The sequence below is a fragment of the Providencia sp. PROV141 genome (assembly GCF_028481645.1).
Taxonomy (GTDB): domain Bacteria; phylum Pseudomonadota; class Gammaproteobacteria; order Enterobacterales; family Enterobacteriaceae; genus Providencia; species Providencia rettgeri.
The window spans coordinates 57,672-288,357 of record NZ_JAMPPR010000001.1; the positions used below are offsets into that span (position 1 = coordinate 57,672).

Sequence of the window (230,686 nt, forward strand, 5' to 3'; positions counted from 1 at the left end):
TATAAATGAACGGCGACTCAAGGCTATTTTCTGTCTTTCTGACATTGCTCTTACCTCTTCATTTTGTTTATTATTATAAATTAACTAACTCATTGATTTTTTTAATATCATTACGTAAGAAAAGCTCAACTAATGAACTTAATTGGCGATAGAATAATGTGTCTGCATGGTTATGCATTGAGCGGCAAAATGGCGTAATAAACGCCAATAAATGGGTATTTAAAAATGTGGCAGACCCGAGCAACAACGCGTTTACTTTAACCCAATCAACGGTTTCATTTTCGCTATCAATAAGTTCAGTAATACGCAGGCTTAAATGCCACATAAAATCTAACTCATAACCAATATGGTCAGCGGCTTCCCTATCCCCTTCCGGTAAATGAACGCCATACTGTTCATAAAAGGATTTCACTGCTGAGGTACTTTCTTGAAATAACAGTTTGTCACGGGAAACATAAGTTGACTCCCATGGCGCTGCTGGCGGGGCTTCTGGGCCAATAAATAAGCGAGTAAAATCCCAATGCAAGTTTTCAAAATCCTCAGTATTGGCTTTTAGCTGCCTATTGTTTAAGTCTTTATGCATGTCATTTATTGCATTACTCATCGCGGGTAATGCTTCATCACAGGGAAACAACAACAACCCTGAGTCTCTCAAATAACTTAATAACTCTGGCGTTGGTTCTTCCATAAACAAACGCCGCAATACGTCATAAGCAAATTGACGCGCATACAGAAAATCTAAAATTTGGTCGTCATTGGTCATAAATGTATCCCTACAGGTCAGTCAGTAAAAATTCAGCGGGTGTAGTGAGTTCAATTCGCACTTCTTTAATTAAAGGATTGCCCTGTTCATCGGGCTCAACAATGTGAGAGGTCAACGCAATAGGTAGTTTGGCTAGTGGGGTTAATAAGTAAATTGCTTCAGGGTTAAATTGCAAAAACCCATGTAACAAATCTTGATAATAAGAAACGCCTGTGTGTTTCAGTAAAGCCGCCACTTTTTCACAATCATCACCAAAAACCTTGGCGCTTTTAAAAAAATAATCTTGAGAAGAGAAGAAGTAATGTTTTCCTAATACTTTTTCATTGTGTTCGAAAAAAGCATTACTTTGGTACACTTGCCCCGTATGTTTATTTTCTAAAGAGCAATAATGCACCCCAAGCGATAATTTATTTTCTAGTGCAAAATTAAGCACTCGAAGGCAAGCTAATTCACTCTGTGCAACCGCCAATCCACCAGCATACCAATAGTTGTAATACACCTCATAAGGTGGATTTTTAAGTTCGAAGCCTCGGGCTTGATACGCTTCACTATTTGTTAGTGGGAAACAAAACTCTAATAAATTGATACCATCAATACCAATATCATCAAGCTGAGTTAATAACTGATACATTTGCTGTTCTGTACCGGGGATCACCGGCATTTCCACCATAACCGCTGGAAAAATTTCACGCGCTAATGCGATGCGGTGCAAAACTTTGGTGATGCGTTCTTTTGAATCATCAATTTTGATACTAAAACGGATTTCTTGTAGACCTGCCTTCGCTAAAGCTAATGCAGTGTTACGGTCTAATGGGTCACCAGCGGTATATAAACGGCTATGAACCTGAGGTAGTTTTTGTTGGACGGTTTGGAAAAATTCGATACTTTCTTGGCGAAAAAGTAGAGGCTCCCCGCCTGTTAGCGCAATATGAGTTAGTGGGTAACTTTGCTCGGCAATTGCATCAACTTCCCCAATCGCATCACGCATTTCCTGTTGATAACCCTGATAATTTTCTTGGTTTGGATTAAAACAAAAGTAACAATCGCGGTGACATTTTAATGACAAAAATGTTGTGTGGCTCCCTTCCCCTGTACGACATTGCACGCAAGCACTCGAGAGCCAATTACAATGTATACTCTTCCCATTATTGGCAAAAGTTGCGCCATGATTCTTTATACTTAGTTTGAGTTTCTCAATTTCATGTTGCTGTGCAAAAGGGGCTTCAAAATTAAGGCCATATTCTATGATTGCCTGCTGTGTTTGCTGTTCGATATCCAAATAGCGAATAGCGTAGCGCTTAAATTTTTGATTATTTACTGTCGATATTGTTCTATCAGTAATAGGATAGATCATAAATTTCCCTTCAATTTATGAGCAAACAGTTCCTATTATTCAGTGAGTCTTCAATTAGGTTTAGAACGTAAACAATCAATTAATAAACTGTCATTAAAATACTAATAACATTTTAAAATATGCTTATAAACACTCACATCATTACCGATTAAATTGAAAAATTTTAAATAAGAAATATTCGCATTATATTGTTTTGATTTTTAATTAATATCAGTATAGGTAAGTGACGTAATATGGTGTTGCGCAGGATCAAAAAAACTTTCCTTTCATTATTTATATATCAAATAATTAGCTATCGCTGTCGTTATGGCTAGGTTATTACTTAATCGTGTTCTCATTATATGAGAATTATCTCTTTAAAAATCGCCATATAAAATTCAAATACCTCATTTAATAGCATTCTAAAATAATATTAAACTAACCGTTCAACATTAAAAGAGAGGAAATAATATTTCAATTTGTAAAATTAAAATTCAAAAAATGTTCAGCTATTCATATTTATCATATTTAATTTTTTTTATAAACCTCTCTAATAAATACAGCATAGTTATTATTTATCTTTTTATCATAGTTAAAGATATAATTATAATTCATCGTTAGGCACTCCCAACTCGTCACTATCACTCGATTGGTCATTATCGTCAAAGTGGTAAAGCATAAGTCACCTTAACCGTTTCCATTGGCACCTCCGTCTTAATACTCTGAATGCTGCTAATTTGCGTTAAATGGTCTGCATGAAATCGACGATAAGAGGCTAAGTCTTGCGTTACAATACGGATCAAAGCATCACATTCACCTGCCATTAGATGACATTCAACGACTTCAGGCATTAGTTTAATGTCCTCAACAAATTGGTTGATGGTCTTGGCATCTTGTGTTTTAAACCAAATACGTGCAAATAAAGAAAGACCAGCTCCAATTTTACTGCCATCCAACACGGCCACATAACGTTTGATAACCCCTGCTTCTTCAAGCAATTTCACACGACGCAGGCAAGGTGACGGGGAAAGCCCCACTTCTTTAGCTAATTCAATATTCTGAATTTTTCCATCTCTTTGTAAAACCTGTAAGATGCGCCTATCAATAGCATCCAATTTTAGTCTATTTTCCTTCATTGAAACTGAACTCCAATCTAATATTAATTAATGATATTAAATACTAATTATTGTTTATTTTAAAGCAATAAAAAAATCCAATATCACTGGATTATCGCTATAATTTTATCGCTACTGGCCAGTTGCGTGAAATAACAATAAACAATAATGAGGAATTGAAATGGAGTTACAGACCTTACTCTTATTTAGCGCAACTGTAGTCCCTTTAGTCTGCACACCAGGCCCAGATATTCTTTTTATTTCCGCACAAGGATTATCAGGAGGCACCTCTGCTGCCTTAAAAGCTAATTTCGGTATTATACTGGGCTATGTGGCGCATGCGATTCTGGCTGCACTTGGTTTAGCTGCGATTGTTGCAGCTTCCCCCATGATTTTTCATACCATTAAATGGGTTGGCGTGGCTTATGTCACTTATCTTGCTATCCGCATGGTGTTATCTGCGATGAAAGCGGGAGACTTAAAGATTCAAACTGTATCAACAAAGGCAGTAATCGCTAAAGCATTTCTAACTAGCTTTCTTAACCCTAAAGGGTTACTTGTGTATTTCGCTATTTTACCGAATTTTATTAAACTGACAGAAAGTGTAGCCGTTCAGTCCTTGATACTCTCAGCCTCTTTTATACTTTCGTGTGTCGTGATTTACGGTGTAATAGGTGCATTATTTGCATCCATGCATAATAAGCGAGCTTATAATGATAAAAAACGCCGTATAACCGAGGGTGTTGCCGGCGGTATGCTAACACTGGCTGCTATTGGTTTAGCTACTAGTTAGCGAGGCAATAATTCAATCCAAATTAACTTGCTATCGGTGCTAAGTGGTTTTATCACCCCTTCACCGATATCAGGTAGCCACCAGCCTCCTTGTCCTTGCGCCATAAGATGGCAATTTGCGCCTGAAATTTCCCATTTGCCATTGAGCACATAGACTAACCCTGCTTGGTTAACTGGTAATTTACACTCTTCAGTGATGAAATAGTTTTTAGCCGCCCACCTGTCATCTCGAAAAATGAAATTCATTAACTTAACTGATGGCTTTGGGACTTTTACTGCACAAAATTGCTGAGCTGAAAATTGGACATGATCACCTGCGTGCTCTAGTCGACACTCAAATACTTTGGTATCGGTTAACAGAAGCGGCTGGTCATTCAACAATACTGCCAACCTTTCTCCTTCCGCATAGCGTTTTAAATAGCTCTCTTGTCCAATGGTCGCAATGCTTGCGCGTAGTGAATAGTCCGATGCAACAGGCCAGCAAAATACTTCTTGGCTGGCCCCCGCACCATCATGCCAATCCAGGATAGGTAACTCCATTATGTCAAAACATTTTATTTTCACATTACCTCCCATCTATTGCTGCTAACACATTTAGATTTATACTTAGATTGGCAAAGTTAATCTTTCAAGGCAATGAATTAACAATGATAATGTGACTAATCACGCCTCTCATTGATTAAAAAGTGACATAAACGGCCTAAAGTTTTCATTGCTTCTTCCACCCTCTCACTCCATGTAAACGATGCATTAAGACGAAATGCATGATTAAACTGATCACTGGTGGAAAACATACTTCCCGGTGCAATGCTGATCCCCTCTTTTAATGCGAGTTGATACAAACGAATAGCATTAAATGGCGGTTCAAATTCTAGCCATAAAAAATACCCACCTTTTGGTGTATTAACTTTTACTGACTGAGGCATGTATTTTGCTATTGCACTCAACATTTGGTGCTGACGTTGTTCCATCGTTAAACGCAGTTTACGAAGGTGGTTGTCATATCCCCCTAATGATAAGTATTCAGCAATAGCTAATTGTGTGGGAACGCTGGCAGAAACGGTGCTCATCATTTGTAAATGTTGAATTTTTGTCGCGTGTTGACCCGCGGCAACCCACCCCACACGATACCCCGGCGCTAAACATTTCGAAAACGAAGAACAATGAAAGAAATTTCCTTTAGTATCTAGTGCCTTTGCGGGTATTGGCTGTTTGTTACCAAAATAAAGTTCCCCATAGACATCATCCTCAATTAATGCAATTTGCTGCTTATTCAGGATATCGACCAGTCGTTTTTTGTTCGTTTGCGGCATCGTACCGCCTAATGGATTTTGATAATGTGTCATCAGCCAACAGGCTTTAATTGGATATTTGCTTGCAATATCCTCTAACGCGTCAAGATCAATACCAAATAGTGGGTCTGTTTTAATAGCAATTGCCTTGAGTTTTAACCGCTCAATTGCCTGAAGTGAACCATAGAATGCAGGTGATTCGATAACGACCCAGTCCCCAGGCTGAGTGACTGATTGTAAACTCAGAACTAAAGATTCCATTGCTCCGGCTGTAATCACGATTTCATCGGGAGCAACATGGATCCCTTGAGTTGCATAACGCTGAGCAATGTTTCGACGCAGCTGTTCATTACCAGGAGGCAAATTAGCTGGTGTATTAAATTTAGATAAGCGCCTAGCGACAGACGCGAGTGATTTCGCGAGTTTTGGGTCATCTAATAAAGCAGGCTCTGGAAATGCGGAGCCAAATGGGATAATATTCGGGTCCTTACAAGCTTGTAAGACCCCAAAAATAGAGGCGTTAATCTCTACATTTTCATTCAAATGTAGCCCTTTACCTCCTTTTGCGGCAGCAAATGCGTTATTGCGATTTGCCACGTAATATCCTGATTGCGGGCGAGCAACGACCCATCCTTGGCTTTCAAGCAACTGATATGCTTGCACAACAGTCATTAAACTTAAACCCGACTGTTTAACACTTTCCCTCAAAGAAGGTAATCTGTCACCCACTTGCCAGATATTGTCTTCAATTTGCTGACGAATTTGTGCTGCTAATTGTTCATATCTCGTCATAGCCGCCTCGACTGTTATAGTTAATATCTCAATAATTGTTACTATTATAGTTTATCGTCTCATGTTCTACTTATCCACACATTCACCTGACTTTTTTTTAACTATAAGCACAAAACATTTTTCGTTGGATGGCGATTATTTTGCACTCAGGTGTGAGCAACTCCTTTTGCTAGGGATTAGCGCCTCAATTGCTCTCATCAAAACGTTGAATGTTGCGTGTCATTAACATATCCACTCAGGGGTCAATATGTTTGGACTAACTGCGCTGGAACTTGCCCGTATACAATTTGCGTTTACGGTCTCGTTTCATATTATTTTTCCTGCCATTACTATTGGACTCGCAAGTTACCTTGCGGTGCTACAAGGTTTATGGCTTAAAACTCGTGATGAAGACTATATAAAACTGTTCCATTTTTGGTCGAAAGTTTTTGCGGTTAATTTCGGAATGGGTGTTGTTTCTGGCTTGGTTATGGCATACCAATTCGGCACTAACTGGAGCTTTTTCTCAGATTTTGCGGGGGGTATTACAGGGCCATTACTCACTTATGAGGTTCTTACAGCCTTCTTCTTAGAAGCTGGTTTCCTCGGTGTTATGTTGTTTGGGATGAACCGTGTAGGTGAAAAATTGCATTTCTTCGCCACTTGTATGGTTGCGCTAGGAACGATTATTTCCACATTCTGGATTTTGGCCTCCAACAGCTTTATGCAAACACCACAAGGCTTTGAAATTATTGATGGGCGCATTGTTCCCGTTGATTGGTTTGCCGTTATTTTCAATCCCTCTTTCCCTTATCGGTTACTGCATATGACTACAGCAGCTTTCCTTGCTGCAGCATTTTTTATTGGGGCTTCCGCCGCTTGGCACTTGCTCAAAGGCAACAAGTCCAGTGCCATGAAAAAAATGTTTTCCATGTCCCTGTGGTTGATTTTAGTCTTAGCCCCTGTTCAAGCTTTAATCGGGGATGCTCACGGCCTAAACACGCTTAAACATCAACCGGTTAAAGTGGCAGCAATGGAAGGTCACTGGGAAAACAAACCCGGAGAAGCCACCCCGCTAATCTTGTTCGGTATTCCAAACCAAGAAAAGGAAAAAACAGAATTCGCTATCGAAATTCCTTATTTAGCAAGCCTGATTTTAACACACAGTATTGATAAACAAGTCCCCGCGCTAAAAGAATATGCCCCAGAAGATAGGCCTAACGTGTTTATGGTGTTTTGGTCATTCCGCGTAATGGTCGGGCTCGGCTTATTAATGATAGCGGCTGGAGTCTGGGGTTTATGGCTTCGCTACCGTAAAAACCTTTATGAGTCGAAAACATTCTTACGTTTTATGTTTTTAATGGCACCTTCTGGGCTGATAGCCATCCTTGCTGGTTGGTTTACAACAGAAATTGGTCGCCAGCCATGGGTCGTTTATGGGCTACAACGAACCTCTGATGCGGTCAGTGCACATGGTGAAATGCACATGAGCATCAGTTTAATCGCCTTTTTTGTCGTTTATGGCGGTGTTTTCGGGATTGGCTATATGTACATGATGAAATTAATTCGTAAAGGTATCGCGGAGGACGCAGCTCATGGGCATTGATTTACCTCTCATTTGGTTTGTCATCATCGTATTTAGTATGTTGATGTATATCGTTATGGATGGGTTCGATTTAGGCATTGGGATCCTTTACCCTGCGCTAAAAGACAGCCAAGACCGTGATCTGATGATGAACAGCGTTGCCCCTGTCTGGGATGGCAATGAAACTTGGTTGGTTTTAGGTGGAGCCGCTCTATTCGGCGCATTTCCTCTCGCTTATGCAATTGTCCTTGATGCACTGTCAATTCCATTAACTTTCATGTTACTGGCCTTGATTTTCCGTGGTGTTGCCTTTGAGTTTCGTTTTAGAGCGGATGAATCACACCGCCGCCATTGGGATCACGCCTTTATTTGGGGTTCAATTTTTGCCACCTTTGTTCAAGGTGTGGTCGTTGGCGCCTTTATCCAAGGCTTCCACGTGGAAAACCGTGTTTACATGGGGGGTTATTTCGATTGGTTCGCGCCTTTCCCTCTATTTTGTGGATTTGGCCTCGTTGTTGCTTACGCGCTATTAGCTTGTGGGTGGTTGATCATGAAAACTGAGGGCCATTTACGTAGCACGATGTATCGTGTTCTGCGGCCATTAACATTACTGATGTTAGCAGTAATTGCGGTGATCAGTCTCTGGACCCCAATGTTAAATGAGGCAGTCTTTGAGCGTTGGTTCTCCCTGCCAAACCTGTTTTTCTTTTTACCTGTTCCGTTACTGGTATTAGCCTGTACTTGGTTGATCCTAAAAAGTGCTAAGCGCCAACGATTCGATAGCGTGCCATTCTTAGCTGCTTTAATGTTGATTTTCCTTGGGTTTACTGGCCTAGGTATCAGTATCTGGCCAACGCTCATTCCACCCGCAGTCAGTTTCCGTGATGCCGCTGGCCCAGCCGAAAGTTTAGGCTTTATGTTAGTCGGTGCGTTATTCATTATTCCTGTTATTTTGGTTTATACCTATTGGAGTTACTATGTCTTCAGAGGAAAAATTACCCCAGAACAAGGTTACCACTGATAACGTGGCAGCCTCCCCTTGGTGGAAAAAACTCGGTTGGATGGCCATTATCTGGTTCGGAAGTGTATTGGCACTATTTGCCTTCTCTTCCGTGTTTAAATTGATGATGACCGCCGCCGGAATGAAAGTGAAGTAATTTACCTTTCGATATGCCGTATGCTAAAAATCATACGGCATTTTTATTAAAATCAACAATTCATCACTGTAAATTGCCTCCCTACTGTTGAAAACCTCGCTTTATAAATATCCTCTTCCAATCACTCACTAGCGGTTGCAACTTACAAAGTTATTCATGATAATGATAATAATTACCATATAATAAAATTATCATTAATAAAGGAGATCGTCCGTGGCCACTGAACAACCCGTTGAAAAAAACATCTACCGCCCGGCTCCACCACAGCTCATTCAAGTCAAATCTATTACCGATATCAGCCCATCTATTCGCAGCATTACTTTCACCGGTGAAAGACTCGATACATACCCAACAGATTGTGAAGGTGGGCACCTGAAAATATTTTTAGCCCCTGATTTAATCAGCCAGCCGGCACTCCCTATCCTAAGTAAAGAAGGCCGTAGCTGGCCAGAAAACAAACCTCGTCCATTTGTTCGTACCTATACCGTCAGAGCCATCCGCCCTGAAGTTAGCGAGATAGATATTGAATTTGCTATGCATGATGGTGCAACTGGCCCTGCATACCTATTTGCGCGTGATGCAAAACCGGGAAATTGGATGGGAATTACCAATCCAGGTGGCCCAGATCCATTATTGCCTGCCAGACAACATTACTTCATGGCCGGTGATTCAAGTTCTCTACCCGCTATTGCCGCATTATTGGAAAAAATGCCAGCAAATGCCCAAGGTAAAGTCGTACTACGGTTAGATAACCCAAAAGACGTGCGAGAGCTGAAAAAACCTGAACATGTTGACGTAATTTGGATCTGTGGTGATATCACCAAAACAGCTGAATTAATTAGCACGTTTAAGTCTTGGGACATTCCAAGCAATGATTGCGCTTTTTGGATTGCGGGTGAAGACCAAATTATTCGTGATTTGCGTCGCTATATTCGTCGTGAAAAAGGTTTTGGTCGTGATGATATCTATGCAATTCCTTACTGGCGATATGGCTATGATGAGGAAGGTTATCACCATGAACGCCATGCTGTGATGGACAACCCTGACGATTAATTTCAGTTCAAATAGTTAGCTCGCTTATTGGTTATAAACTCTACTAAGCGAGCTCATATCCTACTCCTATCTGCCTTCATCAAGTTTTTAGTCATTACGTTCCTCATCAATAAACTTGCTAAAATACTTTTCATGCTTACAAGTGTTATGTTATAACATAATGGTTTTTATGGTCGTTATATTCACTTCAAAAATAGGAAAACCACTGTGTACAAAATGGCAATTTTAAAAACCAGTCTTTATGTCGCATTAGCTCTCACTAGCTATACAGCTGCTGCTCATGGCTCACATAGTCACTCTCATCCACAATCAGAGAAGGCACTCCAAGCTTCAAAAGGGATTTTTGAAGATACTGACGTCAAAGATAGGTCTCTTAGCGATTGGCAAGGCATCTGGGAATCTGTTAATCCATTACTATTAAATGGAAAGCTCGATGAAGTTTTAGAAAGTAAAGCGAAGAAAAATAAAGACAAAACAGTTGAAGAGTATCGTGAGTATTATAAAAAAGGCTATGCCACCGATGTTGACAGCATTGGAATTGAAAATGATGTCATTGAATTTACCCAAAACGGTGCCGTAAGCAGCTGTAAATATGACTACGCCGGTTACAAAATTCTTCATTACACTTCAGGGAAAAAAGGCGTCCGTTACTTGTTTGAATGCAAAGATGCTAATTCAAAAGCGCCCAAATTTATCCAATTTAGTGACCATATTATTGAGCCACAGGCCTCGGGGCACTTCCACCTATATATGGGAAACGAATCTCAGGAAAAATTATTAAGCCAACTAGAAAATTGGCCAACCTATTACCCATATACCCTCACAGATGAGCAAATCGTACATGAAATGCTCTACCACTAATCAATGGCCTCTATAAAGATTTAACCTATGCCCCGCGAACAAATCGTGGGGCATATCATTAATAACAAGACTAATTAACGGTTATAAGCCAATAAGGCTTTATGGCACAATTGTGATCTCACACAGTCCTCAATAGTAAAATTCACCATCGAAACCGTTTCATCCGTGCTAAAACGTTGTAATGCATCGGCTAACCCAGAGGACACACCTTCTGGCAAATCACACTGGGTCACATCACCATTGACAATCACCGTCACATTTTCGCCAAGCCGAGTTAAAAACATTTTCATTTGCGTGACAGTGACATTTTGAGCTTCATCTAATATCACAACAGCATTTTCAAATGTTCGACCTCGCATATAAGCAAATGGCGCGATTTCCACTTTAGCAATTTCGGGACGCAAACAATATTGTAAAAAGGATGCGCCGAGCCTTTTCACCAATACGTCATAAACAGGACGAAAGTAAGGCGCAAATTTTTCTGACATATCACCCGGTAAAAAACCGAGATCTTCCTCCGCTTGAAGAACGGGCCTTGTCACAATAATCTTATTGATATCTTTATGAATTAACGCATCAGCTGCAAGTGCAGTGCTGATATAGGTTTTACCACATCCCGCTTCGCCATTAGCAAAAATTAATTGCTTATGTTTAATGGAATTAATATAGAGTTTTTGAGCTTCATTTCTGGGCAATATAGGGGATTCATCACGACGTTCTTTTGCCATACCGATAGCTTCAATGCCAGTAAATTCAGCAAATGATGCGACGTTATTGATATCAAAACGACCTGAGCGATCTTTTCGTGATGAACGTTTCATTTCACGACGTGCCTTTGTTGCAGCTTTCTGTCTACTCATAGTATTAACCCTTCCAGGTATCAGTGATGTCAATTCAAATGACGGACTATTCAAAACAGAGGTGAGCTCCCTTCAAGCTCAAAGTTAATATCAAATATCTATTATGTGGCTGTAACTCCATGCAATAATAACTCAGCTAATAAAAAAACCGGTTACCAATCTCACCATGGAAATTTCATGATGGAGTGGTAACCGGCTTTGTACTCGCGTGTATAGACACTTATTTCCCATTAGTTTCTCCTGTAACAGCGATACTTTTAAACTAATGAATCTATATGACAGTAATATGACAAGCAGCAATATTTTTAGTGACTCAATGAGTCCATGTTTTTATTGCAGTTTTCATCTGCTTTAAATATAGCGTCATTTTTTTTGATAAAGCAACATTTTTCTAACAAAATTTTGGGCGTTTATTAAAATCTTTCGTTATCACACGTAAAAACAAAAAATAAAACCACAATAATCAGTTAGTTAACTATTGCGGTTTTAACGTATAATTAGCGTATTTTACAATTTCCAGCTAACTCAAAACCTGCGGCTTTAGCCGATTGTTCGTCAGTGAAGATGACGGCATTTTTATCCGCGATGGTATTGAAGCTAGCACAATATGAAAAGTGATATTTTTTAGAATTACGATTACCTTTAATTTCAACCGTATTTGGTACAATAGGTTTATTTTTTATTACTTGAGGCTGATTTAAAGGTGAGACTGGTGAAATATTAACACCCTCTGCGCTATTTTTATGATTTAAACTCCATTTTTTCTCCCCTGTCACAAATGGGTTATGATGGCCCATCACCTTAGCGACTCGATTATCACGCTGGATTTCCCAAGGGGTTGGAGGATATTTATTATCCCAAGCCATCAATAACTGTTGTTGTTGACGTGACATAGATAAGTTATAGCGGTCATGCATATAGAAATATACTCGGGCTACTTGCCCTTTAGCCTCATTTCTTGGTTCAAAGACTTTTTGTTTAAAATCTACTCGACTACGACACATTCCGTATGGATATGGCGTATTAGCGGGTAATTGCCCAAAACTAAAATTACTTCTATCACCATTCACCTCACCAATAGAAGGCGCTAAATTATGCAGATCGGCTTCCATTTGACCAAAAATAGGGTCACTAGACACACAGTTTTTTCGCCCACCTTGTTGCCAACATTGTCTTTGATGACCAAATACCCATGCCGGAACAATATGCTCCCATTCAATACGTTCGGCCCGGTTTTGTTGTTTACGTACTTGATAGCCGCAAGAGGCTAAATCGACTTTTCCTCCGCTTTTTCCTACCCATTCCCACTGGCACCCACAGTATATTGTTCCCTCACCTTGGTGATTTTGATCTGCATAAACCTGAGTTTTACTCAGTGCTTTGGCTTCAGTAAATGAACTCGGTGCAGAAAATGAAAAAGCAGAAAAAACAAATAATAGAATCGAAAAAACGAATTGATAATATTTGGACAAGCTAAATTGTTTCAAAATAACACCACTAATAAGAATATATGCGAAGAATTGAAATGAATGCGTTAGTTTTTCCTCTAACACATTAATGCATAAGAAGAAATATCACATATTCTAATCAAATAGTAGCATTAATGATATCAGCGATGACTCAATTTCATGGTTAACACCCACATCAGAATTTATGCAGCTTTAATAGAATATCTAACTCTTATTAGTAAAAGAGCAAAGTATGGCTTGCAGATATAGCAAGAATACCAGTAAGCCATCCCTTAAAAATTACACACTTGGTCTTTTGCGATATAACCATAAACCAGGTAAAGAAATACCAATAGACAAGGCTCCAACAATGAAAGAGGCTTTTAAGAAATTAGTCACTAGGACCTCAACTAATTCAGGGTCATAGCCAAATTGCGATATTTTAACGACTGAAATCATTGCAATATAAGCACTAATACCTGGAAACATTGGGATCACGGCAGCAACAGTAAACACTTTAGGATGAGCTAACCACCAGCGCGACCACTGAATACCGATAATACCGATTAAAATTGCCGCGAGAAAACTTGCCCACTCAATTTGCAGCCCTAATGTCATCAATATCATTCTAAAACCATAGCCAATAGCACCTAATAAAGCACAATATTTCAATGCTCTAACAGGCACATTAAACACCATAGCAAACCCAACTGCTGGTATAGCTGCTAGTAGCATTTTCTCACATAAGGAGAACAGAAATTCTATGCCCATTCTTTTAAACCCCAGATTGTCATTGCTAATACAACCCCAATACAGGTAGCCAAAGTAAGGAGACTCGCCATTGTCCAACGCGCTAAACCTGTATTAACATGCCCTTTAAACATATCAGCGACTGCATTAATTAATGGGAAGCCCGGAACTAAAAGCAATACGCTGGCAGCCATAGAAATCGTTTCAGTGACGGCCAAATACGGTATTTTCAGTAATAATCCAGAGACCGTTGTCGCAACAAACGCAGTGATACAAAAATTAATCAATGGGTTCATTTGATGAGAAGTTAACACTTGTCGCACATACATTGCACAGCCACTGGCTAAAAATGTAATTAACGCACTTTCCCATCCCCCTCCATTCAACTTGCTGAAACAAGCACAAGATAAAGCCACCATCAAAACCATTAACCATCGAGGATATCGTAACGGTTTAATCGATGATAATTTCTTGTGTAATTGTTTTCGGTCTAGTAAATGATGTTCGACGAGAATGACCGCATGCTGAACTTCGGTGACAACATGCATATTAATACCACGGTCAATAATACGCCGTGTTGACGTTAGGCAGCGGCCATCAATTATGGTGGTTAAAACTAATGAGTTAGATGAAATTGCACTATCAACTTGATTTGCTCCAAGTGCAATGCCCAAACGAGTTGTCAATTGTTCAACGAGCATACTTTCAGCGCCATGTTGCAATAACAATAAGCCACACTCAATACATAGCCGAGTTACCTCACGTTGCTGATCAACAGGATCATTTTGGTCTATTTTTTGTTCATTCAATGCATGCTCTGCCATCTTGCCCCCAATATTGTGACAACCATTCAGATATCACCCTAAACATGTTAATCTTTATAAATATCATAAAGACAAATATCAGCTTAAATGATGATCTCTTTCAGGTAAATCTGTGATTGAGGTAACGTGATTTAAACTATTTGGTAAAATTTGTTATGTTATTTTCTTATTTGAAGACAAATAGTAGGATTAGCCATTCATGAATAGCACGCTTACAGCTAAAACCCCAAAAGGCCGACGTCGTCATCAGGCTTTGATCACTGCCGCAACTGAAATTTTTTTGCAATATGGGTTTGAAGGTGCAACTCTGGATATGATTATTGAACGTGCAGGAGGCTCTCGAACGACTTTATATAAAAATTTTGGTGATAAGGAAGGGTTATTTGCCGCTGTTATTGCATCTATGATTGATGATATTTTTCAAGAACCTGACGAAAAAACACCCCCACTAAATACGATTGAGTCCATACTTTCTTTTTATGGTTCTCGATTTTTATTGAATGTTCTTAAACCTGAATCCATCGGGTTATACCGGTTAATTTTAGGCGAATACAACCGTTTCCCTGAAATAACCCATGCATTTTTTGAGCAAGGCCCTGTAAAAAGCTATCGCTTGTTAACACAGAAGTTGGCTTTACTTCCTGATGTTAAAGTGAATGAAACAACATTATTAAGCATTTCTTCACGCTACCTAGAAATGCTAAAAGCGGATGTGTTTATCACCACTTTTTGTGTTGCCGATTTCAAGCCCAGCGATGAATTTATTCAACAGCAAATTGCTATGTCCGTCGATATCATCGCCAGTTATATCCGTAAAATCAGTAAAACCACAATCGACTAAGCTAAAACTGATTGGGCTTGTTCTTTTGCAGCCATTGCATCCGTTGCGATTAAAACTTGGGGACCATACAACGCAGACAACATGGGAGCCATGCGTTCCATCTCCTCTTTATCTCGGCCATCAGGTTGTAGCGTAACAACTAAAGCGCGACAATGCTGTTCCATTGCTTTTTTTGCATCTTTCAACCAACGACGCACATATTTCATACTTTGCATATCTTCTGATGATGGTTTTTCTTTTTTAACCACTGGAGGATATATCAATACAAATTCATTTCTTCTCGCCAATAACATATCCATTTCCTCTAACCATAAACGCGTTTCATCCATAGTTGATGGAAATGCATTCATCTCACAGATTGGCCAATTTTCTGTTTTTATCATATTTTTACTCATCACAGTCATCTCTGTTGTCATTATTAATTAAAGTGTACTTGAATGTACACTTTTATATCATTCATAGTCAAGAATGATTATCATTTGTATTTTGCAAATTATGCTATTTCTGACAGTGACTAACAGGAATATTCTCAATATGCAGAAAAAGTTTATCAGTTAAAAACATTCACGTGTTCGAGTGGTGCGTTTTTGAATATGGAATGTTATTCTGATGATATTATGAATTTTAAAAGCGAAAATACGATGAAAAAAACTATTCCAATTGCGTTTAGCCTTTTAATGGCTTTCACTGCATTTAATGCAAATGCAGGTGCAACCTGTGATACTTACTTCAAAGAAATGAATGATCTTGTTAAGCAAGCTGAAGAACAATATAAAGATGAAGCCAATGCAGGTGAACAAATTGCATTAATGAAGTCACAATTAGAGGAAGCGAAAAAAGCTCTTGCTAGCTACCCTGATGATGCACAAGAGCAAGCTTGTAGCCAAGCACTTAAAGCAATTGAGCAAGCCAAAGAAGCGGTAAAAACACCCTAGAATTGTTCGCTTTTAATAGACAAAAAAATAGCCTGCTGAGCAGGCTATTTTATTTACCGAACTACGAGAACCGAGATCTTCGCATAGGAAACAATCCCTGAAGCATTTGAACCTAATAAATGGGTTGAAATACTTGGATTGCGTGAGCCGATAACAATAAGGTCAGCATCAATAGCCTCAGCTTCTGATAAAACTTTATCTCTTGGTGAACCAAATTCCACCTTATAAGAGATTTTATCTGATGGATAATCAATCTTTTCAATAATTTCTTTTAGCTGCTCTTCAGAGCGCTCAAGTGCTTTTTTAGCAAATGAAGACAGTAAATCATAATGATAACTGTAACTCATTGAAAATCTTGAAACATCTGGAACTGAGTGAAATAAGTGAATTTTCGCATCTGAAATTTTTGCTAAATAAATAGCATGTTTTAATGCGTTATCTGTTAGTACATCTTCAGATATATCCACGGGAACCAAAATTGTTTGATACATATGATGCCCCTTATTAATTATGTTGACGTTTTTATTCAAGTTGTATTGTTGCGTATTTTTACAACTTGATTATTAGGCGTAGCGGGTGAATATTTTCCTTTTTAGTCTTTAGAAGTATAGTCTTACTACACTAAAAAAGCTGTGAAGCCCCTTACTATTACAACAAAAAATCATTCTTCTAAATGCCATTTATGCAAAATACGATGAATAAAAGGAGTTACAATTAATCCAATACTGATAATAAAAACACTTTGTAAAAATAAACCATAAATAGCAATAAAGAAACGGCCTCCCCTTGTAATAGGAGCTGGCTCAATAGCTTGCCCACTCAACATAGACAATGCATTAAGCATTGACTCAACAGCTGAATGGCCTTCAATAAAATAAAAACCGATTATACCGGGTAATAACCCAAGAAAAAAAATCAAAAGCCCGAGTAAATAAAAACGCAAAACTCTCAGAACAAAGTGTTCAACACGCAGTAATTCTTGTGAAAACTTTTCCATACTGACTCAAATTCACCTTGTTATAAGTAAGATCAATTAACTTGAGTGCTAAAACTGATTGAATTGGCAATACAAATAATGAAATAAAAAAGAACCTACCCAATGAGCAGGCTCTTCTCTAATTATTAACGTACAACCAGCACTGATGTTTCAGCGTAACGTACTATACCCGCCGCTGTTGACCCTAAAAGATGAGTTGTAATATTTGGGCGACGAGAGCCAATGACAATAATATCGGCATTAATGTCTTTTGCTGTATTAATCACTTCATCTCGTGGAGAACCAAACGTTATAGTATAACTAACGTCATCATGAGGTAAATCAATTGAATCCATTAACATTTTCATGTCTTCTTCCGCTTTCACCGTCGCACGGTCTTTTATTTCCATGTAACCTAAAGCATACGCATTAATAATTGCCGAAGAAATTGGCAAAACATGAATAAGATGAATTTTAGCACTAGATTGCTTTGCAAGATTAACAGCATGACGAACGGCTTTACTGGTTAATTCATCTTCTGTTAAATCAATAGGGACCAGAATCGTTTTATACATAACCCCTCCTAAAATAGTTAAAATGAAGTTCTACAACAAAATTATAAACAATTACTAATAAATGTCTCTTATCCACAAAGATAAATGAGATCTCTAACTACAAATAAAGGCAGGTTATTCTCTTAGCCATGGCGTCACAGTTAAACCAATTAACATGCCTTCTGGGCTTAATAACCTTGTTACGGTTTGCCCCCAAGGCTCCATGCGGTTATTAACTAATAAGACATAGCCTTCCTTCAGGCAAATATCCGTAATCTTTTCGATGTCTGAAACCTCAAACTCCATCCAACTTTGCGGAGTGAGTATATTTTCAGGCCACTCATTTTGACTAAAACATGATTGGGCTGCTTGCTCTATAGGCCAAAGTGCAAAATGTTTAACGCCTTCTAACCTTTCTTGCTCACAAGTTAAATATTGGCTTCCTTCTTCTATTGGTTTCAAAGGTAACTTTAACAACTCAAGATAAAAAGAATGACTTTTTTTGTAATCTGTCACTATCGGCCCAAACCCTGCAACAAATAATACATCAGAGCTATCTTGGAAAGGTATCATCCCGTGTTCCTATAAAGTAATGAGATACTAAAATTTTACCGTTTAATAAAATCGATAATTACTTTTACAAAATAAGATAATTAACCGCTGACTTTATCCACTGTAGAGATCATTTTTTCAACCATTCTTTGAGCCTTCAAGCCCTCTTCTCCACCGACCAAAGGTTGAGTTTGATTTGAAACAGAATCAATAAAATGTCGAATTGCACCATCAAAACCGCGTTGAACCAAAATGGAGTCCCAATTAGCCGGCTTTTTCTCGCTGATCCCAACAGCATTTTCACTCCACCAATGGTTCATATTGGTTATTTGATGAATACTGTCCTCAGCAATGACAATAAGTTGCTCTTGTTGGCTTCCGGCTTTGCGATGCATCGATGTTGTTAGCCAACATTGGCCCGCTTGCATATGGTGCTCGGCATAAAACAATTCATCAGTATTTGTTTTGTGAATGCTACCACTGATTAATTTTGTGTTACTTTGTGCAATCCACATTACAGTATCAATGACATGCAAATAATCATCTAATAACGTAAACCTGAAGTCATTCGGCCCTACGCTATCCATACGGTGTTTATCCATACGAATAGACGCTATATTTTTAATATTTTGTTTAATTGCCAAATAAAACGGCGAGAAACGGCGGTTAAATCCAACCATTAACATTTTTTGACGTCGCGCGGCTAACTGAATTAATTGCTCCGATTGTTCAATTAACTCAGTCAATGGCTTATCAACATAGACATGAACGTCAGCCTCTAATAGCAGCTTGATTACCTCAAAATGGCTTTTGGTCGCACTGTGAACAAAAATAGCATCACATTGCTGTGCTAGTGCGTTAATACTGCTAAACAGGGGTATTCGATAACTATCACACACCAATTTTGCCTTTGATTGATTCGGAGAAAAAGCACCAAACAGCTCCCAGTTTTCCTCTTTAGTTAAAATAGGTAAATACGCTTTTTGTGCAATAGAACCTAAACCAACTACACCCACCTTTAATTTTCGCATCGTAAACACGCCTGTTAATGGTTAATCTCAGCAAGAATAATCTCATTAATATCAATTAAAAAAATTTTTTTTTGTTAAAAACGCAATTTTGATTAGAAATAAATACACAATAGATTGTTTTATATAAACAAAAAATGAAAACAAACAGGGAAAGTGAATGAGTAACTGCATAAAAAAAGGGGTTGATTTCTTAAATGAGAATGGTTATCTTTTACCTCGTGAATACTTGAGTAAATCACTCAGGTTTATCACAAACGACATTGCTCACATTGCTTCCAGTTTAGCAGGCCAACTTTAAATGTTGGCCTTTTTTTTATTTAAAATTACCTATTATTTCCCGCGTATTGCACTACTAAAGCTCCATGATTTCAAATGGCCAACATACGCTAGACGTTGAGTTGGTACAAAAGTCGGTACATCACCTGTACGCATATGCAATATATCCGCAGGTGTTATCCATGATGAGTTACCTTCAAATAAGGGAATACCCGCATACTTATAAGCATCTAGGACAAACTGCGAACAAAAGAAGCCATTAGCTTGGTCTATATCATCGCCTAATTGAACTTTAGCTAAGGTTTTTAAGCAAAAATTACGTATCGTTTCACCAATTAACGGAAGTTCACATACTCTTTTTGTGATCATCCAGGGAGCAATCATCACAATACCTTTATAGTTATACTTATTTCCATTATTTTGAACTGAAAATTCGCGCAATTTTTCTGCATGTAATGATGTTAAACCTGCTTGTCTCAATACCACCATGTTATTAGAATCTCTCACTGCTTGGTCTAAGGTAATGATCCTAACGCCACTTCCAACAGATTCAGCAACTTCGCCCAAGCCTAGATAAATAGATGCATGGCTTACCCCGCTAATACTAAATAATCGAATTCCCCATGAATTTAACCCTGTAGCAGACGATAAAAGAATATCACCTGGTAACATATCGGAAACCGCCAACGGCTCAACGGAATCCTCAATAGGAACCGTATTTGCGTGTTGAATATTAAATTTTAAGCGATTAGTTTCTTCATCTGATTTAAATTGAGTAGAACACCCTGAAAGAGAAAAACAAAATAAAAATAGTAAGCAACAATAAAATTTCATTCTACAACACCCAATAGTGATCTTTCTTTTAGCTTTTAATTAATATAGATAATATCGCTTAATCTATTTTATGACTACCGTTTATTTTTATAATAAGAGGGGCTGAATGTTACTCGTAGGAATGGTGTATATTGAAATGAGTTAACGTAAGTTAATAAGAAAAGTCTAATTTTAATTAAATAGCATCAACCCCCTAGTGAAGACTAGAGGGTTACATTCATTCAATTAACTAATAACATATTCTGGGTAAAAAACAGTTACTGAATGATATGTTTTCTTTTCTGTCGCTTTATTCTTTTGCACCGCAACTGTAGCATTATCTTTAGAACTTAGCGAAACACGTATGTTTTTCTTAGAACGACTTAATTTATAAGGCATACCTAACAAACGACGCGCATTATTATTACTAACCATTATCGACTCCTTAAACTACTAAATTAAAAATTCATTAAAAAATGAACATCAAAAATATAGTCATCGTTGACCACAAAGGCTTTTTTGTTTCATAATAATAACAAAACAAAGTGTAACCTATTCAGTATAACACTAAGCCAGTAATATATAATCCAGTTTTACTTATTAGTTTTAAATGGTTACTATATGCTTTACGCTAAAATTATATTAGGGTAAGACAGGATTCTTTTTTTCTACGACAACCTCAAAAAGTATCCATTTATGGAATGAAAAAATGTAAATAATTGAATCTGTGTTATCACAAAATAAGCCCAAAAAAAATCATCAGAACTATCTCTATGAAAACCATTTTCTCTAGCAAATATCGTTATCACATTATCAATCCAACGTTGGTTATTAACCCCGACAGAAAGTCCTAATACATCATTTTTACTTGACTATTATAAAAAATAATAACCGCCCTGCAGCATTAAAATGTATAAACCAACAGACTACATAACAAATAACCTAAAAGCGTGTGCTACAAAATTTTAGCACACGTAGTTCCTTACTCTAGCGGTGAAGCAGGACTTGAGCACTTATCTTTCCAAATTTGGTTAACCTGTTCAGGCAATAATATTTCATGTCCTCCGTCAATAAACGGAATAGAAATATCCATGCGGCCTTCATCATTGGTATAGGATTTAACAATAAAACGCTTAAATCCGTCAGGTTTATCATTTTTATATCGATACACCTCTCCACAAACATAACCAACCTTACCATTATCCGCAGTGTAGCGAGAAAAGTGATATTCAATATTTCTAAACTTTGCTGCTTGTGGGTACGCTAGAACATCATAAACATTCTTTTTCACTTGCTCAACTAAACTCAGTTGAGTTGGTTTCATATATAGTGCCCCTAACAGAAATGCAGCACCAAAAATAAGTATCGCAATGATTACTTTAAAAAAATTCATTTTTATTCTCGCCATATATGACCAAATTTATAGAAATAATGTTCATTATGATGATAACCAGATATCAATTAAAATCCATCTTTAAAACGTAAATATTCTTATATTTATCATTTTGTTATTTAAATAAGTCCAACATTAAAACCTTATTATTTGTAATGTTAAATTGAGTTTAATATTACAACTATTTTTTACTCTTAATCCCCTAGAAAATTTCTCATTTCTATTGTGATCCTCTGTAAACAATCAGTATAGTAAGAAAAATAATAACACTGCATGATAATAGGAACTTGAGAAATGAAAACAATAGGCCTCATTGGCGGTATGAGCTGGGAATCTACATTACTATACTACCAACAACTTAATGAAGGAGTGAAACAACAGTTAGGTGGCCTACATTCTGCTAAAATTGTTTTATATAGCGTCGATTTCGCTGAGATAGAACAGTATCAGTCCAATGGGCAATGGGATTTGGCAGCACAATGTTTAGCAGATGCAGGAGAGCGTTTAAAGCTTGCAGGCGCTGATTTTCTGGTTCTTTGCACCAATACTATGCATAAAGTAGCTCCACTCATTGAATCTCAAACCAGTCTTCCATTATTACATATAGCTGATGCAACAGGTGAACGCATTACACAGTCAAGTATAAAAACAATTGGGCTCTTAGGAACTTCGTTTACGATGGAGCAGCCCTTCTATAAGCAAAGGTTGATTGATAAGTTTAATTTGGATGTATTAGTACCTAGCGACCAAGATAGAAAAATAGTTCATGATATTATTTATAATGAATTATGCTTAGGGAAAATAAACAAAGAATCTAAAAAGGAATATCAACGTATAATGGCATCTCTGGTAGAAAAAGGTGCTGAAGGTATCATTTTAGGATGCACTGAAATAACATTACTTGTTAATCAATATGATACTACAGTAAACATATTTGATACCACCGCCATTCATGCTCAAAAAGCAATTGAAGTTGCGCTATCTGCTTAATCAATATTATCTATTAACAGACACTGTCTTCAATAGTTATTGTTAAGATAGTTTCTGTTAAATAATGGTAGCAAAATTGACATGTTATCTAGTTAAAAATCACATTTTGTGCAATTAAATAGAATTTAATATTAATCAACTCTCGACTTTTGATTATAAAATACAATAATGTTATTTATTATCGTTTATTACACTAACTCTAGTTTTATAATAATCACTTTAACTTCACTGCCTAAAATTTATTCTTTATTAAATTTACAGATTATTACCCATTGAACATTAACTCTCATCTAAGATAATAAAAAAACAAAAACAAATTTATAACAGGTTACTATGAATAAAAATAATGTTGGCAATGTTGTATTAGGTGAATTTATTAAACAAAAGCGTGTTGAACATCAAATTACGACAAAAAAAATGGCTGAATTAATATCTATTTCTGAAAAATCATATATAAAATATGAAGATGGAACTCTTTCCATATTTATTGACCACCTTGTAATACTCTCTAAAATACTCAACGTAGATGTCAAAACATTATTTGACACCTACGTCAACGCACAGTCATGCCCATAGGTATATTTTACTATCACGCAAATTGTGCCTTATATTAAAGAGATTAAACTATACATATCGACAAGCATAAGCCGTCTAGTTAAAATGTAGACATAACTTCAATATGATATAAAGAATCACTATGAGCCAATCAAAATCAGAGAAGTCTCCCTTCTAATAACAATAACATTAACTTATTAGAAGGAAAAATTATGAATTATACTAAATTTAATATAGATACATGGTTACGTAAAGAACATTACAATACCTACGAAAAAACCATGAATTGTGGGTTTAGTTTAACAACTAAAATAGATATCACCAATTTAAAAAAATACATAAATTCAAAAGGTTATAGCTTTTACCCTTCAGTGATTTATTTATTAGCGCGGGTAGCTAACACTTGCAAAGAATTTAGATTTGCAAAAAAAAATGATGAGCTTATTTTATGGGATAAAGTACACCCTAGTTTTACTATTTTCCATAAAGATACTGAAACCTTTTCTTCATTATGGTGCGAATACTCATCAGAAATGGCGATATTTATGGAGAATTATCACCACCAATTAATGTTGCATAAAGATAATCTCAATTTGCACCCTCAATCACAGCAAATTGAAAATGTATTCTATGTGTCATCTTTACCCTGGGTTTCATTTGATAGTTTTAATCTAAATATTGCAGATATTACTAATATCTTTACCCCTATATTCACTATGGGAAAATACTATGGTGACAATAATAAAATATGGCTTCCTCTAGCAGTACAAGTACATCATGCTGTTTGCGATGGCTTCCATGTAGGTAAATTTTTAACTGAGTTACAAAAATTATGTGATGAACTAGCTTATTAGTACCGCAGATACCCACCGTTATGAAGGAAGCCAGCCTTCCTTCATTTGTCTTGGGTTAATCTCGTTATGATAAATCTTTAACTCAAAAATAATACGCTTATATAAATGGCATCCCCAATAGTGCCACTTTGAAAAAAATATTCCATTGGCGTAATTACCATTTTAATGGTGCTGGCGAGTAAAGAAGAAACCAATTCAATTGGGTCAGTTGCAGGCATATTTCCTCCGTATTTTGTTATAGACTAAGTTCTCAGTAGTGCTTATACAATAAGATAAAGGCTATAAAGAAGACGCCATACCTCAACAGATTTTCACCTCTTTTAACTAACTGGTATCACTCTCCCCCCAGCTTCTGCTATTATGAGCCTCTTTTTATAGATCTCGCTGATTACGCTTTAAGCACAGAACAATAATAACTTAACGGCTGAAAGTACAATTAACCATCAGCAACATAAACCCCAGTAGCAGAACAATATAGAATGACGACCAATAAAGAACAGTACAACTTAAATAAGTTGCAAAAAAGAATTCGCCGTGATGTTGGCCAAGCAATCGCTGACTTTAACATGATAGAAGACGGTGACCGAATAATGGTTTGCTTGTCAGGAGGTAAAGATAGTTACACACTGCTTTCCATCCTGCAAAGTTTGCAAAAAAGTGCCCCTATCCAGTTTTCATTAGTTGCGGTTAATTTGGACCAAAAACAACCTGGCTTCCCTGAGCATATTTTACCTGCATACCTTGAAAATCTTGGTGTGGAGTACAAAATTGTTGAAGAAAATACCTATGGGATCGTAAAGGAAAAAATTCCTGAAGGGAAAACAACTTGTTCATTGTGCTCTCGTTTACGACGTGGAATTCTGTATCGTACAGCAACTGAATTAGGCGCAACTAAAATTGCACTTGGTCACCACCGTGATGATATTTTACAGACCATGTTCCTAAATATGTTTTATGGCGGTAAGTTAAAAGGCATGCCTCCTAAATTAATGAGCGATGACGGAAAACACATTGTTATCCGCCCACTAGCTTACTGCCGAGAAAAAGATATTGAGCGCTTTGCGCAGGCTAAAGAATTTCCAATTATTCCTTGTAATCTATGTGGTTCTCAACCAAACCTGCAACGTCAAGTTATTAAAGAGATGCTACGTGATTGGGATAAGCGTTATCCTGGCCGTATCGAAACAATGTTCCGCGCTACTCAAAACATTGTTCCATCTCATTTATGTGATACAGAATTATTTGATTTCAAGAATATTTCTCATGGAGATGAAGTTATCAATGGCGGTGATCTTGCCTTTGACAAAGAGGAGCTGCCTCTCCAGTCTTTTATAGATGAAGATGATAAGCCCGATTTTTCAGCTGAACGCCTTGATATTATTGAAGTTAAATAATATTAATTGATAACCTCCTATTGGGAGGTTATTTTTTACTCAGATTTAATGCAAAAAAAAGCCGATGTAAATTACATCGGCATTACAGTGGTCAATTATTCTGTATAAGAACTCAATATGAGAAAAACTACAATTATGGAGCACAACGTTCATCGCTCAACGTTGCATTCACCTGCAGGACTAATACTGCACTAAAACCTCAGTAGTTTTATTGATTTATCTCAAACTAGGTCCGGTTATAGGAAATAAGTCATCAATATTAGAGCCATCGGCTTTTTCTTAGCCACCACAAGACGGTTGCAATTAAAACGGCTAATAAAACGCAAAAGACACTAAAGGCAAAGCGGAATTCATTACCGGGGATCCCCCCTAAATTCACACCAAACAAACCCGTTAAAAACGTTGTTGGTAAGAATATCATGGCCATTAATGACATTGTATAAATACGCCGGTTCATCATTTCAGTCATCATGTTCGTTATCTCATCAGAAATAATCGCTGTGCGTGCTATAAATCCATCGAGATCTTCAATGCAACGCCCTAACCGGTCAGAAATTTCTTGAATTCGACGACGATTAGTTTCATCTAACCAAAGTAATTTTTCCGTTGTTAAGCGAGAAAACATATCTCGTTGTGGAGCCATATAACGACGGATTACAATAATTTGCTTACGGAGTAATGCAAATTCCCCTCTATCAGGAATTTGGCCATTTAATATGGCGTCTTCCATATCAATTAAACGCTCATGCAAAGAATCTGTAAAATCACTTATTTCATCTGTAATAGAATCAGCAACCTCAACTAACCAATCACCCGTGCTTTGCGCACCTACTCCCTGTTTTAAGTCATCAATAACAGAGTCTAAAGAGTTTACTTTTCGGTGACGGCTAGAAATAATTACCCGGTTATTAATAAATACTCGAAATGCAACTAATTGCTCAGGCCGCTGGCCAGTATTGGTATTTAAAGTTTGCAATGTTAATAAAATGCCATCACCAACACGTATCAAACGCCAACGCCCTGAATGCCCTGATAACGCAGACTTAACTTGTTCATTAAAGAGGTCTGATTGCTGAATCCAATTAAAACTTTGAGGATCTTTATAATCATAATGAAGCCAGAACGGAGACTGCTGGCTCGCACTCGCATTCACATCAATGGGAAGTAACCCACCGTCTCCATTTAACTGAAATGCATGTACAGGATTTGAATTTTGGAATAAAGAACCATAAATCAGCCCCATGCAATATCTCCCTTTTATAATCAATACGGTATTTGTAGTCGAATAAATAATTCTTTGCAATTATTTCAAGAATCGCTCCCACAATACATGAATAAAACAACAAAGAAAAAGATTGAGATTAACATCTTATAAAAACAGACAATTCCCCATAAATCACAAAATATCGCCATTTTTGCTAAATAAAACCACATAATTGACACAAATGAGCAATAAAATTTACGATGAGTTTTTTATTATAAAAAGGTAGTGTTTATTCCTTTTTTTGGTCCTCCTTCCCATTCTCCAGAGGAAGGAGCTTTTTTCTTTCCGTCAGAAAAAACAGCCCACAACATGTGCAGGCTGAGATCTTCGTTAATGTTTAATAATATAAAAACTATGGCTATAAGCGACATCTTCAGGGTTGTTAATCGGGTAACCCTTTAGCCAAGGCTTAATTAGGCGTGCATTGGTATATTGGTAAATAGGTGCGATTGGTGCTTCTTTTGCAATGATAGCCTCCGCATTATTATAATAACGGTTGCGTAATTGCGCATTTGTTTCAATACTCGCCGATGCAATAACCTCATCATATGCATGGTTATTGAATTTTGGTATATTGCCACTATGCTGAGAAGTGAGTAGAGACAAAAAGGTTGAAGGCTCATTAAAATCACCTATCCATGATGCGCGTATAACATCAAAATTTCCCGTATTACGGCTATCTATATAGGTTTTCCATTCTTGATTAACTAATTTGACCTCAGCGCCTAGCTTTTTCTTCCACATAGAAGCAATTGCTATCGCAATTTTCTGATGATTTTCTGAGCTATTGTATAATAACGTTAATTCTAATGGGAGATTTGGCCCAAAGCCTGCTTGTTGCAATAACACTTTTGCTTGCTGGTCTAACTCTTTTTGTGAATAGCTATTATAAAGCCCTTTTTCGGGCTTAAAGCCATCAGTGACATCAGGAGTAAAATAATTTGCGGGCTTCTCCCCTGTACCTAATACCTTATTCGCAATTAATTGGCGGTCAATCGCCATGGATAACGCTTTTCTAACACGAACGTCATCCGTTGGTGCACGTTGGGTATTAAAAGCATAGTAATAGGTCCCTAATTGATCCGGTGTAAAGACTTCATTAGGAATATCTTTTAATAATTTTTGATAGCGCTGTTTTGGAAATGATTCGGTAATATCTAGGTCACCCGCTAAATAACGATTCGTTGCATGGGACTCTTGGTTAATCGGGACAAAAGTGACTTTAGTGATGACTGTATTTTGATGATCCCAATAATTCTTATTTGGTACCAAAACAATTTTTTCATTAACCACTCTGTCAGATAAAATAAAAGCACCATTTCCAACTAAATTTCCGGCTTTTATCCAGTCATTACCAAACTTTTCAACAGTTTCTTGGTGAACAGGAAATAAGCTAAAGTTAGCCGTTAATGAAGGAAAATAAGATACCGGCTTATTTAGAGTAATCTTTAGTGTGCGCGTATCAACCGCTTCAACACCTAGTTGCTCAACTGGCAATTTACCATCAATAATATCTTGCGCATTGTTAATGCCTGCTAGTGCGGCAAACCAAGCAAATGGCGATGTTGTTCCAGGTGAAACAAGTCGCTGCCAACTATAAACAAAATCTTGAGCCGTGACAGGGTCACCATTTGACCAATGTGCGTCAGGTCTCAGTGTAAATGTCCAAATACGATTATCAGCCGTATCCCAATGTTGAGCGACTCCAGGGATCGGCTTTCCATGATCATCTTGATTAACCAGCCCTTCAAATAAGTCACGCATGACTTGCGCCTCTGTTAACCCCACTGATTTTACTGGATCCAAAGATGCAGGCTCATCTTTTAAATGTCGTGTAACTTCTTGGTTTTCAGCTAAAACTGTGCCTGTAGGTATCACGGCACTAATAGCTGGTGTAGTAACAAAAACTGAAGAAATCAAAATCGCTAAAGATGTAAATGAATGTTTATGCATTATATTTTCTATCTTGTTAATATAAATAAAGTTAACTAAAAGCCTAGTTAAATGATTTCAAATGAAGATGCTATTATTAACAACGTTACTGCATTTACTGATTAAGTTTCATTTAGGTAATTTGAATGTTGGAAAAATCCACTATAACAATAAAAACATAAAGTTATGATGTAAAAACCATATCTAACATGCGTAATATCAAGTCGCAATTACTCTGTTGTTTATCTTAATTTATCATATGCCTTCATATTTTAAATATCCACATTTCCCGTGTAATCAATTGATTCCCTAACTCAAATATAGATAAATTAATACTCGTCTTATCGAACCATAACTCTATCTCTATCATTTCTCTGATAATTAAATAATGACTCAAGAAACCAATACAGACCGGTTTCCTTTTGTTACACTTCATAGGTCAGTATAAAAAGCACATAACAAAAAACGCAAGCATTGATAAAGCTTAGTAGTTATATAATGATGATGCACCATACTGTAATAAAAAGTAGGTAAAATTACCTTGTTTTACCCTATATTGGGCTCAAGGTAAGTGATAAGGTTTCCGTATAAAATTTGGTCATTAGTAAAATGTAAAACTCAGCACTGCGTAACTGCCCATTAAAAAACCTTTAATCGCAAAGATTTTTTATTAGAAGATAGATTAAGTTATCAGTGACTCACTTTATGAATGGGAGAAAAATTCATGTCGCAGACAGTTAAGTTAAAAGGTAATGACATCACGGTTAATGGTGTCTTTTTACAAGCGGGCTCAAAAGCTAAACCTTTTACCCTTGTCACCAAAGATCTCAGCGAAGCAACGCTGGAAACCTATGAAGGTAAACGAAAAGTTTTAAATATCTTCCCAAGTGTCGACACTGGCGTATGTGCAGCGTCAGTTCGCAAGTTTAATAAGCTCGCAAACGATTTGGATAACACTGTTGTATTATGTATTTCTGCTGATCTACCTTTCGCACAAGCGCGTTTTTGTGGCGCAGAAGGTTTAGATAATGTCGTTACGCTATCTTCTTTCCGTAGCGGCTCGTTTGCGAATGACTATGGTGTTGATATTGCTAGTGGTCCATTAAAAGGCCTGAACGCTCGTTCCGTTGTTGTCCTAGATGAAAACAATAACGTTATTTATAGCCAATTAGTTCCTGAAATAACTGAAGAACCTGATTACGACAGCGCATTAAATAGTTTGAAATAAGCTTTTGTCATATTTAGTTCACTGTAGTTAACAATAAAGCGGGAATTTCCCGCTTTATTGAATAATATAAACGCCACTCTAGTCTACGTGAGCCCAATACAACGGTTGGTGGTTCTTTGCATTAACAACATTCGCAAATAACTTGTTGTCACTCATTATAGAAATCAAAGTATGAGAGAGCGTACTCAATACTTTTAAGGCTTGGTCCTGGGTAACAGGGCAACAAGATGTCAAAATATCAATAATGAGGTCTCGAGGCTTATGGCCATTTTTCACCAGCGCCTCCCACGTAAAACGATTTTTCTTCGTTAAATATTTTACTGCAGCTTTATTCATCAGATAAAGTTCGGCGGCAGAGGCTGCAGACTCAAACATATCATTTTTATAATGGCTCTGGCTCATGTATTCGCGTAGCTTACGATTTACAACGAAATTAATAGTGAATTGATCCATGGCAACTCCTTATAGGCTGAAACCCATCAGATGAGATTACGATACCCTAAAACAGCAGCTGTCTTTGTTATATAGCAGTAAAATTCACCAATTAGCAATAGTATTAGTAGGGTTTTGCCATATTAAGCGCGAGATAAAAAAGATAATTAGTAAAAAATAGGCAACAATACCTTTGTGCAAAGTGCTTTTCTCTCGCCTGTTGCCTACTCTATAGCAGTACATAGTTCTAATCAGGATATTGAATAATTTCGAGAGTTGTCCCTTTATTGTCTTGAACAAACTGTAGATGGGTTTCTCCTCCAGCAAATTCTTGTTCAATTTTTAAGTTTTTATCATCATTCCAATGATAACGAATAGCAATACAACCGTCCGATGGACAAGGCATTTCAATATTTTGTTTAATCTCTAGATTTTCAGTAAGAAATTGCTTTCCATCCATTAATGCCGTTCTATATTGTATGTATGCTTCTAATAACGATAAGTCTTTAAAATAACACTGAGTCAATGCCCCATTTTCATAGATTTCATCCATTGTTCGCACTACATCTTGGCAATACTTATTCAAACCGTCTTCCGGCATTGTTGTTGCTGTGCCAGAACCACTTAAAACCAGCCCTATTATTGCGAATACGTAAGTTATTCTTTTATACATTTAATTTAGTTTTGCTCTTTTTTCGTATTAAGGCCATATTCTCTCAATTTATTGGCGATTGCCGTATGAGAAATATCCAAACGTTTAGCTAATTTACGGGTACTCGGATAATCGCGATATAAACGAGCTAATACCGATGCTTCATAACGTTTAGTGATTTCATCTAGCGAGCCATTGAGTGAATCTAAAGCGAGTGCGGGGGTATTAACGACATCAGGTAATTGGATATTATCTGCATCTAATATATTGCCATTAAGTTGCGTTAACCCTTGATAAAGAACATTTCTCAGTTGCCTTACATTACCCGGCCAATAATAACTACTTAAATATTCTATCAACGAAGGTGCCAATTTAGGTTCAGCAATATGAAGCTCTTTGGAAAAACTGGCGACAAATGTTTTGGTTAACGGTTGAATATCTTCTTTACGTTCACGCAATGGAGGAATGGTTAATGTCAGTACATTCAAACGATAATAAAGGTCCTCTCTGAATTTCTTTTCGGCAACCAATTCAGGTAAATTTTTCTGTGTTGCACAAATCACACGAACGTTCACCTTAACTTCTCTTTCTTCCCCAACACGCCTAAATGTCCCATCATTTAAAAAACGTAATAACTTAATTTGCATTTGTGGCGACATTTCAGCAATTTCATCAAGCAACACCGTTCCGCCGTTGGCTTGTTCAAAAAAACCCTTTTTGCCTTCAACTGCATTTGGATAAGCTCCCGCTGCATAACCAAATAATTCACTTTCTACAACATCATCCGGCATCGAAGCACAATTTAAGCCTAAAAACGGTTCTTTTCCTCTCGCACTATGCAAATGACAAGCTTTCGCTAAGATATCTTTCCCAGTCCCCGTTTCACCAACAAGTAATAATGGCTCATCCAGCATAGCAATACGTTTGGCTCGTTCAACCACATTTGCCATGACAGGGCTAACAGCAATAATTTGTTCAAAACCGCTGCCATCCACCTCAATAACTTGTTGGCGTTGCTTATCTAAAATTGCAGCCGATTTCAACAGTAATACCGCACCAGTACAATGGGATTTACCATTTTCATCAGCCAAAATAATAGGTGTTACTTGCATCAAATAGTCTTGGCCTTTAATGACAACTTTCTCGGTGTACGCCTCTGGTGACTCCCGTTCAAACCAACGTACTAGCCCTTGACTACCAACTAATTGTGAAAAGGTTTTTTCTCGAATTTTAGCCTCATCATAACCAAATAACTGCAATGTCATTGGGTTAATCAATTCAATATTTAGCTTGTTGTCGATGGATAAAACAGGTTCTGGAAATGAGTTTAAGAGCGCCCAAACGGCTTTATGTTCTCTTTCTGAAGGCATAAAATAAATTCGGCGAACATCAATAACACCATTAATACGCCGTATTTCTGCCATCAATGTGCTGAATACCTGAAAATCTACAGGTGTAAAATTGAGGTAAATCCTACGTTGAGGAGAGATTTCAATACCTTTTAAATCAATATTTTGTAGAACTAAAAGATCAAGTAATTCACGCGTTAAACCGATACGGTCTTGGCAGGTCACTTCGAGGCGCATGGGTAAGAACCTTCATCAAAAAAGCCGAGAGAATAAAGGTATTTTAGCCTTAAACATTAAGGGAATACAGTGTTTGTGTCACAAATTGTTGACAGCTGTAAGCTTTATAGTCATCAACAAATAAAATCACGGTTTTCCTTTATTTTTTAAGGCTTGAAATAAGAATAAACACATTAATCAATAAATGATGCTGCAGAGTGAGCAAAAACTGTCAACTCACCCTGCCAATGATATTGTTTTACGCTTTTTCTTTTTTACTGGGGATGACATTTTTTAACTGGCCAATTAACTGATGGCGAAAATCAGCTAAACGTGGCTTGTTTTCTATCCAAGGTAGTGGTCGACATAATTCCATCGCCTTAATACCTAAACGCGCAGTTAACAAGCCTGCTCCAATACCTTGTGCTGCTCGTGTTGATAACCGTGCAGTAATGTCTTGAGATAGCCAATCCATCCCCACTTCACGAATTAATTCAGACGCTCCCGCAAAGGCAATATTAATGAGCACCATGCGAAATAGTCGAATTCGGCTGTAATAACCGAGTTCAATACCATAGATTGCCGCGATCCGATTAATTAAACGAATATTTCGCCAAGCAATAAATGCCATATCCACCAGTGCTAGCGGGCTCACCGCAATCATGATGGCCGATTCCGCAGAACAACGACTAATTTCTTTGCGAGCTTGTTCATCAAGGATAGGCTGAACCATTCGACTATACAATTCAACAACTTCCCTATCATTATGCGAGTCATGAAGAGTGGCTTGCCAATTAACAATCGCAGGATGTTGCATTGATAACGCAGATTGTTTAGCCAATTTTTCACAAAAAGCCTTTCCTTGCCCCATACCATGACTGTGCAATAATTCGCGTGCAAAGTCCCGTTCCTCCGCACGTTCTCTCAGGCGATACAACCGCCGCCATTCGCCAACAACCGACCCAACACCCGCCACAACGATTAAACCGCCCGCAGCAGCGACACCTAACGCAGTCCAATCTTGTGTTACCCATGATTGGTGAATCCAAACGCCGAGTTGAGCAACGACGCTGACTCCAAAAATTCCCGCCGCCGCGCCAACTAATTTTCGCCAAAAGCTCCGTTTTGGTTTTAACGCTTCGTTAATCAGGCTTTCAACTTCACCCTCTTGGCTATCTTGCTCAGTTTCCAAGGAAATTGGAGTGAATTTTTCGAGTTCTCGCTCATCAAAAACTTGCGCTTTTTTTAGTGATTCTTTCGTCTTATTTTCACTATTTTCAGCAAAATCTAAACGCTGTTTTAAGGGTTCATTCATTTCAGTTTATCTCCCAACAAAAATTCAAGCGCACTGTCCATACGAATGTGTGGCAATGGTTGATCCATTGGCGTTGGCCTTGGTCTGAAATCTTCAAATTGAAAACCTTGAGTTTGCCAGAATTGTTCATTCGGTAAGCGTTTTGGTACTTCTCCTGGATAAAACATTAACGGTTGACCATCACTTAGCCGATTCCCTTTTAACGCAGGTAATTTTTCACCTTTATAATCTACCAAACCACTTTCGGTGGCTTGTATTGATGCTAGCCCCACACAATCCATGCTGATCCCCTCAAACGCAGCATGCTGCCATGCCTCTTGCACTAACTGTTGCAATAAAGCCACTAAATTTGCATGTTGGTCTGGTGTTACGTGATCTGACTTGCTTGCGGCAAAGAGTAATTTATCAATACAAGGTGAAAATAAACGCCTCAGTAATGTGCGCTTTCCATAATGAAAACTACGCATTAATTGCGTTAATGCCATTCTCATATCATTAAAAGCATCAACACCACTATTTAGCGGTTGTAAGCAATCAACTAACACAATTTGTCGGTCGAAACGTTGGAAATAATCACGATAAAAGCCCTTTACAACATGCTCACAATAATATTGATAACGTTGCTGTAATGCGCCAATATTGGTGTTCTTACCTGCCTGTGCGAGCTTTTTGTCGCCATATTTGGCCACATTCGGCCATGGGAAAAATTGCAGAGCGGGCGCTCCTGCTAATTCAGCGGGTAAAACGAAACGTCCCGGTTGAATAAAGTGCTGCCCTTGGGCCTTGCATTCCACTAAATACTGAGTATAAGCAGCTGCAATTTCAGCAAGCAAATTTTCATCAACTGGCGCTAAAGGGTCACATTTTTCACACAATGCCAGCCACGGTTGGGCTAAATGTGCACGTTCCCCCTTGATTAAGGTGTTCATTTGTTCAGACCACGCTAAATAATTTAAATCTAGCATGGGTAAATCCAACAACCATTCGCCGGGGTAATCGACAATCTCTAAATATAATGATGAGTTATCAACAAAATGACGCAAAAAAGAGTCTTCTGAACGGTAATGTAATTTAAGGCGTATTTCACTGACTCCCCTTGTTGGGGTTGGCCATTGCGGGGGCTCCCCATAAAGAGAGGCTATACCTTCATCATACGCAAAACGCGGTACTGACAAATCACGGTGAGGTATCCGTTTAACACCTAATAATCGCTTATCTCGCGCAGCAGAAAATAAAGGCAGCCGCGCTCCGGCATTCACATTCAATAGTTGGTTCACCAGTGAAGTAATAAATGCGGTTTTTCCACTACGGCTAAGCCCTGTTACTGCGAGCCTAACATGACGATCAACACTTCTATTCATCAAATCCGTTAATTCACTGTGCAGTCGTTTCATGCTCCTCCCAAGACTTATCCTTTCAATTTAAACCCATTTTACGTTATATTGCGTACTATAATTTAGCATAAAACAAATTGTATTAGGTTAACCGTTTAATTAGTACATTGAGCAACCACTTACTCGTCAATAATTTAATGATTTTACCTACGACTCCCGCTGGACCATATGTCATAAGTAATACCGCAGCGATTCGAATACCTTTTTGTAGAATAAGTTTCTTTGCAAATTTTTTGATTCGATAACGAACGTTATTTGCCATATGTCACTCACTTATTGATAAAAAATAAAAGGGATTTGGTTTTGAAACCTAATCCCTTATCATGTGATGGCGATACGATTTGCTATAGATTTCGAAATTTACTGTTCACTGTATAAGTATCTGAAGTAACGTATCTTTCAATCTGGCGTAACTTCATTTCACCGGATTTTAATTGTGTATCAATTTGGTTAATAAGACTACTCACTTCTGGGCCAATATCTTGCTGTGAACGGTAGCCACTTGGTGCCGCTTCGACAACAAAGCACATCACGATGTACAAAATCAAAGTAATACCAAAGCTTACAAATAAGGCTAATACGGCTAATGCTCTGACCAAAGCAACCGGAAGTTCTAAGTACTCAGCAATACCCGAACACACACCACCGAACACACGTCTATCCGTTAAACGATAAAGTTTGCGGTTGCGAAATTGAGTCATTATTTTTGCCTCCAATTTGGGTGTTCTGCATCCAAAATATCTTCAAGCGTTTTAATGCGTTGCTGCATCTGTGATGCTTGCTCTGCTAATTGCATCAAACGTTGTACTTCATTTTCAGTTAGCTGACTCCCCTGCCCATTATTTTTTTTGCTGTAATGTAGCCACAGCCAAATAGGCAGAATAAAAATGAGAAAAATAATTAATACGAGAGACAGAAAAACGTAGCCCATCACATATCCTTATACATATGGTTAACCTATCTATGGCACTGATACGATATTGCTGACGTACCAGTGCATCAAAATAACTGTTACTGATCTTTATTGATTTTAGCTTTAAGCGCCGCTAATTGCGCGCTTATTTCATCGTCTGCTTTTAACTCTGCAAACTGTTGATCCAGTGATTTTTGTTTACCAATACCATAACTTTGAGCTTCACCTTCCATATGGTCTATACGGCGCTCAAACTGTTCAAAGCGAGCCATTGCTTCATCCAGTTTGCCACTATCCAGTTGGCGACGTACATTACGGCTAGATTGTGCTGCTTCCATACGAACAGCCATTGATTGCTGTTTCGCACGCGTTTCTTGCAGTTTGTTTTCTAATTCAGAGATTTCACCTTTTAAACGAGTCAAGGTTTCATCAACAATAATCAGCTCGTGTTTTAAGGTGTCGACCATTGCACTCACTTTTTGCTTTTCAATCAGTGCTGCACGCGCTAAATCTTCTTTATCTTTCACCAGTGCTAATTCTGCTTTTTCTTGCCAATCAGCAACTTGTTTTTCGCCCATCTCAATACGGCGCTCTAAACCTTTCTTTTCAGCTAAGGTACGTGCTGATGTCGAACGAATTTCAACTAGCATGTCTTCCATTTCTTGAATCATCAGACGGATCATTTTTTGCGGATCTTCTGCTTTGTCTAACAAAGAAGCGATGTTTGCATTAATGATATCGGCAAAACGTGAAAAAATACCCATTATTTATATCCCCTTGATGGATTTAATCATTCTGTAGCGCCTCGACCTGATTTGGCTTCCAACCCATACCTGACGCTCCGTTAGTCAAACAACAAATAGCATGTTGTATTTAGCTATTGCAATTCACATATTGCAACTCGCGTGCCAACTTTAAAAAAAGATCGTATCACAATGATTTTAAATAAAATAATTATAAACTTTCTCTAAAAGTCATTTTAGTCTATAGTTAAAGAATCGGTATTTCCAACCAACTATTGGTAAAAAAAACCATGAAAGAAACCAACGAACCTATTCTTGGCGTTTCAAGTAATTTTCTCGATGTACTCGAACAAGCTTCTGAACTCGCTCAGCTCAATAAGCCTGTTTTGGTTATCGGCGAACGCGGTACGGGTAAAGAACTTATTGCAGATAGACTCCATTACCTCTCCCCGCGCTGGCAAGAAGCTTTTATCTCTCTCAATTGCAGCGGACTCAATGAGAATTTACTGGATTCTGAATTATTTGGACATGAAGCAGGTTCTTTTACAGGCGCCCAAAAACGCCATCAAGGGCGCTTTGAACGAGCAGACAAAGGTTCCCTTTTTCTTGATGAGCTCGCCACTGCACCAATGTCAGTTCAAGAAAAACTGCTGCGAGTCATTGAATATGGTGAACTTGAACGAGTCGGTGGAAGCCAAGCATTACACGTGGATGTGCGTTTAATCTGTGCTACAAATGCCAATTTACCTGAACTTGCCAAACAGGGCCGTTTTCGAGCTGACCTCTTAGATAGGCTGGCTTTTGATGTTATTCGCCTCCCCCCACTGCGTGAACGACAGCCGGATATCTTATTGTTAGCAGAACATTTTGCCATTTTAATGTGTGGCGAATTAAAACGTTCACACTTTACAGGTTTTACATTACATGCCCAACAGGCTCTGCAACACTACCCATGGCCAGGTAATGTACGCGAATTAAAAAATGTTATTGAGCGCTCGATATACCGCCATGGAAACTGTGCTGACCCCGTTGATAATATTATTTTTGACCCATTTGGCGAAAAACTTGCTGAGCTACATGAATCACTAAGTTCACTCCCCATGCCACATACCCAACAACAGAATACAATTTTGCCTTCATTACCATGTGATTTACGTCAGTGGCAACAACAATCCGAAAAAGCGCTATTGGAACAAGCACTAACGGATAGTCATTTTAATCAACGTAAAGCTGCACAACGGTTATCATTAAGTTATGACCAACTACGAGGCTTAATGAAAAAACATCAAATAAATATTGAGAGTTAATAACACGTAGTTCAAATAATCCGAATTTATTGTTTGAACTACTGCATTATACTTAAATATTAAAAATTCAGGTTTAAAAAATTCGGTTTGTATTTATTGCTAAATATTTCCAATCTTATATTTTGGTTTCAAAAATCATTTACTCCCTTCACTGTCAAAATATATTATCGACAGAGTAAAATTAAAATAAAATTATTTAACTCAAATAAATAACTAAATAAAAACAATTGGTAACGGAGATTTTACTTTCTAAATTCAAAATTTGAAAATAATAAAAAAATTATAGCTAGTTACTTGTACTAATTATCACACATAAATAATGATTTATTTTAGCACATTTAGTTAATTATATAATCATAACTACGTCTATTTTAATCATATTAATGTTAACTAATTAAATTATTTTTACACCTTGTCATATTTAACTACTGTGCGAAATATATTTATATGATATCTCTATTAATATGATATTTATTATATGAGGAGCCTATTATGAAGAATATAAATATACTTGCTATAACCTTTTTTCTTCTCGGTTTATCTCCTACAGTCAACGCGGAATCATTAATGAGAACATTCTCTTACTGTGATGCGACTTTTTTCGAGAAAATAAAAGAGTATCCCGTTTTAAATGATGCATCTAATGCATTGAAAAATATGAAATTAGGTGATGGTGAACAAGTTTCTGTTAATCTCAATTTTTCACCTACGGGAATTGTGACTTTTAATCGTTTTTTTGTTAGTCATAGTAATTTCGATAAATATGATGACTTCGCCTATTTAGGCTTACGTGGCCAATACTATTTTTGGGGATTTGAAACCACTCAAAGCTTTGAAGAGGTTATCCGTTATACTTCATCAAGAATTGCTATTCTAAAGGTGGGAAATACTTATATCTACTCCCCCATGATCCGCCACAATTTGCAGGGCCAATGGGTGTTTAACGAATACGCAACGCAAAACTATAACTTGGACCCAAATGCGGCTGAAAAAATGCTGATTATTGAAAAAGATGAACAAAGAGGAGTGGTTCGTTTCTTATGTACACTCCAAGGTAAAGTGACCGATGAAGACCTACACTATGTGGGTTTAGAGTAATAGCGAGAAATGAAGCTAAAAGAGTTTGATTATACAAAAAAAAAGCCAGCACCCAAGCTGGCTATTAAATAAAACACTGGAAGCAATGTGAGCAATGTCATGCCTTGTCTACATAAGCACTTGGCTTAATTGACAAAACGAATGATAATCGTTATCAGTGCCATTTGTAAAGCTTTTTAATGAGATATTTTCTCATTAAGACATACTTCAATGATTAATTTAATAATTTAAGTTAAGCATTATATTAATAACTTCCTTTTTAGCTTAATTTTCATGCTTTTGTAGGCTAAATTTTGCTTATACCCTGTCCCCCCATTTTTAGGCTACAATAGGTCAATTCTAGTTAACGATGTCAGTGGTATGCGCCTATTAACTCTTTGGTTTTTATTTATCATTTCTGTGTCTGCACAAGCGCTTAATAACCAAGAGCGCTTTACCGATATTGTGGCTAACGAGGTTCCTGCAGATATACGCCAAAAAGGTTTTATTTACTGTGTAAATGGGATCGTAACAACATTTAATCCACAACTAGTCAGTAGCGGGCTAATTGTCGACCCTCTCGGTGCTCAAATTTATGATCGCCTATTAGATGTTGATCCATTTACCTATCGTTTGGTTCCAGAACTGGCTGCTAACTGGGAAGTCCTCGATAACGGCGCAACCTACCGCTTATACCTGCGTAAAGATGTAAAGTTTCAAAACACAGCTTGGTACACACCAACGCGCAATATGAATGCTGATGATGTTGTGTTCAGTTTTTCTCGCATGTTTGAAGTCAACCATCCTTATCATTATATCAATGGGGGACGTTACCCTTATTTCGATAGTTTACAATTTGCCAATAGTGTCCAAAGCATACGTAAAATTAATAACCATACGGTGGAGTTCCGTTTGAATTCACCTGATGCGTCTTTTTTATGGCACCTAGCAACACACTATGCTCCTGTCCTTTCATCCGAGTACGCTGATTACCTTTCAAGTATCAATCGCCAAGAGCTGATTGATTGGCGACCTGTGGGTACGGGACCATTTCATTTAGATGACTACCAAGCTGGGCAATTCGTTAGACTTCTCAGAAATGACAATTACTGGAAGGGTTTGCCGCGTATGGAAGAAGTGGTTGTTGATATGGGGGCCGGAGGAACTGGTCGCATTTCGAAATTACTCACAGGGGAATGTGATGTTTTAGCCTACCCTGCAGCAAGCCAATTAAAAGTATTACGAGATGACCCACGTTTGCGAATTTCTATGCGTTCTGGGATGAATATTGCCTACCTCGCATTTAATACCAGTAAACCACCATTAGATAAACTAAAAGTACGTCAAGCCATTGCTTATGCAATTAATAATGAACGTCTAATGCAATCAATTTATTACGGTACAGCAGAAACAGCTGCATCTATTTTACCAAGAGCTTCATGGGCTTATGATAATCAAGCAAAGATCACTGACTATAACCCCGAACTTTCCAAACAAATGCTCAAAGAGATGGGGTTAGAAAATCTAAAACTGGATTTATGGGTGCCTATCGCTTCGCAATCATATAACCCTAGTCCACTAAAAATGGCTGAGCTTATCCAAGCAGACTTGGCACAGGTTGGTATTGTTATGAATATCCGTTCTGTTGAGGGCCGCTTCCAAGAAAACCAATTAATGGATAGAACCCATGATATGACATTAGCAGGTTGGACAACTGACAGTAATGACCCAGATAGTTTTTTCCGCCCGCTACTAAGTTGTGCGGCAATTGGTTCCCAAACCAATTTAAGCCATTGGTGTAACCCCGCTTTTGATGAAATCTTACATAAGGCACTATTGACACAGCAATTAGCCGCACGTATAGATTATTACCATCAGGCACAGCAAATTTTAGGGGAAGATTTACCTGTCTTACCCCTCGCCTACTCTTTACGTTTACAGGCCTATCGCTATGATATAAAAGGGCTAATGATCAGTGCGTTTGGTAATACCTCATTTGCCGGTGTGTATCGGGAAATGGAACAGGCTGAAAAAGTTTCTCCGAAAAAACAGAGGCAGCAACCATGATAATTTATTCACTGCGTCGTTTTTTACTTTTATTAGTCACAGTATTCTTCTTATCACTAGTCAGCTTTAGCTTAAGCTATTTTACGCCTAATGCACCACTGGGTGGCGCATCACTTATCGATGCCTATATTTTTTATTTTGAAGGCTTACTCCATTTTGATTTTGGCGTTTCAAGTATCAACGGGGAACCCATCACTGAACAATTAAGAGACACATTCCCTGCCACCATGGAGTTATGCATTTTAGCGTTTATTTTTGCTTTAACGACAGGTATTCCACTCGGGATTATTGCTGCTTTTTGGCGTAATAAACCAGCGGATATTGCTATCAGTGTTTTTGCTTTATTAGGATTTTCTGTCCCTGTATTTGTACTCGCACTCGTTTTAACCCTCTTTTTCTCATTACATTTAGGGTGGCTGCCTGTATCGGGTCGAATTGACCTATTATACAATTTAAAAACAGTAACTGGCTTTGCCTTGGTAGATGCATGGCTTTCGGATTCACCCTATCGTAAAGATATGATTATTAATGTGCTTGAACACATGGTATTACCTGTTCTGACTTTGGCGCTCGCACCAACAACCGAGGTTATTCGGTTGGTACGTAATAGCACCGAAGAAGTCGCCAGTGAAAATTATATAAAAGCAGCCGCTATTCGAGGGTTGTCACGAATAAAAATCATCCGTCGTCATATTTTTCATAATGCTATTCCCCCCATTATTCCTAAGCTTGGGCTACAGTTTTCTACTATGCTGACACTGACCATGGTAACTGAACTCGTTTTTAACTGGCCAGGGCTTGGCCGTTGGTTAGTTACAGCTATCCGCCAAGAAGATTACTCCGCAATATCCGCTGGCGTGATGCTAATTGGCGCACTAGTGATTACTGTAAATGTGTTGTCTGATATTCTAGGCGCCATGATGGACCCACTAAAACATAAGGATTGGTATGTCCTCAGATAATTTTTATCGTGAACAAAAAATGCCATCCCCAACACGAGTGGTATGGAATATCTTCTCATCAGATGTGGTTTCTATGGTGGGTTTTTTTGGTGTATTAGTTTTATTAATTTTATGCTTTGTTGGCTCTTATTTAGCACCTTATGCACTAGATCAACAATTTTTAGGTTACCAACTAACACCACCGTCTTGGTCACATTATGGTGATGTTGCATTCTTCTTTGGGACTGACGACCTTGGCCGCGATATTCTGAGCCGGCTATTAATTGGCACTAAATCAACATTTGGTGCGGCTATTTTAGTCACACTGATTGCAACACTAATTGGATTAGTTCTCGGCTGCCTAGCAGGAATGACTCGCGGGTTAAAATCTGCAATTTTTAACCACATACTCGATACACTGCTTTCAATCCCATCCTTATTACTCGCTATTATTGTCGTCGCTTTTATGGGCGCTAGTTTAGAAAATGCGATGCTCGCTATTTGCCTTGCATTAATTCCGCGAATGGTTAGAACCATCTATGTTGCTGTACATGATGAGTTAGATAAAGAATACATCGTTGCCGCACGCCTAGATGGCGCTTCAAACATTTTTATTTTATGGTATACCGTACTGCCAAACATCACCCCTATTCTCGTCACTGAACTAACTCGGGCACTTTCAATTGCCATTTTAGATATTGCCGCTTTAGGTTTTCTTGATTTAGGTGCACAACTTCCATCTTCTGAATGGGGTGCCATGCTAGGAGATACTTTAGAGCTTATCTACGTTGCTCCCTGGACGGTTATCTTACCCGGTGTTGCTATCATGATAAGCGTGCTTTTCGTTAACCTTTTAGGTGATGGGCTACACCGTGCCATCAATGCGGGAGTTGAATAATGCCACTGCTAGACATCCGCAATTTAACTATCGAATTTATGACTGCCAATGGCCCAGTCAAAGCTGTTGATCGCGTATCAATGACATTATCTGAAGGGGAAATCCGAGGTTTAGTCGGCGAATCAGGTTCTGGAAAAAGCCTTATTGCAAAAGCTATCTGTGGCGTAACGAAAGACAACATTCGTGTGAAAGCCGACCGTTTTCGCTTTCAAGACATTGACTTACTAAAACTCAGCCCACGTAAACGTCGCAAGTTAATTGGCCATAACATCTCCATGATATTTCAAGAGCCACAATCTTGCCTCGACCCAGCCGCTGATATAGGCAAACAGCTTATCCAATCGATTCCTGGATGGACATATAAAGGCCGCTGGTGGCAACGTTTTAATTGGCGTAAACGCCGTGCAATAGAACTGTTACACCGTGTGGGGATAAAAGATCATAAAGATATCATGCGCAGTTACCCTTATGAACTCACCGATGGTGAATGTCAAAAAGTCATGATTGCAATTGCGATAGCTAACCAACCACGGTTATTAATCGCCGACGAACCCACCAATGCGATGGAGTCTACCACTCAAGCGCAAATTTTCCGTCTACTAGATAAATTAAACCAAAACAATAATATGGGAATTTTGCTCATTAGCCATGATATGGAAATGATGTCAAAACTTGTTGACCGCATCAACGTACTCTATTGTGGGCAAACGGTTGAGAGCGCAACACCAGAAGATATCCTACAGCGGCCACGCCACCCTTATACCCAAGCATTAATCCGTTCAATCCCAGATTTTGAAAGCCCTCTTCCCCACAAAGGGCGGTTAAATACGTTACCCGGTGCAATTCCGTCTCTTGAACATTTGCCTATTGGTTGCCGCCTTGGCCCCCGTTGCCCTTATGCACAACGTACTTGCATCAACGCGCCTCAACTACGTAATATTAAAGGCCACCTCGTTGCTTGCCATTACCCGCTAAACACCGAGGAACAATCTTAAATGGAAACTTTACTTGAAGTCCGTAATCTCACCAAAACTTTCCGTTTTCGTGAGGGTCTATTTCATCGGCACGAATTACAAGCTGTTAAGCCTGTTAGCTTTAACTTACAGGCAGGCCAAACATTAGCCATTATTGGTGCCAATGGCTCAGGAAAATCAACGCTTGCGCGAATGTTATCCGGCGTTGTAGAACCCACCAGCGGCGATATTTTTATACACGGACAACCCCTTAATTTTGGCGATTATAGCTACCGTTGCCAGCGTATTCGCATGATTTTCCAAGACCCAAGTACGTCCCTAAATCCAAGGCAGCGTATTGGTCAAACGCTTGAACTCCCTTTGAAATTAAACACTGACTTAACTGGCATAGAACGTGAAAGGCGCATTATTCAAACACTTCGCCAAGTCGGGTTACTTGCTGACCACGCTGAATATTACCCACATATGTTAGCATCGGGGCAAAAACAGCGTATTGCACTGGCAAGAGCGCTTATTCTACAACCCGAAATTATCATTGCGGATGAAGCGCTAGCTTCGTTAGACATGTCCATGCGGTCACAGATCATCAACTTAATGCTAGATTTGCAAGCAAAACAAGATATTGCATTTATCTATGTTACCCAGCACTTAGGGATGATGAAACACGTCAGTGATAAAATGCTTGTGATGGATAAAGGTGAAGTTGTCGAACGTGGTAATACAGCAGAAGTTTTAGCTGCCCCTCTTCATGACGTTACCCGACGACTAATTGAAAGCCACTTTGGTGAGCCCCTGTCGATTGATGCTTGGCGGCAAGACTTATAATGGCTTCTCCATTGTCTGTGGGTAAAATTCCTCACAGACAATGAATTAAACTCGTTATTTAACGTGATATCGTGACATTAGCCTTAATATGTTTAAGGTGAACGACTATCGTAAATGTAACAATCACCAACAGTGACCATGCCCCCCACTTACCTGCATGTACCATTGACCAAGCTCCAATCTGGTTTGGATATTGCCAAACACCAAAAAATGTCCCAAAATTCTCAGCCAACCAAATAAAAAAGCCAATTAGCATAAATGCGAGCAATAATGGCATTTTTCGCTCTTTATCTAGCGGAGTATAAAAAACCACACTACGGGCATACAACCCCATAATAAATGCAGCTAAATACCAGCGATAATCATCAATATAATGATGACTAAAAAAATTAATATAAATAGCTAATGCAACTAATGTTGCCATCCAATAGGGTGGATAGTGTTCAATTCTTACTTTAAAAAATCGCCAAGATTGAATGATATAGCTCCCTACAGCGGCATACATAAATCCAGTAAATAAAGGAACCCCCCAAAGCTTAGTGTAAGCTTCATCTGGATATTGCCATGATCCAATCGTTGCTGACGTTTTAAACAACTCCATCATAAAACCAACTAAATGGAAAACACAAATAGCCTTTAACTCATCCCAGGTTTCCAGTTTTGACCACACTAACAAGGCTTGAAAGGCAACTGCAAAAATCAATAACAAGTCATAGCGAGGGATACCAATTAGCCCTTTAGCTGGTACCAAAAATAGCGCCAGAAAGAAAAAACCTGCGAATAAACAAGAACGAGCATTAATTAAACCGAAAAACCAAAACTCTAATAGAAACCGTTTAATGCCATGGCTATTATTCGGCTGATGAGCCATTAAAATTTGGTCTAATTTCCCTAACACATTCAATTTTTGACACAAACTGGTCATTTATTCGCTCACCTAATTTTTTATTATTTGGTTTGTTTTCTTTCATAAGACAAGGCGATGAGTTTAACAAAATAGTTATCCCCTACATAAGGTAACTATCTTAGACTTATGCATTTTTATTTTTTATAGTTTTAAGCGCTGGGTTTACACTACCTATTAATATTAACGATATTTTCCATCCGATTTTAAGTTTTATTTTTTAACTCGCACCTGATGGCAATTCGTTAACAAAAAGTAATGATATACTTAAATGATATGTGTTTATTTGCTATATGAATGCCAATCCAACAATTTAGGAGTTTTATGATGAAATTATATTACGCTCCCGGTGCTTGCTCACTTTCTCCCCATATCATTCTGCGTGAAACTGGTTTAGATTTCAGTATTGAGCGAGTGAATATAAAAGAAAAAAAGACTGAGAAAGGTGAAGACTTTTTAGCAATAAACCCAAAAGGACAGGTACCAACCTTAGTGCTAGATAATGGCGAACAACTCACTGAAGGTGCTGTTATTGTTCAATATATTGCGGATCAAAAGCCGGATCGTAACCTGATAGCACTTCCAGGCTCAATGAAGCGTTATCACCAATTAGAAGCTTTAAATTTTATTTCAACAGAACTACATAAAACTTTCTCACCTTTATTCACTCCAGGAACACCAGAAGAGTATAAAGATACTGTCCGTAACGTATTGTTTAATAAGTTTAAGTATGTTGATAGCGTGCTCGCCAAACAAGCTTTCTTTGCTGGGGATACTTTTAGTGTCGCTGATGCCTATTTATTTACGGTTAGTAATTGGGCAAAACACGTTGGGCTTGATTTGACTAGCTTAACCCACCTGCAAGATTACAGTGCTAAAATCGCCAAACGCCCTAATGTTCAGGACGCATTAAAAGCGGAAGGCCTAATCTAATCTGTAAAATAGCGCTCTTTCAGTAGAGCGCTATCTTTGATAATACAAATCAATTTAATCTAATTGTGTTGCACAGAAATTATGTTCTGGATTAACCATTTTGTCTTGAGCAGCAACGAGTTGTAATTCGTATTCTCCCATTTCTTTGGTTTTTATCATCACTTCATATACTGCAGCTGCAACGTGTTCTAATCCCTTATCTAAAGGCTCACCTTTCAATAAGTTAACCAACATTAAACCACTGGTCAAATCACCAACACCAACAGGTTGTTTTTCACCAAAATCAACAAGTGGACGGCTAACATGCCAACTATGCTCTGTTGTTACAAGGATCATTTCAAAACGATCTGCGCGATACCCAGCCCGACTTAAATGTTTAACAAGAACTATTTTAGGCCCTTTGTGGCACAATTCACGTGCAGCTTGCGTAGCCTCTTCGACATTTTTAATGGTTCTACCCGTTAAGGTTTCTAGTTCTAATAAATTTGGTGCAATAACATCACTAGCAGCCAGTGCGCGCTCACAAAGGAATTCAGCAACTCCAGGAGCAACAATACAACCTTTTTCAGGATGTCCCATTACTGGGTCACAAAAATACAGGGCTTGAGGGTTTACTGCTTTTACTCTTTGCACGATAGCAAGAATATCATTTCCTTGCTCTGCAGACCCAATATAGCCACTTAATACAGCATCACAAATTTCTAATTTATAGATTTTAGCTAAACCATCAACGATGTCGGTTAAGTGCTGCGCTGGAAAGACACTTCCAGTCCATTGTGAGTATTGTGTATGATTCGAAAATTGTACGGTATTGAGTGGCCACACATCTACGCCCATTCGGCACATAGGAAATGCAGCAGCACTGTTTCCTGCATGGCCGAAAACAACATGGGATTGAATTGATAATACGCTTTTCATTGAGAACCCAAAAAATTGTTATGTCGAATGAAGAGAAATCAGTGATTACCCATTGCAAATATGAATACACTCCAAATAATTCAAGTCATATATAAGTGACATAGGAAAATGAATCGAGGGCATACACCCGCATGCAATTCGGAGAACCTAGCGCAGTCAACACCGATACAATTTGAATTATGGCGAGTATAGCCCGGAAGGTTCCGGGCTGGTATTACAAAGGTTAGTCAGAGCTATTTCCAATTAATTAAACAGTCGTTTTTCTTACCACGACGGATCAATGTATAACGCCCAAACAGGCGGTCTGCATCAGAGAAGACATACATTGGCTCTGTTTGTTTCTGGCCATTAATAGATACCGCGTTAGAACTAATTGCCGTTCTTGCTTGCCCACGAGAAGGCGTTAACTCTGAATCCACTAAAGCTTGTTGTAAATCAGCGCCTGCTTCTAAGGTAATACAAGGAATACCATCTTGAGCTAATTGTTCAAAATCAGCTTCAGTTAAATCAGATACGGCACCAGAGAATAAGCTTTCAGTAATACGTTTTGCAGCAGCTAGCCCTTCTTCGCCATGTACCAGTTTAGTGACTAATTCTGCCAATACATATTGAGCCCGAGGCGCTTTACCGCTGTTTTTATCTTCTTCTTCCAGTGCATTAATTTCATCAATTTCCATGAATGTGAAGAATTTTAAGAAGCGATAAACATCAGCATCTGCCGTGTTGATCCAGAACTGGTAGAATTTATATTGGCTAGTTTTCTTGGAGTCTAACCAAACTGCACCACCCTCAGTTTTACCGAATTTTGTGCCGTCAGCTTTAGTAATCAGAGGTACCGTCATGCCAAATACTTGGTTTTGGTGTAGGCGACGAGTTAAATCGATACCAGAAGTGATGTTACCCCATTGGTCAGAACCACCAATTTGCAGTTCCACGCCCATCTCTTTGTTCATATTTGCAAAGTCATAACCTTGTAAAAGATTATAAGCAAACTCAGTAAAAGAGATACCAACGTCATCACGATTTAAGCGTTGTTTAACTGACTCACGGTTAATCATTTGGTTAACAGAAAAATGTTTACCAATATCACGTAAGAAAGTCAGTACATCCATTTTGCCAAACCAATCATAGTTGTTAGCTAGGCGTGCACTGTTATCACCGCAATCAAAACTTAAAAATGGTGAAACTTGGTTACGAATTTTCTCTACCCACTCTTGAACGGTTTCTGTGGTGTTTAATTTACGCTCAGTAGCTTTAAAACTTGGGTCTCCAATAAGACCCGTTGCACCACCGACCAACGCCACAGGCTTGTGCCCGGCTAGTTGGAATCGTTTTAAACACAGCAAAGGAACCAGATGTCCCAAATGCAAGCTATCAGCGGTAGGATCGAAGCCACAATAGAGAGAGATAGGGCCCTGCGCCAGTCTCTCTGCTAACGCATCCTCATCCGTTACCTGGGCAACGAGGCCCCGCTCTTGCAATTGTTTAATCAGGTTATTGCTAGACATCAATGACTCCATCTGTTGTATTTTGTCTATCTATTTTGGTTTAAATGACCAGTAAGTTTGAGAGGTTTGTCAAAACTCACCAGTGTAATTTGTCAGTTTTCTTAAATGAGGCTATAGCATAAAGCGCATATCAATTAAGTGCCAGCTAAAAAACATGATCCTAAGGGGCTAATCTGTCAATTTTCCAGCCACTCTCTTCTCGCTGGTATAAAAAACGGTCATGCAAACGGTGTGCACCACCTTGCCAAAATTCAACACTATCAAATACCACTCGATATCCCCCCCAAAAACTAGGCAGTGGGACGTCACCATTCTTAAACTTTTGTTTTAGTTCTAAAAATTTCCCTTCTAAAATACCACGTGCAGAAATTTTAGAAGATTGCGCTGATGCCCATGCTGCAATTTGGCTATCTTTTGGCCGACTATGAAAATATTTAATTACTTCAATAGGGTTTAAACGTTCGGCAACGCCTATGAAATTGACTTGGCGCTCTAATGGATACCATGGAAAATGCAGGCTAATTTTATTATTTTTTTCTAAATGCTGCGCTTTTCGGCTACCTAAATTGGTATAAAATACAAGGCCTTTATCATCAAAATGCTTTAATAGTACGATACGCTGGTAGGGTTGCCCGGTTTCATCCACTGTAGCAACACACATGGCTGTTGGGTCACTCAAACGAGCTTCACATGCCTGCTTCATCCATAGTTCGAAAAGGGTTAATGGGTTTGGTGTTAAATCATGGCGCCTTAACCCACCTTTTGTGTATTCTCGACGTACTGCTGCGAGATCAATCTCACCTAGTTCGTTCATTTTTATATCCTTAACCACAATTATTTTTTATTGCTATTTTTAGGGTATATCGCCCCAAGCACAGTTTCTTGGCTTGCTCCAGTTACAGAAGCCAAATTTCCTGAAAGCCCAGAAATGGTTCGAGCAGCTAACCATGCAAATGCCAAGGCTTCCATGTCATCCCCACTTAGTCCAAATTTATCACTTGGCGCCACTTCAATCCCAGGCAGTAAGGCAGCCATCCGTTGCATTAGAAAGGTATTCTTTGCTCCACCACCGCAGACTATCAAACGCTCACAACCGCCACATAGTAACACTTGCTCCGCAATAGAGGCTGCTGTCAATTCGCACAGCGTTGCTTGCACATCATCAACTGAAATTGAAGGAAAGTCAGCCAAATGCTGTTCTAACCATTGTGTGTTGAAATACTCTCGCCCCGTACTTTTCGGTGATGAACGCCTAAAGTATGGGTCACTTAGCATCGCTTTTAGTAATGCATGGTCAACTTGACCACGACTGGCCCATTCACCATCTTTATCAAATGCCTTTTGCTTAATACGCCAGCTCCAGGTATCCATTAACATATTGCCAGGTCCAGTGTCATAACCTTTGACATAAGCACCAGGTAACAAAGCTGTCACATTAGCTATTCCACCAATATTCAGTACAATTCGTTTTTCTGTAGAATGCCCTAAAACAGCTAAGTGAAATGCAGGAACTAAAGGTGCTCCCTGCCCCCCATAAGCCATATCTCTTCGTCGAAAATCACCTACTGTCGTGATCCCCGTTAAAGCCGCAATACGGTTGTTATCACCTAATTGCATAGTAAAAGGCTGCTCACCATCAGGCTCATGCCAAACAGTTTGACCATGGCAACCAATGGCAATGATATCTTCGGATGTTAGCCCTGTTTGAATAAGAAGCTGGTTTATTGCATTTGCATATAAAGAGCCTAGCTCTCTATCAATTTTACCAACCTCTGATAACGTTGTTACTTGTCCTTGGCATATATCTAAAATTCTTTTTTTTAATTCAATAGGAAATGCAACACTCAAACTGGATTGCTCTGCGACAAATTTGTCACTAATTGCAGCAAGAACGACATCAACACCATCTAGGCTAGTTCCTGACATAACCCCTATGTAACGACCTGATTTCATCATTATTCTTGTTCCTTCAGAGTGCACATTAACTTTACAACGCTCGACTACAAAAGATTGTGCTTTGATGACAAATTTTGTCAACAATTCGATGCAATTTCTCGGCGCGCTTCGCAGGAATAATAAATAAATGCTTTAAAACTCAAAATTGCTAGACAACCCAAGTAAAAAAGACGTTTTGTAATACCTGAAATTTTCATTTCCAATATAATGGTACATAATACATTTATCAGCTCGGCATTACGGTTCTGTACCTCAGCTAAAGTTTTAACACCTTATTTCTGTTTGGCAACTGGTGCGAAAAGATGCTCATAAGCTGACTACCCTATATGAATATTTAACAAAGAGTGCCTTATTGAATGAAATAATCGCGAATTTGAGATATTTTACCTAGTGTTTACACTCTATTTAAATCAATATCGGTAATCTAACCATCGCTTTTTAATACCATTATTTTGATACTTGTTGTGTTTATGGTGAAAACAAATATACGATGCTATGTTAGTGCCACAGACAGCAAATCTCATAGGAGTTCTTATGCTTAAGAAAGTTTTTGTAGGTGTTGTAGCAGTTGCAGCTTTATCAGGCTGTGTCAATACCAGTACGCTTTCTGGTGATACTATTTCAGCCAAGGATGCGAAACAGGTACAGACTGTGACTTATGGTACTGTTCTGAATGCTCGCCCTGTGACTATTCAAGCTGGTGAAGACGGCAACGTAATTGGTGCCATTGGTGGTGCAGTACTTGGTGGGTTATTAGGTAACACTATCGGTGGTGGGACAGGTAACACATTAGCAACTGCTGCGGGTGCTATCGCTGGTGGCTTAGCAGGCCAAGAAGCCCAAGGCGCATTAAATAGAAGCCAAGGTGTTCAATTAGAAATCCGCCTCGATAGCGGCAAAAACATTGTTGTAGTTCAAAAACAAGACCCAAACACTTTCCGTAATGGTCAACGCGTTATGATTGCGAATAGCGGAAATACCGTTACTGTATCTCCTCGATAATCTTACGGTTACTAAATTAGGTATGCTCACCGGCTATTGCCGGTGAGCATTTCTTATAAAAATATTACTGAATAATATAATAACTTTATGTTTTATAATCATATTTTATATTTATCATGCATGGCTTTTAAATAATGTAATTCCTTGTTTACACATAAATGCCTTGCTTTCAAACCAATAAACTTATTTTAGCTTATCCCCTCTAATCAATTGTTTGTTATTAATTAATACACACCAATGAATTAGCTAACTAAAAATTAAAAAGACAAAAGCAACGTCGAGACATACAATTTACAAATTTAATTATATTTCACAGCAATCATTCAACAAGAACAATAACCGAGTATAATTATTCATTCTATTATCACCCTATAAAAATTGCATAATCCAATTATTTTAATTGCGAATTTAATAATTAGCATATCATTTATTAGCTAGTCATATTATTTTTACATCAAGAATCATTTTGTAGTCTTAAAATATTCTTTTCAAGCTTCAGAAGTAATTGTGACAACTGATAAAGCTCATCTTGGCTAATGTTGTTCAATATTTCTAGCCGCGTATTATTTATAACTTGATCTACAGTTTTAATAAAAGGTTCAGATTCTTCAGTTAATTTTATTCTTTTAGCTCTCCTATCATTTGTGCAAATATGCCTAGAAATAAGCTTTTTTTCCTCTAACTGATCAAGAGTTCTTACTAATGAAGGCTGTTCAATACCAATCGCTTTCGCTAACTGTATTTGAGATTGTTCAGGTGGTAGTTGACTTATATTATGCAATGTAACCCAATGTGTCTGTGTAAGTTTAAGAGGCTTCAAACGATAGTCGATTAATGCTCTCCACATGCGAACAACACGTGATAATTCTGTCCCAATTTGTGATTCCAATTTACCCTCCTTTATATAATTATAATGTCTAAAAAACATACCGTCTTCATATTATTTTTGAATTATATATTAATTTCCTTTTATATTTACAACTTTTTATTTATACATTAGCTATTAAATACCTATTTCTAGTTATAATGGCTGATTTATTATGCGGTATAACTCCCATTAATACTTCGTAAACTAATCCATTATCTCAACCTAGGATTAATAAGATAACCTATCAATTATCTTATTAATAAGAATAGCCGCACTCTCCTTTTTGATCTATCTATTTTACCTCTTATAGTAGTCATGAATAACAATAAAAAAAACAATGACAAATAAATCTTTAAAAAACAAGTAAATATAGTTAATCTTAAAATCATGTTAATTACAGTCATTTTGATTTAACCTATACCAATTTTTAATAAATAAAATTTCATTGAAATATAAACCAAGAAATAAATAGCTTATCATTAATTTCAATTGAATTAATTCACATTAAAATTAAAACATTTTTTTATTTCTAATGAAATTTAAGAAACTGAGGATTAAAAGAGTTGTTGTTGCGTATCGATGACTTTTTCTTGATCTGGTTTTTTATTTAATATTCTTAAATAGCGTTGGCGACATAAACGAAGTACATTTCGTTTTTCAGTATCAGAAAATTTTAGCCAATTAAAGCGTTCATCACGAGTGCGGTAACAACCTCGACAATAACCTTGTTCATTACTTTGACAAATACCACGGCAAGGGCTGGGGATCTCAAAAAATTCAAGTTGTTCGGCCATAAGTTTCCCCTTCAAAAGAAAAAATCACCATAAATCTGTGATATACTCCTAAAAATGAGTATTACCATTATTTGTTCAAAAAACAAACTGTAATCATTGTATTTATTAATTTAAGCACGTTATATTAATAGGTAAATCGATTCAGGCTGATTCTAAGAGGTTTAAAAATGCGCTTACTCCATACTATGTTACGTGTTACTGATATGCAGCGTTCTATTGATTTTTACACTAAAGTGTTAGGCATGCGCTTATTAAGAACGAGTGAAAACACAGAGTATAAATACTCTCTCGCATTTGTTGGTTACAGCGATGAAAGTGAAGGCGCCGTAATAGAGTTGACCTATAACTGGGGTGTTGACCAATACGATATGGGCAATGCATATGGTCATATCGCCTTAGGCGTCGATGATGTTGCAAAAACGTGCGATGATATCCGTAACGCTGGTGGAAACGTCACACGTGAAGCGGGCCCTGTTAAGGGTGGAAGCACTGTGATTGCATTTGTGGAAGATCCAGATGGCTATAAAATTGAACTTATCGAAAACAAAAGCGCAAGTAAAGGCTTAGGCCATTAATTCGCGATATAATTTAGAGGTTTAGGTGCCTAACTTAGCATCTAAACTTTTATCACCGTTTACCTGCAAATTTTTACTGGTTTTGGCATAATGTAACCCAACCAGAAAACTAAAATCGAAAGTCCTAATGTCTGAAAAAAACAATCCAAATGCCCTAGTGAACCGCTTCAGGGGATACTATCCTGTCGTTATTGATGTTGAAACAGGTGGGTTTAATGCAAAAACTGACGGCCTGTTAGAAATTGCTGCCATCACCTTAAAAATGGATAAAGACGGCTGGCTCTCCATGGATGAAACATTACATTTTCATGTAGAACCTTTTGAAGGGGCGAACCTTGAACCGTCCGCTCTTGCCTTCACAGGAATTGATCCAACAAACCCTCTACGCGGTGCTGTTAGCGAATATGACGCCCTTCATGCGATATTTAAAGTCATTCGCAAAGGCATGAAAAACACAGATTGTAATCGCGCAATTATTGTCGCCCATAATGCTAATTTTGATCACAGCTTTGTGATGAATGCGGCCGAACGAGCAGGTTTAAAACGTAATCCTTTCCATCCATTTGCAACCTTCGATACTGCGGCACTCAGTGGCCTTGTATTTGGTCAAACAATTCTGGCAAAAGCTTGTGTTTCTGCGGGTATCCCATTCGATGGCAAACAAGCTCATGGTGCACTGTATGATACGAATCGCACGGCTTTGCTATTTTGTGAAATCGTTAATAAGTGGAAAAAATTGGGTGGGTGGCCAATTATTGAAGACAGTCAATAATTTTTTAGTCAATCACCATGACAGAAAAAACCGTATTTGATGTAAAGCAAAAATGCTTTCGTCAAATACGGTTTTTATATCTTTAATTTATGGCTTAATTTAGTCTGTGCTAGCTTCATCTGCAGAACGATATTTATCCGCAGTTTCTTTGATTAGAGACTGGAGCTCACCACGCTGGAACATTTCCATGATGATATCACAGCCACCAACTAGCTCACCATCCACCCATAATTGTGGAAAAGTCGGCCAGTTTGCGTATTTTGGCAATTCAGCGCGAATATCTGGGTTTTGTAAGATATCAACATAGGCAAAACGCTCACCACAAGAAGACAGAGCTTGTACTGCTTGAGCAGAAAAACCACAGCTCGGAAGTTTAGGAGAGCCTTTCATATATAATAAAATTGGGTTTTCTTTAATTTGGCGCTCAATTCTTTCAATAGTTGTCATTTTTAACTTCCTTAAAACAAAGATGCAGGTTTGCAGTCAGCCAGTAACTGAGAGTCTACCGCAACTTAACAGAATACATTGACTGGTATAATAAGAAACTGAATTGTTTCATACAATATGCCAGTTTTATAGGGGCATTACTATAGCATTCCAAAAAGCAAAAAGGCATCTTTTCTATCTTCTCTTTACCTAAGTCAAACAAGCAGCTATTTCTAGTTAAAAATGAATATTTTATAAATTTTGGTTATCCATTCGCAATATCCACATGATTTATATGTGTAATTCCCCAATTTATTTGTTAACATCTGTGTAACGCTATTACCTTTACCTTTGTAAGGTTTAACGTGTTATCATTAATATATTAAATATCATATCGCCAATAGGCGAAACTCTAATGATAAGCAGTAACCGACTATTTCGCTCATTTTAAGAGCAAACACCCTAAGTATTTTGATATAAAAGCAATCAAGGAGTACGAAATGTCATTTGAACTACCCGCTTTACCGTATGCAAAAGATGCTTTAGAACCTTATATCTCTACTGAAACCTTAGAATATCACTATGGTAAGCACCATAACACGTACGTTGTTAACTTAAATAACCTAATCAAAGGCACTGACTTTGAAGGAAAATCTTTAGAAGAAATTATCAAAACTTCTGAAGCCGGAGTTTTTAACAACGCAGCACAAGTTTGGAACCACACTTTCTATTGGAATTGCTTAGCGCCAAATGCAGGTGGTGAACCAACAGGTAAAGTTGCTGATGCAATCAATAAATCATTCGGTTCTTTCGCTGAATTTAAAGCTCAATTTACTGATGCAGCAACCAAAAACTTTGGTGCAGGTTGGACCTGGCTGGTGAAAAAAGCGGATGGTAGCCTTGCTATAGTAAATACATCTAACGCAGCAACACCTATTTCTGGTAATGATAAGCCCGTGTTAACTGTTGATATTTGGGAGCACGCTTACTATATCGATTACCGTAACGCTCGCCCTAAATATTTAGAAAACTTCTGGGCACTGGTTAACTGGAAATTTGTGGAAGAAAATTTAGCATAACAATTTCTGCATGTTGCTAAGTTCAGATACAGCAAGGGCGAGATATACTCGCCCTTTTAAATTCACCCTACTCAAGGCTGAAATAAAATCAGAAAATATGCGCAGCGAGAAATATAATTAATGCTAATGAGCCCAGCGCAGCAAGCAATCCATATTTAACATCTGTATCCATGAGTTCCTCTCATTCTAATGTAATTGAATTAATAAATAACCATGAAATAATAAAGGTTATTAAGTATACATATCCAAAAAAGTAAAACTAGTGTCTATATCACATGTTATAACATCAATTATTTCTTTCGTTTTTGCGCTAGATCAGACAAAATCGACAACAAATCGCTAAATTATTGCCAGCAAAGGCTCAATGCATCAATATGCAGGTAATTTTTTAACAAGAATTCTTATAGAGACCGGTTATTGGTCAGGAGTTTTTTTTCCCCATGGCAACGATTAAAGATGTGGCGAAGCGCGCTGGCGTATCCACCACAACCGTATCCCATGTAATTAATAAAACGCGCTTTGTAGCTGATGACACTAAGGCTGCGGTTTGGGCTGCAATTAAAGAGCTCAATTATTCGCCAAGTGCGGTTGCCCGTAGTTTAAAAGTTAACCATACAAAGTCGATTGGGTTGTTAGCAACTTCCAGTGAAGCGCCTTACTTCGCTGAGGTGATCGAATCTGTTGAAAATAGCTGTTATGAAAAAGGCTATACGCTGATTCTATGTAATTCTCATAACAATTTGGGAAAACAAAAAGCGTATTTACAGATGCTAGCACAAAAGCGTGTTGATGGCTTACTTGTGATGTGTTCCGAGTACCCTGACACCTTAATTGGTATGCTAGAAGATTACCGCAATATCCCAATGGTAGTGATGGACTGGGGAACTTCCCGTGGCGATTTTACCGATAGTATTATTGATAACTCGTTCCATGGTGGATACCTAGCAGGCCGCTATTTAATTGACCGTGGGCACCGCGATATTGGTGTGATCCCCGGTTCACTTGAAAGAAATACAGGTATTGGGCGTTTAACTGGCTTCAAAAAAGCAATGGAAGAGGCCAAGATTACACTAAAAGAAGAATGGATAGTTCAGGGGGATTTCGAACCTGAGTCTGGCTATAAAGCAATGACGCAAATTTTAAGCCATAAGCAGCGCCCTACCGCTGTATTTTGTGGTGGTGATATCATGGCAATGGGAGCAATTTGTGCCGCTGATGAAATGGGATTACGTGTTCCACAAGACATTTCAATCATTGGCTATGATAATGTGCGAAATGCACGCTATTTTACACCGGCATTGACCACAATCCACCAACCCAAAGAGCGTTTAGGCCAAATGGCCTTCACAATGCTGCTCGATCGTATCGTCAATAAGCGCGAAGATGCTCAAACAATCGAAGTCCACCCTCGCCTTGTAGAACGTCGTTCTGTTGCGGATGGTCCATTTATCGATTACCGTCGGTAGTACGAATAACTAGGTTGAAAGCCACTCTGCGTTAAGCGTTTCGTTATCGCCAAGGTAATCTAACAACCAGCTGAGCGCTGGTGATGTATTATTTTCCACCCAAGTTAAACAGCAAGGACTGGGTGGAAAAGGCTGCGCTAATGATAGTTCAACTAATTGGCCTTTTTCGCAAAGCGGAGCCGCTCGATGCTCAGGTACCATCCCAACACATAACCCGTTAACTAAACAAGCTAAGCCATTTTCCCAGTACGGTACAACAAGCCGGCGCTGGTTATCAAGAGCCCAAGTATCACGTTTGGGTAGGTTACGTGAGGTATCTTCAAGGCACAAACTAGGGTACTCTCTCATTTGATCATCGGTCAGTTTTTCACCTATTCTGGTTAATGGGTGCTCCGGGCTTGCAACACACATCCACGACATAAAACCCATATCACGGAAACTATACCTTTCTCCAATTGGAGATGCTCGAGTCGCACCAATCGCAACATCTACGCGCCCATCAGCAAGTGCATCCCACACCCCATTAAACACTTCTGGATGAATAAAGAGTTCGATATCAGGAAAATGACGATAAAAATCAAGAATTAGCTGTTCTGTTCGTTGTGGTTTGACAATACAATCAACAGCAATACTAAATTGACCACGCCAGCCATTCGCAACCTGCTGACACTGGTGACGAGTATCTGTCATTTTTTTGATAACAGAACGGCTCTCCTTAATAAATATTGCCCCAGCTTCTGTTAGCACAACATCACGATGTCGGCGCTCAAATAGAGGAACCGCAAGCCATTCTTCAACTTGCTTAACGGTATAGCTGATTGCAGAAGGTACACGGTGCAATTCTTCAGCAGCACCACTAAAACTTCCAGTTCGAGCAACTGCATCAATCACTTCGAGTGCATGCGCAGACCACATAACCTCTCCTTTCAAAAATTTTGATAGCAAGATCCAAATATTACCGTTTCACAACCTAAAAAAATAGCCTATACAATGGCGTTATCATTAACATTTTTTTAAATATCAGATAAGTAATAATTATGTCGAATACTGTGAAAAAAAATTCCCCTGGATTTATGGTGTACCTTGCAGGACTTAGCATGCTGGGGTTTTTAGCCATTGATATGTATTTACCTGCATTTGGTGCTATGCAAGACACCCTGCATACATCCGAAGGCGCGATCAGTGCTTCTCTCAGTATCTTTTTAGCTGGTTTTGCCTTTGCTCAGCTATTATGGGGGCCATTATCAGACAAACTTGGCCGTAAGCCTGTTCTCATTGTGGGCTTAACTATTTTCATTTTAAGTAGCTTAGCTATTTATTGGGTAGAAACCGCAACACAGCTATTAACACTTCGTTTTTTACAGGCGGTTGGAGTCTGCTCTGCGGCTGTTTTATGGCAAGCACTAGTTATCGACCGCTATGATGAAGCAAATACTCAAAAAGTTTTTGCTTCTATTATGCCGCTAGTCGCGCTATCCCCTGCTTTAGCACCATTATTAGGTGCATGGGTTCTTGAGCACCAAACATGGGAAGCAATTTTCCTGATCCTAATGGCGGTGGGCATATTACTTTTATTGCCAACGCTCTTTTTGAAAAATGTTTCAGTTAAAACAATAACTGATGACAGCCAACCACAAGCTAAGATTTCTTTCTCAAACTTACTCAGTTCCCCTGTTTTCAGCGGCAACGTACTAGTTTATGCATCCTGTAGTGCGGGCTTCTTCGCTTGGCTAACAGGTTCTCCCTTTATTTTACGCAATATGGGCTTCAATCCTGCTGATATTGGCTTGAGTTATATTCCACAAACGTTAGCCTTCATTATTGGTGGATATGGCTGCCGTATTTTATTAGCAAAAATCCGAGCAGAAACAATATTTCCATTGTTACTTCTTGGTTACGCGGTAAGCATGTCCATTTTATTCATCATGGCTATCTATACCACACCATCATTAACCATGATCTTGATCCCATTCTGCTTTATGGCAGCAATGAATGGAGCCTCTTACCCAATTGCAGTATCTAAAGCACTAAATACATTTCCTAGTGCGAGCGGTAAAGCAGCTGCCTTACAAAATGCCTTACAATTAGGGTTATGTTTTTTAGCAAGCCTACTTGTTTCTACCTTGACCTTCGACCCATTGTTGGCAACAACCGGAGTTATGGCAGTCACAATTATCCCAATGGCCATTGGCTATTTTATGCAACGTTGTGCCAGCAAAAATAATCAAGCTGTTAAGCAAGTCGATTGCCAAGCGAATTCATAAAGTGTAGTTTACTGAATCAATCATGCCGAGTCTTATCGGCATGGTTTTTATTCTAGTGAATTCAAGAAAACCTTTCTTCAGTGTATAGCACTTGTGAGGATACGGTAATACTTATTAAGTATTTTGCTATATAACCCATTATTCTTAACGCGCAAACCCTAATATTTCTCATCAATTTTCTTTATTCAAAGCGGATTTCACTAAAAAATAAGGCTTTTATTTTGTCATCTACTAAGATATAGATATTTCTTGGTTATTTTTCTTGTTAAAAAACGTTATCATTGTGACATTAAATAATGAGTGCTCAAGAATGATGTTAAAACAGTATTATCCACCAGATGAATTAAAATCCTTTGTTAGTTCTATTTTGATAATCAAAGAGTTTACAGAGGCAATCAAAATTTTCCCTGGAACTGGTGCTGAAATCTGGGTTTCATCAGATGCTTTTTGCATGACAACTGAGAGCGACTCAGTCGCAGACTCATACCAACTTATTATTCCTAGGGTCAATACATTTACGGCTAGCCCCAATCATTCTAAAGTCATGGTATTACGTATTCGTCATGATGCCTTACGTTTTTTACTACCTGAAAGTACACTCAATTATACGGATAAACCCATCGCACTAAGTGGCATATGGGAAGACCGCTGGTTTGAAGCTTTAGCTAATTCTTCATTTAGAGAGCTGTTAGAGTGTTTTAATAAGACAAAAGCCAAGAAAAAACCTCATTTCATAGATGAAATCTTAGAGTTGCTATATCGTAACCCAACTAAAAAAATTACAGAAATTGCCGAAGAGACAGGTTTACATGTCCGTGTCATTCAAAAAGAGTTTCTAAAAGAATACGGTATTACGCCAAAAAGGTACCAGATCAATTGTCGCTTAGAACATGTTTTAAAAAGTATGGTAGTAGAACAAGATACCTACCGTTGGTTTGAAACAGGCTATTATGATCAATCCCACTTTTACCGTGATTTTAAAAGATACTTTACTATGACGCCGTCGGCATTTTTAAAATCGAGTTATTCGCTTTTTTACAATACAAAAACTAAGTACCCATTAAGATAGTTCTTAATACATAAGGAGAACGGAATGAGTATTGTTGTGTATGCCCAAATTACTACAGAAAGGACGGATGGGTATTTAACGAAAGAAATCGTTCGTGACTTAGCAAAACTAAGCCGCCGAGAGAAAGGATGCATTCAATATGATCTTATGGCTAAAGAGAATGGTTACATTGTTTTCGAGGAATGGGAAGACACTCAGGCATTAGAGATGCATAAAAATAGCCCTCATTTCAGGCGATTAGTTGAAGCAATTGAACGTGATAACGCCAGCTTTTCTGTCAATTTCAGTGAAAAATGATCTATTAATAATGAAAGCTAGAGCGAGTTGTCATTTTTGAGAATTTTAATCATCTTTATTTAATAGAACTCCATAACCTACATTCAATAAACAAAGTCTAAGCATGTTTCATTCAGGCTATAGCATAAACCACTATTGCTATAGCCTACCTGACTATCTATGCCGCTATTGATCTTTAAAGCACATAACACCGTTATTACTTCGGATGCCTATTTACTCTGTTTTCGCTACATCAGCCAACTCTTCTGCTTGTTGTAATAATTTTTCTTGTTCTTTTTGATTTAAAACACGCTCGACAGTATCAACAATTGCCTGAGTTTGTGGGTCTATCTCAATATTTATTTTATCACCCAAACGTTTTTTACCTAATGTCGTTCTCTCTAATGTTTCAGGAATGAGATGTACACAAAACCGATTATTGATCACGTCACCGACCGTTAAGCTAATACCATCAATCGCTACAAAGCCTTTATGCAAAATATATTTCATTAATGGTTTATTATGAATTGACAACCAAATTTGGTGGTTATCTTCAGATGTGAAAATTTTGCTAATTTCAGCGGTTGTCATAATATGACCAGAAACAACATGCCCACCAATTTCGTCACCGTATTTTGCGGCACGTTCGATATTAACAACATCACCTTCTTGCAATTCCCCCAAATTAGTTAATCTCAGGGTTTCTTTAATTAGATCAAAACTGACTCTTTCGCCATCAATTTTTGTTACCGTCAAACAACAACCATTATGCGCAACGGAAGCCCCTGTTTCTAAGCCTTTCAGCAATTCTGGGGTAAACTTCATTACATGAGTTCGAAAGTTGGCTCTTTCTGTAATTTCAATGATAGGAGCGGTCGCTTGAACAATGCCTGTAAACATAATGATTCTCAGTGTAGTGGATTAATAGACTCAGTTTACATCAGAATTTTTAGAGATCTATCCTATTCGAGTGGTAAACAACACGATAATAAACCTTATATTCAGTAATATATTAGGTTTGAAAATGCTCTTTTATAGTTTGTTACCATATCATTATTGGAATCTATTTAGAAACGGGATAGAATGAGCGGTTTTTAGTAATCAAGGGGTTTTTAGTAACCCATTTATTTTTCTAATTTTTTTCCTCTTACTTGCTTTTATTACAAAGGTGTATGCGTGCAGAAATATTTTACAGAAGCGCGTAGCTTGTTGGCACTTGGTATTCCTATCGTTTTAGCTCAATTTTCACAAACTGCGATGGGGTTTGTGGATACGGTTATGGCTGGAAGCGTTAGTGAAATTGAGATGTCCGCAGTTGCAGTTGGTTTTTCCATCTGGCTGCCAGCTATTCTTTTTGGCCAAGGAATTTTAATGGCATTAACCCCAATCGTTGCACAAATGAATGGGTCAGGTCGTCGTAACTTAATTGGTGACCAAATTCAACAAGGCCTGTGGTTAGCACTACTTTTAGCCTTAGCTATTATGTGCCTTCTTTATAATAGTCAGCTGATTATTAGCAATATGCCCCATATTGATAAAGAATTGGCGGATAAATCTGTCCGTTTTTTACATGCTATTATGTGGGGTGCGCCAGGCTATTTATTTTATCAAGTATATCGTAGCCAATGTGAAGGTCTTTCAAAAACCAAACCGGGGATGGTGATTGGTTTTCTTGGCTTAATGATCAATATTCCTATTAACTATATCTTTATTTATGGTCACTTTGGTGCCCCTGCTTTAGGTGGTGTTGGTTGCGGTGTCGCCACTGCATCAGTGTATTGGGCTATGTGTCTGATGATGAGATGGTATGTGAAACGCGCTACTGCGCAGCGTGATATTCGCCCTACACTCTCTTTCACATCGCCAAATCCATTAATCTTAAAGCGAATTATTGTGTTAGGTACGCCAATTGGTCTGGCACTTTTCTTTGAAGTCACTTTATTTGCTGTCGTTGCACTGCTAGTTGCTCCATTAGGTGTTGTCGCAGTAGCAGGTCACCAAGTTGCGTTGAATTTCAGCTCCGTCATGTTTATGTTCCCATTATCATTAGGAATAGCTGCAACCATTCGTGTTGGTTACAACTTAGGACTGAAATCAACTGAGGCTGCTAAAGTTTCATCTTATACTGGCATTGCTGTTGGCTTAATGGTCGCTTGTTTTACGGCTATACTCACTGCCGCCTTCCGTGAGCCGATTGCGATGATGTATAACAAAAACCCTGAGGTGGTTGTTTTAGCCAGTAGTTTAATGTTGTATGCCGCTATTTATCAGCTATCAGACTCTGTGCAAGTTATTGGTGCGGGAATTTTACGTGGTTATAAAGATACACGTTCTATTTTCTTTATTACCTTCACTGCATATTGGCTACTTGGCTTACCTTCCGGTTATATCTTAGCGTTAACGGATATCATCGCACCGGCGATGGGGCCTAAAGGCTTCTGGATTGGCTTTATTATTGGGTTGAGTGCGGCTGCAATAGGAATGGCAACACGAATTATGTGGATCCATAAGCAAACAGAGGATGTTGTTTTACTTCGCTCAGCTCGCTAATCGACGGTTTTTTAAGCTTTTTATTATGGGAGAAGATGTATTTCGCACCAGATAGTTTTAAATACGACCAAACTATCACGAAAATACATTTTCCCCTTGCCAGATGAACTTCATAACGTTAATATTCATCCCCGTTGTCACCTAGATAACTTTTAGATGCGTCCGTAGCTCAGTTGGTTAGAGCACCACCTTGACATGGTGGGGGTCGGTAGTTCGAGTCTACTCGGACGCACCATTTCTAGTGAACACAATGTTAATTTTCAGTGCGTCCGTAGCTCAGTTGGTTAGAGCACCACCTTGACATGGTGGGGGTCGGTAGTTCGAGTCTACTCGGACGCACCATTTCAAATTAACACAAATCAAGTCTTTCAGTGCGTCCGTAGCTCAGTTGGTTAGAGCACCACCTTGACATGGTGGGGGTCGGTAGTTCGAGTCTACTCGGACGCACCATTTAATTTACCCACCTACTCGTTAAAATTTCTCTTGATTGTCTATTATTATTCCCTTATTTTGTTGCGCAACAAATTAAGAGACCTAATATCAACTGAATTTTTGATCTGAACGCTTTCTTCTTTTAATTTAGTAAAATTTGATTTGTCTCACAGTTTTTTGTTGTCTATAATACTCACACTGGCTGAAAGGTTTCAACAGTAGTAAATCAATACGTTAGCTTTAATTGAATTTGTCATCTACACTATAATAAGAATCAAAATGTGACAAATTTAAGTGTAAAAATGCATTAAACACCAGACTGTCGCCTATTCTTATAAATGAGTTGCGCAACAAAGTTCACCATGCGCACGACTTATTAAATGTACTAAGCATCGGCGGCAATACCGATTTCCTTTATAACATTAGATAGACTGCCATGAAAAAAACCAAAATTGTTTGTACTATCGGTCCAAAAACCGAATCAGAAGAAAAACTGACCCAACTCCTTGATGCTGGCATGAACGTCATGCGCCTCAATTTCTCTCACGGTGACTACGAAGAACACGGTCAACGTATCAAAAACCTTCGCGCTGTTTGTGCAAAAACAGGTAAGCAAGCCGCTATTTTGCTAGATACTAAAGGCCCTGAAATCCGCACCATGAAATTGGAAGGTGGTAACGACGTTTCTCTCGTTGCTGGCCAAACTTTTACATTTACTACTGATACCTCTGTGGTAGGTAATAAAGATAAAGTTGCGGTGACCTATGCAGGTTTAACTTCAGATTTAAAAGTTGGCAATACCGTATTAGTTGATGATGGCTTAATTGGCATGAAAGTGACTAATGTCACTGCAACTGAAGTTGTTTGTGAAGTTTTAAATAACGGTGACCTCGGTGAGAAAAAAGGGGTTAATCTGCCAGGCGTTTCAATTGGCCTTCCAGCATTAGCTGAAAAAGATAAAGAAGACTTAGTATTTGGTTGCCAACAACGTGTTGATTTTGTTGCTGCTTCATTCATTCGTAAGCGCTCAGATGTTGAAGAAATTCGAGCTCACCTGAAAAAACACGGTGGCGAAAACATCCAAATTATTTCTAAAATTGAAAACCAAGAAGGTTTAAATAACTTTGATGAGATTTTGGAAGCCTCTGACGGCATCATGGTCGCTCGTGGTGATTTAGGCGTTGAAATCCCAGTTGAAGAAGTTATTTTTGCACAAAAAATGATGATTGAAAAATGTGTTGCAGCACGTAAAGTCGTGATAACAGCAACCCAGATGCTTGATTCAATGATCAAAAACCCACGCCCTACTCGCGCAGAAGCGGGTGACGTTGCCAATGCTATTTTAGATGGCACTGATGCGGTTATGTTGTCTGGTGAAAGTGCTAAAGGTAAATACCCAGTAGAAGCTGTTACCATTATGGCAACTATCTGTGAGCGTACAGATCGTGTAATGCAAACTCGCATCGATAACCAAAAACCAAGCCAACGCTTACGTGTCACAGAGGCTGTATGTCGTGGTGCGGTGGAAATGTCTGAAAAATTAGATGTTCCATTAATCGTTGTTGCAACTTATGGCGGTAAATCGGCTAAGTCTGTACGTAAATATTTCCCTACTGCACCAATCTTAGCGTTAACTACCAATGAAGAGACTGCTCGTCAGTTACTGTTAGTTAAAGGTGTGATCCCAATGATAGTTGGTGGTTTTACATCTACAGATGACTTTTATCGTGAAGGTAAACGCGCAGCTCTAGAAAGTGGCTTAGCCGTTTCTGGTGATGCAGTTGTCATGGTTTCTGGCGCATTAGTACAAAGCGGAACAACCAATACATCTTCAGTTCACGTACTTTAATTAGTCTTTAATTGTCTTCTAAAAGGCCGATAGTGATTATTTTAGCTATCGGCCTTTTTATTTAGATTTAACATTTAGTGCTGCCTTGATGTAACTATCCCTTTATTTACTTTTCTCTAGTAAATATCTTATTGCATTTTAAGTGTAATATCATAAAACCCACTTAAATTGGTCAAATAACAACCTTCACTGATCTTAATTTAAATTTTTCTTCTTTTTCCTAGTACTAAATATAAAGTATTTCTAGCAAAACTTCATATTTAGTACTAGCATAAGACATAGTAAGTGCCATACCCTAATTTTCATTAGGTTGTTTTAAAGGGATATAGCAAGCTTTAAGATAACAAGCTTAGCTCTATTGTTTGGTGACTTGCTTTTTTATATTTTCAAGATAAATCAATCTAGAGGGTAAAATAATGATTCGTACTAAAATTGTACTGGGCTCTATCGTATTAGCTTCAGCATTACTAGCGGGTTGTTCTAACAGCACTGAAGTGCAAAAACTCTCTTCAGACGTGCAAACTCTGAATGGTAAAGTTGATCAACTGAGCAACGACGTTCAGTCTCTGCGTTCTGACGTACAGACAGCTCAAGAAGAAGCAGCACGCGCTAATCAACGTCTGGATAACCAAGTTCGTACTTACAAAAAATAAGTTCGATTTGGCGATAATCTAGTCTTAAAGATTCTTCTTTGAAGCTAGTAGCATTTATGAGGGCCTATGAAAATAGGCCCTTATTATTTTGTCAGGATTATTGAGTTACAACAGAAGAGCGGTATTTTGCAGGTAGCAAGGCCCCAACTTTACCGTCATAGATAGGTTCTGGCTGTGAAATCGAGAATGGTTCAATAGGTACTAAACCTTGGTATTGTGTTTCATCTTCTGGGATACCATTGCTCTGATCATTATTTACACGCACAGGCATACCAGAACGTCTTGCTAGCTCTTTTTCCACTAAAGCCTTATCAATCCCTTCATTTTCTAGAAAACGCTTGAAATCGTCAGACAGTTTGATTGGCATGGTTTGTGGATCATCGTTACTTGTCCGTGACAATGGCTGATGTACCTCAATGTAATAGCTACCATCCGCTTCTTTAGAGTATTTCACTGGTTGTTCAATAACTTGGACACGAGTCCCCTTTGGTACTGTCTTAAATAATGCTTCAATATCATCAGGACGTAAACGAATACAACCGGAGCTCACTCGCATACCAATACCAAAATCTGCATTAGTACCATGAATGAGATATTCACCACGCCCATATGCGAGTCGCAATGCATACAAGCCCATTGGATTTTCAGGCCCTGCCGGGACTACCGCAGGAAGCGTTATACCTTCTTTCGCGTAATTTTTGCGGATATTCGCCGTTGGTGTCCATGTAGGATCTTTAATTGACTGACTTACTGAAGTCACCATTTCAGGTGTGTCGCGACCTAACTGGCCGATACCAATAGGATAAACAATCACTTCTTCACTGTTCGCAGGGTAATAATATAAACGCAACTCCGCCAGATTAATCACAATTCCCGTTCTTGGTGTTGATGGTAACAACATTTGCGCTGGAATGATGAGTTCTTTACCCGCTTCAGGAAGGTACGGGTCTGTTCCTGGGTTTGCTTCAAGCATACCGAGTAGGCCGATTTGGTGCTCACTTGCAATGGCCTCCAATGGTCTCCCATCATTGGGGACGATATACGTGTAATTTTCCCCGATAAGACGAGTGTTACTGTCAGGTAATGGATATTCTTTTGCTTGAGCTGGAGCCAATAAGGCGCTCATGACAAATAAACTTGCCACCGTCAAAACTCTTTTCATACCTACTCCAAGGAAAATAGTGTTCTTACAATAATTCAATGATTATTGTTCATAATAGCAACTATCCTTCATATCTTTAATACTAATTAAATATTTTTATTAAGTATTAATAAGGAGGTAGTCTTTTTATGATAGTCAAATGCAATGACCTGAATGGATTGGTCGGATAAAAAATAATAACCAAGAAGTAAAATATAAGTAAGGGAGTATAAAACTCCCTCCAGACTTGCTGCCAAACCTATTATGTTTGGCAGCAAGTCTGATAGGTTTTGAAAATAAATGAGGAAAATCAATTTATTGATTTTCGGCTGATAACACAAAGCGGGAAAAACCACGCTTTTATCCCGCTTTGTCAACAACCTCAAGGGAGCATAACGCTCCCTCGGTAGGATTATACTAATTGTGCCGCACGCGATAAAATTGTGCGGATCATCGCGTTTAAACCTTGAGTTCGCGAAGGTGTTAAATGTTGCTCCAATGCGAGTTGTTCAAAAAATGACTTCACATCGAGTGCGAGTATTTGTTGCGCCGTTTTGCCTTGAAAAAGGATAATCACAATAGCAACTAACCCTTTAACGATTGCTGCATCGCTGTCACCAGCAAACGTAATTGTACCGTCTGCTTGTTTTTGCATATCAATCCACACTTGGCTTTGGCACCCTGCGATTAAATTATTATCGCCTCGTTGTACCTCAGAGAGTTCAGGTAAACGTCCCCCTAGCTCTATCATATAGAGATAGCGTTCCTCCCAGTCTTGACAGCGGGAGAAATTACGTAATAACTTATTTTCATCGGGTAATGCGGGCATGCTCAGTTCCTTTACCATATATTTCTTATGTGCTTAGCCTAACAATTTTTTAATGCGCTGTAACGCATTGTATAAAGAATCGATTTCTTCTTTCGTGGTGTATATCCCCACAGAAGCACGGCACATAGCAGGAACGTGATAATGTTCCATTAATGGTAAAGCACAGTGATGACCAGTACGGATAGCAATACCATATCTATCGAGAAAAGAACCCACATCATAGGCGTGGTGCTGGCCTAGATTAAACGCCAAAACGCCTTCCCGTTGGTCATTGCCATATAAAATAACTGATGGTATCTCTTGCAATTTCTTAGAGGCATATGCCATTACTTCAGCTTCATGAGCAAATGCATCAGGTAAATTAAGTGCATTTAAATAATCGAATGCCGCCCCTAACCCAATAATTGCGCTAACGTTCGGTGTTCCCGCTTCAAAGCGCCATGGCGCATCGGCAAAAGTGATCCCTTTGGTCAGGCTGACTTGGCGGATCATTGCCCCACCGCCCTCCCATGGTGGCATCATATCCAAAATAGCTTTTTTGCCATAAAGGATACCAATACCTGTCGGGCCATATAGCTTATGCCCTGAAAACACATAGAAATCGCAGTCTAAGGCTTGCACATCAACCTGCTGATGCATTGCACCTTGCGCACCATCGACCAATACTGCGATCTCTCCGCCTTTTGATGCCGCAATTGCTCGCGCTTGTTTAATGATATCTTGTACTGGATTAACTGTTCCCAATACATTAGAAATATGTGTAAAGCTCAATAATCGCGTACGTGAATCAATGACATCATTTAATACATCTAATTGCAGTCTACCATCGTCAGAAATTGGGATAACTCGAATTTCAAAACCAATTTCTTCCGCTAACATATACCAAGGTACAATATTCGCATGGTGCTCCATTTCAGTGATGACAATATTGTCCCCTTCATGGAAATACTTTCGACCAAAACTATTTGCAACAAGGTTAATACCTTCCGTTGTGCCTTTAACAAACACGATTTCTTCATTTGAAGCTGCGTGAATGAAAGCGGCGGCTTTTTGGCGAGCCTCCTCCATCATTGTCGTCGCATTTGCACTGAGAGTATGTATGCCGCGGTGAACTGCAGCATACTGATGTAACGTAAACTCACTTTCTTTTTCAATAACTTGCAAAGGCTTTTGTGCACTTGCGGCGCTATCTAAATAAACCAACGGATGATTATTGACTGACTGTGATAAGGCAGGAAAATCCTGCCTTACTGAAGCGACATTGAATAGCATGGATATTAAACCTCCGCTAAGCGCTGGCGGATGTTTGCCATCACAGCGTGTTTTAACTCTTCCGATTCAATAGATTCTGTAAGTTCCGCAGCAAATGCGATAATAATCATATGTTTTGCTGCTTTACCTTCAATTCCTCTTGAGCGTAGATAAAACAGTTGTTCGTCATCAATACGACCGACCGTTGCACCGTGACCACACTTTACGTCATCTGCATAAATTTCAAGCTGAGGTTTAGTATCAATTTCTGCTTTTTCACCTAACAACAACGTGTTGTTAGTCATTTGGCCATCTGTTTTTAATGCGTTAGGTGCGACTTTGATCATGCCATTAAAGACAGCTTTACTGCTATCCATCGCAATCACTTTGTGTAATTGACGACTATTGCAGTAGCCTTTATTGTGCTCTAAATACGTGCGAGTATCTGCAATTTCATTGCCTTTAGGGAGCAGTATACTGTTGAGTTCAAACTCAGTATTTTCACCGTCAAGGCGAGCACTGGTATGGTTTCGTGTTAATAATGCGCCAAGTAAAAAACTGGTACTTTTCACACGGCTATCGCGCCCAATAACAATATCATTGTGAGCAAAATGCTGAGCCTGGCCATTTTCAACATTTAACTTAAAGTGACTAAAGTCTGCGTTATCACCGACTTCAACTGTTAAACGGCTGCCAGTCATGTGTGTTTGCTCATTCAAACTGACATAATGCTCAATAACTTGGGCTTTACTATTTGCATCTAACGTTAAATGATACCGATACTGGCTAATATTAGTGGCCTGTTTATCGCCACCACCTGTTGAAATATTAAGCAAATACAGTGGCTTTTCTGCTATTTTATTTGCTGCAAGGTGGACGACTAACGGTTGTACCGCCAAGCTTTCTGTTAAATGCAAGAAAATCTCGCTATTTACAGGTGAAGGAAGCAAGTCTTGATTATCAAGCAAAGCCACTTGGAATGGCCCCATATCAATAGAGCTTAATGTGGAACTATAACGCCCATCGATTAAAACAAGGCGATATGCGTCAATCGACAAAGCCAAAGCTTCACATTCGTTTAGTGCAACATCATCATCACTAAAACGATACTGTGTCTCAAGTACGGTATTTAGTGGAGTATAGTGCCAATCTTCATGACGGAACACAGGTAAACCAACTTGTTTTGCTATTTCCCAATGGGTTTTAGCATGTTGAGAATTTGCACCATGTCGTTGTTCAAATAATTCAGAAAAACGTGACATTGCTTGCTCGTTAAGCTTCGCAACTTCCGCACGTTTTTGTGCTCTTTCACTGTTGGTCAATAAGCCAGCCATAACCCTGCTCCTCCAGTTTTTTCGCTAAACTGAAATCACCTGATTTGATGATTTTCCCTTGATATAACACATGGACAAAGTCAGGCTTCACATAATCTAAAATACGCTGATAGTGGGTTACGATGATAAAAGAACGCTCAGGCGAACGTAATGAATTCACACCATTTGCCACAATTTTCAGCGCGTCGATATCTAAACCAGAGTCAGTTTCATCGAGAATACACAATTGCGGTTCTAAAGCCGCCATCTGCAAGATATCATTACGTTTTTTCTCGCCACCGGAGAAACCTACGTTGACAGAACGCGCAAGTAAATCTTCTGGCATTTCTAATAATTTGATTTTGTCTTCAATAAAATCTTGGAAATCGAAACGATCTAATGCTTCTTGCTGGCGATATTCTCTAACTGCATTCACTGCCGTTTGTAAGAAAAATTGGTTGCTGACGCCTGGAATTTCAACAGGGTATTGGAATGCAAGGAAAACGCCTTCCCCTGCACGCTCTTCTGGATCTAGTTCAAATAGGTCTTTTCCTTTAAACGTCACTTCACCGCTATCAATTTCATACTCTTCGCGGCCAGCAAGTGTGGCGGATAATGTACTTTTACCAGAGCCATTTGGTCCCATGATAGCGTGAACTTCCCCTGGTTTTACCTCCAGAGATAACCCTTTTAAAATCTCATTACCTTCTACACTCACGTGTAAATCTTTAACACTTAACATATTTACATGCCTTTAGCGCTTTAGCGCAAATAAACTCGGTTAGGATCAGCCAACGCTGTGCTCTAAGCTGATCGCCAGTAATTTTTGTGCTTCTACAGCAAACTCCAATGGAAGCTCCGAGAACACATCTTTGCAGAAACCATTTACAATCATTGAAATTGCATCGTCTTCGCTGATACCACGTTGTAAACAGTAAAATAACTGGTCTTCCCCAATACGTGAGGTTGTCGCTTCATGTTCGAGTTGTGCCGTATTATTCTTAACTTCCACATATGGGAATGTATGTGCACCACATTGGGTACCAATTAACATAGAGTCACATTGGGTAAAGTTACGAGCGTTATGTGCACTCGGTAGAATTTTCACTAAACCGCGATAACTGTTTTGGCTTTTACCTGCAGAAATCCCCTTAGAAATGATCGTTGAACGAGTGTTTTTCCCGATATGGATCATTTTCGTTCCGGTATCCGCTTGTTGATTACCGTTCGTTAATGCAACGGAGTAAAATTCACCGACAGAGTTGTCCCCTTTAAGGATAACGCTTGGGTATTTCCATGTGATGGCAGAGCCAGTTTCTGACTGTGTCCATGACATTTTTGAATTTTCACCTTCACACAATGCGCGTTTAGTAACAAAGTTTAGGATCCCACCGGCTTCGCTATCTCCACCGGAGAACCAGTTTTGGACAGTCGAATATTTAACTTCGGCATCTTTATGAATAATAACTTCAACAACCGCTGCATGGAGCTGATAACTATCACGAACAGGTGCGGAACACCCTTCGATATAGCTCACATAACTACCTTCATCAGCAATTAAAATCGTGCGCTCAAACTGGCCGGTTTTGGCTGCGTTGATCCTAAAATACGTTGATAGCTCCATTGGGCAGTGTACGCCTTTTGGTACATACACAAAGGTACCATCTGAAGCCACTGCCGCATTTAATGCAGCAAAAAAGTTATCATGGCTCGAAACGACTGACCCGAGGTATTTCTGTACCAGTTCAGGGTACTCTTGAATAGCCTCACTGAACGAACAAAAAATAACACCATGTTTCGCTAAGTCATCACGGTAAGTTGTAGATACTGAGACCGAGTCAAAAATGGCGTCAACCGCAACGGCCTTCCCTTCACGTACAGGAACACCTAATTGGTTAAAGGCTTCTTCAACTTCAGCCGTTAAATAATTATTGGTTTCCGCCACACCAGTGCCTTGTGTAGCACCAGATTGCGAACCACAGGTATCATCACATGAGCCACAAGATGGCGCAGAATAATAGCTGTAGTCTTGGTAATCGAGATTTGGGTAATTTGCTTTAAGCCAATGAGGTTCTTCCATGCCTTTCCAGTGATTAAAGGCATCAAGACGGAATTGGAGCATCCACTCAGGCTCATTACGTTTAGCTGAAATTGCGCGAATAACATCTTCGTTGATGCCTTTCGCCATTTCATCCGTTGCGACTTCGGTAAAGAAGCCTTCTTTATAACGCTGGTCATCAAGCCAGCTTTGAACATCATCGCCAACTTCTACATTGCTCTGTGACATAATCTGACTTCACATGTTAAACGCCGAAGCTTTCACCACACCCACAGGCATGTTGGGCTTTCGGGTTATTAAATTTGAAAATTTGATTCAGCCCTTCTTGGACAAAATCAACGACTGTACCATCAATAAATGGCATTGCTTCTTTTGGCACATAAAGGTGTGCACCATCGAGTTCAAATAACAGGTGTTGGTCTGTTGGGTTTTCGATCATTTCAAACACATAACCGAAACCTGCGCAGCCAGACTGTTTTACGCCGAGTGAAAGCCCTTTTGTATTTGGGTTTTGCACCATCAATTTTTTGATTTGTTTTGCAGCGCTTTGTGTCAGGCTAACTCCCTGCCAATTGTTTTCATCAAATGAAAATGTCTCTACACCGTCAGTCATATTGACCCCACATTTCTTATGGCTTTTCAGCCTGTTATCAGGAGATTAACTCTGCCTACCCTATGGTAATGATTAGCTAATTGACTTCAACCATTTGTTTTAAGAGGTTATAGCTATTTTAGCACTTTTTTTGCTCGCACTCAGGTCAAAAAGCAAACAAAACGACAAGAAAACAAGCCTAACCAATTGATAAACAACAAATAAGTAGAGTTGTGTTTTTTATTTAAATTTGTACTAAATAATACACTTAAATGACACAAATTAATAAAGGTGCATTTATTATACAACTTAATTAACTTGATAAAAAATGAATTTATAGAAAGAATGGGCATAAAGCCATACAAAGTAAAGGGTTTTATCGGGTTTTCTGGCCTATCTCCAGCCAAAAAACCCATACAGTTAAAGTGGTTATCATTCAAATAATACAGCGGTTGTCAGGCGAGAAGTACAACACAATTTGCCTTGCTCATTGAAAATCTCAATATTCCATACTTGCTGACGACGCCCTAAGTGAATAGGTTTACATATGCCTTTAACAACCCCTGAGCGAGCCGCCCGAACATGATTGGCATTGATTTCCAACCCGACCACCTTTTGTTCTCCTTCCGAGCACATATAACCCGCAATTGAACCTAAGGATTCAGCTAATACAACAGAAGCACCGCCATGCAATAACCCAAAAGGCTGTTTGGTGCGATGATCAACAGGCATTATCCCTTCTAAATAATCATCGCCAATTACTGTAATTTCAATACCGAGATGCCCTAACATGCAGGTTTTTGACATTTCAGCGAGTTGCTGCAAATTAAATTGACGTTTCCAAATCATTAAACTATCTCCAGCAGCGCTTGAATCGGATGTTTTATCGATACATTTTCCATGCGTTTAACTTGGCTACGACAGGAATAACCTGAACTTAAACAACGTTCTTTTGGCAAAGAAGACATCGCCTCCTTCCACGATAAGTTATATATTCCTTTTGAATTTTCAAGATTGGCCACTTCGTGCCCATAAGTCCCAGCCATGCCACAACAGCCAACACTAACATTATTTAATGTTTGCCCAAAGCGTGCAAATAACACCGCCCATTGATTCGCACTATTAGGTAAAGCCGTAGATTCAGTACAATGACCGAAAAAATACCACGGCTGGGTCGATGTGGTTTGCACATTGTGTGGTTCAGGCAATGTCATTAACCATTCATGCGCTAACATCACCGTAAATTGGCAGTGATCTTTGCCTAAAATTTCATGATATTCATCGCGATAACAAAGTACTAGTGCGGGGTCAACACCGACCATTGGCAACTGCAATCTTGCCACTCGATTTAAAAAATCTGCCGTCTTACGAGCCGTTTTAGCAAACTTCGCTAAAAAGCCTTTGATGTGTTGTGCTTTTCCATTCGGCGAGAACGGTAGCAACACAGGCTTAAGACCTAATTTCTCAATTAAATGGACAAAATCTGCCACCACTTTGGCATCGTAATAACTAGTGAAAGGGTCTTGAACCACCAGCACATAGTTTTCACGCTGTGAAGCAGTCATACTTTCAAGTTGTTCAAGCGTGAGAGAAACCGCAGCATGGCCTGAAAGTTCTTGTTTTAACGTTGGTTGAGAAAATAACGGTAAATCGACCATACCAATGGTGTGCTGGCTCAATTTTTGCACCACTGGTTGACGCAAGAAGAAATTAAATACGCCAGGTAGTTTGGAAAATAATGGCGCACTTGCTTCAACGTTTGCAACAATATGGTCCCGAATAGGACGCAAATAACGCCCATGATACAACGCTAAAAATTTTGCTCTAAATGATGGGACATCAATTTTAATTGGGCATTGCGTTGAGCAAGCTTTACAGGCAAGACAACCAGCCATTGAGGCCTTCACTTCATGAGAAAAGTCATAATCACCTTGTTTAGCACGCCAAGTGTTACGTGTTTTTTCTATCAGCCCACGCAATGACGGTTGGTCTTGCGTAATGCCTTTTTCAAGGTGTTCTGGTGTAACGCCTTGTTCAGCTAATAGCCTTAGCCACTCACGGACAAGTGTCGCCCGGCCTTTTGGAGAATGAATTCGTTGGCCACTCACCTTCATCGACGGGCACATCGGGCTCTTCACATCAAAATTGAAACACAGCCCATTACCATTACATTCCATTGCACCACGGAATTCTTGGCGCATTTGGACGGGTATTTGTCGGTCATACGTTCCTCGTTTGATGCCATCAACCTGCTTCATCGGTGCATCCAGCCCCGCAGGTGGGCAAATTTTGCCCGGATTCAAGCGGTTATCAGGGTCAAATGCCGCTTTGATATTACGCAACTCACCGTATAGCACATCACCAAAAAATTCAGGGCTATATTGCGCACGGAAACCTTTCCCGTGCTCTCCCCACAACAACCCACCGTACTTAGCAGTTAACGCAACAATTTCATCAGAAATTTGTTTCATCAATACTTCTTGCTGTGGATCGCACATATCAAGCGCTGGACGAACATGTAATACCCCGGCATCCACATGACCAAACATACCATAATTCAATTTATGACTGTCTAATAACGCACGGAATTCCACTATATAATCAGCAAGATGCTCAGGAGGAACGCAGGTATCCTCAACAAATGGAATTGGCTTCGCCGCACCTTTACTGTTGCCCAACAGCCCCACGGCTTTTTTACGCATGTTATAAATACGCGTAATATCTTCAAGATCATGGCAAGTTTGATAGCCAATCACCCCAGCTTGATTATCCGCCATTAATTCATCTAAGCGTTGGCACAAGCTTTCAGTCAATTGATTGATTTCATTTTCATCATCGCCACTAAATTCAACGATGTTTAACCCTAACATCTCTTTGTTTGGCACATCCGTAATTAAGGCTTTGACGGAATGCCAAACGATGTCTTCTTTTGCCAGATTAAGCACTTTTGAATCCACAGTTTCAACTGATAGCGCTTTAGCTTGCACCATAAAGGGAGCATTACGCAGTGCAGACTCAAATGAGTCATATTTCACATTCACTAAACGACGGACTTTAGGGAGTGGTGTAATATCCAATGTTGCTTCAGTGATAAAGGCAAGGGAGCCCTCTGAACCAGTGAGAATACGAGTAAGGTCAAATTCTGTTAACTCATCATTAAACACATGACGTAAATCATAGCCTGTCAGAAAACGATTTAATTTGGGAAATTTTTCTTCAATTAAAGAGCGTTGCTTTAAACAGCGTTCTAGCACCGTTTTATAAATGCGCCCTACTGTAGAATCTTCTGACGCAATCGTTTGGGCGAGTTCAATAGGCATAGCACGCGTATCTAAGCATTCTCCCCCTAAGACCATAGCTTTGACGCCTAACACGTGATCAGAGGTTTTACCATATACTAATGAGCCTTGGCCTGATGCGTCAGTGTTGATCATTCCACCTAGCGTTGCTCGGTTACTGGTAGATAGCTCTGGTGAAAAGAAATAGCCATAAGGTTTGAGGTATTGATTTAATTGGTCTTTGATGACCCCCGCCTCAACCTTAACCCAACCTTGCTCTGGGTTTATTTCTAAAATTCGATTCATATAACGGGACATATCCACAACAATCCCTTCGGTTAAGGATTGCCCATTAGTTCCCGTTCCCCCTCCGCGAGGAGTAAAGCTAAGTTCACGAAATTTCGCTTGCCCCGCAAGCCGAGTGATTATTTGTACATCTGCACTCGAACGCGGAAACACAACCGCTTGGGGTAATAGTTGGTAAATACTATTATCTGTCGCCATGGATAAACGCTCAGCATAGCTGGTGCCGTTATCCCCAGTAAAACCGTGTTCTTGTAGCTCATGCAAGAACTCAATAACTAAATGACTAAGATGAGGAGCTTCTGATATACGCGGGATCATTATTAACGATGACTCTTGTTGTTTAGTGTTCGCATTACTCGTTATGTACTATCTTTATTTTAAGTTGCACAATAGTGTTTGAGGTCTATGATGAGTTACCTTCACAGCCTGTAAAGACAGCACAGCTGCTGATGACATTGTCATCATGAACCATATCACAATATTGTTTTTTTTAACCGTGAAAAATAATTACGTTATTTTCACCTAAAAATTTGCTACACACGCAGAATTTTCATTTGTAAAGGATCAATCATTAATGGAAAAATCGCAAAAGCGCTTGGATCTTCCCAAACTTATTTTCGGCCTATTATCCATCGTTTTAATGATAGCAGCCTGTTTTTGGGTACTTAATCCATTTATTCTTGGCTTTGTATGGGCGGGAATGATGGTAATTGCAACTTGGCCACTATTATTAAGACTAGAAGCTCGCTTATGGCGCAAGCGCTGGTTAGCTGCATTAGTGATGGTTCTTCTTATATTACTATTATTCGTTATCCCATTAGGTATCCTAATTGGCAGTATTATTGAAAACAGTACTCCACTTATTGATTTAGCTAAATCACCATCAAGCCTAACACTGCCTGATTTAGAATGGCTAAATACTATCCCGATGGTAGGTGAAAAAATTTACTACGCATGGCATAGCTTAGTTGCCAGTGGGGGTAATGCTTTACTGGCCAAAATTCAACCCTACTTTGGCCAAGCCGCAGGGTGGTTTGCCACTCAAGCCATTAGCGCAGGAAGATTTGTTTTTCACTTAATGTTAATGCTGCTGTTTAGTGGTTTACTCTATCTTAAAGGCGAATCAGTCATGGTTGGTATCCGCCATTTTGCTGTGCGTCTGGCAGGGATCCGTGGAGATGCAGCTGTCGTATTAGCAGCGCAATCTATTCGAGCCGTTGCGTTAGGTGTTGTCGTGACTGCACTAATTCAAGCCATCGTCGGTGGTATTGGCCTCGCCCTTTCTGGCATCGGTTATGCAGCAATCTTGACTGTTCTATTGTTTATTTGTTGTGTGGCTCAATTAGGGCCTTTGTTAATCATGATCCCTTCCGTGTTATGGCTGTTTTGGACAGGAGATACGACCTGGGGGATCATCTTGGCCATTTGGGCTGCAGTTGTCGCTACTATGGATGGCGTTCTTCGCCCATGGCTAATTAAAATGGGCGCAGACTTACCCATGGTTCTAATCCTTGTTGGTGTTATTGGGGGAATTTTATCATTTGGTATGATTGGTTTGTTTATCGGCCCGGTTGTATTAGCCGTTTCTTACAGCTTATTAAAAGCTTGGATGAACGAAGTCGCTGTTCCGAATGAAGACTTAACAGAAACTGAAAAGTTTCTAGAGGAAGAGTTTTCGATTAAAAAGTAGTATACCGCCAATTAGTCGCAGGTATGTTTAAGCTATACATGCCTGCGAACTTAATAAATCCAGCTCCATTAATATTTAGAAACAATATTTAACATTCTAACGTTAGTATTTAGTCTAATTTATGTTAACATAAATCTATTGAATTAATTCTCTTTAAGTAACAATGAGTAATATTAATATTGAGAGTGTTCTTAATGATTGTATAATATGAATAGTTTAATATTCAATTATTGAATCATATGAATCTAAGAAGCCGCGCCCTTCCCCCTTTAGGCGTTGCTTTATTAAAACTGAATTGCTGTGTGTAGTCTTTGCCTGTCAGCCCATGATAGGCTTTTTTTTTATCTTTATTTAATATGAATACTATTCATGTCATAATCAGAACATCACTTTATAATTATTGATTAACATCAATTTTTGTCATTATTATTCGTTATGATACTCCTTTAGCGTTATATAATTAATTAACTTGCGTTACTCTTATTTAGCATATATTTGCCTATTAAATTTAATACACATAATAAGGGTAATTATATAAGACTTATTGGTTGTTTATGCCTAAAAAGCATTACACAACCACTTATTCAAAACTATTTAATATCAAACTACCTATTATAGAATTTATCAATTTCTATAATAGGTAGTTTTGATTAAGTAAACACAAAGGCTGAATGTTATTCACATTCAGCCTTGATAATTAAAAAACTAAATAGTTATTGATTTTCAGCTATCGTTAGCCATGTTTGCACGACGGTGTCAGGGTTTAAAGATAAACTATCAATACCTTCATCAACCAACCATTGAGCAAAATCTTGATGATCGGATGGCCCTTGCCCACAAATGCCTACATATTTATTTTGGCGTTTCGCAGCCTGTATTGCCATGGATAGCATCGCTTTCACGGCATCGTTTCGTTCATCGAATAATTCAGAAACAACCCCCGAGTCCCTATCAAGACCTAACGTTAACTGAGTCATATCATTCGAACCGATAGAGAAACCGTCAAAATGTTCGAGGAATTGATCAGCCAGTAAAGCATTTGATGGGATTTCGCACATCATAATAACTTTTAAGCCATTTTCACCACGTTTCAAATCATGTTTAGCCAATTCTGCAACTACGGCTTCCGCCTGTGCAACCGTTCGAACGAATGGGATCATGATTTCAACATTTGTTAGGCCCATGGTATTACGAACACGTTTAACCGCTTCACATTCCAATGCAAAACAGGCACGGAAGCTATCAGACACATAGCGCCCTGCACCACGGAAACCTAACATTGGGTTTTCTTCTTCAGGTTCATAAATATCCCCACCGACTAAGTTGGCATATTCGTTTGACTTGAAGTCAGATAAACGGACAATAACGCGTTTTGGCCAGAAGGCTGCGGCTAACGTCGAAATTCCTTCGGTTAATTTACCGACATAAAATTCAATCGGGTCATCATAACCTGCCATCATTTGGCGAATTTCTGCTTGTAGCTCAGGAGATTGCTTATCAAATTCCAGCAACGCTCTTGGGTGAACACCAATCATACGATTGATGATAAATTCAAGCCTAGCTAAGCCCACGCCTTCATTAGGTAAACAAGCAAAATCAAATGCACGGTCAGGGTTACCCACGTTCATCATAATTTTGACATCTAGGCTTGGCATATCACTCACTTCAGAGCTATGAATCTCAAACGCTAGTTTACCTTCATATACAAAGCCTGTATCACCTTCAGAACAAGAAATAGTCACCTCTTGGCCTTCTTGCAAGCGGTCAGTCGCATCACCGCAACCGACAACGGCTGGAATCCCTAACTCACGAGCGATAATCGCAGCATGGCAGGTGCGCCCACCACGATTGGTAACAATCGCAGCCGCTTTTTTCATTATAGGCTCCCAATCAGGGTCGGTCATATCGGTAACAAGTACATCTCCCACCTGAATTCTATCCATTTCACTCAAGTTATGAATAACTTTAACAGCCCCTGAGCCAATTCGATGACCAATTGCACGTCCTTCAACTAAAACTTGTCCTTGTTGTTTTAATTGATAACGCTCCATCACTTGTTGATTAGAACGAACAGTTTCTGGTCTGGCTTGAACTATATACAAACGTCCATTATGACCGTCTTTTGCCCATTCAATATCCATTGGGCGACCGTAGTGTTTTTCAATCTGTAAAGCTTGGCGTGCAAGCTCTTCAACTTCGTGATCAGCCAAAGAGAAACGATTGCGTAGAGCCTCTGGCACATCTTCGATTTGTACTTGTTTTCCGTGCTCTTTACTGTTGGCATACACCATTTGTAATTTTTTTGAGCCCAGTGTACGACGTACAATCGCAGGACGGTTATTGGTTAACGTTGGTTTATGGACATAAAACTCGTCAGGGTTCACAGCGCCTTGTACCACCATTTCACCTAAACCATACGCAGAAGTGATAAATACAACTTGGTCGAAACCTGATTCAGTATCAATCGTAAACATGACACCCGACGAGGCTAAATCTGAACGTACCATGCGTTGAACACCCGCAGAAAGTGCTACGCCGCGGTGATCATAGCCTTGGTGAACGCGATATGAAATCGCACGGTCATTAAATAATGAAGCAAAAACGTGTTTAATCGCAACTAAGACTGCGTCTATCCCTTGAACGTTAAGGAATGTTTCCTGTTGCCCTGCAAACGAAGCGTCAGGCATATCCTCAGCAGTTGCCGATGAACGGACAGCAAATGAAGCTTCCGCTTCACCTTCTGACAGTTGCGCGAATGCATCACGAATATCTTGTTCCAACTCCTTCGTCAGTGGTGTATCAATCACCCATTGACGGATCTGAGCACCTGCTACAGCCAGTTGGTTCACATCATCAATATCCGTTTCATCTAGCAGGTTATAAATGCGCTGATTTACACCGCTCTGCTCCAGAAAATCATTAAACGCCTGTGCGGTTGTCGCGAAACCGTTAGGTACGGATACTCCCAGATCAGATAAGTTAGTGATCATTTCACCGAGAGAAGCATTTTTGCCCCCAACACGGTCAACATCATTCATCCCTAATTGGTTATACCAAAGTACATTACACGGAGTGAGGCCATTTGTGGACATTGAAAGCGATCCTTTTATAGCAATTTAGTGACAGAGTACAAATCGTAAAAAATCTCGTTGGCGAAAATTCGCCTCGTGAAATAGACTAGCACAGACGCTAAGAGAAGATGGACAGGTGAATCGTTCCATCACTGAAGAAAACTTTTTTGTTCTATAAATCGTTCAAAAAATGGCTATAGTTCCCCCTATAAACTAATTTTTAAACTTTAAACAAAGATAATATCTCCCAATATCCAGTGATAAATACAATAAGAGACAAATAATGATGACCGAATTAGGAGCAATGAATAATATGGCAAGCCAAGTTCAACGCACTGTTTTTTTTATTTCTGATGGAACAGCGATCACCGCTGAAACTTTAGGACACGCCGTACTTTCTCAATTTCCTCTGTCATTTATTTCTTATACTCTGCCGTTTGTCACAAGCGAAGCTCGCGCGCAAGAAATTAAACAAAAAATTGATATTATCTTCCATGAAACGCAGTTGCGCCCTTTGGTTTTCTATTCGATTATCTCCCCCGAAGTAAAGCAAATCATTACTCAAAGTGCCGGGTTCTGCCAAGATATCGTCCAGAGCTTAGTCGCCCCGATTCAAAAAGAAGTCGGCCTAGAACCTGAGCCCAAACTTAACCGAACCCATGGTTTATCTATGCAGAATATGAATCAATATGATGCACGTATCGCTGCCATTGAATACACACTGGCTCACGACGATGGGATTTCGTTACGAAACCTAGACCAAGCCCAAGTGATACTGATAGGGGTTTCACGTTGTGGTAAAACACCAACAAGCCTCTATTTAGCGATGCAATTTGGTATCCAAGCAGCAAACTACCCATTTACGGCTGACGATATGGATAACTTACAGTTACCTGCAGCATTACGCCCATATACGCATAAATTGTTCGGTTTAACCATTAGCCCTGAACGGTTAGCAGCCATCCGTGAAGAGCGCCGTGAAAATAGCCGCTATGCCTCCATAAGGCAATGCCGTATTGAGATAGCTGAAGTTGAAGCTTTATTTAGACAAAATAAAATCAACTACTTAAATACAACTAACTACTCTGTTGAAGAAATTTCCGCAAAAGTGATTGATACCATGGGCTTACAAAGACGAATCTTTTGATGAATACAAATAAAAAAAATATTCATTCCTGCTAAGTTGAAGGTTGAAATTACGCCACATTCGTTTATTGTGATCTTAATCACTTATAGGGCATACGCCTATTAAAGTTCTTTGAGAAAGAAAATGCACAAAACTGATGAATTACGTACTGCGAGAGTGGATAGCTTAATTACCCCGCAAACTCTCGCTGATGAGTTTCCTATTTCCCAAAAAGTCGCCGAAAACGTGACAGCGTCACGTAAACGCATAGAGCAAATTTTATCCGGTCAAGATCCGCGTTTACTGGTTATTGTTGGCCCTTGTTCGATTCATGACATCGATGCTGCTATTGAATACGCTAAAAAATTAAACGCATTAAGAGAGCATCATCAAGACCGTTTAGAAATCGTCATGCGAACTTACTTTGAGAAACCACGTACTGTCGTGGGTTGGAAAGGGTTAATTTCTGACCCAAACCTTGATAATTCTTGCCAAGTTAATACCGGTATCCGGTTAGCTCGTAAATTATTAATTGAAGTTAACCAATTAGGGTTAGCCACGGCAACCGAATTTCTTGATATGGTCACCGGGCAATATATTGCAGATCTGATTAGTTGGGGTGCAATAGGCGCTCGCACAACAGAAAGCCAAATTCACCGTGAAATGGCATCTGCATTGTCTTGCCCTGTTGGCTTCAAAAATGGTACAGATGGTAATATTAATATTGCCATTGATGCAATAAGAGCTGCAAAGGCACAGCACATGTTTTTATCACCAGATAAAAACGGGCAAATGACCATTTACCAAACTAGTGGTAACCCACATGGTCATATCATTATGCGTGGGGGTAAACAACCTAATTACACTGCCGGTGACTTAGCCGCAGCTTGTGACAAACTACGTAAATTTGAATTACCAGAGCATTTAGTCGTCGATTTCAGCCATGGTAATTGCCAAAAAATTCACCGTCGTCAACTCGAAGTTGCTCGAGATATCGCTGAACAAATAAAAGATGGTTCTACTGCTATCAGTGGTGTAATGGCAGAAAGCTTCTTGGTTGAAGGCACGCAAAAAGTGGTTTCTGACCAACCTTTGGTTTATGGCCAATCAATTACCGACCCATGCCTTGGCTGGGAAGATACCGAGCAACTTATTGAAATTCTTGCTCAAGCTGTTGAATCACGCTTTAAATAAACCCAATAACTCCAAAATTCTTCTATTACAAGCCCTTTAGTTTCGTTCACTAAAGGGCTTTTTTATATTTATAGCAGAAATAATTATTATTTAAATATAATTAAATCGATATAATAATCTAATTAATCAAAATAAAATAGAATTTTAATCCAAAAAAATCTTGACCCACCCCACACTAACGATAATAATTCTCACTACGAACTAATTTATGCGTTAGGTTTCCTGTAGCCCAGCCCGACTATCCACTACAACATTACAGTGATAAATAGTTCTAACAAATAAATACACTACGCGAACACTCATTGCATGCCACCCAGAGATTTTATCCAGGCAGCCAGCAAATTTTGAAAACAAAGGAAAGGATTTCCTATGCTGTTTAAATCAATGCCTACATCACCTCATCAAGAACATAAAATATCACTCTCCGCGATTGCAGCCACCGTTGTAATGACAGGGTTTAGCAACACAGCCTTAGCTGAAAATTTATCACCCGCAAAAGCAGTGTCAAAAACGGATTCTCGGGACATTATTCATGTTTCTACCACGCCTTATGACTTAGAAAAAATTGCTGTTGCAGAGAATGTTGAGGTTATTGATGCACAATCACCCGAGCAGCAAGCTGCCACATCCGCCCTTGACTTACTAAAAGGACAATCTGGGGTGTTTGTCTCTGGTTCCAATAGTACTTATGGGCGGGGTATTCAAATGCGGGGCTATGATTCCCGAGGTGTAAAAGTCACCGTTGATAATATCACTCAGGACTTTAATTCCGGCCTATATGATGCAACATTTATTGACCCAACTTTAGTAAAAAAGGTGTACATCCATAAAGGATCCTCTTCGATACACCATGGCGGTGGCGCTTTGGCAGGGGTAATCTCTTTCAAAACATTAAATGCTACTGATATTTTGAAGCCCAACCAAAATCTAGGTGGGCGTGTTTTTAGCGGTATTGATCACAATGACCATAGCTACTATATGGGAAGTACGCTATTCAGTCGTCTTAACTCCATTGATACCCTAATCAGTTACAGCCAGCGCAAGAAAAATTTGATTAGCTCACCTGATTTTACACATATTGATAATCATGAAAATATTCAGAATTGGATACTAAAAACCACATGGGCAGCGACGCCTTCTTACCTTTTTGCAATTCAGTTAAAAGATTATCGCAATGAAAGTTTAGGAGTAAAACAACCCGCTAAACCGACAATCAAAGAGCGTTACCCAAATACACCACATGAAAGAAACAGCCGCCAATTTGATGTCGCGATAAACCAATACTTTACCCCTAAAAATAGCGTTAACTGGCAGGCTGAGTGGGATATTTACTATACTGATTTATATCTAGACCAAACTGACAAGGTCAAGGTCACCACAAAACCAAAAGAGTACGGCACAGAAAAGCGAAATCAATACACCTATGGAACTAAATTCGCCAATAGCTTCACCATTCCAATGTATCGCTGGGCAAATCATCATATCCAAAGTGGGGTTGAGTATTACGCACAACAACAAAAATCAAACCAATATGCGATTAGCTACCCGACAGCGTCATTGACTAATACCTCAGGTTGGCTAGTCAATGACATGACATTACAACACTTACCTATTACTTTCTCAGCAGGTACTCGTTTTACACAATATCAAACAGATAGCGCGCACATTGCTAAAAATGCTCATACTAATTGGTCGTCACGTTTTGCTGTCAGTGCTACTCCCCAACACTGGGTAAATATTTTTTCTTCTTATTCGGAAAGTTACCGCACCCCACGCATGAGCGAGCTGTATAACAATTCAAATCATTTCACGATCCCCTTCATCGGGATGAAATCAGACTTCCGCCCTTCCCCGGAATTACTACCGGAAGTCAATAACACTGTAGAGGTTGGGTTAAAACTTAGTTTCGATGATCTGCTAATAGCGAGGGACTCTCTACATTTTGGTTCAACTTATTTCTATACAAAAGCCAAAAACCACATTGCTCTTGAAGGAGAATACCCAAAAGAATTTAACATAAGAAAATTTAGAACCGAGCATTTTCCGAAAGAACTTTATTTTGTAAATATACCTTCTGCCACTATTCGCGGATTTGATAGCTTTATCCATTACAAAACACAATGGTTTGAGCTTAACCTCAGTCACAACCTAACCCAAGGTAACGAAGATGGCTCACATTACTCTCTTTCATCAATACGTCCTGAAACCCTAGTTGCTCGCTTCAATGCTCCCGTACTTGAAACAGGAGTCAATATCGGCTGGATCGGTGAATTTACGGGAAAAACTGCATTTGAAGGTAATGTAAAATACCAATTATCACACCATAAATCGGATAAAGGCTTAGACCGCTACCACAAAGAGGTTATTCAACACGCGGGTTATAGCCTGCATGATTTTTACCTCAACTATCAAGCCGACCAATTTATTAAAGGCCTCAGCTCAACACTAACAATGAAGAACGCATTCGATAAACAATATGTTTCTTCAATGGGTGTTCCTCAGGAAGGTCGAAATTTCCACCTTAACGTAAATTACTCATGGTAACGCATTAAAAATCGCATGTTATCAACTGGTTTGACTAGCATTTAAAATAAAACAAATCAGTTGATGACTTTCCCCCGTCAATCTTAATTTTTCAAGGAAAAATTTGTGAACTCAAACCTCTACAATGATTACCAACAAATTCAAAAATCACATTCTAACTTATGCCCTCACAAAATCGCTGCCTTACTTCAGGTTTCAGAAGCACAACTAGTTCATTGCCGTGTAGGAAATGAGAAAGTTCTTCGATTATCAGGAAAAGCAGCAGATATCTTGCAAAATTTAGTCTCTATCGGCCAAGCGAAGGGAATAACACGTAATAACTATGCCACCAGTATTCAAACCGGTGAGTATAGTAACCCGCGGTTTAGTCACCATGGCGGGCTATTTTTAAATCCTAACGCACTCGATTTACGCATGTTTTTTGCACAATGGGATTCCACTTTTGCCCTGGTTGAAGAAACCTCAACAGGGCTACGCCATAGTATGCAATTTTTTGATAAGCATGGGGACGCATTGCATCAGGTTTATGCTACAAATAAAACCGATATGGCTGAGTGGCAGGCTATTGTTGAACGCTATGCTACGCTTGATAACATGACCATTGTACCAAAAGAAACTCTCCCATTCTCAACACAAGAAATTAGTCGAGAATTAGCCACTGAGCTAGAACAACAATGGCGAGATATGACTAATGTGCACCAGTTTTTTGGAATTTTACAAAAACATAATTTAAGTCGCCAGCAAGTTTTTCGCGCAGTTAGCCAAGAATTAGCATGGCAAGTTCCTACCACCGCCTTATCTGATCTGCTTTCTCTTGCATACCAAGCACAAAATGAGGTGATGCTTTTTGTCGGAAATCGTGGCTGTGTTCAGATTTTTACTGGCAAAATAAAAGAGTTAACAAAAAATAATTCGCTCAATATTTCTGGTCATAACTTTCAATTGCATTTCATTGAAAATGGTATATCCGAATGCTGGGTGACTCGAAAACCGACTAAGGATGGGTTTGTAACTAGTTTAGAGGTCTTTGATAATCAAGGTAATCAACTTATTCAAATGTATGGGCAACGTATAGAAGGTACACCAGAACAAATAGAATGGAGTAAACAAATTCTTTCTATGTCTCGCTTATAATAAAAAGTATTAAAAAATTGTTGGGCTTCTAATGGTAAATTTCCGAATACTTTTTAAGCAAATATTGTGATTAAGTTAGAGATGAAATTTACCATAGAACCCTTGCTTCATTAATTCACGACAGCGACATAAGCCACTTTTTGATATGGAAAGAGAATAATCCTCCATTATCCGCATAAAGCGTTTTACTTGTAGTTTATATTAGTTATTAACCCTGCAAATATTGTCATTACAGACATTTCCCACCATGACAATTACCTCGGAATTTCCTGTTTATTGTTATATAAAAACGATTACAAATGGAACAATAATTTTTCAATTATTTACTTGGTTAATAATTTCGAATAGATTGAACAATTTTTTTGAATATAACAAAAAAAATGCCTTCAACTCACCTAACAAAACAACACAAATGACATAATCACTTGAATTAAAACATTTTTAAACATACAATAATGAATGTTTAAAATGTTAATTTTATCAACATCTATTGTATTAATAGCTATTCTCATTTAAAAACCGCACGTTTGGCCTATCGATATATCGGAAAAACAGGAAGAATAGACCCTAATTTCGTGAGTTATTATTAGTTATTAATGAACAATAGCCTACTTGAGTAGGAGGTAAATATGTCAGAAAGTGTAGTCAACGATATTGTTAAATGGCTTGAAAGTCAGTTGCAACGCAATGAAGGCATCAAAATCGACACAATTGCCGATAAAAGCGGTTATTCAAAATGGCATTTACAGCGTGTTTTCAAAGAAATGAAAGGTTGCACGCTTGGCGAATACGTCCGTAAACGTCGTTTATTAGAAGCAGCTAAATCATTACGTGAAGGTAACTTACCTATTCTTGACATTGCATTGCAATATGGTTTTAGTTCACAGGCGACATTTACCCGTATCTTTAAAAAGCACTTTGATACCACGCCTGCAAAATTTCGCCAATCAGGTGAATTACCTGAATGCAAAAATTTTATGACCTGTAGTTGTCATAACTAATTATTTTAGAACATCCCTTCCTATTAGTTATTTGTAATTTTGAAGTCTATGTCTGAGCCGACTATGTCGGCTCAAGGTTGTTGGCAAAGCAAGATAAAAGTGTGATTTTTCTCGCTTTGTGTTATCAGTCGAAAATCAAAAATTTGATTTTCCTCTTTTATTTTCAATAACCTATTAGACCGCAGCTAAACATAAATGTTTATCCGCAGTCTGAGCCGACTATGTCGGCTCTTTTTTTAACTTAATTCATGGACTAACCAGTTTTCCAAATCAGCCAACTGTTCCTGCAGCTGCGGCCATTTCACAACCATCTCTTTGCTCAATGCACGTACTGTTTCTACCTGATACGCTTTACCTGTCAATTGCTCACTCAACCACTCTAAAGGGGATGGGTCTAGACTATCCGTAAAAAACTGACAGCGGTTTATCACACCCTTTTCGATATCAAAATGAAACTCAATTCCTCCCCAAGGAAAGCGGGTATCTGAATAGTGAGAAAAAGCTGGGGCTTGCCCAAAATTCCATTCCCAACTACTTTGTTTTGCAAAGGTTTCTGCGAAATTTGGCAAATCAGGTAGTTTTTCAGGGGAAATATATTCGGCAGCGACCGTTTCACCGAAGTAATTAAAAAAGCTTTTAATTATTCCTTCGCAAACAATTTCATGAGAAATATTGGGAACAAGCTCAGATAAATTAGCCACACGAGAACGCACTGACGTAATCCCTTTTGCCTGTAATTTTTTCGGATCTGGATTCAGATAATTTGCTAAGCGACTTAAATCTGCATTAATTAGCAAAGTTCCGTGGTGAAAACCTCTATCCTTCGTTTCTCGATATGCAGAACCCGATATTTTTCGCGGACCACTTTCAGTCTCTAAGACTAAATCATTACGACCAGAGATTTGTGCGTTAATACCGACAAGTGCCAATCCATCGACAATAATATGTGTTGAAACTGTTTTGTCATATTCCGGCTTTCCTGCCATAAACGTAAAACAGGTGTTACCTAAATCATGAAAAACAGCCCCACCACCACTACTACGCCGTGCTAAACGAACATTATCTTCTTCCATTCTCCGAGTATTACATTCTTTCCACGGGTTTTGTGCACGCCCTATAACCACCGTATCAGCATTTCGCCAGAGAAACATAACACGTTGGTCAGTTGGCATTTGTCGGAAAATAGTTTCTTCAACCGCAAGATTAAACCAAGGGTCGTAGGATTCAGAGATGAGTAAACGTACTGTTGACATTAGGCTATCCTTAAAACAAAACTTGCCCTTAAGATAGCATAATCACTGAGGAAAATAGCGAATTTAGATGCGTCTTGCCTGCCAAAACACTTTTCGCCAATAGACGTTATCCATTGATGAACGGATCACCCCTTTACTCGTTGATGCATGAATGAATGTATTATCGGTATCGTAAATACCCACATGCAACCCATTCTCTCCAGAACCTGTTTTAAAGAACACCAAATCCCCTGGCATCAAATCTGATTTATCAATCCGTGTGCCTAATTGAGTTTGATCCACCGTTGTACGAGGCAACTGAATGGCAAAGCGATCATTAAATGTGCGATAGACAAAACCGGAACAATCGACACCATTTTGATTCATGCCGCCATAATGATAAGGCGTACCATACCACTGCTCGAGTTGATCTTTTAATTGCGCTATCGTCATAATTGGATCAGATAACTGTGTTTTTAGCGGCGGTGGTGGCGTTCTTTTAACGGATGTCGATGAACAACCAATTAAAACTAAACACAGTAATAGTGGTAGGTGTTGTATTTTGATAACCATAAAGCACCTTATTTATCTATCCCATTACGATAACTTGCTTATATCATAGTGCGTGAAGACTATAATATAAGCAACTAAGAAATTATTCTGTTCTATCACTTGATGATTTATTAGGTCGGCTAATTAGCCATACACCTAATAAAATAAAACCGATACCAATGGCCTTTAACCCTGTAGCAGGCTCATTAAACCAAGGTAAGAAAATTGCTAATAAATAAACAAAAACATAGCTTAAGCTAATAAGCGGATAAGCTTTATTCAATGCTATGTATTTTAATGCTAATAGCCAACATAACATCGATAACGCATAACAAACTAACCCTAAAAAAATAATTCCTAAACTAGTAATATTAGCGAGTAACCAATCAAATTGCAGCCAATGCCAGCCAAGCGTGAATGAGGGTAGCTCAACCACCCCAGCTTTTAAGCTCAGTTGAGCGACTGTGACTAATAACGCACTGCCAATCACCCATAAATAACCCTTGTTCATACGCTGATACTCATTAGCAAAATACCAAACATAATGGCAGCAACCCCTAACCAGTGGTTGAGCCCAGTTTGTTCTTTATAAACAAACTGGCCAATTAGCGTAATTAACACAAAATTAATGCTTAGCATTGGATACGCAATACTCAGCGGCATGGTTTCCAATAATTTCAACCAAAACAACATGCCAAGCCCGAGCATGAAAACCGCCAGCACCAGCCATCGAAGGGCTGATGCTGTTTTATTGGTTTTATTACTCTGCCAATTGACGACGGCTTGCTTTTGAGCCACTTGCCCAATACAGGTTAAAACGCTAACCAGCAATAATAGTAATAGTTGTGCAATCATTGTTGATGATAAACCACAATCGCCATACGTGAATTTTTAATAACTTCATCCGGCTTAGGAATATCTGGTAAACCTTCTTTACGGCCTAATAAAAAGACAACTGTTACCTGCCCTTCTTTACGTGCTTTTGTCAGCCATTGTGCAAACTGGTCAGGTTTTATTAAGCGATGTTGGCTATCTGGGTATTCCAACCCATAACTTAACTCTCCACTACTATTGTATAAATAGATATTGGAATTTTTAGTTTCCCAAGCAAGGCCAGCTGCGACCCCAACATTACTTGCCATCAAATATTTGCTATTCATCAGTAAATCATGATTTTGATGAATAAAATTTTGAGGCAATTTAGAATCGATGGTGTTATTCGGCAGAGCACTACCAATACACAAACTCACCGCTAAAGAACATGATGCTGCCCATAACCAGTACTTTGCATTTAATACCGTGCATAGATAACCGATAATCGCCCAAATAGAAAAGGCAACGACACCTAACACCATTTTTGACCATTCATCAGGTTCGTATAATGGCTTTTTGATCACCGTGCTAACAACAATTACCGCTATAACCGCTGCGATCCCTAATACAACATTAATAATCCCATTGGCTTTCAATGCCTTCATTTTACCACTACGAACGCAATCAACCCCATACTTCGCCATAAGCAATGCCAGTGGTGCCATAAATGGCAACATATACGTTGGTAGCTTACCGCGAGAAATACTGAAAAAGATGACGGGAACAACAAACCAGCACAGTAAGAAAAACATATCAGGACTAGATTTACGCTCTTTCCAGCCTTTCATGATAGCACCGGGTAACAACCCTGCCCATGGAATAGCGCCAAGAATGATAATCGGAATATAATACCAAAACGGTGCGATATGCTGAGCATCATCTGCCGTGAAGCGCTTAATGTGTTCAATCCAAAAGAAATAATGCCAATAATCAGGCTCTTGTTTTGCAACTGCCAAAGCCCATGGCAAACTAATAATAACCGCAGAAATTATTGCAAGCGGCCCATACTTGAGTAACTCAAGAAACCGCTTTTGGTAGATTGTGATAGGCAGCATGACAATCACTGGAATAGCAAGGGCTAAAAAGCCTTTGGTCATAAATGCCATGCCACAAGCTAGCCCAAGACAAAGCCACGCCGCTAATTTGGATTTTACTTCCCTCGATTTCATTGCCCACAAGCAACAAAACATACTTGCCGCTATCCATAAAGACAACATTGGGTCGAGTACACTGTAGGTCCCGATAGAAAACACTAAGAACATCGAGATATAAATGAGGCTTGCAACATAGGCAACGTGGTTATTACGCCACATCATCTTTGCCATACGATAGACAAGTAGTGCACTGAGAAGAATACAAAAAACCGAACCAAAACGAACAGCAAAATTCGTTTCACCAAAGATCATTTGGCTAATATTATTTATCCAGTAACCTGCCACTGGTTTTTCAAAATAGCGTACATCCAGCATGTAAGGAACAATCCAATCTCCACGCTGTAACATCTCACGGCTAATTTCCGCGTATCGCGTTTCATCTGGTTGCCAAAGTAAACGACTATTCAACGGCAACAAATAGGTTAGGATAAAAAAAAGAGCCAGCAGAGAGGCTCCTACTTTGCTCGCTCGGTTATTCAACATAGGTTGCTTATTCCTCTTCTTGGCAGCCTAGCCAGCCTTCACGTCCGGGGAATGGTGCCCTCACCACACGCCCTTTTGGCAATGAATTCAAATCGTCTGGCAGTAATTCACTCAATGTACAGAATTGGATTTCTTCTTGTGTAATTCGTTCCAATAATTGTGAAAATTGTTCCGATTTGGACATTCCTTCCACTTCTGTATGGATAGTATAAACTGGAACGCCTTGATCTTCTTTAATTGCTTGAAGAATAAAATCATTAAATGCATCATCACTCACGACTGTCCCTACGACTTCATCGTAAGTCGGCAATGTGACAGGGATTTGAACCGTCCCGAGTGAGCCATCGGCTAAAATTGGCCTAAATGGGTATTTACCACGACAATCGCTGTTGTAGTCAAAGTTAAACATTTGTTTAACTTCCAACACACGCTCATCGCCTCGCCAACCAGCAACGGCAGAACACGTCACTCGATGCCCAATGGCTTGCTCCAGCGCATCCACCCCTAACTTAACTTGTTCGGTCAATTGTGGTTTGCTCCATTTAGCAACTTTAGCCTGCCAACCTTGATGATCCCATGCATGCAAGCCTACTTCATGACCAGCATCCAAAGTTTGTTTCATCAAATAACCTAAATCTTTAGCAATTTTTTTACCCGGCCATGCTGTGCCCGCTAATAAGATGTCTAACCCATAAAGGGATGCTGCGTTCGACCTAAGCATTTTCCACAGAAATTTAGGACGCAAAAGGCGCCATAAATGGCGCCCCATGTTATCGGGTCCTACACTGAAGAAAAAGCTGGCCTGAATATTATGCTCTTTGAGCACTTTGAGTAGCTGTGGAACCCCTTTCAAGGTACCTTGGTAGGTGTCCACATCAATTCTCAAGCCAACTTTTTTCATTAGTCTTTATTACCTAACTCTTCAACTGCACCTTGTAAGAAGAAATCTAATGTTTCTTCGATGGTATCTTTCATATCGATAGTTGGAACCCAATCCAGTAAACGACGTGCATTTTCAACACTTGGTTTACGGTGTTCAACATCTTGATACCCTTGGCCATAATAGCTGCTGCTTTCGATTTCACGGAAGCCTGCAAATGGAGGGAATTTCCCACGTTGAGGGTGTTTTTCGAAGCTTTCCAACAACATTTCTGCTAATTCACGAATACTCGCTTCGTTAGTTGGGTTACCGATATTGATGATCTGACCATCACATTTGCCATCTTTGTTTTCGATAATACGGAATAACGCTTCGATACCGTCTTTAATATCTGTAAAGCAACGTTTTTGTGCACCACCGTCAACCAGTTTAATTGGCGAACCTTCAACTAAGTTTAGAATTAACTGAGTAATCGCACGCGAACTACCAATACGTGCAGAATTCAAGCTATCTAAGCGAGGTCCCATCCAGTTGAATGGACGGAATAAGGTGAATTTTAAACCTTCTTTCGCACCGTATGCCCAAATCACTCGGTCAAGTAATTGTTTAGAAACTGAGTAAATCCAACGTTGTTTATTGATTGGGCCGACGATTAAGCGTGACTCGTCTTCATCAAACTCTTTATCATCACACATACCATAAACTTCAGACGTCGATGGGAAGATGATACGTTTGTTATATTTCACGCAGTAACGTACAACTTTCAAGTTTTCTTCAAAGTCTAATTCGAAAACGCGTAATGGATTACGGGTATATTCGATTGGCGTTGCAATCGCAACCAGAGGCAGAATAACGTCACATTTTTTGATGTGGTATTCAATCCATTCTGTATGGATGCTAACGTCACCTTCAATGAAGTGGAAGCGTGGGTTACCAATAAAACGCTCAATCGCAGAAGAACCGATATCCATGCCATAAATATCGTAGTTACCGTCTTTTAATAGGCGCTCTGTTAAATGGTTACCAATAAACCCATTCACACCTAAAATAAGAACACGTGTGCGACGCTTAACTTGTGCTGTTGGTTTTGCCCCAACACGGACATCAGTTACGATACCCATTTCGTTAGCAAGGCGGCTACCTTGCATATATAAACCAGTCTCGCTTTGGCCGCTAATCACTTCGATAGCCCCTTGGCCGCAAGCAATACGCAGTGGATCACTCGAAAGTACCGTACCAGCTGCTTTACCTTGGTTATCATCTAAAACGCGTGCGCGCCAGATAACCATTTTACGTGCGCCTAAATAAGTGAACGCACCTGGATAAGGTTCAGTTACTGCACGAATTAAGCAGTTAACTTCTTTTGCGCTATTATTCCAATTAATCAAACCATCTTCAGCGGTACGACGACCAAAGTACGTTGCTTGGCTTTCATCTTGTGCAACAGATTTGTAGCTACCAGCTTCAATTAATGGCAGTGTTTTATTCAATAAAACTTCCGCCGCTTCACGTACTTTCGCATGCAGAGTCAGGCTAGTGTCTGTATCGGTAATCGCCACTTTTTCTTGAGCAATGATATCGCCAGCGTCAGCCTTAGCTACCATTTTATGCAAGGTCACACCTGTTTCGCTTTCTCCTTTTAATAATGCCCAATTAATAGGAGCACGACCGCGATATTTTGGTAGCAATGAGCCGTGTAGATTAAACGCACCTTTAGGCGCGATAGCTAACAGCTCTTCACTTAACATATCGCGATAGTAGAAAGAGAAAATCACATCAGGTTTCATTTCGCGAATACGTTCAATCCATAATGGATGATTAACGTTTTCAGGCGCAAAAACAGGAAGTTCCATGTCAGCACTTAAACGCGCAACTGAGGAGTAAAAGTGGTTTTCATTTGGGTCATCAGTGTGTGTAAACACTGCTTGGATATCAAAACCTGCTTTTTCAAGCGCTTTTAGCCCTACGCAGCCAATATCATGATAGGCAAAAACAATAGCTTTCATTAGTCTTCTTCCTGATTTTTGTCGGATTTCGCATCTGCTCCAACGACTTTTTGAATAAAATAACGAGGTCTTGCGCGCACATCATTGTAGATCCTACCGATGTATTCGCCCAGTAGTCCCATGGCAACAAATTGTGCACCAATAAACATAAAGAGTACTGCAAACAGAGTGAATACGCCATCTGCTGCCCACTCTGCGCCAAAAATTAAACGCAATGCAATTAACAATACCGCTAATAAAAAACCGCCAGCAGCTATAATACTTCCTACAACACTCAATAAACGTAGTGGCGCTGTAGTCAGGCATGTTAATAAGTCATACATTAAATTAATCAGCTTCATAAAGCTGTATTTAGAATCACCAAACTCGCGTTCTGCATGCGCTACATCAATTTCAATGGTTCTACGTGCAAATGTATTTGCCAAAATAGGAATAAATGTACTTCTTTCATGACATTGCAACATAGCTTGAATGATATGACGGCGGTATGCACGTAACATACAGCCGTAATCTCCCATTGAACGCCCTGTCGCTTTGGTGATCATCGCATTGATCATTTTAGAGGCTGTTTTGCGAAACCAAGAGTCTTGGCGATTCGCACGGCGCGTACCAACTACATCATAACCTTGCATAGCTGTTTGCACTAAACGTGGGATTTCCTCTGGTGGATTTTGTAAATCCGCATCCAAAGTAATCACTAAGTCGCCATCAGCTTGGTTAAAACCCGCCATAATAGCAGAATGCTGCCCATAGTTACGGTTTAAAATAATTGCAATAACGTGGTTATCTGGATTTTCTGCGGCTTCTGTAAGCATTTGTGCAGAACGATCGCTACTACCATCATCAACTAGAATTAATTCATAGGATTGAGTTAATTGTTTACATGACTTGATAGTACGTTCTAGCAATTGCGGTAAACTCTGCTCTTCATTATAGACAGGGATAACCACTGAGACTTTTTTAATCTCATCAAATTCATCTGCGTGTGACACTATTTTGACTCCAAAAGAACTGCTTCTACAGCTTTAACGACCCGTTCAACATCTGCATCAGTCATATCGGGAAATAAAGGTAACGAACACAATGTGGCGCTATTCCATGTTGATTCAGGTAAAACTAACTCAGGATATTTTTCGCGATAATATTTTTGTGTATGCGCGGCACGAAAGTGCAACCCTGTTCCAATATCATGCTCTTTCAATTTTTCCATGAAAGTATCGCGATCAATGCCGCATGCTGCTTTATCGACACGTACCATAAATAAATGATTTGCATGTAAATGTGAGTAACTAGGGACACTCAACATTTGTAAAGGAGAATTTTTCAGCAACTCACGATAACGAGCTGTAAGTTCCGCACGACGCTGATTTAATTGCTCAACTCGTGATAACTGCACCACAGCAATCGCGGCGTGAATGTCCGATAAATTATATTTAAAACCGGGCTCAACAACCTCGGCTTGCGGCTTACGGCCTTGCATTTGTCTATCAAACGCGTCAACCCCTAGACCGTGAAACTTGAGTGTACGTACACGCTGAGCAAGTTCATCGTCATCGGTTGCGACTAATCCCCCTTCCGCACAGGTGACATTTTTGATGGCATGAAAAGAAAAAATAGACGTTCCCTTTTCGCCAATCCACTCATCTTTATAACGAGTACCCACGGCATGTGCCGCATCTTCGATTAATGCTACACCGGCTTTTTGAGCAATCAAACGCAATGCGTCAAGATCACAAGGAGCTCCCGCATAGTGTACTGGGATAATGGCCTTTGTTTTTTCTGTTAACGCTTTTTCTACGGCATCATGTTGGATCATTAATGTGTCACGATCAACATCAATCATGACCGGTGTTGCCCCGAGCAACTCAATCATATTGATTGTTGATACCCATGTTTGAGAAGGCGTGATGACTTCATCACCAGGACCAATACCCAATGCCATTAATACAACATGCATGCCTGCAGTAGCTGATGACAATGCAATTGCATGTTTACAGCCATAGCGCTTACAAAAATCGTCTTCTAGCTGATGATTCTGTGGGCCTGTTGTTATCCAGCCTGAACGCAGAACGTTTTCTACTGCCTTGACCTCTTCATCACCAATTGCTGGTTTTGAAAATGGTAAGAAATTGCTCATATTGTTAATAGCCTAGTTTTCATTGTGAATAGAATATTCTAGTTAATTATACTTTAACCGAACCTCAACACCTGCAAACATTGCGGGATTATCATGTAAAAATGTGTGATAAAAACAACTTATTGCTTACCCGCTAAATTTATAACCTGCCACACTTGATGAGATGTACTGTGACTTAACTTAATTTCAGACATAAATATGTCAGATAAATTATTTTCTGTCATTATGCACTCTGGTTTCCCTATTGCGACTAACTGTCCTTGTTTCATCATCCAAATACAAGATGCATTTTTATATGAATGACTAAGGTCATGACCACTCATTATAACGGTTCCTAAGCAATCACAAAAATATTTAATCCATTTATCAAGCATCGCTTGCTGAATAATATCTAAATTATTGGTCGGCTCATCCAATAATATGAATTTTCCCTTACATTGCTGTTTATCCCAAACCTGCAAAAATGCGGCTGTAATTCGAACCCTCTGCCATTCTCCACCCGAGAGTTGGCTAATAGGCTTACTTAATAATGACGTCAGTTGAAAATCTGAACATAAGCAATCAAAAATATCATTGGAAAACAAGGTATCAGGCGAAAAAAGACCAAAATATTGAAAAACTTTGAGTATAGGAACATCACTAACTAATTGTGAAAGATAAGCACGCTGTTGGCTCAATTGTGCGATACGATATTGCTGTATACTTCGGCTATCAATTAAAATATCGCCACCTACAGGTAAATAACCGCTTATCGCAGCTAATAATGTACTTTTTCCCGCCCCATTCGCACCCAATAGATGAATTTGTTCTCCAGCCCGCACTTGAGCTGAAACATTAATCAATCGTGTATCGATAGTTATATTTTTAATATCAATAATTAATTTGTCATCCATCACTTCTACCGCCATTGTTGGTGACGAATTAACAAGAAAATAAATATCGGTGCCCCTAAGGTGGCAGTAATAACGCCAATAGGGACTTCAGCATTGGCGATTAATAACCGAGACAGTATATCTGCAATTAATAACCCTAATGCTCCTGCTACAGCAGAACCAACTAATAATACTCGGTTATCTGTTAAACCACTTAACCGCAATATATGAGGAATAACCAAACCAATAAAGCTAATCGCCCCCGCAATAGCGACGCTGAGGCCAATTAATACACCACTAATAATAATTAATATAACGCGCCATTTATGGACTGAGATTCCTAATTGATAAGCTTGTACTGTTCCCAATGAAAGATAATTCAGTATATTACCTTGGAAGAGCACCCAGACTAAAAAAGGTAAACAACCAATAACAAGGCCAATTTGACGCCAATCAACCCCACTAAAACTCCCCATCATCCAATACAGTAACTGCCGCAAATCAAGGTTACTGCTCATATACACCATCCATGTCATACAGGCCCCACTAATCACACCAAGTGCAACCCCAACAAGCAATAAACTGGAATTATTCAGATTCTTACGACGAGCAAAATAAAGCAATATGGTGGTAAACAATAAAGCCCCCATAATCGCGCTAACACTTAATAGCCAATAATGTGTCACGCCTGACGATAATAATACAGTCAGCACCACAGCAACACCCGCACCATTACTTACCCCTAATAAACCTGGTTCTGCTAAAGGGTTTTCAAATAAGGCTTGCATTATAGCCCCTGTGACTGCAAGAGCTGCGCCAATAATAATGACCGCTAGTGTGCGAGGAAAGCGAATTTGCCAGACAAAAAGCTGCGCACTTTCACTATTCCATTGGCTTGGCCATAGTTGAATTTCCCCAACACTTAACCCAATAACAGCTACGATAGCCAAAAAAATCATTAACACAATGATTAGTCTAATATCAGAACGGTGCTGCTTTTTTTGCAGGTTTATTAAGTGATTATTCATTAGGTTAATAATATTTAAAACTGCGTTATGGGTTTCTCGATTATATCTATTTATGAAAGTAATACGACAATTATCACTTTAAGATCCTTGCAACTTAACCAACGATAAACTAAAGGAACTTTATGAGCTCAACATTGATTGCAACAAACAGTCGTCACCCCAAACTACAAACTAACCTTTTTGCTCAACAACCTAAACCTCATTCGTTTTTGCAACGAATAAAATCTGTATGTAATAAAATATTATCTCATACACTATTTATTCATCATCAAAGGTTCAAAGTTAGTGAAAACCCATTATATCGCCCACAAGACACAAATATTATAAGCAGTAAATCCGCTCAATCGATTAATAATATTAGCAAATTAACAAGTAATATGGTGTATCCGCCCAAAAGCCCGTCAGAAATTGAGCTTGATAAAACAACCGTAACTTCGCAATTTAATAAAAATATACGCTTAGTTAATGCCCAACAGAACATTTCAGATGACGAACGAAAAATGCATCATCAGCTCAATGTGTTAGATAAGGCAATCAGGCTACATCCTGAGTTTTCGTCAACAAAAGGGCTTTTTAGGCTTTGCGGTAAAAAAGAAGATATGCATTTCATTTTGCTATATTTATCCTCTAATAAGCCGCTTACTCAGAAATTTATTGCAGATAATAAGATAAGTCTACCAACCATAACTTTGGCTTATAAAGAATTATTTGGACGGATCATGGACAAGCAAAATTTCTCTGCCTATTTCTTAAACAAATCTCCTGACCAAGCTTTAGAGAGTGCTTACCAAAATCAGCAAAATATTATCGCGCTTATGAAGAAAGGTAGGATCACAGACGAAGTAGAAACAAAAATATTAGCCAAGGTAAAAAATAGATTTGACGAAGTAACACCGTCACCACCATTATTCAATATGCTTACCTCTCTTTTGGCTGATATTGCTAAAAACCCAGCAATAAATATGAATGCAAGAAGCCTTGCAATATGCCTAGCCCCAAGATTGCAAACAGAACAATCTATCCCTTTTTCAATATCACTTAACGATAGAATGGTCACCTTTCTTGAGGCATTAATTCACACTAAGCTATAACTTTGAAGCACCCAAAAATAAAAGACCGCCTAGGCGGTCTTTTTTCATATCAAACGATATAATTACTCTTTCGGTGTTGCTTTTTCTACACGGCTTTTTAATTTTTGGCCCGGGCGGAAAGTAACAACACGGCGGGCAGTAATTGGAATATCTTCCCCAGTTTTTGGGTTACGTCCGGGACGTTGATTTTTATCACGTAAATCAAAGTTACCGAATCCAGATAATTTTACTTGCTCACCATTTTCTAAGGAAAGGCGAACCTCTTCAAAGAAAGTTTCGACAAGGTCTTTAGCATCACGTTTGCTAACACCCAGTTTTTCAAACAAATTTTCTGACATTTCAGCTTTAGTAAGCGCCATAGGTTTAGTCCCTCAAGGAGGCTTGGAATCGCTGTTTTAACGCAGCAATACACAGATCAACGGTAGCAGTGATCTCTTCTTCTTCCATGGTACGTTGGGTATCTTGGAAGACAAGACTGATAGCAAGGCTCTTGTAGCCATCTGCTATTCCTTCACCACAGTACACATCAAATAAGTTTATGCCAACTATATGATTTATGCCAACTTTTTTACACTCTGCTAAAACTTCAGCAGCAGCCACATCTTCTGGCACGACTACAGCGATGTCACGGCGGTTCGATGGATAGCGCGAAATCGCCTTAGCTTCAGGGATGACACGTTGTGCTATCGCATCACTACGAACCTCAAACACCACCGTACGACCATTTAAATCGAGTTTGCGTTCTAATTCTGGGTGGACCACACCAATAAAGCCAATGTGTTCATTTTCCAGATAAATCCCAGCACTTTGACCTGGATGCAATGCAGGATGTGCCTCAGATTTAAATGTAATTTGATTTAGTTTCCCAGTCAATTCAAAAACAGCTTCAAGATCACCTTTTAAGTCAAAGAAGTCAACAACTTGTTTATCTAATGACCAATGTTCTTCAAATCGATTACCTGCAATCACTCCGGCAAGCATTGGTTCCTGACGGATTCCATATTCTGCTTGATTATCAGGAATAAAGCGCAGACCTGTCTCAAATAAACGAATTCTATTTTGTTGACGATTCTGATTATAGACAACCGTTCCTAATAAACCAGTCAACAGCGATAAACGCATCGCTGACATATCGACAGAAATCGGGTTAGGTAAAATCAATGCGTCTTGTTGTGGGTGCAGTAAAGCTTGAACTTTAGGATCAACAAAACTATACGTAATTGCTTCTTGATAACCACGGTCAACTAACATCGCTTTAATACGTTTTAAAGGTAAGTTAGCTTCTTTATGGTTAGTCATGATCAGGTCGGCACGCAGTGGCACATCTGGAATGCTGTTATAACCATAAACCCGGGCAACTTCTTCTACTAAATCTTCTTCGATTTGCATATCGAAGCGCCAGCTCGGTGCGACCACGTCCCATGTGTTGGCAGAAACAGTGACTTTGCAACCTAAGCGCGTCAAAATATCAGTAACTAACTCATCTTCAATAAAGTGGCCGATCAAACGGTCTAATTTATTGCGCGTCAGCTTAATATTGGCTGCTTTCGGTAAATGCTGTTCACTGGTGACATCAATGATTTCACCCACTTCACCACCGCAGATATCCACGATCAGTGAGGTTGCACGTTCAATGGCTTTAAACTGTAATTGTGGGTCAACACCGCGTTCAAAACGGTGAGAGGCATCGGTATGTAAACCGTAATTACGCGCACGGCCTGTAATTGATAACGGGTCAAAAAATGCACACTCTAATAAAATATTTTTGGTTTCGTTGTTAACGCCTGAGTGCTCACCGCCAAAAATACCCGCGATCCCGAGTGCTTTAGATTCATCAGCAATCACTAAAGTGTCTGATTTTAATGTTGCTTCACTACCGTCAAGAAGAACCAGTTTCTCCCCTTCTTTAGCCATACGAGCAACAATTGCACCGTCCAAACGGTCTAGATCGTAGGCATGCTGAGGTTGACCCAATTCCAATAAAACGTAGTTGGTGATATCCACAACCGCGTCAATAGAACGGACTCCACCACGACGTAGCTTTTCTTTCATCCACATTGGTGTCGGAGCTGAAACATCAATATTCTTGATCACTCGCCCTAAAAAGCGTGGGCACGCATTTGGCGCTTCGACTCGAATTGGGAATGTGTCTTTCGTCGTCACAGACACTGCGTTAATAACTGGTTCATTTAACGCTAATTTATTAATAACTGCGACATCACGTGCAACCCCAAGAATACTTAAACAATCTGCACGGTTAGGTGTAATGCTGATTTCAATCGCATTATCATCAAGTTTTAGATATTCACGAATATCGGTACCGATAGTGGCATCCTGCGGCAATTCAATAATTCCGCTATGATCATCGGAAATACCCAGCTCAGAATAAGAACACAGCATACCTTCAGAAGGCTCACCACGTAATTTTGCTGCTTTAATTTTAAAATCACCAGGTAATAGAGCACCCACAGTTGCAACGGCAACTTTCAGGCCTTGACGGCAGTTTGGTGCACCACAAACGATATCTAGTAAACGCTCACCACCCACGTTAACTTTTGTGACACGCAGTTTGTCGGCATTTGGGTGTTGACCACACTCAACCACTTCACCGACAACAACACCGTGAAATTGGCCAGCAACCACATCTACACCGTCAACTTCCAAACCTGCCATCGTGATTTGTTCTGATAATGCTTCACTACTGATCGCCGGGTTTACCCATTCGCGTAACCATAGTTCACTGAATTTCATGAGATAGACCCGCCTTATTTAAACTGTTTGAGGAAACGAAGATCATTTTCGAAGAATGCACGCAGGTCAGAAACACCGTAACGCAACATTGTTAAGCGCTCCATTCCCATACCAAATGCAAAGCCTGAATAGACTTCTGGGTCAATACCTACATTACGTAATACATTTGGATGCACCATTCCGCAACCTAATACTTCTAACCACTTACCATTTTTACCCATAACGTCAACTTCTGCTGAAGGTTCGGTGAATGGGAAATAAGATGGGCGAAAACGTACTTGGACTTCTTCTTCAAAGAAGTTATTCAAGAAATCATGTAATGTGCCTTTTAGATTGGTAAAGCTGATATCTTTATCAACAATCAGGCCTTCTGTTTGATGGAACATAGGTGTATGCGTTTGGTCGTAGTCATTACGATATACACGACCTGGGGCAATGATACGAATCGGTGGTTGTTGGCCATTCATTGTACGGATTTGTACACCCGATGTTTGCGTACGCAGTAAGCGTTTTGCATCGAACCAAAAAGTATCGTGGTCCGCACGCGCGGGGTGGTGAGCAGGTATATTTAGCGCATCAAAGTTATGATAGTCATCTTCGATTTCTGGACCTGTTTCAACAGAGAAACCCAATTCGCCAAAAAATTCTTCAATTCGCTGAATTGTACGGGTTACTGGGTGTAACCCACCATTTTCCATACGACGCCCTGGTAATGACACATCAATTTTTTCTGACACTAGACGTGCATTAAGAATTTCAGCTTGCATCCCGTCCTTACGGGCGTTCAGTGCATCTTGAACCTGTACTTTAGCTTCATTTATCACAGCCCCTGCTGCTGGACGTTCTTCAGCAGGCAGATCACGCAACGTTTTCATCTGTAGTGTGAAATGGCCGCTCTTGCCTAAATATTCAACACGCACTGACTCCAACGTAGCAACATCTTGGGCTTGTTCAATGGCTGCTTTTGCCTGTGCAACCAACTCAGCGAGATGTGGCATTGTTTCCCCTTTATGACCACTTGGTCTTTTTGCTAGTTATTCACTATATATTAAGCTTCACATTCTATTTGGTAATGAATGAATACTTAACTGATTTTACTGTACTTAATTTAAAACTAGAAACAAAAAAGCCTCCCTAAGGAGGCTTTAGCGTAACTTTTCATTTCTTCTTTCTATTTACGCGCAAAAGCCCCCGATATTCAGGTGCTAAAGTAAAAAAAGAAACGAAAAATTACAGAATGCATATAACAAATTCCCAATAACTGACTGTATCTAAAGTACTAACACAAATAGCTATAAATGAAAAGAGGAAGTTACCCTCCTCTTTTCAAGCAAACAATTAAGCTAAAGCGCCTTTCGCTTTTTCAACTAAAGCAGTGAATGCTGCTTTATCGAAAACTGCGATGTCTGCTAAAATCTTACGGTCGATTTCAATTGAAGCTTTTTTCAAGCCATTGATGAAACGGCTGTAAGACAGGCCATTCTGACGAGCCGCAGCGTTGATACGTGCGATCCACAGTTGACGGAACTGACGTTTACGTTGACGGCGGTCACGGTAAGCGTATTGACCAGCTTTGATTACCGCCTGAAACGCTACGCGGTAAACACGTGAACGTGCACCATAGTAACCTTTCGCCTGCTTCAGAATTTTTTTGTGACGTGCACGTGCGATTACACCACGTTTTGCGCGAGCCATAGCTATCTCCTATCGTCTTTTATCTTAATTAACTAAATTGTTTACTTATGCGTAAGGCAGGCAGGCTACTACCAGACCCAGATCGCCCTTAGATACCATTCCTTTCGGACGTAAATGGCGTTTACGCTTAGTTGACTTTTTAGTCAGGATATGACGAAGGTTTGCATGCTTACGCTTAAAGCCACCGCCTGCAGTTTTTTTAAAGCGCTTTGCTGCGCCACGTACAGTTTTAATCTTTGGCATTTCTTTTATTTCCAACTTCGCATTGTGATTAACTACGAATTAACTAGGCGAATAACATCTATATTGCTATAAATGAATATTACTTGCAGGCCTAATTATTTCTTCTTCGGTGCCAGCACCATGATCATCTGGCGCCCTTCAATTCTTGAAGGGAAAGACTCCACGGATGCCAGCTCTTCCAGATCAGCTTTGATGCGATTAAGCATTTCCAGACCAATCTGCTGGTGAGCCATTTCACGACCACGGAAACGCAGTGTAACTTTAGCTTTATCACCATCTTCCAGAAAGCGAGTCAGGTTGCGTAGTTTGACCTGATAATCACCTTCATCTGTACCAGGGCGGAATTTAATTTCCTTCACCTGAACAACTTTTTGTTTCTTTTTTTGCTCTTTTTGAGATTTGCTCTTCTCATAAAGGAATTTGCCGTAATCCATAATACGACAAACTGGCGGTTCAGCATTTGGGCTGATTTCAACTAGGTCTACACCTGCTTCTTCAGCTTTTTCAAGCGCTTCGCGTGCGCTCATAATGCCTAACTGTTCACCGTCTAAACCTGTTAAACGGACCTCTGGAACACGAATTTCATCATTAATACGATTTGGACGTGTTGTTGGGATTCTTTTTCCGCCTTTAATACTTCATTCCTCCAATTGGATAAAGAGATTTGCTTCTCTCAAGCAAATACACTCGTCGCTCAATAGTTAATACCTGACGTGTGTACGGTATTCTGTGTTTGTCTTCAATGCGCGATGCGCTGACAAAGTGATTCGACCGCGGATTCTAATGCTTCTTGCCGGATTACTCAAGTAAATCTTGCAATAAATCACACTGAACTGTTTGAAAACTTGGCTATTGAGGCCAATTATTGCTTTAACATAATTATTTTTATCCATTAATGAAGCAAATAACAAGACGTAAAATACATCCGTATCTTAACTGCTATGAGGTTACTTTCATCATTAATAAAAAGAAAACTCGGATAAAACAGAGAAGCAGCGCCCAAAATGAGCGCTGCTAGACTCTAGCAATTACTTGCTATAACCCATACTGGCTTAATTATTTTTTCTTTGGTGCCAATACCATGATCATCTGGCGTCCTTCAATCCTTGATGGGAATGATTCAACAGATGCCAGTTCATCCAGATCGGTTTTGATGCGGTTAAGCACTTCCAAGCCAATCTGTTGGTGAGCCATTTCGCGACCACGAAAACGCAGGGTCACTTTAGCTTTGTCACCATCTTCCAAAAAGCGAATTAGGCTACGCAATTTAACTTGGTAGTCGCCTTCGTCTGTTCCCGGACGGAATTTAATTTCCTTCACTTGAACAACTTTTTGTTTTTTCTTTTGTTCTTTTTGAGATTTGCTTTTCTCATAAAGATATTTACCGTAGTCCATGATACGACAAACTGGTGGCTCAGCATTTGGGCTGATTTCGACTAAGTCAACACCAGCTTCTTCTGCTTTAAAGAGGGCTTCACGCACACTCATAACACCAAGTTGCTCACCGTCTAAACCAGTGACACGGATTTCTGTTGCGCGAATTTCATCGTTAATACGATTTGGACGCGCTGTTGGGAGTTTTTTTCCGCCTTTAATACCTTATTCCTCCATCTGATTGAGTTGACGACTGCGGATCTCTTCAAGCAGTTTTGTCATGAATTCGTTGACATCAAGGCTGCCTAAGTCTTTACCACGACGGGTACGAACAGCGACTTTACCTGATTCAACTTCTTTATCACCACATACTAACATGTAAGGGACGCGACGCAGTGTGTGCTCACGGATCTTAAAGCCGATTTTCTCGTTACGTAAGTCCGCTTTCGCACGAATGCCAACACTTTGCAGCTTGCTTACTAATTCTTGAACATAGTCTGCTTGGCTATCAGTAATGTTCATTACAACCACTTGTTGTGGTGCTAACCATGTTGGGAAAAAGCCTGCATACTCTTCTGTTAAGATACCAATGAAGCGTTCTAGTGAACCTAACACTGCTCGGTGGATCATAACAGGAACGATACGTTCGTTGTTTTCACCTACATAGGAAGCTGTCAAACGACCCGGTAAGAAGAAGTCTAACTGGACAGTACCACATTGCCATGCACGGTCAAGGCAGTCATACAGTGTAAACTCGATTTTCGGGCCATAAAATGCGCCTTCACCTGGTTGGTATTCAAACTCAATACCTTTTGATTTCAGGGCATTAGCTAAGTCTTCTTCCGCTCTGTCCCACATCTCGTCAGTACCGATACGTTTTTCAGGACGGGTTGATAGTTTTACAACAATTTTTTCGAATCCGAAAGTTGCGTAAACATCATAAATCATTTCAATACAGCTAGTGACTTCACTTAAGATTTGCTCTTCAGTACAGAAGATATGCGCATCATCCTGAGTAAAGCCACGCACACGCATTAAGCCGTGCAATGCACCTGATGGCTCATTACGGTGACAGCTGCCAAATTCTGCCATACGCAATGGTAAGTCACGGTATGATTTCAAACCTTGGTTAAAAATCTGTACGTGACCAGGGCAGTTCATTGGTTTTACACAATATTCACGGTTTTCAGATGACGTCGTGAACATGGCATCTTTATAGTTATCCCAGTGGCCTGTTTTTTCCCATAATACGCGGTCCATCATAAATGGCCCTTTCACTTCTTGATAATTATAAGCTTTCAGTTTAGTGCGTACGAAGGTTTCCAGTTCACGGAAAATTGTCCAACCGTCATTATGCCAGAATGCCATTCCCGGCGCTTCTTCTTGCATATGGTATAAATCTAACTGTTTACCAATTTTACGGTGGTCACGTTTAGCTGCTTCTTCTAAACGTAATAAATAGGCTGCCAATTGTTTTTTATCAGCCCATGCAGTGCCGTAAATACGTTGCAGCATTTTGTTATCGCTGTTACCACGCCAGTATGCGCCAGCCACTTTCTGTAGTTTAAAATGGTGGCAAAAACGCATATTCGGTACGTGTGGACCGCGACACATATCAACATATTCTTCGTGATGATATAAACCAGGGTGGTCATCTTGACTAATATTTTGATCTAATATTTCAACTTTATAGTCTTCGCCTCTAACCACAAATGTTTCACGAGCTTCGCTCCAAGAAACACGTTTTTTCACCACATCATAATCTGTTTTGGCAAGCTCAAGCATGCGCTTTTCAAGCTTTTCCAAGTCTTCCTGGGTCAGCATGTGGTCTAAATCGACATCATAGTAAAAACCATTATCGATAGTCGGCCCAATCGCCATTTTAGTGTTTGGCCATAATTGTTTGATTGCATGGCCTAACAGGTGAGCACAAGAGTGACGAATAATTTCGAGTCCGTCTTCATCTTTGCTCGTAATAATGGATACGTTTGCATCATGTTCAATTATTTCACATGCATCAACGCGTTCGCCATTAATTCGACCCGCGATACAGGCTTTAGCTAAACCCGCTCCGATGTCTCGAGCAACATCCATCACAGAAACGGGATGGTCAAACTGACGCTGACTTCCATCAGGAAGAGTAATAACAGGCATTAAAAAATCCTTATCAGCAGTGGTGACCCACACGAAAGATCACTTGCTTGATTATTCCAAAGTTATAAATCAACACGTTACTAACGATTTCTCACTTCACTATGCAAGATATGTACACAAATACAGGCAACTTAAACGCCCTATTTCGTTACATCGTGAGTAACTCAACTACTAATGATAACACAGACCTATTTTAGGGTGATAGCGTAATACCGCTAATTGTTCTTCTTCATATGAAAAATCAACACCTTCCCGATTAAATGATGAATAAGTTATCCAATGCAGGAAATAGTTTCTCTTTTTGCTTGAAAAACACACGATACCAACGGGATCCACTAGGTGCGATTAATTCTTCACTGATTATCTTATTTTGTTGAAGAATGATAACCGATTGAATTGATTGCCATAATGAATAAATGATGTAGGACGTGGCAATTAACCCGAATAATAGTACAAAAATGTTATCTAATTTCTCTATTTGCCAAAATAAATAGACACAAAAGATAATTTGAATTAATGCCCGAATAATAAAGGCAATACTAAAGAATGACTTCGCATGCTGTATCGTTGCAAAACAGGGATTAGACAGAGTTTGTCTTGTTTCTTGGACTGGAATACCATTCACATATACCATCCAATCAGAAGTATCGCTATTTTTTAAGATTATTCCTTTTTCTTTCATTCCATGAATTTTAAATGAGACTACGACAGCCCAAACAATCCCAACGGTAAATAAATAAAGCATAAAACCACTTACCGAAAAAAAAGCAAAAAATACGCTAATCACTATAAAACACGCGAGTTTACCCGAATATATCCAAAATGGCGCAACCTGATAGTTCATTATTATCCTTAACATATTTTGCATAAATTTTTCAGTATACAAAACAGATTAAATGATAAAGCGTCTCATTTCCACTAATCTATAACCAACGTCGCGTTTGCTTACTATAATCTTCCCACTCATTTTTAAATGATGCAGATAAAAAACGTTCTTCTTGTGGGATCGTATATAAATCAGTAATCAGCCAAAATACTAGCCCTGCGACCAAAAAATAAGAAGAGTGCGAGAAAAAAGCTAAAGCCAAGCTCATTGATGTAAAAGCTAAATACATCGGATTACGTGAAAATCGATAAGGCCCATTAGTGACTAAATGCGTTGCCTTAACTGTAGGATTTGGTGATGTTTTATGTTTATAAAAATAATAAAGACTCGTCGCGACCCAACTCACACTCTCCAGCGCAACTAATATACCTAAAATTCCCATCCAACCGGAAAACGTCCAGTCTAAAAGACCTTGTCTGGAAAGAAAATAAACCGCGATTCCATTAGCAACTAACCAATTCAATAATGGCAATTTAAATATATTCATTACATTACCCGTAAGCCAACATGGTGTTATTAGCATAACATAAATGAATATATAAATTTGAGTGGAAGAGTATATAGAGGTGTAATATTAACGGCAAAAATGATTAGTTACTGGAACCTAATGAAAACACACTTTTTAAACCTTCTAATTTACTGTACTCCTGTTGGCAAACTAAATTTCGTACATCACTTGGCATAGAGTCAATTCTGGTTTGAATATTAGCCAGTTGTTCATCTAAACTATTCATTCCTTTTACATCAACGACATCCTGATTCACTTTAAGATAGTTAGCAAAACTTTGCAGGTTATCCTCTAAGCTATTACAAATATCATTACTGGCTAAACTCTGCGGCAAAATAGCACTGAGTGATGTCGGTAAGACTTGAGATATATTCGGATAAATACTTTGCTTCCACTGCTGAGGAAAAACGATTAGTAACATGGCGGCTGCCAAAACTAATAGCATAGACGCTCCAGCTAATGTCGCTATAAGTTTTTTCATTCTTTTTCCTATTACTCAAAATTAACTGAAAATAGGATATACAACTCTGCGTAAAGCTATTTTTAAAACTAAAAATCCTTTGTAAAGAAATCCATAACTCTTTTTAATAAAATTTCATTTCTTCATACGGTTTTTCTTGGCAGCTCTTTAAGCGTTGTAATAAACCGCCTACATGTAATTCTAATTTGTGGCCGTCAGGATCAAGAAAATAAAAAGAATCTCCTTCACTTTTATTTTCTTTCCAGACAATGACATTCGCTTGCATTAGCCTATCAACAACGATAAGAAAGTCTTTCGTATCAACGTTAAAGGCATAGTGTGTGTAATCCGTTTTTTCTGGGGACGAAAATTGGCGAGTTGTATCTAATGATAAACATAACCATAAATCGCCACAGGAAATATAGGCGCCATTTTTCCAACTCGCATGTAACTTCATACCCAGTAGTGCTTGATAAAAACCAATACTTTTATCTAAATCAGTTACAGCTAAAGTTAAATGGTTGATTCCGTTTAACATATTTTTTTACTCTTTGGTTGTCTGTTACATTGAATTCTTTTAATGAATTTACATAAATTATCAGTAAATAACATTGCAGCAGATATACTACATTCCATATCAACTTAAAGACAACCTGTTACGAAATGCCCTTAACCTTTTTATACCCCTATAAAAAGGTTTTTTTTTTGCCTATAAAAATTGAATACTTTTACCACAACAACTCATCCACTTGTTAATTAACAAAAAAAGCAAGTTACTCACAGAACAAGGCCATTGTTATCCACAGTTAATGTGAACAACTCCAATTATCTACAAACTAATAGATGATAGTTAATATTAACTCTTATTCCTCCGTATTATAGCCGGCTCCTACTATAAAATACCTCACTCGTTATAAATGCTAACCTACAGATCTATAAGAAATTTTGCTATCATTTGGGATAAGGTATTTTATTCACATTAATCAGGAGCTTGAATCTAACTTCCATGACAAATTTTTTTGAGCTATTTCAAGCCGTTGGTATTGGCCTGGTACTATTACTTCCTCTTGCCAACCCTTTAACTGCAATTGCGGTCATGCTAAGCATTTCTGCTAATATGACTAAAGAGCAGCGTGACCATCAATCGCTGTTGGCCTCTATTTATGTATTTGCAATCATGACAATCGCTTTTTATGCTGGCCAATTAGTCATGAACACATTTGGAATATCAATCCCAGGGCTTCGAATTGCAGGTGGATTAATTGTGGCATTTATTGGCTTTGGCATGCTATTCCCTAGTAGTGATGTAGGGGAAGACCAGACTACCAATGCGCTTGATGACCCAAATGTTCCCAAAAAACGCCAAGAATCACCGAGTATTGCCTTTGTTCCCCTTGCAATGCCAAGTACTGCAGGCCCGGGTACTATTGCGATGATCATCAGCTCCACTGCATCATTACAAGGTAATGTGAGTTTCGCTCCATGGGTTTTAAAAGTTGCCCCCGTGATTACTTTTTTTATTGCCAGTCTTATCGTTTGGATTGGCTTAAGAGGCGCAACTTCTATCATGAGGTGGCTTGGAAACAGCGGTATTGATGCAATCGCGCGGGTGATGGGGTTCTTATTAATCTGTATGGGAGTGCAATTTGTTATCAACGGCATTGTTGAAATTGTCGCGCAGCTCCCACATTTAATGAAGGAATATCAATAAGACATCGCTAGTGCATTGTAAGCATTTTTAACTTTCCACAAATAGCGTGGGGCTTGTGGTGCTGGGTGTTTTGTTTGTACATGTTGATAAAACTCTTCCGGTGATAAGCGATTAATCATCGCTATCGCCCGACCTTTATCGTTATCAAACGTTCTTAATAACGCTCCTGCCCCATTCACATAAGCAACAACCGTTGCATAATATAATGTCTGAGGATGGCTTATTCCAGCAAGGTGCTGTTCCCTTAAAATACGAATATAAGCTGTACCAATATCGATATTTTTTTGTGGATCTTTTAGGTCACGAGAACTCGGCTCCCCCGATTTCCCTTGGTAACGATAGGCGTCACGTCCTGCTGTCGAAGCTTTAATTTGCATCAAACCTATTGCATTGGATTTACTGACAACTTCAGGCCTAAAGTTGGATTCGACCTCAATAATCGCCCTAATTAAAGTTTCATCTACACTGTAGCGAGCCGCAGAGTCACGAATAAATTCGTCAAAGGGCGTTCTTGGAAATGCCGTATTTTGTGCTGTTATTGGCCCTGTCGGCTCTAACATTCGCTGTTTCGTTACAGGCCTATCTGGTTCGCTTGAACAACCTGCAAGTAGCAGTAACACAAAAGTACCGCCAATTATTTTTTTCACTGTCGAATCCTCTGCGGTGAAAGCCGATGGCAGAATAACTAATCCTAAGAAAAATAAAATAATTTTTACTTAACTTTTACTTCAGGACGTGTTTTAGTCATACAAATAACCATGGGACTTAGAAGCCTATAATGACAAATAATGCTATTCCACACTTTTTATATTTATTTTTCTCAACTGATATTGATAATCATTATCAGTTGGGATATAAAATATAATTGTTATAAACCTTAACAACTGTATGTTAAAAAACGCTAAACCAATAATGTCAGGGTCAACTTTTATGAAGAAGAACGTATCTCGATTATCTGCACCTTTACTAACCAGTATGTTTGCTTTGGTAGCAATCATTTTTTTTAGTCAGCCTGCTTTTGCTAAAAAGTTTAAAGTCGTAACCACTTTTACTATTATTCAAGATATCGCTCAAAATGTAGCTGGAGATGCGGCAATTGTCGAGTCTATAACAAAGCCTGGAGCGGAAATTCACGGTTATCAACCGACACCTAAAGATATTATGAAAGCCTATGATGCAGATTTAATCTTATGGAACGGGATGAATTTGGAAGTGTGGTTCCAACGTTTCTTTGAAAATTTTAAAAATGTCCCTGCTGTCGTAGTCACTGAAGGAATTGAGCCAATGCCAATCCGTGAAGGTGAATATAAAGACAACCCGAACCCACATGCATGGATGTCTCCTGCCAATGCTAAAATTTATATTGAAAATATTCGTCAAGCTCTGGTCAAATATGATCCTGAAAATGCTGAAACATATAATGCCAATGCAAAAAAATATGCGCAGCAAATTGCTGAGCTTGATGCCCCTTTACGTGAACGCTTAAATCGTATCCCTGAAAATGAACGTTGGTTAGTCTCAAGTGAAGGCGCATTTAGCTATTTAACTAATGATTACGGCTTTAAAGAAGTCTACTTATGGCCAATCAATGCGGAAGAGCAAGGTTCTCCTCAACAAGTGAAAAAGGTGATTGATACTGTCCGTAAATACAACATCCCTGTAGTATTCAGTGAAAGTACAATTTCTGACAAACCGGCTCGCCAAGTCAGTAAAGAAACAGGGGCAAAATACGGTGGCGTATTATATGTAGACTCACTTTCAACTGCTGACGGCCCAGTACCAACATATATTGACCTTTTAAATACGACTGTAGACACGATAGCGAAAGGATTTTCACAGTAATATGAATCACTCAAGTCAATTCGAACACCCGAATCTTATCGTCGATGATGCGACGGTGACATATAATAATGGTCACACCGCTATCTATGACGCAAGCTTTACTATCTCTGGTGGCTCTATTTGTGCCTTAGTTGGCGTAAATGGTAGTGGCAAGTCAACGCTATTTAAAACTATTATGGGGCTTGTCACCCCATCTTCTGGCAGTGTGACATTAAATGATCAACCGATAAAAACCGCACTTAAAGAAAACGTGATTGCGTACGTCCCACAAACAGAAGAGGTAGACTGGAATTTTCCCGTTCTCGTTTCTGATGTCGTGATGATGGGCCGTTATGGCAAAATGGGTTTTTTTCGCATCCCTAAACAAGCCGATAAAGATGCTGTCAAAATGGCATTAGAACGGGTTGACCTTGCAGGGCTTGAGCATCGCCAAATAGGCGAGCTCTCCGGTGGTCAGAAAAAACGGGTTTTTTTAGCTCGAGCGCTCGCACAAGAAGGTAAAGTTTTACTCCTTGACGAACCTTTCACTGGGGTTGATGTTAAGACCGAAAATGCCATTATTGACCTGCTACGTAGTTTGCGTGACGAAGGCCATCTCATTCTCGTTTCAACTCATAACTTGGGCAGTGTGCCTGAGTTCTGCGACCATGTTATCTTAATCAATCGTACTGTTTTAGCGAGTGGGCCTACTGAAACGACATTTACGCAACGAAACCTGCAACAAGCCTTCGGTGGCGTATTGCGTCATATTAACCTGTCTGGTCAAGAGCTTCATGACGATGATGACCCACGCTCTGTCACCGTCATTACCGATGATGAAAGAGCGGCTGTATTCTATGGTCATGACCATGATGCCCCCGTTCGAAAAAACCAAGCTAAGGGTTCCGAATGATTGAGATGTTATTACAGCCCTTTGAATATGATTTTATGATAAAAGCCATTTGGGTCAGCGCCATTGTTGGTGCTGTCTGTGCGTTCTTATCAGCGTATTTAATGTTGAAAGGCTGGTCATTAATGGGAGATGCCCTCTCCCACTCCGTTGTTCCTGGGGTGGCGGGTGCTTATGCTTTAGGTTTACCCTATGCGGCAGGCGCCTTTTTTACCGGGATCCTTGCGGCACTTGCCATGACATTAGTAAAGCATCTAACTCGTTTACGTGAAGATGCTGTTATTGGCTTTATCTTTTCTACTTTTTTCGCGGCAGGTTTGTTGATTGTTTCATTGAATCCAACATCTGTTAATGTACAAAGTATTATTTTTGGTAATATTTTAGGTATTGCAGATTCTGACGTATTACAAGTAGAAATTATTATCGGCGTTTCATTTATTGTCCTATTGTGCTTATGGAAAGATTTATTAGCCGTTTTTTTCGATGAAAGCCACGCTCGCTCAATAGGTTTGAATCCTCTACGCCTAAAAATTATTTTCTTCACATTATTAAGTGCTTGTACTGTTGCTGCCTTACAAACAGTTGGCGCAATCCTTGTGATTGCGATGGTCGTCACACCAGGTGCAACGGCCTATTTATTAACTGACCAATTTAAACGCTTACTCATTATTTCAGTCACCATTGGTACTGTAACCAGTGCTGTTGGCGCTTATATCAGTTATTTCCTTAATGGTGCTACAGGCGGGTTAATTGTCACCTTACAGACCATTATTTTCCTGCTGGCATTTTTCTTTGCGCCTAAGCACGGTATTTTTGCCTCAAAACGTAAAGCCAAAAAGGAAGTTGCTCGACTGCACCAATCTCACCAACAAGGAGCATCTCATGAGTGATTTCATTGACTTACTGATGGCTCCGTTTGCATTTCCCTTTATGCAAAAAGCATTGATTACGGCAATTGTTAGTGGAACGGTATGCGCTATCCTCTCTTGCTTTTTAGTATTGAAAGGCTGGTCATTGATGGGCGATGCAATTTCCCATGCCGTTTTACCAGGGATCATTTTAGCCTCCCTACTCGGTATTCCATTAGCGATAGGGGCATTTGCATCTGGCTTGTTTTGTGCTGTGGCAACAGGTTATTTAAAGGAAAATAGTCGGATAAAAGAAGATACGGTAATGGGTATCGTCTTCTCAGGCATGTTTGCTATCGGCTTGGTTATGTTTGCTAAAATAGATACTGAACAGCACCTTACACATATTCTATTTGGTGACATTTTAGGGATCACAGATAGCGAATTTAAACAGATTTTACTGTTTGCAGGTATCACCATCGCAATTATTTTACTGAAGCGTAAAGACTTTATGCTGTATTGCTTTGACCCTAACCAAGCACGAGTCATTGGCTTACCTGTGAAATTAATCCACTATGGTTTGCTATCACTACTCGCTCTCACCATCGTTGCTTCATTACAAGCTGTTGGTATTATTTTGGTGATTGCAATGCTAATTTCCCCAGGCATTATTGCTTTTGTGTTATGCCGTAGTTTTGGGAAAATGTTGGTTGTCGCCATCATTGCTTCGGTAACATCGAGTGTTATTGGGACTATCCTGAGTTTCCACATCAACGCAACAACTGGGCCAACTATCGTTGTTACTCAGGCGGTGTATTTTGTGATAGCCCTGCTTTATAGCAAATTAGTGCTTGCACGTAAAAGAAGCCGAACTAACCCACAAAGTATGCATACCGCATAATTACTAGAAGATATAACAAAAAAGCTGAATTCACACATAACGAATTCAGCTTTTTTAATGACTTTAGCTAGCTGCATTAATGTGCTATTTGCTACGGGTTTTTAACTGGTTCACCACCATATTGCGACGTTGCGCTTCAGATTGGTTTTCATGCACTTTCATTTCCCCACTTCCCGCCGGTAATGCCTGCTCAACAACAAGTTCCGCATCTGTCTGAGCAATAATATCTTGCAATTGTTGGTGCTGATTGCACCAAATGGCATCAACATCCTGGTCACGTGAATTATCTCGCTCTGCAGAAAAAGCCACTGTCCGTGCTTGAAAACGCGTTTGTTTTCCACCTAATTCTAACCCATACCCCGGTGTTGCTGGATGTGTGACGACCACTTTGCCATCATCCAACCATGCTTTAACGTCAGTGTCTTGCACTTGATAACCGAGTTTCCCTAATCCATCGAGTACCGTTTTCCTTTGCGCAGTGGCAACAACCTGTTGCTCAGCTAAACTCACGGCACGGCCTAGTTTATCGACCCATGTGGTTAACGCTTCTATCGAACTTGATTGCATACTGGCTAATGCATTCGAAATTATAGATTCATTTTCTTTACTCGGAAAAATGGCCAATTCATCACAACGTTGTTCAATTTTATCGATAAGTTCGATACGTTGTTGGCTTAACTTCAATTGCTCTGCCAATGTCATGATCAATGAGTCGGCTCGTAAATGGCGTTGGGTACCTTCCTTAAGATCCCGAAGTTCAGCCAGTTGTTGCTCAGTATCTTGAGCATCATCAAATGAGCCTCCTAATTTCAGCTTTTCAATCATCAATAGGATCTGTTCACATTGTTTGGCAAATGGCGTTTGCGGTAAGCCTGATTGCCAAAATTGCTTCACACCTTCAGATTGGGCTTTTAGTTGGCTCAATAATGCCGCTGCCGATGGCGTGAGTGATGTTGATTGTGGACTTAATAAAGCTAGTGCTTTAAAAATCAGTTTATTAGATTGACTTTCATCTAGTTCACTTGCCGAGATTAATTGTGCATAAAGGTCAGCTTCATTTGGCAATTTTTCACGTACCAATGCAATTAATTCAGCCAAATTATGCTCTCTGTGTTTTTTTGTTCGGGCTAATAACGCTTGTTTTTCGAGTTGTTGTTCACGAACTTCCTTTACCTCGTTATTCAGTGTCCCAATAAACTCAACCAATTGGCTATTCAACAAGCTTAAATTGCGTGATGACAATGTGGCAAGCTGAGCCGAATTTTGCATTAGTTGCTCATAAGCTTGCGTGATTTGTGCAATACGCGGCTGATGATATTGGCTACTATTTGCCAGTGCTTGCCACTGTTCAAATCGACGTTTAACTACCGCAAGCTGACGCTGGCATTGAATTTCATTCATTTCCCTAACAGTTATACGATGAACTGATGAACTCATAATGCACCTTCTTGCGATTCTGGGCTCTCAATTTGAGAGGAGGATGAGGTTAATAACGCTTGAGAAATAGCGTCATGCAGTTGTTGCTGTGCCAAATCTCGATTTTGAACCCATTCGATAATAGACACTCGATAGTGTGCAGGTACCACACGCGTCAGAACAGCGCTACGCCACAGTTCCCTAGAACGCGCAGTTTTCAATAATGGGTGTGATGGTATGTCGCATTCTATACCGATGAGTAAACGGCCATTGCTTTGTTCTTCAACAATGCCATCAAAATGGAATACCCCATTTTGGCTTGTGGTGGTCACTTGCCAGCCACTTTGTCGAATAAAATCCATAACTGAATCGACAAACGCATTTTGCGGGAGCGTTTCACTACCAACCGCTGACTGCGTATGACACATGCGCTGGAGCAATTTTTCATTTTCTTTTTGCATTAATGGGTTACATGCATTTAGCGCATAGGCCAGATAGCCTTGTAAATAATCTCGTGGAATTTCAGGCTTACGGTAAGTTGTTAACAAATCAGAAATTTCATCTATTGGCATCGATGACATAATCACGACTTGCTGGCGAGCACGAGTGATAGCGACATTTAAACGCCGTTCTCCACCGGTTTGGCCAAGTACACCAAAGTTACGCCTGAATGTTCCCTGTGCATTGCGACCGAATGTGGTAGAAAACAAAATCACATCGCGCTCATCACCTTGCACATTTTCCACATTTTTCACAAAAAATGACATATCTTCATCATCGTGAGTGCGTTGGTTTTCTTGCGTATATGCCTGAAGAAAGTCTTCATCCTGTGCTGCACGCAATTGAATTATTTGATTAATTAATGTGGCTTGCTTTTGGTTAAACGTGACTACACCCACAGAAGGCCGTTGTTCGAAAGGCCGTTGCCACATTGAGGCCAAATGTTCCACGATAGCGATAGCTTCAGCTTCATTACTTTGGTTAACATAAACACCATTAACTTGAATAAGCTGTAATGGCTTAATTTCGTTGACCATTTTGGCTGAAAATTGTGCTGGGATATTTAGCCTATTTTCATAAAAAGCAAAATTGGAGAAATTGATTAGTTCTCGGTAGGCAGAACGGTAATGAATATCCAGTGTATGGATAGGTAATACCGTTCGAGCTAAATGTAACAAATCAGGGCAATCACTGATTTGCCGGTAATCCCATTGCTCTCCAGCTAACTCTTGTTGGTCATCATCTTCTTCATCAATATCATCTTCAACTAACTTACCGGTAAAGAATTTTGACGGCGGCATTTGTTTTTCATCACCACTGATAATGGCCTGTTTAGCTCTAAATAACGTCGATAATGCGTATTCAATTGGCATCTGTGAGGCTTCATCATAGATTACGCTATCAAACATAGCGCCTTCAAGTGGAAGGACTTGGCTCGCCACATCCGGCGTCATCAACCAAACGGGTCGTAGTTGCATTAACCCAATATCACGAGCTTCGAGAATAAACTCCCTTAATCGCCGAGCTCTTGGCCCTGCTAAGCGGGTGATTTCCTCCCATTCACGACGGTTTCCTAACATTTTGCTATCAATATTGGTCGTCAGTGCCAATTTATTGAATTGCTGTAACCGACTTTGGGCATTTTCTAGTTCGGCAAGGTCTGACATCAGCTGGTCTTGATGGGTACTTAGTGCAGGTAATGTTGCCGTCAACTGCATTTTAGTGAACAGACAGAAATAGTAGTGAACGGTTTGGACTAATTGATCTCGCCATTGTGTTGTGAAACCGTCAGTGGCAATAAGCTGCTTAATTGCTGGTTTTAATAGCGCAAGGAGCCCCCAATGCTGCGGCGAAAAGTGTTGAGTGTCCGATCTAAATAATTGGTAACGCAATACATTTTCTTTTTGCTGCTCTATTTGCACTAGTTCCGCGGTATATGACTCGCCGTTTATCACGGCCAGTTTAAACCGCTCAACGGTTTCTGACGAAAAGACACTGTCTAGCTTACTTAATTGGCTTAAGCTTTCCGTTCTTGCGTGTAACTTAGCGATTGCCGCCCTGATTTCATGGCATTGATGAGTAAACCCTGTTTTTTGTTGCTGAATAATTGCGTCTATAAAATGCACAGGCTCAGGGTACTGAATGAGAAGCTCAGTCATATCCGCCACGCGTTTTAGCTGCATGATCAGCACTTGTAATGTATTACGCCATTGGTTATCCGACTGGAGTTCAAGAGCAAGCTGTTGATATAAAGGCTGTAATTCCTGTGCAAGTAAACGCCATTGCTGCTCAACGGCAATGGTTTTAATCACTGAAGTGTATTTCTCAGTCGTTGGCGCTAAGCCGCTGCTTGCCATAAATGACTGTAATTGATTTTGCCGGCGGTAGTAATACGGATTCAAGAAACGTACCCATGAACCTTGTATTGTCTCCATCAATGCTCGTGATAATTGGGCAAGATGGTGATTATCAATCCCCCTAAATACAGGGAATAATAACGGGTCCGTATTTTCTTCACTAATTGATAATAAGCGCTCATACAACTGCTCGAGTTGGCGAATAATGGAATTTCCCGTTTCACCGCTAAATAGGGGTAACCAACGGGAAAGCTCCTGCCATTGTTCGGTCGTTAACTGATTAAATTGTGCTTCATGTTGTGTTAACCATTGCTCATGAGTCGATAATTGAGTCAACGTAATTTGCTGATATTGTGTTTGGTAAGCTTCATCACGTTGGTTTTCAGTTTCAACCAATGCCGTAATAGATTGATTAAACAATGAATATTGAGGGTCATCTGCCGTAAAGTGCGCTAAGGCGTTTAGTGCATTATTGTCATAATCCAACTGCCACCATGTATGTGCATGTAACTTCAAGTCATCCGTTAATTGCTCAATCGTATGACCATCAAGTGGCGCTAATAATGGCTTAATTTGCTGCTCATCAATATCAAAATGAGGCAGTTTTTCAAGTTCAATCAATTGACTTAATACTTGTTTATAAGAAACTTGAAACTTTTCATCGATATTATTGAGAGAGTGAAAGTACCTGTCTAATTTTTGTTCAAATAACTGAACGCGACTAACAAGATGAATTCTCTCTCCTGCCCAATCCCGCTCAACGAGCTGGCTTTTTTCTTGTTCCCAAAGCTGCTCAATTTGCTCCCTCACCGCCAAAATGATGTCACGCCCTCTTTGACTTTGGCTGATATATAGTGCTCTATCTCCTAAACCATTCGCTTTCAATCGCTTATAAACTACCTCAAGCGCAGCCGGTTTTTGGCACACAACTAAAACGGTTTGCTGACGCCCTATCGCATCTGCAATTAAGCTCACGATTGTTTGGCTTTTACCTGTCCCTGGTGGCCCCTCAATCAACAGTCCCGTGTTGCCTTGAGCAGCTTGAACAACATGTTCCTGTGAAGGATCAGCCAATGACAACGCATATTGGTTAAGTAAATTATCTGACTGTGTTTCATTCTTGCTGTCGAGCGGCACGACTTTTAGCATTGTTGCTAACGCGGTTTGAGAAATCGGTAGCCCAGCAATTTGCTGTAAATCGCCACTCATCGCCTGACCAATAAACGAGGTATGGAAAAGTACGGCTGAACAGCAAATTTGTGCGCTATTTTCTGCAATCTGCACGGTGATAGAAGGAAGTGGCGTCAGTTCCGTACCTTGTATCGGTAATAAAGACGAAAGTGTCTCCATCATATCTTCAATGGTTAAACCCGTTTTAGATAATAAATTATCTAATACTGTTTGCCATTCATTCACTGAAGGTATACCTGCAAAGCTTGCGAGCGCAGGATTCAGACGTATAGCCCCCCGTTCATGGTCGAAATTGAGCTGAATGGGACTATTTTGAGCCAAAGAAGTACGCAATGAAACTGGCCATAAAAACAAGGGCGCTATTCGCGGTTTTATTTGATTCGGCTGTGTGTGCAACAATAAGAATGGAAACCCAAGATACATGCCATCTATACCGGTATCCCGTTGATATAATTGTGTATCTGATTGCAGGATCCGTAATCGGCCATTAACACCTGGGTGTTGTAATAGCAAATCACTATCAATGGTAACCGTGCTTTTTTTGCGGTTCAATAAATGTTCAAGTAATGCACTTGCGCGGCGTACGGGGCTATCGCATTCCATTAAATCAACTCGCCCAGTATTTTGCGTTAGACGCATGCGCACTAAATTTCCACGTTGTGTCACTGACGTGAGCTTTTGTGTAAAAAATCTTAGAACTTCAAGAACATATTTTTGTGATTCTGGCACTTGCCAATGTTCGAATGGAATAGCCAGCAACACCAGTATTTTTTCTAATGATAAACGACGCGTTAATAAAAAGTCATCCACCCAACCATCGAGTTCAGGAAGTCCGATACGTTTAAAATCACTGACTCGGTGGTTAATTAGCTGGTATAGCTCCCCTCGTGGCAATAAAAGCTGACTTTTAGCTATTTCGTTATCAAAATTGTGGATATCGTTTTGTTTCGCTAATTCAAAGGCTTGCTCGACTAACACATCCAATGCAATAAACTGCCCAAGGTCGGCACTTAACAATAAAATATAATCAATTTCTTGTCGATTTTGTCTATCTAGTAAGCCTTGTAGGCTTTCGTTATGTGAGTCAGGAAATTGGCTATGCAGCAATTCCCAACGTGCAGCTAGCTGGCTTGTTGATGTGATCAATAAATACAGTTTCAAGCTTTCTTTATTGAGTAATATATTCAATTGTTCAGCGCGTTGACGTACTAAACATTGGCGATGGTAGAGCTGTACGAGCCAATGTTGTGGGTCAATATACTGAATGTGTTGATTTAATGGCTCACTGATGAGTGCATAGGCCAGTGCAGGTTGTTCTAATAACCATGCAGGTGTAATAATTTCACCGCGATAGATAAATGGCATATTCGGGTTTAGGATTTTCAAGGCTAGAGTGAGCTTAATATCTTGATTAATTTCACTCTGCTCAGATCCATCTAACGATTTTTCGCTGTCTAAAAAACCCTGAAGTTGCTTTAGCTGCTCCTGGCTATTGTCAAATTTTGCGAGCCATGACGTTAACTCCCCACGCAACAAGAATTGGACTGCATCATCCCAATTTGCTTGTTCTCCAGCGGCCATGGCAAAAGCATCGGGTTGAGAAAATTGTTGTCCCGCAAACTGGGCTTGATGATACTGAGTCTGAGAATCTACTGCGGCAGTTTGTGGGGCTTGGACGGCTTTCCCCTCTAACCATGCGGACACTTGCGGCCATTGCCAACGTAGAAAACGATCCCGACACAGTAATCCACGTAGCAATAATTGTAAGTTAGGAGCTAAATCATCCGGCAAATCAACACCATTGGTCATGACTTGGATTAAGAATGCATTATCATGAACTTGAGCGAAACACTCCCCTCGGGTTAGTTGTTCTAATAGAATAACCCCGAGACTCCACCAATCTGATGCGGCACTCACACCACCTGCTAAGGTTTCTGGTGCGCTATATCGGGAAATATCCAAGGGAGTCACGATATCAAGGTCAAACTCTGACAAACTCGCAGAGCCATATTCAATCACCACGATATCTAAAGGGTCACGGCTGCGGATCAATAAATTCGCAGGACACAAATTGCGATGGCGTAAACCATGCTCAGTAAATGCCGCTATCGCTTGCCCCATTTCCTCAACTAATTTAGGAATTTCATGGAGTTGCCAAAAGTCTCCTTGCTGAATAAATTGGCTGAGTGAGCCACCCTCCAGTAATTCAGTTACATGCCAAGCACGGTTTTCCCAACGGCCTGTTTCATAAAATTCAGGCACGTGGTCTGTTGGGATCAGCTGAAGCACTTGATAAATTGTCGGATCGGGTTCTTCACCTTTTTGATATAAGGTAAGCACGCCAGTTTTTTTACTTTCTATATGTGTGGCTAAGTAACGTTCCCGTGGGCTATCGGCTTGGTTAATGCGACGATCAAGCCGCCAATTTCCTATAAATGGTTGAGAGTGTTCCTCAGTATTGCTTGACTTAACAGCGGCATCTTCTCCACATTCGAGGCAGATAAAATCCCCCTCGTCCATTGGATGCCCGTTCACACAAACCCTTTGCTCAATAGTTTGGTTATTTTGATTATTATCATCAATATTGAGTGGTAGACTATCAATCGAGGTCTTGTGTTCATCAGTGGGACGCCAGCCGGCTTCATGGATACCCTCAAGGGTTAAATCCCAGCCACAAAGTTGGTTACTTCCTTGTGGTGTTTTAATTTGCCCCGCGCAGAAAATTTCAGTTAATGGTCGTTCTGTTTGGCAATGTGGGCAAAAACGTATCATGGTCATCCATTCATCCAATTTGTTATTTTTTTAGTTGTTGCAAAGACTGGTCTTGCTGTTCAATTAGGGTACGCAGGCGCAACATATCGTCACGTTCTGGAACACCAGCCAAAAATAGTCGTCCCGTTTCGTCAAACGCTAAATCGAGCACTTTATCCTCGGGTGTCGTTGCACGCTGATATGCAATAAACCGAGCCTTTCCTAATGGCGTCAACATATGTAATTTCTGGTTATCACTGCCTTTGAGCATTTGGGTTTGCGAAAGCTCCACCTTGAATGGCTCACTGATCAAGGCATCGATATATGGAGCCATTTGTGAAACATGCACTTCTATATCATCCCATTGATAACCGCTATAGACCAAAATATCCGCATTCGTTCGCTGTTTAATTCCACTGACTAATGCAGATAAGGCTTCTGGTTGCTCAAACGGTTCTCCCCCTGAAATCGTGATGCCATCCGCCAACGGTAGCCACTCAGTGATCTGCTCCAGTAATTGTTCCACCGTAATGTCATTGTCTTTCACTTGCCATGTGTCAGGCGAAAGGCAGCCCTTACAACGTAATGAGCAGCCTTGAAACCAAATGCCAATGCGTTTTCCGGGGCCTAGAGCCATAATTGGAAAATGAATTCGTGAAATACTAATATTCACCACATCAATTACTCATCGCCGCTAAAGTGATTTGCGTGGTTTCATCTGTCGTAATTTCGACAATTTGATAGGCCGAATTAGGCTGTAAATCTTGGTCGAAAATTGCACGAGATAATGGGTTAATTAAGTAGCTTTCCAATTGGTTGCGTATTCCACGCCCCCCATTGGATAAATCGGCTAAGCAATACTGTTTTAGCGTTTCTTTGGCTTGAGAGGAAATGGTAATCGTCAGCGACTGTTTTTCTAAACCAGAAAGAATATTGTCCACCATTTGCTCAAAAATTTGCAGTGCCACATCAGGACGAATGAAGTCAAAAACGATAATGTTTTCCCCAATTCGATTGAGTAACTCAGGTCTATTTAGCACTAATTTAAAATGACGTTCAATTTCACTTTTCACGTTGCGTGTCACGGTTTCAAAAGGCTCACTGGGTTGCACGTTCGCCACTCGCTCACCATTTGCATCCAAGCGATAAATACCGAGATTTGACGTGAAAATGATCAAAGACTCCGAAAAATAAACGCGATCTCCACGACCAGAGGTCAATACTCCATCATCAATAATTTGTAGAAACTTATCCATTAAATGGGGGTGTGCTTTTTCTATTTCATCAAACAGCACTACACTAAACGGCTTTTCACGAATGGCATTCGTCAGCTCGCCTCCAGAGTCATACCCCACATAGCCAGGGGGAGCACCAATTAAGCGTTGGTCTGCATGTTCTGCACTAAATTCAGACATATCAAAGCGGATGTAAGCGCTTTCGTCACCAAATAGCAATTGAGTGACCGTTTTCGCCAGTTCTGTTTTCCCGACCCCCGTTGGCCCCGCTAGAAATAAAACGCCCCGTGGCCGGCCACCTTTATGCCCACCCACTCCCGTCATCGCACGTTTAATAATGTCCAATAAATGAGTCACTGCGTGTTGCTGGCCTTTAACTCGGCGTGAAATTATTTGTGGTGCATTATGTATTTTCTGTTTATCGATTTTTTTCCATGGATCTTCTGTTATACCCACTTTATAGCGTCGAACTGCATCACTGATCCGTTTCACCGGCACATTTTCAATCCGTGCAAGTTGTACTATTGCCGTTAAATCTAGCAGCAACAACCCTTCGGTTTCATCAATGAAATCATTAACTAAGCTATCTTTATCAGCCTGTTCAATACTATTAAAATCGACCAGTGAAGCCAGCAACATCGGTGTGAGCACACGACGGACTTGATTATCAGGCTTCGCCACAGGAATGGCTCTCACTCGAGGGTTATTGACTAAAAACCAATCGGGTAAATCGGTTTCTTTCTCCACAATCCAAAAAATAGAATTGTAGAACGGTTGGTTATTTTCCCCTGCAGGCCGCGCTTTAGCTTGATGAGAAACTACCAGAGCTCGAGTAAATAAACTGTGCTCAGCTGGGGTCAGGTTATCGCGATGAGAAATCAAGCAAGAGGCGAAATCAATACATAATGCAATCGGCTGCTGCTTATAGTTAATAAATTTCTCCAACAAATGATTCAGCATATCAATACCACCAGCGGCTTTATCATCAGCCATATGCAAACCTAAGTTTTGCATTAAAGCCGCGCTACCTTGCGGATTTTCTGTTGGATTAGCGACACACTGGAAACCAAGGAGTGGCGTATAGGTAATCACATAGGCATACCCTGCCTGAAATAAGTGATTAAAAAGTGCTTGGTTAAAGGGCAAGGGGGTCACTACAGTGGGGGCAATTTCACTGGCTTGTAGATCTCGCACATTACCAAATAGAACAAACTGGCTTTTCAGTGGGATAAATCGCAATAAATCTCTTAACCAGCGCGGTTTTTGAAAATCCGTGTTCATAGCACCCTTAAATATGAAAGTATTTTTTGCAGTTTACCTGAAATCGCTCGCAAATGGTGTCTAGATCTTGAATGCAGACTAATTTATCTGAACATTCTCATTTAGATAGAAATAGGTTAATTTTAAAACAGACGGTATTTATGTTTACTTGCCTGATAATTGTTCGACAATTTCGTGATAGCCTCTTCTTTTTAAACAATTATCACTGTTAATTCCTAAACTGTCGCTATAGTATTATGTTAATGAAGACCAAAGCAGAGCGAGGTGAGTCATGTGGCAAGCAATGTGTCGTTTATTAAGTGAACACTTAGGTGAAGCAGAGCTACGTAACAAAGTCATTCTCTCTGGTGGTGATATTCACCATACGTTAAGAATTGACTATGGCGAACATACCGTGTTCATTAAGCAAAATCGGCGTGAGTTTTTACCTTTGTTCAAACAAGAAGCTGAACAACTTGAAATGCTCGCCAAAAGCCAAACTATAACCGTTCCTAAGGTTTACGGGGTTGGCAGTAATAAGCACCATAGTTTCCTACTCCTCGAATATTTCCCTCTTAAACCCTTTGATAATACCAATGCTTGGCACTTTGGTCAGCAATTAGCGCGTTTACATCAATGGGAAGAACAACCCAGTTACGGGTTCGATTTTGATACCATGCTCAGCACGATTGTTCAGCCTAATGGTTGGGAAAAGCGCTGGAGCTCATTCTTTGCAGAAAAGCGTATTGGCTTGCAATTACAACTGGCCTCAGAAAAGGGGATGGTTTTTGCGGATATTCAGCAGATTGTTGATATTGTTAAAGACAAACTTGCTGGGCATCAACCACAACCTTCTTTATTACATGGTGATTTATGGCCAGCAAACTGTGCTATCACTCAAAATATTGAAGGGGTACTGTATGACCCTGCCTGTTATTGGGGCGATAGGGAATGCGATATCGCGATGTTGCCATTATATCAAGAACTTCCGATCCAAATTATTGATGGCTACCAAAGTGTTTGGCCACTGCCAAATGGATTTTTAGATAGGCAACCAATCTATCAGTTATATTATTTACTCAATCAAGCCCACATATTTGGTAACGAACAAAGTTATCACCAAGCGCAGACAATTATTGATAGCCTACTCAGCGAAAAATAAGCTCCTGTTTTTGAACATAAAGTATCAACACTATTTAATTTTCTAAATAATTCGAGCCGTGGCAAGGCGGCAAGTGCAGATATCTCAAGAAGCATACACAAGTATGTGACCCGAGTAGCTAAACGCAGCCAACACCCTCATAACGTGAAGTATGACGAAAATTTAATTTTCTAAATAGTTCGAGCTGTGGCAAGGCGGCAATTGAGGATAGTTTGGGGAGCATACACAAGTATGTGACCCAAATAGCCGAAAGAAGCCAACACAGCTACGGTTCGAAGTACGACGAAAATTACCAGTTAAGGAAGCGTAGAAGAAAATACAGTGCCACCCCCAATACAATTGGCCAAAAATAAAGAAGAAAAAATTGAGTGAAAATAGTGTGACGTGGAATAGTCACTTTAGCTTCTAGTTCTTCTTTCGATATATCGATGCCTTTTGCTTTTTCTATGATCACGTGGTCTTCTAAACTTTCACGGATAAACTTAATTTGTCGGTACATGCGCAAACCTGATGCACTTAATGCGAGCCCAACAAAAATAAAAATAAAAATGATGATAAAGCTGATATTGCTGCCAGAAAACCCATTAGCAACTTGAGGTACTGGTGAGTTATTCCAAAAGAAATTTAGGAAAGGCGTAGTTTGGCGGGCCATTTCCGCCATTAATTTAATAAAATCATTAGCGACCGCATTGATCCCCTCACCTGCAAGCCCCTTCATGCCAGCCAGTTTAATTAAAGACGCCAATGTCGAAATTAATGCTAACAGAAAAACAACCCAACCCAGAATACGTTTGCCGATTGCGACATAATTGGCATTATGGTAATTCATTACTGCTTTTCCTCAGCGTTATTATTTTTGATAAATTTTTACAATGATTTTTCAACGCTAATCATAGCTGAAAAAATTCATCGTCTCCAAATTTCAATTCATAATTGATAATTATATTTAGACTTTCAGACTAATCAAAAAAGTGTAGTCGTTAATTACCATTACGCTTTTACTTCATACTGTCCGATAATTTCTCAATATTAGCTTAATGCTGACTTCAAGTAATACGCTTGACACCAGTTTACTGGTATCATTGCTCCTTCGTTAATAGATACGACATGAATGGAGTTTTGACATGTACCATAATCTTCCCATCCAATCGGTCATTTTTGATATGGATGGTTTATTGATCGACTCGGAACCTTTTTGGGCACAGGCTGAACTTGAGATTTTTTCACAATTGGGTGTCGACGTTTCAATTGCTGATACCCTGCCTGATACCTTAGGTTTACGTATTGACCATGTGGTGGAGCTTTGGTACCACGCCTCCCCTTGGCAAGGATGCAGCCAAGAAGAAGCCACACAACGCATCATTGACCGTGTTGTTGGCTTAGTTGAAGAAACACGCCCTATTCTACCGGGAGTGCAACATGCCATGGAGCTTTGCCGTTCAATGGATTTAAAAATTGCACTGGCTTCCGCTTCTCCTTTGTACATGTTAGAAAAAGTATTAAACCTTCTGGATATCCGTGATTATTTCTCTGCGGTTATTTCTGCGGCTGATTTACCCTTGAGTAAACCGCACCCTGAAGTTTATCTTAAAGCAGCAGCTGAGTTATCGACTAAACCGGTCAATTGCGCATCATTAGAAGATTCATTTAACGGTATGATTTCTGCAAAAGCGGCCAGAATGCGTTCAATTGTCGTACCTGACAGCAAGCATTTTAATGATCCGCGCTTTGGTTTAGCCGATATCAAGCTAGCCTCACTGAATGACTTAAAGGCTGAACATTTACGTTAAGAATACTTTGTGTGTCTAAGAAGTGTTATCCCCTATCTAACTTAGGTAGGGGAATTATGTAAATTTATAAAATCCTTTCCTTATTTGCTAATAAATAAGAGTTTTTTTACCTTTCTAGCACTATCATATTCTTTTCAAACACTTTATACTGCCAATCAACTGTATAGATAAACAGATGGTATTTTATCCACCATGACAGCTGAAGGGCATCTGCTTTTTTCCGTCGCCTCTTTGATAATGGCTCATAAACTTCAAATCACCCCAGAGATTGCTCATGGTGATTGGCTGCACATGGTTCCAGGAGCCTTATTAGGCGCATTATTGCCTGATATTGACCACCCTTCCTCAATTCCTGGTCGATTACTGCGGATTTTTTCATTACCCATTTCCAAGCTTTGCGGGCACCGAGGTTTTACTCATAGCCTAGTTGCATGGTCACTATTGATGATTTCTTGTTATCAATGGGTACCTACTGAATGGGCAATTCCAAATGATATTATCCAAGCCTTTTTATTAGGTTATATCAGCCATCTAGTCGCCGATATGCTCACTCCTTCGGGAGTACCGTTACTATGGCCACTCCCCCAGCGTTTTTGTTTTCCCATGATCCGCGGTAAAAATAGCCAACGTGGAGAACGCTTTGTTGCCATTATTTTGACCGTTTGTGCCTGCTTATTACCTGCAGGTTACCAATTCGATTTTTATCATCACGTTGATGTGATTATAAAATATATTCATAATCAAATAGATATATACTTCCCTACATAAATTATAGTTTTGTCATATAATGTAAGTATGAATAGCACTATCTTATTACTTTTGGGTATAAGAAATGTGTTTTATCAGCTGATAACATATAACCAGTTGTTTGAAGCAACTAAATCCTTATAACCAATAAGGATTAAAGGGCAAGTAACACACCTTATAAAAATATGATTTGGAGTTCGGAATGAATATTCCTCTAATTATTAATGTGCTCGGCTTTGTAGCACTACTAATACTGTTGGCAAAACTAGGGGCTAAAGGCTGGAGCCTATCTAAAAAAGTTTTAGTCGGTCTGGTTTTCGGTGTTGCTTACGGGGTAGTACTGCACCTCGTGTACGGTAGTGGCCATCAAACGGTAAAAGACTCCATTCTGTGGTTTAATATTGTCGGAAATGGGTATGTGCAGCTATTACAAATGGTGATTATGCCATTGGTATTTGCTTCAATTCTAAGTGCGGTGGCGAGATTACATAAAGCCTCTTCACTGGGTAAAATTAGCTTTTTAACAATTGGCACTTTGTTATTTACTACAGCTATTGCTGCGTTAGTTGGTATTTTAATTGCCAATGTATTCGGCCTGACTGCAGAAGGTTTAGTTCAAGGTCAATCTGAAACAGCTCGTTTATCTGCGATAGAAAGCAATTATATTGGAAAAGTCTCTGACTTAACCGTACCTCAGCTAATTTTATCATTTATTCCCAAAAACCCATTTGCGGATTTAACTGGAGCAAGCCCAACATCGATTATTAGTGTCGTTATTTTTGCTGCCTTCCTTGGCGTTGCCGCACTGCAATTGTTTAAAGATGATAAAGAGCGCGGTGAGAAAACCTTAGCAGCGATTGATGTTATGCAAGCTTGGGCAATGAAGCTAGTTCGCTTAGTAATGCGTTTAACGCCGTATGGTGTGATGGCGCTGATGATTAAAGTTGTAGCAAGTTCAAACTTGCATGACATCATCAACTTAGGAACTTTTGTTATTGCGTCCTATGTTGCGTTAGGCATTATGTTTGTCATACACGGTATTTTAGTTGCGACAACAGGCTTAAACCCGATTAAGTTCTTTAAAAAAGCTGGGCCAGTGTTGACCTTTGCATTCACTAGTCGTTCAAGTGCAGCAAGTATTCCACTGAATATTGAAACGCAAACACGTCGTTTCGGTATCCCGGAGTCCATTGCTAGCTTCTCTGCATCTTTTGGTGCAACGATTGGGCAAAATGGTTGTGCCGGTATCTATCCTGCAATGTTAGCAGTAATGGTGGCACCAACAATGGGTATCAACCCATTCGATCCTCTGTGGATTGCGACATTAGTCGGTATTGTTACTATCAGTTCAGCTGGGGTTGCTGGTGTTGGTGGCGGTGCAACTTTCGCAGCGTTAATTGTACTACCCGCAATGGGCTTACCTGTCACATTAGTTGCTCTGTTAATCTCAGTTGAGCCATTAATTGATATGGGCCGTACTGCGTTGAATGTCAGTGGTTCAATGACAGCAGGTACTGTGACTAGCCAATTGATGGGTGAAACCGATAAAGCGATATTCAACCAAAATGATGACGCAGATTTAAAACACGTTTAATTTATCATCATAGTTCAAACAAAAACCTGCCTTCTGGCAGGTTGAGGTTGTTGACAAAGCGGGATAAAAGCGTGGTTTTTCCCGCTTTGTGTTATCAGCCGAAAATCAATAAATTGATTTTCCTCATTTATTTTCAAAACCTATCAGACTTGCCGCCAAACATAATAGGTTTGTCAGCAGTCTGAACCTGCCTACTGGCAGGTTTTTTTATGGTTATCACAAATACGTCAATTTTATTAACCTTGGTGAACATTAAAAAAATCAGTTTTTTGTGCTGAATAATATTGCAATAAACTGGAATTACGTAAGATAATAAAGTCTGAGCAACGTTTTCTTGAGCTTCCTGCTTGTGTTGCGTCAACCCATTTCCTATGGGTATTTTATCAACATCATTTATGGTTTTTTAATATGACTAATAATGTCCATATCCTAAAAACTGCTTCTTCAGAAAACCCTTGTGTAAGCTGCGGTGCATGTTGTGCCTATTTTCGTGTCTCTTTTTATTGGGCTGAGGCAGAAAGTGGCGGTGGTGTTGTACCACAACATTTAACTGAGCAAATTACCCCATTTATGAGTTGTATGCATGGCACCAATCAAAAACAAAATACCCGCTGTACGGCTTTAGAGGGCACTATTGGTGAGTGTGTGTCTTGTTCGATTTATGCACAAAGACCCACACCGTGTCGTGAGTTCGAACAATCTTGGCAGGATGGTGTTTACAACGAAGCCTGCGATAGAGCGCGTGCTGCTCACGGTTTACCCCCTTAGAGCCTCATCAACCACAAATAGCTTGCTAGCCGTCAATGACCCAGATTTTTCTGGGTTATCTCTTTTTTGCATCAAGTCTGAAAAATGCGTCCTTGCACTGGTGTTAACCGCTCAGCTATATACATTACATAATTTCATTCATTACCTGCATCGCTAACTCAAAAGAGTGCAAACGAGCTTGATGATCAAAAATTTGGCCATTAACCATAATTTCGTCCGCTTGAGTTTGCCTCAATATCGTTTCCAACCCATGACGTACCTTGGTTTTATCCCCTACCAGTGACATTCCTAATGCTTGTTGAACACCAAATTCCTCGGCAGGTGACCAGATATTTTCCATGCTTTCGACTGGTGCAGGAAGTTGAGAGGGTTGGCCACGACGTAGCATGACAAAGGCTTGCTGCATCGATGTAAATAAAAATTCCGCTTCACGTTGAGTCTCTGCGGCAATGATATTAATGCAAACCATTGCATACGGCTTAGAGAGTCTCTGCGATGGCTGGAAATTAGCACGATAAACTTCCAACGCTTGTAATAGCAAATCAGGAGCAAAATGAGAGGCAAAAGCAAAAGGAAGCCCCATCTGCGCAGCTAACCTTGCACTGTATAAACTCGACCCTAGCAACCAAACCGGAATTTTTTCACCAAAGCCGGGCACTGGACGCACGGCTGGATCTGGGTTTATGGCATCAAACCAATTAATAATTTGCGCTACATCTTGCGGGAAATTATCGATATCCGTATTCATATGGCGACGTAAAGCTTGCATCGTCCGTTGGTCACTTCCTGGTGCACGCCCTATACCTAAATCGATACGTTCAGGGTAAAGTGTATTTAGCGTGCCAAATTGCTCTGCAATCACCAACGGTGAATGATTCGGTAACATGACGCCACCAGAGCCTAAACGCAAAGTGCGCGTATTTGCAGCAAGATAACCTATTAGCACCGAGGTGGCCGCACTTGCAATCCCTGTCATATTATGGTGTTCCGCAAGCCAATAACGATGATAACCAAGTTTTTCGGCTAGTTGGGCAATATCAAGAGAATGAGCAAAGGCCTCTTTAGCTGTCGACCCCTGAATGATTGGCGCAAGGTCGAGCAACGAAAGAGGAATTTTTTTATCTGACATACACACTCACTTTGTTAGAGTTTTGTTGAACCTAACTTACCATCCTAGACTATCCCCTTTGATGTCTCCAGCACTGAAATTTGCATTAGCACAAGTGGTCTAAAAATGTAAATTATCGTCTACTAACCCACTGTTTTATAAAAATTATGGAACAAGCTTGAATAAAAAGTGCAGTAATTATGGAGCTTCCGTCAGGGGAGGTAAAAGCGATTGCGAGACGAAATGAATTGGTGAATGATTCGCTCATCACCAATACAGAGGAAACTGAAATGAAAAAATTAAATACAGGTTTATTAGCTTTAGCATTATTAACCGTCGGTTTTACCGCAGCAGCAAATGGTGTAAACCAAAAAATGCCTCGTCAGCACATGGGTAACCATCACAATATGGTATATAGCGTTGCAGAACAAACGACAACACCAAATGAAACTGTAAAAAAACTGGCCAATAGTGCCCCTAAAATCGAAGATGGCAAACGCTATATTGTCAAAGTTACAGTGATGGAAGTTCCTGAATTTAAACCAATGAATACCATGCCGATACCAGAACCAATTAGTGCTCCAGCGGCAAAATAATAGTTAGCATCAATGAGGATTAGTGAAGTTATCGGCAAAACCTTTTATATCGATAAGTACAACCAGATAGCTGTTACAAGAAAAAGCCGATATTTTATTCAGATAATAAAGAGTTCTATATATCCTACGATTGCCTCTGCTTCCCAGAGGCTTTTTTTTTTAAAAAAAAGTTTATCCGAATTGAATCCTTCTCCCTAGTAATAACACCTAATAGCGACTAACCTTAATTCAAGCAGATTGTTAATATCAGTTACCTATTAACACTTTGTTTGTCATCCTTTCAATAGAAAATCAGGAGCTTAACATGGGGTATTTTGAATTAAAAAAATCCACTAAAGACGTTGCTCAGCCTTACTATTTCGTTTTAAAAGCAGCAAATCATGAAGTGATTGCTAAAAGTGAAATGTATGCTTCCAAGCAATCTGCGCTAAAAGGGATTGCCTCTGTCCAAAAAAATGGCTCTTCTGAAACAATAAAAGATCTCACTGAGTAAATTTCAGTGACCCCAACTCTCTTCAAGTCGGGGTCACTTTTTTATCTGCTCTGGCTTATATAAGATATATAAATAAGCGCTATTCAGATTAACTCTAATTAGAATAACCTTATTTAGAATAACCTAAGTAACGCAGTCACAATCGCAGCTGACAACACAATGATAATAAAAGGCTTTTTAAACCACGTTAGTACCCCTGCCACCAGCACGCCTACAATCTTAGGCCAATCAGAAATCTCATCACCGGAAAATAATGTCGATGTCACTGCCACTGAGAATAAAATAACAATGGCTGCTGCTGAAAATAACATTTTATTATTTTCAGAAAGTACCACTCGGCCGCGCAGCAAAGCGCCTGAGGCTCGCATTAAATAAGTGCCAACTGCCAACAACAAAATACCGCTAATAATTAACCATGGGTTATTTGTCATTATTATTTCCTTATATAAATAACCAAACTCAATAGTGCCAGTAATACAGGGATCCCTGCGGGTAAGACTGGTGTGGTTGCAACCGCAATGACTGCACCAATAATGGCAGTTAACCTCAGGCGTTTATCCGATAACGCAGGCAATGAAAGTGCTAAAATGATCGCAGGAAACATCGCATCCATCCCATATATATGCGTATCACTAATAAAGCTGCCCAATACCTCACCTATCACGACACCGACAGGCCAACACAATAAAATACCTATCCCACACAACCAAAAAGCTGCGCGTTTTTCTGATTCAGTTTCTTGAGCTAAACCAAATACAACACTCTCATCGTTCATAATATGGTAGCCCAGTAATGACTTCACTCCTTTGCCCGTTAATTCGCTAGTCGCAAAACTAAAAGGGATATGTCGTGAATTGACTAGCAACCCCGCAAGTGCAGCAGAAAGTGGGCTCCCCCCTGCAAAAATAACACCAATAAACAAAAATTCAGACGCCCCTGCGAGCACTAAAATAGATAAAGTAAGTGGCACCCACCAATCAAACCCTTGCGAAAGCGCCAATGCTCCATAAGAAATGCCGACAATTAAGTCAGCAAAACAGACAAGAGCTATATTTTTCACTGTGCTATGATTTAATGTTGAGCTTATTGAAGTTAGCATCCCTAGACCGTTCGATATATAATACATTCGTTCATTATGTCGATAGATAGTATAAAGTGCAATCTAAATAGGAAAATTAACATTGAATCTACCTTCCCCACCCATTGAGTTGATTTCGAAAGCCCTTAGTCGTGAAAGACAAAAAAGCGGGCTATCCCTATCAGAGCTATCTCGCAAAGCGGGCATCGCTAAATCTACACTTTCTCAATTGGAATCTGGTAGTGGTAACCCTAGCATTGAAACCTTATGGGCACTTTGTGTGGCTTTAGACATTCCTTTTGCGCGATTAATTGAAGAAAAACAAGAGGCTGTCACGGTGATCCGTCATGGAGAGGCGATACCAGTCAGTGCTGAACACGCGAATTATTTGGCCTTTTTGCTCTCATCAGCCCCTGCAGATTCGCGACGTGATATTTATACTGTGGTTACCCAGCCCGGTCGTGATCGTATTTCAGAACCGCATATGCATGGTGTCAGCGAGCACATCATTATTATGTCCGGCAGAGCGTTAGTCGGCCCATTGGATAATCCTGTTGAGTTACAGGTTGGGGACTATATTCACTACCCCGGAGATGAGCCGCATATAATGCGAGCCTTAGAACCCAATACGATGGCAGTTATGGTGATCGATAAACAGAATTAATAACCTATCTGACCCATTAGATTTAGCGTTATGATAACTTTAGTGAATATTAATTGGAGCCTGCTTTATGTCCTACTATGATGAAATTGTTGAAAAAATAAATCAACTGATTGATGAAAGCTCAGTTCATAATATGAATGAAATGCTAATGCAGCTATCTCATGATCAGCAAATCAACCAAGAACAACGTTTTGAACAACAACAGCGTTTAAGAGAAGCTATTTTTATTCATCACGACAAATAGCAGCCATACAATAGGCCGCTATTCGCAGTTTTAACCAATCTTAATAGGCAAAATAAATAGGCAGTAGGGCTAGTGGTAACCCCGGTATTGGCAAAATAACTAGCCCTAATAGCATTAACATACTCAATTAAAATTCCTGTTGCTGTAAATAACTCCACGCATATTGCGCATGAAGTTCAGCTCCTGTGGCCATCGTGTCTTCATCAATATTAAAACAGCCATGATGATGTGCCCACTGAGTATCCTTTTCAGCATTTCCTGTGCCTAATAAAGCAAAGCACCCTGGGATATTTTCAATGTAGAAGCTGAAGTCTTCACCGCCCGGTGTTGGTCTTTCATTAATCAGGGTTTGCTCACCAAAAGCTTGAGAAATCACTGACTGAGCCAATAACGCACTGCGCTCCTCATTAATAACAGGTAGTGTCCCATAGATATAATCAACATGTGCAGTCGCACCATATATAGCCGCTGTATGCTCTGCATAACGACGGATCGCAGCTTCGATACGGTTACGAGTTTCGATATCAAAACAACGTACCGTGCCGTCCAATACTGCATTTTCAGCGATAACATTGAAACGTGTCCCGACATCCATCTTACCTATCGTGACCACAGCTGAGTCTAAAGACGACGTTTCACGGGAGACAATCGCTTGTAAATTCATGACAAATGCAGAAGCAACAACCGCAGCGTCAATAGTGGCCTCTGGCATAGAACCATGACCACCACGGCCTTTAAAGGTGACTTTCAGTAAATCAGCGGAAGCAAAAGAACCTCCCACATTACAAGACACTTTTCCTGATGGTGTGGTTGTCCAAATATGCATACCAAAAACGTTATCCACATTTTCGATTGCGCCTTGTTTGATCATGGCTAATGCGCCTTGAGCAATTTCTTCCGCTGGTTGGAAAATTAAACGCACATTACCGGCTAATTCTTCACGTACCTCATACAACGCTTTGGCTGCGGTTAATAGCATTGCCGTATGCGCATCATGGCCACAAGCATGCATTTTACCTTCAATAGTCGATTTATATTCTAATGAATCATTCAATTCCAAAACGGGTAATGCGTCTATATCTGCACGCAGAGCAACCGTTTTACCTGGCTTACCACCTTTAATTTCAGCAATAACACCTGTAGGTTCGGTTAATCGATACGCTATTCCAATTTTGTCTAATTCTTCGGCAATACGTTTTGTTGTACGAATTTCTTCAAACGGTAGTTCAGGGTGAGCGTGTAGATCACGACGAAAAGCAATCATTTCAGGTGTGTGTTTTTTGATTGCGGCTGTAATTGTTTTGTTGATCATTTTTCTACCTTTTTACCCTATTACACAACCAGATAATTTACCTGGTTTATTTATTAATTAGCATTCTATTAATGACTTAACAGTAGCAAACATCACATCTGCACCTCTTGCAATTTGTGCATAATCCGTCCATTCATCTGGATGATGGCTTAATCCATTACGACTTGGCACAAATATCAGTCCTGTTTGAGTAATACCTGCAAAAATCATAGTGTCATGCCCTGCACCACTAACCATTGAACGAAAACGTAAGTTTTGATCACTAGCATGTTGTTGCATCAGTTGATGAATATCACTATTGAGCTCCGTTGGCTGAACATATAACGGCTGAACAATATCGCTTGAAATAGCTAATGAATTGCTAACTTGCTCCGTTAACTCAATAACTTGCTCAATCACCTTACGTAACGCAATATCATTTTTGGAACGAATATCAACGCTAAAAGTGACTTCGCTTGGGATGACATTAGCCCCATTCGGCAATACCGCTAACCGCCCTACGGTCGCCACCGTATTACCCCCCGCGGCCGTTGCTAGTGCAGGGATTTGGCTAATAATTTGGCTAGCACACACTAATGCATCGGCTCGCATATTCATCGGCGTGGTACCTGCATGGCCTGCTTTACCTGTCAATTTAATTTCTAACTGACTGATGCCTACGATAGTTTCTACGATCCCTACATCTTCATTGGCCTGTTCTAACACTGGGCCTTGTTCGATATGTAGCTCTAAGAACGCTTTGACATTTTTAGGATTAAGAACCGCTTGCGCTGCGTTGTCTGCATTGAACCCAGCCGCGGCCATGCGTGCAGCAGCACTCACGCCTTGCCTATCCTTTAACTGATATAATTCTTTGGTGCCAATTAGCCCTGCTATTACACTCGAAGCCATCAAACCACGACCAAAACTGGTACCTTCTTCTTCAACCAACGCTATCACTTCTAAGGGATATTTTGGTGTTAAATTTTGTTCGCGAATACGCGCCACAACATCCAAACCGGTGACAATACCAGCTGGACCATCAAATGCCCCACCGTGAGGAACCGAATCAAAATGTGAACCGACAATGACCGTAGGCAAATCCGGTTGCTGGCCTTCTAAGCGCCCATAAATATTGCCAATAGCATCCTCACGAACCTGTAATCCTAAGGTACGCATTTCTTGTTTTAGGTAATCGCGCGCTTGTTTATCTTGTTCGCTGTAACTCATCCGCGTAGTACCCTGACCCGGCGTTGCGGTATATTCTGCCAACTGTTCTAAATGGCGCTGAATTCTTGAAGTACTTGTTTCCATTATTTTTACCCTGCAATCGGAACAATATAAGCCACCATAATACCTGCTAATACGACAGAAACCATGGTCACAGAAATAAAGCCACCCACTAACATTGGTCCTAACATATGGCTAGTTAATACTTGGCGTTCTTTTTCGTCTTTCGTTAACGCGTTGATTGCTTCATTAGTAATAATGTAGTCAGCAGGAAAGCCATATAACGCTGTTAGCGCAACAGCAAATGCCATTTCTTTGGTAACGCCTAATATTTTACCAACCACCCAAGATGCAAGGTACATCCCAATAACCGCTGCACTAATTAACACCACCATCGGATAAACTAGGCGTAATAACATATCGGGGGTCGCGTGGTTTAATGTATCGAAAATAAACAACATTAAAGCCATAATTGCGAACCCAAAGCCGTTAGCTTTTTGTAACGGCTGTCTTTCTAAGAAACCCAATGAAGAAGCAATAACACCAAATAATAAGCACAATACAAATGGGCTAATGCTGACATAAGGGGCTGCATAAGATGAGGCCAAATAAGCCAAATAGCCTACCGCAGCTAAGCGTAAGAATTTAAAATAGCTCGTGTTATAGTGATTAGGAATTTTTTTAAACATACGTGGCATTTCATCTTCAGACACCACCGTTTTAACTTCGACCTCTTTCGCCCCGTCTACCGGTAAGGTTTCTTGCCATTGGCCATTGCGATATTTTTCTAAAACTCGGCGCCCTTCTTTTTTTAGCATCACCGCAGTTAATGGATAACCTGCAAACCCCTGCATGACGTAAATTAAAATTGCGAAAACCGAAAGATCAACAAGACCTGCCTCCGCAGCACCTTTTGACATAATTAACGAAGAAACAATACCACCAACCAACGGAGGAACTGCAACTAATACCGTATTTAAATCAAATAAGGTTATACCAACAATAAAGGTTAAGAAAATGATGCCTAAAATCCCAGCTAAGGAGATAAGAATGGTTTTCCATTGGCGTAATAATTCTTTTAGCGATAATAAGGTCCCCATATTTGTAATTAACAAATACATCAAGGTAACCGCAACCACTTGAGGAATACCGGCAATACTCACAATATCTTTCGGGAAAATAGTCCAATAACCTAAAAGGAAGAGCACTGCGCATACAAATACAGATGGGATCCAAGCCTTAGTTCTAACGGCTATAGCATCCCCTATATATAATATCCCTACTATCAGAAACAGAGCTAACATCTGTGACATAACTTTTTCCCCGCAATTATCTTTTTTTATTAGATTATTTTTTAGTATTACAAACTATTAATTTTAATTAAGATTGGATTATAAATTTTATTTGGCGCAATAAAACACCAATATAGAGAGTATTTCGCTACAAATATACGAATTTGCAACAAAATTCATCATAACACCGAAAATTCAGATGTATAGAGAGTAAAACCGGATTTAAACAGCTTGGAATAAAGGTAAGCTGTGAGTTAAATAGTCAGATATAACATTGAAAGGGGGCAAGCACCTTAATATTCTCTAAATGCAGGTTTAGAAGTTAATATTTTATGTCATTTATGTAATTATTTATAAACAAATCGACTGTAGCTGATTTTTTAATCTATGAAATTATATTCTATTGTCCAGTGCTGTATTTTCAATAATTATCGCAATAAGATGAAAAATCACCTTATAAATATGACTCATATTTCTATTTATAGGAAATATTCTACTTTATTTTATTTTTAAACCGTTTCTCTTTATATTGCCGTTGCAAAGGACGATATCCCTTCATCTTCAATTTAGTTTGTCTCAATAACAGAGTTTGGTTAAATAAAGAAAAACCCCATAGATAATTCACTATCTACAGGGTTTAATGATATTAGATAAAGTAAATTAATGACTGGTTTGTTGTTCAGTCACCACCTTCGCTGGTTTTATTTTGCGATTATTTTCAAAACCGGGTTGTGGCACTTTAATAAAGAATGTCAGTATTCCTGCAAAGATATACAAACCTGTATAGGCCCACACAACGCCCACAATATCAAAGAAAGGCAATACTAAACTGGCAATTGCAGGTGCGGCAAAATTACTTAACCCTGCTGAAAGGTTATAAATTGAGACTGCTGCTCCTTTATGGTGCGGCTCAATACTCGGGAATACCGCGGTCATTGGAACAAAAGCAGCCACAAAGATACCCAATAAAATGGCAGGTATTAATGCTATGGCAAAATTATGACCGAAATAAACGGGTAAGTAGTAAAACATTAAGCTGGATATTGCCATACCTAAACAGCCAAACCATCTAACTTGGCGAACCCAACCAATATGCTCGCCAACAATTCCCCAAAAAATATTGGTGAAGATAGTCACAAAGAAGAATACCGCCCAAATTTGTAGCCATTCAGAAATAGTAAAGCCTAAGCGATCAACAAATAATAATGGCATGATAATCGCAAAACCAAATAACGAAATGGTATTGATAATGCGGATTAAACTCGCCATAAAGATATCTTTGTTGGTGAATAAAATAGTCGCAGCTCGGGATAACTCGGCCATTTTATCTTTCATCGGTAAATTGACTTTAGAGCGATCAACTGGAACATTACGTAGGCTAAAGTATGCAATCGCACCACCAAGTGCAACCCAACCAATTGCCATCCATAATGTGCCCGTCTCCCCCATCATTGGGATTGAAAAGCTAGGTAAATAGCTACCAATGACACCAATTCCGACTGAATACATCGCCCAAAACCAACCGGTAGCGGCGGCAAGGTGCGCTCGAGGAATGACTTGTACCAACATCATCATAAATGAATAAATAAACAATGGATAAGCTAATCCACGAATGCCGTAAAATAGTAGCATCAAGGTATAGCTTTTCATGCCCAGACCGAACGCCATGAACAATGCATGCATGACAATCCAGAGAATGAACCCGATCATCATGGCTTTTAGGGGGGTGATAATTTCAGCCACAACACCAGATGCCCACGCCGCAACAGCGGCCATTAAGCCATAGACAGTAAATACCATCGCTGATTGTGCCGGTGTAAACCCTAAATCAGTAATATGTTTTGATAAAAAAGCCATTTCAAAGCCATCACCACTCATAAAAATAGCAATAGCAATAAAACCCCAGAACAAATGCTTAGGTAGACCAAGCCAATACTGCTTCTGTTCCATTGCAGTTTCCTCATTTTAATTTTGTTATTTTAATCAATCGCGAAGAGATAGCTGTGGCGGTGATGTGTAGGGAAACACCGCCACACTCGCCTATTGTGGCAATAATTCCCTTGCTTGTTTTTGCTGTTGGTATAATAAACGGAAAACATCAAGCCGTTGATTTAACCAAGTTTGGTACTGTTTCTGCGGTAAATAGGTACTTAACACTTCTGGTTTTTGGCACACGGTTTCTGTATTACCACCGTCCGCCAGCCATGCTAAACGGGCCGCACCTAAAGCCCCCGATGAACTCGCTGGGTGGGTCACAATCGGTATATCGATAACATCAGCAATCAGTTGTGCCCAAACAGGACTACGTGCTCCTCCCCCCGTTAAGCTACACCGACTAATTTGCGTTCCCGTTTGCGTTAAAACCTGCATGCCATCCGCCAGAGCGAAGGTCACCCCTTCAATCACCGCATAACCAAGCTGAGCACGCGTTGTTTCATTTTTTAACGCAAAAAATGAACCCATTGCGTAAGGGTCATTATGAGGCGTTCTTTCCCCTGAAAGGTAAGGCAAAAATACTGGCGCTAACTTTTTCTGGTCATCGGTCAATTGCCCCACTTCATCCATTAGCTGGTTTTCAGTTGTGGAAAGAAGTTGGCAAAGCCAACGCAAACAATTGGCAGCACTTAACATCACACTCATTTGGTGCCAGCGGTTTGGTAATGCATGGGCAAAAGCATGGACCCCCTGATGTGGTGCTGCTTGTAGTTGATTATTAACCACAAAAATAACGCCAGATGTCCCCAAAGAAATCAGAGCATCGCCATCATTAATTGCGCCAACGCCTACCGCAGAGGCCGCATTGTCACCCCCTCCACCAGCAATAATCACATCGGCACTTAACCCCCACTGCGAAGCTAAATCGGCCCGTAACACACCACTTTTTTCAGCACCTTCAACTAAAGCTGGCATCTGTTCACGAGTTAGATTGGTTGCCGCTAATAATTCATCTGACCAATCACGCTTAGCCACATCCAACCACAATGTACCTGAAGCGTCAGACATATCACTGGTAAATTGGCCAGTCATTTTCCAACGTAAATAATCTTTAGGAAGCAACACCTTGGCAACTTGTTTGAATATTTCAGGCTCATGGCGTGCAACCCACAATAATTTGGGTGCTGTGAAACCTGGCATCACTAAATTAGCGCCAATAGTTAGAAACTCAAGGTGATTTTCCATTAACCATTCACATTCCTTCGCACTGCGGGTGTCATTCCATAAAATACAGTCGCGAAGTACTTGGTGCTGGCTGTCTAATAATACCGCACCGTGCATTTGGCCCGATAAGCCAATCGCTTTTACCGCCGCCCATGCTTCTGGGGATTTTTGGCGCAAGGTAGCGGCAACCGCATTGGTGGCTTCCCACCAACTATCTGGCGATTGCTCAGCCCACTGAGAATATGGCCTTTGTACTGTTAATGCCATATGGCTTGAGGCAACAATTTCACCCTGAGCATTAATTAATACAGCCTTAAGTTCTGAAGTGCCTAAGTCAATTCCGAGGTACATCGCCTTTCTCCTTACAGAGGTTGTTGAGGTGACTTGAGCCAATTTTCAACTTTTTCAACGGTGTTGCTCATCAATTCATGGAATTCGGTAGCATGAGCAAGTGAACCGAATAACATTTCACTGGAGACAAATTGCGACAATGCGTCACTGCTATTCATCATTTTTTGATATAGCGCGACATCCAGCACTCCATCCTGATACTCATAAGGTAATTCACCACGAGCCCAGCGCTGTAGAAATACGAAAAATAAAGCGGGCAGCACAGCTGTCGCTGCCGGAGTCTGCTGACGCTGATAGCATTCTTGTAGTGTTGGTGTAATAAAACCAGGAATTTTTGATAAACCATCAGCAGCAACACGTTGATTAGTATCCTGAATATACGGATTACTAAAGCGCGCGAGTACTACATCACGGTATTGTTCTAAATCAAGGGGGCTTGGTGACAATGACGGGATAACATCCTGTGTCACATAATTCCATGCCATTTGTTTGATAGCAGGTTGGCGGGTGCTTTCATCAATAAAGTTCAAACCGATTAAGGTTCCTGCCCAAGCAATGCAACTGTGGCTGGCATTCAGAATACGAATTTTCGCTTCTTCCCACGGTAAAACGGACTCAACCATTTCTACATCGACATTTTCTAATGCAGGACGTCCATTAATAAAGTCATCTTCAATCACCCACTGAATGAATGCCTCTCCCATGATAGGTGCTTTATCATCCCAACCCGTTTGCTGTTTAACACGTTCAGCAACATCTGGCGTTGGGCGAGGCGTGATCCTATCAACCATGGTGTTCGGCGAACGCGTATTTTCTTTCACCCATTGGTATAGCTCAGTTTCACCTTTTAATTGCAGAAACGATAAAAAGCCGTGTCTAAACCGTTCGCCATTGTGGCGCAAATTATCACAGTTTAACAAAGTGACAGGTTCACCATGAGCCGCTAAACGTGCGCGTAAAATTTGAGTTAACGCACCGTAGATCGTGCGCATTTTGCCCGTTAAATCGGCTTTAATGTCTGGCTGTTCTGCATCTAATTCATGCTGCGGGGTTAAATAATAGCCTGCTTCTGTGACCGTGAAAGCAATAACACGAGTTGCTTTATCACAGCCTTGTTCCACTAATTGGCTTAAATTATCATCCCAATGCAATACTTTGCGCACTGAAGTAATTTTTTCATAATGACGCTCACCTTCAGGTGAGACTGTTTCAAGGGTATATTCCCCATTTTGCTTGGTTAAGTTATCAAGCAATGCATTCGCATCATTGCGAATATTCCCTAAGGCAATTGACCAACTATCATCCCCTTGTTGAATCAAGCGGTGCAAATACCACGCTTGGTGAGCACGATGAAATGACCCAGCACCGATGTGCATCCACACTGATTTCTGCTTTAGCATTGTGACTCCTTAACCTAAAATTAAATAATTGCTATTTTTTTGGGCATATGCCCGTTTGTTATATTTTAGTTTCAATCTGATCACAATTACTGCGATAATGCTCACAGTATTGACTTTTGCCCTTTTAATAAACAATTGCCCAGAATTACAATAAGCGAAACCAGCAGGAGAATGTCCATGCAGAAAGAATTAAAAAAAATGGAACAAGCTGCACGTGCGGCATGGCTATATTTTGTGGCAGGCAAAACACAACAGGAAATTGCGCATGAACTTGGGCTATCGAGACAAGTCGCTCAACGCCTTATTTCTCTAGCAAAAGAACAAGGTATGGTTCAGGTGCAAATCACGCACCCGATTACTGAATGTTTAAAGCTCGCTAATGAAATTCAGCAAAAGTATCACCTAACACATTGCTTTGTTGTCCCGTCAGGGCAACTGGATACAGAAGCTACACTCGATATGATTTCAGTGGCCGGTGCTGAGCTCATGGAACAATTAATCGAACCCGATAAGCCTCAAATTATTGGTATTGGTTCAGGTAGAACATTACGCTGTATTATTGATGCCCTTCCTTATCTAGAAACCTCCCAGCACCAATGTGTTTCACTAATAGGCGCTATTGCCCGCGATAGCTCAGCAACACGCTATGATATTCCATTACGTTTTGCAGAAAAATTACAATGCCGACACTATATTCTACCTGCGCCACTGTACGCCGACAGCCCAGAAGATAAAGCAATGTGGTGCCAACATCGCGTGTATAAGGAAGTCACGGAAAAGGCTCTGAATGCAGATATTACCTTTATTGGTATTGGTGAAGTCGGCAAAGGCTGCCCACTCAATTCGGAAGGTTTCGTCACCGATGAACAAATGGAAATGTTATTAGAAAAAGGTGTAACCGCAGAGCTATTGGGGCATTTTATCCAAGCTAACGGCGAGCGACTTTCTACAGCTTTGGATGACACACACACCAGTGTTCCGCTGTTCCCTTCCCCAAATAGGCCTGTAATCGCATTTGCGGGCGGAGCACACAAAACACAAGCAATTCAAGCAGTTATGAATGGCGGTTGGGTAACAGGCTTAGTGACCGATGAAGCCACTGCACATCATTTGTTAGCTAATAAATAAATTATGCCTGTGTTAACCAATGATGGCATAACATTCCAAGCAAGGTAAATATTAAGGCCCCAATTACGTGGATGGCAATGGTACTAATGGCGAAGCCCAATTTACCTTCTTGGATTAGCAACAACACTTCGAGTGAAAAGGTCGAAAAGGTGGTAAATGCACCACAGAAACCCGTCACAATGAATAATTTATAGGCAGGGCTAATATTTGCATTGGCAAAATACGAAATGGCAAAACCAATAACAAAGCCGCCAATTAAGTTGACCGCAACCGTACCAAGGGGAATGTTTGGGTAAAGGTGATTGAGTCTTAGGCTAACAAACCATCTTAGCCATCCGCCAAGCACTGAACCAATCGCAATTGCAAATAATGAGGCATACATAGAAACTTCCTTTGATGTTTGGCGGGATAAATGAAAGGAAAGTTTCCTATTGCCGCATTTATGCCCAAAATCCAGGGCACATAATACCTACGTACCCTATTCAATGAAAAGGTTAACGTAGGCATCATCAGCCCTCTGCGGGCGGTTTTATAAAAAGGAGGAATGCCATCTCCCAAATACATTCTAAAATAATAAGGCAACTAATTAGGCTATGTAAACCCATTTTATAATAGATGGCATGAATGATTCTAATTACAGCTAGGTAACAAACAAATGAATCTAGTCAACAACACTACAGCTTGAAGTATGGCAAATAATAGCTCTAAATAATTCAAGTTGACGCTAGGCGACAAGTGAATGAGTCGTTAGAAGCATACACAAGTATGTGACTAATGCGAATGAACGTCGTCAACAACGCGACAGCTTGAAGTATGGCAAATAATAGCTCTAAATAATTCAAGTTGTCGCTAGGCGACAAGTGAATGAGTCGTTAGGAGCATACACAAGTATGTGACTAATGCGAATGAACGTCGTCAACAACGCGACAGCTTGAAGTATGACGAGCTATTGGGACATCTTTAAAATCGTCCTTACATTACTCGCACTCGTTGCGATAATATCAATCGCTCCCGTCCGCAGTGCCCCCATAATGGCCATAGCCTTAGAGGATTCAGAAGCAATGGCTATTACGCAAGGGATTTTCTTGAGTTCGTCTATGCTTAGGCCTATCACTCTGTCATTCATCACTGTATCAACATGTTGCCCTTGCGCATTAAAAAAATCATAACCTGCGATATCACCAATTACCCCTTGATTTAAACTCGCATCAACAATTTCACGCGGTGTAAACCAACCTAGTTTGACCATATAGCTGTCTTCATTCATATCGCCAATACCAATTAGGGCAATATCCGCTTTGCGGGCGCGATCGAGCGTTTCCTTGATGGTACCGTTTTTCATAAAAGATTGCTTTAATTCGTTATTTTCAACATAGGCAGGCGCGTATAGCGTTTCACTGGTTCCACCAAATTTCTTCGCTAAGCGGCGGCTGATATGGTCCGCATTGATGGAATCTCCTGGCCGGTGCGTTCCACCAATTCCGCAAATAAAACGGCAATCTTTTTCAGGGACGGCCCCACCGCTATCAGCCACTACTGCAACATTGCGACCTTGGCCGACCGTGACTATCATGTTGTCTCGTAACGTTGTCGATAAATAATTAGCGACTAGTGTGCCAACTTGGTAGCGTTGTTCTTCTTCATCAGGATGGTCGAGGGCAATCAACGCACGGGAAATCGGAAAGCGAGAAAGTAGCTGTTGCTCTAGCTGAGTGCTAAAAATAGGATGATAGCGAACATTGATCTCAACAATACCTTCCTCTTTTGCTCGCTTAAGTAAGCGCCCTACCTTAATTCGCGATATACCAAACTTATTGGCGATCTCTTCCTGGGTAATTTCATCACGATAATAAGCTATCGCAATTTCAGTCAGTAGCTCGATGTCGGAAGATGTTTGTGATCTATCCATAAGATAGTGGTTTCCTCTTTATTGGTGTTAATCGCAACAAGGATGATAAGGTTTTAGTATAGCGTTTCTAGTGGCAATTAATAAGTGAGTTATAAAAGAGAGTGGATATATAGCAATGGTTTTTGTCTATATATCCACGATAAGAGTTATATAAAACAATTATGCATTGGTTAATGCACTCTGTTTTTCAATGCTTTGTGCTAATTGGCACAATAATAAACAGCAAGAAGTCGCACCTGCATCTAACACGCCCCTTGAGCGTTCACCAAGGCGACTTGCACGGCCAATCTTCGCCACTAAATCTACCGTGGAATCACGGCCTGCAACGGCGGCGGCCTGCATCGCATCAAGCGCTTGTTTAAAGTTTTTTCCTGATTTTGTTACCTCTTCAAAGGCATTAACTGCGGGGATCAATGTATCCATTAAGCACTTGTCCCCCACTGTCGCGCTACTGATGTCTTGCAGTTCAGATAACCCATTTTTTAGCATAGCGAGGAAATCTTGTTGCGATAACGCATTTTTCCCTGAAATGCTGTCTGACATCCCCATAAAGAAGCTGCCATAAAGTGGCCCCATTGAACCACCAATGCCTTCCATCAATGCATCAGAAATTTCTTCAAACCCTTCACTGAGTGATAATTCACGGTCTGCAATTGCTTTAGCACATAAGTTGAAGCCTTTCGCCATATTGATGCCATGGTCTCCATCCCCTATTGCACCATCAATTTCGCTGAGGTATTCACGGTTAGAAACAATAATGTTCACTAAATCAAGGGTAATTTCCTTACCGTTGCCCGTTGAAATAACTTGCATAGTTGTCTCCTTATTTGACCTGTGTTAAACCCAATGAATACGCAGGAACATCCATCAATGTTTTCAATTCATCATCCACTTTCATTAATGTCAGTGTTACCCCCATCATTTCTAATGAGGTAAAGTAGTTACCAACATAGTTACGAACAATACGCACACCTTTCTCACTGAGTTGTTTTTCAACCTCTGCATAGTAGATGTACAGCTCCATCACGGGAGTGGCACCTAACCCTGAAACTAATACGACAACTTCATCACCTTGCTTTGCCTGCATATCATCTAAAATTGGCGTTAACATGGTTTTTGCCATTTGCGCTGCGGATTGAATTGGCATAATTTCAATGCCTGGTTCACCATGATGACCAATACCGAGCTCCATCATCCCGTCTTCAATATGAAAATTGGGATGACCCACCGCAGGTATGGTACAAGACGTTAGCCCAACACCAATAGAGTGGCAGTTATTAATCGCTTTTTGTGCCGCATTAATCACACCGTCTAAATCATAGCCTTTACTTGCTGCGGCAGAACCCACTTTCCACATAAGAATTTCACCCGCAACGCCGCGACGCTTTTCTTTTTCACTGGCAGGTGCTGAGGCGACATCATCGGTAGCGACCACGGCTTTGACTTGCATACCCGCTTTTTCTGCCTTTTTCATCGCCATCTTGACGTTCATGTTATCGCCTGCGTAATTACCATATAAACAGGCAACCCCCGCACCACTATCGGCTGCTTTAAACGCATCTAAAAATGCCCCAGCCGTTGGTGAGGAGAAAATTTCACCAATCGCCACCGCATCTAACATGTTTTCGCCCACGTAGCCTAAAAACGCAGGTTCATGACCTGAACCACCACCAGTGACAATGCCCACTTTCCCTTGTATTGGTGCTTTTGGGTATTTTAGAACGCGCGCATTATCTGTTTGCGCAAAATATTCAGGGTGCGCTTTCAAATAACCTTGAATCGCATCTTCAACAACAAGATCAGGTTCATTAATGATTCTATTCATAATTCCCTCTTTTACTTATTTTCTGGTGTTAGCTGCATCTTTGCCGACTGTTCAAGTAATTCTTCCGGCACAGTAATAAATTTCATCAATATCGCACTAAATAAATAGAGCCCCGAGAAAATCCAAATCACGCCAAACGCACCTACGCTACTAATAAAGAGCCCAACAAGTGCAGGTCCGACAAACGTACTTAAACCCGCGCCTAAATTAAGGACTGACATGGCAGCTCCTTTATTTTCAGGCGCTAAACTCGGCATGATGGCTGACAGTGGTACGTATCCTGCGAGGCACGCACCAAATAAGCCAGCGGCGATCATCATCAGGGTATAACTGTGCCCAAAATAATAAGGCACGTAGTAAAACATTAAGGTACAAACCATACAGCCGACACAACCAAACCAAATTACAATATTGCGCCAACCTATACGGTCACTGACAACACCAAAGATCAGATTAAAAGCGATGTTCACTGTCCAAAGTGCTGCGTAGATATGTAACCACTCTGTGCGGGAAAAACCAAAGTCAGCAAGAAACATTGGCATGAAGATCACAAAACCATATGCTGCCGAGGTATTAATGGTACGAACAATGCCCCCCAAACCAATTTTTGGATTTTCAAACGCAATGGTGATCCCTTTAAACACATAGCTGAGCGATACTTTTTCTTTCGGTGCCTCTGGTGTATCTCCCGCTTTGTTGCGGTTAAGTGCAATAGCAATAAATGCACCGATAGTGACAAAAATCAGTCCACTCCATAACGTTGCCATTTCACCTAAAACTGGCAGCGCATAACTCGAATACATCACCCCTAAAACACCCAGCCCGCCGCTATAAACGAACCAGAAGATCCCGACAGCCGAGCCCAGTTTTTTAATTGGTGCCTCATAGGCCACCCAAACTAAGAAGCCGTAGGCAAACATGGGATAACCAAAACCACGCAGTGCATAGGTTGGGATCATGATAGACAGGCTGTTACTCGGTAAGCCAACAGATAAGAAAATAATCGAGCCAATCACAAACATCACAAAACCAAAAATCATCACACGACGAGCGGTATAAATTTCAGCTAATACGCCGGATAACCACGCGGCCACAGCAGCAAAAAAACCATACACACTAAATAGTAATGAAGATTCTTCAATACTCATTCCACGGCTAATTATAAAAGGTGACAGCCAGCCTTGTTCTAGGCCTTCCCCCATCATAAAGATCAGGACGCCAAAATAGCCAAGTAGTAACTTTGGTGAAAACCCCGTTACTTTAGACAGTTTATTGATTATCATATTATTGACCTCAGTGCTTGTTCGCTGGGTTAGGACCTGAATAACAAGCCTTGGTAGGGTGACATTTATTCAGGTCCAATTTTTATCGTTATATTTTTAATTTCGTCTTTTTTTCAACCCACGACAGCTCTACAGGTTCGGGTCGAGAACCACTTTAATGTGCGGGTCGCCTTTCGCCATCATTGAAAAACCTTCCGCAAACTTATCTAAAGGTAAAATATCCGTCACCACGCCTTTGGTTGGGAAATCACCGTTACCAATACCTTCTATCACGAGTGGATAGCAATATGGACCAAGGTGAGAACCTAATAAATCCAGTTCTTTACGGTCACTGATAATGCTCCAGTCCACTGTCACTGGGTCTTTAAATACAGAAAACTCCACAAATGTACCCAATTTACGGATCATCTTCAGGCCTTGCTCAACCGATTTGGGCGCCCCTGTTGCTTCAATGTAAATGTCACAGCCATAACCTTCAGTCATCTCTTTGACAATTTTGTCGACATCATCATGTTTCGGGTTTAATACGATATCAGCACCAAATTCTTTCGCTAATTCAAGGCGCTTATCAAATAAATCCAGAACGACCAACTTACCAGCACCGGATTTTTTAATTGCCCCAATCATGCCCAGGCCTAATGTTCCCGCGCCAGAAAGCACGACGACATCACCCAATTTGACATTGGCACGCTGTACGGCATGTAAAGAACAGGCGTAAGGTTCAATCAAAATAGCGTCTTCGATTGGCATCTCGACCGGCACATGGTAGTTAATGGCTTCTTTGGTGAACTTCATATATTGCGCCATACCGCCATTCACATTATTTTGGAAGCCATACAGGTCATGTTTTTCACACATCCAGTATTCGCCGCGTTTACAGAAACGGCATTCCCAACAAGGTACGATTTGTTCAGAAATAACACGATCACCTAATGCAAAACCTTCCACTTTTGACCCAAAGCCTACGACATGGCCAATAAATTCGTGCCCTGGGATCATTGGCGCTTTGATATAAGCGGGCTGTTCTGCATCTCCCCAAAAACTAGGGGCACCTTCAAAAGCCTTCACATCACCCGCGCAGATGCCACAAGCTTCTACGCGAACCAAAATTTCTTCTTCACTAATTTTAGGGACATCGACAGTTTCTAAACGGTAGTCTTTTGGAGCATAAGCAACCACGGCTTTCATTTTTTCTGGAATGCCTGCGCTCATCGTTGCTTTTGAATCACAGTGTTCACACATAGTTCTATCCTCGGCGGTTTGTAAAATGAACATAAGTTCAATGAAGATACAAATTAACCATACCTCCTTTTCTTCATCCTTGCCCATAGTGAGAGTGTCAAAGTGTGATTCAGTGCAAAAATTCTCATAAAATCGCCTTAAAACGACTATTTCCCACCTTTTTTGCAAAAATAATTAAATTTAAAGCTGTAGATCACAGAATTCATCATCATAAAAATAAAAACATATGTTCAGCTATTGATTATTTGTTCATAAGATCCTATTTTCTAAATAGTACATTTGATTGGTTTATGAACTTTTGTTCAACAATAAGGATCTCTATCATGCTATCTATTGCTATTGGCGCGGATGACGCTGCATTTGAAATGAAAGATTTGATTAAAGCTCACTTAGCAGAACTAAACATTGAAGTGACTGATTACTGCTTAAACACTGGGGTTGCAGACGAAATGTACCCTGATGTTGCCCATGCGGTTGCAACTGCGATCGTACAAGGCAAACACCAGCGCGGTATTTTAATTTGTGGTACCGGAATTGGTATGTCGATTGTTGCCAATAAGGTCACGGGAATTCGTGCAGCACTGTGCCATGACACATACTCCGCTGAGCGAGCTCAAAAAAGCAATGACGCACAAATTATTACCTTCGGCGCACGAGTGATTGGCCCTGAATTAGCAAAAAGCATTATCGATACATGGTTGGCTTCCCATTATGAAGGAGGACGTTCGGCGCCAAAAGTGGCTCGAATCAGTGAGTATGAAAATGGGGAACGTTAGTTTTACTTTAGGCGCTTTTACTTTGGGAGCTTTGTAATGTCCACTCAACCACAAAATAAACTAGCCAATGCCATTCGATTTCTTTCAATAGATGCCGTACAACAAGCCAATTCAGGCCACCCCGGAGCTCCAATGGGAATGGCTGATATTGCTGAAGTTCTTTGGCGAGATTATTTACAGCACAACCCCGCAGACCCGCATTGGCCCAACCGTGACCGCTTTGTATTGTCAAACGGCCATGCCTCAATGCTGCTCTATAGCTTGCTTCATTTAACAGGCTATGAGTTATCGATTGATGATTTAAAACAGTTCCGACAGCTCCATTCCAAAACACCAGGCCATCCCGAATTAGGCTATACCCCCGGCGTTGAAACCACGACTGGCCCGCTGGGGCAAGGCATCGCCAATGCGGTTGGCATGGCAATCGCAGAAAAAACCCTAGCTGCTACATTTAATCGCTCTGGTTTCCCTGTTGTCGACCACTATACCTACACATTTTTAGGCGATGGCTGCTTAATGGAAGGGATTTCTCATGAAGTGTGCTCATTAGCGGGAACGTTAAAACTCAATAAGCTCATTGCATTTTATGATGATAACCGCATTTCTATTGATGGTAACACGCAAGGTTGGTTTACTGATAATACAGCCAAGCGTTTTGAAGCCTATGGCTGGCATGTTATTCGCCAAGTCGATGGCCATTCTAGGCCCGCAATCAAAGCGGCCATTGAACAAGCTCACCAACAAACGACGAAACCAACACTCATTATCTGTAGAACCACAATTGGTTATGGCTCTCCTAATAAAGCAGGTACAGCGGATTCTCATGGTGCGCCACTCGGACAAGATGAAATAGCTCTGACTCGCCAACAACTGGGTTGGGAGTACCCTCCTTTTGTGATCCCTGATGACATATATGAACCTTGGAATGCCCTAGAACGTGGTGCTGAGCAACAATTACGTTGGGAACAAGCATTACGAGAATACACAAAACAATACCCAGAACTCGCTGAGCAGCTAACTCAGCGATTATCTAATCAACTCCCTGATAAATTTACGGATATCATTGATAACTTTATTCAAAAATTAAATGATAACCCTGCAACGATAGCTACACGTAAAGCATCACAAAATACGTTAAATATAATTGGCCCTGCTTTACCTGAGTTAATCGGGGGTTCCGCAGACTTAGCCCCAAGCAACCTTACCTATTGGTCTGGTTCACTGCCGATTAATGAACAACCTGCTGGCAACTACATTCATTATGGTGTCAGAGAGTTCGGTATGACCGCCATTGCAAATGGAATTGCATTACATGGCGGTTTCCGCCCTTACACTGCAACCTTTTTGATGTTCTCGGAATATGCACAAAATGCCGTGAGAATGGCCGCATTAATGAAATTACCGCAAGTGCTTATCTATACCCATGATTCAATTGGCTTAGGTGAAGATGGCCCAACGCACCAACCTGTTGAGCAACTTGTTTCACTACGTGCAACACCTAATTTGTCAGTATGGCGCCCTTGCTGCCAAGTAGAAACTGCCGTAGCTTGGCAGCAGGCTATCATTCATCAACAAAACCCAACTGCACTTGTGTTATCCCGTCAAAACTTAATACAGTATTCGCGCACCCCCGAACAGCTCACCAATATTGCTCGAGGAGGATATATTTTACGCGGTAATAGTGAAGCCCCTGAATTACTATTAATTGCGACAGGCTCTGAAGTCACGTTAGCGGTTGAAGCATGGAAACAACTGACTGAACAAGGTTTTAATGTGAATGTCATTTCGATGCCGTCAACAGATACCTTTGACCAACAACCCTTAGAATACCAGCAGCGTGTTTTACCCAATCACATTCGCCATCGCATTGCGATAGAAGCCAGTATTAGTGATTACTGGCGTAAATACGTAGGAATTGATGGATTAGTTATGGGCATGAATAGCTTTGGTGAGTCGGCTCCTGCGGACCAATTATTTAAACATTTCGGTTTCACCGTAGAAAAGCTTATTACTATGTCGCTTTCATTATTAAAACCTAATGATTAATTGATATAGCAATAATTAATATCTGTTATCCTACTTTGTAATTTCCTATTACAAGCCAAATAATACCTATGTTATTTGGCTTATTTTTTATTTAAATAATAATCATGAAACAATAAAAAAGCGAATATCTAATTATACTCGCTTTTTTTATTATTGATTTAATATCATTATTGGATGCTGTAGCCACCATCAATCACTAAATTATGACCTGTAATCATATCGGATGCATCGCTGGCCAAAAATAGTGCGCATGCCGCAATTTCAGAAGGTTCGGCAAAGCGTCTTGCAGGGATTTTTCCTTTCATTTCATCTCCTTTTTCACCTTCCCACGCTTTTTTACCTAATTCTGTCATGACAATGGTTGGTGAAATGGCGTTAGTTTGTATGCCTTTCGGGCTCCACTCCAGTGCTAATACTTGGGTTAAACCAATAATTGCCGCTTTACTCGCACAATAGGCCGCATGCTGGTCTAAGGCAATCACCCCCGCTTGAGATGCCATATTAATAATTTTTCCTTTTCCATTATTAATCATAACATTACCCGCAGCTTGGCAAACCAAAAAAGTCCCTTTTAAGTTCACGTTCATGGTTAAGTCCCAATCGGATTCACTTAAATTTTCAGCGGGAGCCAGTGCTACAATTCCTGCACTATTAACGACAATATCTAGCCGACCATAATGTTCAATGACATGTTCTACCATCTGAGAAACCGCCGTAGAATTTGTGATATCGCATTGAATACCAATTGAATTTCCTAATTTCTCCGCAGTCGTTACCACGTTATCTGACTTATCGATTAGGGCAACTTTAGCCCCTTTTTCAACATACAGTTGAGCAATCGCCAACCCAATACCTGCTGCTCCCCCGGTAATTAAAGCGACCTTGTCATCAAGTGAAAAGTTGGTGTTATAGCCACTAAATTTTTTCATTTTAATTCCTTAACATCATGATGTGATATTGAATATATAGATGAAATAAATATAGTGCCGTCTTAGAGAGACAGCAAAATATTAAACGAAGATTAAATTACTTGGTATTATTAATATAATATTATTGCCAATTAAGTTCTATATTATTCATGTAAAAAAAAGAGATATCTCTCAAATTAAATACCTCACTAAATTCCGAATGGACATATGTTCAAAATAATAATCTAAATGAATATTTGTACTTTATCTTTAACTGTAAAAACCATCTAAAAACCCCTCTATGTTGTAACAGCTCCGTCAAAAATACATTTTTCATTTCCCTATAAATTTCCGGTTAACTGGCGCATAATATTAGTTATATCTAAATTGATATTAAACAATGCCAGCACTGGGTTATTTAGTAAGATATTGAAATGAATATCATTTACACTAAATACTGCATATAAAATTTATAGGTTATTGATAATATGGAAGAAAGTAACTTACTACTACAACTTAATAATATTGGGTATAGCATTGAGGAAAAAACAATTCTTGATAATGTGCAGATTAACTTACAGGCAGGTGACTTCAAACTGATTACAGGCCCTTCCGGCTGCGGTAAAAGTACTTTATTAAAAATAATCGCCTCGTTAATTTCACCAACCCAAGGAACGATTAAGTTTCAAGGGAAAGATATCAACACCATCTCACCAGAAACTTATCGCCAGCAAGTTTCATACTGCACTCAAACGCCCACCTTGTTTGGACAAACTGTGTATGACAACCTCGTTTTTCCCTATCAAATTCGAAAGTTGCCGCTTAATAAAGACAAAATCATCAGTGATTTACACCAGTTTTCTCTGCATGAATCTATTTTAGACAAAGGGATCAACGAACTCTCCGGTGGAGAAAAACAGCGTATTTCTCTTATTAGAAACTTACAATTTCTCCCACAAGTCTTACTGTTAGATGAAATCACCAGTGCCCTAGATGAAGAAAACAAAATTATAGTGAATGAATTTATCCATCACTTAACGAGTGACAAAAAAATAGGCGTGTTATGGGTAACCCATGATCAAGATGAAATCGCTCATACCAATGAAGTTATTACCCTTCCTGTTCATCACAACGAATCATAGGATATCACTGTGCACCAACCAACTATTTCCAATGAATCATTAACCTTTTCTATTCTGTTAGTCCTTGTGGCTATTTTTATTAGTCATAAAGAAAAACTATCCCTTGAAAAAGATATTATCTGGAGTACTTGCCGAGCGATTATTCAACTATTGATCGCTGGCTACATTCTAAAATATATTTTTAATGTTGATCACGAATTGCTCACGATTGCCTTGGTGATGTTTATTTGCGTCAATGCCGCGTGGAACGCTAAGAAAAGAAGCAAATATATTGATAAAATTTATGTTACTGCATTAATTGCCATTACCTCCGGTACATTTCTTACATTGTTAATCTTAATATTAACCAACGCCATCGCATTTACACCTATGCAGGTAATTCCTATCACTGGAATGATTGCAGGTAATGCCATGATTGCAGTAGGATTATGCTTTAATAACCTCGGCCAACGGTTTTCAAGCCAACAACAACAAATTCAAGAAATGTTAAGTTTAGGGGCAACCCCAAAAATTGCTTCTGCTGCTATTATTCGCGACAGTATCCGAGCATCATTGATCCCAACGGTGGATTCAGCCAAAACAGTAGGAATTGTCAGCTTACCGGGTATGATGTCTGGTCTGATTTTTGCTGGAGTTGACCCATTACAAGCGGTTAAATACCAGATTATGGTGACTTTTATGCTGTTAGGTACCGCAAGCCTTTCAACCATACTGGCTGGGTATATGACTTATACAAAATTCTATAACCAACGCCATCAATTATTGGTTACCACACTGAATAAATAATAACCTTCTGCCGCTTATTTATCATCAACGATAAGCGGCACTTACTTAGCATCACTCTTTAACCACGCCCACAGGTAATACTTCAATTAACTGTGCTTTGCTATTTTCATTATCTATCAACTTAAAAATATGATTTAGCATCGTTGGCACGTCCTGTTTAACCATTTCGATGTCATTACCTAATAGTGCAACAAAAGGGTCCCAGTCAAAACAGCCTAAATGGGGTTGACGCGAACCGATATAGCCTTTTTTACCTAACCAATCAATAACCCCTTCTAATGAAATAGTTGAATTGATAAATAAACCACATTTCACTATTTTCTGTGGTTCCTCATTATTCTGTTCAAAAAATCGTGAAAGTGCTTTTTCTGCTTTTTCCGGTGCATAACCACAGGCCAAAATATTTTCTTGTGGAACTGTGATACCTTTTTCATTATGTGCATCAATAAACCCACGAATACGTTCTCGTGTATTGTGGTCATGTTCACGACCACCAATAAAAATTAAAGCTTCATGTGTTGATGTCTGAGATTTATTTTTGCTTAAAATACGTTGTGTTAAATTTTTTGCACCAAGATAGTTGTCTGAAATAACAGAAGGCGCCAACAAGCCTGGTAAGTCTAAATTCAAGGTTGAGACACCAGAAGCTTGGCAAATTTCAGTGATTTTATCCGGATTGGTTGCCCCTGTTGAAACCAACCAATCAACCTGATAAGAAATCATTGCGCGTGCGGCTTCTATTTCTAATTCAGGGTCACGCCGCGTACAGGTAATAATAGGAAATAACCCTCTTTCACGCGCCATTTCCTCAAAATGTTCGACAATAGAACCAAAATAACGGTTGTCATATTTCGGAACTAACATACCGATTATTTTGGATTTATTACTGCGCAATAAGCTGGCTTGCTTATTGACTGCATAATTTTGTTCTTCGGCGATGCGGATCACTTTTTCAGCAAGTTGTGCGCTAATTCGCCTTTTTTGCCAATTACCATTGAGTATTGCACTCACTGCACTAGCTGAAACCCCTGCTAATTCGGCAAGGTCATAGATCGTTGTTTTCTTATTTTGTCTGATCTTTGTCACAGATTCTCATCTCCATTTTTTACTAGCTTGACACCAAAGTCGAAAAGTCGCAATACTGCTACATCGATTGAGCAATATTGAAATTGATGATGCATGAGTTGATATACTGCAAAATAAATACTATCAATCCATCGCATGTAGCCACCTATCCATCCCCGTGACTCATTGCTGTTTCATTAATTTCAGGCGCTTTTCATTCTTACATTTCGCTAAAATATCCGATTGGAGTAAATTATGGCCATTTCTATTGAGAACAAAGTCGCGGCAATTACCGGAGCTGCTTCTGGTATTGGGCTTGAATGTGCACGCACACTGATCAAAGCAGGTGCAAAAGTCGTTCTAATTGACCGCGCAGAAGAGCGATTAAACCAACTTGTTGAAGAATTAGGTGAAAATGCAATTCCATTAGTTATCGATTTAATGAAACCGGAACAAGTTGATGGAATGTTAGATGCCATTTTACAAAAAGCAGGCGGTTTAGACATTTTCCATGCTAACGCTGGCGCCTATATTGGCGGCCCCGTTGCTGAAGGTGACCCTGATGTATGGGATAAAGTGTTAAATTTAAATATTAATGCAGCTTTCCGTTGTGTTCGCGCGGTATTACCTCATTTTATTGCTCAAAAATCAGGCGATGTGTTATTCACCAGTTCAATTGCAGGTGTTGTTCCTGTGATTTGGGAACCGATTTACACCGCATCAAAATTTGCTGTTCAAGCCTTCGTCCATTCAACGCGCCGTCAAGTCTCTGAGCATGGTGTGCGTGTTGGTGCGGTATTACCCGGCCCTGTGGTTACTGCTTTACTTGATGATTGGCCAAAAGAAAAAATGGAAGAAGCCTTAGCAAATGGTAGCTTAATGCAACCGATTGAAGTGGCTGAAGCGGTATTATTTATGTTAACTCGTCCACGTAATGTCACTATTCGTGACCTTGTTATTGTGCCTAACAGTGTTGATCTCTAACTTGTCATCCGCAATTCATTGCAGTTAGCACCTTGGAGGGAAAATGAATAATTCACATGCACCATTAAAAGATAACGATAAAGTCGTTATTGGTATCGATGTTGGCACAGGCAGTGCACGCGCAGGTGTCTTTGATATGTCTGGCAATATGTTAGCGTCTGCCAAACATGATATTACACTATTTCGTGACAACGCCAATTTCGCGGAGCAATCAAGTAACGAAATTTGGGAAGCGGTTTGTTATTGTGTCAAACACGCAATGGCATCATCAAAAGCAAAACCACAACAAGTGACTGGTATTGGCTTTGATGCAACCTGTTCACTGGTTGTCATCGGAACAGATACACAACCAATTACAGTTAGCCCATCGAATGACCCTGAACGTAATATTATTGTGTGGATGGATCACCGTGCAACAGAGCAAGCTGAACGTATTAATCAATTAAAACATCCAGTTTTAAACTATGTTGGTGGTAAAATTTCGCCTGAAATGGAAACACCTAAGATTTTATGGCTAAAAGAAAATTTACGTCAATCCTATGATAATGCATGGCAATTTTTTGATTTAGCCGATTTTTTAACTTGGAAATCGACTAATTCTTTAGCTCGTTCAACCTGTACGGTAACCTGTAAGTGGACATATCTAGCCCATGAAAAGCGCTGGGATGCAGATTACTTTCAACAAATTGGTTTATCTGAACTCGCAGATGAAAATTTCGCGCGTATTGGGCAACTTATTGTCGAACCAGGAACGCCTTGTGGTGACGGCTTGACGGAAACTGCAGCTCAGCAAATGGGCTTACTAGCAGGAACTCCTGTCGCCGCAGGTATGATAGATGCTCATGCTGGCGGCATTGGTACCGTTGGTGTTAATGGCGATGCAACCGCTAATATGGCCTACGTATTTGGTACATCTTCATGTACGATGACGACCACCAAAGAACCCGTATTTATACCCGGTGTGTGGGGGCCTTATTTCAGTGCAATGGTGCCGGGTATGTGGCTAAATGAAGGTGGCCAAAGTGCGGCAGGTGCTGCAATTGACCAGTTACTTTCCTTGCACCCCGCTTCAGCACAAGCAAAACTCACTGCAAAAGAACAAGGTAAACCCTTGCCTGTTATGTTAGCGGATTTAGTATTAGAAAAAGCATCGTCACCATCGCAGTCTGTTGAGCTAGCTGAAAAAATACATGTTGTCCCTGAGTTTTTAGGAAATCGAGCACCTTTTGCTGATCCTCATGCTAGAGCCGTCATTGCAGGCCTAACCATGGATAACAGCATGGAAAATTTACTTTCTTTCTATGTTGCTGGTGTGTGTGGCATTGGCTATGGGTTACGACAAATTATTGAAGCACAAGCAAAATCCGGTGCTGCTATTGAAAATATTGTCGTCAGTGGAGGTGCTGGCCAACACCCGTTGATCCGTCAATTACTTGCGGATGCGTGCGGTGTCCCTGTGATTTCAACACAAGCCAGTGAGCCTGTCTTACTCGGTTCAGCTATCCTCGGCGCAGTTGCAGGAAAAGTCTGTGACGATGTTGCACAAGCCATGGACCAATTTAGTGCAATTGACCTCACCTATCAAGCCAATGAAGCTTATAAAACTCGGCACGATACAAGATTTACCTCTTTCTTGCATTTACAACAATGTGCTAGAGAATTAAAAGGTTAATATGACGCTGAGTCATATTTATACTAAAGAAAGCCGGCTTACGGCTTTCTTTATTTAGGATGCGTATTACCTATTGCGTTTGATTTAATAAAAGGCATACGTTATCACTCAGTTTTAAAAACAATATCTTGCCCATAACGAATCAACCATTTCTTTTGGCATTAAATCGTAATCTCCCTCAACCATTGGAATAGACATGGATACCTTCCCTTGTTTATCACTATAGGCTTTCACAATGAATTTTTTATACCCTTCTAATCTTGCATTCTTAACTCGAAACACTTCACCACAAACGTAGCCTAAATCACCCTTATCCGCAGTTTGGCGAATAAAATTATATTTCACATTTTTAAATGAAGCGGATTCAGGGAAAGATAAATAGTCTTCAACACTACTTTTTGCCATTTTCACAAGATCTGGTGTAGGGGAATAGTTCAATGTCACCCCTAAAATAAAAGAGCCCCCAGTTAACAATAAAATTGTGAGCAACTTTATAATATTCATATTCTTAAGCTCTCATTTATTCAATAACAAGCCAATTGACCAGGATGACCTAATAGCCCCGCCCAAAAATACACTTAAGTAGTTATCATTAGCCAATTGTAAGTAAATAATAATTATTTTAATAATATCCAGCCTTATCTATATAAGAATACCTTATTAGATAGCTTGTTTTTTCTAATTACTGTCTCCGATAACCACCACCAACAGAGCAAACAAACACAATTAAATTTATAAAGGCTGCTCGTATTTATACTTTATTTTACACATCATATGAGTAAGTATACCAGTATTAAACTAAGAATATAAATAGTACTTGAAACATTAACTGTTTCAATTTGTATTTTTTTAACTAGAGAAGTTTCATTTACCAAAACACAGAAACAATAATAAGCCTTAATTGTTCATCATAGCTTAACAAAAATAAACCCAAATATGTAATAAAACAATTCAATTTAATAATAGTCATGTCTAAATGTTAATTAACTCACTTGGTGAGTACTTAAACTCAATATAAGCGTAAATTAAAATTAAATTAGAATATATTCGTTATTTTCAAATAAGCCATCCTTGCTAGATCTCACCATTAAAAAATAAAAAATACTTAAAATTCAAATTGATATAAAAAACACATTAATTTATGCCATTTGCCATCTTAATTTTTAACCTATTGTTCATTAATCTCTCTTTTCAAACTAAATTAGCCGAGTTATCGCTTCCACCTTAAGCACAATACCACACAACCAATTGATTAATAAAACAAAAACAAACAAAAAGTTAATTAATAAAATGTTAAAATTATGATATTGAACAGTTAACATCAATAATCAATCTCAAAATGCATAAGAATATTTAACAATATCCATATAGTAATTTACCATTAAACTTCCCTATATATCTTCTTTTATCCAATTTTTGATATAACCCACCAATCTAAATTACAGAATATTCCTAGTAAAAATTACTTCTTTTAGCCAATACATAAAATTATCCGGCCAAATTTGACAAAATATTTTTTTTATCTCATGTAGCATTGTTTTCCAAAGAAAAGGGTAAACCATGACAAATATTCAATTACTATTACTTGCAACTAATAACATCAAAAACAACACAGAGCTAAGCCACTCTCAGGAGTCTTATGTATACCAATTTTACTATGCTAACGTCGCAGGTCATTTCGATAGCATTCAAGATTTTCTTACCGTATTTAAGCAGCAAACAAGCGCAACATTGGATGCATCGCAGCAATTAGCCGAACAGAGTCAGCAAATATACTCAACAGTTGAGTCTTATTTGGAAGTAGCCGAAAAACGGTATGTTGAAAGGAAAAAATTGCTAACCAATTAAGTTAGCATTTACAGCTGAAAAGGCCTACAAACTAAATGAGGCCTTTTATCGATAATTTTTCTGTTAAGCTTCTATTGCTCTTGTAGCTCTAATTCAGCAATTATAGGTAGGTGGTCGCTAACACTTGACCATTGAAACTCTTTGCTATCTGTTGGGATTTCCATATTTTTCACATCCCAAACCTGGCCTTTAAATGTAAAAATATGGTCAATATCTATCGCTGGGTTTACCGCTGGCCAGCTACGGTAATCAATACCTTTAAATTCAACTGGGTTCCACATATAACGAATTTCTTGAATAGGCTGTTCATTCGCTGTCGAATTAAAATCCCCTGCTAATATTTTTATTGATGCCGCAATATTATCAAATCCCGTATCCGTATCCCCAATACTTGCATCTAAAATATGGCGAACCTGTCCAATGCGAATGGTTGGATCTTTCTGCCAATCAAGGTGCGTTCCCATCACTATAATTGGTGCATCAAAACCTGGTTTTGATATTTGGGATATTAATACAACACGTTGTTCAGCATCACCCGAAGGCAAATTAATTACTTTAGATTTATCAATTTTATATTTTGATAAAATTCCTACACCGTACTCTCCACCATCAAAATCCAGTGCCTTACCAAAAGCAAAATCCATCTTATTGGCTTTAGCGATTTCTTCTAGCTGGTGAACTTTTTTACTGCGGGCTGTTTTATTATCAATTTCTGTTAAAACAATCACATCCGCATCTATTTTCGCAATCGCCTTATTTAACTCATCAAGATTACTGACATCTGATGCCAATTCATTTTTACCAATGTTATACGTTGCAACTTTAATTGTCGGTTTGTTTGAAGTGTAAACTTTATTCGGCGTTCCTCCATCCTGTACTTTTAAAACTTCAGAGCCCGTCATCGATGCCATCGCACCGCAAGAAACTAAAATTGTGGTGGAAATAATTGTTTTTAGTAATTTCATTGTTTTCCCCTGTGAATATCTAATAGGACAAAATAGTGCAAGTTTTGAATAAAATTCTAGCTAAGCTGAATTCGTTAACTTGCAGTTTTCATACATTAACAGAGAATAAAAAAGATGTAGTGACCAAGTCGACAGTCTTATTTCGAGAGAAAAAAAAACTACCGTTATTTATACAAAATAGTGAGTTACCGCACTATTCTTTACTAAAAATAGGCAAGATATTCAATAAAATGTGATGAATAGTCATAAATTAAATTTTACGCACTTTGTCTTGCTTCAAATTTATAGGGGAAAACAACCCCTTCTTTACGTTCAACAAAATCACAATCGACATCTGCAAGCCATTTTTGTAGTCTTTTCGCTGTTTCTCGAGCCATTTTACTGTAATCAATCCGCACGGAAGTCAGTGATGGATGAATGTGATCACAATTTGAAGAACCTTCAACACAAGCAATCGCTAACATTTTAGGTATCTGAATTAAACGTCTCTGGCACTCAAAAATGACGCCAAGCGCAATCATTTCATGGCTGCAAATCACAGCTTCAAGCTCAGGTTGGCGGGTCAACATCTCACTAATTGCCTGACGACCAAAATCCATCGTTGCAACATACGGAGTTGTAATACTTTGATCTGCACTTTGGTTATACGTCAGCATCGCTCGGTTCCAGCCACTTAATTGTTGGCTTTGCATTTTGCTGTCCATTTGAGCGCCAATGTAACCTATTTTCTTATACCCTTTTTGTAACATATAGTTAGTTAAAAAATTAACCGCATCACCAACGTTACTCTTGATATTCAACGTGACTGGATGATTCGACTCCCCTGCAACACTGACAACTGGAATATCTAAATTCTTTAGATAATGAGACACACTTTCTGAATTTACTGCCCCAAAAATAATCAATGCCGCAGGGTTACTCTGTAATAGTGTCGATAAAACTTCAGACTCTTTTTTTTGCTGGTAATCATGGCTACCAATAACGACTTGATAACTATTTTTGTTCAGCGCTTCTTGTAAAGATTGCAGAAAAACTGAACTGGCATTATCACGCAGAGACGGAATTAAAACAGCAACAGTGCGGCTTTGACCAGAAGCCAAAATACCTGCCGCGGAATTAGGTATATAGCCAAGTTCTTCAACCGCAGCATTAATTTTTTCACGTAATTTGTCGGATACTAATTCAGGTGTACGCAAAGCTCGAGAGACCGTCATGGACCCAACGCCTGCAAATTTTGCGACATCCTGCAACGTGACTCGCCCTGTATTTTTTCTTTTTCGTATTTTTTGCATGTAATACTTTTACTTAGCCTAAACTCATTATTAACCCTAAGGTTGTTAATCTTCAATGGACAATTTTCATTCGAATCAAGCGTGCTTTTTGCTTTTTTCGTGCTCTAGATTAAATGCGCTAAAAGTAGCCAATATGGCTCTCTTAAATCTAAAGAAACACTAAAAATCACCAGACCAGATTAACTTACCACAGGTTGAATTTGTTAATCAGCCGACAAGTGTACTCATTTCGTTTTTGTTCGCTATATTTTCTTAAAATGATAGCGCTATCACGAAAATGAAAGATTCAACTAGATAGCGCTACCATAGAACACTACTATTCATTCAACCATTACAAAGATAATAATTTCACTCTACCAGGAGCAACCCGATGCTAACGACATTACTGACCCCTAACGTCATTCAGGTCGTCGACAAAGCCAGTAATTGGCGAGAAGCGATAAAAATCGCATGCAACCCATTAATTAATAATAATTTTATTGAATCGAGATATGTCGATGCAATAATTCAATCACATGAAAAAATCGGTCCTTATTATGTATTAGGGCCAGGAATTGCCATGCCTCACGCACGCCCTGAAGACGGCGTAAACCAATTATCTCTTGGTTTAACCGTTCTTAAACAAGGGGTTGAATTTGGTTCTGAAGGCAATGACCCAATCAAATTATTAATTGTACTCGCAGCAACCGATAGCAATAGCCATATCGGCGCCATCGCAAAATTAGCTGAACTTTTTGATAATCAAGAAGATATTGACAGCATCATGCAATCAGAAAACGTAGATGACATTCTTAAAATCATCGCTAAATATGAATAATTAGATATTAAGGTAAATATTATGAAAATCACTGTTGTTTGTGGAAATGGCTTGGGCACAAGCTTAATGATGGAAATGAGCATTAAGAATATTTTAAAAGATCTGCAAGTCAGTGCAGATGTTGACCATGTGGATTTAGGTTCCGCAAAAGGCACCGTAAGCGATATCTTTGTTGGTACAAGCGACATTGCAGAACAATTAGTTGCTCAACAAGTTGGTGGTGAAATCGTTGCTCTGGAAAATATGATTGATAAAGTTGCAATGAAAGAGCGCCTGACTGTTGCTTTACAAAAACTTGGTGCAATGTAAGCGGAGGCACTATGTCATTTTTTCGTTTTCTGATGCAGGATGTTTTATCTGAGCCAGCCATTCTTGTGGGTTTAATCGCACTTATTGGTTTGATCGCACAGAAAAAACCAGTAACTGAATGTATTAAAGGCACCATCAAAACCATCATGGGTTTTGTGATCTTAGGTGCTGGTGCAGGCTTAGTCGTCAGCTCGCTAGGCGATTTCTCAGCCATTTTCCAACATGCCTTTGGTATTAACGGCGTTGTTCCAAATAACGAAGCTATTGTGTCTATCGCACAAAAAAGCTTCGGCCGTGAAATGGCAATGATTATGTTCTTTGCGATGCTAATCAATATCTTGATTGCTCGCTTAACACCCTGGAAATTTATTTTCCTTACAGGGCACCATACTTTATTCATGTCCATGATGATTGCGGTTATCTTAGCTACCGCAGGAATGGAAGGAACCCTATTAGTGACTGTTGGTTCATTAATTGTTGGTTTTTGTATGGTATTTTTCCCTGCAATTGCCCACCCTTACATGAAAAAAGTAACGGGTTCAGATGACGTTGCGATTGGCCATTTCTCAACGATTTCTTATGTTCTAGCTGGGTTCATTGGTAGCAAGTTCGGTAACAAAGAACATTCAACAGAAGATATGAATGTCCCGAAAAGCTTGCTGTTTTTAAGAGATACTCCTGTAGCCATCTCTTTCACCATGTTCATTATTTTTATCATTACATGCTTATTTGCAGGCGGTGATTTCGTTCGTGAAGTCAGTGGTGGTAAGAATTGGTTCATGTTCTCATTGATGCAGTCCATTACATTTGCTGCCGGTGTCTATATTATTCTGCAAGGTGTGCGCATGGTTATTGCAGAAATCGTCCCTGCGTTTAAAGGTATCTCTGACAAATTAGTCCCTAACGCAAAACCTGCTCTAGACTGCCCGGTTGTCTTCCCATATGCACCAAACGCGGTGTTAGTCGGTTTTTTAAGTAGTTTCGCTGCTGGTGTTTTGGGAATGTTCGTTCTGTACGCATTAAATATGACGGTTATTATTCCAGGCGTTGTACCGCATTTCTTCGTGGGTGCTGCTGCAGGTGTTTTTGGTAATGCAACAGGGGGTCGTCGTGGGGCTATCTTGGGTGCATTTGCTCAAGGATTGCTGATTACCTTCCTACCTGTATTCCTATTACCTGTCCTTGGGGATATTGGTATTGCTAATACTACATTCAGTGACGCTGACTTTGGCGCAATCGGAATTTTATTAGGTATTATAGTTCGCTAAGGCAAGACTCCCCATCGCAAATTTGCGATTGGGGAGTCTTTTTGCGGTTACCCTACTTCCCCAGCCAAGCCCCATCTCTGAATAAAAATTCCTGTAACATAATTAAATCATCCGGTGTTACGTGGATCATACCTTCTCCGGGAACATCAATTTCAGCAATCATAAATAGCGCTAACGTGGTTAATGATGGCAATATAAGTATCAACCAATTTTTCCCTTTTGTTCCGCGTATATTGTAGCCAATAAGAATATTTGAACAGATAGCAAAAAAGATCAGTAAAAACCATGTCGCATTAGGAATTTGGTGCCGCCAACTTGCCATCGTTTTTTGTTGAGAAAGGTAAAGGTCACTGAATGCACTTAGTACAGAAGCCACAATAGGGTTCGGTGTTTGACTTGCTTCTTTTACTGCGATTTCCCACAACTGGCTTTGCTTCTCCAAAGAAGTCATCCGCCATTGATTATTTTCGTCACTTATTCCTGACTTAAAAAACTCAATTCGAGCTTCCAAATATTGTTGAATAAGCTGAGAGGCTTTTCCTCTGTCATCAGTACTTAATAGTTGTGCTCGTTGATATGCCGTCCCAATAGCAATAGCTTCATTTTCTTCTGTTTGTTGGCGGTTGTTATAGCCATTAATCGAAATTGATAATACAAATCCTATTAACAATCCTAATAACGATAAAATCGCCCCTAAAATAATTTTAGCTTCATCATCCGTTGCTTCTTCGTGAGCAGATTTACGCTTAAAGATATATTTACCGACGTAGGCTGAAATAACTAACAAGATAAATGTGATAACAAACAAAAGAATGGAATCGATTGGAGAATCATTGATCAGCTCAGAAATATTAAACATCGTATCAACTCATGAAATTTATTTCCTGATGATATAACACAAGTGCAATACAATTATCTAGATAGTACTATTTTTTTACTAAATTTCAGATAATAACAGCAATCAGGCATCATAATACGACACCCGATTAGCTAACAATAAAGCACAAACTCACTAATGTAGTACTCCCCTCCACTAAATTTACCCTAAGTAAATTATCTATTTATCTTTCCATTACAATGCTTCGAAATAGCCGTTAATTTTCATGACTAAATCAGGTGAGGTTTCATCCAATATATCAATATTATGCCGTTTAAATAGTGCAGCACAAACCCCCATACCAACTTTTAAATTACCATCAAACTGGCCACTATAGATATGCTGGCTACCACACGAAGGGCTATTACTTTTAAGTACAACTAGTCGCACATTCATTAATTGGATTTTTTCCAATGCAATATACGCACCACGAATAAACTCTTGCGTGACATCGATATTATCGCTACCGACCACACTAGCTCGCCCAGCGAATACATCATCACCATTTCCCCCTATTATTTCTGCAGATGCTCTTGGTGTTGGTAGCCCACCAAAAACTTCAGGGCAAATACTGATGACTAGACCATCCTCATAGAGTTTTTTCAAAGGAGTATATAATTGATGTTTCCCATCATACCTTACACAATACCCTAATAAACAAGCGCTTACAGCAATCATAACTAATCCTATTAATAGATCTAACTCTTTAAGGTATTTTGCATGATTATATTAGACAACAAGTTCACGAAATACTTCGCGCTAATAGTGCTCGCAAAATAAATAAAAACTCGTCCAATCATCAAGATGAATCGCCTCAGACTAGGAAGCAACTAACGCGGACTAAACTTATCTTAGTTTTATTGACACTTAAAACGGAGACCTGTATTGTCCTTGTTTATAAATAGATGCTTAGGAAATTTAAATAAATGGCACACATCACTGTCAGTGTTGAATACGGTATCCATTGCCTACTTTGGTTTGTTGATAATCCCGAACGCTCTCTTAGCAGTAGAGAACTTGCAGAGTTACAAGGTATCTCTCCAAGTTTTCTAGCAAAAATTTTGCCTCGGTTAGAAAAAGCTGGGATCGTGAGTTCAAATGAGGGAATTAGAGGTGGATATCGGTTAGCATTACCTCCTGAAAAAATTACATTTCTATCTATAATTGATGCAATAGAAGGCTATAAACCTCTTTTCGAGTGCCAGGAAATACGCCGCCGCTGTGCTGTTTTCGAAGAAAATGGTTTACCGCAATGGGCCATTTCTGGCACCTGTTCCGTACATAAAGTCATTCTTCAAGCTGAAAATGCAATGAGAGATGTATTAGCTAACCAAACCCTCGCTGATGTGGCGCAGCGTCTATGTCAAATCGCGCCTAATAGCTTTTATAGAGATGTAAACTCCTGGATGGATCAAAAAATTGAGGCTAGAACAGTTCGTTCAAACAAAGGAGGTCGTGGGAAAACATAACATATAATCCTATAGCCTTACCTTAAATTCACATCGTTTGTATTTAATTAATAACATCTTCACTGGTGTGGGTTTTTATTATTTAAAATTTGCAAATGAGCACTTAAAGTTAATCTTCAAAGGAATTCAATAATGACAGCTAAAATTGTTATTGCAGGGTCTGGTTTTGCTGGTTTTTGGGCTGCTATTTCAGCAATGCGGGTAATTTCACAAGCTAATAAAGAAAATAGCATCAAAGTTATTTTAATTTCACCAAGGCCTAACCTCACTATACGGCCGCGTTTATATGAAGCAAAGCTGGATAATATGTCCCCAGATATTTCAAAGCAGTTAGCTGCCGTCGGCGTTGAATATATCGCAGGTGAAATCCAGAATATCGATACAGATGCAAAGTTATTAACCGTTAATCTAGCTAATGGCAACCAAACTACGTTAGTTTATGAGCGCTTTGTTCTTGCAACCGGTAGCCAATTAAATGTCCCTCCCGTTCTTGGATTTGATGAGTATGGCTTTGATGTTGATTCATTAGAAGCTGCACATCGTCTTGAAACACATTTACAAGCACTAAAGAACAAACCAGAAACTTTAGCGAGAAACACCGTTGTGGTAGTCGGTGGAGGGTTAACAGGCATAGAAAGCGCGGCGGAAATGCCAGCTCGCCTGAAAACAATCCTTGGTGATACAACAGAGAGTCGAGTATTCATAATTGATTCAGAAGTCACTGTGGGAGCTGGAATGGGAACCGACATTTCACCTGTAATTCAGCAAGCTTTAACTGAATGTGGCGTTGAATTACGTGCAGGGTTGCGAGTCGAAGCACTAAGCCCAGATGGTGTTACTCTGTCAAACGGTGAACACATAGATTCAAATACCGTCGTATTAGCGACAGGTGTAAAAGCCAGTTATCTAACAAAACAAATTCGTGGTGAATACGATGCTAATGGTAGGATTATCTCGGACAATTATTTACACGCACAAGCTGTCTCAAATGTTTTCGTCGCAGGAGATACTGTCAAAGCACCCACAGATGAACAAGGAAATCATAATTTAATGACTTGCCAACATGCCCTAAGTTTAGGCCGTGTTGCAGGGCATAATGCAGCCGCTGAACTGTTAGGGCTTCCTCTTCATCCTTACAGTCAGCCTAAATATGTAACCTGCCTTGATTTAGGGGCTTGGGGGGCTCTTTATACCGAAGGTTGGCAGAGAGAAATACATTATATTAAAAAGGAAGGGAAAAAAATAAAACAAGAAATAAATACTAAGTGGATATACCCGCCTGAATTAGAAAAAAATGAGCTATTTGCTATCGCCGCTCCAAATTATGTCATCGTTCCTTGAGGTAAAATTTAGATTTAATATATTCAAGTAAAATAAATCGGAATAACCGCATAAAAATACAATAAGTATGATTTGTATTGCTTTGTGTCGTTTATTTTTCAATACTGATAAATAACTAAATATTAATAAGGTTTAAATATGTATATTAAAAAAATTATATTTGCTTTTTCATTACTTACTTTTGGGTCAGTATCACAAGCCCAAGTTGTTAATAATAATAACCCTTTAAAATATAGGCATTTTAAAACAGATTACGCTACGATGGTCGAACTCGCGAATAAAGAACGTTTACCTTGGAGAGTCTTCTATGAAAGTCCTAGTGAAGGCGCTAATGCCGAATGGTTTGATGCCGTAAAGCAGGGAGATTTAGACAAAGTAAAACAAATGGTTACTGAGGGGCAAGATATAGAAGCCAAAGACACTGGTAGCTTAGACCAAACGGCTCTGGGATGGGCTGCCTTTATTGGTGATGAAGCAATGGTTGATTATCTTATCTCGCAAAATGCTAATCTTTGGGCAACCGATACCGGTGACGTATATAACGTACTAAAATCAGCGGTACTTGGTAATAATGTTAATGTTGTAAAAAAAGTCCATCAGCTAATGAAAGACGAAGTAGACTTGAATAATCAGCAAATTGAAAGTGATGGAGAAACATTAGTCATGATAGCCGCGAGTAATAATAGAATGGAAACGGTTAAATACTTATTATCGCAAGGGGCAGATATTAACCGAAGTACAACGACTGATGATGTAACCATGTTTTCTTATGACCAAAGTGCATTAACTTATGCATGTAAAAATAATCTTCTAGAAATGCAAAAATTCCTTATTGATAATGGTGCACTAAATCATCGTACCGATAAACCATTTTGTAATTGATTTATAGGAATATTGGGTAATAACAGAATTATTTTCACCAATCATGCAAATAAGTTATTTTTAGCATAACAAAAGTATTGGACGTACCCTTCTATATATTAAATAGCCTGATTCCGATTAGATATCGAAATCAGGCTATACAATCAATTGACTAAAAGTGTCCAACTTTATGTGGTTACTTCAAGCTTAATAGAACAGCTTGTAAATGTAGTCATTCTTTTAATGAAAATTACTGGCTATTACGCATGTCCATAATCATTTTGCCATCATAGTCTGCACCAACAACAATATTAGGCACTTCACCTTTATATTTGTGAGCTTTAATTTGTTCAATCTCTAACTGTTTCCAATTGATCATTTCACGGGTAATAGTACGTTGTAATATCGCATTAGCTTCAGCTTCTTTCTGTGCAGCATACAATTTTGCATCCGCTTCTTGACGCATCGCAAATGAACTTGCTTGTGCATTACGTTCCCTAGCGATGGCTTGTTGTTCAGCAGACTCTCTCTCTGCTTCTGCAATAACAACCTTTTTCTGAGCTAATTCACGCTCTTTTTCTGCCTCTGCTTTTGCTTGGTTAATTTGCTCTTGGCGCATTTTCGTATTAACGACTTGCTCTTGTACAACTTCAGGCAAAGTAATATCTTGGATCATGATTTCTTTTATTGTGTAGCCATAAGGGGATGCATACCCTTGAATAGCATCACGAATAGATTCTTGTAATTTTCTTTGTGTATCTGCTGTATAAAGATCTTGCGCATTAGCAACATCTTTACCAAATTCCAAAATCGTTGAAATCAATTTTTGGCGTACATATTTATCTAAAGCTTCACTTTCTGTACCACCATTAATACGTAATACTGGTGCTTTAGAGCCATCAAACTGAAGCATTACCGTAATATCAACAATAGATTTTAATTTATCTTGTGAAGGTACTCTTAGCTCTTTTAGAGATACACGAATATCTTTTGTTGAGTACGTATCAAACGTTGTAAACGGGTTAATTGGAAAATGTAAACCTGCATCATAAGCCACTGGGTCGACTTTTCCTAAAAATGTTCCAACCTTAACCGAACCATCTTGTACAATGGTATATGAGTTAATACCTACGAGGCCGATAACTAGCAGTAATGCAGCGCCGACAACCAATTTAATCATTGATTTAAATTGCATGGTTAATCCCTATCAAATAATAATTATAATAAAGCGCCTATTGTCACTACTTGTTTTCTAACTACAAGTCTAATATTCCTAAATTTTAGCTATTCAATGGTAAAATCGTTCAAATTACCATCAATCTTAATTTATCTAATGCAAACGTAAAAGCACACATATGACTTTCATGTGTGCTTATATTTTCATTATATAATGACTCATCGCTATAAAATAATTAAATTCCCTAGTGCTGGTCTTATTGAGCTATCTAATTAAATTAACTGATTATTCCCTATTTCTTTAAAGCCATTACTATAACTATACCAATCAATTGCTTCATTTATTAACGCTTCCGTCGCATCAATAAATTGTTCTGGGCTATCCTTTGATATCTCCTCTAATATTAAAGGAATTTCCGTACATCCCATAACAAACTTATCGACCCCTATTGATTTTAATTTATTTATATAAGGATAAATAAGCTCTTTTGCTTTTCTAATATCCCCTGATTTATACGAAATAATACTCTGCATTATTTTATATTGATTCATCTCATCAGGTTCAATACATTCAACACCATGTAAACTTAATTTATTTTGATATAGTTTTGTTTGAATAGTCGCTGTTGTTGCTAACAAAGCGACTTTTTTTACACTATCTTTTAAAATTTTATTACATGCCGCATTTATAATACTAATAAAATGAACCCCTGTTTCTTTGATTAAATCCTCATACCAGAAATGAGCCGTATTACATGGCATTATAATACAAGATACACCTGCATTTTCTAGTATTTTTAGGTATTCAATCATTGCTGGTAATGGTGATGGGCCGCTATAAATAATATTTTCCGTTCTATCAGGGATATCAGGTATCGACACAATAATAACAGGAATATGTTCTTGGTCTTTTTTGGCACCTGTATTATTAATGAGTTTTGAAAAAGCATCTGCGGTTGCACCGGGACCCATTCCCCCTAACATACCTAATATTTTTTTCATAATACCTCCTTCAAATTGATGATATCATGACATAATGTTTTCCTTTCGTAATTGCAGAGTTTCTATAAGTTATGCTAAATTTGCATAGCAAAATTAATAATTATAATATTAGAGGACACAATGATCAGTAATCTTGAAATTAAATGGTTGCACGATATTGTTGTACTAGAAGAGTGTCGCAGTTTTACATTAGCGGCAGAAAAAAGAAATATCTCTCAATCATCGTTTAGTCGAAGAATTCAATCCATTGAATCTTCTGTTGGTTTTGAAATATTCGATAGAAACACTAACCCACTACAACTCACCCCTCAGGGAAAAAGCTTTATTGTTTATGCAAGAAACTTACTTGATGATATTTATTTTCAAATAAATAGAATTAAAGGGGTTGATAATGACAAGCAGCGAGTAAATATTTCTGCTGCTCATTCACTTTCTGTTTTTTTACTTCCTGATTTTATATCTCAATTTTCTAAAAATATTGATAAAATATTCTTTGTTGAATCAATAAATGTTGATGAAGCTGTTCATAAGCTAAAAGAAGGACAAAGTGATTTTATTTTATCATTTTATAATGAAGAATTGATGTCATCACCTTTCTTACATGCAAAAATATTAGACAGTCAACTACACTTAGTCTCTCTATGTGATAAAGAAAAAAAACCTATTTACACTCTTGATGGTTCAATACTTCCCTTAATGAAATATACTGATGAAAGTTATATGGGAAGACAGGTTAATCAATTAATGAATAAATCAGCCGATCTGCCCTTTGAACTCTCATTTGTTTCATCGATGAGTGATGTATTAAAACGTATGGTATTAAATGGTAGTGGTGTTGGCTGGTTACCTGATTACTCAATTAAAAATGAAATTAAGCAAAATGAACTGGCTATTCTCGATCCCAGCTTATCGATAAATATGGGAGTTTATATCTATCGTACTGAAGCTAGATTAAATATTTCATCGGAGCGTTTTTGGCAATTTATGCGTAATCAAACAACTTAGTATGTTTCATACTGTATAAAAACCCCTTCTATTGCTATAAGAAGGGGTATACTGAGCATTAATGACTATGGTGTGAATTATTCTAGTGTAGGTGTTACTTTATCATTCAGTGTAACTTCTGGCTCTGCATTAATACGCCCTTTTCTTTCTTCTAAACGTGATATTACAGCGGTAGAAATACTATTTCCAACGACATTTGTTGCCGTTCTTCCCATATCTAAGAATTGATCAATTGCCAGTAATAATAATATACCCGCTTCAGGTAAACTGAACATCGGTAGCGTTGCTGCAACAACAACAATCGAAGCACGAGCCACACCAGCCATCCCTTTACTCGTCACCATTAAGGTTAATAAAATAAGAATTTGTTCTGTAATACTAAGGTCAATTTCATAAGCATTCGCAATAAATAACACTGCAAAAGACTGATACATCATTGAGCCATCAAGGTTAAATGAATATCCCAGTGGTAGTACAAAACTGGTCACTTTTTTAGGTACACCATACTGATTCAACGCTTCCATTGTTTTTGGATACGCAGACTCACTACTTGCAGTCGCAAATGCAAGAGCAACAGGTTCTCGAATAAGCTTTCCTAAATTGAACACAGATTTTCCTAAGAAGATATAACCTGCGAAGAATAATACCGCCCATAATACTGCTAATGCGACATAGAAAAGCCCTATAAGTTTGCCATAATCATAAAGCAGCCCTAAACCTTCGACGGTCACTGCTGAAGCAATCGCGGCAAATACTGCAATTGGAGCAAAACTCATCACATAGTCAGTAATACGGAACATAATACGTGATAAATCTTCGATTAATGTAACGATTGGGCTTTTTTTATCTTTGCAAATATATGCGAGAGCTGAACCAAAGAAAATGGAGAAAACTAATATTTGTAGGATCTCATTATTTGCCATCGCTTCCGCAAAACTTTTCGGGAAAATATGGGTAATAAATGCCTTTAAGGTAAAACCAGAAGTATTTAAACCACTATCTACAGCAACTGCCGGGGCTGTTAAATTTAATCCAACACCTAGTTGGAATACATTAACAAAGATCATGCCTATTAATAATGAAATTACTGCTGCAGAAATAAACCAAACCATGGCTTTAATTGTAATACTACCCACAGATGAAGAACCACCCATAGAGACAATTCCAGAAACAATTGTCGCAAATACTAATGGTGCTATTATCATTTTAATTAGACGTAAAAAAACATCAGTAATAATATTTAGATAAGAAGCAATATCTTTCGCTTCTTCTACCGATGCAGCATAATTATGACACCCCCAACCTAATATGATACCTAAAACAATCGCTATCATTATTTGTTTCATAAGTTTATGTCTGTTCATTCGTACCCCTATTTTATTTATTTATCGTTATAGAAATAAACTATAACTCTTTATTGGATGCGACTCTTGAGCCTGAAGCCGATAGTTACATTTTTTTAACTTAAAGAGAAATGCAAATGGGCGAAAAGCCATGCAAAAAATGCATAGCTATTAATTTTATTTAAAAACAATAATATATCATCATTTATCTTAAATACAGTTTATTTTAGTCCATCTGTATTTTTTATAAATTACAATATTTTTTAAGTTTCTAATTTATTTAATTACAAATCATTAATAATGATAAAACTCAACTGATAGAAAAAACTTAGCACTATAATTAAATTAGACAAGTTTACTATCAATTATCTTTAACTGCTCACAAAGGCTTACGGCCTCTAATTTACTTTTAATATTGGTGAATCCCAATAATAAAAATGGTGAAACCATATTCTTTATCGACCATTCATTCAAAGATTCTATTTTTAGCCCGTATTCGTTTGCCAACTTCACATAGTCTCCAATAGATTTACCATTGACCAACTTAACTAAAATATGCATTCCTCCACTTTGAGGTTGAATTTCAAATATATTAGGCAGTACCTCTGAAATAGCCTCTATTAGAAAGTGTTTTCTTTGACGATATAAGTTGCGCATCTTTCGTAAATGTCGCAAAAAATGTCCATCATTAATAAATTGACTAGTTACCTGTTGCTGCCATATTGGACACTGATTACCTAAGACCTCCGCAATGGAATGAAAATGCGCGATAACAGATGGTGGGACCACAATATAAGAGAGGCGTAAAGCAGGGAATAACGTTTTGCTAAATGTGCCACAATAAATAACCCGTTCTTGGCTATCTAAACTTTTTAATGCAGGTAAAGGCCTTCCTTGGTAATGAAATTCACCATCATAATCATCTTCAATAATCCAACTACCTTGTTTATTTGCCCATTCGAGTAATGCCAATCTTCTTTCTAATGATAAAACAACATTTGTTGGGCTTTGATGAGCCGGTGTAACCAGCACAAAATTTGCACTAGGTGCTAATAACTTACCTTCTTCAACATCGAGTCCATTATTATCAACAGAAACAGGAACTAACTTTAAACCAATTTGCTGTAAAAAATGGCGAGCAATATGATAACCGGGTTCTTCAAACCACCCTACGTCTCCATGATTAAATAGGCATTGAGTAATCAGGTGCAAACTCGCTCTATGACCAAAACTAATAAATATTTGTTCTGCAGAACAAGAAATCCCCCGTGACACCATCAAATAACGCGCAAGCCCTTGCCGTAATTCAATAACACCTTGTGAATCAGGGTAACTTAATAAGTCAAAACGACTTTCACGTAATATTTTCGCAGATATTCTTGCCCATAGCTTTGTTGGAAATGCATCAAGGGCTGGAGTGCCTAATTGGAATGGCTGCAATTCATGAAATTTATTTGTGATAACTTTGGCATTCTGTTCACTCTTTGTTTTATCCGTAGTTTGTTCATTCCCTATTAACTTTCGGTTCTCTACTTCAAAATCTAGATATTGACCTTTATTTTCCAATAATGAGTGTACTGTCCGTAATTTTTTTACTGTATCCGCAACAAATGTCCCTTTTGCTCCTTTTGACTCAATAATTCCTTCACTCAGTAACATTTGATAGGCTAATTCGATGGTTCCCCGAGCAACATTTAGCTCACTAGCCAATACCCGTATTGAAGGCAAGCGTTGTTGAGCTTGTAATTGACCGCTTTTAATACCTTCATGTATACGCTGATAAACTTGTAAATATAGCGGTGTACTTATTTGAGCATCAACTTTTATTAACATACTCCCTCCAACTAGAATACCATTCCAGCTATCTTGTCATAGCTAGTTTGATTAATCTTGTCTCTTTATCCTAGGTCAAGCTAGCCTTATATTACATCTATTACAAATAATCATTACAAAATATTGCATTTTATCTGACAACAAAATATGTAAGGAATCACTCATGAGTGAACTGAGATTAGCCTATAACAATTTATCACCTGAAGCTTATAAAGGGCTTATTGATTGCAAAAATGCATTGGATAAAAGCGGGCTAGCTAAAGAACTGATAGAACTCATCTATTTAAGAGTTTCACAAATCAATGGCTGTGCATTTTGCCTAGATATGCATGCAAGCTCATTGCGTTCAAATGGCGTTAGTAACAAAAAAATTGATACTCTCGCTGGCTGGCAAGTCAGTCATCATTTTAATTCATTAGAACGCGCTGCATTAGCTTGGACAGAAGCTGTTGTTAACATAGCTACCAGTGGTACATCAGATGTACTCTTTAATGAATTAAAACACCATTTTTCTGATGCTCAAATTTCTGACCTAACTATCGCTATTGGTTTAATGAGTGCATTTAATCGTATAGCAATAGCACTGAGACAATAATAAAAATTTGCATAAAAAAAGCTTGTTACCATAATGGTAACAAGCTTATAAAGTCTATTTTTGACGCTATTTTTCTTCATCACGTAGCGTTAAAACTTCATAGCCATCTTTAGTGACTAATACCGTATGTTCCGATTGTGCAGATAATTTTTTATCTCTCGTTACAACTGTCCAACCATCTTTTTTTGTTTTAATTTTCATTCCACCTTGGTTGATCATTGGCTCTATCGTAAATGTCATTCCTTCTTTTAATTCTACCCCTTTCCCTCGTACACCATAATGAAGAACTTGCGGGTCTTCATGCATTTCACGGCCAATACCATGCCCACAATATTCACGTACAACACTATAACCTTTAGATTCCGCATAATGTTGAATAGCGGAACCAATATCACCTAACGTTGCGCCTGGTTTAACTTGCTTTATGCCTTCCCACATAGCGGCATAAGTATCTTTAACTAATTTACGTGCCAGTGGTGAAGCTTCCGGCATAACATACATTTTACTTGAATCGGCAATGAAACCGTTTTTCTCTAGCGTAATATCAACATTAATAATGTCTTTTGCTTTTAAAATTTCATCTGTTTTTGGAACGCCATGGCAAACGACTTCATTTAGAGACGTGTTCAAAACATATTGGTAGCCATATTGCCCTTTACTGGCAGGCCTTGCTTGTAACTCATTAACAATATAGCTTTCAACCTTATCATTAATTTCCATCGTAGAAATACCAGGTACGATAAATGAATCCAACATCTTAAAAACACTAGCCAAAAGTCGTCCAGACTCACGCATCAGTTCAATTTCTTCTGCTGTTTTAATTGTAATATTATTCATGAACCTTTCCTTTTAATTCAATTGACTCTTTCTCTAACATTTCATTGATTAACATAGTAAATGTCTTATTCGGGTTTAATTCAGCTTGCATTCCAATTTTAATCCAAAATTCTGCCTGTGAATTAATCGACCGGGACATAACTTGGCTCGCATGGCGTAGATAATCATGCAATTCATCTGAAATTTTTACGATACCCAAAATAACCTCAACAATATGATATGTATACAAACCATGTATAGATCATATAACAGGAAGGTGATGATTCAAAGTACTCACGTTTTGTATAGCACAAAGCGCATGAAAAACAGCCTGTAAATATCACTATTAAGTTTCTTAAGTTAAATGCGCTGTCAAAGTATTTATGGTGTTGATCCGCTATGATGGAGCCCGAGGTATGTAATTCCTATGTGTAAATTAACATTATTTTGATTGACTCGGCCATTTACTGTTTAACAGCTCTACTCTTTATAAACTAACGACCCGATTACTGCATGAACTCAATAAATAAAAGCTGGAGAAAAATATGTATAATAAAATTTTAGTTCCGATTGATATAACAGAAAAAAGCTTAGCACATTTAGTTATGGCACATATTCAATACCTTGCTGAATATGAAAAAGCACATATTCATTTTTTAGCGATTATTCCTACTGTCCCTTTCTATACCACGATGGGATTTGGTTTTGCTGAAAAAGCGGATAGTGAACAAGATAATGTTACAAGACAACTCGCTGAGATTATTAAAGAATTTAATCTTTCAAGTGATAAGTACAGCGCGCAAGTTTTAATGGGAACACCAAGAGATGAGATTTTACGCGTTGCTGAAGAAATTTCTGCTGATTTAATTGTAATTGGCTCAAAGCGTCCCGGCATGTCCACATATTTTTTAGGTTCGACAGCATCAATGGTTATTCAAAATTCAAAAATTTCTGTTTTAACGGTTCGATAACCACTATCAATTATAATAACCTAGGTAACCTATTATTGGGTTACCTTGTTTTTTCGTGTTAAGCTTACATATCGACATTATTCACTCTACTAGGCTATATATTACAGGTTTATTTTTCACTCAAGGAATGCAATGAAAAGATACTTTCTCTGGATCAGTATAAGCATCAATATTATTCTTGCCATCGCTTTAATTACAGCTATTACTTTGTTTTTTAACCTGAAAAATCAGGTGATGACTATCGTTGAGCAAGTAAAAACAGGAAAGTATATCGAGCAGGTACAACAGCAAACCAAGCAACTGATTCCAAATACGCTAAATGAATTAAAAACCTTAGAAATTGATGGTGACTCGTGTGGCCAATTTTATCAAAAAGTCGATGAAGTTATTGAATACTTAAATAATAATCCAGAGATTATTGGGGCACAAACCTACACTGATCAACTGTCTTCAGTAAAAATGGCTATTGATAAAACTCCGACTATATTAAAAGACAAGGCCTGCAAAAAGGGTGTTTCAAGTATTAATTATATCGTTAATGCACTACAGCCTGATGAACTATAACGGGTTTATTTATTAATACTATTAGAACGCTCATAATCCAACCAATTGATAAACTGGATTAATTTTCCCACGAATTGCTCATCAGCAAACGGAGCTGTACCTTGATATAAAAAATAATTTATCTCAAATTGCCGTTCAGGATAACGTTGGACAAATTTCTGTGTGTATTCTGATAATGTTTCAGGCCAGTCATTGTCATTTTTCCAACGTAAAATGCTGGTCGAACGAATAAGCTTTCTCGATGCCGCCCGATATAATAACTTTAGTTCAGCGTCATCATTACAATGATTAATTTGGTCAATATAATTATTGAGTACATTAACAAAATCACCATTAACTGCTTCTGCGATTTCACGCGAAGGGATAAATTGGCTAAAATGTGTAGCTAAATCATTCCCATAAATGCAACGGCAGTGATGCTTAATCCAATATCCCCAACTATATAAATTAGCCTCACTCATCACATCCGCAAGCATACCTACATCAAAATCAATTTTGCTGACTTCTGTATGATTAACCGTCAATTGAACTTGTATTTCATTAAGTCTGGTTGTTTCTAATTGGGTAAGATCGTCACATAATATGATGCACAGATCTAAATCTGATTGTTGAGGTTTTGCACAGCCCTTTGCAACACTGCCATAAACATATAGGCTATGGAGCTTTTCTTTTAATATGTGACTCAGCCAGTAAATAGATTCTGTTATTACTGACTGAAATTCCGATTGAAAAGGCCTTTCCTCAAGAACAGGGATACACGCATAATCTTTTAACTTCATAACCCGCTAACTCTCTAAGATAAGTGTTTCTGTTTGTACTAACCATTCATAATAGCCAATAACCTCACGACCATTTAACCAGCGAGACAACATATCTAATACTAACATTACACTGACTTCTTGCTTTTCTTTCTGCGAATGATTATTTGGCAAATAGTGAATTCTTTGCACATAACACTTACCTGGAGTTGATAATGCAACGTTTAGATACTGCTCATGATATTCACCAATCACTAAACCAATAGATAAAGGGTGGTTAATCGTTATATTTTGAGCTCTTTGTGCTAGAGTTTCTAATGTTTGCTCCACATCAAGTGGTAAAATTTGACTGTCAGAAATAACGATTCCTGCTGAATCCAATGTCCAATTTAATAACCCTGCACTAAATTGTTCACTAGCTATTACGTTTAATTTCTTTTCTTTTAATAAGTTACCAATTTTTTGTGCTAAACCTTCAGTACCTTCAAATATCAGATTATCCCCTACTCCTTGCTTCACGAGTTGCCAATCTCTCTCCATCAATTCTTTTTGTGATGCAGGCCCCGTCAGTTTTAATTCAATAATAGGCATTGAGGAGCGGTAGCCTAAAACACAATTTTCAGGTAAAGGTAAACTATCAAATTGCTTCGCAAGACTACTTTCACTACGACCGAAACTGGTTAGACGTAAACAAATTGGCGGCTCTGGCAATGTAAACCGTTCACGTAACCTCGGCAAAATTTGCTCATTCACCATAACTTTAAACTCTGAAGGAACCCCCGGTGTAAAAAAAATTAGACAATCATTCAAAACTAATGAAAACCCACAAGCTGTTCCTACTGGGTTATCAATTAATTCCGCATTGGCAGGAAGTAGCGCTTGCTTACGATTTGTCTCAGGCATAATTCGCCCTCTAGCAATAAAATAGTGCTCCATAACCTCAATCCACTGTGAATGCTCAACTAATGGAACTCCCGCAGCTTTAGCCGCTGCCAGAGCACTTAAGTCATCACTTGTTGGCCCAAGCCCGCCATTAACAATCAGAACATCTGCAGATAAACTACGTTCAAGGAAAGTAGCGACTAAACTATCTAAATCATCACCAACAGTTGTTCGGCTACTCAAAGGGAGACCTTGTTGAAAAAAACAGTCTGCCAACCAAGCTGCATTTGTATCAATTATTTGTCCGTGTAAAACCTCATCGCCAGTACTCAGCATTTCAACAACTAACATCCATGACTCCCTTATTATACAAATTACACTAACTTGCTAAATTACCTTATTATTAAGCTGACTAACATCAATATTTATTCAGCTTAATAATCCTGTAAAAATCCTCTACAACCCATTAAAAATAAATAGTTTAAGATAATTCTCAGAATATATAGTCATAAAAAGGCTATAGTTTTATATGCAATTGAATCCATTATTTTTTACCGTAATAATAGAGGATACATGTTCAAGCTAAAACCAATTAAATCTATCGCACTACTTTCTTTATTTTTATTTATTTCCGGATGTCAACTTGGGGGCTCTACAAATTCCAATTCAAACTCAGATTCAAAATTTGGGGAATTAAATGAGTTAAAAACGATAGAGTTTCCTTCCACAGAAGCACCTAAAGGTCTTGCTGAAGGCGCATTTGAAACTGAGTACGATAATGGCCAGCCAAAATTCAAAACTTGGGTATCTAAAGGATGTTTGGATAAGTACATCAAAACCTACTATGAAAATGGTAATCCTGAATCCCTAATTCAACTTAAAAACTGTAAGATAAATGGAACTGTCCGCAACTACCATGAAAATGGCCGTATCGATATCGAATTAACCGTGCTACAAGGCAAGTTATCAGGACCATTTAAAATCTACCATAACACTCCAAGTAATAAACCAAACATTACTGGTACTTTTAAAAATGGAGAACTTGTTGGCACAGTAACTGAATTTGATGAAAATGGAGTGATTATTTCTAAAGCACTGATCCGTGATGGTGAGGTCATCGTAGTAGAATAATTCAATGAACAAAATAAAGCAGAAGCATATGATTTACAAAGATAGCTAAAAAAGAAACCCGCAAATTAGCGGGTTTCTAAGATATTAACAATCATGACCAAAGCAACTAAATCAGCTCTTTCACTTCAAAATTCACTTCACCGCTAAGGTCAGCATCATAATCAACACCATTTAGGCCGAAACCAAATAAGCGGAGAAATTCAGCTTTATAGCCTTGGTAATCCGTTAGCTCATTGATGTTATTATCATTCAACTGCTGCCAAATTTCACGACATGTATTTTGAACATCATCACGCAATTCCCAATCATCTAAACGTAGACGATGTTTTTCATCAGTATCTGGCACTGCATCATTGAATAATTTAGTGGCAAATAAGCGTTGAATTTGTTCAATACAACCTTCATGGATCCCTTTCTCTTTCATGATTTTAAAGACAATAGAGATATATAAAGGCATTACAGGAATTGCAGAAGAGGCTTGTGTTACAACAGATTTTAATACAGCAACATACGCTGCCCCACCCTTAGCTTGCAATTTTTGGTTAATTGCATGAGCCGCACGGTCTAAATCTTCTTTTGCTTTACCTAATGTACCATGCCAATAAATTGGCCATGTTAAATCCGTACCAATATAAGAATAAGCCACAGATTGTGCATTATCAGCTAAAACACCTGCTTCATCTAATGCATTCATCCACAGTTCCCAATCTTGGCCGCCCATGACTTTTACTGTATCTGCGATTTCTTGTTCATTTGCGGGCTCAACAACGGCTTCAATTAGCACATCTTTGTTGGTATCCAGCGCAACAGATTTGTACGGTTCGCCAATAGGTTTCAAGGCCGAACGTACGATTTCACCTGTTTCAGGCATTTTACGCACAGGTGAGGCCAGTGAATAAACCACTAAATCAATTTGGCCTAAATCTTGTTTAATTAAATCAATAACGGTTTGACGGCATTCATCAGAAAAAGCATCACCATTAATGCTTTTCGCATACAAGCCTTCTTCTTTCGCTGCTTTGTCAAAACCTGCAGAATTGTACCAGCCCGCAGAGCCTGTTTTACCTTCACTGCCTGGCTTTTCAAAAAATACACCGATGGTAGCCGCACCGCTGCCAAATGCAGCATTGATACGAGAGGCCAAGCCGTAACCGGTAGATGCACCAATAACTAAAACTTTCTTAGGGCCGTTTTTCAGTTCACCACGTGATTTCACGTAGGCAATTTGCTCACGCACATTGGCTTCACAGCCTGCCGGATGAGCTGTAGTGCAGATAAAACCACGAATTTTAGGTTTGATAATCATAGTCATTTTTTCTTGGTAGCTAACAATCAGGGTCTAATATACCTGATATTATCCATTTACTTAAGACAGAGTGAAAATAAATAGGGAGAACAGACCAGTTTATGGCTTATTTTCTCATTAATTATCTATTTTAAATCGTTAAGCGCTTCAATAACACGACGTAATGAATCTAATTCCCGCTCAAGGCTAGTTTCTTTTCCTCTAGAATAATGGTCATATACTCTAGTCGCGCCAGAGTGGCTGTCATAACACTTATTACTAATTTTATGGATTTTCTTCCTGATTTTGGACACTTTGTTTTTATTACCATGGTATGAAGCGTGACGCAGTTGCTGCTCTAAACTCATGAGCGTTTTTCCGCAATCATAGTATTTTGAGCCTGCTTGCGAAGAAAATGGGATAAATAGCGCCAAGAGAGCGACTAATAACGTTTTTCTCATGATAATTTCCTGATATCACTCATAAAATAATTTCTACTAGTCCAACATTTATGAGTATTTTCATCTACGAGATTTATCTTAGTTAAATAATCATCGCACTTATGCATAAAATCTTGAAATGAACTTTATGAGCTAACCGATATTTTGCCACTATTAAAAATCATTGCTGACGGTAACCATTATTGAGGCGTAAAACAGGATGGGACTTTTGTTGAAGTTTTCGATGGTGAAGCCACAACTCTAGAATGCGACTTTATCGACACTTATGCGGCAGAAAGATATGTGCAAACTCATCGCTAAACGAAATAAAAACACAGCATTAGCGTGTATCAAATAACTTGATAGCTGCCTATTGCGGCTTAGTTGGTATTAAATTATGGATAACCATAACTGAGTAAACAATGTCTTTTTTATCGTGAATTTTGCGAAAATGGGCATTACTAACAATACCAACCATAATCTGCATGCCATTTTTTTCATAAACCCGCTTAAATGGCGTTGTTTCGTCATCAGATATTTTATCTAAGAAATAAATATCCCGTTTATAACGCTCGATTGTTTGCTTTGGCAAACCATATACTTCAAACATTTTCTGATTAATCGCATCGTACTCGGCCAAAATGCCTGATTGGTCGCGGCTATCTTTTCCTTGGGAAGAAACTAACATTAATGTATTTTTTTCCCGAGAAAACATCAATAAAAACAGCTTATTTGCTATTTGAGGAGAATTTTTTGATGAACATAACGCACCTCCCTCTTCAAATTCAGTGCATTGTAATCCTTTTAAATGCAATTTTTTTATATCAACGGGGGTTTGCCCCCATTTGAACCCATAGGGGGCATCCAATTTTTTCGTTGTACAACCAGAAGCAAATACCAGTATTAACGTTAACAAAATCCCTTTAATCATCACGTCTCAAATTCCAATTAAGTCATCTAATTTGATACTATCAAAAACGAATAATTAATCAAAAATTAACTTTTCTATCATCACATTAAATGACTCGATTGATTTCTGCATCGTTAAGGCCGCCTTATTCTTCTTTGCTCTCCTGTTGTTTAGCCTCTGCCATAGCAATTTCTTTCAACCAATCTGCCAACAAAGGCTTTGTTTTTACTGTATCTAGTAGTGCTCGTTCGTGTTTCGTTAATCGTACGACGACAACTTCAGTTTTCATGTTAGACATAGCTCGATCCTCTTCAAGAATCAAAATAGTGACACAAAACATCAACAGAACGGTCTGACTTACGGTTTTTTACACGAATTACGCGTTGATTGACACAATAAAGCAACTTTTGCGCTCTTATAAAAGTAATGCATTGAATATAAATAAGAAATATCACTAATAAACCGATATTAGTTGAGTAGATACAACGAATTTAAAGAAGATTAGATACAAAAAAACCACCTATTGGTGGTTAATTGTTAACTTCAAATCATGACTGATTGAAATTGAGATGGTGCCCAGGGCGGGACTTGAACCCGCACAGCCTAAAGGCCGAGGGATTTTAAATCCCTTGTGTCTACCGATTTCACCACCTGGGCCAAATTGTATTTCTCACAAACTTGGATAAATCATTAATTTATCCCGACTAACCATATATTCAATAACGATGCATAGTGGTTAGCTAACTTAAAATAAAACACTTAATGGTGTTTAATTATTTTAAGATGGTGCCCAGGGCGGGACTTGAACCCGCACAGCCTAAAGGCCGAGGGATTTTAAATCCCTTGTGTCTACCGATTTCACCACCTGGGCTAAATTTTGGAGGCGCGTCCCGGAGTCGAACCGAGCTACACGGATTTGCAATCCGGTGCATAACCGCTTTGCTAACGCGCCTTATCCGAATTTCTTTCGAAATTTGGAGCGGGAAACGAGACTCGAACTCGCGACCCCGACCTTGGCAAGGTCGTGCTCTACCAACTGAGCTATTCCCGCGTAAAGCTTCACTTTTCAGCTTATGCTTTTCAAACTGGCTGATTTACTTATTTATTTTCGTAAACCATGTTGCCGTTCGATGCGTTGCATTCTACTGATTTCACCTATCGAGTCAATACAATTATTGAAATAATTGGATCGTTCGCTGTTTTTTCAATCATTTCGATCACGCTTCGCTCAAATCGCCCCATGCAGCCTTTAAATATTGGAACATTGACCAAAACGTTAAGATAGCCGCCACATACATAAGTGCAATTGAAAGGTTTTCAATTAATGGCGTTGGACGCCACAATAAACCGACTAATGACATCATCTGAGCTGTTGTTTTAAATTTCCCAATCCAAGAAACAGCCACACTACTACGTTTACCTATCTCTGCCATCCATTCACGTAAAGATGAAATAATGATTTCACGTGCAATCATAGTTGCCGCCGGCAAAGTCACATACCAAACATCATAACTTTCTGTGACTAACACTAACGCCGTTGCAACCATGACTTTATCAGCAACCGGATCTAAAAAAGCACCAAATTTTGTGGTTTGCTTCCACAACCTTGCTAAAAAACCATCAAACCAATCAGTTACCGCTGCGATAACAAAAATAAGCGCACATGCAAACGGCCCCCAAGTAACAGGGAGATAAAAGGCTAATACAAAAAACGGTATTAGGATGACGCGAAATAATGTCAACCACGTTGGTATGTTTAATTTCATCACGCTCACTAACTTTTTGACCAAGTTGGATATTATGAATATGTTGCCCTAAGACACTCACTGTTTCAATGCATTATAAATCTTTTCTGCAAGGGCGTATGAGATCGAGGGCACTTTTGCGATTTCTTCTATGCTTGCATTACGTAAAGGCTGTAACCCACCCATATATTTTAGCAGCATCTGCCGACGTTTTGGCCCAACCCCTTCAATAGATTCTAATGCGCTGGTACTTTTGACCTTTGCTCGTCGTTGTCGATGCCCTGTAATCGCATGATTATGCGACTCATCTCGGATATGCTGGATCACATGCAACGCCGGAGAATCTGGTGGTAATGAAAAACCTTCACCTTCAGGTTTTAAAAATAACGTTTCAAGCCCCGCTTTACGGTCGCTTCCCTTAGCCACACCAATTAGCAATGGGTGCTTTTTATCCCAATCGACCTCAAGTGAATTAAATACATCCCTTGCCTGCCCTAGTTGGCCTTTACCGCCATCAATAAAGATGATGTCAGGTACTTTGCTTTCATCAATATGTTTACCATAACGACGTGTTAAAACTTGATGCATCGCCGCATAATCATCTCCTGGAGTGATCCCTGTAATATTATAGCGCCGATACTCTGATTTAACTGGCCCTGATTTATCAAATACAACACAAGAAGCGACAGTTTGCTCCCCCATCGTATGTGAAATATCAAAGCACTCCATGCGGTTAATATTTTCTAAATTAACGACTTTTGCTAGTGCTACCATACGTTGTTGCACAGTCGAGTGTTGCGCTAATTTTGTAGAAAGCGCAATTGATGCATTTGTTCTCGCTAATTTTAAGTAACGAGCCCTCACACCACGCGGCTGGCTTTGAATATTAATTTTACGACCGGCTATCTCAGAAAGAGACTCCGCTAATAATTCTTTTTCTGTTAATGCAAAATCTAATAATATTTCACCCGGTAGCGTTCTATTTTCGCTGCCTTGTAAATAAAACTGACCTAAGAAGGTTTGAACCACTTCCTCAAGCTGAGTATCTGCGGGAATTTTAGGAAAATAGCTACGGCTTCCAAGGACTTTCCCTTGACGAATAAAAAGTACATGCACGCAAGCAAGGCCAGACTCAAAAAAAACACCAATAACGTCTAGGTCATCACTGTCCCCAGATACATACTGCTCTTCCGTAACAGCCCTTACCGCTTGAATTTGATCTCTAAAACGTGCGGCATCTTCAAAGCGTAGTTCTAAACTTGCCTTTTCCATTCGCTCAACGAGACCCGCCAAAACTTGTTTATCTTTTCCGGTTAAAAATAAACGAACATATTCTACTTGTTGATTATAGTCTTCATCGGAAACTAAGCCTTTAACACAAGGACCTAAGCAACGGCCAATTTGATATTGCAGACAAGGCCTTGAGCGATTTCGATACATGCTATCTTCACATTGACGTATCGGAAACAACTTCTGCATTAACGCCAATGTTTCTCTCACCGCATAAGAACTTGGGAAAGGGCCAAAGTACTCACCTTTCGCATGTTTCGCCCCTCGATGCATCGAAATTCGAGGGTGTGTTTCACTGCTCAAAAATAGATAAGGATAAGATTTATCATCACGCAACAATACGTTATAACGTGGTTGATACAACTTAATATAGTTGTGTTCAAGTAATAGTGCTTCTGTTTCGGTATGAGTCACCGTCACATCAATAGAGGCGATTTGCTTAACCAACTGCTCTGTTTTACGGCTACCCACATTTTCACGAAAGTAACTGGATAAGCGTTTTTTAAGATCCTTTGCTTTCCCTACATATATGACCGTTTCCCCAGCGTCATACATACGGTACACACCAGGTTGATTAGTGACTGTTTTTAAGAAAGCTTTCGGCTCGAACTGTTCTGACACTCGGATAAACCCTGTTTTGCTGTAATTAAACCATAACTGATGGCTATATGAGTTAATTCTACATCACTACAGATATTAAGTTTACTAAACATTCGATATCGATAGGTATTTACTGTTTTAGGGCTCAAGGAAAGCGACTCTGCCACCCGTTTAATCGGCATTCCCTGAGTAATCATTAACATGATTTCCAACTCACGTCCTGATAATAAATCATATATATCTTGTTGATTGCTATAAATTAACCGCTGGAGAGCAAGGTCTTGCGCAATATCCGGAGAGATAATTCGCCGTTTAACACTCACAATCTGGATAGCTTCAATGAGGTCTTCTTCTGTCACATTGATACTTAATAAACCAAAAATACCGATATCTAGCGCCTTTAAAAAAAATGACGGATTATTTCTGACATTGTAAATAATGATCCCAACGTCCGGCTGAGTTCGGCGCAGTGTCTGAATTGTTTTTAGTGAATCATAACGGAAGCGATCACTACTGATTAAAATCATATTTGCTTTTTGGCATCTATTCCATGTAATCGCATGTTCCACAGTTGGAAAAGAAGCAACAACCTTATAGCGTATATGACGTGAAAAAACCGCCTCAAAACCACGAATTGCAATATTATTATCGTCAATTATTATAATATTAATCAATTAATTCCCCTGTTGGATTTTAAAATTAATTGTAAAAATAATAAATGAATAAATAAAAAAGTCACATACACTTTTTTATTTATCTTTGTTTTATTAAAAATAATATTAAATTATAATTTAGGTGAATAACTCATGTGGATTAATAATTAAAGACCACCTTATCGAGTGGTCTTAATATTAAGAATTAACTGAAGTATTATTTTTTTCCAACTAAACGACAAATAGTTTCTGATACTAAGTAGCTTTTCTCAAAAGAGCTGATTGGTAGAAACTCAAAGCATGAATGGAAATTAAGTGCCCCAGTAAAATAATTTGGAGTTAAGACACCTCTAGCTGATAAAGCAGAACCATCCGTACCACCACGCATCGGGATCACTTTAGGTTCAACCTCTTGAATTTTCAATGCATCGAAAATTAAATCAATTGCGGTACGATCATCACCTAACGAGTCACTAATATTACTATACACATCTACAATATTGCATTCAATTTTTGCTCGTGGATGACGCGCTTTTATTAACTCAACCGCTTGTTCTATAAAATGTTTTCGAGCTGCGAAACTATGGCGGTCAAAATCACGGATCGCCATTTTAATTTTAGCATTATCAGGGTTTGCGATTAAATCTGTGACATAAAAATAGCCTTCGCGATGCTCTGTGTGCTCAGGGGTATCAAAACGGTCAAAACAGCCAATAAAATCATGCGCAACCCGAATAGGATTCAATAATACATTCTTAGCTGACATGGGATGTGCAGTAATACCTTTAATTGAAACTTCGATAGAAGCTGCATTAAACGTTTCATACACAACCTCACCAAGTGCACAGCAGTCAATAGTATAAGCAAAGTCAACATTAAAGCGGGTTAAATCCATAATTTTAGAACCGCGTAGACCAATTTCTTCATCAGGTACAAACGCAACGTAGATATCCCCACAATCGAAATCGGCATATTGCAGCTTATGCATTAATTCCATAACAACCGTTACAGCGGCTTTATTATCAGCGCCCAGTACACTGGTTCCATCGCTAAAAATAATATCTTCACCCATATAAGGCGCGGCTTCAGGGTGCTCGGCAGTCTTAAACCAAATGTTTTCTTTTTCATTTAAACATAAATCCTGCCCTTCGTACCTCAAAGTTTGAGGCTTAATGATGGGAGATAACCCAACATCGACAGTATCTAAATGAGTCACAAAACCTATTTTTGGTGCTGAAGGCTTATTTCCTGGGCGCATTGCATATAAGATGGCATGGTCATCAATATAAATATCTTTCAGACCATAGCTTTCAAGTTCTTGCGCTAATAATTTTGCCAGCTCACGTTGCCCTTCTGTGCTTGGAACAACTGTGCTTGCTGCGTCACTTTGGCTTTCAATAGCGAGATAGCGGTAAAAACGCTGCTCTAATTGTTTACCTAATTCGTTCATTTCATATTCCTTGCATTGACTATATTTACCCTATCTATTTACTTAATAGATAGGGTATTGGCCCTACTTACTGTGCAGGATGCCATGTGTAACCGCTGTCGAAACCAATTGGGATATCAAAAGCCCAGAACAAATATAATGTTGAAGTCAAAATAATTAATAACCCAACAGTAAATGGGATCATCATTGAGCACAATGTTCCTATTCCTGCATTTTTATAGTATTTTTGACAATACATCAGGATTAACGGATAAAACGGAAACATCGGTGTGCTCACGTTCATTGCTGAGTCACTAACACGAAATGCAGCTTGTGTTAACTCAGGTGAAATTCCCACTGCCATTAGCATCGGTACCAATACTGGCGCCATAATTGCCCATTTTGATGTTGCTGAAGTAATCATGATATTTAAAATAGCGGTTAATAGAATGACGCCAAAGACAGTCATTCCAGATGGCATATCAAGTGTACGTAATAACTCAGCTCCTGAAAGTGCTAATAATGTGCCTAAATTAGAATGTTGAAATGAATATAAAAATTGGGCTGCAAAAAAAGCAAAAACAATAAATGGGATAAGTGACTTAGTAATATTTTCCATTGCCTTAACAACATCTTTTGTTGACGTAAAAGATTTCGTCATATAACCATAAACAATGCCTGGCAAAGCAAAGAAAATAAACAGTAAAGGCACAACGATTTGCATAATAGGTGCTTTTGGGCTAGTTAAGCTGCCATCAGGCCCACGTAATGGGGAGTTCTCTGGCCATAACAATGCAAATAATCCGATACCTAAAGCAATTAGCACTAAACCTGAAATACGAAAAGCACGATTCTCAACATTCGTAATTTTACCTAAATCTTTTTCAGAATCAGTATCCACTTCGTTTGTACTGATCGGACAATTTTTATTTAACCATGGTTCAACAATCTTTTCAGTGATAAACCAGCACGTGAAAATAACCCCAAATGTACCACCCAAACTAAAGAAATAGTTACATAAAACATTTACGCTATAACCTGGTGCTAGCATTTGCGCAGCATCTTGTGTAAAGCTCTGCATTATTGGGTCAATAATTGACGGTGTATAGCTTGCAGTAAATCCACCCGCTAAACCTGCAAATGCTGCAGCAATCCCAGCTAATGGATGACGGCCACTCGCATAAAACATCATTGCTGCAACTGGCATTAAAATAACATAGGCAGAGTCTGAAGCAATATGAGAAACGATCCCGACAAACACCACAGTAGGCGTTAACATTCGAGGTGAAATAAACGACAACATTTTTTTCAATGCAGTATTAATAAAACCGCTGCTTTCAGCGATACCAATACCTAACGTTGCCACTATCGTTATACCGAGAGGAGGAAAATTAATGAAATTTTTAACTGCCGCAGTAATAAATAATATTATTTCCTCATACTGGAACATATTAACTATAGCGATTTTTTCTTTTGAAAGAGGATGGTAATAACTAAAATCTACGAAAGAAAGCAGATAAGATAAAAACCAACATATAATCAGGGCATAAACAAACAGCATAGTCACATCAGGCATAACATTACCAATGCGCTCAACACGGTTTAAGAACCCTTTTTTCTTGGGAAGTGTTTTAGTTGTCATATTTACAAGCTACTTATGTTATTAGAATAGAAACTTTATAACAGTAAATAACCTATATATAAAAGTAAAATACTTTTGTGATTAGTTCTAACAGGATAAACCAGTTGCAAATTAAAACATTAGAATTATTTATATTAATTTTATATTTCAAATATACTATATCTTAAATTTTATTAACTTATAGATTTAGATGTAGAATATATTACTTAAGTGTTTGGCTTCGTGGTTACGCATACAAAAAAAGGAATAATAATTACACTTTTTTTGTATGCACGTAAATTACACTAATGTATGTTATTCACGCTTTAATTTTTCAGTATTTGCAATATAAAGTGCTACAACAAGTACCAAAATCGCCCCTGCATGTAACAGCGTTGTCATTGGGTCACTATGGTCAACAATAATTAAGCGAATAATTGCCGTAATACCTATATAGATAAAATACCTTAGTGGGAAGTGATAGCCCGACATAAAATACTTTATTATCAAAGCAATAAATTCAAAATACAAAAAATAAATGACAATACCTTCTAGTAACTCATAGGCCGTTGCTCCTTTTGAGCTACCAAACATTAATGACGCCATTGTCACTGTTTCTTTAGCTAAGAAGAATACAAGTACAGCAGCGAGTGCTATCAAGCCTATATTTAATATCCATTGCAGTACCCACGCGATATTACTCGCATGACGCATTCCTTTCATACCGTTCATTTGTTATCCCTCAGAACAACTTCTAAGTCTAGTTATTGCCTTAATTGTAAAACAAATTTAAGTCGTTCGCATGACAAATAAGAACTTAATTTAACCAATAAAATCAAAAAATACAGTCTGAATAGCTACTACCGAATTGCCTATTTCTTGCTATTAATACTATAACTAGAAACTTTAGTCAGATGATGGGTACATCATTTCCATAATATCTTTCTCTGTCAACATAGGTGTCCTTTCTACAAAGTTATAATACTTAGGCTTGCTATCGATGTAAATTTGCATACTCATTTGCGCATCTTGGCTCTCTTTAAATAAAGCTGCTGATGCATAATATGTTGAAGGCGAAAGTAAATGATAAAAAAGGTGTGAACCACAATTTTTACAAAATGCACGTTCTCCCCATTGAGATGACGCGAAAATTGTCACAGCTTCTTGCCCCTCAATGATTAAATCGTTACCACAATCAACACTAAAACCTGGACCACCATTCCACTTTTGGCACATTCCGCAATGGCATACACTGACATGACTAATATCTTTTGGCGTTGTGATTTTTACAGAACCGCACAAACATTGGCCTTGATGCATAGAATCCCCTTTATTTAGATCGTAGATTTGTAATCTTAATATGAGCGTGTCCGCAGTAAAATTTAAGTGATGATTTACCTTTCATCTATTCTAAATTGTCGCCCACTAAAACGTTTATCGTTAACAATACTGCGCAGTTGTGAACTATCAAGTTCTTTCGTTTCCCGTTCAAACTCAATATCTGCGTCATTTCCGTCTGTATTTTGTAGCACATATTCATACGTCACTTTGTTATGTACAGCAATCTCTGTTAATACCGTATTACTCGTAGCTTGGGCAGCTATTGAAAAACCAGTCAAAATAACAACCATAATAAATATACGAGCCAGTAATATTTTTTTCATCATTATCTCCTATTCCACTAGAACTGTTTTAGCGCAAATCTCTGTCAGAAAAAACAGGCTACAAGTAAGAGTTATCATGATTAAGTAAAGAGATGTCAAAACCGTCAACGACGTAAATTAAGACCAAATAGGGTGCGATCCCCTATTTGGTTAATAAAAATCTAGTTATAGCTCTTCATTGTTCGTTTTATCTGAAGAATTAACTTCTCTTAATAAATACCAGCAAAAATACCCTAATACTAATATTCCAATAAATAATAATACCCATAAGGTAATTATCAGCCAGCTAAAATTATCATCAACTTCTTCTGTTGCAGTTAACCTATCTACACCCCCCAATTCAATGACTGTATTATCAAGAAAGAGCTGAGGGTAATTCATCATTAGTTCATCAATGCTATCTGGTTTCCCTATCAGCTGGCTTGTGGTCAATTTATCGAAGCTTGCTTGTTTATTTCCCCAAACAAGCAAATACGGAGCGGGACCTTGTAAATTAAAAATAAGGTTATAAGCATCTCGTTTCCCCGTTAGCCTTGGTGGTTGGTCCTCCCAACTGCCTTTGAGTGCAGAAATTCTTACTTTACCTACCATTTCGCCATAAAGTGTAGTGCTCGGATTACTAACTAATTCACCCTCTATTATTTGATTATATGCAACAATATTAGTGAGTAATTTCCAACTTTCACCTCTATCAGATGAATACTCAATTTTTAGTGGGATCACGCGATTTGATTGCTGCAATTGTATTTGTAACTCACTTAATGGCTGAGCTCTTGGCAATTGATATATAACATGGTCTTTTGAAACTCCATCATTGGTCATTTCAAAATGGAATAATTCCTGACGATAAGTTGAATTAAGTATACTAGAAGTAGCATTTACTTTTAATAAGTCAGGGATAACAATATCAGGGCCACTTACAATCACAGCCATAAGATAAGGTGCATTCAATGCCTCTGAATTACCATTTAATAATTCAATATTATTACTTGCAATAGTTTCAGAATTTAACTTCAAATTCATAATTGGCTGGTTTGTTGCGATATTTAGCCAGTTTTCTTTGTCATCACTGGAAAAAACAAATACCTTTGCCTGCCATTCATTCTCACTTTTGGCCCAGTCTAATGTCAGGTTTTTAATTGGCGTATCTTTAGTTTGACTTTGATTTCTCGTTAATAAATAAGCCTGATAAGCAACATTGTCTTTTACCTGCATACTAGGCAACTCAATTCTATTTACCTTGCCTGGAATAGATTCAACTAATAGATGTTGCCTTTCTCTACGCACATCATCATGAGAATTAACACTATCAACCTGCGTCACTAAACGTTGTGGCGTAAAAATCACTTTCTCATTAGAAATGGACTTTTCCGTATCAGAAAATAAGACTGAAGGAATTTCATTACCCGTACCGTTAAAGACGCGAACATCTTGCAAGGTCTTGGGATACGCTGAATTAATGTATGCATTTACAGGGAGCTCTAACCAATAAAAAGGGGTCGATGTATCGAGTACATTTATTTCTGAGCCTTGATAAAAACTATAAGGTGTAGCCTCTTCTACTGTCTGAGCATTTAAGTAACTTGAAAACAATAATGACAAAGAGAAGACTGCAAAAAACCTTCCTAGCCCGGTATTTTTTATTAAACTCATGATTGTATCTCCTGTTCGACTTTCCCTTTTGTTTCTTTTGGTGGTAATGGTGAAAAATACCCAACAATTAAAATTAATAATGCAACGCCAATAAAGGAAATTGCGCGAGAAATACCACCCTGTCCATAAATATCAATTAAGAATAACTTGGCAATAACACAAGCAAAAATACCGGCTCCCATAAACCACCAAATACGATTTTTCTTAATAGCGGCAATAGTGATACAGGCTAGTGCAGCCAATGCCCAACTGATAGAAAGCACAGTTTGCACTAAGCGTGAATCATAAAGAGTATCATAGTTCCAATTTAGCTCAGCGAAATCTGCTATTGCACGAATTAAAATACCGTTAAACCAATAAGCAGAAAGTGCAATTATAGCCACTAATAAACTACGTAGAACCCAAAAATTAGCCGCTGTCACGTTACGTATTTTTTGAGTGAAGCCTTTACGTATTAAAATTAGAGTCGCAATACTAAATAACCCAGCTTCATCTAATGGGTTGATTAACGGCACATAACTCCAAAAGGTCAATTTGCCATCTTCTAAATTCGCATAGCAAGATAATACAATTAACCCCACTGTCACAGGGAGCATTGCATACCAATAAATTAACCCATTACGTTTCATTGGTGGCGTTCTATTTTGTTGCAGCCAATAAAGAACAATCACGGTTAGTGTTATCGCCATGACATAAATAAAATACCCCACTTCATGCATTCCCCACGGTAAAATGGAGACGAACCAATTCACTTGAGTAGCAATAAATGCAAGAATTAGCCATAAATTAGCGCTATGAAGTACTCTTTGCATCCAGCGATCACGAAGTTTATACGCATGAATAACAAATAAAACAGAGCTACCCAGTACAACTGGCCATATAAGAGAACCCTCGCCACGCCCCATCGGGTTTTGGTCATTTAAGAAATCTAAACCAAGATAATAATAACCCGCAATCCATAGGATGGATTGGCAAAGTAGTAATGGCACCCAATTTATATGGATAGCATATAAACGCCAAAACCAAACAGAAATAACGACCAATACTAAAATAATAAAGCCTTCAGATTCACGGCTCCATGATAAGATATCGGTAAATAAGGGGAGCCAGCAAAACCAAGTCACCAAGCCAATAATTAAGAAACCGTAGCTAAATAAAGTAAAGTTGCTGTCTTCATGACGACGAGTATGGAAAAGCCCACCAGCCATAAAACATGCGATTAATAGCACTGGCACCATATAAGTACTACTGCGACTCCAATATAAATAAGGATAATCACTTAATAAGGTTATTGCGCTAATAACAATCAATAAAGAACCAATAGCCGCCATTTTTTTCTGGTTTTGCTGTAAGCCAAACCAAAGAATTAGCAACCCTTCTAATGACCAAATAATGGAGGTCCACTCAAATGTTAACGCTAGTGGAATAGCTAAAGTAATAAAACCAGCGCCAATAATAATATTCGCTAATGCCATATTTTTGCCAGCAGATTTATAGCGCTTATGTACTTGTAATCCAGTTATCAGATATAACAAACCTACCACCAGTGAAATAAAGGCTGGCAGTAAACCTTCCCCTTGTGAAATAAAGAATTGAAGGGCAATACTAATAAAAGGTGGAACAAACAGCAGTGTATTATCAACAATCAGTTGCTTGCTATGTTCAAAACGCAGTGAAAACAGTTGAGTTAAGGCATTAAATACAACTAAATTAGCGATGATAAAGAGTTGGCAGGATAAATAATAGCCTGGCTGGTAATTTTCTAATCCCCATAAAATGGCAACACCATAAGTCATCACCATACCAACTAAATTTAAAGGACGCCAAGCTTGCCACACACTAATAACCAAAATACCAATAGACAGCATCAGATAATAAGAAAACAAGACAACATGGCTTCCACCGCCAGTAGAAAGCAATACAGGTGCTAAATACCCACCTATTGATGCTAAAACGGCTAAACTAATAGTTCGCTGCAATAATGCCAAAGCAATACTTGCGGCACAAATAAGTAACATAAACGCAAATGCCATTCCATATGGCACCATCGTATATAATTTAAAGGCAGCAAAAATAGTGATATACAAGCAGCCTATCGCCCCTCCTTGTAAAATCAACCCAAATAATGCCTTTTTGTTTCGTAACCACCAACCAACCCCTAGTAAGGCTAAGCACCCTACCGCACTGAAAATTAACCGCATTTGTGGTGAAATAATTTCATTTTGCACGCTGTAATTCAGTAAATATGCCACCCCTAGGAATAACAGCAGGATACCTATTTTCGCAACTGGGTTTCCTTTAAATAACCAACTAAAGAAATGGCTGAATATTGATTTATCATGACTGGTCGTATGCTGATTATTTTGATTTGTATTAGGTTTACTATGATTAAATCGATTTGGGTCTACTTGCTGTGCTACCGTGTTATCAAGCCTATTTAGGTTGATATTTTCATGAGTTGGTTGTTCCCTCATAGGAACCGAATTCAAATTATCAGATAAACCATGCTCTTTTTCAGCTTGCTGGTAAGCAACATGGCTGATTGAGGCAAGCTCTTGAGGTGCTCCCAGTTCGTTGTCTAATTTAACGTCCGCACTAGAGGAAAATTCATTTTCCCCTTGCTCTACATAAGCTTCCTGTATTTCATCTAAGACTGGTTGAGGAGATGTCACACCATCAATGGATACACTTTGCGTGTATTTTGCTTTTGAAAGTAAAGTTTCTAACGAGGAAACCTTCTGATTTAACAGCGAAATTTGGTACTGCAACCGACCTGTTCGATTGATGGCAATGATAGCAAGAATCGGAGCTAGCACTAGCAGAAAAACTAATACGAGTCCTACTAGTATCCAAGTATCCACAAATAGGTTTCCTCATAATAAAATTCACAATTTAGAATCTGGAAAATAATGACCACGATTACTGCTAGTGTAGATAGCATTGATCCCCTTGCCAACCAAATGTAATAAACTGTTACAAAATAATTCGTTACATTCTGCTTTTAGGTATACCTTAAACAAAAAAGAAGCGATATGGCGCTCTTCTTTTATGACTTATTCATACTCTCATTAGTTATTTTAGTAACTAAGAAAACCCTTAATCATCATTTAATGATAATTTTATTCATAATGAATAGGCAATTTATTAAGCATCTATTTTTAGTATTCCTTTTTAGATATTCAAAAAAATAGCAATGCAAATTTTATTAGTACAATTATTTTTATTATGATATCTATATAATATCTTTATCTTCAACGTATTACTCTAATATTTACTATCTTTAAATGACTAAAGTCATTTAAAACTATATTAATTATTTTTTTATAACACATTGATAAAAGCATAAATGTTTTAATTTAAATAAAGTTAATACAAAGAAAAATGTTAGCTGTCATTTCACAGACTTTTTATACAACAAGGCCTATCGCATAATATCGGGAGAATTTTTAATGCTAACTCACATTATACTTGCTGCTTTAGGACCCATTGTTCTTGGATTAGCCGTCGGTTGGCTATCGGGTAAATATGGGTTTATCAAAAGAGAGTATTCCCAAGCCTTTGCTGACTTTGTAGTTAAAATAGCATTACCATTTGCATTATTTCTAGCTGCTGCACAGGCTCCCCCCTCGGTATTGCTCAATATTGACTACTTATTAGCATTAGCCGTAGGACTAATTGCAACATACGTGATTGGTTTTATTTTTGGTAAGTTTATTTTTCTCCACAACAAAAAAGATGCTGCAATGCAAGCATTGTCGGTGTCTTTTCCTGATATGGCCTACTGTGGGCCACCTGTATTGCTCGCAACTGTCGGGTCATCAGGCTTAATCGCTATGGTATTAGGCAACCTTATTTATACGGTCATTATTATCCCATTTACTCTCTTAATGATCAGTGGCTCGCAACAAGGACATAGCGTTTTTAAGTCTATTGGGAAAGCCATTGCCCAACCCTTAGTTTTTCTTCCTATTCTAGGGGCATTATTGGCTATTTTTGGTGTTAAATTACCTGAAATATTACAAAACTCAGTTAATGAATTAGGTAAAACAGCCGGCGGAGTCGCTTTATTCTTCCTTGGATTACTTCTTTCAGGGATCAAACTGACAATAAGTAAGGAAATTATATTTAATGTCTTTATAAAAAACTTTGTTCAAGCTGCTCTTATTTTAGGGACTGGGCTCGCTTTAGGATTACAAGATGATTTACTTAAAGCCGCGTTTATCATTGGTGTATTACCCACTGCGACCGCCGTTCCTGCATTAGCAATTAGCAATCAGGCCTATACGGAAACCTCTGCTGGAACCGTGTTATTAAGTACACTTGCTGCCTTAATTTCAATTATTGGCGGTATCACTATCGTCGAAATGCTTTAGCTTTCAAATTAATGGTAGCCTAAACATAGGCTCCATTTCATTGCGACACTAAATTCTCTGTTGCTTTTATCAGCTATAATTTGCCAGACAGATCACAAAAAACGTATCATAGAGATAAGTACTTTTCTTTTATACACCTGGGATACGAACAAAAAATGAAAATTAGTGATGAGTTAGCTTCAGCTATCGCTTCCGTTACCGAAGTCGCAGCTGTAGCAGCCTTTGATTGGGTAGGTAAACAAGATAAAAATGCCGCAGATAAAGCCGCTGTTGAAGCAATGAGAAATCGCCTAAATGAAATTGATTTTCATGGCAAAATTGTTATTGGTGAAGGTGAAATCGACGATGCTCCGATGCTATATATTGGCGAACAAGTTGGCAAACAATCAAGTTCTGTAGGGTTAGATATTGCAGTAGATCCTATCGATGGAACTCGTATGGTAGCTTGCAATGAAAAAAATGCCATTGCCGTACTTGCTGCTGCACCGACGGGAACACTGCTTCAAGCACCTGATATGTACATGGAAAAACTTGTTGTTGGTGCCGCAGCGAAAGGTGCTGTTCACCTGGCAAATCCCCTAGAAAAAAATTTAGAATTTCTCTCCTCCGCACTGAATAAACCGATTTCAAACCTTTCAATCGCAGTGCTTGATAAACCTCGCCATCAACACATTATTAACACTATCCGTAATTTTGGTGCGAATGTGATTACCATCCCTGATGGCGATGTGCTCGCCTCATTACTTACCATCCTTCCGGAGCAACCCATTGATATGATGTATGGGACTGGTGGTGCTCCTGAAGGCATTATCAGTGCAGCCATCGCTCGCGCTTTAGGCGGTGATATGCAAGCAAGGCTAATTTCTCGAGATAAAGCCAAAGGGGATAGCGAAGAAAACAAACAGCTCGCGGCACAAGAAATTTTGCGCTGTCAGCAAATGGGGTTAGAAATTGGTGAAGTGTTATCTCTAGACCAGATGGTGAGTACTTCTGATGTCATATTTGCCGCCACAGCTATCACACCAACAATCTTGATGGATGGTGTATCAATAGATGCTTACAGCCGTATTTCAAATACCATTTTGGTTAATGGCCGTGACCGTTCGCTAAAACTGATTAATAATCGCTATTTTAATTAATGCAACAATACAGTATGTCATATATAACAAAAGGGCTTTTCAGCCCTTTTGATTACAACTAGTTAAGATGAAAATTAACGCTCAAGAGTCATACGATTTAACATCGGAGCAGTTAAAACCATCAAAATTGCCATCACACCCGTCACTAAACCAATCTTCAGGAATACGTCGCTATACACGGCTAAAGATTCAACTTTACTAGTAAGTTCACCTTCTGGTGCCGCTGCCATTGAGGCAACATACCCTGCGATAAATGCAGCTGCTGAGTTAGTCAGGAACCACGCGCCCATAATAAAGCCCATTAAACGCTGTGGAACTAACTGAGCTACCATCGCAAGGCCAAGACCTGAGATCATCAGCTCACCAATACTTTGAAAGCCATAGCAGATAACTAGCCATTGAACAGAAACAATCCCTGCTTCATTTGCAAATTTCGCACCTAATGGCAAAACTAAGAATGCCGCGGAACATAGCAACATACCAATGGCAAATTTATGTGGCATCGGTAAGTTGTCGCCCATTTTATTATAAATTGCAGCTAAAATTGGGCTTCCAATCATGATCCATAATGGGTTCAGAGCTTGGTATTGTGCAGGTTCAATAGAAAAACCAAAAACTTCATGCTCTACGTTATGTAATGCAAAGAAGTTTAGCGATGTAGGCATTTGGCTATAAAGAACAAAGAATACGATCGCTTCAAGCATTAGAATCAATGCAACAATCATGCGGCGACGCGCCGTACCTTTCAGTGCTAATGTTTCTTTGATAAAGATAACTAAAATACCCAAAGAAATAATCGCTAGTGCTGTACGAGCAATACCGAGGTTATGCAATAACCATGTTGAAATCGCAATGAGTGCCACAACACCAGCGACAGTTGCGACCAATCTAGAGATAACGACAGGAGCGAAGTCAGGCTTTGAGCCATGTTGAGAAACCCATTTTTTACACATATAGAAGTTAATCAATGTGATAATCAGGCCTACAACACTAAGAGAGAACGCAACATCCCAGCCATAATGTTTTGCTAACCATGGTGTTGCAATCATTGAGAAGAATGAACCGATATTCACGGACATATAGTACATGGTGAATGCACCGTCCAAACGAGGATCGTCTTTTTCATAGCAGGTTGATAAGAGTGATGATGGGTTTGCTTTAAACAAACCATTACCAACTGCAATAGTTGCTAAGCCAACATACACCATCGACACATCATGCCCTGAGAAAGCAACAAATGCGTACCCCGCAATCAGTGTTATCGTTCCAAGAACAATAACACGTTTTGTTCCGAGAACTTTATCCCCTAACCAACCACCTACCGCAACAAAACCATAAACTAATGCTGCAAACGCCGAGAAAAGTGTAATTGATTCTGTTTCTGACATACCCAGCACTTGACTTAGGTATATTGGAAGGATCCCTTGAAGACCGTAGTAACCAAAACGTTCCCAGAGTTCGATAGAAAAAATAAGATAGAATGAGCGAGGTTGCTTAAACGCGTTAAGACTTACTTCCTCTTTGTTATTTGTTGTGGACACAAGTTACCTCTAGTACAACCTGTACATATGCAAAAAAACCACGGAACGCTCTATGCGCTCTCGCATTGTTATGATCTCAAGAATTCAAAGTTGAAAAGATTCACTTTTGGTAGGAGGAGTATCATTCCCTGACCTCAAAACAAACAAAACTGTGTGTAGACTTGTTTATGGATCTCAAACATAAATTCAATGAGTTAAAGCACATTTGATTATTTATTCAACATTAATTGGCAGATAACCCGCCCAGAACCCAATAACCAATTAAGCCATATACGTTATTTATGCACCAAAATTAAAGAATTAGCTAGTATTAATTACTACATGAATTGAATTTAATCGTGATTTACTTCAATTTTTTACAAAATTGCCAAATTATTATCGATTACTAATTAGTCACTTGTTTATTAAATGTTAAGAATATTATTCTATAGTTAAACTATAACACCCTATTTATAACCCTATGATTTATTGCTGTAAACGTTATGGGGAAACTAAAAATATCCATAACAAATGAACACTTTTTTCTTTTATGATAAGAAAGGATTTAGGGAATTGCAGCTGAAGAGACATTCAAACTGGAATTTTGGATAAAAAAAAGCCCAGTTATAAACTGGGCATAATGCATTCTACTCAAGGATCTTTTTGCTAAATTCAAACTATCACTACGTAGGTGCATTATTACATTACTTCGTGTAAAGAAATGAATGATGAGGGTAAATATATGAATGTTTACGCAAGCAAACAGTATATAGATACTACTAAGACTGGTTAAAGAGGAAAAAAGTTCATCTTTTTTTAAATTATTTATGTATTTTTTACTCAATGCGCTAATAGCAACAATTAACCATTTGATTTAGTAGTATTAATATACAATACCTGTCAGTCATTGCAGGAACCTACCTAACAAGATAACTTAGTCATTGAGCGCTTAGTACAAAGGATGTCATGTGAAAAAAATATTTTTACTGTTTTTTATCTTTATTAACGTATTTTTCTCTCCTGCTTTTGCAGAAGAAACGACACCACTCATTAATGAAAAAACGCTAATTGCACTTGCGGAACAGGGTCAAGCCGAAGCTCAGTTTAACTTAGGTATGTTTTATCAGTCCCATCATCAATTTGACCAAGCCTTACATTGGTATCTTCTCTCAGCTAATCAGGGTTTTACAAAAGCACAAATTAACCTTGGTTTAATGTACCAACAAGGCACTGGGGTTAAATTAGATGAGAAACAAATGTTGCACTGGATGAACATAGCAGCCGAAAATGGTGATCCTATTGGCCAAATGAATATGGCCGAATATACCTTATACGGCCTTGATAATTTATTAGAGAAAAACCCAGAAAAAGCAGAGCAGTGGCTAAAAAAAGCGGCTGAACAACATTTCCAACCTGCTATGCTCACCCTCGCCTATTGGTATGAAGAGGGAAAAGCCGTTACAAAAGACCCACAAAAGGCCCAAAAAATATATCTTGCCCTTGCTGAAAAAAACCATCCTCAAGCACTCTATTTATTGGGTTATCAGGCTGCTGTAGGCATGTATGATAAGGTGAACTACCCTCTCGCCTTTCAGTATTTTACCCGTGCCGCAGAGCTGGGCTTTTCCCCCGCCCAAAATAGCTTAGGTATGCTGTACTTAACAGGGCAAGGTACCAAAAAAGATATCCAATCCGCCATAAAGTGGCTAACCCAAGCCGCTGAGCAAGGTGAAGTTTCGGCTCAATTTAACGTCGCACTTATCTATGCGCGCGGTGATGGTATCAAGGCTGACCAAGCAAAGGCGTGTCACTGGTTTATAAAAGCCGCTCAGCAAAATAGTGTCGATGCGCAATATGCAGCAGGTGCTTGCTACCAATATGGTATGGGTGTTGAAGCCGATGACAAAAAAGCTCTACGCTGGTATCAACTCGCAGCCGCTAAAGGCCATGAGCGGGCTGAAAAGAAAGTGTTAATTTTAGAAAACCAGCAACAATAAACTCTATTTTTCCAACTTACTGTTGCACTACTAATATAAGTAAGATATAGAAGCTCTGCATTGCTTATAGCCAATGCAGAACTTCTATAAACATATACTCTTAATTCAGACACTCACAATTTGGTGCGGTAAATCCGCTGCGGTCGGCCAACTTTGCCATACTCAATTTCGGCTTCAATTTTATCCTTCGCTAAACAATACTCCAAATAACGCCTTGCAGTGGTACGACTGAGTTTGATGGTTTCAGCAATACTTTCTGCCGTATATTGCACATCAGGTTCAGTGAACAAAGCGAGTATTTTTTCAAGTGTAATGATATCAATGCCTGTTGGAAGTTCTTCCTTTGATTCACCTCGCGCATAGGTATTGAACATATCATCAATTTTACTTTGGTTGGTTTTACTATTGTCCTGTACAACAGATTTACGTTGAATATACCTATCCAATGTTTGACCTAAACGCTCATAGGCAATTGGCTTTACTAAGTAGTCAAAAACGCCTAAACGAATAGCTTCAGAAACCGTATCCATATCGCTTGCAGCCGTAGTGAATACAATATCTGCATTATTTCTTTCTTGTATTAACTCATGGACCAGATCAATCCCTTTACCATCAGGTAAATAGTTGTCTAATAAAATCAGGTCTGGTTTCATGTATTCAATCATTTTTCTCGCTTCAGCGAGATTACCTGCAAGCCACACTTTCTCACATGCAGGATAGGCTTTTATATACTCACTGTGCATTTCAGCAAGTAGCAACTCATCTTCCACAATGAGGATTTTTATCTTAATCATTTTATATCTTCACTTTCGGAATAAAAATTGAAAATACTGTACCATGCGGTTGATTTTGTTCAATAATAACCGCACCATTACAGCGTTTAACATAAGACGCAACAAGATATAACCCGATACCATGGCCATCTGTCACATCGGTTTTCGTTGTCACACCGCGCTCGAACCATTTATCTTGCATTTCTGATGGGAAACCACACCCCTGATCCGCGACTTCAATGACAATCTCCTTCCCTTCATCAGAAAGGTATAATTCCACTTGTTTATTACCCTGATTATTTTTCAAACTCGCTTCAAACGCATTATCAAGTAAATTTCCCAATATGGCACAAAATTCCGTACTATTTAACGAATCAGGTAATTCATGCAACTGACTACCGGCAGTAAATTTTAATTGTAACCCTAACTCTTTAGCTCGATGGTGCTTACCAAATAATAAACCTGCAACCTGCTTATCAAAAAACTGCCCACGGAGTGTATCAATTAATTGCTGCTGAGATTCTGATTCCCCTTTAATCAAAGCCAACGCTTGGTCGTATTCTTTCATTTGCAATAACCCACTTAATGTTGACATCCAATTAAGGTGTTCGTGCCGTAAAGTGCGTAAATTTTCAATATATTGACGAACTTGGGTCAACTGAGAGTTTAACGATTCAATATCGTTTTGACTACGAAAGCTAATAACCGCCCCCACCAGATGCTCACCATCACGAATCGCAACCCGATTTGCAATCACATTTAAACCATTAAACTCGCCAATCACATCATGCTTAGTTGTTTCAAGATCGGTAATAAAAAAATCAGCTGGCGATATATGTTCTGATACAAATGTTCCTGTTAACTGGCCCAATGGCTTACTCAGAGATAACATTTTTCTCGCATTTGAGTTGATATTGATTATTTGTCCTTGTGTATTTACCGCAATTACACCTTCAAAAACGGCTTCAAATATTCCTTTTTGTACTAACACCAGTTGAGTAATCTCTTCAGGTTCCATTCCCAACATTTGTTTTTGAATTAAACGTGAAAAACCCCAAGATAAAAACAGCAAAATAATCAATATTCCTAAAAAGGTAGCACCTGTTTGTACAAACAATTCACTGCGTGACGTATCAATTTTGTTGGACAAATAACCAATAGAAACTACGCCAATCACTTTACCTTGTTCATCAAAAATAGGGGTCTTGGCTCTAACAGCATTTCCCATCGAACCTTCACCATTAATGAAATAGCTTTCTCCTTTCTCTAAGGCACCTGGTTTGTTCCACTGCATTTCAAAACCAATTTTTTGGCTATTTGGGTGATATAACCGAATTGATTTTTCATCACCGATAACCACATAATCATAGTTGGAATCTTGGTTTAGTTTGTCAGCAATAACCTTCAGTCTCGGAATATCTCTATTCTTTACTGATTGCACCACACCATCAATAGAAGCAATCAGCTTTGCTTGGCTCATCGCTAATGATTGAATGTTTGCAATCAATCGATTTTCAGCCGTATCCGTGAAATATTTGCCCAACCCGAACGTCAAAAAAACAGAAACAATCAATAACAGAAAAAAAACTCGTACTGAAAATGAAACTGAATTTACTTTTTTCAATGAAGAGAATGCATATTCTTTTTTCATGTTATATCTCGTTACTGGCTGAAAAGTAAAAATTTTGTTAATTCAAAAATGGTAGGATAACCGATAAATCGGATTCAAGCCAAAAGTATAATACACATATTAATAATTAAACACATTAAAACCAAGCAATAAAAAACATATCCAATAATTAAAAACTTTAAAACCATTAAACAAATACAATCTCATTTAAGAAACATGAAATAGGTCAAATATATTAAATACAGTACCTTTAATATAAATATCAGAAAGGATAATTAAATAAGAATTTATATTTATTTTTATAAAAACAACCAAAAATATTTATTTAATTAACTTTAACATTAGCAACATTTTAAAAACATCTCTAAATGAGATGCAGGATACTATTATGTTCGAAAACATAACGTTTAACCAAGTAAAACGTCATGAGAACAGGAAACTTACTGAAATAACTCAGTTTTTAAAGGAAAACGATTTAGAGCTTGATTCAAGCATTGACGTTTTTATTACAATCTCACGCAATGAAAAATTAATTGCGTGCGGAGGCTTAGCAAAAAATGTTATTAAATGTGTTGCTATTAGTGATGATGCTAGAGGTGAAGGCCTTGCATTAAAATTAGCAACAGAACTGGTTAATCTTGCTTACGAAAATAATACAACTCATTTGTTTATTTATACCAAATTTCAAAATGAAAGCTTATTCCAACAATGTGGATTCCATACTATTGCCACCGTACCTAATATTATGGTGTTGATGGAAAACAGTTGCTGTTATCTAAAACGTTATATCGAAAGTTTAAAAGCACAGCGTAAGGAAGGGAAAAAAATTGGCGCAATCGTCATGAATGCCAATCCCTTCACCCTTGGCCATCGCTATTTAATAGAACAAGCCGCGAAGGCCTGTGACTGGCTACACCTATTTGTTGTCAAAGAAGATACATCGCGTTTTCCTTATAAAGTTAGATTAAATTTAATAGAAGCTGGGACTAAAGGAATAGAAAATCTCACTATTCACAAAGGCTCCGAGTATATTATTTCTCGAGCGACATTTCCTTGCTACTTTATTAAAGACAAAACGGTTGCCAATAACTGTTATACCGAAATAGACATTAAGATATTTCGTCAATATATCGCCCCTGCTTTGGGGATAACCCATCGATTCGTAGGCTCGGAACCATTTTGCCAAGTCACCAACCAATATAACCAAGACATGCGCTTTTGGTTAAAAACCGATGCTATGAATTTTCCACCTATAGAACTCGTTGAATTTCCGCGAACAATCATCAATGGAACGGCAGTTTCTGCCTCACAAGTTAGACGATTGCTCGCTAAAAAAGATCTTGCGGCGATTAAGCCGATTGTACCTGAGGCAACCTATCAATATTTACAAGAGATGGTCGCCAATCAAGTCGCATCCGCTCAAAGCCACACCGAAAGTTCTGAATTAGCCATAGGTGAAATATGAAGATAAAACACGCAGCAGTAGCTGGCACACTTGAATCAAGTGATGTCATGGTTCGTATCGAACCGCTAGAAGACACTCAAGAGGTCTCAATACAAATTACCAGTAGTGTTGAAAAGCAGTTTGGGGATGCTATCGCAAAAATCGTACAAGAAATGATTCAGCAGAATGATATTCAAGGAGCACAAATCATTGTAGATGATAAAGGTGCACTGGAATGTGTACTTAAAGCGCGTTTAGAAGCCTTATTGGCTCGCGCCTGTGATATCGACTATCTGCCTTGGGAGGATAAATAATGACTCCAGAACAAAAATCACGTACACGCAGAAGTATGTTATTTGTGCCCGGTTCCAATGCAGCCATGTTAAGCAATTCCTTTATTTATAAAGCGGATGCTTTAATGTTCGACCTTGAGGACTCTGTGACTTTACGCGAAAAAGATACGGCTCGTCGCTTGGTTTACCATGCATTGCAGCACCCGCTTTATCAAGATATTGAAACCATTGTACGGGTCAATGCGTTAGATTCCGCCTTTGGTGTTGCTGACCTTGAAGCCGTTGTTCGTGGTGGTGCGAATATTGTCCGCCTTCCTAAAACTGATACTGCGCAAGATGTTATTGATATTGAAAGTGAAATCTTACGTATAGAAAAAAGTTGTGGCCGCGAAGAAGGTAGCACGGGCTTGCTCGCCGCTATCGAATCGCCAATGGGCATCACTCAAGCAGTCAATATTGCTCATTCATCACCAAGACTTATAGGCATCGCATTAGGTGCCGAGGACTATGTCCGCAATTTGCGCACCGAGCGGTCTCCAGACGGCGTAGAACTCCTCTATGCTCGGTGCGCCATTTTACAAGCCGCTCGTTCAGCCGGTATTCAAGCGTTTGATACCGTATATTCTGATGCAAATAATGAAGAAGGTTTCTTACGCGAAGCCGCTCACATTAAACAGCTCGGCTTTGATGGCAAATCACTAATTAACCCAAGACAAATTGAGTTACTTCATAATTTATATGCACCAACTCAAAAAGAAGTCGACCATGCACAGCGTGTTGTTGAAGCCGCTGATGCCGCAGCCCTTGAAGGTAAAGGTGTGGTTTCATTGAACGGAAAAATGGTCGATGGCCCAGTTATTGACAGAGCTCGCCTCGTGTTATCACGAGCAGCATTATCAGGAATTCGGGAAGAGTGAGGCAATAAAAATGACAAATAATACTCAGCGCCAGGCTCGCGTATCAGCCTACTTACAACCAAATACTGACGATGTACTACGTGAATTTAAAGATATCGGCAAAGTACAACAACAGGTACAAAAGCCGAGAAATCGCAAATTATGTGATGACTTACAAGTCGCGATCCGCCGTTCTGGCCTTAAAGACGGTATGACTATTTCTTTCCATCACGCCTTCCGCGGTGGAGATCTTACGGTCAATATGGTGATGCAAGTCATTGCTGAAATGGGTTTTCGCAACTTAACACTTGCATCTAGTTCATTAAGTGCTTGCCATTCACCACTTGTTGAACATATTCGTCATGGCGTTATCCGTAAAATTTATACCTCTGGTATCCGAGGCCCACTCGCTGAAGCTATTTCACGCGGTGAATTAGAAGAACCTGTACAAATTCATTCGCATGGTGGAAGAGCTAATTTAATTCATAGTGGTGAGCTAGTTATTGATGTGGCGTTCATTGGAGTTCCTTCTTGTGATGAATACGGCAATGCCAATGGCTACACCGGAAGCGCAAGTTGTGGTTCTTTAGGTTACGCCAAAATTGATGCTGAAACCGCGAAAAAAGTGGTGATGCTCACTGAAGAGATATTAGATTACCCCCATAACCCATCCAGTATTAAGCAAGATGAAGTCGATTACATCGTCAAAGTTAAACGCGTGGGTGATGCCGATAAAATTGGGGCTGATGCGACACGTATGACATCGAACCCTCGTGAACTGCTGATTGCTCGTACTGCGGCTGATGTTATTGAAAAATCAGGTTACTTCAAAGATGGTTTTTCATTACAAACGGGTACGGGCGGTGCTTCTCTTGCCGTCACTCGCTTTCTTGAAGACAAAATGAGACGCCATAATATTCAGGCAGGCTTCGCACTTGGCGGCATTACCTCAACTATCGTTGACCTGCATGAAAAAGGGTTAATTCGTAAATTATTGGATGTCCAAAGTTTTGATAAAGCGGCAGCTGAATCACTCGCTCGCAATCCGAATCATATTGAAATCAGTGCTAACCAATATGCGTGTTTTGATTCAAAAGGTGCTTCCGTTGATATGCTTGATGTCGTTGTGCTCAGCGCATTAGAAATCGATACTCGCTTTAATGTCAATGTGTTAACGGGTTCTGATGGCATTATTCGTGGTGCATCTGGTGGCCATAGTGACACAGCCGTTGCATCAAAATTATCTATCATTGTTGCACCACTGGTACGTGGCCGTATTCCAACACTCGTGGATGAAGTTCTCACGTGTGTTACACCTGGTTCCAGTGTCGATATTCTTGTCACTGACCATGGTATTACCGTTAACCCTGCTCGTCCTGAATTAAAACAGCAACTTGAAAGCCAAGGTATTAAAACCGTTTCAATGAGCTGGTTACGAGAACGAGCACAATTATTAACTGGTACTCCTAATCCAATTGAATTTACAGATAAAGCTGTTGCGGTTGTTCGTTATCGTGATGGCTCAGTCATTGATGTTGTTCATCAAGTGAAGGAGTAAATATGTTTTACCCACTGCCTGATACTCAAGAGCAATTTGAAATTTCTTTACCTGAACTGTTGGATAGCCGAGATGCCCGTCAGGCTCGCCAACAAGCGTGGATTGGTCTCCATCAGGTAACCTTGATTTCATTTACTGTCGTTTTTCCTGGAGCTGTCAAAGACAACTCTCTTGTTAGACATGTGTTTAATCAGGGCCTAAATGCGCTTAAACAGATTGCTTCATGCGGGCAGTGGGTGTTTTTATCACAACAATCTTGGGCATTAAAAACGGGGCCGGAATGCTTGGCTGCCGTTGACGGAGATGCTATCGAGATTAAAAAAGCGTTAATTCGCATGGAAGAATCGTCTGCTGTTGGTCGATTATGGGATTTTGATGTGTTTGATGCGAATGGACAACAATATTCACGCTCACAATTAAATCTGCCACCAAGACAATGCTTAATTTGTGAAAATGAAGCGAAAATTTGTGCTCGTCAGCGGACACATTCATTGGTTGAGATACTTAATCGTATCGAGGAGTTAGCGCATGCAACCTATTAAACAACTCAGCCATATAAATGATAAATTAACCCACTATTACAGCCAATTAGCATGGAAAGCGATGTTAGCTGAGGTGAATTTAACCCCTAAACCTGGGTTAGTGGATAAACACAACACCGGTGCCCATAAAGATATGGCACTGACTGACTTTCATTTAAGTGCCAATGCCATCGCGACACATTTTCCTCAATTTTTGCAAGCAGGCGCTCAATACAAAAATTGTCCTATAGAGCAACTATTACCCCATATTCGCCCTATCGGAATGGATTGTGAAAAGTCGATGTTCCGTGCAACAAAAGGGGTTAATACCCATAAAGGCAGTATTTTTTCCTTGGGTTTAATCTTAACCGCAATAGGCCGTTTGATTGCACAGCAACAATGTGTCTCACCTGAAAATGTCAGCTTATTGGTTGCTAGTATGTGTAAGGGAATTACCAATGAACTTAAACAAAAAACTGAAAACCCCACTGCAGGCCATCGCTTATATCAGAGACATGGGCTAACAGGTGCAAGAGGTGAAGCTGAAGGCGGTTATTCGTTAGTAATCAAACATTCACTTCCTTATTATTTGCAGCAACTTGCTAAAGGCAAACTCGCCGATCTCGCTCTACTTGATACCTTAATTTTACTCATGAGCCTGAATGATGATACGAATATTGTCAATCGTGGTGGTATCAAGAGCTTAACGTGGATAAAGCAGCGTGCAGAACAGCTATTAACTGCAGGTATAAATACCCATGATGACTTAGTTAAAGTTAAACATTTCGATAATGAATGTATTCAACTAAATGTGAGCCCAGGGGGAAGTGCGGATTTATTAATTCTAACTTGGTTTTTTGCTCGATTACCCAACCAATCCTTTATTTAACATTAATAGAACAGGAATAATTTAAAAATAAAACAATTTAACTAAATAAAAACCAATTAATTATTTAACTAAATTATATACCTTAGAGTGAATTATTAATGAAAATTAAAATCATTATATTTCATTCAAGATACAGCCATATTAAAAATTATCATTTTAACAAATTCCTAATATTAAAGTTCATTCAATTTAATATTAAATAAATTTAATATTGATTTAATCAAGGAAATTGGCTTATGCAAAAAGAAAAAATATGGAAGCTATTCGTGTTAATAGCCATTCCAATTATTATTGCTTTAATACCTACACCAGCGGGGCTACCACATATTGCGTGGTTGTTATTCGGTCTTTATCTTGCCGCTATTGTTGGTTTGGTACTTAAACCATATTCAGAGCCTGTTATTTTATTAGCCACTATTGCTGCAAGTGCGGTAATTATTGGAGTAACGGGTACTAAAGATGTCAAAGCAAGTGAAGTTTTAAGCGGATATGCATCCGGTACGACATGGCTTGTATTTGCTGCATTTACTCTGAGTGCCGCCTTTGTTATTACTGGTTTAGGTAAACGTCTTTCTTATATCTTGATTGGTAAGTTAGGTGGTACAACATTAGGGCTCGGTTATGTGACCGCAATCCTTGATTTAATTATCGCGCCAGCGACGCCTTCTAATACCGCACGTGCAGGAGGGATTGTTTTCCCAATCATCAATAGTGTCGCCGTTGCTTTAGGGTCTGATCCAGAAAAAAGTCCACGTAAAGCAGGCCACTATCTCCTCGTCAACGTTTATATGGTGACTAAAACCACCAGCTATATGTTCTTGACCGCAATGGCACCAAACGCACTCGCCCTTGCCATGATGAGTGACATTATGGGCATCCATTTAAGTTGGGGTGGATGGGCACTTGCAGCCTCTGTACCAGGTTTAATCATGCTGATTTTGACGCCGTTAATGATCTACAAATTGTATCCGCCTGAGTTGAAAAAGGTGAATAACAAAGAGATCGCGGCCAAAGGCCTGGAAGATTTAGGCCCAATGACTATGCGTGAAAAATTGCTGGGTATTGTCTTTATTATCGCGCTGTGTGGCTGGATTTTCTCTGACCTTATCGGCGTCAGCGCTTCTAGCGTCGCGATTGCGGTCATGGCATTAACCCTGATCCTCGGTGTTGTAACTTGGGATGACGTACTGAAGAATAAAGGCGGCTGGAATACCCTGATTTGGTACGGTGGTATCATCAGTATGTCTGGTGTTCTCACAAAAGCAGGCTTCTTCAAGTGGCTCGCGGATACCATGAGCCAATATCTCTCCTTCGGTGACCAAGCGATGCTAGCTTTCTTTGTCATCATGTTCATCAGTGTTGCCATTCGCTACTTATTTGCATCTGGTGGTGCATACGTTGCAGCCATGGTTCCGGTATTTGCCACTGTCGGTATGGTTGCAGGGGCTCCTCCGATGCTACTCGCTCTAGGTTTGCTGTTCTCGAATGCTTACGGCGGAAGCGTGACTCACTATGGCGGCGCCGCAGCACCTATCGTATTCGGTGCAGGTTATAACGATATCCGTTCTTGGTGGATCATCGGCGGGTTAGTGGCCTTCATTAGCTTATTCGTTCACATGACTATCGGCTTAGGTTGGTGGGAAATTTTAATCAGTACTGGATTAATTTAAACACTATTCAGGGCACAACTTAGTTTGTGCCCTCTTTATTTATGGCTTCGTTGATTTCCTCAGGCTACCTACCTATTTGCAATCTGACCTCTGAATAATTTTGTTAAGAGAAAATTGCTGATACACATCCCAAGGAGCATATACAAGTATGTGGCTTAGGTACCTGAAAGAAGCCAACACCGCCACAGCGTAATACTTAACGGGTTTACCCTAAATAGTTCACGTTGTGGCAAGGCGGCAAGTGAAGGCATCCCAAGGAGCATACAAAAGTATGTGACTTGGGTAACTGAAAGAAGCCAACACCGCCACAGCGTAATACTTAACGGGTTTACCCTAAATAGTTCACGTTGTGGCAAGGCGGCAAGTGAAGGCATCCCAAGGAGCATACAAAAGTATGTGACTTGGGTGACTGAGCGTAGCCAACACAGGCACAGCGTGAAATATAACGGGTAAACAGATGAAAAAAATTCCTTGTACCTTAATGCGTGGCGGCACCTCGAAAGGCGTATTCCTTTTAGCGGACTCCCTTCCTAAAGACATACAACAACGGGATGAGCTGATTCTAGCGATTATGGGTTCTGGCCATGCTTTGCAAATTGATGGCATTGGTGGTGGCAGCCCACAAACCAGTAAAGTCGCAATTATTAGCCCTTCAACCCACCGTGATGCTGATGTTGATTATTTATTCGCTCAGGTTTCTATTACTGAGCGCATTGTTGATACCGCACCAAATTGTGGCAATATTCTTTGTGCCGTGGGGTCTTTTGCTATCGAAAAAGGCTTGGTCCCTATCACAGGTGAAACAACGACTGTGAGGATCCGTAATGTCAATACAAACACCTTCGTCAACTCTACTATACAAACGCCTGATGGCCATGTCGATTATGATGGTGACACTGAAATTGCGAGTGTACCCGGTCATGCCGCTCCTGTTGCACTGACATTTTTAAATGCTTGTGGAACTAAAACAGGAAAATTGCTCCCGACTGGCCACGCTATTGACACCATTGAAGGTATTGATGTTAGTTGTATTGATATGGCGATGCCTGTGGTGTTGATTGATGCGCCTCAGCTTAATAAAACCGGTTATGAAACCGCAGAACAGCTCGAAACTGATGCCGAATTTATGCAAAAGCTCGAAGCTATTCGTATACAAGCAGGCGCTGTGATGGGGCTTGGTGATGTGAGCAAAAAAGTTATCCCTAAGCCTATATTGATTTCACCTGCTATTCACGGTGGAACAATTAATGTCCGTTATTTTATGCCACATAAATGCCATGGCGCACTTGCCGTGACTGGTGCTATCGCCATTGCGACAAGTACTATTGTTCCTAATAGTATTACTCAGCAATATATTCACTCTGTTGATATGAATAACATTTCCATTGAACATTTAAGTGGAAAATTTGACGTGTCGTTAAACCAACAAGGCAATTCACCGGAAGGGATTCAGGCGTCAATTATTCGTACAGCAAGAAAACTCTTCGAGGGCGATGTGTACGTTCCTTAAAACTAATATCACGTCCTGCCTCTAACTAAGAGGCAGGCGATTAATTTTATTTTTCTGCAAGTAACGATTCAAAATTACCATCAATATAATAGGATACTTGATGGGCTTCATCTGGAGTTGGCAATTCTAACTTCCCTGCCATTTTTTCCATAACCTGCTCTGGAACCGCATATTTACGCTGTTGATTTTGTTGTCGCCACTGTTTAAATGGCACTTCCAAATAAACTAAATGAACTTTTGCTTGGTAGCGTTCAAATAAGCTGATCATTGTTCCTCGCAAAGAGGCACTTAATGACGTCGCATTCCAAATAAAGTGTGTTTTAGTGCGTAATAAGCGTTTAGCTTGCTCTTTGGCTTGCTGAGCCACCCAACCTTGGGCATTTTTGTCTGCTGGGTTGATTTTATGTTCTCGGCGAATATCATCTAAACATACCACCGCAGTTTGTGGGTAAAACTGTTTGATAAAATGGTCTTTTCCCATCCCCGGCAAACCACATAGCATAACCACTTCGCTACCAGTTTCTTCGAAAGGTTGATAATCCGTAGTACCCTTTTGATGATGAAAATAATGGAAACGCCCAGCCTGCGAAGCAAATGATTTAGGTTGATCCCAACAACCCTGCTCACGGCAGAACAACTCAAATAGCTCGATTCTGGCCAACAATTCCGCTTTATCTTCACACGTACGCCCTATCGCATCGACTTTCGCAAGCATGCACAATAAAGACATTTCAACACGCAACGAAGCAGCAAATAACGTGCGTTCAGGATCTGGCTTTTCCATTAACCAAAGCGGTAAACCATGAAATCGAACTAAAGCTGCAATTTGTTCACGAATAGCAAAAGGAGTTTCTATTTGCCGAAATAATATATTGCGTACAGATAACTCACCTTTTTTGGCATGTCCAGGCGAATGAATTCGCCCTTCTTCATCTTCTTTTGTTGTACTGCGTTTTTCGACGTCATGTAGCAACGCTGCCGCCCAAACGATTTGTTGTTTAAGTTCTGGAAGCTGTTGATATTCAGGTAAACCCTCCAAAGCCACTAACACCATTTGAGTGTGAATAGCCACATTGCCTTCCGCATGGTGCAAACGGTCTTGCGGCACATATTGCATATCACGCACAAAATCGAACTGTTTTTCAAGCTGTGCCCAATCACGGTATTGGGTTAATTGCCAACTCATGGCTGTTCTCCTTGCAATTCAAAGGCCAGCTTGGCTCGCTGCCAATGCCGCTTCCAGTGGATATCAGTTTTGACATGGTTTTTACGCACATATTTAAAAACATGTGCCATAAAATCATCCACATGAAACCCTTGACTATCACGGCTCACAATCCCTTCCATGCTACAGGCTTTCCCTGTGTGGGTATCACGCGCAATAAATTGGCTATCTAATGATGCCGCAGTAATTAATGAACTTGCATATTCTTGCTTGTCCATATGTTTACTGAGTGATAAATCTAATTGGGGGACAGTTGGAAAATCAAATAAAGCCGCATAAAATTGCACCTCTTCCCAACTAAGCCAATACTCCCCTTGCCTAACAGCAAACACATAGAAATAATCTTCAATATGTTGATATTCAATGGAATGTATTGCGTAAAGGTTTTCACCGAATAGTTCAATATCCCCTAAATCATCTTTAATCAACTGCCAACGTTGGCGAATTTGCTGGCTCCATGCCGATTGAGTTGGAGCCCCATGAGAGCGCGCAAAAACCCCATAACGGTTTAAGCAATTATTTTCACCATCCAATTTTTCTGTGTGAACCAGTTTGTCTATATTTTGGATGTGCGACCACCAATCGCTATTAATGCGATCATCACTAGTCGTACCAGGGGAGAACGGATAGTGATACGTTCTACCATACTTTCTTGATTGCATATTCATCATGCTTTCTCTAAAGAAATAGAAATAACCACAAATCTTTTTGCTAGATTTGCGTCTTTAATGGTTGAGAAATCAAGTGTAGGTATTACATATTTATTCCGAGTAACGGCCTCATTTTTACTTAGCTAAGGGTCAAAATTAGCGAAATTGAAGGAAAACAGTTGAATTTTAGTCTAATTGTCAAGAAAAAGGCTATCAATTTATTCCTAATCTCATTGCTAGCGATATTATTCAACCGCTATCTGGCTTTCATCTAAGGAATATTTCACTATCACTTTATTACGATACAAACAATTATCCTGCAAAGTACTAGGTTCTTGTCCTTTAGTTGTCACTTTTTGCCAAATTTCGTTATGGCGGTATATAACTCCATTTTCTCGGGTAAATTTATGGTTTTTCTCATAAATATGGTATTTATGCTCACGGGATGTGCAACTCAATAACTCCCCTTCAAGTTGATGTTCAGCGATATTAAATACCAATTGAAAAGCACTTTGTGTCGGATTATAGAAAACCAAATCGATATAATTATAAAAAATTGCCGCCCCTGAACCAAAGGGTAATACACGCCCTTCATCTGGAAATGGGTCAAAACTATGATTAGCACGCTCAACCACTTGCAATGGAGAATGCAATACCATCCAATGAATTAAATTACTTAGTTGGCAAATTCCCCCGCCGATCCCTGAACGAGCTTCACCAAACGAAAGTTCCATACCTTCAAGAAAACCTCTGCGCGAAGTCGGTTTTCCTACGAGCCGACAAAATGAAAAATATTCGCCCGGGTAGATAATAACTCCATTCATCGCTTCAGCAGCAATACGTAAATTCGTTACTTTGTTGTATTGCAAGCGTAGGTCTGATTCACCTAATTTACGGATCAGCTTAGATGTATGCTTGTTGTAGCGATATTCAAGGCGTTCACTGGATTTTGACTTCGCATAATGCTTGGCAGAACATACCCAATGCAATCTTCGAGCTAAGCGCTTTTGAGTTACCCGCAGCCAATAGAGAATAGGATGATAGGAAGAAAGTGGCCTACGCATAACAAACCTTATTGATATAATTAACCAATAAATCATGTCATAGCCATTTGTTTTTCGACATAGTAACTATCTGATAGTTAACATGCGATAGTTGAATAACTGAAAAATAATCAAACCCTAGTTACCTATCACTAGAATTTACTTTTGAAGCCAACAACGCGGTGACGGGCAAGATGAAGATGGTTTGATATAAGGATTTAAGAAGAGATAATTTGCTCTAAGAATTTCATGTCACAGCTAGGCGGCAAAAAAGTAAATCCCTAGGAGCATAGACAAGTATGCACCTAGGGTTTACTTTTGAAGCTAACAACACTGTGGCGTTAAAGCCGACGAGCAAAGATGTGCAGATCAATAAAGGCCGATTAACGCCCCTACCGCTAATAAAAAGAAACTAAACAACCAAATCCAACCGAACGAATAACGTAAGTGACGGCCCATATCAATTCCAGCCAAGCCCATTGCTAGCCATGCAGCTGGAGAAAACGGGCTCACGAAGGTTCCTGCGTTGTTGCCTATCGCCATGGCGTAAACAACGGAAGATGGGTCAACACCAACGGTGGCTGCAATTTGTTGAATTATAGGTAATAAAGCAAAATAATAAGCATCTGTGCTAGTAAAAATATCCATCGGCACACCTAAAATACCGACAAAAATATGGACTTTAGAAACCCATTCTGTTGGTAAAATAGCCGTTAAGTCTGTTGCAATTGATTCAAGCATGCCACCTTCAGATAAAATACCTAAGAATGCTCCCGCGGCTAATATTATGGCCACCATTCCCAACGCTTGCGGTGCATGGGCTGCCAAAATTTTCATTTGGTCTCTAGGGTTAGGGAAGTTAACCATTAAAGCAATGGAAAGTGCGATCATAAAAACATAAGGGGCAGATAATAAACCAAATGCTAAACAGATAACGGATGCGATGATTAGCCCACCATTGATAAGTGGCTTTTTGGGTTTCTGAACCGTTTCGCTTATATCTGCAGAGTCGTCACTGACAGGTAGTAAAGAATCCATTTCATATGGCGTAGTGCCTTTCAAACTTGCCGCTGCAATACGTCTTTTCTCACGTAATCCCATCAGAATAGCAAATACCACTGCGCCAGCCATGCCAATTAATTGTACTGGGATCAAATGTTGCCATAGGGTCGAGGCATCAATTCCAGTGACAGCTGAGGCTCGGCCTAATGGCCCACCCCAAGGTACCATATTCATGACCCCCATACTGGCACACATCAACAGCAACATTAAATAAGGACTCATCCCTAGTTGACGGTATAAAGGTAATAAGGCAGGAATAATAATTAAGAATGTCGCAGCACCTGACCCATCTAAATGGACAACCCCCGCAATTAACGTTGTCATAATACAAACAACAATAATATTTCCACGTGTCATTTTAACCATAAAACGAATCAACGGATCAAAAATGTGCAGGTCTTTCATTAAGCTAAAGAATAAAATCGCAAATAAAAACATCGCTGCGACTTTTGACACTTTATTAATACCACTTTCAAAGAATACTGAAATTTCGGCAACAGAGTAACCAGCAAATAAAGCACCAATAAAGGGGATACAAGACATTGCGATAATTGGGCTAACTTTCCCCATCATCAATAATGTTACTATCGATAAAATTATTAAAATACCAATAATTGTCAGCACATCTACTTCCTTCTTAGAATTATATTTTTCAGGTAAACACAACATTTAGCTTGGTTTGCATTAACTTAACAAGCTTGTTTCTTATATAAACCATTGAATATAACCGCAAGAAATATTTTATATTTTTGCTTCACAAACAATGCATTAATTCTTATTTAAATTATCATTTAAAATAAAAAAATAGCTTTATTCTCTATTAGAACCATTAAAACCATAAGCAGATATTAACACCATTCTAAGTTGGTGGTAATTAATTTTATTTATAAGTTACAGAATTATAACAATCAAAAAATAATAGTTATTATTATATTTTATTTTTTACCTCGTTTTTTTATATTCTCCCCCTCTTTTTGCATTATGTTGCTAGAGAAATATACTTTTTATTGTTTTGATCAAATATGTAAAATTTCACTTGATTTTCTATCAACGATCCGCTTAAAAACAAAATTTACCCCGTAATACCACACCATCTCACAAAAAAAATTTGGCTAACGGAGTATAATATTAAAATAATTTAAGCTTGCTAATAAGGAATGTTCCAATGAGCCGCCTTTTTTCACCTGCATCAATAGGCCAAGTTTCTCTGAAAAATCGAATAATTGTTCCTCCTATGTGCCAATACTCTGCAGAAAATGGCATGCCAACAGCATGGCATAAAGCCCACTATATGAACCTTGCATTATCTGGTGCCTCTTTAGTTATTGTAGAAGCTAGCGCTATTGTTCCTGAAGGGCGTATTACCTACAAAGATCTTGGTTTATGGAATGATGAACAAATGGCTGAAATGCAACAAATGCTCAGCGATATCAGGCAGTTTTCAGATGCTCGAATAGGGGTGCAAATCGCTCACGCAGGCAGGAAAGCATCAACTGATTTACCTTGGTTGGGAGGGAAAAGTATCCAACCCACACAACCTAATGGTTGGCAAACTGTTGCACCATCCGCGCTTGCTTTTGGTGATAATACGGTACCACATGCATTAACTGTTGAAGAAATTTTACAGCTAAAGCAGCAATTTATTGATGCAGCAATTCGTGCTGAAAAAGCAGGTTTTGACGTTATTGAGATCCATGCTGCTCATGGATATTTACTGCATGAGTTCTTATCACCAGTATCCAACTTACGACAAGATGAATATGGTGGATGCTTTAAGGGGCGTACTCGATTACTTATTAACATTTTCCATGAAATGAGAGAAACAATTAACCCTAATATTGCAATTGGCGTGCGGATCTCTGCAACAGATTGGCTTGAATCTGGTTGGAATACACCTGAATCTATTGAACTTACTGAATTACTAGAGGATTTGGGTTGCGATTACATTCACGTTTCGTCAGGTGGGTTATCACCAGCGCAGCAAATACCATTGAGCCCAAATTACCAAGTCCCTTTAGCCCAAGCTATTCATGAAAATACCATGATGCCAGTTATTGCTGTAGGTCTCATCACTGAACCTTTACAAGCTGAAGCCATTATTGCAACCCATCAAGCAGATTTGGTGGCTATTGGCAGAGGGATCCTATTTGAGCCACGTTGGCCTTGGCGAGCAGCGAGCGAATTGAATGAACAGATAGATGTTGCGCCACAATACTTGCGCAGTGCTCCACATCAATTTAAACATTTATTTAAATAAAAATAATAAACTCGCAGCTATTGTTGATTGATAATAAATAGCTGCGAGTAATAAACAATTAACGCGCGTTAGTCGAACACTGTTGAACAAATTCAATCATGGTTTTTTGGAATTCAGGTTCTGCAGTACCTGATTTTTCTAATTCCGCATCCATACGTTTAAACTCAGCTAAACCATACTTTTCAATTGTTTTATCGTAGGCACAACCACAAATTGCACTGACCGCATTTGCCGTTTCACCTTGCGGGTTTCCTGATGCAACAACACAGGTATTCACAAAATTCTCTTTGTACTCCGCAATTTCTGATTTTTCATCAGAACATGCAGACAACACAACCATCGCTCCCGCCATACCTAATATTAATGCTAATTTTTTCATTTTATGCCCATTTCCTATTCAGCTTTAACTAAGGTGATAATAATAAACCGCTATTATTCCTAGTTCACGCTATTTTGGATATATCGTTTATATTTTCAATACCATTAATCTTAATACACAAAATAAGACGTTCTTATTAAGATTAATATCCCTATCACTGACTATTCATAACAATCATAGCTGTTTTCTGGTAAAAAAGCTGTATTAACCCATTTTTTTATTATGTGTATTTTACCTTGGTAATGAATTAGAACAGCGCCATCGATAGTAGAATAATGACGATAAAATTAGCACACACCCCACAATTTGGATAAAAGGCATTCTTTCATGGTACCAAATAGCCGCGACAAAAACGGTCATCACGGGTTCAAGGATCATAATAATTGCCGCATTTCCTGCTGTGGTATTTTTTTGGCCAATAAGCTGTAACACAAAGCGCAAACTCGTTGCTATCACCACACTAGCAATAAACCACATCATGGTAGGCATTGTCATGCTGCTCGGCCACTCTTCTAAAAAGAATGACAAGACAAGCCCTGTCATTCCTGTACAAGCAAGTTGAATGGCCGTTAACGGTAAAAGAGGAATTGTTCGAGTATATAAACTGGTATAACAAAAATAGATAGCTTGGACAATTGCCGCGCCAAGAAACCACAGTTGACTTGCTTTAAATTCAAGTTGAGCCTTAAATAAGGTTAAGCATGCCAGTCCTAATACCGCAACAGGGAGTGCTTCCCAGAAATAACGGACAGGTTTATTTTTTAAAATGGCCCATGCGACTAATGGAACAAATAACATAGCGAGGCTCATGATAAAAGCCCCTTCGCCAATTGAGTCTGTTATTGCCACCGCGTGGATCCAGAGCGCCATATTTAGTGACATCCAACCGCCTGTCATTAATATTTTTGGTAATTGCTTCACCGTTATTCTATTTTTTTTCCCTCGGCAAAAAGGGGCTAAAATGATAGCAGCGAGTAAAAAACGGCTACCAAGAAAGGCAAATATTGGCATTCCCTGCACAGCTTCTCGGGAAAACACCCATCCCCAAGCTGCAATTATCGTGGTAAGCACCAAGAAAAATTCTGCCTTTCTTTGTGAATACATGTGTTCCTCTGAATAAATTAACTGACTCGCAGCTACATCATACTGGCTTTTGCATGTAAACCAATCACATTTATGACCTTTATCTCCGACTTCTCTAAATAAAAAATATCTCGCCAAAAAATAATAAATGTAACCTTAAATCAAGAGCCATTTCCTCTTAATAAAGAAGATTTTTCTCCTAAGCTACCTTTTTCCTTATTAAATAGATTAAGTCTCATTTCAAATAGGATAAAAGAGGAAGTTTGCATAAAAGCTCATCAATTTTTCTTCTTGTATGACCTGAGATAATTAATACAGGCGAACAGTGTCAATCTTACCGATTGAAGTTTCATCTTCAACTTAATGGAAGGTCATAGCATGGTTATTCAAAAAACATTACCAATAGATAACGATACAATCAAAAAAATAAAGATGGCGATCAATAAAAGAAAGTATGCACATGCCGATGAAATAAGCCTGTTATGGCAACACGCATTAAAAACATCGTCAGTCTTTAGTTGGGAGAAAGTGATGTTGATTTCTATAATAAGTGGCCTTGTTGTCACAATAGCCACTTCTTTGTAGCAAGGGATATTAAAAAGAAGAAATCGAGCCGATAGCCCGATTTCTATTGGTTGTTTTTAATAACTAATTCAGCTAATTACCAATAACCTAAGAATTTCCACCAAACGCTACCAATGAAGAACCAAATGGCTAAGTTAACCACACTCATGACAAAACCAGTTTTCCACCATTCAGCAAGAGTGGCATAACCTGACCCAAAGATAATCGGGGCTGTTCCTGTACCATAATGTGTTAATGACATCATTAGTGATGATGAGAATGCTAACGTTAAGGCCAATAACATTGGTGGAGCACCAAGCGCTAAACCCGCGGAGAAAAATGCCGCATACATTGCCGTAATATGCGCCGTTGTACTCGCGAAGAAATAATGGGAATACACATAAATTAAAACAAGAATTAACATTCCCCATACCCAGCTAATGCCCATTCCATCAATGGTTGCACCAACTGTTAATGACATCCATTTAATGAGACCGAGTTTTCCTAAGAAACTCGCCATCATCACTAAAGCGGAGAACCAGACAACCGTATCCCAAGCCCCTTTGTTTTTTAGCACGTCATCCCAATTAATGACCCCTGTCGCTAATAGAATACTCAACCCAATAAAGGCAGCAGTGGTAGCATTAACACTATATGCAGGCCCAAAAATCATTGCAGGTACACCTGCCCACATCAAAAGTAATAACCCAAAAACACCAAGCGTTATTTTTTCAGGCAATGAAACTGGACCTAATTGCTGCAAACGTTCTTTGGCGAAATTTGGTGCATCCGGTGTTGAGGTAATTTCTGGTTTATACATAAAATAGATAACCAAGGGCATTAATATTAATGACACGATGGCTGGAACAAATGCGGCAATAGCCCACATCCCCCAAGTTAATTCATTTTCTTGGCTAGTCTCGCTAATTATCAAGCTAACAATTAATGGATTGGGGGCTGTCGCCGTAATAAACATTGCGGAAGTAATCGGGTTAATATTGTAGTTAACGAGTGATAAGTAGCGCCCTATTTTACCTGCGGTTCCATCTTCGGCCTTTGACCCAAAACTATCTGAAATCGAGCGCATAATTGGGTGAATAATTCCCCCACCTCGCGCAGTATTACTTGGTGTGACAGGAGCCAAAATTGTTTCTGCTATTGCCAAT

General features: G+C 39.1%; 221 protein-coding genes, 7 tRNA genes, 1 riboswitch and 1 other annotated feature (2 of these 230 only partly in view). Of the genes, 89 read left to right on the plus strand and 139 right to left on the minus strand.

All coding sequences use genetic code 11. From position 1 onward, the window contains the following. The 4 genes from PSF09_RS00245 to PSF09_RS00260 form a co-directional block, all read right to left on the minus strand. A protein-coding gene (locus tag PSF09_RS00245; RefSeq protein WP_272683319.1) for a molybdopterin-dependent oxidoreductase crosses the window boundary here: on the minus strand, window positions 1-45 show its 5' portion. The gene continues 2,538 nt to the left of window position 1, outside the view; only the first 45 of its 2,583 coding nucleotides appear in the window; the start codon lies at window positions 43-45; its stop codon lies beyond the left edge, outside the window. Between the two features lie 28 nt (window positions 46-73). Then, entirely contained in the window at window positions 74-763 is a 690-nt protein-coding gene (locus PSF09_RS00250) for a TorD/DmsD family molecular chaperone (RefSeq protein ID WP_272665028.1), read from the minus strand. 10 nt (window positions 764-773) lie between these two features. Continuing rightward, a complete protein-coding gene (locus tag PSF09_RS00255) occupies window positions 774-2,117 on the minus strand; it encodes a radical SAM protein (RefSeq protein WP_272665029.1) in 1,344 nt (447 codons plus the stop codon). Window positions 2,118-2,758: 641 nt separating this feature from the next. Continuing rightward, window positions 2,759-3,232: an Lrp/AsnC family transcriptional regulator gene (locus PSF09_RS00260; RefSeq protein WP_210838918.1), complete on the minus strand. Its 474-nt coding sequence runs from the start codon at window positions 3,230-3,232 to the stop codon at window positions 2,759-2,761. A 160-nt stretch (window positions 3,233-3,392) separates the two neighbouring features. On the opposite strand from PSF09_RS00260, the gene PSF09_RS00265 reads away from it, so the two are divergent. Next, window positions 3,393-4,004 (plus strand): LysE family translocator, encoded by a 612-nt coding sequence (locus PSF09_RS00265; protein WP_272665030.1) that lies wholly within the window; start codon window positions 3,393-3,395, stop codon window positions 4,002-4,004. Here the strand turns inward: PSF09_RS00265 and PSF09_RS00270 are convergent. Beyond that, the gene (locus tag PSF09_RS00270; RefSeq protein ID WP_210838941.1) at window positions 4,001-4,543 is read right to left on the minus strand and encodes a HutD family protein; all 543 of its coding nucleotides are present in this window, start codon (window positions 4,541-4,543) and stop codon (window positions 4,001-4,003) included. The two genes, PSF09_RS00265 and PSF09_RS00270, sit on opposite strands and share 4 nt — an antisense overlap. A gap of 119 nt (window positions 4,544-4,662) precedes the next feature. After that, complete coding sequence (locus PSF09_RS00275) at window positions 4,663-6,087, minus strand: aminotransferase-like domain-containing protein (protein WP_004910542.1); 1,425 nt, start codon at window positions 6,085-6,087, stop codon at window positions 4,663-4,665. 247 nt (window positions 6,088-6,334) lie between these two features. On the opposite strand from PSF09_RS00275, the gene PSF09_RS00280 reads away from it, so the two are divergent. The 5 genes from PSF09_RS00280 (at window position 6,335) to zinT (ending at window position 10,722) form a co-directional block, all read left to right on the plus strand. Beyond that, complete coding sequence (locus PSF09_RS00280) at window positions 6,335-7,672, plus strand: cytochrome ubiquinol oxidase subunit I (protein ID WP_004910539.1); 1,338 nt, start codon at window positions 6,335-6,337, stop codon at window positions 7,670-7,672. After that, complete coding sequence (gene cydB / locus PSF09_RS00285; protein WP_272683320.1) at window positions 7,662-8,672, plus strand: cytochrome d ubiquinol oxidase subunit II; 1,011 nt, start codon at window positions 7,662-7,664, stop codon at window positions 8,670-8,672. Before PSF09_RS00280 ends, cydB begins: the two co-directional genes overlap by 11 nt. Then, window positions 8,629-8,808, plus strand: coding sequence for a DUF2474 domain-containing protein (locus tag PSF09_RS00290; RefSeq protein WP_051128883.1), 180 nt, complete (start codon window positions 8,629-8,631; stop codon window positions 8,806-8,808). Before cydB ends, PSF09_RS00290 begins: the two co-directional genes overlap by 44 nt. A gap of 213 nt (window positions 8,809-9,021) precedes the next feature. Further along, window positions 9,022-9,861, plus strand: a complete 840-nt coding sequence (locus tag PSF09_RS00295; protein WP_210838925.1) for a siderophore-interacting protein — start codon at window positions 9,022-9,024, stop codon at window positions 9,859-9,861. Between the two features lie 216 nt (window positions 9,862-10,077). Continuing rightward, on the plus strand, window positions 10,078-10,722 hold the full coding sequence (gene zinT / locus PSF09_RS00300; RefSeq protein ID WP_210838943.1) for a metal-binding protein ZinT: 645 nt from the start codon (window positions 10,078-10,080) through the stop codon (window positions 10,720-10,722). 74 nt (window positions 10,723-10,796) lie between these two features. Here zinT and phoH read toward each other — a convergent pair whose 3' ends face one another. From phoH to PSF09_RS00320, 4 genes are all read right to left on the minus strand, one after another. Beyond that, window positions 10,797-11,582 (minus strand): phosphate starvation-inducible protein PhoH, encoded by a 786-nt coding sequence (phoH, locus tag PSF09_RS00305; protein WP_210838926.1) that lies wholly within the window; start codon window positions 11,580-11,582, stop codon window positions 10,797-10,799. A gap of 497 nt (window positions 11,583-12,079) precedes the next feature. Continuing rightward, the gene (locus PSF09_RS00310; protein ID WP_371031847.1) at window positions 12,080-13,054 is read right to left on the minus strand and encodes an endonuclease; all 975 of its coding nucleotides are present in this window, start codon (window positions 13,052-13,054) and stop codon (window positions 12,080-12,082) included. 276 nt (window positions 13,055-13,330) lie between these two features. Next, entirely contained in the window at window positions 13,331-13,801 is a 471-nt protein-coding gene (locus PSF09_RS00315) for a threonine/serine exporter (RefSeq protein WP_004910523.1), read from the minus strand. Beyond that, entirely contained in the window at window positions 13,792-14,604 is an 813-nt protein-coding gene (locus PSF09_RS00320; protein ID WP_004910522.1) for a threonine/serine ThrE exporter family protein, read from the minus strand. Before PSF09_RS00320 ends, PSF09_RS00315 begins: the two co-directional genes overlap by 10 nt. A 199-nt stretch (window positions 14,605-14,803) precedes the next feature. On the opposite strand from PSF09_RS00320, the gene PSF09_RS00325 reads away from it, so the two are divergent. Next, on the plus strand, window positions 14,804-15,445 hold the full coding sequence (locus tag PSF09_RS00325; protein WP_210838930.1) for a TetR/AcrR family transcriptional regulator: 642 nt from the start codon (window positions 14,804-14,806) through the stop codon (window positions 15,443-15,445). Here the strand turns inward: PSF09_RS00325 and PSF09_RS00330 are convergent. Then, window positions 15,442-15,840 (minus strand): hypothetical protein, encoded by a 399-nt coding sequence (locus PSF09_RS00330; RefSeq protein ID WP_336298608.1) that lies wholly within the window; start codon window positions 15,838-15,840, stop codon window positions 15,442-15,444. The genes PSF09_RS00325 and PSF09_RS00330 overlap by 4 nt on opposite strands. Before the next feature lie 246 nt (window positions 15,841-16,086). Between PSF09_RS00330 and PSF09_RS00335 the strand changes: the two genes are divergently transcribed. After that, window positions 16,087-16,380 (plus strand): DUF5339 family protein, encoded by a 294-nt coding sequence (locus PSF09_RS00335; RefSeq protein WP_210838948.1) that lies wholly within the window; start codon window positions 16,087-16,089, stop codon window positions 16,378-16,380. A gap of 53 nt (window positions 16,381-16,433) precedes the next feature. Here PSF09_RS00335 and PSF09_RS00340 read toward each other — a convergent pair whose 3' ends face one another. From PSF09_RS00340 to PSF09_RS00360, 5 genes are all read right to left on the minus strand, one after another. Further along, entirely contained in the window at window positions 16,434-16,871 is a 438-nt protein-coding gene (locus tag PSF09_RS00340; protein ID WP_004910514.1) for a universal stress protein, read from the minus strand. Between the two features lie 170 nt (window positions 16,872-17,041). Then, window positions 17,042-17,377 carry a hypothetical protein gene (locus tag PSF09_RS00345; protein WP_004910512.1) on the minus strand — a complete coding sequence of 112 codons (336 nt, stop codon included), beginning with the start codon at window positions 17,375-17,377 and terminating at the stop codon, window positions 17,042-17,044. A gap of 125 nt (window positions 17,378-17,502) precedes the next feature. After that, on the minus strand, window positions 17,503-17,931 hold the full coding sequence (locus tag PSF09_RS00350; RefSeq protein WP_004910510.1) for a universal stress protein: 429 nt from the start codon (window positions 17,929-17,931) through the stop codon (window positions 17,503-17,505). 114 nt (window positions 17,932-18,045) lie between these two features. Continuing rightward, window positions 18,046-18,483: a glyoxalase gene (locus tag PSF09_RS00355; protein ID WP_210838932.1), complete on the minus strand. Its 438-nt coding sequence runs from the start codon at window positions 18,481-18,483 to the stop codon at window positions 18,046-18,048. Window positions 18,484-18,563: 80 nt separating this feature from the next. Continuing rightward, the gene (locus PSF09_RS00360) at window positions 18,564-19,493 is read right to left on the minus strand and encodes a Gfo/Idh/MocA family protein (protein ID WP_272683321.1); all 930 of its coding nucleotides are present in this window, start codon (window positions 19,491-19,493) and stop codon (window positions 18,564-18,566) included. A gap of 157 nt (window positions 19,494-19,650) precedes the next feature. Between PSF09_RS00360 and PSF09_RS00365 the strand changes: the two genes are divergently transcribed. Continuing rightward, window positions 19,651-19,791, plus strand: coding sequence for a hypothetical protein (locus PSF09_RS00365; protein ID WP_210838936.1), 141 nt, complete (start codon window positions 19,651-19,653; stop codon window positions 19,789-19,791). 32 nt (window positions 19,792-19,823) lie between these two features. Here the strand turns inward: PSF09_RS00365 and PSF09_RS00370 are convergent, their stop codons facing one another. The 3 genes from PSF09_RS00370 to PSF09_RS00380 form a co-directional block, all read right to left on the minus strand. Next, entirely contained in the window at window positions 19,824-20,603 is a 780-nt protein-coding gene (locus PSF09_RS00370; protein ID WP_272665035.1) for a YaeF family permuted papain-like enzyme, read from the minus strand. 225 nt (window positions 20,604-20,828) lie between these two features. Continuing rightward, entirely contained in the window at window positions 20,829-21,017 is a 189-nt protein-coding gene (gene sra / locus PSF09_RS00375) for a stationary-phase-induced ribosome-associated protein (RefSeq protein ID WP_210838940.1), read from the minus strand. Between the two features lie 547 nt (window positions 21,018-21,564). Beyond that, complete coding sequence (locus tag PSF09_RS00380; protein ID WP_181937006.1) at window positions 21,565-21,906, minus strand: hypothetical protein; 342 nt, start codon at window positions 21,904-21,906, stop codon at window positions 21,565-21,567. A gap of 363 nt (window positions 21,907-22,269) precedes the next feature. On the opposite strand from PSF09_RS00380, the gene PSF09_RS00385 reads away from it, so the two are divergent. The 3 genes from PSF09_RS00385 to catA all read left to right on the plus strand — a co-directional run bounded on the left by PSF09_RS00385 (window position 22,270) and on the right by catA (window position 24,374). Next, window positions 22,270-22,965, plus strand: a complete 696-nt coding sequence (locus PSF09_RS00385) for an aspartate/glutamate racemase family protein (protein WP_210840511.1) — start codon at window positions 22,270-22,272, stop codon at window positions 22,963-22,965. Between the two features lie 333 nt (window positions 22,966-23,298). After that, window positions 23,299-23,541: a helix-turn-helix domain-containing protein gene (locus PSF09_RS00390; RefSeq protein ID WP_210839464.1), complete on the plus strand. Its 243-nt coding sequence runs from the start codon at window positions 23,299-23,301 to the stop codon at window positions 23,539-23,541. Window positions 23,542-23,732: 191 nt separating this feature from the next. Continuing rightward, on the plus strand, window positions 23,733-24,374 hold the full coding sequence (catA, locus tag PSF09_RS00395) for a type A chloramphenicol O-acetyltransferase (RefSeq protein WP_272665036.1): 642 nt from the start codon (window positions 23,733-23,735) through the stop codon (window positions 24,372-24,374). Window positions 24,375-24,451: 77 nt separating this feature from the next. Here catA and PSF09_RS00400 read toward each other — a convergent pair whose 3' ends face one another. Beyond that, window positions 24,452-24,592, minus strand: a complete 141-nt coding sequence (locus PSF09_RS00400) for a hypothetical protein (protein WP_272665037.1) — start codon at window positions 24,590-24,592, stop codon at window positions 24,452-24,454. Between the two features lie 261 nt (window positions 24,593-24,853). Here PSF09_RS00400 and ttcA point away from each other — a divergent pair, with 261 nt between their 5' ends. Further along, window positions 24,854-25,768: a tRNA 2-thiocytidine(32) synthetase TtcA gene (ttcA, locus tag PSF09_RS00405; protein ID WP_272665038.1), complete on the plus strand. Its 915-nt coding sequence runs from the start codon at window positions 24,854-24,856 to the stop codon at window positions 25,766-25,768. A 259-nt stretch (window positions 25,769-26,027) separates the two neighbouring features. Here the strand turns inward: ttcA and zntB are convergent, their stop codons facing one another. Together zntB and PSF09_RS00415 are read right to left on the minus strand one after the other, a co-directional pair. Continuing rightward, window positions 26,028-27,011 (minus strand): zinc transporter ZntB, encoded by a 984-nt coding sequence (zntB, locus tag PSF09_RS00410; RefSeq protein WP_210839456.1) that lies wholly within the window; start codon window positions 27,009-27,011, stop codon window positions 26,028-26,030. Between the two features lie 351 nt (window positions 27,012-27,362). Beyond that, the gene (locus PSF09_RS00415) at window positions 27,363-28,985 is read right to left on the minus strand and encodes a peptide ABC transporter substrate-binding protein (RefSeq protein WP_272683322.1); all 1,623 of its coding nucleotides are present in this window, start codon (window positions 28,983-28,985) and stop codon (window positions 27,363-27,365) included. A 703-nt stretch (window positions 28,986-29,688) separates the two neighbouring features. On the opposite strand from PSF09_RS00415, the gene tpx reads away from it, so the two are divergent. Then, window positions 29,689-30,192 (plus strand): thiol peroxidase, encoded by a 504-nt coding sequence (gene tpx / locus PSF09_RS00420; protein WP_004910486.1) that lies wholly within the window; start codon window positions 29,689-29,691, stop codon window positions 30,190-30,192. Window positions 30,193-30,270: 78 nt separating this feature from the next. On the opposite strand, the gene PSF09_RS00425 is transcribed toward tpx, so the two are convergent. The 9 genes from PSF09_RS00425 to pspA all read right to left on the minus strand — a co-directional run bounded on the left by PSF09_RS00425 (window position 30,271) and on the right by pspA (window position 37,227). Further along, entirely contained in the window at window positions 30,271-30,645 is a 375-nt protein-coding gene (locus PSF09_RS00425; protein ID WP_102139676.1) for an ATP-binding protein, read from the minus strand. 226 nt (window positions 30,646-30,871) lie between these two features. Next, on the minus strand, window positions 30,872-31,297 hold the full coding sequence (locus PSF09_RS00430; protein ID WP_272683323.1) for a hypothetical protein: 426 nt from the start codon (window positions 31,295-31,297) through the stop codon (window positions 30,872-30,874). Between the two features lie 5 nt (window positions 31,298-31,302). Then, on the minus strand, window positions 31,303-32,862 hold the full coding sequence (gene tyrR / locus PSF09_RS00435) for a transcriptional regulator TyrR (protein ID WP_272665041.1): 1,560 nt from the start codon (window positions 32,860-32,862) through the stop codon (window positions 31,303-31,305). Between the two features lie 238 nt (window positions 32,863-33,100). Then, window positions 33,101-34,156, minus strand: coding sequence for a YcjF family protein (locus PSF09_RS00440; RefSeq protein ID WP_272665042.1), 1,056 nt, complete (start codon window positions 34,154-34,156; stop codon window positions 33,101-33,103). Further along, the gene (locus PSF09_RS00445; RefSeq protein WP_004910478.1) at window positions 34,153-35,550 is read right to left on the minus strand and encodes a YcjX family protein; all 1,398 of its coding nucleotides are present in this window, start codon (window positions 35,548-35,550) and stop codon (window positions 34,153-34,155) included. The genes PSF09_RS00440 and PSF09_RS00445 overlap by 4 nt, the downstream gene beginning before the upstream one ends. Before the next feature lie 82 nt (window positions 35,551-35,632). Next, the gene (locus PSF09_RS00450; protein WP_115167360.1) at window positions 35,633-35,812 is read right to left on the minus strand and encodes a hypothetical protein; all 180 of its coding nucleotides are present in this window, start codon (window positions 35,810-35,812) and stop codon (window positions 35,633-35,635) included. 82 nt (window positions 35,813-35,894) lie between these two features. Then, window positions 35,895-36,251 carry an envelope stress response membrane protein PspC gene (pspC, locus tag PSF09_RS00455; RefSeq protein ID WP_210839442.1) on the minus strand — a complete coding sequence of 119 codons (357 nt, stop codon included), beginning with the start codon at window positions 36,249-36,251 and terminating at the stop codon, window positions 35,895-35,897. Then, window positions 36,251-36,481: an envelope stress response membrane protein PspB gene (gene pspB / locus PSF09_RS00460; RefSeq protein WP_004910474.1), complete on the minus strand. Its 231-nt coding sequence runs from the start codon at window positions 36,479-36,481 to the stop codon at window positions 36,251-36,253. The genes pspC and pspB overlap by 1 nt, the downstream gene beginning before the upstream one ends. A gap of 80 nt (window positions 36,482-36,561) precedes the next feature. Next, the gene (gene pspA, locus PSF09_RS00465; RefSeq protein WP_272683324.1) at window positions 36,562-37,227 is read right to left on the minus strand and encodes a phage shock protein PspA; all 666 of its coding nucleotides are present in this window, start codon (window positions 37,225-37,227) and stop codon (window positions 36,562-36,564) included. A 269-nt stretch (window positions 37,228-37,496) separates the two neighbouring features. Between pspA and pspF the strand changes: the two genes are divergently transcribed. The 7 genes from pspF (at window position 37,497) to sapF (ending at window position 45,295) form a co-directional block, all read left to right on the plus strand. After that, the gene (pspF, locus tag PSF09_RS00470) at window positions 37,497-38,513 is read left to right on the plus strand and encodes a phage shock protein operon transcriptional activator (RefSeq protein ID WP_272665044.1); all 1,017 of its coding nucleotides are present in this window, start codon (window positions 37,497-37,499) and stop codon (window positions 38,511-38,513) included. Between the two features lie 492 nt (window positions 38,514-39,005). Next, window positions 39,006-39,611, plus strand: coding sequence for a hypothetical protein (locus PSF09_RS00475; RefSeq protein WP_272665045.1), 606 nt, complete (start codon window positions 39,006-39,008; stop codon window positions 39,609-39,611). Between the two features lie 360 nt (window positions 39,612-39,971). After that, window positions 39,972-41,657 carry an ABC transporter substrate-binding protein SapA gene (gene sapA / locus PSF09_RS00480; protein WP_210839672.1) on the plus strand — a complete coding sequence of 562 codons (1,686 nt, stop codon included), beginning with the start codon at window positions 39,972-39,974 and terminating at the stop codon, window positions 41,655-41,657. Further along, on the plus strand, window positions 41,654-42,619 hold the full coding sequence (sapB, locus tag PSF09_RS00485; RefSeq protein ID WP_210839670.1) for a putrescine export ABC transporter permease SapB: 966 nt from the start codon (window positions 41,654-41,656) through the stop codon (window positions 42,617-42,619). The genes sapA and sapB overlap by 4 nt, the downstream gene beginning before the upstream one ends. Further along, window positions 42,606-43,496 (plus strand): putrescine export ABC transporter permease SapC, encoded by an 891-nt coding sequence (gene sapC, locus PSF09_RS00490; RefSeq protein WP_115167366.1) that lies wholly within the window; start codon window positions 42,606-42,608, stop codon window positions 43,494-43,496. The genes sapB and sapC overlap by 14 nt, the downstream gene beginning before the upstream one ends. After that, complete coding sequence (gene sapD, locus PSF09_RS00495; protein WP_004910464.1) at window positions 43,496-44,491, plus strand: putrescine export ABC transporter ATP-binding protein SapD; 996 nt, start codon at window positions 43,496-43,498, stop codon at window positions 44,489-44,491. Before sapC ends, sapD begins: the two co-directional genes overlap by 1 nt. Continuing rightward, entirely contained in the window at window positions 44,492-45,295 is an 804-nt protein-coding gene (gene sapF / locus PSF09_RS00500) for a putrescine export ABC transporter ATP-binding protein SapF (RefSeq protein WP_004910462.1), read from the plus strand. A 58-nt stretch (window positions 45,296-45,353) separates the two neighbouring features. On the opposite strand, the gene PSF09_RS00505 is transcribed toward sapF, so the two are convergent. Further along, window positions 45,354-46,220: a DUF817 domain-containing protein gene (locus PSF09_RS00505; RefSeq protein ID WP_042851575.1), complete on the minus strand. Its 867-nt coding sequence runs from the start codon at window positions 46,218-46,220 to the stop codon at window positions 45,354-45,356. A 306-nt stretch (window positions 46,221-46,526) separates the two neighbouring features. Between PSF09_RS00505 and gstA the strand changes: the two genes are divergently transcribed. Further along, entirely contained in the window at window positions 46,527-47,132 is a 606-nt protein-coding gene (gene gstA, locus PSF09_RS00510; protein ID WP_272665332.1) for a glutathione transferase GstA, read from the plus strand. Window positions 47,133-47,186: 54 nt separating this feature from the next. Here gstA and pdxY read toward each other — a convergent pair whose 3' ends face one another. From pdxY to anmK, 4 genes are all read right to left on the minus strand, one after another. Beyond that, window positions 47,187-48,050: a pyridoxal kinase PdxY gene (pdxY, locus tag PSF09_RS00515; RefSeq protein ID WP_272683325.1), complete on the minus strand. Its 864-nt coding sequence runs from the start codon at window positions 48,048-48,050 to the stop codon at window positions 47,187-47,189. A 233-nt stretch (window positions 48,051-48,283) separates the two neighbouring features. After that, window positions 48,284-49,558 carry a tyrosine--tRNA ligase gene (tyrS, locus tag PSF09_RS00520; RefSeq protein ID WP_210839665.1) on the minus strand — a complete coding sequence of 425 codons (1,275 nt, stop codon included), beginning with the start codon at window positions 49,556-49,558 and terminating at the stop codon, window positions 48,284-48,286. A gap of 160 nt (window positions 49,559-49,718) precedes the next feature. After that, the gene (pdxH, locus tag PSF09_RS00525; RefSeq protein ID WP_004910451.1) at window positions 49,719-50,372 is read right to left on the minus strand and encodes a pyridoxamine 5'-phosphate oxidase; all 654 of its coding nucleotides are present in this window, start codon (window positions 50,370-50,372) and stop codon (window positions 49,719-49,721) included. Between the two features lie 20 nt (window positions 50,373-50,392). Further along, entirely contained in the window at window positions 50,393-51,514 is a 1,122-nt protein-coding gene (gene anmK / locus PSF09_RS00530) for an anhydro-N-acetylmuramic acid kinase (RefSeq protein ID WP_210839664.1), read from the minus strand. 534 nt (window positions 51,515-52,048) lie between these two features. On the opposite strand from anmK, the gene PSF09_RS00535 reads away from it, so the two are divergent. Beyond that, on the plus strand, window positions 52,049-52,516 hold the full coding sequence (locus PSF09_RS00535; protein WP_004910448.1) for a glycine zipper 2TM domain-containing protein: 468 nt from the start codon (window positions 52,049-52,051) through the stop codon (window positions 52,514-52,516). A gap of 454 nt (window positions 52,517-52,970) precedes the next feature. Here the strand turns inward: PSF09_RS00535 and slyA are convergent, their stop codons facing one another. Beyond that, window positions 52,971-53,405, minus strand: a complete 435-nt coding sequence (gene slyA / locus PSF09_RS00540; RefSeq protein WP_210840421.1) for a transcriptional regulator SlyA — start codon at window positions 53,403-53,405, stop codon at window positions 52,971-52,973. 533 nt (window positions 53,406-53,938) lie between these two features. Further along, window positions 53,939-54,178, minus strand: coding sequence for a DUF1289 domain-containing protein (locus tag PSF09_RS00545; protein WP_210840422.1), 240 nt, complete (start codon window positions 54,176-54,178; stop codon window positions 53,939-53,941). A 167-nt stretch (window positions 54,179-54,345) separates the two neighbouring features. Between PSF09_RS00545 and gloA the strand changes: the two genes are divergently transcribed. Next, window positions 54,346-54,753, plus strand: coding sequence for a lactoylglutathione lyase (gloA, locus tag PSF09_RS00550; protein WP_210840423.1), 408 nt, complete (start codon window positions 54,346-54,348; stop codon window positions 54,751-54,753). Window positions 54,754-54,880: 127 nt separating this feature from the next. Continuing rightward, window positions 54,881-55,525: a ribonuclease T gene (gene rnt / locus PSF09_RS00555; protein WP_004910441.1), complete on the plus strand. Its 645-nt coding sequence runs from the start codon at window positions 54,881-54,883 to the stop codon at window positions 55,523-55,525. Between the two features lie 99 nt (window positions 55,526-55,624). On the opposite strand, the gene PSF09_RS00560 is transcribed toward rnt, so the two are convergent. Then, window positions 55,625-55,972 (minus strand): Grx4 family monothiol glutaredoxin, encoded by a 348-nt coding sequence (locus PSF09_RS00560; protein WP_210840424.1) that lies wholly within the window; start codon window positions 55,970-55,972, stop codon window positions 55,625-55,627. A gap of 479 nt (window positions 55,973-56,451) precedes the next feature. Between PSF09_RS00560 and sodB the strand changes: the two genes are divergently transcribed. Further along, on the plus strand, window positions 56,452-57,030 hold the full coding sequence (gene sodB / locus PSF09_RS00565) for a superoxide dismutase [Fe] (protein ID WP_272665048.1): 579 nt from the start codon (window positions 56,452-56,454) through the stop codon (window positions 57,028-57,030). 440 nt (window positions 57,031-57,470) lie between these two features. After that, complete coding sequence (purR, locus tag PSF09_RS00570) at window positions 57,471-58,496, plus strand: HTH-type transcriptional repressor PurR (RefSeq protein ID WP_004910435.1); 1,026 nt, start codon at window positions 57,471-57,473, stop codon at window positions 58,494-58,496. Between the two features lie 9 nt (window positions 58,497-58,505). On the opposite strand, the gene punR is transcribed toward purR, so the two are convergent. Continuing rightward, entirely contained in the window at window positions 58,506-59,411 is a 906-nt protein-coding gene (gene punR / locus PSF09_RS00575) for a DNA-binding transcriptional activator PunR (RefSeq protein WP_210838299.1), read from the minus strand. Between the two features lie 122 nt (window positions 59,412-59,533). On the opposite strand from punR, the gene punC reads away from it, so the two are divergent. From punC to PSF09_RS00590, 3 genes are all read left to right on the plus strand, one after another. After that, window positions 59,534-60,760, plus strand: coding sequence for a purine nucleoside transporter PunC (gene punC / locus PSF09_RS00580; protein ID WP_210838297.1), 1,227 nt, complete (start codon window positions 59,534-59,536; stop codon window positions 60,758-60,760). A 310-nt stretch (window positions 60,761-61,070) separates the two neighbouring features. Next, window positions 61,071-61,829, plus strand: a complete 759-nt coding sequence (locus tag PSF09_RS00585) for a helix-turn-helix transcriptional regulator (RefSeq protein WP_247605386.1) — start codon at window positions 61,071-61,073, stop codon at window positions 61,827-61,829. 24 nt (window positions 61,830-61,853) lie between these two features. Next, window positions 61,854-62,126: a putative quinol monooxygenase gene (locus PSF09_RS00590; RefSeq protein ID WP_004263806.1), complete on the plus strand. Its 273-nt coding sequence runs from the start codon at window positions 61,854-61,856 to the stop codon at window positions 62,124-62,126. A 213-nt stretch (window positions 62,127-62,339) separates the two neighbouring features. Here the strand turns inward: PSF09_RS00590 and PSF09_RS00595 are convergent, their stop codons facing one another. Then, a complete protein-coding gene (locus PSF09_RS00595; RefSeq protein ID WP_272665049.1) occupies window positions 62,340-63,005 on the minus strand; it encodes a riboflavin synthase subunit alpha in 666 nt (221 codons plus the stop codon). 276 nt (window positions 63,006-63,281) lie between these two features. On the opposite strand from PSF09_RS00595, the gene PSF09_RS00600 reads away from it, so the two are divergent. From PSF09_RS00600 to PSF09_RS00625, 6 genes are all read left to right on the plus strand, one after another. Then, window positions 63,282-64,655 (plus strand): MATE family efflux transporter, encoded by a 1,374-nt coding sequence (locus tag PSF09_RS00600; protein WP_272665050.1) that lies wholly within the window; start codon window positions 63,282-63,284, stop codon window positions 64,653-64,655. A gap of 158 nt (window positions 64,656-64,813) precedes the next feature. Then, window positions 64,814-64,890: transfer RNA gene (locus PSF09_RS00605), tRNA-Val, on the plus strand. A 30-nt stretch (window positions 64,891-64,920) separates the two neighbouring features. Next, window positions 64,921-64,997, plus strand: a tRNA-Val gene (locus PSF09_RS00610). 31 nt (window positions 64,998-65,028) lie between these two features. Then, window positions 65,029-65,105, plus strand: a tRNA-Val gene (locus tag PSF09_RS00615). A gap of 418 nt (window positions 65,106-65,523) precedes the next feature. After that, window positions 65,524-66,936 (plus strand): pyruvate kinase PykF, encoded by a 1,413-nt coding sequence (gene pykF / locus PSF09_RS00620; RefSeq protein ID WP_272665051.1) that lies wholly within the window; start codon window positions 65,524-65,526, stop codon window positions 66,934-66,936. Between the two features lie 416 nt (window positions 66,937-67,352). Next, the gene (locus PSF09_RS00625; RefSeq protein WP_004263789.1) at window positions 67,353-67,589 is read left to right on the plus strand and encodes a major outer membrane lipoprotein; all 237 of its coding nucleotides are present in this window, start codon (window positions 67,353-67,355) and stop codon (window positions 67,587-67,589) included. A 97-nt stretch (window positions 67,590-67,686) separates the two neighbouring features. Here PSF09_RS00625 and PSF09_RS00630 read toward each other — a convergent pair whose 3' ends face one another. The 9 genes from PSF09_RS00630 to ydiJ all read right to left on the minus strand — a co-directional run bounded on the left by PSF09_RS00630 (window position 67,687) and on the right by ydiJ (window position 78,676). After that, window positions 67,687-68,751, minus strand: a complete 1,065-nt coding sequence (locus PSF09_RS00630; protein ID WP_272683326.1) for a L,D-transpeptidase family protein — start codon at window positions 68,749-68,751, stop codon at window positions 67,687-67,689. Window positions 68,752-69,142: 391 nt separating this feature from the next. Continuing rightward, on the minus strand, window positions 69,143-69,559 hold the full coding sequence (sufE, locus tag PSF09_RS00635) for a cysteine desulfuration protein SufE (RefSeq protein WP_210838289.1): 417 nt from the start codon (window positions 69,557-69,559) through the stop codon (window positions 69,143-69,145). A 33-nt stretch (window positions 69,560-69,592) separates the two neighbouring features. After that, the gene (sufS, locus tag PSF09_RS00640) at window positions 69,593-70,831 is read right to left on the minus strand and encodes a cysteine desulfurase SufS (RefSeq protein WP_210838287.1); all 1,239 of its coding nucleotides are present in this window, start codon (window positions 70,829-70,831) and stop codon (window positions 69,593-69,595) included. Between the two features lie 5 nt (window positions 70,832-70,836). Further along, window positions 70,837-72,144: a Fe-S cluster assembly protein SufD gene (gene sufD / locus PSF09_RS00645; protein ID WP_272665053.1), complete on the minus strand. Its 1,308-nt coding sequence runs from the start codon at window positions 72,142-72,144 to the stop codon at window positions 70,837-70,839. After that, complete coding sequence (gene sufC / locus PSF09_RS00650; protein WP_004263776.1) at window positions 72,119-72,865, minus strand: Fe-S cluster assembly ATPase SufC; 747 nt, start codon at window positions 72,863-72,865, stop codon at window positions 72,119-72,121. The genes sufD and sufC overlap by 26 nt, the downstream gene beginning before the upstream one ends. A gap of 45 nt (window positions 72,866-72,910) precedes the next feature. Further along, window positions 72,911-74,410: a Fe-S cluster assembly protein SufB gene (gene sufB, locus PSF09_RS00655; RefSeq protein ID WP_004910407.1), complete on the minus strand. Its 1,500-nt coding sequence runs from the start codon at window positions 74,408-74,410 to the stop codon at window positions 72,911-72,913. Window positions 74,411-74,426: 16 nt separating this feature from the next. Next, window positions 74,427-74,795 (minus strand): Fe-S cluster assembly scaffold SufA, encoded by a 369-nt coding sequence (gene sufA / locus PSF09_RS00660; protein WP_004910405.1) that lies wholly within the window; start codon window positions 74,793-74,795, stop codon window positions 74,427-74,429. A 411-nt stretch (window positions 74,796-75,206) separates the two neighbouring features. Next, window positions 75,207-75,623, minus strand: a complete 417-nt coding sequence (gene menI / locus PSF09_RS00665) for a 1,4-dihydroxy-2-naphthoyl-CoA hydrolase (protein ID WP_210838283.1) — start codon at window positions 75,621-75,623, stop codon at window positions 75,207-75,209. Then, on the minus strand, window positions 75,623-78,676 hold the full coding sequence (ydiJ, locus tag PSF09_RS00670) for a D-2-hydroxyglutarate dehydrogenase YdiJ (protein ID WP_272665054.1): 3,054 nt from the start codon (window positions 78,674-78,676) through the stop codon (window positions 75,623-75,625). Before ydiJ ends, menI begins: the two co-directional genes overlap by 1 nt. Before the next feature lie 256 nt (window positions 78,677-78,932). Here ydiJ and ydiK point away from each other — a divergent pair, with 256 nt between their 5' ends. Beyond that, window positions 78,933-80,048: an AI-2E family transporter YdiK gene (gene ydiK, locus PSF09_RS00675; RefSeq protein WP_109911261.1), complete on the plus strand. Its 1,116-nt coding sequence runs from the start codon at window positions 78,933-78,935 to the stop codon at window positions 80,046-80,048. A 713-nt stretch (window positions 80,049-80,761) separates the two neighbouring features. Here the strand turns inward: ydiK and ppsA are convergent. Further along, a complete protein-coding gene (ppsA, locus tag PSF09_RS00680) occupies window positions 80,762-83,140 on the minus strand; it encodes a phosphoenolpyruvate synthase (RefSeq protein ID WP_210840152.1) in 2,379 nt (792 codons plus the stop codon). A 262-nt stretch (window positions 83,141-83,402) separates the two neighbouring features. On the opposite strand from ppsA, the gene ppsR reads away from it, so the two are divergent. From ppsR to PSF09_RS00705, 5 genes are all read left to right on the plus strand, one after another. After that, window positions 83,403-84,266 (plus strand): posphoenolpyruvate synthetase regulatory kinase/phosphorylase PpsR, encoded by an 864-nt coding sequence (gene ppsR / locus PSF09_RS00685; protein ID WP_272665055.1) that lies wholly within the window; start codon window positions 83,403-83,405, stop codon window positions 84,264-84,266. Window positions 84,267-84,389: 123 nt separating this feature from the next. Next, window positions 84,390-85,439, plus strand: a complete 1,050-nt coding sequence (locus PSF09_RS00690; protein WP_110731879.1) for a 3-deoxy-7-phosphoheptulonate synthase — start codon at window positions 84,390-84,392, stop codon at window positions 85,437-85,439. Between the two features lie 369 nt (window positions 85,440-85,808). Further along, window positions 85,809-87,983, plus strand: a complete 2,175-nt coding sequence (locus PSF09_RS00695) for a TonB-dependent receptor domain-containing protein (RefSeq protein WP_272683327.1) — start codon at window positions 85,809-85,811, stop codon at window positions 87,981-87,983. Between the two features lie 105 nt (window positions 87,984-88,088). Beyond that, the gene (locus tag PSF09_RS00700; protein ID WP_272683328.1) at window positions 88,089-89,117 is read left to right on the plus strand and encodes a hemin-degrading factor; all 1,029 of its coding nucleotides are present in this window, start codon (window positions 88,089-88,091) and stop codon (window positions 89,115-89,117) included. Window positions 89,118-89,746: 629 nt separating this feature from the next. Beyond that, a complete protein-coding gene (locus tag PSF09_RS00705) occupies window positions 89,747-90,118 on the plus strand; it encodes a helix-turn-helix domain-containing protein (protein ID WP_004910390.1) in 372 nt (123 codons plus the stop codon). Window positions 90,119-90,354: 236 nt separating this feature from the next. On the opposite strand, the gene PSF09_RS00710 is transcribed toward PSF09_RS00705, so the two are convergent. The 11 genes from PSF09_RS00710 to btuC form a co-directional block, all read right to left on the minus strand. Continuing rightward, window positions 90,355-91,371, minus strand: coding sequence for a lipoate--protein ligase A (locus PSF09_RS00710; protein ID WP_272683329.1), 1,017 nt, complete (start codon window positions 91,369-91,371; stop codon window positions 90,355-90,357). A gap of 63 nt (window positions 91,372-91,434) precedes the next feature. After that, window positions 91,435-91,923, minus strand: coding sequence for a C40 family peptidase (locus PSF09_RS00715; RefSeq protein ID WP_004910384.1), 489 nt, complete (start codon window positions 91,921-91,923; stop codon window positions 91,435-91,437). Between the two features lie 82 nt (window positions 91,924-92,005). Then, a complete protein-coding gene (arnF, locus tag PSF09_RS00720; protein WP_272665058.1) occupies window positions 92,006-92,413 on the minus strand; it encodes a 4-amino-4-deoxy-L-arabinose-phosphoundecaprenol flippase subunit ArnF in 408 nt (135 codons plus the stop codon). After that, window positions 92,410-92,757 (minus strand): 4-amino-4-deoxy-L-arabinose-phosphoundecaprenol flippase subunit ArnE, encoded by a 348-nt coding sequence (gene arnE / locus PSF09_RS00725; RefSeq protein WP_004910381.1) that lies wholly within the window; start codon window positions 92,755-92,757, stop codon window positions 92,410-92,412. The genes arnF and arnE overlap by 4 nt, the downstream gene beginning before the upstream one ends. After that, window positions 92,754-94,412 carry a lipid IV(A) 4-amino-4-deoxy-L-arabinosyltransferase gene (arnT, locus tag PSF09_RS00730; RefSeq protein ID WP_272665059.1) on the minus strand — a complete coding sequence of 553 codons (1,659 nt, stop codon included), beginning with the start codon at window positions 94,410-94,412 and terminating at the stop codon, window positions 92,754-92,756. Before arnT ends, arnE begins: the two co-directional genes overlap by 4 nt. A gap of 7 nt (window positions 94,413-94,419) precedes the next feature. Further along, complete coding sequence (gene arnD, locus PSF09_RS00735) at window positions 94,420-95,313, minus strand: 4-deoxy-4-formamido-L-arabinose-phosphoundecaprenol deformylase (RefSeq protein WP_272665060.1); 894 nt, start codon at window positions 95,311-95,313, stop codon at window positions 94,420-94,422. Next, on the minus strand, window positions 95,313-97,298 hold the full coding sequence (gene arnA / locus PSF09_RS00740) for a bifunctional UDP-4-amino-4-deoxy-L-arabinose formyltransferase/UDP-glucuronic acid oxidase ArnA (RefSeq protein ID WP_115167381.1): 1,986 nt from the start codon (window positions 97,296-97,298) through the stop codon (window positions 95,313-95,315). Before arnA ends, arnD begins: the two co-directional genes overlap by 1 nt. After that, window positions 97,298-98,290 (minus strand): undecaprenyl-phosphate 4-deoxy-4-formamido-L-arabinose transferase, encoded by a 993-nt coding sequence (gene arnC, locus PSF09_RS00745; RefSeq protein WP_004910377.1) that lies wholly within the window; start codon window positions 98,288-98,290, stop codon window positions 97,298-97,300. The genes arnA and arnC overlap by 1 nt, the downstream gene beginning before the upstream one ends. After that, entirely contained in the window at window positions 98,290-99,435 is a 1,146-nt protein-coding gene (gene arnB, locus PSF09_RS00750) for a UDP-4-amino-4-deoxy-L-arabinose aminotransferase (protein ID WP_272665061.1), read from the minus strand. Before arnB ends, arnC begins: the two co-directional genes overlap by 1 nt. Window positions 99,436-99,554: 119 nt before the next feature. Then, window positions 99,555-100,328, minus strand: a complete 774-nt coding sequence (locus PSF09_RS00755; protein WP_272665062.1) for a vitamin B12 ABC transporter ATP-binding protein BtuD — start codon at window positions 100,326-100,328, stop codon at window positions 99,555-99,557. 5 nt (window positions 100,329-100,333) lie between these two features. Next, the gene (gene btuC, locus PSF09_RS00760; RefSeq protein ID WP_272683330.1) at window positions 100,334-101,335 is read right to left on the minus strand and encodes a vitamin B12 ABC transporter permease BtuC; all 1,002 of its coding nucleotides are present in this window, start codon (window positions 101,333-101,335) and stop codon (window positions 100,334-100,336) included. A 122-nt stretch (window positions 101,336-101,457) separates the two neighbouring features. Between btuC and PSF09_RS00765 the strand changes: the two genes are divergently transcribed. Further along, complete coding sequence (locus PSF09_RS00765) at window positions 101,458-102,426, plus strand: hypothetical protein (RefSeq protein WP_272683331.1); 969 nt, start codon at window positions 101,458-101,460, stop codon at window positions 102,424-102,426. Between the two features lie 62 nt (window positions 102,427-102,488). Here the strand turns inward: PSF09_RS00765 and ihfA are convergent, their stop codons facing one another. From ihfA to fos, 13 genes are all read right to left on the minus strand, one after another. Continuing rightward, window positions 102,489-102,785 (minus strand): integration host factor subunit alpha, encoded by a 297-nt coding sequence (ihfA, locus tag PSF09_RS00770; RefSeq protein ID WP_004263721.1) that lies wholly within the window; start codon window positions 102,783-102,785, stop codon window positions 102,489-102,491. 4 nt (window positions 102,786-102,789) lie between these two features. After that, complete coding sequence (gene pheT / locus PSF09_RS00775) at window positions 102,790-105,177, minus strand: phenylalanine--tRNA ligase subunit beta (protein WP_272665098.1); 2,388 nt, start codon at window positions 105,175-105,177, stop codon at window positions 102,790-102,792. A gap of 14 nt (window positions 105,178-105,191) precedes the next feature. Beyond that, on the minus strand, window positions 105,192-106,175 hold the full coding sequence (pheS, locus tag PSF09_RS00780) for a phenylalanine--tRNA ligase subunit alpha (RefSeq protein WP_210839245.1): 984 nt from the start codon (window positions 106,173-106,175) through the stop codon (window positions 105,192-105,194). Window positions 106,176-106,296: 121 nt separating this feature from the next. After that, window positions 106,297-106,426: a sequence feature (Phe leader region), on the minus strand. Then, window positions 106,376-106,420 carry a pheST operon leader peptide PheM gene (gene pheM / locus PSF09_RS20405; protein WP_136134757.1) on the minus strand — a complete coding sequence of 15 codons (45 nt, stop codon included), beginning with the start codon at window positions 106,418-106,420 and terminating at the stop codon, window positions 106,376-106,378. It overlaps the preceding feature by 45 nt. 89 nt (window positions 106,427-106,515) lie before the next feature. After that, on the minus strand, window positions 106,516-106,872 hold the full coding sequence (gene rplT, locus PSF09_RS00785; protein WP_004263714.1) for a 50S ribosomal protein L20: 357 nt from the start codon (window positions 106,870-106,872) through the stop codon (window positions 106,516-106,518). Between the two features lie 45 nt (window positions 106,873-106,917). Continuing rightward, window positions 106,918-107,115, minus strand: coding sequence for a 50S ribosomal protein L35 (gene rpmI / locus PSF09_RS00790; RefSeq protein ID WP_004263702.1), 198 nt, complete (start codon window positions 107,113-107,115; stop codon window positions 106,918-106,920). A gap of 95 nt (window positions 107,116-107,210) precedes the next feature. Next, window positions 107,211-107,750 (minus strand): translation initiation factor IF-3, encoded by a 540-nt coding sequence (gene infC, locus PSF09_RS00795; RefSeq protein ID WP_071524539.1) that lies wholly within the window; start codon window positions 107,748-107,750, stop codon window positions 107,211-107,213. Between the two features lie 421 nt (window positions 107,751-108,171). Further along, the gene (gene infC / locus PSF09_RS00800; RefSeq protein ID WP_071524538.1) at window positions 108,172-108,711 is read right to left on the minus strand and encodes a translation initiation factor IF-3; all 540 of its coding nucleotides are present in this window, start codon (window positions 108,709-108,711) and stop codon (window positions 108,172-108,174) included. Between the two features lie 3 nt (window positions 108,712-108,714). Further along, window positions 108,715-110,643: a threonine--tRNA ligase gene (thrS, locus tag PSF09_RS00805; protein ID WP_272683332.1), complete on the minus strand. Its 1,929-nt coding sequence runs from the start codon at window positions 110,641-110,643 to the stop codon at window positions 108,715-108,717. A 256-nt stretch (window positions 110,644-110,899) separates the two neighbouring features. Continuing rightward, the gene (locus PSF09_RS00810) at window positions 110,900-111,487 is read right to left on the minus strand and encodes a hypothetical protein (RefSeq protein WP_272683333.1); all 588 of its coding nucleotides are present in this window, start codon (window positions 111,485-111,487) and stop codon (window positions 110,900-110,902) included. 79 nt (window positions 111,488-111,566) lie between these two features. Then, a complete protein-coding gene (locus PSF09_RS00815) occupies window positions 111,567-112,016 on the minus strand; it encodes a methyltransferase family protein (RefSeq protein WP_198641230.1) in 450 nt (149 codons plus the stop codon). 103 nt (window positions 112,017-112,119) lie between these two features. Beyond that, window positions 112,120-112,518, minus strand: a complete 399-nt coding sequence (locus tag PSF09_RS00820) for a hypothetical protein (protein ID WP_210840155.1) — start codon at window positions 112,516-112,518, stop codon at window positions 112,120-112,122. Window positions 112,519-112,621: 103 nt separating this feature from the next. Further along, a complete protein-coding gene (gene fos, locus PSF09_RS00825) occupies window positions 112,622-113,035 on the minus strand; it encodes a fosfomycin resistance glutathione transferase (RefSeq protein ID WP_272665100.1) in 414 nt (137 codons plus the stop codon). 468 nt (window positions 113,036-113,503) lie between these two features. On the opposite strand from fos, the gene PSF09_RS00830 reads away from it, so the two are divergent. Continuing rightward, window positions 113,504-114,208 carry a MarC family NAAT transporter gene (locus tag PSF09_RS00830; protein WP_115167387.1) on the plus strand — a complete coding sequence of 235 codons (705 nt, stop codon included), beginning with the start codon at window positions 113,504-113,506 and terminating at the stop codon, window positions 114,206-114,208. On the opposite strand, the gene PSF09_RS00835 is transcribed toward PSF09_RS00830, so the two are convergent. Further along, window positions 114,202-114,855 (minus strand): transglycosylase SLT domain-containing protein, encoded by a 654-nt coding sequence (locus PSF09_RS00835; RefSeq protein WP_115167388.1) that lies wholly within the window; start codon window positions 114,853-114,855, stop codon window positions 114,202-114,204. The two genes, PSF09_RS00830 and PSF09_RS00835, sit on opposite strands and share 7 nt — an antisense overlap. A 283-nt stretch (window positions 114,856-115,138) precedes the next feature. Here PSF09_RS00835 and PSF09_RS00840 point away from each other — a divergent pair, with 283 nt between their 5' ends. The 4 genes from PSF09_RS00840 to PSF09_RS00855 are packed head-to-tail and all read left to right on the plus strand — an operon-like array spanning window position 115,139 to window position 118,688. Then, entirely contained in the window at window positions 115,139-116,050 is a 912-nt protein-coding gene (locus PSF09_RS00840) for a metal ABC transporter substrate-binding protein (protein WP_210837712.1), read from the plus strand. A gap of 1 nt (window position 116,051) precedes the next feature. Then, a complete protein-coding gene (locus tag PSF09_RS00845; RefSeq protein ID WP_109911242.1) occupies window positions 116,052-116,942 on the plus strand; it encodes a manganese/iron ABC transporter ATP-binding protein in 891 nt (296 codons plus the stop codon). After that, the gene (locus PSF09_RS00850) at window positions 116,939-117,829 is read left to right on the plus strand and encodes a metal ABC transporter permease (RefSeq protein WP_272665102.1); all 891 of its coding nucleotides are present in this window, start codon (window positions 116,939-116,941) and stop codon (window positions 117,827-117,829) included. Before PSF09_RS00845 ends, PSF09_RS00850 begins: the two co-directional genes overlap by 4 nt. Next, complete coding sequence (locus PSF09_RS00855) at window positions 117,822-118,688, plus strand: metal ABC transporter permease (protein WP_272683334.1); 867 nt, start codon at window positions 117,822-117,824, stop codon at window positions 118,686-118,688. The genes PSF09_RS00850 and PSF09_RS00855 overlap by 8 nt, the downstream gene beginning before the upstream one ends. Before the next feature lie 84 nt (window positions 118,689-118,772). On the opposite strand, the gene PSF09_RS00860 is transcribed toward PSF09_RS00855, so the two are convergent. The 4 genes from PSF09_RS00860 to PSF09_RS00875 are packed head-to-tail and all read right to left on the minus strand — an operon-like array spanning window position 118,773 to window position 128,919. Next, entirely contained in the window at window positions 118,773-120,125 is a 1,353-nt protein-coding gene (locus tag PSF09_RS00860) for a hypothetical protein (protein WP_272683335.1), read from the minus strand. After that, window positions 120,122-126,430 (minus strand): protein kinase domain-containing protein, encoded by a 6,309-nt coding sequence (locus PSF09_RS00865; protein WP_272683336.1) that lies wholly within the window; start codon window positions 126,428-126,430, stop codon window positions 120,122-120,124. The genes PSF09_RS00860 and PSF09_RS00865 overlap by 4 nt, the downstream gene beginning before the upstream one ends. Window positions 126,431-126,446: 16 nt before the next feature. Beyond that, the gene (locus PSF09_RS00870) at window positions 126,447-127,079 is read right to left on the minus strand and encodes a 4Fe-4S single cluster domain-containing protein (RefSeq protein WP_272665107.1); all 633 of its coding nucleotides are present in this window, start codon (window positions 127,077-127,079) and stop codon (window positions 126,447-126,449) included. Window position 127,080: 1 nt separating this feature from the next. Further along, the gene (locus PSF09_RS00875; protein WP_272665108.1) at window positions 127,081-128,919 is read right to left on the minus strand and encodes an AAA family ATPase; all 1,839 of its coding nucleotides are present in this window, start codon (window positions 128,917-128,919) and stop codon (window positions 127,081-127,083) included. Between the two features lie 271 nt (window positions 128,920-129,190). On the opposite strand from PSF09_RS00875, the gene PSF09_RS00880 reads away from it, so the two are divergent. Further along, the gene (locus tag PSF09_RS00880; RefSeq protein WP_272665109.1) at window positions 129,191-130,060 is read left to right on the plus strand and encodes a fructosamine kinase family protein; all 870 of its coding nucleotides are present in this window, start codon (window positions 129,191-129,193) and stop codon (window positions 130,058-130,060) included. A 289-nt stretch (window positions 130,061-130,349) separates the two neighbouring features. Here PSF09_RS00880 and PSF09_RS00885 read toward each other — a convergent pair whose 3' ends face one another. Further along, window positions 130,350-130,889 carry a YniB family protein gene (locus PSF09_RS00885; protein WP_272665110.1) on the minus strand — a complete coding sequence of 180 codons (540 nt, stop codon included), beginning with the start codon at window positions 130,887-130,889 and terminating at the stop codon, window positions 130,350-130,352. Window positions 130,890-131,184: 295 nt separating this feature from the next. Here PSF09_RS00885 and hxpB point away from each other — a divergent pair, with 295 nt between their 5' ends. The 4 genes from hxpB to PSF09_RS00905 all read left to right on the plus strand — a co-directional run bounded on the left by hxpB (window position 131,185) and on the right by PSF09_RS00905 (window position 134,959). Continuing rightward, window positions 131,185-131,850, plus strand: a complete 666-nt coding sequence (gene hxpB, locus PSF09_RS00890; protein WP_109911239.1) for a hexitol phosphatase HxpB — start codon at window positions 131,185-131,187, stop codon at window positions 131,848-131,850. Between the two features lie 192 nt (window positions 131,851-132,042). Then, entirely contained in the window at window positions 132,043-132,618 is a 576-nt protein-coding gene (locus PSF09_RS00895; protein WP_272683337.1) for a metal-dependent hydrolase, read from the plus strand. A 181-nt stretch (window positions 132,619-132,799) separates the two neighbouring features. Then, on the plus strand, window positions 132,800-134,191 hold the full coding sequence (locus PSF09_RS00900; protein WP_272683338.1) for an L-cystine transporter: 1,392 nt from the start codon (window positions 132,800-132,802) through the stop codon (window positions 134,189-134,191). A gap of 408 nt (window positions 134,192-134,599) precedes the next feature. After that, window positions 134,600-134,959: a YkgJ family cysteine cluster protein gene (locus PSF09_RS00905; protein WP_164529415.1), complete on the plus strand. Its 360-nt coding sequence runs from the start codon at window positions 134,600-134,602 to the stop codon at window positions 134,957-134,959. 124 nt (window positions 134,960-135,083) lie between these two features. Here the strand turns inward: PSF09_RS00905 and PSF09_RS00910 are convergent, their stop codons facing one another. Further along, window positions 135,084-136,088, minus strand: coding sequence for a luciferase-like monooxygenase (locus PSF09_RS00910; protein ID WP_210837732.1), 1,005 nt, complete (start codon window positions 136,086-136,088; stop codon window positions 135,084-135,086). A gap of 179 nt (window positions 136,089-136,267) precedes the next feature. On the opposite strand from PSF09_RS00910, the gene PSF09_RS00915 reads away from it, so the two are divergent. Together PSF09_RS00915 and PSF09_RS00920 are read left to right on the plus strand one after the other, a co-directional pair. Further along, window positions 136,268-136,663: a hypothetical protein gene (locus tag PSF09_RS00915; RefSeq protein ID WP_272665114.1), complete on the plus strand. Its 396-nt coding sequence runs from the start codon at window positions 136,268-136,270 to the stop codon at window positions 136,661-136,663. Window positions 136,664-136,967: 304 nt separating this feature from the next. Then, the gene (locus PSF09_RS00920) at window positions 136,968-137,156 is read left to right on the plus strand and encodes a YegP family protein (RefSeq protein ID WP_004263611.1); all 189 of its coding nucleotides are present in this window, start codon (window positions 136,968-136,970) and stop codon (window positions 137,154-137,156) included. A gap of 113 nt (window positions 137,157-137,269) precedes the next feature. Here the strand turns inward: PSF09_RS00920 and PSF09_RS00925 are convergent, their stop codons facing one another. Beyond that, window positions 137,270-137,587, minus strand: coding sequence for an AzlD domain-containing protein (locus PSF09_RS00925; protein WP_210837736.1), 318 nt, complete (start codon window positions 137,585-137,587; stop codon window positions 137,270-137,272). Window positions 137,588-137,589: 2 nt separating this feature from the next. Continuing rightward, window positions 137,590-138,255: an AzlC family ABC transporter permease gene (locus tag PSF09_RS00930; protein WP_272665115.1), complete on the minus strand. Its 666-nt coding sequence runs from the start codon at window positions 138,253-138,255 to the stop codon at window positions 137,590-137,592. Between the two features lie 82 nt (window positions 138,256-138,337). On the opposite strand from PSF09_RS00930, the gene PSF09_RS00935 reads away from it, so the two are divergent. Beyond that, on the plus strand, window positions 138,338-138,898 hold the full coding sequence (locus tag PSF09_RS00935) for a helix-turn-helix domain-containing protein (RefSeq protein WP_272665116.1): 561 nt from the start codon (window positions 138,338-138,340) through the stop codon (window positions 138,896-138,898). Window positions 138,899-138,965: 67 nt separating this feature from the next. Beyond that, entirely contained in the window at window positions 138,966-139,142 is a 177-nt protein-coding gene (locus PSF09_RS00940; RefSeq protein WP_210837742.1) for a DUF2526 family protein, read from the plus strand. Between the two features lie 127 nt (window positions 139,143-139,269). Here PSF09_RS00940 and PSF09_RS00945 read toward each other — a convergent pair whose 3' ends face one another. The 6 genes from PSF09_RS00945 to dalD all read right to left on the minus strand — a co-directional run bounded on the left by PSF09_RS00945 (window position 139,270) and on the right by dalD (window position 147,865). Further along, window positions 139,270-140,454, minus strand: a complete 1,185-nt coding sequence (locus PSF09_RS00945; RefSeq protein ID WP_272665117.1) for an amidohydrolase — start codon at window positions 140,452-140,454, stop codon at window positions 139,270-139,272. A 57-nt stretch (window positions 140,455-140,511) separates the two neighbouring features. Beyond that, entirely contained in the window at window positions 140,512-141,747 is a 1,236-nt protein-coding gene (locus tag PSF09_RS00950) for a Zn-dependent hydrolase (RefSeq protein ID WP_272665118.1), read from the minus strand. 5 nt (window positions 141,748-141,752) lie between these two features. Further along, on the minus strand, window positions 141,753-142,976 hold the full coding sequence (locus PSF09_RS00955) for a hypothetical protein (RefSeq protein ID WP_272665119.1): 1,224 nt from the start codon (window positions 142,974-142,976) through the stop codon (window positions 141,753-141,755). Window positions 142,977-143,615: 639 nt separating this feature from the next. Then, a complete protein-coding gene (locus PSF09_RS00960) occupies window positions 143,616-144,905 on the minus strand; it encodes an MFS transporter (RefSeq protein WP_210839414.1) in 1,290 nt (429 codons plus the stop codon). 90 nt (window positions 144,906-144,995) lie between these two features. Continuing rightward, window positions 144,996-146,465, minus strand: a complete 1,470-nt coding sequence (gene xylB, locus PSF09_RS00965) for a xylulokinase (protein WP_272683339.1) — start codon at window positions 146,463-146,465, stop codon at window positions 144,996-144,998. Between the two features lie 11 nt (window positions 146,466-146,476). Beyond that, a complete protein-coding gene (dalD, locus tag PSF09_RS00970) occupies window positions 146,477-147,865 on the minus strand; it encodes a D-arabinitol 4-dehydrogenase (RefSeq protein WP_272683340.1) in 1,389 nt (462 codons plus the stop codon). Between the two features lie 177 nt (window positions 147,866-148,042). Between dalD and PSF09_RS00975 the strand changes: the two genes are divergently transcribed. Next, window positions 148,043-148,993 (plus strand): sugar-binding transcriptional regulator, encoded by a 951-nt coding sequence (locus tag PSF09_RS00975; RefSeq protein ID WP_272665122.1) that lies wholly within the window; start codon window positions 148,043-148,045, stop codon window positions 148,991-148,993. A 1-nt stretch (window position 148,994) separates the two neighbouring features. Here PSF09_RS00975 and crcB read toward each other — a convergent pair whose 3' ends face one another. The 6 genes from crcB to PSF09_RS01005 form a co-directional block, all read right to left on the minus strand. Further along, window positions 148,995-149,375, minus strand: coding sequence for a fluoride efflux transporter CrcB (gene crcB / locus PSF09_RS00980; protein WP_272665123.1), 381 nt, complete (start codon window positions 149,373-149,375; stop codon window positions 148,995-148,997). 111 nt (window positions 149,376-149,486) lie between these two features. Beyond that, window positions 149,487-149,557, minus strand: a riboswitch (Fluoride riboswitch). Window positions 149,558-149,939: 382 nt separating this feature from the next. Then, window positions 149,940-150,902, minus strand: coding sequence for a sugar-binding transcriptional regulator (locus tag PSF09_RS00985; protein ID WP_210839424.1), 963 nt, complete (start codon window positions 150,900-150,902; stop codon window positions 149,940-149,942). A 159-nt stretch (window positions 150,903-151,061) separates the two neighbouring features. Then, window positions 151,062-151,715 carry a dihydroxyacetone kinase subunit DhaL gene (gene dhaL / locus PSF09_RS00990; RefSeq protein ID WP_210839427.1) on the minus strand — a complete coding sequence of 218 codons (654 nt, stop codon included), beginning with the start codon at window positions 151,713-151,715 and terminating at the stop codon, window positions 151,062-151,064. A 10-nt stretch (window positions 151,716-151,725) separates the two neighbouring features. After that, window positions 151,726-152,727 carry a dihydroxyacetone kinase subunit DhaK gene (locus tag PSF09_RS00995; RefSeq protein WP_272683341.1) on the minus strand — a complete coding sequence of 334 codons (1,002 nt, stop codon included), beginning with the start codon at window positions 152,725-152,727 and terminating at the stop codon, window positions 151,726-151,728. 11 nt (window positions 152,728-152,738) lie between these two features. After that, entirely contained in the window at window positions 152,739-154,010 is a 1,272-nt protein-coding gene (locus PSF09_RS01000; protein ID WP_210839428.1) for an MFS transporter, read from the minus strand. Window positions 154,011-154,139: 129 nt separating this feature from the next. Then, window positions 154,140-155,252, minus strand: a complete 1,113-nt coding sequence (locus tag PSF09_RS01005) for an MDR/zinc-dependent alcohol dehydrogenase-like family protein (RefSeq protein ID WP_272683342.1) — start codon at window positions 155,250-155,252, stop codon at window positions 154,140-154,142. Between the two features lie 323 nt (window positions 155,253-155,575). Here PSF09_RS01005 and rpiB point away from each other — a divergent pair, with 323 nt between their 5' ends. Beyond that, window positions 155,576-156,028: a ribose 5-phosphate isomerase B gene (gene rpiB, locus PSF09_RS01010; protein WP_109911228.1), complete on the plus strand. Its 453-nt coding sequence runs from the start codon at window positions 155,576-155,578 to the stop codon at window positions 156,026-156,028. A gap of 36 nt (window positions 156,029-156,064) precedes the next feature. Then, window positions 156,065-158,074 (plus strand): transketolase, encoded by a 2,010-nt coding sequence (tkt, locus tag PSF09_RS01015; protein ID WP_272683343.1) that lies wholly within the window; start codon window positions 156,065-156,067, stop codon window positions 158,072-158,074. A gap of 167 nt (window positions 158,075-158,241) precedes the next feature. Here the strand turns inward: tkt and PSF09_RS01020 are convergent, their stop codons facing one another. After that, entirely contained in the window at window positions 158,242-159,003 is a 762-nt protein-coding gene (locus PSF09_RS01020; protein ID WP_272683344.1) for an SDR family oxidoreductase, read from the minus strand. A 467-nt stretch (window positions 159,004-159,470) separates the two neighbouring features. On the opposite strand from PSF09_RS01020, the gene fetA reads away from it, so the two are divergent. Both fetA and fetB read left to right on the plus strand, forming a co-directional pair. Beyond that, window positions 159,471-160,124, plus strand: coding sequence for an iron efflux ABC transporter ATP-binding subunit FetA (gene fetA, locus PSF09_RS01025; protein ID WP_272665126.1), 654 nt, complete (start codon window positions 159,471-159,473; stop codon window positions 160,122-160,124). A 9-nt stretch (window positions 160,125-160,133) separates the two neighbouring features. Beyond that, window positions 160,134-160,910, plus strand: coding sequence for an iron efflux ABC transporter permease subunit FetB (fetB, locus tag PSF09_RS01030; RefSeq protein WP_004910254.1), 777 nt, complete (start codon window positions 160,134-160,136; stop codon window positions 160,908-160,910). A 51-nt stretch (window positions 160,911-160,961) separates the two neighbouring features. Here fetB and PSF09_RS01035 read toward each other — a convergent pair whose 3' ends face one another. Continuing rightward, window positions 160,962-161,996: a LacI family DNA-binding transcriptional regulator gene (locus PSF09_RS01035; RefSeq protein ID WP_210840296.1), complete on the minus strand. Its 1,035-nt coding sequence runs from the start codon at window positions 161,994-161,996 to the stop codon at window positions 160,962-160,964. A gap of 234 nt (window positions 161,997-162,230) precedes the next feature. On the opposite strand from PSF09_RS01035, the gene PSF09_RS01040 reads away from it, so the two are divergent. Then, entirely contained in the window at window positions 162,231-162,959 is a 729-nt protein-coding gene (locus tag PSF09_RS01040) for an SDR family oxidoreductase (protein WP_004910250.1), read from the plus strand. Window positions 162,960-163,002: 43 nt separating this feature from the next. Next, window positions 163,003-164,631 carry an FGGY-family carbohydrate kinase gene (locus tag PSF09_RS01045; protein WP_272683345.1) on the plus strand — a complete coding sequence of 543 codons (1,629 nt, stop codon included), beginning with the start codon at window positions 163,003-163,005 and terminating at the stop codon, window positions 164,629-164,631. Window positions 164,632-164,745: 114 nt separating this feature from the next. Here the strand turns inward: PSF09_RS01045 and PSF09_RS01050 are convergent, their stop codons facing one another. Next, window positions 164,746-165,135, minus strand: a complete 390-nt coding sequence (locus PSF09_RS01050) for a hypothetical protein (RefSeq protein ID WP_210840294.1) — start codon at window positions 165,133-165,135, stop codon at window positions 164,746-164,748. Between the two features lie 1,056 nt (window positions 165,136-166,191). Here PSF09_RS01050 and PSF09_RS01055 point away from each other — a divergent pair. Continuing rightward, window positions 166,192-166,479, plus strand: a complete 288-nt coding sequence (locus PSF09_RS01055) for a hypothetical protein (protein ID WP_210840028.1) — start codon at window positions 166,192-166,194, stop codon at window positions 166,477-166,479. Window positions 166,480-166,550: 71 nt separating this feature from the next. Here the strand turns inward: PSF09_RS01055 and PSF09_RS01060 are convergent, their stop codons facing one another. Both PSF09_RS01060 and PSF09_RS01065 read right to left on the minus strand, forming a co-directional pair. Continuing rightward, the gene (locus PSF09_RS01060; RefSeq protein WP_272665129.1) at window positions 166,551-167,444 is read right to left on the minus strand and encodes an endonuclease/exonuclease/phosphatase family protein; all 894 of its coding nucleotides are present in this window, start codon (window positions 167,442-167,444) and stop codon (window positions 166,551-166,553) included. 257 nt (window positions 167,445-167,701) lie between these two features. Beyond that, a complete protein-coding gene (locus tag PSF09_RS01065; RefSeq protein ID WP_210840030.1) occupies window positions 167,702-168,736 on the minus strand; it encodes a LacI family DNA-binding transcriptional regulator in 1,035 nt (344 codons plus the stop codon). 370 nt (window positions 168,737-169,106) lie between these two features. Here PSF09_RS01065 and PSF09_RS01070 point away from each other — a divergent pair, with 370 nt between their 5' ends. The 3 genes from PSF09_RS01070 to PSF09_RS01080 are packed head-to-tail and all read left to right on the plus strand — an operon-like array spanning window position 169,107 to window position 171,130. Next, entirely contained in the window at window positions 169,107-169,553 is a 447-nt protein-coding gene (locus PSF09_RS01070; protein ID WP_210840031.1) for a PTS sugar transporter subunit IIA, read from the plus strand. Window positions 169,554-169,574: 21 nt separating this feature from the next. Next, a complete protein-coding gene (locus PSF09_RS01075) occupies window positions 169,575-169,862 on the plus strand; it encodes a PTS sugar transporter subunit IIB (protein WP_004910231.1) in 288 nt (95 codons plus the stop codon). Between the two features lie 11 nt (window positions 169,863-169,873). After that, window positions 169,874-171,130, plus strand: a complete 1,257-nt coding sequence (locus PSF09_RS01080; protein ID WP_036958647.1) for a PTS ascorbate transporter subunit IIC — start codon at window positions 169,874-169,876, stop codon at window positions 171,128-171,130. Window positions 171,131-171,182: 52 nt separating this feature from the next. On the opposite strand, the gene PSF09_RS01085 is transcribed toward PSF09_RS01080, so the two are convergent. Both PSF09_RS01085 and PSF09_RS01090 read right to left on the minus strand, forming a co-directional pair. After that, window positions 171,183-171,989 carry a bestrophin-like domain gene (locus PSF09_RS01085; protein ID WP_272665131.1) on the minus strand — a complete coding sequence of 269 codons (807 nt, stop codon included), beginning with the start codon at window positions 171,987-171,989 and terminating at the stop codon, window positions 171,183-171,185. Between the two features lie 213 nt (window positions 171,990-172,202). Then, window positions 172,203-172,685 (minus strand): DUF523 domain-containing protein, encoded by a 483-nt coding sequence (locus tag PSF09_RS01090; RefSeq protein ID WP_210840033.1) that lies wholly within the window; start codon window positions 172,683-172,685, stop codon window positions 172,203-172,205. A 248-nt stretch (window positions 172,686-172,933) separates the two neighbouring features. On the opposite strand from PSF09_RS01090, the gene PSF09_RS01095 reads away from it, so the two are divergent. From PSF09_RS01095 to PSF09_RS01105, 3 genes are all read left to right on the plus strand, one after another. Beyond that, a complete protein-coding gene (locus PSF09_RS01095) occupies window positions 172,934-173,476 on the plus strand; it encodes an RrF2 family transcriptional regulator (RefSeq protein WP_004910219.1) in 543 nt (180 codons plus the stop codon). A gap of 132 nt (window positions 173,477-173,608) precedes the next feature. Next, the gene (locus tag PSF09_RS01100; RefSeq protein ID WP_272683346.1) at window positions 173,609-174,817 is read left to right on the plus strand and encodes an NAD(P)/FAD-dependent oxidoreductase; all 1,209 of its coding nucleotides are present in this window, start codon (window positions 173,609-173,611) and stop codon (window positions 174,815-174,817) included. A gap of 138 nt (window positions 174,818-174,955) precedes the next feature. Then, a complete protein-coding gene (locus tag PSF09_RS01105; RefSeq protein WP_272683347.1) occupies window positions 174,956-175,699 on the plus strand; it encodes an ankyrin repeat domain-containing protein in 744 nt (247 codons plus the stop codon). Between the two features lie 229 nt (window positions 175,700-175,928). On the opposite strand, the gene PSF09_RS01110 is transcribed toward PSF09_RS01105, so the two are convergent. Both PSF09_RS01110 and PSF09_RS01115 read right to left on the minus strand, forming a co-directional pair. After that, the gene (locus PSF09_RS01110; protein WP_004910213.1) at window positions 175,929-176,873 is read right to left on the minus strand and encodes an SPFH domain-containing protein; all 945 of its coding nucleotides are present in this window, start codon (window positions 176,871-176,873) and stop codon (window positions 175,929-175,931) included. A 254-nt stretch (window positions 176,874-177,127) separates the two neighbouring features. After that, the gene (locus PSF09_RS01115) at window positions 177,128-177,856 is read right to left on the minus strand and encodes an aspartate/glutamate racemase family protein (protein ID WP_272665134.1); all 729 of its coding nucleotides are present in this window, start codon (window positions 177,854-177,856) and stop codon (window positions 177,128-177,130) included. Window positions 177,857-177,976: 120 nt separating this feature from the next. On the opposite strand from PSF09_RS01115, the gene PSF09_RS01120 reads away from it, so the two are divergent. Continuing rightward, the gene (locus PSF09_RS01120) at window positions 177,977-178,861 is read left to right on the plus strand and encodes a LysR substrate-binding domain-containing protein (RefSeq protein WP_272665135.1); all 885 of its coding nucleotides are present in this window, start codon (window positions 177,977-177,979) and stop codon (window positions 178,859-178,861) included. Window positions 178,862-178,938: 77 nt separating this feature from the next. Here PSF09_RS01120 and PSF09_RS01125 read toward each other — a convergent pair whose 3' ends face one another. Together PSF09_RS01125 and pdxR are read right to left on the minus strand one after the other, a co-directional pair. Beyond that, the gene (locus tag PSF09_RS01125) at window positions 178,939-180,225 is read right to left on the minus strand and encodes a dicarboxylate/amino acid:cation symporter (protein ID WP_272683348.1); all 1,287 of its coding nucleotides are present in this window, start codon (window positions 180,223-180,225) and stop codon (window positions 178,939-178,941) included. Window positions 180,226-180,549: 324 nt separating this feature from the next. Then, window positions 180,550-182,037, minus strand: coding sequence for a MocR-like pyridoxine biosynthesis transcription factor PdxR (pdxR, locus tag PSF09_RS01130; RefSeq protein WP_272665137.1), 1,488 nt, complete (start codon window positions 182,035-182,037; stop codon window positions 180,550-180,552). Window positions 182,038-182,200: 163 nt separating this feature from the next. Here pdxR and PSF09_RS01135 point away from each other — a divergent pair, with 163 nt between their 5' ends. After that, window positions 182,201-182,632 carry a carboxymuconolactone decarboxylase family protein gene (locus PSF09_RS01135; RefSeq protein ID WP_272665138.1) on the plus strand — a complete coding sequence of 144 codons (432 nt, stop codon included), beginning with the start codon at window positions 182,201-182,203 and terminating at the stop codon, window positions 182,630-182,632. A 66-nt stretch (window positions 182,633-182,698) separates the two neighbouring features. Here PSF09_RS01135 and map read toward each other — a convergent pair whose 3' ends face one another. Both map and PSF09_RS01145 read right to left on the minus strand, forming a co-directional pair. Further along, window positions 182,699-183,469: a type I methionyl aminopeptidase gene (gene map, locus PSF09_RS01140; RefSeq protein ID WP_004263445.1), complete on the minus strand. Its 771-nt coding sequence runs from the start codon at window positions 183,467-183,469 to the stop codon at window positions 182,699-182,701. Next, window positions 183,462-183,668 (minus strand): ParD-like family protein, encoded by a 207-nt coding sequence (locus PSF09_RS01145; protein WP_004910200.1) that lies wholly within the window; start codon window positions 183,666-183,668, stop codon window positions 183,462-183,464. The genes map and PSF09_RS01145 overlap by 8 nt, the downstream gene beginning before the upstream one ends. 325 nt (window positions 183,669-183,993) lie before the next feature. Between PSF09_RS01145 and PSF09_RS01150 the strand changes: the two genes are divergently transcribed. Then, window positions 183,994-184,419 (plus strand): universal stress protein, encoded by a 426-nt coding sequence (locus PSF09_RS01150; protein WP_272665139.1) that lies wholly within the window; start codon window positions 183,994-183,996, stop codon window positions 184,417-184,419. 132 nt (window positions 184,420-184,551) lie between these two features. Continuing rightward, a complete protein-coding gene (locus PSF09_RS01155; protein WP_210839602.1) occupies window positions 184,552-184,983 on the plus strand; it encodes a DUF5339 family protein in 432 nt (143 codons plus the stop codon). A 5-nt stretch (window positions 184,984-184,988) separates the two neighbouring features. On the opposite strand, the gene PSF09_RS01160 is transcribed toward PSF09_RS01155, so the two are convergent. Next, window positions 184,989-185,762: a nucleotidyltransferase domain-containing protein gene (locus PSF09_RS01160; RefSeq protein WP_210839609.1), complete on the minus strand. Its 774-nt coding sequence runs from the start codon at window positions 185,760-185,762 to the stop codon at window positions 184,989-184,991. Between the two features lie 6 nt (window positions 185,763-185,768). Continuing rightward, window positions 185,769-186,974, minus strand: a complete 1,206-nt coding sequence (locus PSF09_RS01165; RefSeq protein WP_272683349.1) for a nicotinamide mononucleotide deamidase-related protein YfaY — start codon at window positions 186,972-186,974, stop codon at window positions 185,769-185,771. A gap of 222 nt (window positions 186,975-187,196) precedes the next feature. Between PSF09_RS01165 and PSF09_RS01170 the strand changes: the two genes are divergently transcribed. Then, window positions 187,197-187,754 carry a toxin-antitoxin system YwqK family antitoxin gene (locus PSF09_RS01170; protein ID WP_272665141.1) on the plus strand — a complete coding sequence of 186 codons (558 nt, stop codon included), beginning with the start codon at window positions 187,197-187,199 and terminating at the stop codon, window positions 187,752-187,754. A gap of 106 nt (window positions 187,755-187,860) precedes the next feature. Here the strand turns inward: PSF09_RS01170 and fabV are convergent, their stop codons facing one another. The 18 genes from fabV to PSF09_RS01260 all read right to left on the minus strand — a co-directional run bounded on the left by fabV (window position 187,861) and on the right by PSF09_RS01260 (window position 203,905). Next, window positions 187,861-189,060, minus strand: coding sequence for an enoyl-ACP reductase FabV (gene fabV, locus PSF09_RS01175; protein ID WP_109911334.1), 1,200 nt, complete (start codon window positions 189,058-189,060; stop codon window positions 187,861-187,863). 125 nt (window positions 189,061-189,185) lie between these two features. Next, the gene (locus tag PSF09_RS01180; protein WP_272665142.1) at window positions 189,186-189,500 is read right to left on the minus strand and encodes a DUF1090 family protein; all 315 of its coding nucleotides are present in this window, start codon (window positions 189,498-189,500) and stop codon (window positions 189,186-189,188) included. Between the two features lie 349 nt (window positions 189,501-189,849). Continuing rightward, a complete protein-coding gene (locus PSF09_RS01185) occupies window positions 189,850-190,413 on the minus strand; it encodes a hypothetical protein (RefSeq protein ID WP_272665143.1) in 564 nt (187 codons plus the stop codon). Window positions 190,414-190,534: 121 nt separating this feature from the next. Next, complete coding sequence (locus tag PSF09_RS01190) at window positions 190,535-190,687, minus strand: MbeCy (protein ID WP_210839618.1); 153 nt, start codon at window positions 190,685-190,687, stop codon at window positions 190,535-190,537. Between the two features lie 272 nt (window positions 190,688-190,959). Continuing rightward, a tRNA-Leu gene (locus PSF09_RS01195) sits at window positions 190,960-191,046 on the minus strand. Window positions 191,047-191,173: 127 nt separating this feature from the next. Further along, window positions 191,174-191,260 (minus strand) — tRNA-Leu (locus PSF09_RS01200). A gap of 7 nt (window positions 191,261-191,267) precedes the next feature. Beyond that, window positions 191,268-191,341: transfer RNA gene (locus PSF09_RS01205), tRNA-Cys, on the minus strand. Window positions 191,342-191,364: 23 nt separating this feature from the next. Then, window positions 191,365-191,440, minus strand: a tRNA-Gly gene (locus tag PSF09_RS01210). A gap of 166 nt (window positions 191,441-191,606) precedes the next feature. Beyond that, window positions 191,607-192,155, minus strand: coding sequence for a CDP-diacylglycerol--glycerol-3-phosphate 3-phosphatidyltransferase (pgsA, locus tag PSF09_RS01215; RefSeq protein WP_004263394.1), 549 nt, complete (start codon window positions 192,153-192,155; stop codon window positions 191,607-191,609). A 57-nt stretch (window positions 192,156-192,212) separates the two neighbouring features. Then, window positions 192,213-194,045, minus strand: coding sequence for an excinuclease ABC subunit UvrC (uvrC, locus tag PSF09_RS01220; RefSeq protein WP_272683350.1), 1,833 nt, complete (start codon window positions 194,043-194,045; stop codon window positions 192,213-192,215). Then, on the minus strand, window positions 194,012-194,698 hold the full coding sequence (locus PSF09_RS01225) for a LuxR C-terminal-related transcriptional regulator (RefSeq protein ID WP_272665145.1): 687 nt from the start codon (window positions 194,696-194,698) through the stop codon (window positions 194,012-194,014). The genes uvrC and PSF09_RS01225 overlap by 34 nt, the downstream gene beginning before the upstream one ends. A gap of 196 nt (window positions 194,699-194,894) precedes the next feature. After that, window positions 194,895-196,127, minus strand: a complete 1,233-nt coding sequence (pepT, locus tag PSF09_RS01230; protein WP_272665146.1) for a peptidase T — start codon at window positions 196,125-196,127, stop codon at window positions 194,895-194,897. A gap of 67 nt (window positions 196,128-196,194) precedes the next feature. After that, window positions 196,195-197,748 (minus strand): AbgT family transporter, encoded by a 1,554-nt coding sequence (locus PSF09_RS01235; RefSeq protein ID WP_210840125.1) that lies wholly within the window; start codon window positions 197,746-197,748, stop codon window positions 196,195-196,197. A 294-nt stretch (window positions 197,749-198,042) separates the two neighbouring features. Then, on the minus strand, window positions 198,043-198,450 hold the full coding sequence (psiE, locus tag PSF09_RS01240) for a phosphate-starvation-inducible protein PsiE (RefSeq protein ID WP_371021253.1): 408 nt from the start codon (window positions 198,448-198,450) through the stop codon (window positions 198,043-198,045). Between the two features lie 183 nt (window positions 198,451-198,633). Beyond that, complete coding sequence (locus tag PSF09_RS01245; RefSeq protein ID WP_272683351.1) at window positions 198,634-199,047, minus strand: GFA family protein; 414 nt, start codon at window positions 199,045-199,047, stop codon at window positions 198,634-198,636. A gap of 74 nt (window positions 199,048-199,121) precedes the next feature. Beyond that, window positions 199,122-199,391: a hypothetical protein gene (locus PSF09_RS01250; RefSeq protein ID WP_210840122.1), complete on the minus strand. Its 270-nt coding sequence runs from the start codon at window positions 199,389-199,391 to the stop codon at window positions 199,122-199,124. Window positions 199,392-199,556: 165 nt separating this feature from the next. Continuing rightward, window positions 199,557-201,044, minus strand: coding sequence for a DUF3999 family protein (locus tag PSF09_RS01255; protein ID WP_272665148.1), 1,488 nt, complete (start codon window positions 201,042-201,044; stop codon window positions 199,557-199,559). Continuing rightward, window positions 201,041-203,905 carry a DUF2339 domain-containing protein gene (locus tag PSF09_RS01260; RefSeq protein WP_272683352.1) on the minus strand — a complete coding sequence of 955 codons (2,865 nt, stop codon included), beginning with the start codon at window positions 203,903-203,905 and terminating at the stop codon, window positions 201,041-201,043. Before PSF09_RS01260 ends, PSF09_RS01255 begins: the two co-directional genes overlap by 4 nt. Window positions 203,906-204,493: 588 nt before the next feature. Here PSF09_RS01260 and PSF09_RS01265 point away from each other — a divergent pair. Next, entirely contained in the window at window positions 204,494-205,417 is a 924-nt protein-coding gene (locus PSF09_RS01265; RefSeq protein ID WP_272665150.1) for an AEC family transporter, read from the plus strand. Window positions 205,418-205,578: 161 nt separating this feature from the next. After that, window positions 205,579-206,556, plus strand: coding sequence for a class II fructose-bisphosphatase (gene glpX, locus PSF09_RS01270; RefSeq protein WP_272683415.1), 978 nt, complete (start codon window positions 205,579-205,581; stop codon window positions 206,554-206,556). Window positions 206,557-206,630: 74 nt separating this feature from the next. On the opposite strand, the gene dtpA is transcribed toward glpX, so the two are convergent. Then, window positions 206,631-208,097 (minus strand): dipeptide/tripeptide permease DtpA, encoded by a 1,467-nt coding sequence (gene dtpA, locus PSF09_RS01275; protein WP_109911202.1) that lies wholly within the window; start codon window positions 208,095-208,097, stop codon window positions 206,631-206,633. A gap of 947 nt (window positions 208,098-209,044) precedes the next feature. Between dtpA and PSF09_RS01280 the strand changes: the two genes are divergently transcribed. Beyond that, window positions 209,045-210,073, plus strand: coding sequence for an SEL1-like repeat protein (locus tag PSF09_RS01280; protein ID WP_272665151.1), 1,029 nt, complete (start codon window positions 209,045-209,047; stop codon window positions 210,071-210,073). Window positions 210,074-210,186: 113 nt separating this feature from the next. Here the strand turns inward: PSF09_RS01280 and dpiA are convergent, their stop codons facing one another. Both dpiA and dpiB read right to left on the minus strand, forming a co-directional pair. Then, complete coding sequence (gene dpiA / locus PSF09_RS01285; RefSeq protein ID WP_272665153.1) at window positions 210,187-210,867, minus strand: two-component response regulator DpiA; 681 nt, start codon at window positions 210,865-210,867, stop codon at window positions 210,187-210,189. A 1-nt stretch (window position 210,868) separates the two neighbouring features. Then, the gene (dpiB, locus tag PSF09_RS01290; RefSeq protein WP_272665154.1) at window positions 210,869-212,497 is read right to left on the minus strand and encodes a sensor histidine kinase DpiB; all 1,629 of its coding nucleotides are present in this window, start codon (window positions 212,495-212,497) and stop codon (window positions 210,869-210,871) included. Between the two features lie 367 nt (window positions 212,498-212,864). Here dpiB and citC point away from each other — a divergent pair, with 367 nt between their 5' ends. From citC to PSF09_RS01330, 8 genes are all read left to right on the plus strand, one after another. Then, on the plus strand, window positions 212,865-213,941 hold the full coding sequence (gene citC, locus PSF09_RS01295; RefSeq protein WP_272683353.1) for a [citrate (pro-3S)-lyase] ligase: 1,077 nt from the start codon (window positions 212,865-212,867) through the stop codon (window positions 213,939-213,941). Beyond that, window positions 213,938-214,234 (plus strand): citrate lyase acyl carrier protein, encoded by a 297-nt coding sequence (gene citD / locus PSF09_RS01300; RefSeq protein ID WP_272665155.1) that lies wholly within the window; start codon window positions 213,938-213,940, stop codon window positions 214,232-214,234. Before citC ends, citD begins: the two co-directional genes overlap by 4 nt. Further along, complete coding sequence (gene citE, locus PSF09_RS01305; RefSeq protein WP_004910068.1) at window positions 214,234-215,130, plus strand: citrate (pro-3S)-lyase subunit beta; 897 nt, start codon at window positions 214,234-214,236, stop codon at window positions 215,128-215,130. Before citD ends, citE begins: the two co-directional genes overlap by 1 nt. A 10-nt stretch (window positions 215,131-215,140) precedes the next feature. Then, on the plus strand, window positions 215,141-216,667 hold the full coding sequence (citF, locus tag PSF09_RS01310; RefSeq protein ID WP_198641247.1) for a citrate lyase subunit alpha: 1,527 nt from the start codon (window positions 215,141-215,143) through the stop codon (window positions 216,665-216,667). A gap of 2 nt (window positions 216,668-216,669) precedes the next feature. After that, entirely contained in the window at window positions 216,670-217,209 is a 540-nt protein-coding gene (citX, locus tag PSF09_RS01315; protein WP_272665156.1) for a citrate lyase holo-[acyl-carrier protein] synthase, read from the plus strand. Continuing rightward, entirely contained in the window at window positions 217,196-218,077 is an 882-nt protein-coding gene (citG, locus tag PSF09_RS01320; protein WP_272665157.1) for a triphosphoribosyl-dephospho-CoA synthase CitG, read from the plus strand. Before citX ends, citG begins: the two co-directional genes overlap by 14 nt. Before the next feature lie 236 nt (window positions 218,078-218,313). Further along, the gene (locus PSF09_RS01325; RefSeq protein WP_272665158.1) at window positions 218,314-219,747 is read left to right on the plus strand and encodes an anion permease; all 1,434 of its coding nucleotides are present in this window, start codon (window positions 218,314-218,316) and stop codon (window positions 219,745-219,747) included. Between the two features lie 457 nt (window positions 219,748-220,204). Further along, window positions 220,205-221,257 (plus strand): 4-oxalomesaconate tautomerase, encoded by a 1,053-nt coding sequence (locus tag PSF09_RS01330; protein WP_272665159.1) that lies wholly within the window; start codon window positions 220,205-220,207, stop codon window positions 221,255-221,257. Between the two features lie 46 nt (window positions 221,258-221,303). Here PSF09_RS01330 and PSF09_RS01335 read toward each other — a convergent pair whose 3' ends face one another. The 4 genes from PSF09_RS01335 to PSF09_RS01350 form a co-directional block, all read right to left on the minus strand. Then, window positions 221,304-222,443, minus strand: coding sequence for an AAA family ATPase (locus tag PSF09_RS01335; RefSeq protein ID WP_272665160.1), 1,140 nt, complete (start codon window positions 222,441-222,443; stop codon window positions 221,304-221,306). Further along, window positions 222,440-223,150: an RNA ligase family protein gene (locus PSF09_RS01340; protein WP_272683416.1), complete on the minus strand. Its 711-nt coding sequence runs from the start codon at window positions 223,148-223,150 to the stop codon at window positions 222,440-222,442. The genes PSF09_RS01335 and PSF09_RS01340 overlap by 4 nt, the downstream gene beginning before the upstream one ends. Before the next feature lie 227 nt (window positions 223,151-223,377). Beyond that, entirely contained in the window at window positions 223,378-224,196 is an 819-nt protein-coding gene (locus tag PSF09_RS01345) for a VanW family protein (protein WP_272683354.1), read from the minus strand. Between the two features lie 348 nt (window positions 224,197-224,544). Beyond that, complete coding sequence (locus PSF09_RS01350; protein WP_272665162.1) at window positions 224,545-225,861, minus strand: CitMHS family transporter; 1,317 nt, start codon at window positions 225,859-225,861, stop codon at window positions 224,545-224,547. 541 nt (window positions 225,862-226,402) lie between these two features. On the opposite strand from PSF09_RS01350, the gene PSF09_RS01355 reads away from it, so the two are divergent. Further along, on the plus strand, window positions 226,403-227,494 hold the full coding sequence (locus tag PSF09_RS01355) for an NADH:flavin oxidoreductase/NADH oxidase (protein WP_210837385.1): 1,092 nt from the start codon (window positions 226,403-226,405) through the stop codon (window positions 227,492-227,494). A gap of 58 nt (window positions 227,495-227,552) precedes the next feature. On the opposite strand, the gene PSF09_RS01360 is transcribed toward PSF09_RS01355, so the two are convergent. Beyond that, window positions 227,553-227,873, minus strand: a complete 321-nt coding sequence (locus tag PSF09_RS01360) for a hypothetical protein (RefSeq protein WP_004910043.1) — start codon at window positions 227,871-227,873, stop codon at window positions 227,553-227,555. A gap of 231 nt (window positions 227,874-228,104) precedes the next feature. Next, on the minus strand, window positions 228,105-228,977 hold the full coding sequence (locus tag PSF09_RS01365) for a DMT family transporter (RefSeq protein WP_210837384.1): 873 nt from the start codon (window positions 228,975-228,977) through the stop codon (window positions 228,105-228,107). 357 nt (window positions 228,978-229,334) lie between these two features. On the opposite strand from PSF09_RS01365, the gene PSF09_RS01370 reads away from it, so the two are divergent. Then, window positions 229,335-229,541 carry a 3-oxoacyl-ACP synthase gene (locus PSF09_RS01370; RefSeq protein WP_272665163.1) on the plus strand — a complete coding sequence of 69 codons (207 nt, stop codon included), beginning with the start codon at window positions 229,335-229,337 and terminating at the stop codon, window positions 229,539-229,541. 76 nt (window positions 229,542-229,617) lie between these two features. Here PSF09_RS01370 and PSF09_RS01375 read toward each other — a convergent pair whose 3' ends face one another. After that, window positions 229,618-230,686, minus strand: the 3' portion of a protein-coding gene (locus PSF09_RS01375; protein ID WP_004910038.1) for an anion permease. 404 nt of this gene lie beyond the right edge of the window; only the last 1,069 of its 1,473 coding nucleotides appear in the window; the start codon falls outside the window, past its right edge — the gene reads right to left on this strand; its stop codon occupies window positions 229,618-229,620.

Excerpts from the sequence above, each read along its gene's own strand:
- ppsA (WP_210840152.1), bottom strand. The coding sequence starts at position 83,140 with ATGTCCACAAATGGCCTCACTCCGTGTAATGTACTTTGGTATAACCAA.
- citC (WP_272683353.1), top strand. The coding sequence starts at position 212,865 with ATGTTCGAAAACATAACGTTTAACCAAGTAAAACGTCATGAGAACAGG.
- purR (WP_004910435.1), top strand. The coding sequence starts at position 57,471 with ATGGCAACGATTAAAGATGTGGCGAAGCGCGCTGGCGTATCCACCACA.
- PSF09_RS00380 (WP_181937006.1), bottom strand. The coding sequence starts at position 21,906 with ATGAAACCAACTCAACTGAGTTTAGTTGAGCAAGTGAAAAAGAATGTT.
- PSF09_RS01085 (WP_272665131.1), bottom strand. The coding sequence starts at position 171,989 with ATGTTTAATATTTCTGAGCTGATCAATGATTCTCCAATCGATTCCATT.
- PSF09_RS01150 (WP_272665139.1), top strand. The coding sequence starts at position 183,994 with ATGTATAATAAAATTTTAGTTCCGATTGATATAACAGAAAAAAGCTTA.
- PSF09_RS01135 (WP_272665138.1), top strand. The coding sequence starts at position 182,201 with ATGAGTGAACTGAGATTAGCCTATAACAATTTATCACCTGAAGCTTAT.
- PSF09_RS00625 (WP_004263789.1), top strand. The coding sequence starts at position 67,353 with ATGATTCGTACTAAAATTGTACTGGGCTCTATCGTATTAGCTTCAGCA.
- zinT (WP_210838943.1), top strand. The coding sequence starts at position 10,078 with ATGGCAATTTTAAAAACCAGTCTTTATGTCGCATTAGCTCTCACTAGC.
- PSF09_RS00985 (WP_210839424.1), bottom strand. The coding sequence starts at position 150,902 with ATGGATAGATCACAAACATCTTCCGACATCGAGCTACTGACTGAAATT.
- PSF09_RS00595 (WP_272665049.1), bottom strand. The coding sequence starts at position 63,005 with ATGTTTACAGGCATTGTTCAAGCGACCGCTCCTATCATTGAAATTACA.
- tyrR (WP_272665041.1), bottom strand. The coding sequence starts at position 32,862 with ATGCGCCTCGAAGTGACCTGCCAAGACCGTATCGGTTTAACGCGTGAA.
- sapC (WP_115167366.1), top strand. The coding sequence starts at position 42,606 with ATGTCCTCAGATAATTTTTATCGTGAACAAAAAATGCCATCCCCAACA.
- PSF09_RS00945 (WP_272665117.1), bottom strand. The coding sequence starts at position 140,454 with ATGATCAACAAAACAATTACAGCCGCAATCAAAAAACACACACCTGAA.
- pspA (WP_272683324.1), bottom strand. The coding sequence starts at position 37,227 with ATGGGTATTTTTTCACGTTTTGCCGATATCATTAATGCAAACATCGCT.
- PSF09_RS00280 (WP_004910539.1), top strand. The coding sequence starts at position 6,335 with ATGTTTGGACTAACTGCGCTGGAACTTGCCCGTATACAATTTGCGTTT.
- sodB (WP_272665048.1), top strand. The coding sequence starts at position 56,452 with ATGTCATTTGAACTACCCGCTTTACCGTATGCAAAAGATGCTTTAGAA.
- PSF09_RS00590 (WP_004263806.1), top strand. The coding sequence starts at position 61,854 with ATGAGTATTGTTGTGTATGCCCAAATTACTACAGAAAGGACGGATGGG.
- PSF09_RS01255 (WP_272665148.1), bottom strand. The coding sequence starts at position 201,044 with ATGAGTTTAATAAAAAATACCGGGCTAGGAAGGTTTTTTGCAGTCTTC.
- PSF09_RS00895 (WP_272683337.1), top strand. The coding sequence starts at position 132,043 with ATGACAGCTGAAGGGCATCTGCTTTTTTCCGTCGCCTCTTTGATAATG.
- PSF09_RS00445 (WP_004910478.1), bottom strand. The coding sequence starts at position 35,550 with ATGAAACGACTGCACAGTGAATTAACGGATTTGATGAATAGAAGTGTT.
- PSF09_RS00265 (WP_272665030.1), top strand. The coding sequence starts at position 3,393 with ATGGAGTTACAGACCTTACTCTTATTTAGCGCAACTGTAGTCCCTTTA.
- PSF09_RS01165 (WP_272683349.1), bottom strand. The coding sequence starts at position 186,974 with ATGTTAGTTGTTGAAATGCTGAGTACTGGCGATGAGGTTTTACACGGA.
- arnB (WP_272665061.1), bottom strand. The coding sequence starts at position 99,435 with ATGAGCAATTTCTTACCATTTTCAAAACCAGCAATTGGTGATGAAGAG.
- PSF09_RS00440 (WP_272665042.1), bottom strand. The coding sequence starts at position 34,156 with ATGAATGAACCCTTAAAACAGCGTTTAGATTTTGCTGAAAATAGTGAA.
- pdxY (WP_272683325.1), bottom strand. The coding sequence starts at position 48,050 with ATGAAAAGCGTATTATCAATTCAATCCCATGTTGTTTTCGGCCATGCA.
- ydiJ (WP_272665054.1), bottom strand. The coding sequence starts at position 78,676 with ATGATCCCGCGTATATCAGAAGCTCCTCATCTTAGTCATTTAGTTATT.
- PSF09_RS00430 (WP_272683323.1), bottom strand. The coding sequence starts at position 31,297 with ATGTATAAAAGAATAACTTACGTATTCGCAATAATAGGGCTGGTTTTA.
- PSF09_RS00960 (WP_210839414.1), bottom strand. The coding sequence starts at position 144,905 with ATGGAACAGAAGCAGTATTGGCTTGGTCTACCTAAGCATTTGTTCTGG.
- PSF09_RS00690 (WP_110731879.1), top strand. The coding sequence starts at position 84,390 with ATGCACAAAACTGATGAATTACGTACTGCGAGAGTGGATAGCTTAATT.
- PSF09_RS00250 (WP_272665028.1), bottom strand. The coding sequence starts at position 763 with ATGACCAATGACGACCAAATTTTAGATTTTCTGTATGCGCGTCAATTT.
- rplT (WP_004263714.1), bottom strand. The coding sequence starts at position 106,872 with ATGGCTCGCGCAAAACGTGGTGTAATCGCACGTGCACGTCACAAAAAA.
- PSF09_RS01190 (WP_210839618.1), bottom strand. The coding sequence starts at position 190,687 with ATGTCTAACATGAAAACTGAAGTTGTCGTCGTACGATTAACGAAACAC.
- pykF (WP_272665051.1), top strand. The coding sequence starts at position 65,524 with ATGAAAAAAACCAAAATTGTTTGTACTATCGGTCCAAAAACCGAATCA.
- citF (WP_198641247.1), top strand. The coding sequence starts at position 215,141 with ATGACAAATAATACTCAGCGCCAGGCTCGCGTATCAGCCTACTTACAA.
- catA (WP_272665036.1), top strand. The coding sequence starts at position 23,733 with ATGAATTATACTAAATTTAATATAGATACATGGTTACGTAAAGAACAT.
- pheT (WP_272665098.1), bottom strand. The coding sequence starts at position 105,177 with ATGAAATTCAGTGAACTATGGTTACGCGAATGGGTAAACCCGGCGATC.
- PSF09_RS00260 (WP_210838918.1), bottom strand. The coding sequence starts at position 3,232 with ATGAAGGAAAATAGACTAAAATTGGATGCTATTGATAGGCGCATCTTA.
- PSF09_RS01000 (WP_210839428.1), bottom strand. The coding sequence starts at position 154,010 with ATGATAATCAATAAACTGTCTAAAGTAACGGGGTTTTCACCAAAGTTA.
- PSF09_RS01360 (WP_004910043.1), bottom strand. The coding sequence starts at position 227,873 with ATGAAAAAATTAGCATTAATATTAGGTATGGCGGGAGCGATGGTTGTG.
- PSF09_RS01075 (WP_004910231.1), top strand. The coding sequence starts at position 169,575 with ATGAAAATCACTGTTGTTTGTGGAAATGGCTTGGGCACAAGCTTAATG.
- PSF09_RS01050 (WP_210840294.1), bottom strand. The coding sequence starts at position 165,135 with ATGAATATTATAAAGTTGCTCACAATTTTATTGTTAACTGGGGGCTCT.
- PSF09_RS01370 (WP_272665163.1), top strand. The coding sequence starts at position 229,335 with ATGGTTATTCAAAAAACATTACCAATAGATAACGATACAATCAAAAAA.
- PSF09_RS00860 (WP_272683335.1), bottom strand. The coding sequence starts at position 120,125 with ATGAGTTCATCAGTTCATCGTATAACTGTTAGGGAAATGAATGAAATT.
- sra (WP_210838940.1), bottom strand. The coding sequence starts at position 21,017 with ATGGTTAGTAATAATAATGCGCGTCGTTTGTTAGGTATGCCTTATAAA.
- PSF09_RS00505 (WP_042851575.1), bottom strand. The coding sequence starts at position 46,220 with ATGACCAGTTTGTGTCAAAAATTGAATGTGTTAGGGAAATTAGACCAA.
- map (WP_004263445.1), bottom strand. The coding sequence starts at position 183,469 with ATGAATAATATTACAATTAAAACAGCAGAAGAAATTGAACTGATGCGT.
- citG (WP_272665157.1), top strand. The coding sequence starts at position 217,196 with ATGCAACCTATTAAACAACTCAGCCATATAAATGATAAATTAACCCAC.
- PSF09_RS00695 (WP_272683327.1), top strand. The coding sequence starts at position 85,809 with ATGCTGTTTAAATCAATGCCTACATCACCTCATCAAGAACATAAAATA.
- PSF09_RS01065 (WP_210840030.1), bottom strand. The coding sequence starts at position 168,736 with ATGCAAAAAATACGAAAAAGAAAAAATACAGGGCGAGTCACGTTGCAG.
- PSF09_RS01115 (WP_272665134.1), bottom strand. The coding sequence starts at position 177,856 with ATGAAAAAAATATTAGGTATGTTAGGGGGAATGGGTCCCGGTGCAACC.
- PSF09_RS00390 (WP_210839464.1), top strand. The coding sequence starts at position 23,299 with ATGAATAAAAATAATGTTGGCAATGTTGTATTAGGTGAATTTATTAAA.
- PSF09_RS00855 (WP_272683334.1), top strand. The coding sequence starts at position 117,822 with ATGAGTGATTTCATTGACTTACTGATGGCTCCGTTTGCATTTCCCTTT.
- PSF09_RS01180 (WP_272665142.1), bottom strand. The coding sequence starts at position 189,500 with ATGAGAAAAACGTTATTAGTCGCTCTCTTGGCGCTATTTATCCCATTT.
- arnE (WP_004910381.1), bottom strand. The coding sequence starts at position 92,757 with ATGATTGCACAACTATTACTATTATTGCTGGTTAGCGTTTTAACCTGT.
- PSF09_RS00850 (WP_272665102.1), top strand. The coding sequence starts at position 116,939 with ATGATTGAGATGTTATTACAGCCCTTTGAATATGATTTTATGATAAAA.
- PSF09_RS00930 (WP_272665115.1), bottom strand. The coding sequence starts at position 138,255 with ATGCTAACTTCAATAAGCTCAACATTAAATCATAGCACAGTGAAAAAT.
- sapA (WP_210839672.1), top strand. The coding sequence starts at position 39,972 with ATGCGCCTATTAACTCTTTGGTTTTTATTTATCATTTCTGTGTCTGCA.
- PSF09_RS00765 (WP_272683331.1), top strand. The coding sequence starts at position 101,458 with ATGAGCTCAACATTGATTGCAACAAACAGTCGTCACCCCAAACTACAA.
- PSF09_RS00940 (WP_210837742.1), top strand. The coding sequence starts at position 138,966 with ATGTCCTACTATGATGAAATTGTTGAAAAAATAAATCAACTGATTGAT.
- PSF09_RS00425 (WP_102139676.1), bottom strand. The coding sequence starts at position 30,645 with ATGGATCAATTCACTATTAATTTCGTTGTAAATCGTAAGCTACGCGAA.
- ydiK (WP_109911261.1), top strand. The coding sequence starts at position 78,933 with ATGGAAAAATCGCAAAAGCGCTTGGATCTTCCCAAACTTATTTTCGGC.
- PSF09_RS01365 (WP_210837384.1), bottom strand. The coding sequence starts at position 228,977 with ATGTATTCACAAAGAAAGGCAGAATTTTTCTTGGTGCTTACCACGATA.
- PSF09_RS00715 (WP_004910384.1), bottom strand. The coding sequence starts at position 91,923 with ATGGTTATCAAAATACAACACCTACCACTATTACTGTGTTTAGTTTTA.
- PSF09_RS00920 (WP_004263611.1), top strand. The coding sequence starts at position 136,968 with ATGGGGTATTTTGAATTAAAAAAATCCACTAAAGACGTTGCTCAGCCT.
- pspB (WP_004910474.1), bottom strand. The coding sequence starts at position 36,481 with ATGGGCTACGTTTTTCTGTCTCTCGTATTAATTATTTTTCTCATTTTT.
- crcB (WP_272665123.1), bottom strand. The coding sequence starts at position 149,375 with ATGTATGCCTCATTATTTGCAATTGCGATTGGTTCAGTGCTTGGCGGA.
- PSF09_RS00360 (WP_272683321.1), bottom strand. The coding sequence starts at position 19,493 with ATGCGAAAATTAAAGGTGGGTGTAGTTGGTTTAGGTTCTATTGCACAA.
- psiE (WP_371021253.1), bottom strand. The coding sequence starts at position 198,450 with ATGAAAGGAATGCGTCATGCGAGTAATATCGCGTGGGTACTGCAATGG.
- PSF09_RS00995 (WP_272683341.1), bottom strand. The coding sequence starts at position 152,727 with ATGAATAGAATCATTAATGAACCTGATCTTGTTGTTGAAGATGCGATT.
- PSF09_RS00755 (WP_272665062.1), bottom strand. The coding sequence starts at position 100,328 with ATGGATGACAAATTAATTATTGATATTAAAAATATAACTATCGATACA.
- rpiB (WP_109911228.1), top strand. The coding sequence starts at position 155,576 with ATGCTATCTATTGCTATTGGCGCGGATGACGCTGCATTTGAAATGAAA.
- tpx (WP_004910486.1), top strand. The coding sequence starts at position 29,689 with ATGTCGCAGACAGTTAAGTTAAAAGGTAATGACATCACGGTTAATGGT.
- PSF09_RS01250 (WP_210840122.1), bottom strand. The coding sequence starts at position 199,391 with ATGAAAAAAATATTACTGGCTCGTATATTTATTATGGTTGTTATTTTG.
- pheS (WP_210839245.1), bottom strand. The coding sequence starts at position 106,175 with ATGCCACATCTCGCTGAGTTGGTTGCACAGGCAAAAGCAGCCATTGAA.
- dpiB (WP_272665154.1), bottom strand. The coding sequence starts at position 212,497 with ATGAAAAAAGAATATGCATTCTCTTCATTGAAAAAAGTAAATTCAGTT.
- PSF09_RS00815 (WP_198641230.1), bottom strand. The coding sequence starts at position 112,016 with ATGAATATATTTAAATTGCCATTATTGAATTGGTTAGTTGCTAATGGA.
- PSF09_RS00320 (WP_004910522.1), bottom strand. The coding sequence starts at position 14,604 with ATGGCAGAGCATGCATTGAATGAACAAAAAATAGACCAAAATGATCCT.
- thrS (WP_272683332.1), bottom strand. The coding sequence starts at position 110,643 with ATGCCTGTTATTACTCTTCCTGATGGAAGTCAGCGTCAGTTTGACCAT.
- PSF09_RS01235 (WP_210840125.1), bottom strand. The coding sequence starts at position 197,748 with ATGACAACTAAAACACTTCCCAAGAAAAAAGGGTTCTTAAACCGTGTT.
- citE (WP_004910068.1), top strand. The coding sequence starts at position 214,234 with ATGACTCCAGAACAAAAATCACGTACACGCAGAAGTATGTTATTTGTG.
- PSF09_RS00830 (WP_115167387.1), top strand. The coding sequence starts at position 113,504 with ATGACAAATTTTTTTGAGCTATTTCAAGCCGTTGGTATTGGCCTGGTA.
- PSF09_RS00475 (WP_272665045.1), top strand. The coding sequence starts at position 39,006 with ATGAAGAATATAAATATACTTGCTATAACCTTTTTTCTTCTCGGTTTA.
- PSF09_RS01110 (WP_004910213.1), bottom strand. The coding sequence starts at position 176,873 with ATGCAATTTAAATCAATGATTAAATTGGTTGTCGGCGCTGCATTACTG.
- PSF09_RS00925 (WP_210837736.1), bottom strand. The coding sequence starts at position 137,587 with ATGACAAATAACCCATGGTTAATTATTAGCGGTATTTTGTTGTTGGCA.
- PSF09_RS01340 (WP_272683416.1), bottom strand. The coding sequence starts at position 223,150 with ATGAATATGCAATCAAGAAAGTATGGTAGAACGTATCACTATCCGTTC.
- PSF09_RS01020 (WP_272683344.1), bottom strand. The coding sequence starts at position 159,003 with ATGAAAAAATTTAGTGGCTATAACACCAACTTTTCACTTGATGACAAG.
- PSF09_RS00330 (WP_336298608.1), bottom strand. The coding sequence starts at position 15,840 with ATGAGTAAAAATATGATAAAAACAGAAAATTGGCCAATCTGTGAGATG.
- pepT (WP_272665146.1), bottom strand. The coding sequence starts at position 196,127 with ATGAACGAATTAGGTAAACAATTAGAGCAGCGTTTTTACCGCTATCTC.
- PSF09_RS00865 (WP_272683336.1), bottom strand. The coding sequence starts at position 126,430 with ATGACCATGATACGTTTTTGCCCACATTGCCAAACAGAACGACCATTA.
- PSF09_RS01245 (WP_272683351.1), bottom strand. The coding sequence starts at position 199,047 with ATGCATCAAGGCCAATGTTTGTGCGGTTCTGTAAAAATCACAACGCCA.
- punC (WP_210838297.1), top strand. The coding sequence starts at position 59,534 with ATGTCGAATACTGTGAAAAAAAATTCCCCTGGATTTATGGTGTACCTT.
- PSF09_RS00845 (WP_109911242.1), top strand. The coding sequence starts at position 116,052 with ATGAATCACTCAAGTCAATTCGAACACCCGAATCTTATCGTCGATGAT.
- sapD (WP_004910464.1), top strand. The coding sequence starts at position 43,496 with ATGCCACTGCTAGACATCCGCAATTTAACTATCGAATTTATGACTGCC.
- PSF09_RS00950 (WP_272665118.1), bottom strand. The coding sequence starts at position 141,747 with ATGGAAACAAGTACTTCAAGAATTCAGCGCCATTTAGAACAGTTGGCA.
- PSF09_RS00415 (WP_272683322.1), bottom strand. The coding sequence starts at position 28,985 with ATGCATAAACATTCATTTACATCTTTAGCGATTTTGATTTCTTCAGTT.
- ttcA (WP_272665038.1), top strand. The coding sequence starts at position 24,854 with ATGACGACCAATAAAGAACAGTACAACTTAAATAAGTTGCAAAAAAGA.
- PSF09_RS00365 (WP_210838936.1), top strand. The coding sequence starts at position 19,651 with ATGAGTAACTGCATAAAAAAAGGGGTTGATTTCTTAAATGAGAATGGT.
- PSF09_RS00905 (WP_164529415.1), top strand. The coding sequence starts at position 134,600 with ATGACTAATAATGTCCATATCCTAAAAACTGCTTCTTCAGAAAACCCT.
- PSF09_RS00820 (WP_210840155.1), bottom strand. The coding sequence starts at position 112,518 with ATGAAAAAACTTATAGCGACATTAGCTGGAGCGTCTATGCTATTAGTT.
- sapB (WP_210839670.1), top strand. The coding sequence starts at position 41,654 with ATGATAATTTATTCACTGCGTCGTTTTTTACTTTTATTAGTCACAGTA.
- PSF09_RS01080 (WP_036958647.1), top strand. The coding sequence starts at position 169,874 with ATGTCATTTTTTCGTTTTCTGATGCAGGATGTTTTATCTGAGCCAGCC.
- PSF09_RS00270 (WP_210838941.1), bottom strand. The coding sequence starts at position 4,543 with ATGGAGTTACCTATCCTGGATTGGCATGATGGTGCGGGGGCCAGCCAA.
- PSF09_RS00535 (WP_004910448.1), top strand. The coding sequence starts at position 52,049 with ATGCTTAAGAAAGTTTTTGTAGGTGTTGTAGCAGTTGCAGCTTTATCA.
- gloA (WP_210840423.1), top strand. The coding sequence starts at position 54,346 with ATGCGCTTACTCCATACTATGTTACGTGTTACTGATATGCAGCGTTCT.
- gstA (WP_272665332.1), top strand. The coding sequence starts at position 46,527 with ATGAAATTATATTACGCTCCCGGTGCTTGCTCACTTTCTCCCCATATC.
- tyrS (WP_210839665.1), bottom strand. The coding sequence starts at position 49,558 with ATGTCTAGCAATAACCTGATTAAACAATTGCAAGAGCGGGGCCTCGTT.
- PSF09_RS01105 (WP_272683347.1), top strand. The coding sequence starts at position 174,956 with ATGTATATTAAAAAAATTATATTTGCTTTTTCATTACTTACTTTTGGG.
- zntB (WP_210839456.1), bottom strand. The coding sequence starts at position 27,011 with ATGGGGCTGATTTATGGTTCTTTATTCCAAAATTCAAATCCTGTACAT.
- PSF09_RS00840 (WP_210837712.1), top strand. The coding sequence starts at position 115,139 with ATGAAGAAGAACGTATCTCGATTATCTGCACCTTTACTAACCAGTATG.
- PSF09_RS00545 (WP_210840422.1), bottom strand. The coding sequence starts at position 54,178 with ATGGCCGAACAACTTGAATTTTTTGAGATCCCCAGCCCTTGCCGTGGT.
- PSF09_RS00885 (WP_272665110.1), bottom strand. The coding sequence starts at position 130,889 with ATGAATTACCATAATGCCAATTATGTCGCAATCGGCAAACGTATTCTG.
- PSF09_RS00345 (WP_004910512.1), bottom strand. The coding sequence starts at position 17,377 with ATGGAAAAGTTTTCACAAGAATTACTGCGTGTTGAACACTTTGTTCTG.
- sufA (WP_004910405.1), bottom strand. The coding sequence starts at position 74,795 with ATGACTGACGGTGTAGAGACATTTTCATTTGATGAAAACAATTGGCAG.
- btuC (WP_272683330.1), bottom strand. The coding sequence starts at position 101,335 with ATGAATAATCACTTAATAAACCTGCAAAAAAAGCAGCACCGTTCTGAT.
- fos (WP_272665100.1), bottom strand. The coding sequence starts at position 113,035 with ATGTTAAACGGAATCAACCATTTAACTTTAGCTGTAACTGATTTAGAT.
- PSF09_RS00630 (WP_272683326.1), bottom strand. The coding sequence starts at position 68,751 with ATGAAAAGAGTTTTGACGGTGGCAAGTTTATTTGTCATGAGCGCCTTA.
- menI (WP_210838283.1), bottom strand. The coding sequence starts at position 75,623 with ATGATTTGGAAACGTCAATTTAATTTGCAGCAACTCGCTGAAATGTCA.
- PSF09_RS01335 (WP_272665160.1), bottom strand. The coding sequence starts at position 222,443 with ATGAGTTGGCAATTAACCCAATACCGTGATTGGGCACAGCTTGAAAAA.
- rnt (WP_004910441.1), top strand. The coding sequence starts at position 54,881 with ATGTCTGAAAAAAACAATCCAAATGCCCTAGTGAACCGCTTCAGGGGA.
- citX (WP_272665156.1), top strand. The coding sequence starts at position 216,670 with ATGTTTTACCCACTGCCTGATACTCAAGAGCAATTTGAAATTTCTTTA.
- PSF09_RS00255 (WP_272665029.1), bottom strand. The coding sequence starts at position 2,117 with ATGATCTATCCTATTACTGATAGAACAATATCGACAGTAAATAATCAA.
- PSF09_RS01070 (WP_210840031.1), top strand. The coding sequence starts at position 169,107 with ATGCTAACGACATTACTGACCCCTAACGTCATTCAGGTCGTCGACAAA.
- PSF09_RS00705 (WP_004910390.1), top strand. The coding sequence starts at position 89,747 with ATGTCAGAAAGTGTAGTCAACGATATTGTTAAATGGCTTGAAAGTCAG.
- xylB (WP_272683339.1), bottom strand. The coding sequence starts at position 146,465 with ATGTACCTCGGAATTGACTTAGGCACTTCAGAACTTAAGGCTGTATTA.
- PSF09_RS00400 (WP_272665037.1), bottom strand. The coding sequence starts at position 24,592 with ATGCCTGCAACTGACCCAATTGAATTGGTTTCTTCTTTACTCGCCAGC.
- PSF09_RS00370 (WP_272665035.1), bottom strand. The coding sequence starts at position 20,603 with ATGAAATTTTATTGTTGCTTACTATTTTTATTTTGTTTTTCTCTTTCA.
- punR (WP_210838299.1), bottom strand. The coding sequence starts at position 59,411 with ATGTGGTCTGCGCATGCACTCGAAGTGATTGATGCAGTTGCTCGAACT.
- PSF09_RS01355 (WP_210837385.1), top strand. The coding sequence starts at position 226,403 with ATGAGCCGCCTTTTTTCACCTGCATCAATAGGCCAAGTTTCTCTGAAA.
- PSF09_RS00325 (WP_210838930.1), top strand. The coding sequence starts at position 14,804 with ATGAATAGCACGCTTACAGCTAAAACCCCAAAAGGCCGACGTCGTCAT.
- PSF09_RS01325 (WP_272665158.1), top strand. The coding sequence starts at position 218,314 with ATGCAAAAAGAAAAAATATGGAAGCTATTCGTGTTAATAGCCATTCCA.
- ppsR (WP_272665055.1), top strand. The coding sequence starts at position 83,403 with ATGATGACCGAATTAGGAGCAATGAATAATATGGCAAGCCAAGTTCAA.
- PSF09_RS00340 (WP_004910514.1), bottom strand. The coding sequence starts at position 16,871 with ATGTATCAAACAATTTTGGTTCCCGTGGATATATCTGAAGATGTACTA.
- PSF09_RS00915 (WP_272665114.1), top strand. The coding sequence starts at position 136,268 with ATGGAGCTTCCGTCAGGGGAGGTAAAAGCGATTGCGAGACGAAATGAA.
- PSF09_RS01265 (WP_272665150.1), top strand. The coding sequence starts at position 204,494 with ATGCTAACTCACATTATACTTGCTGCTTTAGGACCCATTGTTCTTGGA.
- PSF09_RS00385 (WP_210840511.1), top strand. The coding sequence starts at position 22,270 with ATGAAAACAATAGGCCTCATTGGCGGTATGAGCTGGGAATCTACATTA.
- arnF (WP_272665058.1), bottom strand. The coding sequence starts at position 92,413 with ATGAACAAGGGTTATTTATGGGTGATTGGCAGTGCGTTATTAGTCACA.
- PSF09_RS01170 (WP_272665141.1), top strand. The coding sequence starts at position 187,197 with ATGTTCAAGCTAAAACCAATTAAATCTATCGCACTACTTTCTTTATTT.
- PSF09_RS01005 (WP_272683342.1), bottom strand. The coding sequence starts at position 155,252 with ATGTGTGAACACTGTGATTCAAAAGCAACGATGAGCGCAGGCATTCCA.
- PSF09_RS01055 (WP_210840028.1), top strand. The coding sequence starts at position 166,192 with ATGACAAATATTCAATTACTATTACTTGCAACTAATAACATCAAAAAC.
- PSF09_RS00810 (WP_272683333.1), bottom strand. The coding sequence starts at position 111,487 with ATGAACTATCAGGTTGCGCCATTTTGGATATATTCGGGTAAACTCGCG.
- arnT (WP_272665059.1), bottom strand. The coding sequence starts at position 94,412 with ATGTTGAATAACCGAGCGAGCAAAGTAGGAGCCTCTCTGCTGGCTCTT.
- pspC (WP_210839442.1), bottom strand. The coding sequence starts at position 36,251 with ATGACTCAATTTCGCAACCGCAAACTTTATCGTTTAACGGATAGACGT.
- hxpB (WP_109911239.1), top strand. The coding sequence starts at position 131,185 with ATGTACCATAATCTTCCCATCCAATCGGTCATTTTTGATATGGATGGT.
- PSF09_RS01155 (WP_210839602.1), top strand. The coding sequence starts at position 184,552 with ATGAAAAGATACTTTCTCTGGATCAGTATAAGCATCAATATTATTCTT.
- PSF09_RS00450 (WP_115167360.1), bottom strand. The coding sequence starts at position 35,812 with ATGGCAAATAACGTTCGTTATCGAATCAAAAAATTTGCAAAGAAACTT.
- PSF09_RS00875 (WP_272665108.1), bottom strand. The coding sequence starts at position 128,919 with ATGAACACGGATTTTCAAAAACCGCGCTGGTTAAGAGATTTATTGCGA.
- PSF09_RS01120 (WP_272665135.1), top strand. The coding sequence starts at position 177,977 with ATGATCAGTAATCTTGAAATTAAATGGTTGCACGATATTGTTGTACTA.
- PSF09_RS01125 (WP_272683348.1), bottom strand. The coding sequence starts at position 180,225 with ATGAACAGACATAAACTTATGAAACAAATAATGATAGCGATTGTTTTA.
- dpiA (WP_272665153.1), bottom strand. The coding sequence starts at position 210,867 with ATGATTAAGATAAAAATCCTCATTGTGGAAGATGAGTTGCTACTTGCT.
- sufB (WP_004910407.1), bottom strand. The coding sequence starts at position 74,410 with ATGTCACAGAGCAATGTAGAAGTTGGCGATGATGTTCAAAGCTGGCTT.
- sapF (WP_004910462.1), top strand. The coding sequence starts at position 44,492 with ATGGAAACTTTACTTGAAGTCCGTAATCTCACCAAAACTTTCCGTTTT.
- phoH (WP_210838926.1), bottom strand. The coding sequence starts at position 11,582 with ATGAGTAGACAGAAAGCTGCAACAAAGGCACGTCGTGAAATGAAACGT.
- dalD (WP_272683340.1), bottom strand. The coding sequence starts at position 147,865 with ATGCTAAAGCAGAAATCAGTGTGGATGCACATCGGTGCTGGGTCATTT.
- PSF09_RS01100 (WP_272683346.1), top strand. The coding sequence starts at position 173,609 with ATGACAGCTAAAATTGTTATTGCAGGGTCTGGTTTTGCTGGTTTTTGG.
- anmK (WP_210839664.1), bottom strand. The coding sequence starts at position 51,514 with ATGATGAAATCAGGTCGTTACATAGGGGTTATGTCAGGAACTAGCCTA.
- sufC (WP_004263776.1), bottom strand. The coding sequence starts at position 72,865 with ATGTTAAGTGTTAAAGATTTACACGTGAGTGTAGAAGGTAATGAGATT.
- arnD (WP_272665060.1), bottom strand. The coding sequence starts at position 95,313 with ATGAAAAAAGTTGGCTTGAGAATTGATGTGGACACCTACCAAGGTACC.
- PSF09_RS01040 (WP_004910250.1), top strand. The coding sequence starts at position 162,231 with ATGGCCATTTCTATTGAGAACAAAGTCGCGGCAATTACCGGAGCTGCT.
- PSF09_RS01330 (WP_272665159.1), top strand. The coding sequence starts at position 220,205 with ATGAAAAAAATTCCTTGTACCTTAATGCGTGGCGGCACCTCGAAAGGC.
- PSF09_RS00585 (WP_247605386.1), top strand. The coding sequence starts at position 61,071 with ATGATGTTAAAACAGTATTATCCACCAGATGAATTAAAATCCTTTGTT.
- PSF09_RS00275 (WP_004910542.1), bottom strand. The coding sequence starts at position 6,087 with ATGACGAGATATGAACAATTAGCAGCACAAATTCGTCAGCAAATTGAA.
- pdxR (WP_272665137.1), bottom strand. The coding sequence starts at position 182,037 with ATGTTAATAAAAGTTGATGCTCAAATAAGTACACCGCTATATTTACAA.
- PSF09_RS00355 (WP_210838932.1), bottom strand. The coding sequence starts at position 18,483 with ATGATACCTTTCCAAGATAGCTCTGATGTATTATTTGTTGCAGGGTTT.
- PSF09_RS00710 (WP_272683329.1), bottom strand. The coding sequence starts at position 91,371 with ATGTCAACAGTACGTTTACTCATCTCTGAATCCTACGACCCTTGGTTT.
- dhaL (WP_210839427.1), bottom strand. The coding sequence starts at position 151,715 with ATGCAAGTTATTTCAACGGGCAACGGTAAGGAAATTACCCTTGATTTA.
- PSF09_RS01160 (WP_210839609.1), bottom strand. The coding sequence starts at position 185,762 with ATGAAGTTAAAAGATTATGCGTGTATCCCTGTTCTTGAGGAAAGGCCT.
- PSF09_RS00290 (WP_051128883.1), top strand. The coding sequence starts at position 8,629 with ATGTCTTCAGAGGAAAAATTACCCCAGAACAAGGTTACCACTGATAAC.
- PSF09_RS00955 (WP_272665119.1), bottom strand. The coding sequence starts at position 142,976 with ATGTCACAGATGTTAGCTCTGTTTCTGATAGTAGGGATATTATATATA.
- PSF09_RS00880 (WP_272665109.1), top strand. The coding sequence starts at position 129,191 with ATGTGGCAAGCAATGTGTCGTTTATTAAGTGAACACTTAGGTGAAGCA.
- sufD (WP_272665053.1), bottom strand. The coding sequence starts at position 72,144 with ATGGCTGGCTTATTGACCAACAGTGAAAGAGCACAAAAACGTGCGGAA.
- tkt (WP_272683343.1), top strand. The coding sequence starts at position 156,065 with ATGTCCACTCAACCACAAAATAAACTAGCCAATGCCATTCGATTTCTT.
- arnA (WP_115167381.1), bottom strand. The coding sequence starts at position 97,298 with ATGAAAGCTATTGTTTTTGCCTATCATGATATTGGCTGCGTAGGGCTA.
- citD (WP_272665155.1), top strand. The coding sequence starts at position 213,938 with ATGAAGATAAAACACGCAGCAGTAGCTGGCACACTTGAATCAAGTGAT.
- PSF09_RS00975 (WP_272665122.1), top strand. The coding sequence starts at position 148,043 with ATGCAGAAAGAATTAAAAAAAATGGAACAAGCTGCACGTGCGGCATGG.
- pdxH (WP_004910451.1), bottom strand. The coding sequence starts at position 50,372 with ATGAACGAACTAGGTGAGATTGATCTCGCAGCAGTACGTCGAGAATAC.
- ihfA (WP_004263721.1), bottom strand. The coding sequence starts at position 102,785 with ATGGCGCTTACTAAAGCTGAAATGTCAGAAAATTTGTTTGAAAAACTG.
- PSF09_RS01095 (WP_004910219.1), top strand. The coding sequence starts at position 172,934 with ATGGCACACATCACTGTCAGTGTTGAATACGGTATCCATTGCCTACTT.
- PSF09_RS00315 (WP_004910523.1), bottom strand. The coding sequence starts at position 13,801 with ATGGGCATAGAATTTCTGTTCTCCTTATGTGAGAAAATGCTACTAGCA.
- PSF09_RS00560 (WP_210840424.1), bottom strand. The coding sequence starts at position 55,972 with ATGACAACTATTGAAAGAATTGAGCGCCAAATTAAAGAAAACCCAATT.
- sufE (WP_210838289.1), bottom strand. The coding sequence starts at position 69,559 with ATGCCCGCATTACCCGATGAAAATAAGTTATTACGTAATTTCTCCCGC.
- fabV (WP_109911334.1), bottom strand. The coding sequence starts at position 189,060 with ATGATTATCAAACCTAAAATTCGTGGTTTTATCTGCACTACAGCTCAT.
- PSF09_RS00900 (WP_272683338.1), top strand. The coding sequence starts at position 132,800 with ATGAATATTCCTCTAATTATTAATGTGCTCGGCTTTGTAGCACTACTA.
- PSF09_RS01060 (WP_272665129.1), bottom strand. The coding sequence starts at position 167,444 with ATGAAATTACTAAAAACAATTATTTCCACCACAATTTTAGTTTCTTGC.
- pgsA (WP_004263394.1), bottom strand. The coding sequence starts at position 192,155 with ATGAAATTAAACATACCAACGTGGTTGACATTATTTCGCGTCATCCTA.
- sufS (WP_210838287.1), bottom strand. The coding sequence starts at position 70,831 with ATGCTATTCAATGTCGCTTCAGTAAGGCAGGATTTTCCTGCCTTATCA.
- pspF (WP_272665044.1), top strand. The coding sequence starts at position 37,497 with ATGAAAGAAACCAACGAACCTATTCTTGGCGTTTCAAGTAATTTTCTC.
- PSF09_RS01045 (WP_272683345.1), top strand. The coding sequence starts at position 163,003 with ATGAATAATTCACATGCACCATTAAAAGATAACGATAAAGTCGTTATT.
- PSF09_RS00335 (WP_210838948.1), top strand. The coding sequence starts at position 16,087 with ATGAAAAAAACTATTCCAATTGCGTTTAGCCTTTTAATGGCTTTCACT.
- cydB (WP_272683320.1), top strand. The coding sequence starts at position 7,662 with ATGGGCATTGATTTACCTCTCATTTGGTTTGTCATCATCGTATTTAGT.
- rpmI (WP_004263702.1), bottom strand. The coding sequence starts at position 107,115 with ATGCCAAAGATTAAAACTGTACGTGGCGCAGCAAAGCGCTTTAAAAAA.
- PSF09_RS00910 (WP_210837732.1), bottom strand. The coding sequence starts at position 136,088 with ATGTCAGATAAAAAAATTCCTCTTTCGTTGCTCGACCTTGCGCCAATC.
- PSF09_RS01090 (WP_210840033.1), bottom strand. The coding sequence starts at position 172,685 with ATGATTGCTGTAAGCGCTTGTTTATTAGGGTATTGTGTAAGGTATGAT.
- PSF09_RS00350 (WP_004910510.1), bottom strand. The coding sequence starts at position 17,931 with ATGTATAAAACGATTCTGGTCCCTATTGATTTAACAGAAGATGAATTA.
- PSF09_RS01345 (WP_272683354.1), bottom strand. The coding sequence starts at position 224,196 with ATGCGTAGGCCACTTTCTTCCTATCATCCTATTCTCTATTGGCTGCGG.
- fetA (WP_272665126.1), top strand. The coding sequence starts at position 159,471 with ATGGAAGAAAGTAACTTACTACTACAACTTAATAATATTGGGTATAGC.